The organism is Chryseobacterium sp. SORGH_AS_0447, from assembly GCF_030818695.1.
GTDB lineage: Bacteria > Bacteroidota > Bacteroidia > Flavobacteriales > Weeksellaceae > Chryseobacterium.
On sequence record NZ_JAUTAR010000001.1, the window covers coordinates 691,297 to 860,000 of the forward strand.

A 168,704-nucleotide genomic window follows, 5' to 3' on the forward strand; every position below is an offset into this window, starting at 1 on the left:
TATTTAGAATTTTTAGGTAATTTTCTGCTGCCTTTTGAAAGAAGCTGGGCGGCCGGGATTAAATAGAACCTTAATCATATTGATACAGAAAAGTGGAGCATTTCCACTTTTTTTGGTTTAAGTATATTTGCAGAAATTTCTTTAAAGATTTAAATAAACGATTCCCAATACTGATGTCCAGAATACTTTTTTTAACCACCGCTCACCGACATGATGATGACAGGATCCTTTATCATCAGGCAAAGGCGTTGAAAAGTAAAGGGCATGAGGTTAAAATCTGCAGTCTCTCTTCAGAATTTCAGGGAATGGCTGAGGGAATTGAAATTGAATCCTATGCGGTGCTTGAGAAAAGCACGGAAGAAAAAACAAATGTTTTAGAGAGAGCAATTCAGGATTTCCGACCGGATTGCATCATCTGTTCAGAACCGCTCGCGGTGATCGCAGCAAAGAAGTTTAAGAAACGGAATAAAGTCAGTATTATTTACGATATTACCGAATGGTATCCTTCGATGAGAATGATCGAGCCATATTCTTTTCCGTTAAATATTTTGCATGCATTTAAATTTATTCTGATCCAGCTGTATGCCGGCTTGATCAGTACACATTATATTTTCGGCGAGGATACGAAAAAGTTTCCGCTGGCTTATTTTTTCCCGTTTAAAAATAAGATCGTCCTGCCTTATTACCCGGATGATATTTATATTCACCCAAATATTAAAAAACTTAAGCATAATACGATTACCCTTTGCTACACCGGGCAATTTTCAGAAGAAAAAGGGATCGGTAATTTTTTTGCTGCGGCAGACTGTTTAAGGAAAAAGCAGCCAGGCTTGGAAATTCGTATTTTACTGATCGGAGGGGCAAGAAAAGAAAAAGACGAAAAGTATTTTGCAGGACAGCTGGAAAAATACCGGTTTGAACATTTAACGATAGGAAAATCGGCCTCTTTTGAAACCTTTACGGAAGCTTATGCAGAAGCAGATATTTGTTTTGACCTAAGGGCTATGAATTATGAAAATCATCACTGCTTACCGATTAAATTATTCTATTACGCCGCTTCCGGAAAACCGGTCATTTATACCGATCTTAAAGCCATCAGGCAGCATATAAATGTTTCTGAATTCGGATTTCTTGTGGATCCTGGGGATTCCGAAGTTATTGCAGACCACATTTTAAAATATCTCGGGGATCCTGAATTGTATTCGAAACATGCAGGAAATGCACGGGCTGCCTATGAAAAGAAATACAATTGGTCAGCCATCAGCACTATTTTTACAGACTTCATCGCAAAATCAATAAAGTAAGATGAAGCAAAGCACCGTTCTGAAAACTTTTTTCTCACGATTTTTAATTCTGATATTAAATTTCGGACTGGTTATTTATTCTACGAACATGTGGGGAAGTGCGGGTAAGGGAACGATTTCACTAATGATTGCGGATCTTACCATGATCAGTTTCTTTGCAAATGTTTTCGTGGGAAGCAGTATGAGCTACTTCGCAAAAAGATTCCGGACGGAGGAAATCTTACCGTTTGCCTACTTGTGGTCGGTTATCGTAGGAATTATTATCCCGGTTATCTTCAGTTTTAATCATGCTATCGAATATTCAAACTACCTGATTGCGTTATCGGTACTTTCATCTCTTCTGGCAGCCAATGTGAATCTGTTTGTCGGCCTGCAGAATATCAGGATGTTTAATTTGTACACTGTTTTGCAGCAGGTGCTCCATATTGTTTTCATCGTCATTATTGTCTACGGGATCAGCATTACTTCCGTCACCGCCTATTTTATGGCCCAGATCAGTTGCTTCGGGATTTTATTCCTAGTCAGCACATTTCAGGTTATGAAACAGTGTACTTTTAGAAATATTTCTCTTTCTCGCACAATAGGCTACCGACTTTTTGATTATGGATGGAAAACGCAGATAAGTGCTTTTCTCCAGTTCTTAAGCTACCGTTTATCCTTTTATTTACTGGAATTTTTTAAGGGAATTACCAGCGTCGGTATCTTTTCAGTGGGAATTGCCTTTTCAGAAGCGATCTGGACCGTTAGCCGCAGTCTTTCCGTGGTTCTGTACTCAGATGTAGTTAACAATAAAGATTCTAACGAAGCTATCGAAAAGACCAAAGTAGCCTTAAGGGTAAGTTTTTTAATCACTTTACTATTTATCCTCGGGATGCTCATCATTCCGGCGGCGGTGTATTCATGGATTTTCGGAAAAGATTTCAGCCATACCAAAGAAATCGTGCTCCTTCTGTCTCCGGGTATTCTGGCCATTGCCGTAAGCAATATCATCGGATATTATTTTGCGGGAATTAACAAGCTCAGGATTCTGAATGTGAAATCTTTAGTTGGTCTTGTTTTTACGATTGTTGCTTCATTCTACGTGATTCCGCGATGGGGAATTGCCGGGGCTTGCGTAACGACTTCCATTTCCTATTGCCTTTCATCAGGAATTTTATTCTGGCGGTTTTACCGGATCACAGAGTTTAGGGCGCGGGATTTTATCCTTTCCAAAGCTGAAGTGAATTTACTTTTAAATAAAGCTTTAAAGAAAAAATAAGAGGACGGAATAAAAATAAGTTTTTATCTTTGTTGGAAATGAGGAATATTGTTTTCGGAATTCTGGTGGTATTTTTAGCTGTTCTGAGCTGCAGGACGGGAGATGATGATTTGCAGCAGATTGATCAGATTTTAAATATTTACATGAAAAACGGTGCCGGGCGGGATCTGCTTCATCAGAAAAAAGATCAGAGCTATTTTACCTATTCGATGAATGACGTGAACGGAGTCGCAGATATTGCGCCGGTCAGCAGTTCCTTACGGGCTACTGCAGATTCCACACTTTTTATTGAATACATTGCCGGAGCAAGAAGAATTGGATTAGATACTTTGGATCCTAATAATAAGACCTATCACTCCGTAATTACCGTTTCTTTAATTAAAAGGCTTAATAACACGATCCTTGATACAATTAATGACAAGTTGGAGATACAGTATCGCATGACGCCATCCGTTTTTGAGGTCTCGAAAGTCTATTACAATGATACTCTGAGGTTCACAAAAACACCGGGTTCCTCCAACGTGGTGACCATCGTAAAATAAATTTTATACATTTGCAAAACTGTTGGCATTCCGATGCTCAGCATTCTAATAACTAACATCTAAATAAAATGTTACAAGTCAATTTTTTGCGCGACAACAAAGAGCGCGTTTTAGAAGGTCTTCAAAAAAGACAATTCAAGAATCTTGAGTTGGTAGACGAGGCTATTGCTACTGACGAAGAAAGAAAAAAAATTCAGTTTGAATTGGATTCCCAGCTTTCCGAAATCAATAAAATCTCCAAAGAAATCGGGCTTTTAATGAAAGAAGGAAAGAGAGAGGAAGCGGAATCTGCAAAATCTAAAACCGCACAGTACAAAGAGTCGACCTCAGAATTGAAGTCTCAGTTGGATGTAAAGGAGAAAGAATTAATCAACATTCTATACCAGCTGCCGAATATTCCGAACGAGCAGGTTAAAAGCGGTGCTTCTGCAGATGATAATGAGATTATTTATCAGTCTCATGACGTAGAAGGTCTCGGAGAAGGAGCGATCCCACACTGGGAACTGGCGAAAAAATATAACTTAATCGATTTTGAGCTGGGGGTTAAAATTGCCGGCGCAGGATTCCCTGTTTATCTAGGAAAAGGAGCGAGGTTGCAAAGAGCGCTGGTTCAGTATTTTTTAGATAAGAATGTTGAAAAAGGGTATACCGAAGTCAATCCGCCACACGTAGTGAATGAAGCTTCAGGATACGGAACAGGGCAGCTGCCGGATAAGGAAGGGCAGATGTACTACATCCAGGCAGATGATTTATACCTGATCCCTACGGCGGAAGTTCCGGTAACGAATCTTTACCGTGATGTTTTGCTGGACGAAAAGGATTTACCGATAAAAAATACGGCTTTCTCTCAGTGCTACAGAAGAGAAGCGGGAAGCTACGGAGCTCATGTAAGAGGTCTGAACCGTCTTCACCAGTTTGAAAAAGTAGAAATCGTAAGAATCGAAAAGCCTGAAAATTCTTATGCGGTGCTGGAAGAAATGGTAGAACACATTAAGGAAATCCTAAGCGATCTTGAATTACCATACCGGGTATTAAGGCTTTGCGGCGGCGATACCGGTTTCGCCTCTGCCATGACGTATGATTTCGAAGTATGGAGCGCTGCGCAGGAAAAATGGCTGGAAGTAAGCTCCGTATCCAATTTTGAGACTTTCCAGGCTAACCGATTGAAATGCCGTTATAAAGCAGACGGAAAATCCCAGCTGGTCCACACCCTGAACGGTTCTGCAATGGCCTTACCGAGAATCATGGCCGCCCTTCTGGAGAACAATCAGACGGAGGAAGGTATAAAGCTTCCGAAGAAGATTGCTGAATATGCGAGATTTGATGTGATCAACTAATTATAAAAGTGCCCTTGTTAAGAGGGCATTTTTCATTTCCAAATTATTAACCAATAAAAACATTATGAAGAAAATTTTTAATCTTATTGTATTACTGTGTGTAATTTTCTCTATGTCATTGAATGCTGCCGAAAAAGAAAAACGGATTGAGAAAGCAAAAATTATAGAGATTGCCGGGCTTGTTGTAGATGCCGGAAACTTAGATGCTTTGGAAAACGCAAAACTCTATGATGAAAAAGGATTATTAATTGCGACAACCGATTCCAAAGGATACTTTACCGGTAAAGTAAACTATTCGAGGAACGGAGCCGTCCGTTTTAAAATTAAAGTGGAAAAAGCAGGATACAAATCCTTTATTCAGACAGAGAACTGGGGAGATGTAGGAAATCATTTCCGCAGTACTTATTATTTCGGAATCACACAAAAAAACAGCAGAGCAGCAAATGCTTTTTCTGAGATGACCTCTACTAAAGATGCTTCATTTGATTCGGTATTATCAGGATTCAGTGCAATAAAAGAAAAAGTAGATTTTAAAAATAAGCTCGAAGCAGCAAAAAATAATAATCAAAAAGTATTTTTTGAGATCGGCTCTGAATATTATCTGATCAACAACGGCGGATGGCTGAAAATTTTATCACCGGAAGAGCTTATTTCTATTGATAAAAACCGAATTGTAAAAGCTTCAGAAATAAATTCCCTTATCAAAAGAAAGCAGATTAAGGGGATGAGCCCTTCTGAATCGAAGGAGTATTCTTATGAAATTTATACCAAGTAAGATTTGTAAAATTTGAAAGAATTTTAAGCTGCCTTTTTGACAGAAAGAATTTTTTTTTAAATTAAATATTAATAACTGTTCATCAACAAAACGAACTGTCATCTTGATTTAAATGACAGCGATAATTAATTATACAGTTTGATCTTATACTATGAAAACCCAGATTAATTTTTTATTAATGAAAATAACACTATTAGTTTTAGTATTATTTTCATTAAATTTTCATTCACAAAATTATTATTTTAAATTTCCTGGGAATATAGAGGACCGTTCTTTTGATGATAATATCAAAAGGCTAAATGATGACATCCTAAGAACCTATAAAAACAGTGATAAGATTAAATTTAATGATAATATATTTCGGCTTTATATACTAAGTGGAAATTATAAAAAAGGACTATTTTATCTAAATGAATTAAAAAAATTTCCTAAATACAAAGGTTTAGACTATCGAGAGATCATAGGAATTCAGTTTGAACTATATGCATTATCTAGGTTAAGTTCTGAAAATAAGCCTTATCGAGATAAATTTGAAAATATATTTAATGGAAAAATAGACTCCATATCAGATAAGTCTAAAATTTATTTAGGCGATTTTTTCAGATATACACCAGAAGCATTAAAAAATGACATGCTTAAATTTATAAAGACGGATATTGTAAATGATAGTATTTCAGAGTCCAATGCAATAAAACTATGTCGTTATTATATTTCTTATATTATAGCAAAGGAAACCAATCATATTGCACTTCCTTTAATAAAAAAAGTAGATCGGGAAGAATACGCAATAAATGATAGTGTCATTATAAGAACAAAAAGTGGAAATGAGATATCATTAGGCTTTTTAAAATATAAAAAAGGAGAATATAAAGTTCCGACAGTACTCAACTTTAGTATCTATAATAGAAGAAGGTTGAACAATAATGAAAAGCTCAATTCTTTGAGAGGATATGCAATCGTCAATGCTTATAGCAGGGGAGTTTATTTAAGTCATGATGAAATTACACCATTTGAATTTGAAATAGAAGATGTAAATGATGTAATTGATTGGATTATAAAACAACCCTGGAGCAATGGGAAAGTTGGAATGATTGGAGGAAGCTACGATGGTTTTAGCCAATGGGCTGCTGCAAAAAGTCTTCACCCTGCTTTAAAAACAATAATTCCTTCCGCATCAGTAGGCTTCGGAATAGATTTTCCAATGTACAATAATTGTTTTAGTCCTTATATGTTACGCTGGCTAAGTTATGTCGATAAGAAAACAGATTACGAAATTTTCAATGATGAAAAAAAATGGCTTTCTGTGTACAATTCCTATTATAAAAATGGAACTGCATTTAATAAATTAGATAGTATATACGGAAAAACAAATGTTATTTTCCAGAAATGGTTAAAGCATCCGTCTTTTGATAAATATTGGCGGTCAAAAATGCCCCATAAAAAGGATTTTGCAAAAATTAATATTCCTGTTTTAACGCTTACGGGTTATTATGATGCTGATCAAAGGGGAGCGATGTACTATTATAATGAACATCACAAATACAACAATAATGCAAACCATTATTTAGTAATTGGTCCTTACGGACATAGTGGGGTCATATCAGGAATAAACGAAGAATATAATGGTTATAAAATTGATTCTATTGCGAAAATTAACATAGAAGAAATTTCTTTTCAATGGTTTGATTATATTTTGAAGGGAAAGAAAAAGCCGGAATTTTTAAAGGATAAAGTAAATTATCAGGTTATGGGCTCTAACGAATGGAAAAGTGCTCCGGAAATTAATAAAATAAGTAACAGAAAATTAAAATTGTTTTTAAATAAAGCAAAACTGGAAGAAACAGAACCTAAGCTAGGTTATATTTCTCAAACAGTTAATTTTTTAGAGCGAAAAGATACTTTACAAAGTTTTAATGATGAAAAAATCCTAGATAATAAATTATCTCCGGAATATTTAAAAGACAGACTAATTTTTGAAAGTAATGTTTTTGAAAAATCTTTTGAAATAAACGGCAGTTTTACAGGGAATTTAAAGTTATCGATTAATAAAAAAGATATGGATGTTATTCTAACAGTTTATGAAAAATTATCATCCGGTCAATATCTTAAACTATCACATGAATATTTTGCACGGGCAAGTTATTCAAAAGATAATACTAAAAGAAATTTATTACGGCCTAATGTTGTAGAAAATATTCCAATAAAAAATACTTTTTTCACCAGTAGAAAAGTAGAAAAAGAAAGTAAACTTATTGTGGTTTTAGGCATTAGAAAAAGCGCAGATGTACAAATTAACTACGGTACAGGAAAAGATGTAAGTGAAGAAACTATGGCAGATGCCAAAGAACCTTTGGAAATAAAATGGTATAATGACAGTTACATCGAAATTCCTGTAATGCAAACTGATAGGTCTCATTTTTAGTATTTATTTTTCAAAAAGTTTCCATTTCTCTTTCCTGATGCAAAGATTTTCCGAAGAAAGCAAGAGCAGGAAATCTCGGGGATTGTGCAATACTGAAATTTATAAAACAAAACCGCCGAAAGTTCCGGCGGTTTTATTTATCGTAATTTTGCTAAATTATATTTTCTAATGGCAGTTCACCTTGCTATGCTCATGCGTGCTGTGATCTCCAGGCAGATGGCAGTCTCCTTGATTATCTTTAGAGATCGTCATGGCTTCGGCTCTTGGTGAAATGTATGGAATGCCCAATTCTAAGCCTCGAACAATAAAAAGTCCGCCCAAAATGATCATCACGATCGGAATGACTTTTAACACTTTTATTCTAAAGGTCTGACTCATGAGATTTCCGACCAAAACAACGGTAAACATGAACGGAAGGGTTCCCAATCCAAATAAGGCCATATAAGAAGCGCCCTGCCATATTCCTCCGCTGGCCAGGCTTGCTGTTAAAGCCATATAGACCATTCCGCAAGGTAAAAATCCGTTTAATATACCCGTGGTAAATCTGGAACGGTAATCCGCTTTCTGCAGCAGTCTTCCGAGATTCGATTTTACTTTAAATAAAAATTTAGAGATAAAAGGAATTTTTGAAGCAAAGTCTTTTCCGCCGAAAGAAAAAAGAGCCATCACAATCAAAAGAACACCTACGGCGATAGTTAGATATTTTTGAAAGCCTGCCATTTCAAAACCTTCACCGATAATTCCAAGCAGGGCTCCTAAAAGGGAGTAAGTGAAAATCCTGCCGAACTGATAGGTGAGATTCTGAAGGTAATAATTCGTTGCCTGCTTTTTTGTTAATCCCATCGACAAAGCAATAGGCCCGCACATTCCAATACAGTGGAATCCGGAGGCGAAACCAAGTCCGATGGCCGATACAATAAGTGCTATTTCCATATCACATCATAATCCAGTCGGTAGTCGGTCTTGTCTTTGGTCCAGCTTAAACGTAACGTATAATTTCCCATTTTCAAAACCTGCGCAGGAATGGTAAAAGAATGGTTTTCATCCAGCTGTACTGCTTTATGAACGTCGAGATTCTGGTCGTCGGTTCTGTTCAGCACAAATTTTACGGTTGTATTGGAATTATTGTAATCCTGTGGGAAAGTAATTTTAATACCTGCTTTATCCTGGCTGTATACCGGTTTTTCCTGTAATTCATCGGCTCTTTTCTTCGCATCAATGACGTCCTGGTATTTCAGTTCTTCTTCATAGTAATTGTCCGTTACCATTTCAGAATTTTTCTGTCCGTTCGGGAAAAGAAACAGCATGGATAAAATAAATATAATAAATGCTGCCAATGCGATGAATACGCCATGTCCCCAACTAAAATTTTTCATTGCTCTTTTCTTTATTGCTTATAAAAGCCATCACGATTTATGATTAGATCGTGATGGCTTCTGATGGTTAAAACTGTAATTTAAAAGGACCCTCAAAATAGGTCTGATAAGAATCGATCAGCTTGCCTTTCATATCGTAGACACCGATCGTGATATTCTGCTTGGAAAGGTTCATTTCACTTTCCGGGAAACTGATATTTACTGTTCCTTTCGTGATCTTATCCCTTTCTACAGGAATTTTGCTTGATCCGCTGTAAATGACCTCTCCGTGCTTCGGCTCAATCACCTTAATGGTAACCAGTTTTTTATCATTCGTCTTGTTGAGGAAGGTATAATTGTAGGTATTGGTAATATGTCCGTCCCTTACAAAGAAGGTGCTTCCTGCAGGCTTAATGAACTTGGCTTCCATTTCTCCTCTGTTATACAAGAGATAGCCAAGGAATGCCGTTAAAAATACAAGAATAAAGGCAAATCCTTTCATTCTTCCTGAGAACTTAAACTCGGTCTGCTTTTCAATTTCATTTTCCGTAGCGTATCGGATAAGTCCTTTCGGTAAGCCTACTTTTTCCATCACTTCATCACAGGCATCAATACATGCTGTACAGTTGACACATTCCAGCTGCTGTCCGTCTCTGATGTCGATTCCGGTAGGGCAGACTACTACGCACTGGTGACAGTCGATACAATCGCCTTTTCCAGCAGCTTTCCGGTCTTCTCCTTTTCTCCATTTCGCTCTGTTTTCCCCTCTTTTGAAATCGTAGAAAACATTTACGGTATCTTTATCAATCAATACTCCCTGTAATCTTCCGTAAGGACAAACCAATGTACAAACCTGCTCTCTGAACCAGGCAAATACAAAATAAAAGGCTGCCGTAAGAAGGATCATCACGATGAAATTGGTTGGATGCGCAAAAGGTCCTTCGGAAACTATTTTAATCACTTCTTTATAGCCCACAATATACATGAACATAAAGTGCGTGATGATTAAGGATATAAAAAGGTAAATCGTCCATTTCAGTCCTCGTTTCCAGATCTTTTCGGTATTCCATTCCTGTCGGTCGAGTTTCATCTGCTTGTTACGGTCTCCCTCGATTGCATATTCTATTTTACGGAAAATCATTTCTAGGAAAATTGTCTGAGGGCAGATCCACCCGCAGAAAATTCTACCGAAAGCAATCGTAAATACAATGATGAATATCAGAGAGGCAATAGCCCCCAAAGTAAGGATGAAAAAGTCCTGAGGATAGAAAGGCTGTCCGAAAATAAAGAACTCCCTGTCGATCACGTTAAATAAGATCAGCGGGTTTCCATTAATTGTAATAAATGGTACCGCAAAATAAATCAGTAATAAAATATAGCTTACAAGATATCTGTAGTTGGTATATTTCCCTTTCGGTTTTCTGGGATATACCCATTTCCTTTTCCCGGACTGATCCATGGTGCCTATAGAATCTCTGTAAGTTTCAGGGTCCAGAACCTGGCCCTGTCCGCCGCGTGTTTCTGTTTCTTCTATGTTTGCCATTTGCAATAGTATTTAAAAAAAGAAAAACATAATTCGTTACTATTTTTTATTCTAATAACAAATTATGTTTCTCATATGCTTAATTTTTATTTAAAATTATTCTTTTTCCCAATGCGCTTCAGTTCCCTGAGGAGCTGCACCGCCCTGAGCTTCTGTTACCGGAGGTAATTCCTGGTTGATGTGGTAAACATACGCTGCAATCTTTTCAATTTCAGCTCCGGAAACCTCTCCGTTTTTACCAAAGGCTCTCATCGCAGGATTGTTAGGCGAACCGTTCCAGTCCATATGAAATACGTTTTTAAATAACGTTTTCTCAGGCTGGTTAATCCAGTATTTATCGGTAAGGTTTGGTCCGATACCTCCGCTACCGTCTTCCTTGTGACAAGATGCACAGTTGGTTTTAAACAATTCTTTACCTTCTGCGATATTATCTGCTGAGTATTTAGCAGTTTCAATCGTTACAGGAGGTTGGGTTTTGTTATATAGATCAATCGCTGCAATCTGCTCTTTATATTCCTGCTCATATTCGTTGATCGGGTGAGCAAAATCCGTGAAAGAGTAGGCTGCTACGTACAGAATACAAAAAGCGGTCCCAAAATAGAACAAACCTACCCACCATTTCGGCAATTGGTTATCCAACTCCATGATTCCATCGAAACCATGATCGATAAGGATATCCTTTTCCTCAGCGGCAGACTGCTTCTTGAATGCTGCGTTGTACAATCTCTTAAAATAAGGTACTTTTTTCTCAGCCAAATAAGCTGCTTTTTCTTCAGGAGATAATTTCTTGAACTTGTTGTTCTCAACAAGATCTCCGATCGCTCCGTGAATGTAGGCAAGGATACCTGCAATGATCACGGTTCCCCAGAAGTAAGGAGAGCTTAAGAACTGATAACTTTGTACAAACAGATAGTAAAAAATAACTAAAAGTACTACGATAATGAGTATGTTTATAACAACCGGTGTTCTTTGTTTCATAATAAAATTAATTTTTTAGATTAAAATCGTCATCCTGATCCTGATCATCCTGCAGAGGAGCTTCCTCTTCTTCCTTGTAATATTTCTTAGGCTTGCTAAAAACATAGATTACCAGGCTGATGAAGAACAGCATAAAGAAAATCAGAGCCAAGGTCTGGTAAAAACCAGCATTGTCGGTATTGGATAAGATGTCTTTAAAATTCTGCGGGATCATGATGTGAACCTTTAATATTAGTTATTACTTGCTGTTTTAATTTCAGTTGTCTTAATATCTGTTCCTAATCTCTGAAGATAAGAGATAAGTGCTACCACTTCTTTTTTCTCCAGTTCTCCTTTAGGTCTCTTCGCATATGCCTGCTTCAAATCCGGTGCTTCAGACATAATGTCTCTTACGATTTTTGAAGCCTGGTTGTTTGCCCATGAATTAGCAGAGTCGATTTCAGCTTTTGTATAAGGCACTTCGAATGCGCTCTTCATCAGCTTCATTTTGTCTACCATCTTCGATCTGTCCAGATCGGTAGCGATCAGCCAAGGGTAACGAGGCATGATGGAACCTGCGGAGGTCGATCTTGGGTTGTACATATGCTTATAGTGCCAAGAACTTGGGTTTTTCCCTCCTTCTCTGTGCAAATCCGGTCCGGTTCTTTTCGATCCCCAAAGGAAAGGTCTGTCGTAAACGAATTCCCCTGCTTTGGAATACTGTCCGTTCTTACCGTTGAATCGTACGATCTCATCTCTGAACGGTCTTACCATCTGTGAGTGACAAGCGTTACATCCTTCTCTGATATAAATATCTCTACCTTCAAGCTCAAGAGGAGAATAAGGTTTTACAGCTGAAATTGTCGGTACACTTTTCTTAAGGGAAAGCGTAGGGATAATTTCCACCATACTACCGATTGAGATCGTCAATAAAGACAAAATACCCATCAGTACAGGAGTTCTTTCCAACCAAAGGTGGGTTCCTTCTCCTTCTTTACGTTTTCCGCTGATGTTGGCCAAAGCAGGTGCTTCCGCCGGTACATCTTTCTGGAAAGACCCTTTTCTTACCGTTGCTACAAGGTTTACTACCATTAAGATTGCTCCTGAAAGATAGAATAGCCCTCCAACAAATCTCATTTTAAAGTAAGGGATGATCGCTGTTACAGTATCCAACCAGTTTTTCCAAACCAAAGTTCCGTCCGGGTTGAATTGCTTCCACATTAGTCCTTGCGTGAAACCTGAAATATACATCGGTACCGCATAGAAAATGATACCCAATGTTCCTAACCAGAAATGCCAGTTAGCTAATTTTACGGAATATATTTTTGTTCTCCAAAGAATCGGGATCAGGTAATAGATTACCCCGAATGCCATGAAACCATTCCATCCAAGTGCTCCTAAGTGTACGTGACCAATAACCCAGTCTGTAAAGTGACCGATTTTATTGATGTTTTTTGTTGCCAAAAGCGGACCTTCGAAAGTCGCCATCCCGTAACACGTTACAGCTACGACGAAGAATTTCAGAATAGGATTTTCTCTTACTTTATCCCAGGCACCTCTTAGTGTAAGAAGCCCGTTCAGCATTCCTCCCCATGACGGTGCGATAAGCATGATCGAGAATCCTGTTCCCACAGCCTGAGCCCAAGCCGGTAATGCCGTATACTGAAGGTGGTGAGGACCTGCCCAGATGTATACGAAGATTAATGACCAGAAGTGAATGATTGATAATTTATAAGAGAATACAGGTCTGTCTGCTGCTTTCGGTAAGAAATAATACATCAGACCAAGTACCGGTGTCGTCAATACGAATGCTACGGCATTGTGTCCATACCACCATTGTACGATAGCGTCTTTTACCCCCGCGTAAGCTGAGTAAGACTTCCATCCTGTGAAAGAAAGAGGCACCTCCAGGTTGTTGAAGATGTGTAGCATTGCTACTGCAATCCATGTTCCTACGTAGAACCAGATGGCTACGTAAAGGTGTCTTACCCTTCTTTTGGCAATAGTCAGGAACATATTTGCTCCGAAAATGATCCATGAAAATGCGATCAAAATATCGATTGGCCATTCGTGCTCTGCATATTCTTTGGAAGTGTTAATTCCCATAAAGAACGTAACGTACGTTACAAGGATCATAATCTGCCATGTCCAGAAATGGATCCATGATAAGGTATCGCTGTACATTCTTGTTTTTAATAATCTCTGTAAAGAGTAGTAAACCCCTACATAAACCACATTCATTACGAATGCAAAAATTACAGTGGTTGTGTGCAACATCCTGATCCTTCCGAACCCGAATGCGCCATGCGTTTTTATCAATCCGTCGATACCGCCACCTAAACTCTTAATGGTAGTATCATCGGTTCCGAAAAAGAATTCCGGAAGCTCAGGATAAAAAAGCATTAATGCCGCCGTAAGCCCGAATAAAAACCCTATGATCCCGAAAGCTACGGTCGCATAGAGGAATGCCCGGACAATACTATTGTCATAACTAAACTTTTGTGTTTCCATATCAACTATTCACTTTTATCTTCAATTTTATTATTTTCTCCTTTTTCTTTCGGGTCTTCTTTGTTATCGGATTTGTCCTTTTCCTTGATTTCACCGGAGTCGAACAGAATTCTCACAGCCGGGGATTCATCATCCTCAAACTGCCCTTTTCTTGCGTATATGATGAACACGACTAGGAAAACAGCAGCCAACGAAACGCTGCAAAGGATCATTAAATACAGAATATCCATTAGACAACAAAATTAACCTATTTTCGGGGTTCAAATTTAATGAAAAATAATGACTTTCATCACGAAATACGGCTTTTAGCTAATTTAAAATCAGTCTAAATAAGCCTGTTTACGGCTGTTTTTTAAAATACTTTCTGCCCAGGATCCAGGTCGAAAGTGTGGTGAAAGAAACTACCGTAATGGAGCTCGCCGGCATAATAAGTGCGGCAAAAAGAGGGTGCATGTGTCCTGTAACTGCGTAACTTAAACCGACAATATTGTAAAGAAAACTGATTATAAATGTAATTTTCACAATCGTAATCGAGCCTTTGCATACATTCAGGTAGCGGTCCAGTGCTACGACTTTTTCCCCATTCATAATCACATCCGAAGAAGGCGTAAAGCTATTGGAATCGTCGGCAATTGCGATCCCCACATTGCTCTGTTTTAAAGCACCCGCGTCATTCAGTCCGTCGCCGAGCATCGCCACTTTCATATTCTGGCTCTGAAGGTTTTGGATATAATTCAGCTTGTCTTCAGGGCTCTGGTTAAAAGCCATTGCTTTATAATTCGGGATCAGTTCCTTCAGCTGGTCTTCCTCTGAAGAATTGTCACCGCTCAGAATATAAACTTTATAGCCTGTCAGTTTTTTAAACAGCTCTTTCAGGTTCTCACGGTATTCGTTCTTAAAAATGAATTTCCCTACAAACTGATTATTCCTGCTGATATATACGGCCGTTTCAAGGTTTTTGGATTCATGATTGTTATACTTTGCAGAACCGATTTTATAAACATTTCCCCTTACGCTGGCTTCATAACCTTTTCCGGAAATTTCCCTGAAATGTTCAACCGGGAAATATTCATCTTTCACCTCGATGAATTCATATAAAGATTTGGATAGCGGGTGATTGGAATTTTTTAATAACGTCTTGATATTCAATAAATCAAATTCTTCAATTTCTGCACCTTCAAACTTAATGTTCGATTTTTTCCGGTGGGTGATGGTTCCTGTCTTATCAAAAACAATCGTATCCAGCTTTGCAATTTTCTCGATCGTCAGGGTATCTTTAACGTAAAATTTATTTCTACCCAGAATCCTCATAATATGGCCGAAAGTAAACGGTGCCGATAAAGCCAGGGCACAAGGGCAGGCAATAATCAGGATCGCTGAAATCACCTGAAACATTTTTTCCAGATCCACGGTCGCCCAGTAGATTCCGGCAACAAGTGCAATACCTAAAATAATGAAAGTAAAATATTTACTGATCGTATTTGTCAGCGTATCCAATCCGGTTTCATGCTTTTTAAAAGCTTCTTTGTTCCAGAGCTGGGTCAGGTAACTCTGGTCTACATTCTTGATCACTTCAAGTTCCAGCGAAGAGCCGATCTGCTTTCCACCGGCAAAAATCTTATCTCCCGGCTGCTTGCTGATGCTTTCGCTTTCTCCTGTGATAAAGCTGTTGTCAATATTTCCTTCTCCATTGATCAGAATTGCGTCTACCGGAATAATTTCCTGATTTCTTACTAAAATCCGGTCTCCAACTTTAACATCGGAAAGCAGGATATTTTCCTGTTTTCCTTCAAAATCAACTTTCGTCACGGCAATCGGATAAAACGATTTGTAATCCCGGTCATACGAAAGCGCATTGTAAGTCCGCTTCTGGAAAATTTTACCCAACAGCATGAAAAACAGAAGTCCGCAGAGGGTATCGAAATAGCCCGGGCCGTAATTCGTTGCCACTTCATACAGGCTTCGCCCGAAAAGAACGATAATTCCCAGTACAATCGGGACGTCAATATTTACGATCTTATTTTTAAGACCGTACCAGGCCGATTTATAATAATCCGATGCGGAATAGACCACCACCGGAATCGCCAGTAAACACATCAAAGCTCTGAAAAGCCCTTTGTAATGCTCCATCCAGTAATCTTCGCCGCCAATGTATTCCGGAAATGCCAGGAACATTCCGTTTCCGAAAGCAAAAGCGGCAATGGCAAACTTTACCAACAGCGATTTATCGAGATGTTCGACATTTTTATCTGCTGTCTCAAGGCTGATAACAGGCTTGTATCCTAAATTAGTTAAAAAGTTAGCTAATTCACTTAATTTTAAATCGTTATGGTTAAAAGAAATCTGTAAGGTCTTTCTTGTAAAATTAACCTGGGAATATTTGATGTTTTTGTTTAAGGTATGCAGGCTTTCCAGCAGCCAGATACAGGAAGAACAGTGGATCACGGGGATCTTGAAAGTCACCAGGCTGGTGCCGCCTTCTGAAAAATCCGTTACCTTATCAAAAATTTCCTGGGTATCAAGATATTCAAACTGTGATGAGCTTTCGTCCGGACGGATTCCGGCCCGTTTATTTAATTCGTAAAAATTACTTAAGTTGTTGGTATTCAGAATTTCGTAAACAGACTTACAACCGTTGCAGCAGAAAGTCTTTTCATCAAACAGAATTCTTTCCTTTTCGATTCCTTGCCCACAATGAAAACAGTTCTCGCTCACCTCCATAAATTATTGAACTACAAAATTATAACAAATTTTTTTGTTTATCGAGTGAAAAAGTTCTATTTTTGTGATAAATGTCATATAGAATGTCGCAGGAACAACAGATTGCAATTGAGGAGAGGTTTGCCAGGGTTTTTAGTGATAAATCGTTTAAGGAAAGACTTTCCAGCGCGGATTTTGAAAAATACTTCAATGGTAAAAAGAGACTTACTTTTCAGAAGCATGATACTATTTTCGAAGACGGCGAAACACCGAAAGGCGTTTTTGTGTTAGAAAAAGGGGCTGCTAAGCTATCCAAATCGGGAGCTTTCGGAAAAGACCAGATTTTACGGTTCATCAAAGAGGGCGATATCATCGGTTACCGCTCTTTACTTTGTGGCGAAAATTTCCAGGCAAAAGCAGAAGCCATGACAGATATCGAAGCCACTTTTCTACCGGCAGACATTTTCATGTATCTTCTGGAAGTAGATCCTCAGCTTTCTTTCGTAATGCTTCAGAAAATTGCTTACGAATTGGGAGAATCTTCCAATACGATTACTTTCCTCGCCCAAAAAACCGTTCGTGAAAGACTGGCCGAAATTTTATTGCTTCTGGAGCAGAAATTGGGCGTTGATCCGGAAGGTTTTATCAAAATTTCCTTGACAAGAGAAGAAATTGCCAATATTATCGGCACCGCTACCGAAAGTGCCATCCGTCTGATCTCCGAATTTAAAGGGGACCAGCTCATCGAAGTTGACGGGCGGAACATCAAAATTCTCAACCACGACAAATTAATGAAACTCGGTCACGTAGTTTTATAAATCATACAAACTTTAAGTCGGCTCAGTGCCGACTTTTTTAACTTTTAAAAAATAGATACGTTATGTCTGTTCATTCTGAAATTAAAAAAGTTACCACAGAAACCTTGCGTAAAATGAAATTCGACAAGGAAAAAATAACCATGCTTACGGCATACGATTATACCACCGCAAAAATGGTGGATGCAGGAGGAATTGATGCCGTGTTGATCGGAGATTCTGCAGCCAATGTAATGGCCGGTTTTGAAACCACCTTGCCGATTACGCTGGACCAGATGATTTACCATTCCCAAAGTGTGGTAAGAGGAACCGACAGAGCATTGGTGGTAGCCGATTTGCCTTTCGGAACGTACCAGAGCAATCCTGAAAAAGCCCTGGAATCTGCCGTAAGAATGATGAAGGAAGGTGGTGCCCATGCTGTGAAGATCGAAGGCGGAAAAGAGATTTCTAAATCAATTAAGAAAATTATCAATGCCGGAATTCCGGTGATGGGACATTTGGGATTAACTCCACAGTCGATTTATAAATTCGGAACCTATAAAGTAAGAGCCAAAGAAGAAGCGGAAGCAGAAAAATTGATCGCTGATGCCCAGCTTTTGGAAGAATTGGGCTGTTTCGCTGTAGTCCTGGAAAAAATTCCTGCGGATTTGGCCAAAAAAGTAACGGAAGCCATTTCCATTCCGACCATCGGAATCGGAGCCGGTGCTCACTGCGACGGTCAGGTATTGGTGTATCATGACATGGTGGGCATGAACAAAGGTTTCAGCCCGAAATTTTTAAGAAGGTATCTGGATCTGTATACGGAAATCACCGGTGCGGTAGCGCAGTATGTAAAAGATGTAAAAAGCGAGGATTTCCCTAACGAAAGCGAAAGTTATTAATGAGAAATCAACAGCAAACTCAGGGGATTATATCCATCATTGCATTGTTCTGCCTTGTGGTGGGATGGTTCAATCTTTTTTCTCCGGAAATCAATAATCTTTTATCAAGAAGAGTTTTTTACATTCTTATCGGGATAAGCTTTTTCCTCCAGGCCCCTCTTTTGAAAAACAGGAATTTTGTCTATGGCATGTATGCGGCGGCGGCAGTATGTGTGCTTGGAGGCTTGCTGATTCCGGTAGGCTCAAGAGCGGAATCCCTGAAAACGCTCGGGGTTTTTGTGGGGCTTATTCTTACATTTGCCGGCAGGCCTATTTATCGTTAATAGAGTATGGAGGAGCAGATTGTATATGAAGACAACCACCTTCTGGTAGTTAATAAAAAAGTCGGGCAGCTTGTACAGGGCGACAAGACCGGCGATGAATCCTTACTGGAATCCATCAAGAATTTTATAAAAGCAAGAGATAACAAGCCGGGAAATGTTTTTCTGGGTCTTGTGCACCGGATTGACCGGCCGACTTCAGGGCTGGTGATTTATGCCAAAACATCCAAAGCCTTATCACGCCTTACCCAAATGGTCAAAAACCGGGAAGTAAAAAAAACGTACTGGGCAGTTGTGGCCAAAGAAATGATCCCTAAGACCCAAAGGCTGGTTCATTACTTAAAGAAAAACGAAAAGAATAATAAAGCCATTGTTTTCCCGAAAGCGACGGACGGCGCTAAAGAAGCGATTCTTACCTACAATGTGATCAAAGCCCTGGAGAATTACCTCCTGCTGGAAATTGATCTTGAAACGGGAAGGCATCATCAGATCCGGGCCCAGTTATCCAAAACCGGAGTTCCTATCAAAGGGGATCTGAAATACGGTGCTCCACGTTCAAATCCCGATGGGGGAATCAACCTTCACGCCCGGAAGCTGGAGTTTATCCATCCCGTAACCAAAGAAAACATAGAAATCACCGCGCCGGTTCCGCAAAATGATGCCGTCTGGAGAGCTTGTGAAGATTAATTTAAATTCAATACTACTCAATTTTGACGCTTAGATCCTTGGTAATAGCCTTAACAGGAAAAACTTCCAGCATCCAGCTTCTCTCTTCCAGCCTATAGGTATAAAGTATTGGTTGTAAAACAATTCCGTATAAATACCTACTGAAAAGACGGGATTTTCCGGAGCAGGGCTTTGTTTTTTTTAATAATTTTACATGAGTAATTTTAAAAACAATAACCATGCTTACACTCGGACAATTAAAGGAAGCCACCTGCTATAAATCGGATTACGCTTCCAAGTTTTTACCTTATGTCATCGAAACGTGCAACACATTTTCCATCAACACGCCTTCGAGAATGCTTAATTTCCTGGCGCAGGTCGGACACGAAAGCGGCGGGCTGTTTTATACTGAAGAACTGGCCAGCGGAAGTGCTTATGAAGGCAGAAAGGATCTGGGGAATACCCAAAAAGGCGACGGCGTAAAATTTAAAGGCCGCGGCCTCATCCAGATTACCGGAAGAGCCAATTACCAGGCTGTTTCCAAAGCATTGGGTACGGATTTCATTGCGAACCCAACCCTTTTAGGCGGAAAAAATGTTACCAAATGCAGCAACGCCCAGCTGGAAAACGCTGCAGAAAGTGCCGGATGGTTCTGGAACACCCGAAAGCTGAATGATCTGGCCGATCAGATCGATATTACCAAAAGTATTGATACCGGAAACAATCTTGTCGTTTTCAAGAAAATCACCAAAGCCATCAACGGAGGTTACAACGGATTGCCGGACCGGTTAAATCGGTATAAATCAGGGCTTCCCTATTTTATTAACTTTAAATAAGTGGTTATGAAATACATAATAGTACTGATGGTATTTTTACTGTCAGCAAATGGATTTGCCCAAAAACCCGTTCTTCACGATCTGAAAGATCCCAGGATGCACGCTGGCTGCTATGTCGACGGAAAGAAAAATCCTGTTGCAAATTTGTCGGAAGATGGAGGAGCTCTGTTTAATTTTACCGGAAAAGATGAACTTTTCCCGGTAATTAAGGCGACTAAAGAATACCCAGAAGCCTTTGGGAATAAAACATATAAAATTTACATCAAAGAAACCCGGTCTACGAAAGTTGAAGATTCCTGTATTGAAGAAAAAGGATATTCTATAAAAATCGTGTATAAGAAAAAAGTGTATTTCTACACAAGAAAAGGAATGTGCGGCTGTTAGTCATTAAGCTGGAAGAGGGAAGCCAGAGTCGGAATGTTTTTTCTGTAAAGATTACAACTATTGATCATTAATATCAAATGATACTTCTGCTACTAAGTTGATGGATTCTTTATTTAAGTTTTGATTAACTGATAAATAGGTGAATAAATTTTGCTTTAAATTTAAAAAAAGATTATCTCAACAGAGGTAATCTTTTTATTGGTCTGAATTTTACGGCATCAAAAAACTTCCAGCTCCCATCATCCGGCTTCCCACGTTCTCTCATTCTTAAAAAAAATTTGCCCGTTCAGAAAAAATGTCTACCTTCGTCCCAGACTTTAGGGGTGTCTGTTGAAAAAACAGGCTGAGAATTACCCTTTGAACCTGATCCGGATCATACCGGCGTAGGGAAAAGTGCAATGACTTTGCCGTACATTCTATTGTACCGTCATGGGCATTCCTAAAGCAGATAAAAAATTTAGGAATGGAACTCACAATTAACCACACCCGAAAAACTTTTGATGTACTTCCTGCCACGCTGGAAGCATTACTGGCTATGGAACTTCCCCAAAAGCGGAAAGGCATCGCTGTAGCCCTCAACAACGCGTATTATTCCGCAGCATTCCTGGGCGGAAACATTTCTCAATGATAAAGATTCAGTATTAATCATCACCGCTACTCAGGGCGGTTAATCCTCATAAAAACAAAATTGTATGGCTCATAACATCACCCGTTCGCCGTTTCCGAACTCAAAAAAGATCTATGTGGAAGGGAAAATCCACCCCATCCAGGTAGCGATGCGCGAAATAGAACTCAGTCCGACCAAGCTTTCCAACGGAACGCTGGAACACAACCCGCCGGTTACCGTCTACGATACCTCAGGACCGTATACCGATGAAAATTCTGAAATCAATATTGAAAAAGGGCTTCCGAGAATCCGTGAACAATGGATCCTGGACCGAAATGATGTAGAAATTTTAGATGGCATCACGTCCGAATACGGAAAAGCCAGGTTGGCTGATTCCAAACTGGATGAACTGCGGTTTTCGTATAATCACAAACCGAAAGTGGCGAAAGAAGGAAAAGAAGTTACCCAGCTGTATTACCGCCAAACAGGGGATCATTACCCCCGAAATGGAATACATCGCCATCAGGGAAAACCAAAGAATCGAGCAACTGGAGACCGTTTCCAAAGAAATGGCTTTCCAGCATCAAGGCAACAGCTTCGGGGCGAAGACGCCTAAAAATAAGATCACCCCCGAATTTGTAAGGGATGAAATTGCCGCGGGTCGAGCGATTATTCCCAACAACATTAACCATCCGGAAAGCGAACCCATGATTATCGGACGGAACTTTCTGGTGAAGATCAACGCCAATATCGGAAACAGTGCGGTTTCATCAAGTATTGAAGAAGAAGTGGAAAAAGCAGTCTGGGCCTGCCGTTGGGGAGCTGATACGATCATGGATCTTTCCACAGGAAAAAATATCCATGAAACAAGAGAATGGATCATCCGGAACAGCCCGGTTCCGATTGGTACCGTTCCGATTTACCAGGCACTGGAAAAAGTAAAAGGAGTCGCGGAAGACTTAACCTGGGAGATTTTTAAAGATACATTGATCGAACAGGCGGAGCAGGGTGTTTCCTATTTTACCATTCATGCCGGTGTTTTGCTGCGGTACATTCACCTTACGGCAAAAAGGGTAACGGGAATTGTTTCCAGGGGCGGTTCGATTATGGCAAAATGGTGCCTTTTTCATCACAAAGAAAATTTTCTGTATACCCATTTTGAAGAGATCTGTGAGATCATGAAAAAATATGATGTTGCCTTTTCCCTGGGAGACGGTCTTCGTCCGGGTTCCATTGCCGATGCCAATGATGAAGCCCAGTTTGCCGAGCTGGAGACATTAGGAGAGCTGACAAAAATTGCATGGAAGCACAATGTCCAGGTAATGATCGAAGGTCCGGGCCACGTTCCGATGCACATGATCAAGGAAAATATGGACAAGCAGCTTGAAGAATGCCACGAAGCTCCTTTTTACACGCTTGGTCCGTTGACAACAGATATTGCACCGGGGTATGATCATATCACTTCAGGAATCGGTGCGGCGATGATCGGCTGGTTCGGCTGTGCGATGCTGTGCTACGTAACCCCGAAAGAACATCTCGGGCTTCCAAACAGAGACGATGTAAAAGTAGGGGTAATCACCTACAAGCTTGCGGCCCACGCAGCAGATTTGGCCAAAGGACATCCCGGTGCGCAGTACAGGGACAATGCACTGAGCAAGGCCAGGTTTGAATTCCGTTGGGAAGACCAGTTCAATCTTTCGCTCGATCCCGAAACGGCAAGATCGTATCATGATGAAACCCTTCCGGCAGATGGAGCAAAAGTCGCTCATTTCTGTTCCATGTGCGGGCCGAAATTCTGCTCAATGAAAATCACCCAGGAAATCCGGGAATCTGCTGAAAAAGGCATGCTGGATAAATCCCAGGAATTCATCGAAAAAGGGAAGGAGATTTATATATGATCATCGTCATCACGCCCGAACAATCCGTCCGGAATGAAAACGAAATCATTAATGAACTGTTTAAAGAAGGTCTTGAGCTGCTCCATATCAGGAAACCCGCAATGGAAGTAGAAACCATGAGGAAATATATACACAGCATCCAGTCTGATTACCATGAAAAACTGGTTTTGCATAACCATTATGTACTGGCTGAAGAATTCGGTACTTCCAGGATCCATTGTAAAGAAGCTGAAAGACCGAATATTCCGGATCATTTTCTTGACGAGTATAGGGTATCGACTTCGGTACATGGTATAAATGACTTCAATACGCTGGATTCCCGATGGGAATATGCAATGATAAGCCCGGTGTTTCCAAGTATTTCAAAAGCAGGGTACGGAACAGGCACAAAAATTCTGGAAAGTATCCGGCAGAGAGAGAACGATCATTCAGGACTTATTGCTTTGGGAGGAATAAATCAATATAATATCGAAACAGTTTTTTCAGCAGATGTTGATGGAGCCGCTTTGTTGGGAGCCGTTTGGGAAAGTGAAGAGCCAATAAAAACATATATCCAATGCAGGAAGAACGCCCTTACATTATGACGGTTGCCGGTTTCGACCCAAGTGGCGGAGCCGGAATCCTGGCCGATATCAAAACTTTTGAACAGCTGAAAGTCCAGGGATTGGCGGTGTGTACGGCGATGACGATCCAGACCGGTTCCCAATGCCTGGGCCTGGAATGGCAGCCGTTGGATGAGATTGTATCAACAATGGAAGTGCTGATGAAAAGTTATCCTGTCCAGGCAGTAAAAATTGGGGTGGTAAAAGACGCTGCATTTTTAAATGAGATCTTAAAAGTAACTACGATCAACGCTCCTCAGGCTAAAATAGTCTGGGATCCGGTGTTGAAAAGTACGTCTGAGTTTGCTTTTTTTGATTTGAATACGATTTCAAACGTAAAAAATATGTTAAACAGGTTTGATCTGATGACCCCCAATTATCATGAATATCAGGTTTTGCAAAAGAACGGACTGTTTGAAAACCCAGCGTCTTCATGCGCTGTGCTCATCAAAGGAGGACATCGGGAAGATTTTTTAGGAACAGATATTCTGGTCAATAACGGAGAAGAGATTTCCCTTCGGCCCGGCGATACGTCATCCGTCTATTATCCGAAACATGGTTCAGGCTGCGTGCTGTCATCTGCAGTGGCGGCGCATCTGGCGAAAGGAGAAGACCTTGAAACGGCCTGCCGAAAAGGAAAAGATTACATCGGGAAATTTTTAACGGGCACTCCCGGCTTACTTGGATTTCATTCCTGAAATAAGCGGTTGAGAAATCAGGTGCCTCTTTACAGTAAAAATAAAAAAATGGAAAAATTACAATACATATCCCAGGGCGTTACAAAAGCCGAACAGGAATTAAATATTAAAAAGGCCTTGGACAACGGTGTACAATGGGTACAGGTCCGCTGGAAAAATGCTTCTCAGGAAGAGCTGACAATTCTCTGTGAAAAATCGATGAAACTCTGCTCAGAATACAATGCCTTGTGTATCATCAACGATCATGTTCAAGTAGCAAAGGATATAGATGCGGATGGCGTCCATCTCGGGCTGAAAGACACTGCTGTGGAAAAGGCCAGGCAGATTTTGGGCGAAAATAAAATCATCGGCGGTACGGCTAATACGTTTTCGGATGTACTTCAGAGAATGGCAGAGTCCTGCGATTATATCGGTTTGGGGCCTTTACGTTTTACTTCAACCAAAGAACAGTTGAGCCCGATCCTGGGCTTCGAAGGCTATGAAGAAATTATTCGGGACCTTCGGGAAAAATCCATAGAAATTCCCAAAATATTTGCTATCGGCGGTGTTCTTTTAGAAGATACCGAACGGTTACAGCAGACCGGAATTTACGGAGTAGCGGTTTCGGGACTGATTACTTCCCTGCCATCCCTCGTCAGTGCATTCAGGACTGCACTGTACCAGGATTCCATGACTTTACAAAACAGATAAAATTTACCTATGAATAATCAGAATTTAATAATTGCCGGCCGGACTTTTGAATCGAGACTGTTTCTGGGAACGGGAAAATTCGGAAACCTTTCGGAAATGACGGATTCCATCATTGCTTCAGGGAGTGAAATGGTAACGATGGCTTTAAAAAGGATCGACTCCCAATCTCCGGAAGATGATCTTCTGAATGCCCTGAAACCGGCCGGAACCCATCTTTTACCGAATACGTCAGGCGCAAGAACAGCGAAAGAAGCGGTATTGGCCGCCCAGCTGGCAAGGGAAGCCCTGGAAACCAACTGGGTAAAACTGGAAATCCACCCTGATCCGAAATACCTGCTGCCGGACCCGATTGAGACCTTATATGCAACGGAAGAACTGGCCAAATTAGGATTCATTGTTATGCCTTACATTCATGCCGATCCGGTTTTGTGCAAACGTTTGGAAGATGTAGGTACAGCGGTCGTTATGCCCTTGGGAGCGCCGATCGGAACCAATAAAGGCCTGAAAACCCTGGATTTTTTAGAAATTATCATCAGCCAGAGCAATGTTCCCGTAGTGGTAGATGCCGGAATCGGGGCTCCGTCCGACGCAGCGAAAGCAATGGAAATGGGTGCTGATGCGGTACTGGTAAATACAGCGATTGCCGTGGCCGGAGATCCTGTGCGAATGGCCCTGGCTTTTAAGGAAGGCGTTATTGCCGGCAGAAAAGCCTATGAAGCGGGATTGGGAGCGGTTTCAAAACATGCGGAAGCATCAAGTCCGCTGACTTCTTTTTTGTTTGATTAAATCATGAAGCATGAAAAGTTTTACAACTGTTTTTGAACAGTACCGGTGGGATGAAATCAAATCAAGGCTGGAGAAAGTAACACAGTCTGATGTTGAAAAAAGCCTTCAGAAAAGCAACCGGACCCTTGATGATTTTCTGAACCTTATTTCGCCGGTAGCTGCCGGAAAACTGGAAACTATGGCGCGAATGGCACAGCATCTTACCCGGAAACGTTTCGGGAAAACGATCCAGCTGTATGCGCCGCTGTACCTCAGCAACGAATGCCAGAATATCTGTACTTACTGCGGGTTCAGCCTGGATAATTCCATTAAACGGAAAACCCTGTCAGATACGGAACTGATGATTGAAGCCTCGGTTTTGAAATCGATGGGCGTGAATCATGTACTGCTCGTAAGCGGAGAAGCCAATAGGACGGTTGGAATTAACTATTTTCTGAATGCCATCAAATTATTAAAGCCGCACTTCGCTAATATTTCCATCGAAGTTCAGCCGTTGTCGGAAGGAGAATACAGCCAGCTTCATAACGCGGGAGTGCATGCCGTTCTGGTTTACCAGGAAACGTACCATCAGGAAGTATACAAAGAATACCATCCGAAAGGGAAAAAGTCAAACTTTGGTTTCCGCCTGGAAACCCCTGACCGGATCGGAAAGGCCGGAATCCATAAAATGGGGCTCGGCGTTCTGCTTGGATTGGAGGACTGGAGGGTTGACAGCTTTTTCAACGCGCTTCATATCGATTATCTTCAGAAACAGTACTGGAAATCTAAGTTTTCCGTATCATTTCCAAGGCTGCGGCCTGCGGAAGGAATCATCGAGCCTAATTTTATCATGTCCGACAGAGATCTGCTGCAATTGATCTGTGCCTACCGCATCTGGAATGAAGATCTTGAAATTTCCATTTCTACCAGGGAAAACGAAACCTTTAGAAATCATATTGTTTCATTAGGAGCCACAGCAATGAGTGCTGCTTCAAAAACCAATCCCGGCGGATATGCCGTTGATAAAGAATCGCTGGAACAGTTTGAAACCAGTGATGAAAGAAGTATGGAAGAAATAAAAAACGTGATCAGGAAGGCAGGCTACGATCCTGTCATGAAAGACTGGGATGCTGCTTACAGTGGAATTTAGCTACTCTTTAAAAAAATTATTAGCATTCTTTACGCTTTTACAATAGCTATGACGAAAAAGGGAAATCAATTTGAACGCTACAGCCGTCAGATTTTCATCGAGGAAATCGGGCTGGAAGGCCAGCGGAAAATCATGAATGCTAAAGTCCTGGTTATCGGAGCAGGTGGTTTGGGCAGTCCGGTCATCCAGTATCTGTCGGCGGCAGGTGTCGGTACAATAGGCGTGGTGGATTTTGATGAGGTGGAACTGCATAATTTGAACCGGCAGGTCATCCATAATGAACATTCAGTCGGCATTTCCAAAGTGGAAAGTGCGGGAGAATTCGTTAAAAACCTTAATCATCAGGTCAGTTTTATTAAGCATCATGTAAAAATAGATACTTCAAATGCAGAAGAGCTGATTTCAGACTATGGTATTATGGTTGACGGCTCCGATAATTTTACAACGCGATATCTGGTAAATGACACTTGTGTAAAATTGGAAAAACCTTTGGTCTACGGAAGCATTCTCGGGTTTTCCGGCCAGGTTGCGGTTTTTAATATTCACGGAAGTAAAAACCTCAGGGATATTTTCCCGGAACCGCCTTCAGATGAAAATCTTCCTGACTGTGACAGCCTGGGGGTACTGGGTGCTTTGCCGGGAATCGTGGGAAGCATGATGGCCAATGTAGCATTAAATATCATCACGGATCTGCCTGTGCCTGTAAACAAACTGACTTTGATTGATACATTCAACTGGAATTTTCAGACGATTGATTTTTAGATAGAATATAAGAGGCTGGAAGAGGGAAGCTGGATGCTGGAGGTTCTGTTTATCAGACCAAGGACTCTGGTTCCAGATTTACTTGTAATTCTATTCTTATTCGATTTTTTAACGCAAAGTTTACTTTTCCTAATGCTAAGATGAGAAGGCAAAGAAAGATCAGCGAGCTGATCTGATGAAGCGCGCGCATAATCTATCCGCTTTATCAGCGGCTTTGCCGCTTCGCTTTGCTCACTTTATAAATAATAAGAACAATTATCAGCTTTGCGTCAATTTTATTCGATTAAAATGTTGGAAGGCGGAGACTGGAGCTTTTGCCAGGTAATTACAACTAAACGGCTTAATTAACAAACCTTATTTTTTTGGCTTGCTCCAGAGGAGCAATATCTGTGTAGCAGATTTCCTTATCCGTTAAGGCCGGCAACCAGGTTAATAGTTAGTGCCACAACAAAAGTATTCATGAAAAACGCAAGCAGCCCGTGGAGCATGGTTATTTTTCTTAAATTCCTGGAAGTAATGCTGACGTCGGAAACCTGAAAGGTACAGCCCATGCAGAAAGAATAATATGCAAAATCCATATAATCGGGATGGTAGACTTCGTTTTCGTCTTCGGTCGGAAATTTAAGGCCGCCGATTTCCTCTTTTTTGCCGGAAGTATCTTCATCATAATATTCCCGGGCATAGTGAAAGATATATTGAGTCTGTACCATAATCCAGGAAAGAATCATCGCGCCAAGAACAGCCGGGAGGAAGTAGATTTCTTTCTGCACGCCTTTGTCTTTGGAGGTGACCAGGAAAAATATGGCAAACATACTCGCAAAGCAGGCAACGATAATGGTCGTAAAAACAAAAACGGCATTGCCGTCATCGTCCCTTGCTTTTTTACGGATGTCGTCCACTTTCCGGTGCAGAATCACCTGCCAGTCCAAGAAAAGAAAAACGAGGGAAAAGGCCAGCCAGCAAAAAATAAGAATGATCAACGGTTTCAGATCCAGCCTGAAAATCAAAAAGAAAACCAACGTTGCAGCCAGCAGGCTGATGATGCCCCTCTTCACCGGATTAAGTTTTAAGAAAAAGCTTTCTTGTGTTTTCATTTTTGCCATGCTGAATTTTCTTTAAAAATAGAGAAAAATGTTTTTTCTCAGGTACGCTAAAAGTGAAATTAAGTTTTTTTAATGACGGAAATAGGATGATCCTGAGTGATACAATAAACCCCTTTAATTATATACATTAAAAGGGTTCCATTATTTATCTGTTCAAACCGGATTACTGTCCTTGCGGCACCATTCCGCTGTTGTCATCCTTTTTACTTTCTTTCAGGATGCTCTGGTCTTCCTTTGCCAGCTTGTTTCGGGTCGGGATTTTATAGTTTACCGATAATCCGAAGTTTCGGGTATCGTACTTATTCCTCATGTAAACCGATTGTCCTTGCGGCGGATTGGACCGAACCTGCATCACCTGTCCGTTAAAAATGTCATTCGCAAATACGGAAACGGTTAAGCGGTTATCCATAAATTTCTTCGTCAGCGTCAGATCAAACGAATTGTTGAAGGGCTTTTCTGCCGTAAAGTAGAAATATCCGGCTCTCGGTGTCAGATAACTGTAATTGGCCGTCAGCTTGATTTCCTTCGGTAGAATAATCTGGGTCATGATATTGAAAATCCAGAAGCCTTTATTATCCAGATCAGCGATATCATGTTTCTGATAGCCGGCGTAGATATACATAAAGTTGATCTTGTCCGGGTTGAAATTAAACTTCATAATCTCGCTCAACGGTTTGCTGAAGATCATAAACGGAACCGGAAGCCCGACATTGAAATTATGGATTTTCATTTCCGATATGTTGATCTGCTCGTTAAAAAGGTTTTTCCCTTCCCTACGAATGATCTGGGCCACCTGGTTTTTCGCCGAACTTACACTATATCCAATGAAAGCGTAATCAAAAGCTGAAATTTTCACCTCATAGTTGTTAAAGATCGTCGGCTGAAGATTCGGGTTACCGGTAACCTGGGTATTCGGACCCTGGAAGGTAACGTTATTCGGATTCAGAGCAGAAATACTCGGCAGACTGATCTTTTTGTTGTAATTGGCCGTCACATGTACCTGCTCCATTAAGTTATACTGGACGCTGGCATTCGGGAACAATTTAAATTTATTAAAAGGCCGCAGATCTGCTTCTGTCAGCATATTATTATTGGCCTTGTCATAATATCTGGTAATCCCGGAAATATCATAGTTTTCCGCACGGGTTCCCAGAATGAAATCAAACTTCTTCAGCTTGGCCTGCAATTCCAGGTAGGTGGCTGTGGTTTGTCTCGTGTATTCGAGATTCGTTAATCCTTTGCTTTCCGTGTCAAACTGCTGATGTTCATATAATCCGCCTAAGCTTACTTTACCTCCATCCAAAATCTTGATCGGCTGGGAATAATCTACTTTGAAATTGGCAATCCTCATATCAGATGTATTATTCAGTAAATTTCCCAGAGAAACCCTTGGCTGTTGAGTATTGGTATCTGTAAGATTTACATCTCTAAAGATATTGTTCTGGTCAAATTTGCTATCGGATTTTGTGAATCCGAATTGAAAGTCGAGTTTCTGTGTCTTCTCAGAAAACCGTTTCTGATAAGTTACAACTGCTTCCTGCCTTACATTGTTTGTATTGGCTGCATCATAAGAATCAAATTTTGCTTCTCCGTAAACGTTAGGATTTTCTTGAATCAGGACATCTGCTAAACCATCACTTAAAGTATAATTGTCATTATTGTTATGGTAAATATCATAGTTCAAAAGCAAGCGGTCCGGTCCGAGATCAAAAGTGATTCCAGATTTTGCAAAATACCCCCTGCCATAACGGTCGGTATCACTGTACAATAAACCATCCTGATCGGTATTCAGCATGCTTTCGCGGTAATTCTGGCCGACGTTCAGCTGCCATCCGAAAATTTTGTTTCTGGCATTTAAGTTTAAGGAGTTGCTCGTTCTGCTTCTGAATTTATCATAATTCGTGAACGAATAGTTTCCGGAATAAGTAGCGGTTAAATATTTATTGGCATTCTTATTTGTAATGATGTTCATGATCGCACCGCCGGAAGTTGCCGGAAATTCCGCGCCGGGCTGGGTGATGACTTCAACGCGGTCTACCGAATTGGCAGGCATTCCTTCCAGAAAAGAATTCAGCTCGTTGGAGGTAATATTTAAAGGCCTCCCGTTGAGGTACACATCAAGGACTTTTCCCTGGTACATCATTCCTGCGATATCGGTTGATATAAGCCCCGGAAGCTTCTTGATTCCTTCAAGAACGTTTCCGTTATTCAGTTGGGGCTGTTCCGAAAAATCAAAAATCGTACGATCTGCTTTTTGCTCAACGGCTTTTTTAGTTTTGGTAATTATGACACCTTCAATCTGCTTTTCCTTCGTCGTCTGGTTATTGGTTTTTTCCTGGGCGGAAGCAAAAGCCACACTCAGAAAAGATAAAGTAATAATTGTTTTTTTCATGCTCTTTCTATTCGATTGATTAGACATCTGAAAACAGATTTTGTTACAGGCACAGAGAAAATTTATGGATCATAAAATCAAATAAATAATTATGATATGATTGCTTTAGGCTTAATAATTAAATGATGGATCTTACTATTATTTACATCCTTAATATGATCGTTATTGGTTAAAATCTAGTTTGAATAAAATCTATAATCTTTCCTTTTCCTCAAAGTTAATGGCCTTTTTCTGGATCTTCTTTTTCTTACCTCCGAAAGTATAGCTCACGCTCAGGCGGAAGCTTCTGCCGTCCCAGTAATTGTTCATGTGGTGTACACTGTCGGTGAAATAAATTTCTCCCCGGTACCGCTGGGCAAGGATATTGGTAACGGTTGCATTAATCTGTAGCTGCTGATGCATCAGCGAAATTTTAAATCCTGAAGAAAGATCGGAGAAATTATGAAAATAGTAATTGACGTTTCTGTAAGGGAGGCTTTGTTCGTAATTCAGGAAAAATGCCACTGTTTTATCTTTGTTCAGTGCAACGGTATTATTAATGGAATAGCTGAACGAAGTTCCTTTCTGAGGTTGTGCATCTAACCCGAAAATTTCAGAATTCTGTTTGCTTGCATTTATCGCAATCGCAGATTCCCAGCGTTTGAAAAAAGTATCGGTATAAGAAACATTCAGACCCAGCGAATTGGTGTTGTAATAATTAAGATACGTCGAGATCTGCGAAAGGCCGTCCTGGAAGGAAACCTGCCCGAATGCATTTTTCAGCCTGAGATAATAGAGACTGGCCGTCAGCTTATTGTTGAAGGTATAGCCAAGTTCCAAATTATTGATATAAGACGGCGTAAGCAAAGGATTTCCGGAAGAATAGGAATAAGGATTGGAATACCAGCGGAACGGATTAAGGCTGCTCATTCCCGGACGGTTGATCCTTCTGGAATACGCCAGGCTGAAAATATTTTTATCTTTCTTATACGAGACATAGGCGGACGGAAACCATTGGCCATACCGATACTGATTACCGGAACCTGTGGAAGGGGTGTAGCTTTCTGCCCGGGTATTTTCATAACGGAGCCCGGCTTTGGTTTCCCAGTGTTCGCCGAAATTTTTGGCATAACTGAAATAGGCGGCATAATTTTCCTCTTTATATTCAAAAAGATTGGCTCTGGCTGCATCAGCGATGTATCCGCTATCGGTCAGATTGAAATATTTTAAATCGGAATTGTTTTTAAATTGGTTAAACTTTGCCCCGGTCTCGATGGTCCCGAAGGAAAAAGGAAGCTCCAGGTCTGCCTGTACGGAAAATACCTGAGGCGCTACCAGGGAAAGGGTTTTTACATCCTGAACGGTATTATTAGAGAATTTTTGCGTAGAGAAATTCACTTCCGTATCGGAATTGTTTTTATAGAAATTTCCCATAATACTTAATTTTTTACCTAATGAATCAAGTTTGAGATCATAATAGGCACTTAGCGTGTGAGTGGGTTCCTTCTCGCGGTGGAATGTGTTCGTCAGAAGCATTTCTTCAGTAAGGTCTGGACTGATGTTCCGGGTGGTGTTAACGATGTCCATTCCCGATCTTTGGTGGGCATAAATATACTCAAACCCGGCTTCGGAATTTTTACTGATTTTGTAAGACATATTGATACTGGGAGTCAATTCGTTCCACATATCTTTTCTGATGGAGTTGCTGTAATTCTGTGTAGCTCCGATGATGCTGTAGTTTTCATTTGTACGTTTGGCGGAGTCATAATAGACAAGCTTCAGGCTGGTGCTGAACTTTTCGGTCTGGTAATTCAGCATTCCGGTGTTTCCGAATCCGGAATAGGTTCGCTGGATCAGGTTGGAGGTAAGACTGCCGCTGAATCCCAGGTTTGGATTTTTTTTAAGGATGATATTGATCAGTCCGCTGTTTCCCTGGGCTTCGTATTTTGCCGGAGGTGTGGTAATGACTTCTATTTTGGCGATGTTTTCCGATCGGATCGATTTGAGGTAATTCAGAAGGGCTTGTCCCGAAAGATTCAGCATTCTTCCGTTAATCATTACGCCAACGCTGCTTTTTCCTGTAATCGAAATGGTGCCGAGAGTTTCATCCACCTTGATCATAGGAACATTGGCTAAGGTTTCCGAACCGTCCATCCCCTGAGAAGCAATGGAAGCTTCCACATTAAAGATCATCCGATCTGCTTTCCTTTCCAGCAGCTTTTTCTTAACAAGGATTTCTACCTTTTCAATAGTACGGATGCTGTCTTTCTTTACTTGAGACCAAAATAATGAGGAAACCAGCAGGGCAGCCAAAACGGGAATGTTTTTCATAGTATTCTTTTTTGGCAAATGTATTCTGATGAAAGACAGGATAAAACAGCATTTAGATGTTCAGCGGTTTTCATCCGACAAAAAATGTTTCGTCGATGATTTTAGGGTGTTTGCCGATTTAAATAGGGAAAATGCCGCTGCCATGACTATTTTTGAACTATGAAAAATCTTATTCTTCTTCTAATGGAAAACAGGAATACCGTCGCTGTTTCACTATATTTACATGATACCTCCGTAGAAAGTATTTTTATTAATAACAAAAAACTATGATGAAGACGCATAAGCTTGTTTGGTTTCATATTTTTTTCTGGACGATTTATATTATCGGATCGGTAGTGATTCCTTATTTCGTATTCGATTCTGAAAAATCCCTGACGTTTAAAATCACCTTTTTTCTTACCAGCTTTATATCCTTTTACGTCAACTATTTTTTTATTGTTCCCCGGTTTTATGAGCCGGATAAGATTTACAAGTCTGTTATTGCCTTTTTGCTAAGCGTAACCTGCTTTGTTATCGTTCGCTATTCTATAGAAGAGGTGCTGCTGCCTGCGACATTGGGATTCAGGAATTACGATCCGGATACGGGAATTGCCTATTATTTTTTCGATAACATTTTTTTCAGCAGCACGGCCATTTTCATCAGTACGACATTCTGGTTTCTTCAATACTTTATCCGGGCAGAATCTGAAAAGGCAGAGCTCATCGAAGCCAGAAAAACCGCAGAGCTGCAGGCCTTAAAAACCCAGATTAATCCGCATTTTATTTTTAATTCTCTAAACAATATTTATTCGCTGGTGTATCAGAATTCCGAAAAAGCTTTACCGGCCATTGAAGAATTAAGCAGGCTGCTGAGGTACAGCACAAAAGACCTTACTGAAGATGCCATTACTTTAGATAAAGAAATCGGGTATATCGACAGCTTAACAGCGCTGGAAAAACTGCGGATTAAAAAACCCGAGTTGCTGATTATTGAAAAGCACATCAGCCATCCCGAACTGAAAATTTCCCCGATGATTTTGGTTCCGTTTGTGGAAAATGCTTTCAAACACGGAGATTTCCGGGATAAAGGTTTTGAGATGAAGATTTCCGACCGCCATAAAGTATTGCACTTTTATCTGTTAAATTATAAAAATGAAAGGATGAAAGATGAGGTTTCGGGCATCGGAATTGAAAATGTAAAGAAAAGACTGTCGATTCTTTATCCCGGTAAGCATGAACTGAATATAAAAAATTCCGAAACAGAATTTGCGGTAGACTTAAAAATAGATTTGCGGAATGAATAAAATTAAATGTGTCATTGTCGACGATGAGCCGCTGGCCATTTCGCTGCTGGAAAGCTACGTGAATAAAGTGCCGTTTCTGGAACTTGTTTTCTCCACAGAAAATCCGATTGAGGCAATGGAATATGTCCAGAACAATGCATCCGACCTAATTTTCCTGGATATTCAGATGCCGGAGCTTACGGGAATCAATTTTATGAAAATTCTCGGCGACCGGAAAAAGTATATCTTAACGACGGCTTACTCGGAATATGCTTTGGAAGGATATGATCATCACATTATCGATTATCTGCTGAAGCCTGTCCCGTTTGAAAGGTTTTATAAAAGCGTACTGAAAGCGCAGGAACGTTTTATGCCGGCTGGTTCCGCAGAACCGACTCATTTTTTTGTAAAGTCTTCAGGGCAGCAGCACCGGATTAATTTTAAAGATATCCTGTATGTGGAAAGCATCAGGGACTACGTCAATGTCAAAACCAGGGAGCAGGAATATATCGTATTGGATACCCTGAAGTCGATGGAGCAGCAGCTTCCCGAAACTTCTTTTTTGAGAATACATAAATCCTTCATCGTAAATTTAAATCAGATTAAGAACGTAACCACAAGAAAGATTATGCTGATTACCGAGCAAGAAATTCCGGTAGGAGAGAGCTACCGGATGCATCTTTTAACCAGAATAAAATAAAAAAGCAGTTTCCAACGAAACTGCTTTTTTTATGATTAATTAACTCTAACAATTAATTTTTCTCCTGTTGTTTGATCAGATTCAGGGCAGAACCTGCTTTGAACCATTCGATCTGTTGATCGTTGTAGGTATGGTTGGCCAGAACAATGTCTTTGCTTCCGTCGGTATGAATGAATTCCAATGTCAGCTGTTTTCCCGGAGCAAACTGATCCAGATCCAAGAAGTTAACAACGTCGTCTTCCTGTACTTTATCGTAATCTGCTTCATCGGCAAACGTCAACCCAAGCATTCCCTGCTTTTTAAGGTTGGTTTCATGAATTCTGGCAAATGATTTTACCAATACTGCTTTTACGCCAAGGTGTCTTGGTTCCATCGCCGCATGCTCTCTGGAAGATCCTTCCCCGTAATTCTGGTCTCCGACTACAATAGAAGGGATTCCGGCCGCTTTATAAGCTCTCTGCACCGCAGGAACTTCGCCATATTCGCCGGTCAGCTGGTTTTTTACTTTATTGGTTTCCATGTTATAGGCGTTTACCGCGCCGATCAGCATGTTATTGGAAATATTATCCAGGTGGCCTCTGTATTTCAGCCAAGGTCCCGCCATAGAAATATGGTCAGTTGTACATTTTCCGAAAGCTTTGATTAAAACCCTTGCTCCGGTAATGTTCTGGCCGTCCCATGCAGGGAATTCTTCAAGCAGCTGAAGCCTGTCGGAAGTAGGGCTTACATTCACCACTACGCTTGACCCGTCTTCAGAAGGAGCCTGGTAGCCGTTGTCTTCTACGGCAAAACCTTTTGAAGGAAGCTCAGAGCCTTTAGGCTCATCCAGTTTTACCTGTTCGCCGTTTTCAGCCGTTAAGGTATCGGTAATCGGATTAAAATCCAATCTTCCGGAAATTGCGACTGCAGCTACCAATTCAGGAGAAGCTACAAAAGCATGCGTATTCGGGTTTCCATCCGCTCTTTTTGCAAAGTTTCTGTTGAATGAGTGGATAATGGAGTTTTTCTCCCCTTTTTCAGCACCTTCCCGGTCCCACTGTCCGATACAAGGTCCGCACGCGTTGGTAAAGATTCTTGCATTTTCAAATTTCCTGAAAGAATCCAAGAATCCGTCTCTTTCAGCCGTATATTTTACCTGTTCCGAACCTGGGTTGATTCCTAAAATAGCTTTTGGCTTAACCCCTTTTGCTACAGCATCTTCTACGATAGAAGCGGCTCTCGAAAGGTCTTCGTATGATGAGTTGGTACACGAACCGATCAATGCCCATTCCACTTCCAGCGGCCATCCGTTAGCTTCCGCTTTGGCTCTGAATTCAGAAACCGGAGTCGCTAAATCCGGAGTAAATGGCCCATTTAAATGCGGCGTAAGCTCCGAAAGGTTGATTTCAATTAATTGGTCGAAATATTGTTCAGGATTGGCATATACTTCAGGGTCACCTGTCAAGTGCTCGGCAATCTGATCTGCGGCATCCACCACATCCTGTCTGCCTGTAGCAGCCAGATACCTTCTCATGGAATCGTCGTACCCGAAAGTAGACGTGGTAGCACCTACCTCAGCACCCATGTTACAGATAGTCCCTTTTCCGGTGGCTGAAAGCGATTCCGCTCCTTCACCGAAATATTCTACGATGCAGCCGGTTCCCCCTTTTACAGTAAGGATTCCTGCTACTTTTAAGATCACGTCTTTCGGAGCAGTCCATCCGGACATTTTACCGGTAAGTTTTACCCCGATCAGTTTTGGCATTTTAAGCTCCCAGGCCATTCCGGCCATTACATCTACGGCATCCGCACCACCGACACCGATGGCTACCATTCCTAATCCTCCCGCATTTACCGTATGGGAATCGGTACCGATCATCATTCCGCCCGGAAAGGCATAATTTTCAAGCACGACCTGATGGATAATTCCTGCGCCCGGCTTCCAGAAACCGATTCCGTATTTATCACAAACAGAGCTCAGGAAATTGAAAACTTCTGAGTTTTTATTGATTCCTTCCTGTAAATCAGATTCCGCGCCTACTCTTGCCTGGATCAGGTGGTCAGCATGGGCCGTTGAAGGAACAGCTACTTTTGCTTTTCCGGCCTGCATGAACTGTAGCAGTGCCATCTGTGCCGTAGCATCCTGCATCGCTACCCGGTCCGGAGCAAAATCTACATAAGAATTTCCTCTTTCATATTCCTGGGTTGCATTTCCTTCCCACAAGTGCGTGTAAAGGATTTTCTCTGAAAGTGTCAATGGCTTTCCTGTAATCTGTCTTGCCGCAGCAATTCTTTCAGGATAACGCTCATACACTTTTTTGATCATGTCAATATCAAAAGTCATATCTAATTTATTTTTTCTTTTTTATACTTCCGTGGTTTGCTAAACCATAACGGAAAATGCTAGTCTCTTTTATTCAGCAAAATCTGTTCCTCCGGCCTCTGAAAAGAAATAAATATGCTGATGATCAAGATTATTAATAGGCTTCAATTTAAGAAAAAATAAAATTTTGATGATTGATTTAGGTTAAAATAATTTGGGCCCGGTCTTAAATAGAAATGTTCTAAACAAAAAAGAAAGATTCCGATCCGTACGGATCAGAATCTTTCAGATATTGATGTAAACAGTCCTGCTGTTTAGGATTAAAATAAATTAGTGAGCACTTGTGCTGGTAAGCTCCTTGATGGAAGGTACAAAGGTCGTAAGGTCGATACCTTCTACCGCTGCTTTGTATTCATCGATATTTGGAATACGCCCGATGATCGCGGATAATACCACAACCGGGGTAGAGGCCAATAAAGATTCTCCTTTTTTACGTTCGGAATCTTCCACAACTCTTCCCTGGAACAGACGGGTAGACGTAGCCATTACCGTATCTCCTTTTGCTGCTTTCTCCTGGTTCCCCATACAAAGGTTACATCCCGGACGCTCTAGGTACATCATGTTTTTGTACTCAACACGGGCTTCTCCTTTAGGTGCCTGATCATCAAATTCGAAACCTGAATATTTCTCAAGGAATTCCCAGTCTCCTTCCGCTTTCAGTTCGTCGATGATATTATACGTAGGAGCAGCTACGACAAGCGGTGCTTTAAATTCGATGGTTCCGTTTTTCTTTTCGATGTTTTTAAGCATCTGGGAAACGATCTTAAGGTCACCTTTGTGAACCATACATGATCCTACAAAGCCCAGATCTACTTTTTTCTCCCCTCCGTAGAACGTCAGATCTCTGATGGTATCGTGGGTATATCTTTTGGAAACGTCGTCGTTATTTACATCCGGATCGGCAATCATCGGTTCTACGATTGCGTCAAGGTCTACCACCACTTCAGCATAATACTTTGCATTGGCATCCGGAGTAAGAGCCGGTTTTTCTCCTGATCTGATCTCTGCAATTCTCTTATCTGCTTTGTCGATCAGTCCCTGAAGAACCTGGTTTTTGTTATCCATTCCTTTATTAATCATGATCTGGATTCTGCCTTTTGCAATTTCCAGAGATTCGATTAAGGTATCATCTTCAGAAATACAGATCGAAGCTTTAGCCTTCATTTCTGCAGTCCAGTCGGTAAAAGTAAATGCCTGGTCAGCAGGAAGCGTTCCGATATGAACCTCGATGATTCTTCCCTGGAATACGTTTTCCCCGCCAAACTGCTTCAGCATCTGAGCCTGGGTCGCATGAACCACGTCACGGAAATCCATGTGTTCTTTCATGTTTCCTTTGAAGGTTACTTTTACGGACTCAGGGATCGGCATTGACGCCTCACCGGTTGCCAGTGCAAGAGCTACGGTTCCGGAATCTGCTCCGAAAGCTACCCCTTTGGACATTCTGGTGTGAGAATCCCCTCCGATGATGATCGCCCATTCGTCGATCGTAATATCGTTTAGAACTTTGTGGATTACGTCGGTCATGGAATGGTACTGGCCTTTCGGGTCACGCGCCGTAATCAATCCGAAATCATTCATGAATTTCATCAGCTTAGGAATATTCGCCTGTGCTTTTTTATCCCATACGGAAGCTGTGTGGCATCCTGACTGATAAGCGCCGTCCACTACCGGAGAAATTACGGTAGCCGCCATAGATTCCAGCTCCTGTGCAGTCATCAGACCAGTAGTATCCTGTGAACCTACGATGTTTACCTGTACTCTAACGTCTGAACCTGCGTGAAGCACTTTACCGGGAGTTACCCCTACAGCGTTTCTGTTAAAGATTTTTTCAACAGCCGTTAAGCCCTGTCCGTCGTGAGAGATTTCTTTTGACGGTGCAAAAACCTGAGGCGCTTCAATTCCTAAAACCTGTGCGGCAAAAGTTTGCAGTTTTTTACCGAAAACGATGGCGTAAGATCCTCCGGCTTTGATGAATTCCATCTTTTGCGGAGTAAACGATCTGGAAAGATCGATCAGTTCCTCGTTTCCTTTATAAAGTTTCTTTTCTTTTGTATTGATGGTTAAAACCGTTCCTGTTGCCACTGAATACGCTTCTTCCAGAACGATTTCGCCGTTTTCGTTGCGAATCGGGTTTCCGTTTTCATCTGTCTTCTTCACCCAGTTTTTAAGGTCGATTCCGATACCTCCGGTTACGTCTACAGTTGTCAGGAAGATCGGGGAGATTCCGTTGGTACCTCCTACAATTGGTGCAATGTTTACGAAAGGTACGTAAGGACTTGCCTGCTTACCGGTCCATAATGCGACGTTGTTTACCCCGGACATACGGGACGATCCTACCCCCATAGTTCCTTTTTCTGCAATCAGCATAACGCTGGCATCAGGATACTGTGCCTGTAAAGCTTTAATTTCGTCCTGCGCCTGAGGCGTGATCATGCATTTACCGTGAAGCTCACGGTCTGATCTTGAGTGCGCCTGGTTTCCCGGCGATAAAAGATCTGTCGAAATATCACCTTCCCCAGCAATATAGGTTACGACTTTAATTTCCTCAGCCACTTCCGGAAGTTTGGTGAAAAATTCCGCCTTTGCATAGCTTTCAAGGATTTCTTTTGCGATTTCGTTACCGCTATGGTATGCTTCCTTCAGTCGGTTGGTATCCGCTTCATAAAGGAAAACCTGTGTTTTAAGAACTTCAGCAGCCTGTCGGGCAATCGCTGCATCATGACCAAGAGCAAGATCCAGCAATACTTCGATCGATTTCCCGCCTTTCATGTGGGATAACAGTTCGAAGGCATAAGCCGGAGAGATTTCTTCAACTAAAGACTCACCGAGAATAATTTCTTTTAAAAATTCAGCTTTTACAGCGGCTGCACTGGTGGTCCCAGGCAAAGTGTTGTAAATAAAAAACTTAAGAGAGTCAGCCCTGTATTCGTTGGCTGTATCTTTTATCTGTGCGATGATCTCGCTTAATAATTCGGCACTGTCAATAGGTTTTGGGTGAAGTCCCTGATTTTTTCTTTCTTCAATTTCTTGGATGTAATCCTGATAAATGTTCATAATAATAGAAGTCTTTTCAATCTTTAAGAGAATATACCCGTGGCTTCTTTTGTCCGTAAAAGTCAGGATAAGAATCGGCTATACTCCGTAATTATTTCAGAAGGTACTAAATAACAAGGTGTTTCCGGATCCTGACGTAAGAGAATTTTGCACATGATTATGTCAAAAATCTGTTTCAAAGATGATTTTATTATTTAAACCCCTGAAAATGTTTCCAAATTTACGGAATTTTCGTATTTTCTATAACTTAAATTATTTAGATTCTTTATAAATATGTATTTTATATTTTCTATTTTTGCCTGAATTTTGCAGAACCAGTGATGATTATGAAAAATGTAGCTTCGATTTTATGCCTTTTTATTTCGCTTTCCGTTTTTTCCCAGACTAAAGTCATAAAGAAAATCCCGATAAAAGATGTGGCCAAAACGCCGGTTACAAATCCCGGGCAAAAAACAAAAGGAGCACCGGACCTGCCGGTTCTTTATTCCGAACTCCCGGTGTTGATTCCCAAGAAAAAGAACGGAAACTTCGGATACGTTAATCAGAAAGGGAAATTCATTATTCAGCCTGAGTATCATATTGCCGTATTCTTCTATGAGGACTGCAACCTTTTAAATTCACCCAACGAAAAGTTGAGAAAATTCGGGACCGCCGAATATGCTACCGTCGAGAAAAATGAAATCTCTTACCGGGTCGACCGGAAAGGAAAAAGGGTGTACCAGTACAAACAGGCAGACCTTGGAAAATGTATTCATAAAGATTATATACAGCAGCTTTTTCAGGTGTACACCATGAACGGCTTTTTCGGACTCATTGAAAAATCCACCTTTAAAGATCCGCAGGACTACAAGCAGTTCAAAATTTATCCGCAATACGATTATCTATTCATTCTGGAAGGAGACGACGTGGGCAACCCGATGATTGTTGCCTCTAAAAACAACACGTTCGGAGTTATTGATGTAAACGGAAACGTAATTATCCCGTTTGAATATGCTGATATCAAAAGAAATTTCAGCTGGAAGCTCGGCCGGATGTTTGAGGTTTCCAAAGACGGGAAAAACTATTTCTATGTCGATCAGCGAAACAAAACATACTGATGATGATTTTCATCTGATTTCATTGGATTCCATCGGATTCCATCGGATTACATCGGACTTCATCCGATGCTGTTTTAAGCCGCCCCTTTGGGGCTGGCCGGTTTTTACAAATTTTTTTGTAAAGAAAGATTTCCATTTAATAAAATTTTGTTCGTCATTTATCTGCGTCGTAAATTTAAACCATAAACCATAAACCATAAACCATAAACCATAAACCATAAACCGTAAACCATAAACCATAAATCCCCTCTTCTTTGTTTTCGTAAATTTTTTGTAATTTCGCAGCTGAAATAAAGGGGTGCCGTCAAAAGCTGAGATTATACCCAATGAACCTGGAACGGATAATGCCGTTTAGGGAAACATTTAAATAATTGATAGATGATAATTGATAAATAATTTTATCACATCAATCATCTTTTATCATTCATCATTTATAATAATCTGCCCCTTTTATTCATTAAATGTTAAAATTTATAGAATGAAAGGATTATTTTTTTTAGGGCTTACCGTGGGCACATTTGCCTTCGTTCAGGCGCAGAACACCGATTCCATCAAGATAAAGGAAATTGAAGCCGTTAATTTTACCAAAAGACTTCCCGTTGCCAAAGAAATCATTAATGTTCAGAAAGATCTGGACAGCAGAAACCTGGGACAGGACCTTCCAATCTTACTGAAGAACCAGACTGCCGTAATCGCCACTTCCGATGCCGGAAACGGGGTAGGCTATACCGGGTTCAGGATCCGGGGCGTATCGGGAAGTGCGATCAATGTCATGATGAATGGCGTTCCGTACAACGACTCCGAAAGCCAGGGTACTTTTTTCGTGAATGTGCCGGACCTTACCAGCTCCGCTTCACAAATCCTGATCCAGAGAGGGGTGGGAACCTCCAACAACGGAGCGGCGGCATTCGGGGCCAGCATCAACGTGCTTTCCAGAGATCCGGAAGAAAAATTTTATGTAAAGACCGACGACAGCTACGGTTCGTTCAACACCTATAAATATGCTGCGGAGGTCGGTTCCGGGAAATTCTGGGGCAACCGCCTTTCCGTGATGGGAAGATATACCCATATCAACTCCGATGGGTACATCGACCGGGCTTTTTCAAAATTAAATTCCTACAACTTTACCGCTTTGTTTGAAGAGGGAAAAACGAGAATCCGCCTGATGGCCTTCGGAGGAAAAGAAAAAACCTACCAGGCATGGAATGGGATTGACCGCAAAACCTGGGAGACTGATCCGAAATTCAATTATTCAGGAGCAATCTACGATGCCGACGGCAATATTTCAAGCTTTTACAATAACGAAACGGATAATTACAGGCAGAACCATTACCAGTTGCTTTGGGAACAGAAATTCAACGAAAAATGGAACCTGGAAACCACACTGCATTATACCAAAGGAAAAGGGTACTACGAAAATTACAAACAAGGTGATCCTTTTGCAAGATACAATCTCCCGGATATGAACGGTAATAATTCTTCTGACTTCATCCGGAAAAAATGGCTGAATAATGATTTTTACGGAATCGTTTCAACTTTATACGGAAAATTGGGAATGGTGGATGTCAACTTCGGAGCCGTGGCCAACCAGTATTACGGAAGGCATTTCGGGAACGTAACCGGCGTTTTTCTGTTCCCCAGATCAACGAGTACGAATATTACCGCAACCGATCAGTCAAAAATGAAGTTGCAGGATTTGCAAAGGCCTTGCTAAAGCTCAATGATTTTGAGGTCTTTGGCGATCTTCAGCTCAGAAATGTTGACTACGATACCAAAATTATTACTGCCGGCGATGGCGAAGGAGCCGATCTGAACAAGAACTGGCTGTTTTTCAATCCGAAAGCCGGGATTAATTACCGTATTGGAAACGGAAAGGTATTCCTTTCGTATGCCCACGCCCACCGTGAACCGAACAGGGATGATTTATTGGCCAATAATGAGGTAAAAGCAGAAAAGCTTCACGATTTTGAAGCCGGAATCGAAAAACAAGTAGGTATTGTTTCATTTACTGCGAATTTATATTATATGTACTACGTCAATCAGTTGGTTTTAAATGGCGAACTGAATAATGTGGGTGCCTTCATCAGAACCAATTCTGGGAAAAGCTACCGCAGCGGGATCGAGCTGGGCGCGTTGGCAAAACTTTCAAAACAGTGGGAAGTTAACGGGAATGTAAGTTTCAGCAACAACAGGAACCTGGATTTTAAAGTGGAAAATGTCGACGGGATCCATGATCTTGGAAACACTCAGATTTCTTTCTCTCCGGACATTATTGCGAACCTGGCTCTGAAATTCAATCCTAATAAAAATTTCCAGTTTGCCCTGATGAATCAGTATGTAGGAAAACAATATCTGGATAATACGGAAGATAAGAGTCTTCAGCTGAAGGATTATTTCTTAACCGATTTCAACGCGCAGTACCAGTTTAAAATCAAGAACAACGACATTGCACTAAAGCTTCTGGTAAACAATATTTTCAATAAAAAATACGTCAACAACGGTGCGGTATGGGATGGCGATCCGTATTATTTTTCGCAGGCCGGTGCCAATTTTATGTTCGGGATCAGCTGGAAAATCCAGTAATCAATCAGACTATATGAATTCAATTATAGTACAGTAAAAAGTTAGATTTTTCAAGGCTGCTCCGGCAGTCTTTTTTTATTTTTCAGGAGCTTGATCGCGCTATCCACTGTATCTTTTTTGTTGCCTCTGCTTTTTCCGGCCGCAACAAAAAAGGATGCCGTTCCTATCGCGGCTAGGGCAGTCGTGATCGTTATTGCCGTTTGATATTCAAAACATCGGCCTTATTGTTAACATGAAAACTTCCATCATCCAGCCCATTAATATAGAGTTACTTCAGGTTCCCATTAAACTTGCGATCCTGAACCGCGCTCATGTATCAAAAGTCCCGAAAAAGTCATAAATTTGCTGCCAAATGAATATTTCAGCTTACATTTTAGAATATTTGAAACAATTCGGTACCGTTACGGTGCCTGGTTTCGGCGTTTTTTCCCTGGAAAATTCCAAGGCGATCATCAATTCGGAAAATGGGAGCATTCTACCTCCTGCCAGTACCATTGTCTATACCCCGAATTACGAGGCGCAGTCTGATGACCTGGCTGCTTTTATTGCCGGGCAGAAACAGATGACGCTGGAGGCTTCAAAAACGGACCTCCAGATCCAGACCGATTTCTGGAAAAAGAAACTCCAGGCAGAGCAGACACTGGAAGTTCAGGGTCTTGGCACCATCTATATTGAAGACGGAGTTACCCATTTCAAAGGAAACCGGCTGCAGTCGGACCATCCCGATTTTTACGGGTTGGAGGAAATCCGATTTTCCGATATGCATACCGGCAGTCCGAAATCTGTACCTCCTTCAACTACTGAAAAAGATTATCAGTTCAACAGGTCGATTCTCTGGGCTTTCCTGATTATCATTCCGGTGCTTGGGATTATTTATGTGGCTTATACCCAGCAGGAGCTTCTGTTTGGAAAAAAGTCATTTAATGATACTCCTATTTCCGTTCAGACCAAAACCCATAGGATTCAGAAAGATACGGTTAAAGTGCAGCAGCATGCAGCTCCGGTGGCGGATTCTTTAAAGAAAGATTCTGTCATCCAGAAAACGGTTCAGCCTGTAACCCAGAAAACCGTTCCGGTTCAGCCGGCAGTTAAAAGCGGGGCAAAAAATCAGGCAATTCCAAACAACACTAAGAAATAATGGCAAAAATAAAAAAAGCATCAGATTCCCTGACGGTCATGACGAATATCGTCCTTCCCAACGATACCAACCAGCTGCGAAACCTTTTTGGAGGCGAATTGCTGGCAAGAATGGACCGCTGTGCTTCGATTTCCGCAACCAGACACTGCGAGCGGAGAGTGGTAACGGCATCCGTAAACCATGTATCCTTCGATCATCCGATTCCGGAAGGTGGAATCGTGGTCATGGAATCCAAAGTTTCAAGGGCATTTTCTACGTCCATGGAAATCTATGTGGATGTATGGCTGGATGACCCGATCAACCGTAAGAAAATCCAGACCAACAAAGGGATTTATACTTTCGTCGCCGTAGATGAATTCAACCGTCCGATTCCAATCCCGGATATGGAACCGGAAACCGAGTTGGAAAAAGAAAGATATGCTGCCGCTTTACGGAGAAAAGAACTTTCCCTGATTCTTTCGGGAAGAATGAAGCCGGCAGAATCCATCGAGCTTAAAAAACTTTTCCAGGAACCTACGGAATAATTTCCTTTAAGGATAATCCACAGAAAATTAATGTTACCATTACAGATAAAGCCGACAGAAATATTTGTCGGTTTTTTATTGCCTTTTCCATCGAGGTTTCAAGGTAATTCTCATTTTTACGAAACATTTTCTGAGGAAAGAAGATGATCAGTCCAATAAAAACCAGGATCGCTGCATTAACAGCGACGCTCAGCCATAAATAAATTTTGTTCCCGAATCCATCGGCGCCCTCCGCAGAATAATGGATCGGAATCGTTTCCTGAACAGAAGGATATTTTACAGCTAATAAAATACAGTAGATCAGGAGCAGCAATACGGAGATTCCGAAAATTATTTTGTATGACTTCATAGAATGTAAAATTGGAAAAATTCTATCGCGCAAAATCAGTTTCTATTTCTTTGTAACTTACCTTTGCATTAACAAATATAAAGAATTATGTCTTCTATGAAAATACTGCTTTTAGATAAAAACCATCCTTTGATTACCGAACAGCTTACGGCTAAAAATTTTATTCTGGAAGAAGATTTTACGTCTTCATACGATGAGGTTTGCCAGAAAGTTGGAAGCTACGACGGGATCATTATCAGAAGCAGAATCCCTTTGGATAAAAATTTTCTGGAAAAAGCTAAAAATCTGAAATTTATCGCCAGGGTAGGAGCCGGAATGGAAAATATTGATATTCCCGTCGCTGAAAGACTGGGGATCCGGTTGATCAATTCTCCGGAAGGGAACCGTGACTCTGTGGCCGAACACGTTGTAGGAATGCTGCTGATTTTAATGAACAGGCTGTTTATCGCTTCGCAGGAAGTAAAAAACGGGATCTGGCTGCGTGAAGAAAACCGGGGAGACGAATTGCTGGGGAAAACCGTGGGGCTGATCGGCTACGGAAATATGGGAAAAGCTACGGCAAAAAGGCTTTCGGGTTTTGGCTGTAAAGTTATTTTCTATGATATTCTACCGGATCTTGCCGATGAATTTGCTACACAGGTTTCCCTGGAAGAACTGAAAGAAAGAGCGGAAGTGATCAGTCTGCATATCCCGCTGACGGAGCAGACGTATTATATGATTGATGGACCTTTCATTGCTGATATGAAACATAGTTTTTATTTTGTAAATACGGCACGAGGAAAGAATGTTGAAACGAAGAGTTTAGTTGAAGCATTAAAAGCCGGAAAAGTAAAAGGAGCCTGCCTGGATGTATTGGAATATGAGAAATCGTCCTTTGAAAATCTAGAAACCGAGAATGAAGATTTAAAATACCTCCTGGAATCTGAAAAAGCTATTGTAACACCGCATATTGCAGGATGGACGGTTCAGAGCAAAGAAAAGCTGGCCCAGGTAATCGTAGATAAGATTGTGGCATATTTTGTTTAGCGGATCTTTGACGGGATAAATGTAAAGCGGATAAGAAATATGCTGAACAAAGAATCCGGAATAAAATATTCAGGTAAAATTTTCCGTATCGGTTTTATGTTAAATAATTCATAATATATATCCAAGACTGAATAATTATTTTGAGTTTTACTAAATTGCCGCTCATTTTTGAAATTCCTGAGAATGCGTAATCTTGTACTTATTGTAGCTGTCTTCTTATCTGTTTTTTCCTGTAAAAAAAAATCTGAAAATCAGGATGCTGCCGTCGGCAGTACGACCAATCTTCCGAATTACGGAAATGTGGATTTTAGCAAGGCATTCACGCCGGCGGAAAGCCAGGTTCCGGATAAGGCATCACTCGTACGATACATCGATCAGTATTATAAAAAAGTATGGGAAAGAGGCGATCTCAGCGGAGGAATTTTAGTGGCAAAAGGAGATGACATTTTATATGAAAACTACCGTGGTTTTGCCAGGGAAGGGAATCAGAAGCCGATCGACCGGAATACCCCGCTCCACGTAGCTTCGGTTTCCAAAACATTAACGGCGATGGCCATGATGAAACTTATCGAGGCCGGAAAAATTAATTTATCGGATCCTCTGACGAAGTTTTTCCCGGGATTTCCTTATCCTCAGGTTACCGTTAAAACTTTGCTTGACCAGAGAAGCGGACTTCCGAAATATGAATACTTCATAACCAAGATACAGCCGGCTCCGGCTGAGCTTTCCAAAGCTTTCCTTACCAATGAAGATATTCTTAATATGCTCATTAAATATAAGCCTGCTTTGGCAAGAGATACAGATACGGGTTTTATGTATTGCAATACCAATTTCGCCATGCTGGCCCTGGTAATCGAAAAAGTAACCAAGACACCTTTCCCGCAGGCCATGAAAGAAATGATCTTCGATCCGCTGAAAATGAAGAATACCTACATTTTTCAGGAAAAAGATATTCCGACGGCTTCACAGTCATTTTACTACGGCGGAAGCAAGCTGTATCCTTTAGACAGACTGGATCTTATTTACGGGGATAAAAATGTATATACAACGCCGAGAGATCTGTACAACTTCTCAAAGGCGATGTTTTCAAAAGATTTCTTAAAGCCCGGGCTGATGGAACAGGTTTTTACGCCTTACAGCAATGAGAAATTCGGAATGAATAATTACGGTTTCGGTTTCAGAATGAAAATTTTTGACAACGGAGAAAAGCTGACCTATCACAACGGCTGGTGGCACGGTACAAACTCTGTATTTGCCCATTTGCTGAAATCCAAAGTCACCATTATAGCCATTGGGAATAAGTATTCCGGCAAGGTATATACGGCTCTGGCCTTATCAGGATTGTTTGAAGATTTCCCGCCGCAGAAAGACAAGCTTCACAGCATCATGAGCGATGAAAAAGATACATTAAAAGGACATGGCGAAGTTTATGGAGAATAATGTTTATTTTTGCGTAAACATATTCATGAAAAGATTCCTTTTTTTATTTGTTATCGGTTTTCTGTTGCAGTCTTGTGCAAGAGTGGGTTCGCCTATCGGCGGGACTAAAGATACACTGGCTCCTAAATTTTTAAGTTCCAACATCGATACGACGAGAATAAATGTTCCGAGAGATATCAAGGAGCTTCGTCTCGATTTTGATGAATATGTGACGCTGAAAGATGTAAATAAAAACCTCATCATTTCTCCGCCAATCAAGAATATCACCCGAATTATTCCTTCCAACATTGCCAATAAATTTGTCCTGATCCAGTGGAAAGATACGCTGCAGGCTAATACGACCTACAATTTTAATTTCGGAAATTCCATTGCCGATAACAACGAAGGAAATATTCTCCGGTATTTCAATTTTGCTTTTTCTACAGGAAACAAATTGGATGATCTGTACATCAGCGGTGATATCAAAGATGCTTTATCGACTAAAAAACCGGGCGAAAATAAATATGTTGTAGGACTGTATCAGGTAAAAGATACCATGAACTACAAACAAAAGCCTTACTATATTACGAAGGTAGATGACGATGGCTATTTTGAGCTGAATTACCTGTCGCCGGGAAAATACAGGATTATTGCTTTTGAAGATGAAAACGGAAACTCTATTTACGATCCGGGAAAAGAAAAAGTAGGATTCCAGAAAGATCCGGTAACGGTAGAAAAATCAATTTCCGGATTGAATCTTAAATTGTATCCATCCCGAAAGCCGGTGAAGTATCTTGAAATGAAAGAAAGCCCTGGAGGCGTACTGATGGCATTTGAAGGTAAACCAGAAGAAGTAAGGGTACAGCCACTCAATGAAAAGATCAAAGATTATAAAGTTACCCACGCTCCAAAATCCGATACGGTAAGAATCTGGTTTGACGCCGTAAAAAGTGATGTAGGTCAGACGGCTACGGAAAACCTTAAATTCGGCTATAATGCAGGAGTGGGAAAAAAAGATTCCCTATACAGTGCCTCGCTGTTTTATAAATACAATGCCAAAAATGCAATGGACATCAACAGCGATAATGGCGGAAGCCTGCTTCCTCCGGGAGAAGACTTTAAGATCAGTTCCAATTATTATATCGACAAGATCAGTACCGATAAATGGATTTTCAGAACAGCAGGCGACAGCTTGAATACCATTCCGTTTACAGCTAGAATCTCCGACAAAAATCCTTATCAAATCTTGGTAAAAGCAGACTTCATAGCAGGAAAAAAATACCAGCTTACCGTTCCTAAAGAAACCGTTTCTTCTTTTTATGCTAAAAATTCGCAGTCAAAGCGTTTTGATTTTGAAGCAGATAAAGTTGAAAACTACGGAAGTCTGAAATTTATATTGCAGAATGCACCTGCTTCCAGCTATTGGATTCAGCTGTTGGATACTACGGATAAAGTGCTTTATCAGAAATATGCGAAAGGCAGCGAAGTAAAATTTGATATCCTGAAGCCGGGAGAATATATTGTACGAATTCTTGTAGACAACAACGGAAACAGCTACTGGGATGAAGCGGATTTCCAGAATGATGTTTTTGCCGAAGATTCCTATATTTATTACAAGACAGCCGTGGTAAGGCCGCTTTGGGACAGCAACGAAAACTGGGACCTGAAAGATACCAGAGTACTGGATACTTCGAAATTGAGTTTCCCGAAAACCAATACCACAACACCAAAAGATACAAAGAAACCGGATCTTAAGAGCAATAATACATTGCTTACGCCTAACGGGTCCACGCTTACCAGGTAATAGTATGAAGATGTTTAAGAAAATCCTGTTCTGGAGTCTGATCGGGTTTGCCATGATTCAGTTTATACCTACGGATAAGGTGAATCCTCCGGTGGATCGTAAAGTTAACTTTACCGATGTTCAGAAAACGCCGGAAAAGATTCAGGGATTGCTGAAAGGAGCATGTTACGATTGCCATTCGAATGAAACCGTTTATCCCAAATATGCTTACATTGCGCCTATTTCATGGTCGGTAAAAAGCCATGTGAACGAAGGACGGGAGCATCTTAATTTTTCCATTTGGGGAACGTACAATAGAGATCTGAAAGAAAGCATGCTGAATAAAGCAATCCAGACGGTTCATAATAAAACCATGCCGATGCCGGGATATATTGTTTATCATAAGGAAGCGAATTTATCTGAAGCAGAAAGGGCACTACTTTCAAAGTATTTTGAGGAAATACTCAAATCCAAGACATTCTAAAAAATTCAATCAAATAAAAAATCCCCCGCAGATTTACAGAATAAGAGAAAAATGATCTCTTTGACGTAAATCTGCGGGGAATATATTTTAAAGAATACTTATTTATTTTTTATATATTCTTTGAAAAATTTCTTTTGAGAATCGAAAGCCAGATCTTCGAGGTCGAGTGTTTCCAAAGGAATCCACACGGTTTCCGAGATTTCGGAAAGCTCAAGATCTACTTCGAATTTTTCCGAAACGCTGTATTCATAAAAAAGATCGATCGTATTATAATCAATTTCTTTGTACTGATAGAGGTTCGGAAGGCTCGTCAGGTATTTTAAATTTGAAATATCCACATCAAGCTTCAGTTCTTCGAAAAGCTCTCTTCGGCAGGTCTCTTCCGCACTTTCTTTGGGGTCTACAAAACCTCCGGCGAGGTCCAGCTTTCCTTTTTTAGGATCTCTGTTTCTCCGGGTGAGGTAGATTTCGTCTTCATGCCTGATGACTACCGCCACTGCACCAGCCACATTGTTATACAAAGAGAACTGGCAGTTGGGACAGCTCCATTTTTTCTCACCGTCCCAGTGGAGAGATTCTTTACCGCAGCTTGGGCAGTATTTCAATATTTTCATTGTGCAACTTTAGCATTTCTCGGGTGATATGTGAGAATAACGTCCCGAAGTTCTTCTGTTTTCAGATGGGTATAAACCTGAGTGGTGGTAATGCTGGAATGGCCAAGCATTTCCTGGATAAAACGCAGATCTGCACCGTTCTGAAGCAGGTGGGTAGCAAAAGAATGCCTGAAGGTATGCGGCGAAATCTTTTTGCTTACGCCGGCCTTATCCGTCAGTTCCTTTATAATTAAAAATACGATTACCCTGGACATCGATGTTCCGCGGCTGTTGAGGAATAAGGTATCTTCATGCTTCTTATTGACCTTACCTTTGGAACGGATCTCATTGATGTAGCATTTTACCAGTTCCGCTGTAAAATCAGCCAAAGGGACGAAACGTGTTTTATTTCCTTTCCCGGTTACCTTAATATACTGCTCTTTAAAATTGATGTTGGAAATTTTCAGGTCGATAAGTTCCGAAACCCGGAGCCCGCATCCGTATAATACTTCGATAATGCAGTGGTTTCTCCTTCCGAGATCCGTGTTTACTTCGATGGCGCCGATGATCCGGTTGATATCGCTAAGGCTTAACGTATCCGGCAGGTAAAGACCGAGTTTAGGACCTTCCAGTAGAGAGGCTGGATTATCCTCACGGCATTCGTCCTCCAGTAAAAACTTGAAGAATGCTTTAATGGAAGAGATCCATCTTGCCTGAGATCTTTCGCTGAACTTCTGTTTGGAAAGATTGAAGATGTATTCCTGCAGATTTTCATAGCCTATAGAGTCCGGACCGACATTTTCCAGATCTTCTTCTGCGTATTCTTTTAATTTTCTGATGTCCCGAATATAGGCATCGAGTGTGTTTTCTGAAAAGTTTCTTTCGAAACGAAGGAAGATTTCAAAATCCTTAATTTTTTCATCCCATTTCATTGTTGTTGTTGTGTTATTTTTTTAGTTCATAGTCCGAAATTTGCTCTATTTCAATTTGGTGGTTTCTTAAAAATGATATCCCGTCATCATCCGAATACTCGTTGATGTAGACAAGCCGGGTAATGCCCGCCTGCAGAATCAGCTTGCTGCATTCTTTACAGGGCGAAAGTGTTAAATATAACGTGGCGCCTTTGGCAGACTGTGTGGAAGCCGCTAATTTTAGTATCGCATTGGCTTCTGCATGCAGCACATACCAGTGGGTTCTGCCTTCACTGTCTTCACAGCAGTTTTCAAAACCTGAAGGGGTACCATTGTAACCATCTGAAATAATCATCCTATCTTTTACGATAAGAGCTCCTACCTGCTTTCGTTTACAGTAGGAAAGTTTTGCCCATTCCTGAGCCATTTTTAGATAAGCTTTATCAAACTTATTCATACAGCAGCATTGTTGGTTTTCGAAATAATTTGTATTAAGGGTAAAAGGCTAGAAGCTTGGTTTTCTTTTTTCAAGAAATGCCGAAACTCCCTCTTTTTTATCGTCCATTTCAAAAAGCTCTCCGAAGTATTTAATCTCGGTTTCAAAGCCTTTATCCGTATCCGAAAGGTTGACAGCGTGAATCGCTTTTGAAATTGCCATGGGTGAATTGTTGGCAATCGTCTGGGCTAATTCTCTTGTTTTGTTAAGTAGTTCTTCTATTGGATATACTTCATTTACCAGTCCGATTTCTTTTGCTCTCGCAGCAGGAACCATTTTGGCGGAGAAGATCATTTCGTTGGCAATACCTTTTCCTACAAGCCTCGGCAGTCTCTGCGTTCCTCCGTAACCCGGAATTAATCCTAAGGTTACTTCCGGAAGCCCGAGTCTGGCGTTTTCCGATGCGTATCTGATGTGGCATGCCATGGCAAGCTCGAGACCTCCACCTAAAGCAAAACCGTTTACGGCTGCAATAACGGGCTTGGTCATATTTTCAATCTTATCGAATAAAGAAAGATGTCCGTTTTGGGCAAGTGCTTGCGCCTGTTCCTGTCCGAAATCACTGAATTCTTTTATATCTGCGCCGGCGACAAAAGATTTTTCGCCGCTGCCGGTAAGAATAATTACCCTGCAGGAAGTATCGGAATTCAATTCGTCCAGGGCCGAACTAAGTTCACTGATTGTTTTGGCATTCAGTGCATTTAAGCTTTCAGGTCTGTTAATAGTTATGACAGAAAGTTTCCCTTCTTTTTGTAATAATATATTTTCGTAATTCATTTTCCACTAATAAAATATTATTCAGCGCAAATTATGAAATTTTTTACAAAAAAAAGGAAAAAATACTGATCTTTTTTCCTTTTGATTGAAATTATGTTTTGAAATAATTATTTCGTGTGACTCATCATATTGGCGTCAATAATAACATTGAGCTGAGATGCCACTTTCATGCCAAGCTCAATATTGGCTCTGAAAAAATGGCAAAGCTGCCTGTTGATGATTTCGTCTTTTTTAGGGCCGGTAATTCCCTTCATACTGCCGACGATATTGCTCACCAGGTTATGTCGTTCTTCAGGACTCATGGCTTTGGAATATAATAAGCCGGGCTGCGTATAATGGTCGTCATCGTTTTCATTTCTGCTGTAGTTGGCCACATGAGCGCTGTCCAGTTCATACTCATAGTTTTTATAAGCATAATCCGGTTTAATATCATCAAAACTGTTCGGATGATAATTCGGCTTGTCCTGATATTGGCTTGAATCTGCCATAAAACCGTCTCTCTGGTAATTGTTGACGGCAAAAGGGCAACGGTTCACTTCAAGCTGATGGGCATTTACCCCAACCCTGTACCGATGGGCATCCGGGTAAGAAAACAATCTTCCCTGAAGCATCCTGTCGGGTGAGAAGCTGATTCCGTTGATCAGATGGCTCGGCGAGAAAATAGATTGCTCCACATGAGCAAAATAATTGACAGGCACTTCATTGAGCTCCATTTCTCCCACTTCAATCATCGGAAAATCATCATGGAACCAAACCTTGGTAATATCAAAAGGATTCCATCTGAAATCTCTGGCCTGTTCTTCCGTCATCACCTGGATGTACATGGTCCACTTCGGGAAATTTCCTTCTTCGATGGCATTGCAAAGATCCTCCTGTGCAAAATCCGGATTTTCACCCGCCATTTTTATAGCTTCCTCATTGGTGAAATTTTTGATCCCTTGTTTGGTCACGAAATGAAACTTTACCCAGATTCTTTCATTTTTATCATTGATCATCGAGTAGGTATGCGATCCGAAACCGTGCATATGCCGGTATCCGTAAGGCGTTCCCCGGTCAGACATAAGAATTAATACCTGGTGTAGAGATTCGGGATTCAGGCTCCAGAAATCCCACATCATAGTTGCACTCTTAAGATTCGTTTTTGGGACTCTTTTCTGGGTATGGATAAAATCTGGAAATTTCTTGGCATCTTTAATGAAAAATACCGGTGTATTATTTCCTACCAAGTCCCAGTTTCCGTCTTCGGTATAAAATTTAAGAGCGAAACCTCTCGGGTCCCTTGCGGTATCTGCGCTCCCTTTCTCTCCACCAACGGTAGAAAAGCGGGCAAACATCCTGCATGAATTTCCGACTTTCGAGAATAGTTTTGCTTTGGTATATTGGGTAATGTCGTGGGTAACCGTAAAAGTTCCGTAAGCACCTGTTCCTTTGGCATGAACAATTCTTTCGGGGATTCTTTCCCTTACAAAATGAGCCAGGTTTTCCTGTAAGATAAAATCCTGCATCAATACCGGTCCTCTAGGGCCGACGGTCTGAGAATCCTGGTGTTCATAATAAGGGGCGCCATTGCTTAATGTTAATTTTTTAGAATCCATAATAGTTGCAATTTGTATAAAATATTTTTCGGAGTGGTATTTGATTATGTAAAGGTAGTAATAATCAAAATTACTTGAATTTTTAATTGTCAATAGCAAAAACATTTTATCTTTGTAATAGATAATATTAATCAGATGAACATTCAGCAACTGGAGTATCTTATCGCAGTGGATAAGTACAAGCATTTTGGTAAAGCAGCTCAGGCATGCTTCATTACCCAGCCTACGTTAAGCGCCATGATACAGAAATTCGAGGATGAACTGGATGTAAAGGTTTTCGACCGTACTACACACCCGATCCGGACAACTGATGTAGGGCTTCAGATTATCGATCAGGCCAAGGTGATTATAGAATCTGTCAATGAACTGAAGAATAAAGCCAACCTTCTGAATAACATTCTGGGTGGTACCATCAACATCGGAATTATTCCTACCGTTTCATCTTTTATTCTACCAACTGAAATTTTTAAGTTTCTGAAAGACAATCCGAAAATCCAGATGAATGTGAAGGAGATGACGACCGATAATATTGTCAAATCCCTGAAAGCAGGAGAATTGGATGCCGGAATTATCTCAACACCGTATGATGCTGCCGATGAGTTTTATCAGGATTTCCTGTTCAACGAAGAGCTGATGATTTACAGTTCCGAAACGGAAACCAACAAGAAGAATTCTTATGTAGTTCCTGAAGAGCTGAATGTAGAAAAAGTATGGCTGTTGGAAGAAGGGAACTGTTTGAGAAACCAGTTCGAGAATATCTGCCATCTTAAAGAGAACACATTAAAGCCGAAAAACCTGGATTTCCTGGCGTCCAATATTCAGACATTGGTACACATGGTGGATAAAGTGGGTGGAATCAGCATTTTGCCGGAGCTTGCCCTGAACCAGCTTTCCGAGCAGCAGAAAAAGAATGTATACCGTTTCAAAAAACCTTTTCCATACAGGGAAATCAGCATTATCTACTACAAGCCGACCTTTAAGCAGAAAATTATTGACGAATTATCGCATTCAATCCGGACTTCTTTAGAGAAAAAACTGAATTATAACGAAAGTCCGAAAGAATTCGTAAGCATAAAACCTCAATAGTTTTTTATTGCCAACGGCTGTTAAACCGTTAATTTCAAGAAAATTATAATTAGTAGACAAAAATTTTGAGTATTAAAAAATAGTACTTAAATTTGCCAACGTTTACGGACGAGGAAAAATTTGACCTGATTGCAACCTCTATAAAAAAATGCTAAAACAGTATTCTTTTTTAGGCCTTTAGACAATTATTCTTATTTTTCCTTGTGAATTTTAATCTCAAACAACAGAATAACATGTCTTATTTATTTACATCTGAATCCGTTTCAGAAGGACATCCGGATAAAATCGCCGATCAGATATCCGATGCATTAATCGATCACTTTTTAGCATACGATAAATCTTCAAAGGTAGCTTGTGAAACGCTTGTAACGACAGGACAGGTGGTTTTGGCCGGTGAAGTAAAATCGGATGCTTATCTTGATGTGCAGACCATTGCGAGAGAGGTAATCAACGGAATCGGTTATACAAAAGGAGAATATATGTTCAACGGGGATTCTTGCGGGGTAATTTCTGCGATCCACGAACAGTCTCCGGATATCAACCAGGGTGTGGACAGAGCTGTTTCTGATGAGTCTTTTGAAGCAAAAGCCAACGCTCAGGGAGCGGGTGACCAGGGAATGATGTTCGGGTATGCTACCAATGAAACGGCTAACTATATGCCTTTGGCTCTGGATCTGGCCCACACTATTCTTAAAGAACTTTCTGCGATCCGAAGAGAGAATTCGGAAATCAAATACCTTCGTCCTGATGCAAAAAGCCAGGTAACCATCGAATATTCCGATGATCATAAGCCAATCAGAATCGATTCTATCGTGGTTTCTACGCAACACGATGATTTTGCGGCAGAAGAAGAAATGTTGAACAAAATCAGAGAAGACATTAAAAATATCCTGATTCCAAGGGTAGTGGCTTTACAGTCGGATGAAATCAAAGCGTTATTCAACGATCAGATCAAATATCACATCAATCCTACCGGGAAATTCGTAATCGGAGGTCCTCACGGGGATACCGGCCTTACCGGCAGAAAAATCATCGTGGATACTTACGGTGGAAAAGGAGCTCACGGAGGCGGGGCTTTCTCCGGAAAAGATCCTTCGAAGGTAGACCGTAGTGCTGCATATGCAACAAGGCACATTGCCAAAAACCTGGTAGCGGCCGGCGTTGCCGATGAAGTTCTGGTACAGGTTTCTTATGCTATCGGTGTAGCAGAACCTTGCGGATTGTACATCAATACTTACGGAACGTCAAAAGTAGATCTTAACGACGGGGAAATCGCGAAGAAAGTTTCTACGGTTTTCGATTTGAGACCTTATGCGATCGAACAGAACTTAAAGCTGAGAAACCCTATCTATCAGGATACCGCTTCTTACGGACACATGGGAAGAGAAAGCTATATTGCAAGCAAGACTTTCAACAAAGGGCATAAAAATGAACTTACCCTTGAAAATCTTGAGTTCTTTACATGGGAAAAATTAGACAAAGTAGATGAAATTAAAGCCGCTTTCGGAATTTAATTTTTAAACTTGCTACAATAAATGACTGCTTTATCCTTTTGATAAGGCAGTTTTTTTTATTTTTACATTTAATAATAAATTAAAGATGATGAACGCCAGATCTGCCATCGCGATCCTATCCGTATTTTTCCTGAGTACTTTCGCTAAAGCACAGGTAACCGTGCATAAAATGATCAGTGTAGGGTATACCTATCAGAACCAAAGCTTCGGTGAAGTAGGAGGAAAACTGCTTTTTTTGAAAAATGATGATGTGATTTACCGTTTGGGAGCTTCTGCAATGATGGGGTCTGCAAATTCAAAATTTGCCATTATGCCGAAGGTATCGGCCGACGTATTGCTGAATTTTGAAAAAAATGTGGATTTTTACCATTCCTATTATTTCCTGGTGGGAGCCGAAGGAACGAATAAATATATTGCTCCGAAGGTCGGTGTTACGCTTTTTGGGATCCTGGATCTTTCGGGAGGGTATGCTTTTCCGATAGGAAACAGCGGAATAAACGGTAAAGAATTGAGGGGTGTGAATGTTAATTTAACACTAAATATCCCTACTGTATTCATTCACGACATGTTTAAGTGATTTTTTTTAAATTTTTCTTGTAAAAAGTTAATAAATGGTTAACAGTTATTAAAAATTTATTATATTTACAACATAGAAAAATTGTATCCGCCTATTGATTATACTTTACTCTGAAGAATTGTTTTGTATTTACAGCTGAAGCCAGATGAAATATCTGGAAAAATTATCTTCGGCAAGTATATTTATTGAGAAGAAGTTATGAAATCAAAATCGGATAGTTTACTAATTTCCCTTTACCAGAAAGGAGACGAAACGGCGCTGTCAACCCTTATACACCGCCATCAGAGAGAACTGTTTACATTCATTTTTTACAAAATTAATGATGAAGATTTGGCAAACGATGTATTTCAGGATACATTCATGAAAATTATCGTGATGCTGAAAGAAGGACGCTACAACGAGGAAGGTAAATTCATTCTTTGGGCTAAAAGAATTGCCCACAATCTTATTATCGACCATTTCAGAGCAAAAGCCAAAAATATCAAAGTTTCGGAAACTACTTTTGAAACCGACGAATATTCTATTTTTGATCTGCTGAAAGAGCCTTCCGAAAATATTGAAGACCAGCTGGTAACCAATCAGATCCAGGAAGATCTGTTGAAGATGCTTCAGTTTCTGCCACAGAACCAGCAGGAAGTCATTAAACTGAGATTTTTTGACGGATTGAGTTTTAAAGAAATAGCCGACCATACCGATATGAGTATCAACACCACATTGGGACGGGTACGGTATGCTCTGATCAACCTGAGAAAAATCATGGATGAAAAGAATATTATCTTAACACGATAGATAATAATTTCGGAATATTCTCGTTTTAAGGAAAAACATTTAATCGCCTATGAGAAAAAATGATTCCTTAAAAGTGAAAGCTTTGAAACCTAAGAAACAAACTATTGAGTTTTTGCTCAGCTTTTCAAAGAGTGTCGAGGTCGTAAAGACTCCGGGCAAGAATTATCCGATTTCCAAAAATTAAAATTATTAATTTTGTGCTGTATGAAAATTCAGCACATTTTTTTTGACCTAGACAATACACTGTGGGATCACCGTAAAAACGCATACCTTACCATTAAAGAACTTTTTGAAAAAGAAGAAATCGGTCTGAAATATAATATCGATTTTAATGAATTCCATGCGGTTTATCACGAAATCAATGAGAAGCTTTGGGAAGATATCCGGGACGGCATCATTGATAAAGAATACCTTCGAAAACACCGTTTTTACGATACCTTTAAACGTTTTAATGTAGATGATGAAGCCCTTTCGATATATTTTGAAGAGCATTTTTTAGATAAAATCCTCAATCATAACGAACTGGTGGAAGGTGCGGTGTATATTCTGGAATATCTTAAAGCAAAGAATTATACTTTGCACATCATTTCCAACGGCTTTAAGGAGGTCACCGAACGGAAATGTATTTTATCCGGGATCGACAAATATTTCCAAACCATTACCAGCGCCGATACCGTAGGCGTAAGAAAACCACGTCCGGAAATTTTCGAATATTCCTTAAACCTGGCGGGAGCAGGAAAAGGGAACAGTATCTTAATCGGAGACGATTGGATAGCGGATGTCATCGGAGCCCAACGTTTCGGAATGGACGTTATTTTCTTTGATGTCCTGAATGAAAACAGGGAAGAGGAAGGGTTGAAAGTGATCAAGCACCTTTTGCAGATTAAAGAATATCTATAAAAATTCGGCGGTCCCATTTTAAGAGACCGCCGAAATGATATCATTATTGAAAAGTTATTAAAGCCCTAAGCTTTCTCTTACTCTTTTCATTGTTTCCGTAGCAATCGCTCTCGTTTTTGCCGCTCCTTCCTGAAGCTTGGCTTCCAATTCGTCCAAATTGTTCATGTAATACGAGAAAAGCTCTCTTTCTTTCTCGAATCGTACCAGAATCAGATCCAGCAATTCTTTTTTCGCGTGGCCATACCCGAAATTTCCGGCCAGATATTTCGCTCTTAATGCTTCAGTCTGTTCAGGCGTTGCTACCAGCTGATAGATCGCAAATACTTTGTCGGTTTCAGGATCTTTCGGCTCTTCCAGGGATTTCGAGTCGGTTTCGATGCTCATCACCTGTTTTTTAAGCTCTTTTTCAGGCAGAAAGATGTTGATGATGTTTCCTCTGGATTTGGACATTTTATTGCCGTCTATGCCCGGAACATATTTGGTGTTCTCCTGAAGCTCGGATTGAGGCAATACAAAAACTTCCCCCATCTGGTTGTTGAAACGTGAAGCAACGTCACGTGCAATTTCCAAATGCTGAAGCTGGTCTTTTCCCACAGGAACGATCTCTGCGTCATACAGAAGGATATCGGCAGCCATCAGAATCGGATAAGTAAATAATCCTGCGTTCACATCCTGCAAACGGTCTGCTTTATCTTTGAATGAATGCGCTAACGTTAGTCGCTGATACGGAAAAAAACATGATAAATGCCAAGAAAGTTCACAGGTTTCAGGGATGTCACTCTGTCTGTAAAAATAAGTTTTTTCGGTATCCAGCCCACAAGCAAGCCAAGCCGCAGCAATCTCGTAGGTATTCTGTTTCAGTTCTTTCGCGTCTTTAATCTGGGTAAGCGAGTGAAGATTCGCGATAAATAAAAATGATTCGTTTCCTTCCTGCTTGGATAGCTCAATTGCAGGAATAATAGCACCCAGTAAATTCCCAAGGTGCGGGGTTCCGGTGGCTTGAATGCCGGTAAGAATTCTTGACATTGTTTAAAATTTATATTTAAAATTAATGAATTGCAAATTTAATTAATTCTTTAAGATATGGGGTGGTCTGAATAGAAGTTTAAATCTTATTAAAAGCAGAGTTTAATATGACATTTTAATATCAAAGGGCAGAAGCCACTATATTGCTAATCAAAGCTTACATCATTCAGAATATTATGATGATTATATACTTACAAATAAATCTGCCAATCCGCAAGATTTGGATAAAACTAAAATTCAGACTATTCTAAAATTTAATCTTTAAAAAAAGCCTTAAGGAATCTGAATTTTCTTTCCGCCAAACTTAGGTTCAACGCCTGTCAAAAGATCCAGGTAAGCCTTTGTTTTCGCAAGATATTCTCTCACGTTGGTTTTAAAGCCTGCATATTTATTAACATCCGGCGCATTATAACCGTAGGCTTCGATGCCGTTCTCACGTGCCAGAAATACAGCTCTTTCGTTGTGAAATTTCTGTGAAATAATAATCAGTTTTTTCTGTCCGAAGATTTCCTTTGCCCTCACCACGGAATCCAGGGTCCTGAATCCGGCAAAATCAAGAAATATTCTGTTTTCTGGAACCCCGTATTTTATTAGTGCCTGCTGCATATCCTCCGGCTCGTTATAATCTTTCCGGCTGTTGTCTCCGCTTACGATAAGGTACTGGATTTTTCCGCTTTTAAACAGGTCGGCAGCGGCCCGGATCCTGTGGAGGAAATAAGCATTGGGCAGCCCGTTGTCCAGATTTTTGCTTGTTCCCAGTAAAAGACCTGTTTTTGTATTAGGAAGATCCGCCATTACATACGAAAGATAAGCCTCGGTATTTCTTTTCATGCTATAATTGGCCCAGGCAATAAAAATAATTCCCGCTACAAAAAGAAGCAGGAACATTTTAAATATGTTTTTAATTAATTTTTTCATCGTTTATCAAATGTTTTTAAAATTCCAGTCCGTTCGGAAAGGCTTTTTTTCTGAAGATCAGCAGAAGGGCAGCTCCTACGGTAATTGCAGAATCGGCAACATTAAAAATATATTTGAAAAATTCAATATGTTTTCCGCCGATCAGTGGCCAGCTTTCCGGAACGTTCCAGTCTACGATCGGGAAGTGGAGCATATCCACCACACAGCCTTTCATAAAAGTAGAATAGCCGTGTCCGAAAGGCACAAAGTGCGAAACACCACCATAGCCGATCCACCGGCCTGTACTTTCATCGAAGACCGTTCCGCTGTCAAAGATCATTCCGTAGAACATTCCGTCGATTAAATTTCCGATGGCCCCTGCAAAGATCATGGCCATAGGAATCAGCAGGTAATTCGATTCGCCGCGTTGAAGCCATTTTTTAAAAAGATAAATCATTCCTGCAATCAGGCAGATTCTTACAATTACAAGAAAATATTTACCGATAATTCCTCCGAAATGAAAACCGTAAGCCATGCCGGGGTTTTCCACAAAAGTTTTATTAAAAAATCCCTGAATAACAGGAATGCTTTCATTCAGTTCAAAATGCGTTTTTACATACATTTTGGAAGCCTGGTCGATCAGTAAAATAAGAAAGGTTACAAGTGCGATTTTCTTCATTACAGGCCTTTGGGTTTAGAAGGTTTTCCTATTTTCTCATTTTTCCGGTCAACAATCTTTTTGATCGTCTTCTCATTGTGGTGCGTATTTTTGGTATGGAATTTCTCGAACTTGATGTTCATTTCTTTTAAAACACTTTTCAGTGCGCTCAGCTCCATGGCATTCTTGGTGTGCACAATTATGGATTCCATTGTCTTGATATAAGTTTTCTATTTTCTGGAAAGTTCGTCGAGTCTTTTCCTGTCTTTCGCAGATAGGTCATTGACTCCGTTTTTGCCCATCTTGCTCAGCAGACGGTCGATTTCTTTTTCCCGGTCGCGTTTCTCGGAATTAAACTTGTCATCGATCGTATAATTTCGCTCTTCATCCGTAAAGAATCTGTTTTTGATCCATTCTCTGTTGAAAAACGCCAGTACGGCAACAACAATAATTCCTAAAATCAATACTTCGCTCATGGGCCTATATTAAAAAATCAGGTTTATAAAGTATTCCGTGAAATACGATATAAACCCAATGTATTGTAGATAACCGAACGGTTATTTCTGCATATTTTTCGCTTCGATGCTTAAGGTAGCATGAGGAACAGCCAGCAATCTTTCTTTAGGAATAAGTTTACCGGTCACTCTGCAGATCCCGTAGGTTTTGTTTTCAATTCTTATCAGAGCGTTCTTCAGATCACGTAAGAATTTCTCCTGTCTGCCTGCCAAAATGGAATTTTGTTCTTTACTTAACGTTTCAGCACCTTCTTCAAATGCTTTGAAGGTAGGAGAAGTATCATCCGTACCATTGTTCTGGTCGTTGATAAAACTTTCTCTGATCAGTTGTAAATCCTTTTCAGCTTTCTCTATTTTCTCCCGGATAACTGCTTTAAACTCTTGTAAATCAGCATCACTGTATCTTACTCTTTCGTCTGACATAATCATTTTTCTCTTTTTTAATAAAATTATGAAATGGAATTTGAAAAACAATAACTATATGTTAATTTTTTTCAACATTTATCTTAAAATTAACCTCATCTATTTCGATTTCGTTAAAATTTGAAAGTGAAGATACAATTTCTATTTTATTTGACAAGACTTCAGAAGAAATATATTCCTCATTTTTCTTGATATCTTCAAGCAAAGGCGAGTCTTCTTCCAGGAAGATAACAATCCTGTCGGTTAAATCGAAATCTTTCTCCTTTCGCAGGTTCTGAATTCTGTTGATGAATTCCCTCGCGATCCCTTCAGATTTTAATTCTTCTGTCAACGTCAAATCTAGTGCCACAGTCGTTTTCCCATCGGAAGTTACCGTCCATCCCGGGATATCTTTAGTAGAAATTTCCACATCATCCAATGTGATTTCGTAACCCTGGATATCCAATTTCCCTTCTTTTTCCAACTGAGAAATCTGTTCTGTCTCAAGACCGGCAATCGCTCCTCCTACCGTTTTCATATCTTTACCTAATTTCGGACCCAAGGCCTTAAAATTCGGTTTGATCTGTTTTACAATAAGATGCGAAGCTTCTTCAGCATTAATTAACTGAAGTTCTTTAACGTTCACTTCCTGCTTGATCAGTTCTGCAACTGCAAGGATCTGTTCTTCCGTTTTCTTGTCTAAAACGGGGATCAGTACTTTTTGCAACGGCTGTCGCACTTTTACAGTTTCCTTTTTTCTTAAAGAGAAAACCATACTGGTGATGCTCTGTGCCAGATGCGTTTTTTCCACAAGATCCTGATCGATCAGGCTTTCATCCGCTACCGGGAAGTCCGTCAGGTGGATCGATTCCGCTGCATCTTTTCCGGTTACTTTATTTAAATCCTGGTATAGCTGATCCATAAAGAACGGAGCAATCGGTGCGGATAATTTGGCCACCGTTTCCAGGCAGATATACAAAGTCTGGTAAGCAGAGATTTTATCTTCTGAATAATCGCCTTTCCAGAAACGTCTTCTGCACAGTCTTACGTACCAGTTGCTCAGGTTATCATTCACAAATGTATTGATGGCTCTGGCTACTCTTGTCGGTTCGTAATCTTCGTAGAAGGCTTTAACCTCTTTAATCAATAAATTCAGTTCCGATAAAATCCACCGGTCGATTTCCGGTCGGTTTTCCACTTCTTTTTCGGAATAACTGAATCCGTCTACATTTGCATATAAAGCAAAGAAAGAATAGGTATTGTATAAGGTTCCGAAGAACTTTCTTCGTACTTCGTCAATTCCTTCAATATCAAATTTCAGGTTTTCCCAAGGGTTGGCATTGGAAATCATATACCAACGCGTAGCATCCGGCCCGTAAACCGAAAGGGTTTCAAACGGGTCTACGGCATTTCCTTTGGATTTTGACATTTTAAGTCCGTTTTTATCCAAAACAAGTCCGTTGCTCATTACATTTTTATACGCTACCGAATCGAATACGGCTGTTCCGATGGCGTGAAGCGTATAGAACCAGCCACGGGTCTGATCAACTCCCTCCGCGATAAAATCGGCAGGGAAGGCTTTATTGTTGTCGATTAATTCTTTATTCTCAAAAGGATAGTGCAGCTGCGCATACGGCATCGAACCCGAATCGAACCAAACATCGATCAGATCACTTTCACGTTTCATCGGCAGCCCTGAATCCGAAACCAGAATGATCTTGTCTACGATATTTTTATGAAGATCAACGAGCTCATAGTTGGATTCGGACATATTGCCGATCACGAAACCTTTAAAAGGATTTTCTGTCATCAGTCCTGCCGCAACGGATTTCTCGATTTCATTATACAGCTCTTCTACGGAACCGATAATTTTTTCTTCCTGTGCTGAGCCTGTCGAAGAGTCGGTTCTCCAGATCGGCAACGGAATTCCCCAATATCTTGATCTTGAAAGATTCCAGTCGTTCACGTTTTCCAGCCAGTTCCCAAAACGTCCTTCTCCAGTTGATTTCGGTTTCCAGTTGATTTCTTTGTTTAAATCCACCAGCCTTTCTTTTACGGCCGTCATTTTCACAAACCATGAATCCAGTGGGTAATACAATACCGGCTTGTCTGTTCTCCAGCAGTGTGGATAACTGTGGACATATTTTTCTACTTTGAAGGCTTTGTTTTCCGTTTTCAATAAAATCGCCAGCTCTACATCCCAGGATTTCTCCGGAGCAGTGCCTTCATCGTAATATTCGTTCTTAATGTATTTCCCGGAGAATAATTCCGGAACATTTTCCCCTTTAATAAATCTTCCCTGAAGATCTACCAGTGGAACCAGGTTGTCGTTTTCATCTTTTACCAACATCGGCGGAACTTCAGGTTTGGCCATTTTGGCAACCCGTGCATCATCCGCACCGAAAGTCGGTGCCGTATGAACGATTCCCGTACCGTCTTCCGTTGTTACGAAATCCCCTAAAATTACCCTAAACGCATTTTCAGGATGGTCATTCGGGGTAAACCATGAAACAAGCTGTTCGTATCGTGTTTCCACCAGTTTTTCTCCAGTGAATTCTTTTAGGATTTTAAACGGAATTGTTTTGTTTTCTGCAGAATAATTTGCAAAATCTTCATCCGTTCCTTCAGTATATTTTTTCCCGAAAACTTTAGGTAAAAGCACGCGGGATAAAACAACGTTTACCGGCTCGAAAGTATATTGGTTGAATGTTTTTACCAGGACATATTCAATATCTCTTCCCACGGTAAGAGCCGTGTTGGAAGGAAGCGTCCATGGGGTTGTCGTCCAGGCCAGGATGTGCACGTCCCCATCCACATCGCTGAACAGTTCGGAAGATTCTTTTTTTACCTTGAACTGAGCCACCACCGTCGTATCCGAAACATCATGGTACGTTCCGGGCATATTCAGTTCGGCCGAAGAAAGTCCGGTTCCTGCTTTCGGGGAATAAGGCTGGATGGTGTATCCTTTGTACAATAATTCCTTATCGTAAAGTTGTTTCAACAGCCACCAAACCGTTTCCATATATTTAGATTTATATGTGATGTACGGATCATTAAGATCTACCCAATACCCGATTTTTTCAGTCAGGTTGTTCCATACGTCCGTATAGCGCATTACCGCTTCACGGCAGGCTTTGTTGTAATCTTCAATCGAAATTTTTTTGCCAATATCTTCTTTGGTGATTCCTAATTCCTTTTCCACACCAAGCTCTACCGGAAGTCCGTGGGTATCCCAACCCGCTTTACGGAAAACCTGCTTTCCGTTCTGGGTCTGATAACGACAGAAAATATCCTTTAATGCCCTGGCCATAACGTGGTGAATTCCGGGCATACCGTTTGCCGAAGGCGGACCTTCATAAAAAACAAACTCAGGCTGCCCCTCACGAATCTCAACACTTTTATTGAAGGTTTTATTCTGCTTCCAGAATTCCGAGATGTTCTCGGCTACGTCAATAAGGTTGAGGTTTTTGTATTCTTTAAATTGGCTCATTGTAATATCTCAATATCGATGATTAATTAAGTTGGCAAATTTACTAAAATTTACCGGTTTATAATATATGTTTTATTTTGATATTTCCAATGAAAATGTTCTGTTTCAGAAAAATAAAGTAAAGGGGGATGAGCAATAACGAATAGGTGAATTTTTAGCGGTAATTTATGGGTGAATAATCTATACGATCTGAGGAAAAATTCATCTGCCGGATTTTAATTTTAATTAAATACATTTGTCCTTTAAAAATAAGAACCATTGGAATTCCATCCATCCATCGAAAAAGCAGAAGCTGCGGAAATCAAAAAATTTCAGGAGCAAAAACTTCAGGAACTGTTGGTGTATCTTGAAATGCATTCCCCTTTTTACCAAAGGATATTTAAAGAAAACGGGATCCGTATTGCTGACATTCAGACTTTGGAAGATCTGCAGAAGATCCCTACCACGACAAAGAACGATATTCAGCAGAACAATGATGATTTCTTCTGCATTACGCCGGATAAAATCGTGGATTACAGCACGACTTCAGGAACCCTGGGTGATCCTGTCACATTCGGATTGTCGGATAGCGACTTGGAACGCCTGTCGTACAACGAGGCGATTTCCTTCGCCTGTGCTGGAATTCAAAAAGGAGATGTGGTACAGATGATCACTACTATCGACAAAAGGTTCATGGCCGGGCTGGCTTATTTTTTAGGCTTACGGAAAATGGGAGCCAGCGTTGTGAGAATGGGGCCGGGAATTCCCGAACTGCAGTGGGATTCCATCTTTCGGTACAAACCGAAATACCTGATTACCGTTCCTTCTTTTCTGTTGAAAATGATTGATTATGCTGAAAAGCATGGAATCGATTATCAGAATTCCAGTGTTTATGGAGCCGTCTGTATCGGGGAGAGCATCAAAAACCAGGATTTTACGGATAATATTTTATCAAAAAAGATCAAAGAGAAGTGGAACATCAAGCTTTTCTCAACCTATGCTTCTACGGAAATGAGTACGGCCTTTACGGAATGCGAACAGCAGATCGGCGGTCACCACCACCCGGAACTGATCATTACCGAAATCCTGGATGATGACGGAAAACCCGTAAAAGAAGGAGAAAGCGGCGAACTGACCATCACAACGTTGGGTGTCGAAGCTTTACCTTTACTAAGATTTAAAACCGGGGATATTGTAAAAGCTCATTACGAGCCCTGCCCATGTGGAAGAAACACCATGCGGCTGGGACCTGTGGTCGGAAGAAAACAGCAGATGATCAAATACAAAGGAACAACATTGTATCCGCCGGCAATGAATGACATCCTGAATGATTTCAACAATATTCTGTGCTACCAGATCGTGATTCAGTCGAATGAGATAGGGCTGGACGAAATCATCATTAAAATCAGTACCGATAGTGATTCTGAGACGTTCGTAAATGAAGTGAGAGATCATTTCCGGGCCAAATTACGGGTAAGTCCGAAAATAGAAATTATAGATTTCGAGGTATTGTCTAAAACGGTATTTCATCCGAACAGCAGGAAACCAATTGCCTTCATCGACTTACGGAACTAAAATTAATAAAACATACATTAATAACTTATGAAAAAATTAGTATTCGCCTTTTTTGTTTTCTTAACAGGGATGATCTTCGGGCAGAAAATGAAAGTAACTTCCGGCAATTTCGATTTCTTAAAAGGACAGACCGAGCTGAATCTGCAGATGGATTACAGCCATGTTGAATTTTACAAAGAGAACATGAATGAAGTTGAATATATTGCCAAGCAGCAAAAAGATATCCAGAAAGCCGGTAAAAGCCCTGACGAATTTGAAAAATGGAAAAAAGACTGGGAATATTCCAAGAATACCCAATTCGTAGATAAATTTCTGGCTTCAATGAATAAAAATACGGATATTAAAACCTCCGTTAATAACCCAGCTGCAAAATATACGCTGATTGTAGAAACCGTATGGATTTATCCGGGATGGTTCGGAGGAATTATGAACCAGCCGTCCAAGCTGAGCACCCTTTTAAAATTTGTGGAGACTTCAGATCCTTCTCACGTTTTACTGGAAATTGACAGCAAAAATGCGCCCGGCGATAATTTCGTAGGATTGCCGAATAACAACGACCGGATTTCGGAAGGATATGTCAAAACAGCAAAGACATTGGCCCATATGATTGAAAAGAAGATCAAATAACTAAGTCAGATAAAATAAATACGCTTCCGGTTAGGGAAGCGTATTTTTTATGCCTGTTGCTTTTCTGTTTTTATAAATTCGGCTAAGTTTTTAATCGCCGTATCGTGTATTCTTACGAACGTATTTTTCTTGTTCCAGACATAGCCGGCCAGCACGGCGCAGATCTTTCTTTTGACATCCGGATTTTCCGGCTGGTGGAAAAAAAGCTCCTGAAGATTTCCGGTATACCATTCTTTTACATACGTCGTGAAAACATCCACCCCATAAAGAATGTAATCTGCGTATTCTTTTTGCCAGTCGATTTTTTCACTGTTCAGCTGTCTCAAGGCTAATTTTGCCGCCAGCATTCCGGATTCCGTGGCAAAAGCCATCCCCGAAGAGAAAACAGGATCCAGGAATTCCGAAGCATTCCCCGTGAGTGCAAAACCGTCCCCGAAAAGGCTTTTTACCGAACATGAATAATCTTTAAGATGTCTCGGCTCAAACAGGAAATCCACATCTCCGAAACGTTTTACATAATAATCCGATAAGGAAATGGCTTTCCGCAACGCTTCGGCTGCATCGCCGTTTTCAGATAATTGGTCGATATATTCCGTAGGTCCTACGATACCTACACTTGTATTTCCATTGGAGAAAGGGATTACCCAAAGCCAGACTTCCGTTTCAATGATATCGAAAGAAATCAGCGTTCCTTCGGTTCCCTCTTCACGGTTGATGTCTTTTACATGGGAAAAAATAGCGGAGTGGGGCGATAGTTTCGATGGCTTTTCAAGATCCAGAAGTCTTGGTAGTACCCTTCCGTAACCACTGGAATCAATTACGAATTTGGCATGGATTTCTTTTGTTTCGCCGTCTTTCGTTTTTACAGTCGTTACAGAATCCGTTCCGTTGAATTCAATACCGGTAACTTCGGTTTCAAATTCCAGGTCAATGCCCTTGTTGATTACTTCCTGTGCTAAAGCATTATCAAAATCCGCTCTCGGAACCTGCCAGGTCCAGTCCCAGCCTTCCCCGAATTTATTGCTGAAATCAAAAATACAAACTTCGTTGCCTCTTAAAAAACGTGCGCCCAATTTCTTTTCAAATCCCATTTTATCCAGTGCCGGAAAAAGGCCGGCCTCGTCAAAATGATCCATCACCCGTGGAATCAGGCTTTCCCCAACCACCAATCTGGGAAACTTCGTTTTTTCAACAACTTTTACGCTGACGTTGTTCTTCTTTAAGTATGAAGAAGATACGCATCCGGATGGCCCGGCTCCGATTACAAGAACGTCAACAAATTCTTTGCTCATCTTTGATTTTTTATTTTAATAATAACTTCTATCTTTGCCGCAAAATTAATGACAATTAATTAATAATTACAAAATTATCTTATTATTACTTTTTAATTAATGAAAATAAACAACTTTTTAGAACTGAGCGACTTTAAAAAAGTCATCATTGAGAATGAGAAAATAGAACTGGATGAAACGCTTCTTGCCAGAGTGGATGAAAGTTTTCGGTTTTTAAAAGAATTTTCAAAGAATAAAGTAATATATGGAGTGAATACGGGCTTCGGTCCGATGGCGCAGTTCAAGATCAGTGATGAAGATACGCATCAGCTTCAGTACAACCTGATCAGGAGCCATTCTTCCGGGATGGGCAACCCGCTTCCTGCCGATGAAGCGAAGGCATGTATGCTGGCAAGGCTGAATACATTGTCGCTTGGGAAATCAGGAGTTCATCACTCGGTTGTATATTTACTTAAAGAATTAATCAACAGGGATATTACACCGCTGATTTTTGAGCACGGAGGAGTAGGGGCAAGCGGTGATTTGGTACAGCTGGCTCACTTGGCTTTGGTGCTGATCGGAGAAGGCGAAGTTTTTTACCAGGGGGAAAGAAGACCGACGAAAGAAGTATTTGAAGCGGAAAGTCTTGAACCGATTCAGGTTGAAATCCGGGAAGGGCTTGCGCTGATGAACGGAACTTCCGTGATGTCGGGAATTGGGGTGGTTAACGCACATAAAGCAAACCAGTTAACTGATATTTCCCTTAAATTATCCTGTGCTATTAATGAAATTGTTCAGGCTTATGACGACCACTTGTCAGAAGTGCTGAACGGGACCAAGCTGCATGCCGGTCAACAGAAGATCGCATCAAAAATGCGTGCCCATTTATCCGACAGCAAGCTGATCCGGAAAAGAGCCGACCATTTATATACCCATTTTGAAGAGCAGGAGAAAGTATTCAAGGAAAAAGTTCAGGAATATTACTCTTTACGTTGTGTTCCGCAGATTTTGGGACCTGTCCTGGATACATTGGAATACACGGAAAAAGTATTGGAAAACGAGATCAATTCAGCAAACGATAACCCGATCATTAATGTGGAAGATCAGCATGTGTACCACGGCGGAAATTTCCATGGCGATTATATTTCGCTGGAAATGGACAAGCTGAAGATCGTGGTTACCAAACTGACGATGCTGGCAGAACGGCAGCTGAATTATCTTTTGAATGCAAAAATCAACGAAATCCTGCCTCCGTTTGTTAATTTGGGCAAGCTGGGCTTCAATTTCGGAATGCAGGGGGTTCAGTTTACGGCGACTTCCACAACTGCAGAAAGTCAGATGCTCTCCAACCCGATGTATGTTCACAGTATTCCTAATAATAATGACAATCAGGATATTGTAAGTATGGGGACAAATGCAGCGGTGATTTGCAGAAAGGTTATTGAAAATGCGTTTGAAGTGCTTACCATTGAAGCCATCACCATTGTTCAGGCTATCGAATATCTTGGGTTTCAGGATAAAATTTCATCGGCAACAAAAGAACTGTATGATGAAATAAGAAAGATTATTCCAGCATTTTCCAATGATATGGTGATGTATCCGTATCTGCAGGAAGTGAAAAATTATCTGAAAAATTTGTAACCTCTCGGGAATACAGGTTGTCATAAAAGAATATACCAAAAACTAAAACTAACATACGCTACACATGAAATGTGCAATCATCACAGGCGGCTCCAGGGGAATTGGAAGAGCTATCTGTATTAAACTGGCAGAAGAAAAGAATTATCATCTGCTGATTAACTACACTTCAAATGAGGCGGCGGCAAGAGAAACGCTGGCCAAAGTTGAAGAACTGGGGGCTACGGGAGAGATCCTGAAATTCGACGTTGGTAATGCCGAAGAAACACAGGCTGTTTTAACCCAATGGCAGGAAAACAATCCGAATGCAATCGTTGAGGTGATTGTAAACAATGCCGGGATCACGAGGGACGGATTGTTTATGTGGATGCCGAGCGAAGACTGGAATGCGGTGATCAACACAAGTCTGAACGGCTTTTTTAATGTAACGAACTTTTTCATTCAGAAGCTTTTGCGCAACAAATACGGACGGATCATCAATATGGTTTCCGTTTCCGGAGTAAAAGGGACCGCAGGACAAACCAATTATTCTGCCGCAAAAGGAGCTTTGGTAGGCGCTACAAAAGCGCTGGCACAGGAAGTAGCGAAAAGAAATATCACCGTGAATGCGGTGGCACCGGGATTCATCAAGACCGATATGACGCAGGAATTCAATGAAGATGAATTAAAAGCAATGATTCCTGCCAACCGTTTCGGTGAAGCAGAAGAGGTGGCTGATCTCGTAGCATTTTTAGCTTCGAAAAAATCATCGTACATTACAGGCGAAGTCATTAATATTAACGGCGGAATCTACTCATAAATTAATGTAACAAGATACCAGTGTATCAATATACCAATGAATACGGATTGATAAGAATTGTTACATTGCCAGATTGATACATTGTTAAATTTAACAACATGGAAAATAGGGTTGTCATTACCGGAATGGGAATTTATTCCTGCATCGGAACTTCTTTGGAAGAGGTGAAGGAATCTTTATTTCACGGGAAATCCGGTATTTTTTTAGTAGACGAAAGAAAAGAATTCGGGTTCAGATCCGGATTAGCGGGTGTTGTTCCGAAGCCGGACCTGAAAAATCTTCTCAACCGCAGGCAACGTGTGAGCATGGGGGAAGAAAGCGAATATGCGTATATCGCTACTTTAGATGCTTTAAAGCAGGCAGGTATAGACCAGGATTTTTTAGACCACCATGAGGTTGGAATTTTATACGGAAACGACAGTGTTTCCCAAGCTGTGGTGGAATCTATTGATATTGCCAGGGAGAAAAAAGATACGACCTTAATGGGTTCAGGAGCCATCTTCAAGTCGATGAACTCTACGGTAACGATGAATCTTTCCACAATTTTTAAATTGAGAGGGATTAATCTTACAATCAGTGCGGCTTGCGCAAGCGGTTCCCATTCTCTGGGATTGGCTTTTATGATGATTAAAAACGGGTTTCAGGATATGATCGTCTGCGGAGGAGCCCAGGAAACCAATAAATATTCAATGGCGAGCTTTGACGGGCTGGGGGTTTTCTCCGTACGTGAAGATGAACCGACTAAAGCTTCAAGGCCTTTTGATTCCGGCAGGGACGGGCTGATCCCGAGCGGCGGCGGCGCAACGCTTATCGTCGAAAGTCTCGAATCGGCACAGAAAAGAGGAGCCAACATCATCGCAGAAATCGTAGGTTACGGATTCTCATCAAACGGTGGACATATTTCCACTCCAAATGTGGATGGACCGGCACTGGCGATGGGAAGAGCATTAAAACAATCGGGCTTAACTGCACAAGAAATCGATTATATAAATGCTCATGCTACGTCAACCCCGATCGGCGATGCCAACGAGGCAAAAGCGATTTATGAAATCTTCGGTGGAGAAGTTCCCGTAAGCTCTACCAAATCCATGACCGGGCACGAATGCTGGATGGCCGGAGCGAGTGAAGTGATCTACTCAATCCTGATGATGCAGAACGGCTTTATTGCCCCGAATATTAATCTGGAACATCCTGATGATGAGGCAAAAAAGATAAATCTGATCGCCGAAACAAAAAGTCAAAAAATTGACGTATTTTTGTCGAATTCTTTCGGATTTGGGGGAACCAACTCCGCATTAATTGTTAAAAAATTTAATTAAAAACATGGAAAGGGAAAAAATTATTGCGATCGTTAATGATTTTTTGGTGAATGAATTTGAGGTGGACGGTGATGAAATCAGCAACGGGGCAAACTTAAAAACGACGCTTGGGCTCGACAGCCTGGATTATATTGACATGGTGGTGGTGATCGAATCTAATTTCGGGGTGAAACTGGGGGAAGCAGACTTCAAGAAAATGGTGACGTTCGACGATTTCTACACCACGATTGAAAACAAAATCACAGAAAAGAATAAATAATCTAATGATGTATCGATGTAACAATCTGCCAATGAAATAATTGCTACACTGTTACATCGATATATTGTTACATTATCAAACTAATGCTATGAACAAGTGGAAAGGTAAATCCAAAGGAACCATCCTGGGCTACCGGATTTTTGTCTGGTGCATTAAAAATATCGGGATCCGAAGTTCCTATTTTGTGCTTTATTTTGTCGCTTTCTACTATTTCCTATTCGAGAAAAAAAGCAATACCTACTACCGGTACTATTTTCGGGAAAGACTGAAATACAGCTACTGGAAAACTAAAATCTCTTTATTTAAAAATTATTTCACTTTCGGAACCGTTCTCATTGATAAAACGGCCATTTCCGCAGGACTAAGGAATAAATATACCTACGAATTCGACGGAATTGAAAATCTGAGGAACCTGTTGGCAGAAAAAAAAGGCGGGGTGCTCATCAGCGCGCACATCGGAAACTTTGAAATTGCAGAACATTTTTTTGCCGATATCGATTTCGACTGCCAGATCAATTTAGTGACTACCGATCAGGAAGTTACCGTGATTAAGGAATACCTGGAAAGTGTTTCCGTAAAACAGAGCAGCATTAGATTTATTTATGTAAAAGAAGATATGTCCCATATTTTCGAGATCAATGAAGCATTGTCTAACAACGAGCTCATCTGCTTTACCGGCGACCGTTATTTCGAAGGCTCCAAGTTTCTGGAAAGTGAATTACTCGGTAAAACTGCCAAATTTCCGGCCGGGCCTTTTCTTATTGCCTCCAGATTGGGTGTTCCGGTAGTGTATGTCTATGTCATGAAAGAAAATAATCTTCATTACCATCTGTACGCGCGGGTCGCTCAAAATGTTAAAAAACGGGATGCCCAGGGCCTTCTCAACTCCTATACCCAAAATCTGGAATCCATGATCAGGAAATATCCCCTTCAGTGGTTCAATTATTTTGATTTTTGGGATAATATTGATTAATTTTCCTACTTTTACCTAAAATAAAACTAATATTTAACTCAAACATTAAGTGATTGGGATATTTAAAATCTAAGTCGTAAGTTGCTTTTTATCTTTGCTGATTGTTAATGCGTTTGCAAATCTGAAACATCCGGCAGTTAAGAAAAAATCTTGTGAACTTTGCATTTTAAAATTCAGCATCACTAAACACAGCTTTTCTCCTTGAAAAAAGAATTTGATATACTGGTAATCGGCAGCGGATTGGGCGGTCTTGTTTCAGCGCTTGTTTTAGCGAAAGAAGGCCTGAAGGTGTGCGTGCTGGAGAAAAATAACCAGTATGGCGGAAATCTGCAGACTTTTTCCCGGGACAAGCTTATTTTCGATACCGGCGTTCATTATCTGGGCGGGCTTTCCGAAGGCCAGAACCTTCATCAGTATTTTTCCTATCTCGGGATCATGGATGAGCTTCAGCTTCAGCAGATGGATGGGAACGGATACGATAAAATTACTTTCGGAGACGACAAAACCGAATATCCTCATGCACAGGGCTACAGCAATTTTGTAGAACAGCTGGCCTGGCATTTTCCTGAAGAACGGGAGAATCTGGAAAATTATTGTGAAGAAATCCAGCGGGTTTGCAGTCAGTTTCCGAGATATAACCTGGTAGGGAAAGACAATTATAACGAAGAGATCCTGCATCTTAATACCAAACGGTTTATCGAATCCATTACACAAAACACGACACTGCAGTCGGTTTTGTTGGGATCGAATTTTTTATACGCCGGAGATTCAGAAAATGTACCGTTTTATGTTCATGCGCTAACGGTAAACTCTTATATTCAAAGTGCTTACAAGTGTATAAAGGGCGGAAGCCAGATATCCAAGCTGCTCATCCGCAGATTAAGGGAACACGGCGCGGAAGTTCATAAGCATTCGGAAGTTTCGGAATTTATATTTGGGGACGATCAGGCTTTAACCGGTGTAAGAATTTCGACCGGAAAAGAATATTATGCAAAGACATTTATTTCCAATATCGAAATCCGTTCTGCAATTCGGCTGATCGGTGAGCACCGTTTAAAAAAATCTTTTCTGAACAGGATTAAAAGCTGGGAACCGGTATCTTCCTGTTTCAGTGTATACCTGGTGCTGAAACCGCATTCGGTTCCGGATTTTAATTATAACATATACCATTATTCAAATGAAGGAATGGTATGGAATGCCCATCGTTATGAAAAAGATTCCTGGCCGGAAACGTATATGCTTTCTTCAACAGAATCAAAGCATTATCCCGGATTTGCCGAAAGCCTTACGGCAATTTCCTACATGGATTTTGCGGAGGTAGAAGAGTGGAAAAACACCTTTAATACCGTAGCAGAAGAGCAGAATCGGGGAGAGCGGTATGAAAAATTTAAGCTTGCGAAAGCTGAAAAGATGATTGATGAGCTGGAGAAGAAAATTCCCGGTTTGCGGAAGTCGGTTAAGAGAATCTATACTTCTTCGCCGCTGTCTTACCGCGATTATATCGGCAGCTGTAACGGAAATATGTACGGTTACATGAAAAGTTCTGAAAACCCTCTGAAAACAATGGTTTCTCCGAGAACAAAGATTGATAATCTTTTTCTTACCGGACAGTCTGTAAATATGCACGGAATCTTAGGCTGTACCATCGGCGCTTTCAATACCTGCGCGGAAATCCTTGGAAAGGAAGTGATTGATGAAAGATTAATACAACTGATTAATAAAAATAAAGGTGAAGAATAGGATCGTTACAATTCCCTGCTCATATCCTCAAAAGTATAAGCTGAATATAATATTTTTTAGCCTCAGCCTTATCCTGAACCTTACTTCCTGCGGCATCCGGAAATCCGTCCATCATATTCCGGACATCAAACAATATTCGGTTGAAATACCCGAGGTAAAGAAGATCAACGATTCGGTCTTCAGCTTTCACGAAAATTATTTAACCAAAAACAGGCAGCAGCTTTGGGAACTGTACATCACAGGAAACCCTTTGCAGCTGGGATACAACAATGGCGCGCTGACGCAAGGACTTATGCAGAAGCAGGAAGACGTTTTCTTTTCCAAAGTGGAAGGATTTGTTCCGTCAAAGTTCAAGCAGGACCTGTTGAGAGGCTTTTTAAAGTGGTACAACCGGAAAATGTACCTAAATATCCGGGAAGATTACCAGGCAGAATTGTACGGACTGTCCCGGTATTCTTCGGACAAATATAATTTTATTACCCCAAAATTTCTGAGAAGCATGTACCTGCACGGTGCCCACGACATCGGCCATGCTATGCAGGATCTGATGATGGTCGGCTGTACATCGCTTGCCGTCTGGAATGAAAATACGGAAGACGGTGACCTGCTGATCGGGCGGAATTTCGATTTTTATGTGGGTGATGATTTTGCTAAAAACAAGCTGATCGAATTTGTAGAGCCTGAAGGCGGGATCCCTTATCTTTCTGTAAGCTGGCCCGGAATGATCGGAGTAGTGTCCGGAATGAACAGGGAAGGGCTTACCGTAACCATCAACGCGGGAAAGTCTAAGATTCCCTTAACGGCAAAAACACCGATTTCTCTGGTGACAAGGGAAATTTTACAGTACGCCAAGAATATTGATGAAGCCATTGCCATTGCCAAAAAAAGAAAAGTTTTTGTATCGGAATCCATTCTGGTAGGAAGTGCCAACGATAAAAATGCCGTAATTATTGAGGTTTCTCCGGATAATTTCGGAGTATATAGAGTAGAGAATACCAGTAAGGTGTTTTGTACCAATCACTTCCAGTCGGAGGCTTACAAAAACGATAAAAGAAATCAGAAGCATATTCTCGAAAGCCATTCCGAATACCGTTATGAAAAGCTGCAGGAACTTTTGCAGGAAAATAAAAAGCTGAACCCCGAAAAGATGGCGGCCATTTTAAGGGATAAATCCGGGCTGAAAGGTGCAAGCATCGGTTATGGCAATGAAAAGGCGATCAATCAGCTGCTGGCCCATCATGCGGTGATCTTTTCGTCTCAGAAAAGGCTGGCCTGGGTTTCCGCCAATCCATACCAGCTGGGAGAATTTGTCTGCTATGATCTGAATGAAATTTTTTCCGGTAAAAAACCTATCAACGGAACGCTGGCAAGGTCTGAACTTAATATTCCCAAAGACCCTTTCTTAGATTCCCAGGCGTTTAAGAATTATGAGGAATACAAATTTGCCAATGGTGAAATCAGTGATGCAGTAAATGATAAAACGATAGAACTTACCGACGGATTTATCCCGCACTATCAATCGCTGAATCCGGACTTCTGGCTTGTTTACTATCAGGCCGGAAGGTATTATTTCAACAGAAAAGAATATTCCAGGGCGAAAACCGAATTCAAAAAAGCCTTGTCAAAGGAAATAACGACCGTTCCGGATCGCGAAAATGTTGAAAAATATCTGAAAAAGACGGAGAAGAAGCTGAAGGGTGAATAGTTAATGATGAATAGTGAATAGTGAATAGTGAATAGTGAATGGTGAATTTTACGATGCAATTAAGAGTTAATGGTCAATATTGGATTCACATCTCACCACTAAGTTTCAAAATTCACCATTCACCGGCGAAGCCGAATTCACCATTGACTTAAATTTTCGATGATCCGACTAAAGAAGAAATAAGAGACTGCCGCCCTAGCCTCGATAGGAACGGTTACCCCGCAGCAAGCGCAGGGAATGGTGTTGGCGTGAGGAGTAGAAGTGGATAGCGAGAATAAGCTCCTAAAAATCGGTCTTGTCCGGGCTCACTTTTTTCAGAAGAAGAAAGGTGATGATCCATGCCAGTGCAGACATTGAAACAGCCAGAATCATACTTCCGATCAAGTATTGCAGCAGATTGTTTTTTACCAGGTCAAAATTCAGTTCCTGGCTCAGGATATTGCTGTTGCCGTCTACAAAAGGAGCGCCGAGAAAGAGAGAAGCCGCAATAATAAACGGAATGAACGGCGGCAAGCTGACGTTGGAGGCAAAGAAAGCCAATACTTTGTTGAGCTTAAAAAGCACCGCCAGCGAAATAACAATCAGGGTATGGAACCCCCAAAAAGGAGAGAATCCCACAAATACGCCGAGCGCGATGGAAAAGGCTTTGGTCCGGTTGGTTCCGTCACTTTCCAGCACATCTTCCTTAATGAATCTGCGGATGCTTTTTTTTCGGAAATTATTGATAAAGTTCCGCGGAATGATGTACAGCAGGGTGATGGTTACCAAGATGGTGTTAAGGATGCTGATCCTTGTAAAATCTTTGAACGGCCTGAAATGCGATACCCTTTCTGCGGGATCATAGAGCACTTTTACCGGAACGTTTTTTACCGGAACATGCCTCCACGCAGTTCGTACGATGATTTCGATCTCGAATTCAAATTTCGGGGTAAAATATTTTTTCGGAATTTTATGCAAAGGGTAAAGGCGGTAACCGGATTGGGTATCTTCCAGCTTAATTCCCGTCTCAAACCAAAACCAAAAGTTGGAAAAGCGGTTTCCGAAACTGCTTTTCTTTGGAATTCCGTCCTGGGCCATATTGCGGTTACCGATCAACAGCACATCTTCCTTTTCGTAAAGCAGTGCTTCTACAAAAACAGGGATGTCGTCGGGATAATGCTGGCCGTCGGAATCAATGGTGATGGCATAATGATAACCCAGTTTTTTTGCTTTCCTGAAGCCGGTTTTAAGGCCGTTGCCTTTTCCTTTGTTTTCCGGTAAATGGATAACCTGAAGCTGAGGATAAAAGGCTAAAATTTCCGCGGTGGAATCGGTAGAACCATCGTTTACAACAATAACTTCCTGGGTATATTCGAGAACACCGTCAATGACTCTTTTCAGGGTTTTCTCGTTGTTGTAGGTCGGTATTAAAACACAGATTTTCTTTTCGGAAATTGCATTTTGTACTTCAGGAAGGGTCATTGTTTTATTTTAGGGTTGCTTTTTCAGCCGGGGTCATGGTTTTGGATTGTGCGGCAAACCGTTTGATGTAATTTTTCAGGGAAGCGCTTTGTTTGCTGTAATTATTTAATAAAAAAGCTTTATCATCTTTAAGGCTTCCTCTGTATCCTACGATTTTCGGAATATTTTCCTGAACGCTCATTCGGATTACCCTCAGTTCCGCATTGTTGGGATTATTTTTGATCACCCCTTCCAGACTGGTGGCTCCGGACTTTACCAGAGCTTTCCGGTTCGATTTGGCAATTTTGGCTTCCATAATTTTAGCTGCAGCTTTGTAACCCTGGATCACGGCATCCGAGCCCGAAGTTTTTTCAGCCATTGTGATGAAGGCTTCGGTGCCTGCATTGGAAGAATTGGCTTTTGAGTAACTTTCTCTCAGCGATTCAATGCCTGACTGGAAGAAAAGGGTAAAAGCCGTTATGAAGGTGAAAATGAATTTCATGAGGTCAATTTTTGGTAGTTAACTGACATTTTTAATGCAATAGTCTCGCCAAAGGAAGTGGTATTTTTTACTTTCACTTCTCCGTCGGTCTGCGTAATATCCAGCTGCAGTTTCAGGTCCGGTGTTTCAAACGGGTTGATGATGGCCATGAATTTTATATTGGAAGCGGTTTTTAAAAATAGAGGCAGACCTGTAAATTCTTCAGCAAGTTCCTTCACAATCTGCATCATGCATACGCCCGGCGTTACCGGATTTCCCGGGAAATGGCCTTTGAAAATCTCATGGTCTTTGTTCAGGGAAATGTAAGCCGTAAAGCTTCCGTTTTCAGCCTGTTCGTGCGATTGTAACGTATAAAAATCGGTAAGAATGGTCTGCATAAAATTATTTTTTCAAGTTAAAGGTATAGTAAACCCCGGTCTGGAAGGTGATGTTTGAATGGTCGTTGTAGAAAGAATACACCGGGACAAAACCTTTTTTTACCCGTGCTTCAATCCCGAAATTATTGGTGATATCAAATCCTAAACCTGCTGTAATCCCTAAATCGATCTCATTTGCGGCATCAAAGTTTTTCTGTTCTACCAAAAATTCAAGCGTCGGTCCGAAATGAACATTGAACTTGTTGAAATAGAATTTGTTAACCAGTTGAAGGCTTACATAAGAAGCGGTGAGCGTCTGCCCGTTCCAGTTGTTGATATTGGTATCCAGTTTTGCGCCCTGTCTGGAATAATTGATCTCTGGTTGCAGAGCGTAAAATTTAGCAAAGCGGATGTTTCCGAACAGTCCTAGATAAAAATCGGTTTTAGTCTTAAATTCCATATTTGGATCAGCATTGTTGTAGTAATCGTAATCCATGTAAGAATACCACTGGGCTTTATTGGTAAAGTGCGAAAAATTGGCACCTGCCCGGATCCCCGGATTAAAGGTAACCTGAGCCAGGGACATTCCTGAAATTATTAAGATGAGTAAGGAAATGATTTTTTTCATGTGAATTATTCGTTTTCGGTTATTTGAAATAGTTTTATGTTTATTTTAAAGTCTTTGTGCCGAAGTTCCAAACTGTCCGCGAAGATATGTTTTTTTGCCTCAAAAGTAAAATCGATTTTTTCTTTCCTGTTTTGTGTGTAAATGATCTGTTTCAGCAAACCATTGCTTTTATTGTAAAACAGGTAATAGGCTTTTTTATCGATTTTTGAGAGGTAAATTTTGGCATTTTCATTTTCAAAACTTTCACTTACAGGGTATTGTTGCCGTAAAAGTTCGCGGAAATCGTTCTTCAGGAAATTGATAACAATTTTTTTATCCAGATCCGGAAGTACATAATTGAGTTTAAAATCGTGTTCTGAAATCTCGAAATCGATCAGCTTATTCCCGAAATCTGATGTCAGCACCACACGGTGGGCCGAATCATTCATTTTCTTTACGATCAGGATTCCGCTGACGTGATTTTTATAAATGTCCATCTGGCATTTATATACATAATCTTCTTTGGAAGAAAAGTATAGGTTTTCGACCGTCTTTTCGGTGCCTGGGATAGGCTTTGCATCAGTACGCTTATACGTTCTGCATGAAAACAAAACAATGAAAACCAGGCTATAAGCTAAATTCCGAAGCAGCAACCGGCGCATTGATTCTTGTATTTTTGAAAACGATATTGGTTGTATCCCCCGAAGCTTCGGTCATGTTCACCTGTGAGACCGTCGACTGGTTTTTAGGAAAGTACAGTTCAATCTGTTTGATGTATTTCAGCAGCTGGGCAGATTTGGGCGTAAATTTCGCAATATTGAAACTGCCGTTTTTCAGGTAAGCCACAGAAAATTCGGGATCGCTGAACATCTGTCCGTTGGAACTTCCGACAATCAGTTTATTGATCTTCTCGAAGGTTTTGCTTTTCGCATCAACGGCAGACTTTTTTCCCTGATCGTTAATGAAAATTTTATTATCCTTAAAAACAATGCTATACTGGTAAGGCTTGGTGTATTTCCAGCTCAGCATATTCGGTGTCTTTAAAGACATTTTTCCGTACGTAACGATGTTTTTATCCAGGAAATCCATTTTTTTGGTTTGGGTAAAATCGCTCTGCAGGGTTTTGATCTCTCTGGTTTCGGAGGAAACTTTTGCTACGAACGCTTTGGCTTCCGTGCCGGACATGGCGGTGTTTTGCGCCAAAAATAAACCCGAAACAGACAGCAAGGTGATGATGAAAATATTTTTAATCATTTTTTTATTTAAATTTTAAAAGAAAAGTCTCTGATCTTTCAGATGTTTTTATTAAACTTTATGTAATTGAATATCAATAATTTTATCCAAATATTTTGTAACCTTGTGTTTTTAAAACAAGCCCGGCATTAAAATCATTCAATTGTAAAAGTCGAATACTTTTCACGCTCCAAAAATACTAATAAATTTACCAAAACGTTGTACGTTTTCTCCGAAGTGTCGTGAAGAAGAATGATGCTTCCTTTCTGTAATCCCTTTGCTACTTTCCGATAAATCTTGTTTTCGTCTTCGGTGATGGTGTCCAGTGAACGGACATTCCAGCCGACACTTTTCTTCCCGGTTTTGTTTATCGCTTTGGCAATATTCGGATTGGTAACTCCGAAAGGCGGCCGGTAAAGATCGGTTTTAAAATTCCCGGTTTTCAGCATTACCCCATCACATTTTTCAATTTCTTCGATCATTTTTGAAGTGGATAAGAACCCGGTTTGGTTGGAATGGGAGTAGGTATGATTGCCGATGGTATGGCCTTCCGAAATAATCCGTTGAAAAGTTTCGGGGTATTTTTCAATCTGTTTCCCGATGCAGAAAAAAGTAGCTTTTATATTATTTTCCTGTAAAAGATCTAAAAATTTCGGAGTAAATTCAGTCGGGCCGTCATCGAAAGTCAGTGCAACCTCTTTTATTTTAGTCTTTTTGTGGGTAATGCTATTAACAAAATATCCCAGGCCGATGTCAAAAGAACCCCAGACAACTATTGCGGAAAACATCAGAAAACAAAACAGATATACCCAGAACGTACCCTGAAACGCGTAGATAAAAGCGTTGCAGAAGAGGTAAAAAAGAATAAATAAATAGTGTTTCATTATATTTCTTCGTTATCAATATTTAGTTTATCAATATTTTCTTTAACCAGTTGCTCTAATTGATATGTTGCAACACCTAGTGGTTTTTCTAAGCCACGCATTGCATATTCTACTTTTACATTGCTTTTTGAGGCACAGAGCAACAAACCGATAGTAGGTTCATCAGTCTGTGTTTTCAGCTTATCATCAACAGCACTGATGTAAAAATTAAGCTTAGAAATATACTCCGGTAGAAACTCTCCAGCTTTAAGCTCAATGACAACATAAGCATGAAGTACCGTATGATAAAAAAGTAAATCTATTTTGTAATCTGTATGATCTACTTCAATTGAGTATTGCCGTCCAATAAAGGCGAATCCTTTACCGAGTTCAAGAAGGAAATCAGTGATTTTCTTGGTCAGCAGTTTTTCTATTTCTATCTCTTTTACCTTTGCAGAAAGCATTAAAAAGTCAAAGTGATAGGGATCTTTGAAAATGCTTTTAGCAAGATCAGACTGATATTCGGGTAATGTCTGCTCAAAATTATTTAGTGCTTTTCCGCTTCTTGAATAAAGATCAGATTGTATCTGCAAGAGCATTATGTTTCTACTCCATTCGTTTTTAGCGGTTTCAGAAATGTAAAAGGCTCTTTCCGCAATATCTTTTACTTTGGTTAGCAGGCTGATATGATGATACCATGTAATTTGTGCAAGTGGCACTTGCATAAAATGATTTTCTTTTTGTGCAAGCGGCACCTGCACAATTGGAAAATGTGGGTAGGCTTCTGCAAAAGACCGCATATATTTTAAATTACGTACAGAAAAACCTTTATTGCCGGGAAAGTTTTCAGCGAGATTATCGGCTAAGAGATCAATAATTTTGCTTCCCCATTTTTTTTGTTTTTGCTGTTTAATAATCGAATTCCCTATCTCCCAGTATAAGGTTAGCAGTTCTGCATTGATTTTGAATGCTGTTTTTGTTTGGGCTGCTTTTATTTTATTTGAAATGAATTCAGACCAATTTTTAAAATCGTTGTTATGGATCACTTTGTCTTTCATAAATTTCAATGATAAAAGTTAAGCCTTTTCCAGCAAAACCAGGCTATGGTCATTCCCGAGAAGATGATTGTACAGCAAAATATTTTTAATGCGCTCTTTCTTGACTTGATTAATTAACATCACTTCCGGAATTTCCTGATTTTTCAGGGTGTGGCACGCAATAAACGTTGAAAAGCCGCTTGCCGTATTGAATTCACCGCTCAGGTGTTTGTAGTAAAGCAAAGATGAATCCGTAAACAGGTCCATTGCTTTTGTATAATAAGCATCGGATTTTGCATCACCGCTGAAGCCCAAGATCACCGCATCAATATCATTAAAAGCCAAATTATTTTTGGCTAAAAACTTTTCAATAAACTGTTTTATTTCATCAGGATTTACTGTGTTGCTGATCTGTATGTCTTTTAGTTGAGCGTAGGTACTGTCTTTTTTATCTTTACCCAATACAAAAAAACTGGCACCTTCTCCCCAGGCTACTCCTTCTGTAGTGGAATGCAGGTAATCTACAGGAAAATGCTCATTCTTTTTGATGGTTTTGTTCAGCTCATACAGGTTCATGGTTCTTTCGGTCTGCTCATCAGTAGAACCTACCAACACATGTTCCGCCTCATCATCGATGATCTGAAGTTTTGCATCCAGCATTGAAAATTCCAAAGAGGAAGACGTATTTACGTAGGTGAAATTATAAGCGTGGCACTGCAGGCCTAAGGCAATCTGTCCGGCAACCGTATTGTGGGTGGACTGGATAAAATAAGTGGGGGTAAGAAATTCTTCGTTATTATCCAGGACATTCTTTAGAAACTTTTCAGAATCCTGGGAACAGCCCATTCCGGTCCCTACGATAATAGCATCCGGATTTTCGATTCCAGCTTCTTTTAATGCATAATGGGAAGCGACGGAGCTCATTTTTACCGTTTTAGACATTCTGCGGATCATTGCCGGTGGGATAAATTCTTTGTAAACCGGTTCAATGGCTTTCAGAACCTGGCCTGAGTTTACTGCCTGAAGATTTTGGAAGAAATCTTCATTTAGGGTATCCTGTGCTGAAATACAGGCTGCACTGTTGATGTAGACGGCACTCATGATTTTGAGAAAATTAAAGTTGAACAATTTCCTCCGAATCCGAATGAATTGGAAAGGACGTGATCTATATTTTTTTCCTTGAGTTCCGTAACAGGAATAAGGTCAAACTCTTCCATTTTGGTTTTGAAATTCAGGTTGGGAAAAATCAGGTTGTTTTGAATGGCCAGTAATGAGTAAACAGCTTCAATACCTGCCGCCGCCGCCAAGGTATGTCCTGTGAATGCTTTGGTAGAACTGAATTCCGGGACTTTTCCTTCTCCGAAAATACGGATCATCGCAATTCCTTCCGATAAATCGTTATTCGGCGTTGCAGTTCCGTGTACGTTGATGTAGTCGATATTTTCTTTATCCAAACCGGAAACTTTCAAGGCTTTTTCCATTGCTAAATAAGCGCCCTGTCCGTTTTCCGAGGAAGCCGTCTGGTGGTGCGCATCGTTGGCGTTTCCGTATCCTGAAAGATAACCCAGCACTTTTTTGTTTTCTTTTTTTACGATTTCATCAGATTCAAGAACGATGAAAGCTGCGGCTTCTCCAAGGTTCAACCCCTTCCGGTTGTTATCGAAAGGTGTATTGTAAGAATCCGTAAGAATCATCAGCGTGTTGAATCCGTTCAGGGTAAACTTGGAAAGGGCGTCGGTTCCACCGACAATCACACGGTCAAGAACACCGTTTTTAATAAGCTTTGCTCCCATCATGATCGCGTTGGCAGCTGAAGAACAGGCCGTGCTGATGGTGGAAACCATTCCTTTTAACCCTAAATAATCGGCAATGAGCAATGATGAGTTGCCCGCATCATGAGAGTCTATATATTTTTGCTTTTCAGGAAATTCTTCGTACGTATAGAAATAGTTTTCGGTAACATCCATCCCGCCGACACTGGTCGAGGAGATCAATCCTGTTTTATATTCATTAATATCCGAAATTCCCGCACTTTCGATGGCTTCTTTTGCCGCAATCATCCCTAGCAAAGCTGTTCTGGTAGCATTTTTCGCATCCTTTAGCTGAAGTTTCTCCGTCAGTTCCGCATTGGAAAGTTTAATTTCACCGGTCTTGATATGTCCGGCATGACGCGTTTCAAACAGCTGGATATCGGAGATCCCGTGCTTTCCGGATTGTAATGAACTCAGGTTTTCTTCCACATTGTTCCCAATGGAAGATATGATGCCCATTCCTGTAATGGCAATTTTTTGACCCATTTTATAAAATGTAACAATGGATCAATATACCAGTCTAACACTTATTGGTAAACTGTTACATTGATCCATTGGTATATTGATTTATTTTGTTCTGTTTTCTTCGATAAATTTCGCCATGGTATCGATGGAGGAGAAAATTTCCTTTCCTTTTTTAGGATCGGATAATTTGATACCGTATTCTTTATCCAAAAGAACAATCAGCTCAAGGGCGTCGATAGAATCCAATCCAAGACCTCCCCCGAACAACGGATCCGTATCTTTGATTTCTTCTACTGCAACGTCTTCTAAATTAAGAACTTCGATAATTTTGTGTTTTAATTCTTCTCTTAAGTTTTCCATATTTTTTAAAATTTACGAATGTATCAATCTGCCAGTTTACCAATGGGTTACTACTGAATATGATTATTACATTCTTATACTGTTATATTGTTAAATTACGCAGTCAGCAAATATACAAAAGCTTTATAACTTTCCTGATATAGTTCTACCCAGCCGCACAATACTTTATCGGCTTTTCCCGACTGCAATATCTGTTGGGCGTAGCTGTTCAGGAATTCTTCGTCGAATTCATCCAGTACAAAAAAAGCATTCTCGGTCTGCATTTTGTGCCGGATGCTGATCTCACCTACACAGATATTGGGCAGCGTATATACAAAAACCGCCGGGCTCGGAAAGTAACTGTCCTGGGAATTGATGCTTTCCTGATATTTGAAATCGGTGTCTAAACTCGATGACCTGTTGGAAAATACCAAAGCGGTACGGCTGTGATCTTCATTTTTTAAGATTATTTCAGAGGCCAGGAAAGCCAGCTTGCTCAGGCTATCCATTTTATGAAATTTAGGATAGTTCAGTTCCAGGCTTTTATAGGCTTCTTTCGCAAAATCTGAAAAGTTTTCAGCAGGCGATTCAAAAATGATTTTATTATTGAGAACAATTGTTGAATTTTCTATAGTGCAGGTATCTGTTTTCTTCATGAATAAAGTTAAAAAGGATTAAGGCTTTCGTTCCGGGTTTTGATGGGTGTTGAAAACAGAGAAAACTACAATATCATTATCTATAACTTCATAAATAATGACGTAAGGGAATTGTTGGATATAAACTTCACGAAAATTATTGCTTTTTACAGAATAGTGCAACGGATTTTTAGTAATTCTATCAAAAAACTTTTGAACACATTTCAGAAATTTATTACCTAAACCTTTTCTTTTACTTTGATAATATTCAATTGCTTCAGCTAAATCGATATGAGCTCTTGACTTTAAAATTAATTTATAAGTCATAATCCCTCATCAACCTTTGCTTCACTTCTTCCCAAGTATATGAGGGAGTTTCACCTTTTATGTGCTTCTCTCTTTCAAGTTCAAGCTTTTCGTAGTACCAATCGGGAACAGCAGAATAATTGTCTTCTTCTTTTTCAGTATCATCAATGATTCTTTTGAAAATACGCAAAATTCTTTCATCAGCGGTATCGATGAATTCGTGAATTCTTTTTCTTATATCTACACTGGATTCCATTTTTCTCAAACTTATGTCTATCAAAAATACAAAATTATTTTTTACATTTTCTCCAAAACAAGAGCTGAATTACAGCCTCCAAATCCGGAAGCGGTTTTTAAAATATACTGGATGTCCGCAGACTGGTTTTCTCTGATGATATTCAGTGGTTGAGAAGTTCCCGGCTCTTCAAAGTTTTTGGAGGGAATCAGCGTATTATTCAAGGCACTTTCCATAGAGATAATACTCTCCAGTAATCCGGATGCTCCCAGGCAATGGCCGTAGTATGCTTTCAAACTGTTTAAGGGAACCTGCTCCAATTCCATCCTATTGAAAGCGATGGCTTCCATTTCATCATTGTAAAGGGTAGCGGTTCCGTGGGCGGAAATAAAATCGATCTGTGAAGTGGAAATTTGAGCTTCTGCCATTGCATTTTTGATGCTGGCAAATAAACCGTCACCTGTTCTCGATGGTCCGGAAATATGGTTCGCGTCATTCACTGCCGAGTCTCCTGAGATTTTAAAACAAAAGGTTTCGTTATTCTTTGGTTCAGAAGTTATATAAACCGCTGCGGCAGCTTCACCGATGTTGATGCCATCCCGGCTTTTATCGTAAGGTTTGCAGATCTCCGTACCGATGGCCTGAAAAGAATTAAAACCTGAAATCACAAACTCTGAAATTTCATCTCCGGCAATGACGAAGGCATTCTTATATTTTCCTGTCCGGATCATGCTCTTCGCAACAGCGATTGCCATAACCCCTGAAACACAGGCATTCGAAACAATGATCGGTTTCGATTTAAATCCGAAAAAATCAGCAATTTTCCGGGCTAAATTTGGGAGAAATACACCTTCCGGCAAAGCGGACTCATTTTTTAATAAGCTGATATTTCCTTTGGTTGTTGATAAGATAAAAGCCGTATGTTCTGAAACCGGATGTCTTTCCACCAAAGGTTTTAAGCTTAGCATAAGCATCTTTTCCAGTTTCGTAAAACTTTGATTGTCTAGCTGATCTCTGTTAAAATTCTCATTGAATTCTTTATTCACTTTTTCAGCATCGATCATGGAAGCATAGAAATGGGGCTGGTTTTGTATGATCTGATGTAAACCCACACCGGATTTCCCTTCCAGAAGGGCTGTCCAGTTGGATGAAACATCAAAGCCTAAAGGAGTGACGCAGTTATAATCCGTGATATATACTTCCTGATTCATCATAATCCCACTTTGTCTTTCCAGGCCTGAAAAAATTCCGGATTGTACAGGCATAAATTGTTATCGGAATCTAAAAAAACCTGGATGGTTTCTCCGGAACACACCAGCTTGCCTTCCTGGTTAAAAAGTTCGTACCGGTAAATTAACTTGGCAGAAACCGAATTCACGAATGTCGTAACAATCCTGAATGTTTCCCCGTATTTCAAAGGAAGAAAATGTTCGCAGGTACTTTTAACGATCGGGGTTACAAAACCTGCTTTTTGAATATCAAGGTACGTTAAGCCGTGCTGTCTTCCGAAGGCTTCTCTTCCGTCTTCGAAATAGACAATGTAATGGCCGTGCCAGACAATTCCCAACGGATCGGTTTCATTAAATCTTACCCGTACCTCTTCGGTACACGTCAATATATTTTCTTTAGACTGCATTTTGTTTTCTTTCGTAAAATAATGAAATACCCACCATGGCGATATAGAATAAAAATAAAAACGTAATTTCTTTGGCAATGCCTCCGATTCCGCTGTTTCTCAGGATGATATCGTAATAAGCATTCAGCCCCCAGTTCATCGGAGAGAATTTGGCGATGGTCTGCATAAATTCAGGCATTAAAAATACCGGAACCCAGATCCCGCCGATTGCTGCCAGAACCACTACGGAAGTGGCACCAAAAGGAGCAGACTGTTCCTGCGTATCCGCAACAGTTCCCAGCAAGACGCCAAACCCGATGGCTGCAAGACCTGCAAAGATCGTTACAATGATCATGGGAAGCATTTTTCCGGTAACATCAAACTGCGGCAAATCCATGTACGGGAATAGGTAGATCCCAACAGCAACCATCAGTAGAAACTGGATCACACAGATGATAAGGTAAGTAAATGTTTTTCCTAAGATATGTACAAAGTAGGGGGTTGGGCTTATTCGTGCCCTTACACTGGTCCCCTGACTTTTTTCTTTAACTAAATTAATCGATAACGGTACAACAATGAAGAAGATGGCAAACAGGGCCCATGCCGGAACATTATGCTGAACGGAGTTCGGCAGAGCTTCCATTTCTCCTCTTTTAGGCGTAATTTCTTTAAAGCCGATCAGGCTTTTGTTTTTTGAAAGGTCTTCCGTTGTCCCCAGCTGATCCTGGAAAGCTTTGTAAATCTTTTTATTTTCGATCTCGAAAACCATTTTATTAATGGCGTTCATCACGCTGTTTTTAAATCCGATATTCGTCGCCGGATCAAAATAAAGGTGAATGTCTTTTGCTTTCAAAGCCGTTTTTTTCACGGCTGACGAATCCGTTTCCAGCCCAAATGAGCTTACAATCGCCTGGACTTTAGAATCGATATTGGAATTGATGTCTTTCGTTAAATGCTCAGGAATGACGATGGCCATCTGGTAATCACCGGAGAATACGGCATTCTGCGCGGATTTTTCAGTAAAATCGGTCATCAGCTCAAAACTTTTGCTGCGTTCCAGTTCCTGTTTTATATTTTTTGAGACTTCAGATTGATCGTTATCTACAAAAATAACCGGGATTTTCGAGCCCTCCAGGTTTTTAAAGGTAGAATCCTGGATCAGGGTTATGGTAATGATCAGCAGCAGCGGCATCACGAAAATAATGACGATTCCCCCAATGTCTCTTTTCAGCAGAAGGATTTCCTTTAAAAAGCTTCTCCACAGTTTATACAACAACATCGCGTAATTCTTTTCCGGTTAATGAAATGAAAACATCCTCTAAATTTTCCGCATGGGAAACTTTACCGATTAATTCCTCAGGGGTTCCTACAGCGTGGATCTTTCCGTGATCGATAATTGCGATTTTGGTACAGAATTCTTCAGCTTCGGAAAGGTGATGGGAAGTGTAGATGATACAGGTCCCTTTTTTATTTAAATCCAGCAGGTAATCGATGATCGCTTTTTTGGACTGAACATCAACACCCACGGTCGGTTCATCAAGAAAGAGAACTTTTGGGTTGTGAAGCGTACCGGCAATCAGGTTGCATCTCCGCTTCATTCCTCCGGAGAACTGCTCTACTTTTTTATCGGCAAATTTAGAAAGGCCCATGATTTCCAGAGATTCTTCAATGGCAGCCTTTAATTTTTTATGGCTTAAACCGTACAGGCTCCCGAAGAACATCAGATTTTCCCTTGCCGTTAAAGTAGGGTATAAAGCATATTCCTGCGGAACGATTCCCATGATCTGTCTCAATTTGAAACCATTCTTCTGATGAGAAAGTCCGTCGATTGTAAACTGCCCCGAAGTGGGTTTGATCAATCCCGAAAGCATGGAAATCAATGTCGTTTTCCCGGCTCCGTTGGGTCCCAGGATTCCGTAGATTTCGTTCTTATCGATCACCAGAGAAATATCGTTTACAGAAAAGTCTTCTGCATTCTTGTATTTCTTGTACAGGTTTTTTATGGCTATGAAATGCTCCACCTTATATTGCTTTTTTCAGTTTTTTGTAAAAAGCTTCTTCCAGGTCGGCAATATGAAGCATCGTTTTTGAAAGTTGGTTGTAGATATCGCTTTTGGAATTCCTGTTTTTGTACACTCTTGCAATATCTACGGCAAAATCTCTCCAAAGGTCACCAATTGTAGTAATTTCTTTGGATAATTCGTTTAATTTTTCATTTTTGAGGATGACGGCTGCTTCCTGCAGGAATGCCCCGTAAATAAAACGGAATCCGCCGCCGCCGGTACCGATTTCTTCCTGCATCCGGATCAATTGCCCCAAGTAATGATTGGTGGTTTTCGTTCCTTTTTTTGCCGCCCATTTCGGGATGTTTTTAGCAACCCATCTCATGGCTTTTACTCCGATGATCGGAACAGGAGCCAGCATATTTTTGCAGGTATCGTTAATGCCTTTCTTAATAGCTTCTTCCAGGTTGACGTGTTCAGGAATATAAGTAGGGTAGTACATATGGCCTTTCGGAGGAAGTGCGCCTTTGGCATATCTTACTTTCTCCAGCTCGGCTTCGGTGAGGGTTGTTGTATAATCCATTACCGGATCGCTGATCAGGAATTTCCCATCCTCTTTACCGTATACTACCAGGTTGTGGGCATTGAAATGGAATTTATATTCTTCAGGAAAATACGTCAGGTTGAAAACACCTACCTGAAGTCCTGTCGGGATATTGTTTTCCAGATTTTTTTCCAGAGCTTTTTGGGCTTCCTCCGGATTGGAAAATTTCAGCCTTTTAATTTTAATTCCCAGTCTTTTTGCGGCTTTGCTGAAAATAGCGCCGGGCATTGGGCGATAGCTGAACCCGGGTGCAAAATTTACTTTTAAAAAAGGGAGGTATACAAAGAATAATCCGGATCCGATTCCGAAGATCATCGGTTCGCTGAGTTTCAACCCTTTGTTTAATAATAAATTGGAGGCAACACCGTTCTCGCAATGCGCAGTCTGATGGTGTTCAAAATTAAGTTTCATTCTTAGCTTGGTTTTACAGAACCTGCAAGGTTCTTTTTATTTTCCGTTGAAATTTTTCAGTTCATCCACTGAGATCCCGAAAGCATCGGCATATTTTTTCAGTACGGAATGATTTAGTGTTTTAAATATTTTGGGTTTGCCATGTCTCTTCACACGCCACTGCCACATACCGACATAGGCTGCCAGTACCTGCAGATCCATTTTATTCAGTTCCATGAAATAGACGATTGGGCTTACCGTATTATTTGCTACATTCTGCCTGGCTTCTTCTATTCTCTCATTAATTAAAGCTAACGATTCATCCAGAGCGGCTTTTTTGGCATCCCAGCCGATGCTGTTCGCCGTTGTATAATTGTTGTTCTCATCAGTCACATACAAAACTTCCGTCATGTTTGCTGATTGTAAGTTGCTTTCGTCCTGTGGAAGATCCTGCTTTTTCACTTAAAAAATTGTGTTAGATTATGGTTTAAATGAGTTCGCTAAGATAATAAAAATGCAGAACATAGTACGACCATGATTTGATGATGTACGGATGAAGATGCATAAAAAAAGTGAGACCTAAAAGCCTCACTTGTAATTTATCGCTGTACGGTCTTTACAGGCCTGCCGGTGCAGGCACAATATGCGGAATACATAACGACTGCAAAAAACGGTGCCGTTGCAACAATTCCGATTCCGCAGAGGATGATTCCGATCCACGAAAGGAGCATTCCTACAAATCCTGTGGCCAGCAATGTTCCGTAATTTTCCTTTGCCAGGTTTACGGATTTTTGAAGGGCTTCTCCGGCCGATGCATTTTCGAAAAGGAGCACCGGATAACCGAGCATCAGAAAAGGATAGACAAAGAAGAACGGGACAATGCAGAAAAACATAGCCAGCCCGGAGATGATCCCGGAAATCAGGGTGAAGATCACAATATTGATGAAATTTTGCCGGTACCCGATAAAGAGATCGGAAAACTGAGCCTGCTCTCTTCTCCGGTATTTGTCAACGATATAAAGTAGGCCTACGTATAAAGGAGAGGCCAGCAATCCAAACAGTCCGGATAAAGACAGATACAGGGAAAAACCCGGAATTGCAAAATAATTGAAGCTGTAATAATCAGTACCGTTATTTTTCATTTCGTCCACCATCTCTACGGAATCAAAACCGATCAGTCGCTGAATGATGTAGGAGCCTGTAATATAAATTAGCATGGCAATAATGCCGTATAAAGCAACTCCCTTATACATCGCAAGAGAATGATTGATAATAGAAGAGGTTTTCTTTTCGGGAACAAAGTCCGGTTTGTCGAAATCTGTAATCTGAGCCATATATTTTATTTTTGTGGTTGTGTTCCCATGATACATCAAATAAGGTGCTGATCTTATGCAGTGTGGTACGTGTAAGGTAACAAAAGCGCATGAAAAAAGCCGCTTCGTGAAAAGCGGCTTTCTGTATTTACTTATCTTATGGTTTTACTTCCTGAATAAAGAGGTTGATTTCCGAACGGATCAGCAGTTCATCCTCCAGAAAGGTTTCGCAGAAAATATGGCAGATGTTCTCAAACTGCGAAATCAGCGAAGCCTTGGAAATAATGGTATTTCCCACTTTCGGCAGGGAAAAGATTTCTATCTTTTTGATGTTGGTGATAAAGCCAATTACGTTGGTATCGGTTTCAGGATTCTCGAAGAAGCTTTGCCCTAAAATAGAGGAGCAGGTCTGCGCTGAGTTTTCAATCAGTCCGGCTTCTACAAACACCCCTTTATCGACAAAGATGTTGCCTTCTTTTATTTCAAAGGAAGTGATCACTTTTTCTTTGGTAAGTTCCAGGATATAATCCGTCATCAGCATAGGTTCGCGATGAGGCAGAAAATTGTGGATGTTGATGATGTTTTCTTCCTTGATTTCCATGTTGTTACATTATGACGGTTTTCATTTGGGACCTGGCAATTACCTCGTCGTTCAGCATTGTTACCACATCTACCAGTGTAACACCCATCATTTCGTTGATGATGGAAATTTCCGATTTCAGTTGGTCGCCTGCTTTTGGCAATGCCATGGCTTCAAATGTTTTGATAGCCCCGATATATCCTGTAGGTGCTTCTTTTCCCAGCAGGTAAAATTTATATCCCGTATGCAGGGCAACGCTTTGTGCCTGATGTTCTACCAATCCCGAAGCCTGAAAGATCCCGTTCTGGACGAACATATTTTCTTCTTTAATTTCAAAGCCTGAAACCAGATGGGAATCGGAATATTCTGCGATGCTGCTTACCATGACGAAAGGAAACCTTTGCGGGATCAGGCTTTCGACAAATTGCGGATCGGAGGTGGGCAGTCTGTTTTCCATTAGCAAACCGTTAATAAAGCACAAGAATAAGAGAACCTTCCGCTTTCAGGTACACAAAGCAATACTTTTTCGCCTTTTTTCAGTCTTCCGGAGTTCATGAGCTGTTCCAGAGCGATGAAGATCGATCCGGCGCCAATGTTACCGACTTCGGAAAGATTGTAAAACCATTTTTCCCAAGGGAAATCCAATCCTACTTTCGCAAATTCTTCTTTTAAGCCTTCTTTGAAGTAGCCTGAAGATACGTGGGCCAATACGTGGTCAACAGTATCCGGGTCCAAGTTGTGCTTATCGAAAGAAGTTCTTAAACTTTCCGCTCCTTTTACCAGAATATATTTATCTAAAATTTTGGTATCCTGCTTTAATGCGAATATAGACTGCTTCAGCCATTCATCAGACGGATAATCGGCCCATGATTTCAGGCTTCCGTCTTCCTGCTTTTCGGTCCCGGCATACATACAGGCTTCAATTTGGTGGGCATACGAATAGAAATCAATAAATTCTATTTTCAACGAAACCTCATCCTCTCTCGGTTGTCCTTCCAGAAGGAAAGCTCCGGCACCGTCGGAAAGCATCCATCTCAAAAATTCTCTTTTGAAGGCGATGATCGGCCTTTCTTCCAACAAGATCAGATTTTCCGCTTCGTGATTGAATTTATCCGCAGTCATCCATGCAGACATTCTCTCAGAACCTACACATACCGCATTTTTATGAACACCTGCTTTTACGGAAAGAAAACCGTAATTCAGGGCATTCATCCCGGAGTTGCAAAGTCCTGAAGCCGTGTTGATGGCTAAAGATTTATTAACGTCAAGCTCCCCGTGAACCATAGAGGCGTGGGAAGGCTGGATCTGGTCCGGAGAAGAAGTTCCTGCAGAAAGAAGCTCAATGTCATCCTTCGTGAATTTGTCATCAAAAAGACCTTTTACCGCATTCGCAGCAATCTGGGCATTGGTGTGGGTAGGATTTCCTTCTTTGTCCAGTGCGTAATATCTTGTCTTGATTTTGTTATTTCTCAGAATAAGAGATTTGGCTTTGGACGGAGCGTCGTTTATATAACCGAGATACGTTTCCATTTCATCATTAGAAACCGGTTCATTGGGTAGGTATGTAAATGCTTTTGTTATAAATACGTCGTTCATTCTATTTTATATTAATTCCTTGTAAATATTCTCTTTGTTTTTTTCTTTTAAACCAGAAGATTGGTGTAGTCAGTAAGTGTAAAACCAATACGATAGGCGAAATAATCCATATGGCGGCCATCAAATATACCTTAAAGAATTTAATGAGCAATGGTCGTTTCTCTTTTTTCTTTATGATAAGGTTCGACCATACGGTGAAAATTTTGTTTCCTACTTTTTCCACCCTCACCAGAAATGCACGGATTTCTACAGCGCCGTTTTTTACCAGATCGGGCTGTAAAGTATCAATGGTATTTTCAGAAAAATGCTTTTCGATGATTTTCCCGTATTTCCCCGCACCGGCGATTTCCTGGTCTGAAACTCCAGCTGCGGGCAGCATGCCAGATTTTTCTTTTTTCCCGGTGGTCATCCATCGGAGAATAGTGAGCACACTGGTGTAATTGTCGTGACGGTCTACCAGTGCGATGTTTCCTACCAGTTTTGCATTCAGATTCTTTAAATAAACTTTCAGTTTTTCCTGGGAGTACATCCACATATTTCTTGTTCCTGAAATTGTAACGACAGGCGTATCTTTCAGAATATTCTCTGCGTAACCGCTTTTCAGAAAAGAAATAATCGGAATGGAAGGGGTAAGGTACCATACCTGATAGCCGAAAAGAACCAGATCGAATTTCTTGGTCAGTACTTCTTCCGGCGGTGGAAGGATTTCACTCGGGATCTGAAGATAAGATTCCGGAAACGTGTTGAAAAATACGTCTCCACTCCACGGGAACGGGAAATCCTTTTTCAGTTGTATATTATAATACGTTACTTCATATTCTTCGCCTTTATCCTCAAACGGGCGGGCGATGTTCTTTACGATATCTTCCAGCTGTCCCGACTGAGTATAATAAATAACGAGTATATTTTTCTTCATAGTTCCTATTTATCAGGTTACAAAAATATGATTTTCATATGTATTATTTATGACTAAATACCTTTAATGTCTCAGAACCGAACTTTACGGTGTAATCTGAATTGCTGAAGTCATTATTTTGTACATTAAGAAAAATGATTTTTTCAGGAAGCTCCGGCAGCCTGTGGATGTCGAAACTTTCATCGGAAATCAGAAGAACGTCAATTTTTTTATTGATTTCTTCCAGGTCTTTTATGTAACTTATTTTTCTTCTTTTTACCAGATAGGTCTGCTCTGCTACCCTTCTTTTTTCTTCATCTTTAATCAGACTGAAAATTCTCCGGCCTGCCTGCTGAAGCGTCAGCAATATATCTTTCTGCCCGAAATCATCTGCCACATGTAAAACGTTGGCATCCTTCGGGATGTGTTTATTCAGCTCAAAATAAACGGATTTATTCCGGTTAAAATCTTCTTTTACGGACTGCGTAACTTCATTGTCTTTGTACAGATAGCTTAAGAATAATTTTTTCTTAAAATAATCTTCATCCTCCAGTTCGTTTCTGAATGCAGCAAACTGTTCCCTGAAAAATGCATTGATCTTCTTCGTCCTTTCGGAATAATTTTTTCCGAAACTTTCATCTTCTTTGTGGATCCGGTCCCCCACTTTTACGGTAATGGCTCCGTCGTAAATAATGAAATCCCCTTTCGGCTGCACTTCGGAATTTCCGTGAATATAGACCGGAACGATATCCAGCCCAAATTCTTCCGCAATATAGAAAGCTCCTTTGTGAAATCTTTTGATATCATTGGTATACGAACGTTCCGCTTCGGGAAATACGATCAGTGAATAGCCCTGATCCACTTTTTCTTTCAGCTGCTTCATTCCGTTTTCGATACCCTGGGAAACCGGATAGAAACCCAGTGCCCGCACGATTTTTCCGAAAACCGGCGAATTGTAGACCCAGTCGTTTACCAGAAAAATAATTTTATGGGTAGTCATCGCCATCGTCAGGGTATCCAGGAATGAAGTATGGTTTGCAATGATAACAGCTGGTCTGCTGAAATCCTCATTCGGGTTTTTAATGAACTTCTTCTTTACAAATGGATTCGTATAAAGGACAGAAGTTAAAAACCGGGCGATAATTAATTTAATAAAGTTTAAAGTTCTGCCTTTCGATCTTCTTACAAAAATACTTCCGATCACCGAAAAAAACAGTCCACCTAACCCATAATAAATAAATGACAATACGGAATTCAGGAACAATCTGAAGGTAATCGGCGAAAGTCCTTTTTTAGCCCGGTTTGTAATAAGCAACCGAAACCAGAACGGGTATAATGTTGAGGTAATGATGATCACGGAAAACATCCCGATCAATGCCACTAGTGCCAGCGAATGAAGGGCAGGGTGTTTTGCGAAAATCAGCGAGCCGATGGAAAGAATGGTGGTAAATACGGCCAGGATAATGGAAGTCCGGTACGTGGGAAGCTCATTTTTTCCTGTTGTATGTTCTTTCTGCATCGCCTGGGTAAGAAAAATACTGAAATCATCTCCCACTCCGAAAACGAGTGTGCAGACAACGGTGCTGAAAATATTAAGTTCCAGTCCCAGGAAATAGAGGATGCCGGCAGTAACCACTCCCGTTAAAACAATCGGGAACATGGTAAGAACAGTCAGCTCAAAATTCCTGAAGAACACGATGATGGTTAAAATAATCGCTAAAAGGGAATAGTTGATTAATGTATTGAAGTCTCTTTTCAGCAGGCCCAGGAAATTTTCATTCATCTGCTGCCGGTCGATGGCCAGCGCATCATGATTTTTTTCAACATCTTTAATAAAAGCATCTCTTTTTTTTTCGTCCACTTTTACCACATTTGAAACCGTATAAAAGCCGTTTTCCTGGCTGAGGAATTCTGAAATCTGTAAGGCCTTTATCTTTTCGTAATCTTTTAAAGTGAGGGTGGAATAATCCTTATTTAAATTTTCGGTAAACTGATCAAAGGCTGAGCTGTTGAAACCGAACTGGTTTCCGTTCTTAACCAATTCGGAAACCGTCTGGCTTTTCTTATCCGGAGTCCAGAACTTTTTCCAGGCTTCGATTTTCTTCTGCTGGTCTTTTTCAGACAGGACTACGTTTCCGATGGAGTTGTAGCTTAAAATTTTTCTTTCCTTTTTCTCTTTTTCCAAAAAACGGCTTAGCTCGGAGTTCCTGGTCAGGGCTTCGTTTTCAGAATCTCCGTAGGAAATCGTGTAGATGGATTTTGAAGTGATGTCCGACAGCTTCTGAAGTTTGGCTTCGGTGATCTTTAAGTCTTTCGGAATATAATTTAAGTCGCCGATGTCTTCATTAAAGCCCACTTTCCTGAAACCGAAAAGGCAGGCAATAATAATTACGGAACAGATGATGATTAAAGGTTTGTTTTTCTCATACGGATAAGAACCTATTTTGTCGATAAAATTGGTGTTGAGATGCTCTCCCTTTTCTTTGGGCTTATAAAGCTGGGGAACAATAATCAAAGCCGTAACCGAGGATAAAATTACGGTAATCGCTGCAAAAAGGCCGAGGTCCTTCAGGGCTTCGGAACGTACAAAAACAAGGCAGAGGAATGAAACGGCTGTGGTGGCGCTGCTCAAAATAATAGGCTGTGTGATTTCCTTGTAAAGCTCCTCGATATTGTTGTTGTGTTTGTAATGCGTGAGAATGTGCAGTGCGTAATCAATAGTGATCCCAATCAGTATGGCGCCGACACTTAACGAAATCGCGGAAATTTTATCTTTGATGAAATATAAGATCAATAATGCCAGTAACACCGAAAAAACCGTGGGAAGAAATACGATAATCGGCGTAAAGAAATTCCTGAAATAATAAATGAGAAGGATCAGAAGCACTGTCATGGAAATCATCACCGTGTTCTGGATATCTTTTTTGATCTGCTGTGCGTTGGCCACTGCAATGACGGGCGAGCCGAAATAGCTGATCTCCGTTTTTCCTTTAAACTCCTTATTCAGTCCGTCTTTTATTTCATTAAGCTGGTTGATAAAGGTTTCGTTGTTTTTGGTGTCGTTGCTTTTGTTTCTGGGATCGATAAACAGCAGCAGATTCTTTCCGTCTTTGGTAACGATATAGCTGTCTTCCAGTTTGAAGTCTTTACTAATGTTCAGCGCGTTCAGCTTTTTAATGCCTAAAAAAGTAATCCCGAGCGGATCTTTTTTAATGAATTCCTTCGTTACAAGGCTGGTAGGTGAGACTAAAGAAACGTAATTGCTTTCCACCTGTTTCGCAATGCTGTCTTTCTGGAGCTTCCTTTCAATTTCACGATAATCGTTTTCATTTAAAAACAAAGGTAAATTCCGGTTAACAAAATCAAAGGTTTCCGAAATTTCACTTTCATTGACCTTCCCCTGGACGGAACCGATGTATTTCTGAAGAGGGCCGATCTTTTTCAGAAAAGAATCCGCCGTTTCGGAAAGCTGGAAATTTTCTTCTTTCGATTTGTTTTCGATGATGACGATGATCTTGTCTGAAAAATTAAGTTGTTTAAGCACTTTGGCGGTAAGATCCGACTTTTCACTTTTTGGAATAATCTGGTTGATGTCTTCTTCAAAATTAATTTTTGAAGCGAAAAATCCGCATACAGCGGCAAGTCCTACAGCAAAAAGTATGGACAAAAGCCTGTTTTTGGAGATCAGATGATATAAAAAGATAAAAAACCGGTGCATGGGAGTGTAAAATCAAGTTTGCAAATTTAAATTTTTCGTGATTAGATCAAAGTGTTTTAGCAATAAGTTTTATTTGAAAATCAATAAAATATTTAGGCGAAATGAAAAAAAAATCTACTTTTGCAAAAGTTCCCGACTGATAAATACATTTTAAGACAAAATAGCTAAGTCATAAAACTTAGATTTGATATGTTTAAAATATTTGATGAAAAAATAAACGGGTTTTTATTTACCATCGTTTTTCCTTTCCTGTTGTTCTTCATATCCTACTACGGATTTGAGACTTCTTATGTGGTGGGCATCAAATCATGGGAAAAAGTACCGGCTTTTATGTTTTCGTCAGTTTATGCTTACCGTGTTATCCCGAATTACCTGAGTGTACATGTGACGGATGCCGTAACGTATATCGTCAATCATCATCTTTATTTTGCGAAAAATTTTATTCTTAAACAGGGATCGTTTTTCTATCATAGCACTTTTCTGATCAATGTTTTCTTTTTTCTGCTGACGTCTATTGTAATGTACAAAATTTTACAGCTAAAACCTGTAGAACTTCTTGTGAATGAAAAGATCAGGAGGATGATGCATCTTATCGCGGTATTTTTTATTGTGATCATGCAGTATGTACCGACCAACTGCGACTGTATAGCACTGTTTTTTTATATCTTGGGAATTTTTTTTACGCTGAAGTATCTGGAAAACAGGAAATATAAAGACCTTGTGGCTTTAGGGGCCTTTATTTTTATTTCTACGTTTATCAGAGAAACCGCCTGTCTTAATATTGCATTTTTTGCAGCTGTCTTTATCAATCCGGAAAATTTGAAGAATGGGAATTTTGCTTTTGTTAAAGAATGCCTGTTTCTGGCAGCGGCCTTTGTCCTGCCTTACATCGGGTTGAGGCTGCTTGTCCCGCAGCAGGCTTCATTCGTGGAAGGGGTGTACCTAGCCAAAAATTTTACAAGCCCTTACAATATGATGGGTCTTCTGTTCGGAATTTTAAGCATCTTTTTCGCTTACGGGTTCGCTGAAGATTCGGGAAAGAAAATGATCAGGAAGTATCTTTTCTTTTCTTCGCCTTATCTTATTATGATTACTTTAGTAGGGCTGTTCTGGGAAACCAGGTTATTCATGCCGCTGATTCTTACGGGATTTGTATTGGCATCTTACCAGTTTTAAAAAACTTTATATCTAAGGAATGCATTTACTACATCCATATTACATTATTGCCCTTATCATTATGCTGATCTTCAGTTATCAGGAAGTTTTCCATGGTAAGGTCGATAAAAAAATGCTTTGGTTTCTGGGGGTATATCTGATTATCATTGCCGGGCTGCGTGATAGTGTAGGACCGGATTACGGAAGTTACCGCGGGATATACATTTACTCAGATACAAAAGAATATATCACTTTTATTTTTACGGCACTTCATCTGGAACCCCCGCAGCCCATGGAGGTCGAATGGCTGTTTGTCCTCATCAATAAGATTCTGCTTAACGTATTCGATGCGCCATTTTATATGCTCACGCTCGTGGTGGCGGCCATTGCCATTTTCTTCAAAATAAGATACATAGAGGATAATTCGTTTTATCCTTTTACCGTAATGGCAATGCTTTTCATTCCGGGGTTCTTTATCGGGGAAAGCGGGCAGATCAGGCAGAATTTAGGCTCTTTTATTGTCTATTTTGCGATACGGTATATTAAAGAAAGGAAATTATGGGCTTATCTGCTGTGCATCTATCTGGCCGGAGGTATCCATACGGTATGCTATCTTTTTTTACCCATGTACTGGCTGGTGCGTTTCCCGATGAATAAAACACTTATGCTAATTCTGATTATCACCTCAATATTTTTATCACCTTTTGAAGTCTACCGTGCATTCGGAGGTTTCCTAAATAATATATCGGCTGATAATGCGATATCCATAGGCTTTAACGGATATGTGGATGAAAGTGCAGAAAGACTTAACGGAGGGTTTGGGATCCCGGAAGCGCTAATGGCGATTCTTACCTTCTTCCTGTTTGCCTTTGATACGAAAATGGTTGAAAAATATCCCTACTACGAATATCACAGGATGTATGCTGTTATCGGAATATGCTTTTTCTTTATTTTCAGGAATAACCCTATTTTCGCTTCCAGGCTTGCCGGAACTTTTGTAGGGTTTGGTTATATCATTATACCGAATACCATGTATGTGGTCTCCAGTAATACAAGGAAGATGATCTATCTTTTCATCTTTTCTTTTGTAATATTCAATTTTGTTGTCTTTTCGAGCTTTAAGAATATTACGTCCGGAAGATTTACGGCTGAACAATATAAAAATCACCTTCTGCCATAACGCTTGAGAATATGAGTGTACCTAAGAAAGAAAGAATTTTAGTACTTGACGGTTTAAGAGGGCTGGCAATTCTACTGGTGCTTCTTTTTCATGGGTATTATATCTGGTTCGATTATTATCCTTATAAAAAGCTTTATGGTGAAAATATCCTGTTTAAATATGGCAGTCTTGGTGTCCAGCTGTTTTTTCTGATTTCGGGTTTTGTCATCCTGATGTCGGTGGAACGAACAGACCGGTTCTGGAAATTTCTTAAAAACAGATGGATCAGGCTTTTTCCAAGTATGTTGATCTGTAGCCTGATTATCTATGCTACCGCTCATTTCTTTCATGAAAGGCCATTTGGAATTCCTCCGCTGAAATCTATTCTGCCGGGCATTACCTTTATCAACAACAGCATCCTGGAAAAGGTTTTCCAAACTGATTTTCCGGTGCTGGAACTGTCTTTCTGGTCCCTGTTTGTGGAGGTGAAATTTTATATTATTTTCGGTGCACTTTACTTTTCATTCAATAGAAATGTGGCTTTGGGAGGGATTTTTTTAATCTATCTTTCGGCGCTTGGCTTACAGCTTTTGTGTTTAGGGAATGTTTTGCATGAAACATCCTGGATGAAAATCTACATCGGCTCCTTTATTCATTTCGGGTGGTTTGCTGCCGGTGCGCTTGCTTATATCTATTTTTACAACAGGGAAAAGAAATACCTATGGATGATTGTAGTTACAATGGCCTGTTCGCTTCTTTATGTTATTAAGTTCCAGGATCCGATCATGCTGGTGTATCTGGTCGTGCTTTCCCTTATCTTTTACTTTGCACTTTTCCATAAAAGCTTTGGGGCTATTTTCTCAACCCGGTTTTTTAAATTTGTCGGTTTTATAAGTTATCCATTGTATTTGCTTCATGAGAATATGCTGGTCGCACTGATTATCAAGTTGAACCATCACTTTTCCCAGATTCCTTATTTTTTGCTTCCTGTTATTTCGTGCATCTTCATTGGAGGTCTGGCCAGCATTGTGGCTTATATCCTGGAGCCGGCTTTTCAAAAAGGGTTAAAAAAAATCATATAACATCTTATCACCTACCTTTTAATCCTGACGGCTTTTGGTTGAGATATACCATACATAAACAAATTAAATTACAGAAATTCTCAAAACTTTATTCAACATCAAGTGATATCAGGCAGTAGTATTTAGCATTGCCTTCATAGTATTATTTATACTATCTATGAATTTTTACTATTAATATTTAGTAAAATCGTTTAAACACATGATCAATGTATTAAAAAATAATGTATTTTCGTATCGCTTTAGTTTAAAAAAATAATTTTTCATTGATAATTGAATACTTTTAATGCGCCTTACGTTCTAAATGCAATATGTATTAATTATTTATAAAATAAATTGATTTTTTTTGACAAGGGTTTAAATGTTGTATAAGTATACACAAAGTTTAAAGAAATGGAAAAGTCAATTAAAAATGTGGCGGCAATTTTATGCTGCCTGGTTACGCATGGTATCTACGCCAAGGAGAGCGTAGGAGAGAAGAAGTCCGGCTATTTTGAGATGTCACGGAGAATATATTTCAAAACATCGGATTCATTACTTAAACCTTTAATTACAGACAAAAAACAAATCAGTGTTGAAAAAAAATCTACTATTTCGAATGAAAATAACCTTATTAATTCAACCGGGAAGGCTGCAGTAGACTGGACCAAGGCACCGAACAGCTATATTTTTGTTCCTACGGAAGAAAACGACGGACTTTATATTCCGGTAAGAAAGGCATATGCGATGTGGGAACAGGACAAGTTGATGGGCGGATCAGCAATTCCAAGCGGAAAGATTACTGCTGATGTTTTATGGGAAGATGTTCATGGCTTAATAAAATCCGGATCCGGATACAATTTAGAAGTCGTAGATGCCGGGCAAAATGCTAAAATTAAAATTCCTATAAACAAAGCCAAAAAAGGAAATGCCGTGGTTGCTTTCCGGGTAAATGGCCAAATCTACTGGTCATGGCATATCTGGGTAACCGATGATCCTTCCAACGGATCTAAATATAAAAGCTATTCCGAGATAAAAAGACAAAGAGCTGATGGAGTTATTGAGGCGATTCCGGATTCCGACTGGGGCTGGATGGACCGTAACCTTGGTGCCGTAAGCGCTTCCATCACAGCAAACGACTGGAACAGGAACGGAGGACTGCTATACCAATGGGGAAGAAAAGATCCTCTGCCGCCGTTGGTATACCGTGGAAATGATTTCTATGAGGTTTCCGGAACGGCGGGAAGAGTAAGACACCGCGGTGCCAAAAATTTTACCGGTGCTACAAATTTTGATAATCTTAGAAAATTCGTGTTGCTTTCTAATGCAACGATTGCAAACAACCTTCAACTTGCCGTAAGAAATCCGCTAAGCCTCATCTATGTAAATAAAGATGATAATTCCGGACCTGCGTATTACAACAATAATACAAACCTTATGGTGAACTGGTTTGGGAGAATGCCGGGGCTTAACGATAGCAAATTACCTGAACTTAATTTATGGTCGGATAATGCACAGGGAAGGGTAAATACAAATTATAATGCTGACGATGCCGGTGCACCGTACAGAAATAAATCTTCTTACGATCCGTGTCCGAACGGATGGAGGGTTCCTTCCGTACTGGTGGCTAACCTGGCTTCCGGAAGTTATGTAGATGATATCCGGGTAGATTATTCGCCATTTGGAGTACGTACGAATACCCCTAAAAATGTTTTTGAATCCAATAATTATCATATTATAAAGCCTACGGATTCCGGTGTGCCGAGTTTCATGATGAATTTTAAACTGTACCCTAATTTTGGCTTTGACCTTTCCAATGCAGGAGGATTTAATATGGGAATATTCCCTGGAACAGGAGGAATCTCGATTCTGGCACATCAGGGGCAGTATACAGATCAGCACCAGGTGGCGTTATGGACTGCTACAATGCCCAAGTTCTTTGATACGACTCCGGCCGTAAGCGCAAGGGCTCTTTTCATGATTCCGGACAAGCAACAGACAGATGTGCCTGATCCGAACCAGCCGAATGTAAAAGGAAGATACTGGTACTTCCCGTTAGCTTCTGCCAATACATCGGATGCCAATGCCTGCCGTTGTATCAAAGATCCGCTTTATATTGTTAATGATTACGATTTCCCAACCGAATATATTGTTGCTGAAACCAATTATACGGAGGGTCTAAATAATCCAAATACGTATCAGGTAGTAAAAAACACCTCTGCTTTTACGGTTGAAATTCCGGTAAGCAAAGCGTTCTCCGTGCAAAGCGAGCTATTGAATAATAGAGATATCCTTAATGCGCCCAATTTTAACGATCTTAAAGCCAATGTGCTTTGGACAACCAATACAAGTTTGGTTAATACGGTAACAGTTGTAAATCCTTCCCCAGGATCATTGGATGCCATTTCGACATCAAAAATATCGGTTGCCATCAATCCGAATCAGAGTGGAAATGCAGTGGTAACCCTGCATAACGGAAGTATTTCAAATCCGGTATACTGGTCTTGGCATATCTGGGTAACGGATACGGCTGTCGGTTCTTATAATTATACTACCGAACTTCCGGTATCTTCCGTTACGAATTATGTAAATTACATTCCGAAAGGCGATAATATTTTTGAAACGGAATTTATGGACCGTAATTTAGGAGCGACCGATGCATTCCCTGTTGTTGCAAATCCATTGACGCCAACTACGGCAGAACTGGCGAAGATCAAGGCTTCTACAGGTCTTCATTACCAATGGGGAAGAAAAGATCCGCTTCCGGTATTCCAGTACGCGGATGACCGTGCCTCTTTTTCCGTGTTTTTAGGTGCAGCTACAGCAACCGGAACCTTAAATTATACGACGCTGACCAACGCAGCTTATAACAATATGTCTGGAAGTTATATCGTGCCTTACAACACCTACACAAATTCTGCAAACGCCAATGTATCATCAACGGATAAAGTTTCAGATAAGGTGGCGAAAGTATTATCATATTCTGTAAGAAATCCTTTAGTGTATATGATCCCGAGTACTTTTGCACCATATAACAGTACAACACCGGTATATACGAATGGAACCGACTGGTTGGCAAATGAGCCTAATCTGGCACCTGACCGTTGGGGAAGAGGCGGTAAAAAATCACCTTTTGATCCGTGTCCGGCGGGCTGGAGGATTCCTGACCTTACCGGAGTTGCACCGGGGGGACAGGATTTCGGATTTACCCCGTATTATAAAAAAGATAAGATCGTAACCACGGCCTACAGCGTGATCAACGATTATCTGGGCGTAAGGGTTAGAAGAAGTTCTTCTGCGAGTTATACAATCGGCTATACTTTCAATGATTCATCTTACAGAATAGGTAATTATCCGAATTCAGGATCGCGTGGCTCAAGAAGTGTAACAACCAATCAGTCTGCTTCGGGAACTTATAACTTTATCAATTATCAGTATCCGGGAATATGGACGGCTGCTCTTAATTCAAACTATATCGGAAGACCGATCAATGTTTTGTTTGACGCTGCTGCTTCAGCCAACCGTATGATTGCTTTCCACGATAACAATGATCCGTACTTCGGAATGAACTGCCGTTGCGTAAAGATTAAATACGATGTTAATGGAAATGAAGAAGGAGTAATTCCAAAACTTCAGATCACAGCTTTACCAGCTACGGCACCTGCTGCACGTTTAAGTTCGGATGAGGTTCAGGCGGTTAAGAAAGAGAAAGTGTCCTTTTTCCCAAATCCGGTGAAAAATGATTTGTATATTAAGACCAATGATAATAGAGAAGGATATTATTATCAGGTTTACAACATGTCCGGACAGCTTGTAAAATCAGGAAAGTTTGAAAACAATAAAACGGATCTTTCTACCCTAACTTCCGGTGCTTATCTTTTAAGAATTAATGATTCTAAAGAAATTGTAAAGATTATCAAGGAATAGAATAAGAATTAATAATTCTCTAAGGAGAAATAAAACAGCAATTAAGTTAAATTCATTATTTTTGAATATTAAAATGATGAAACAACCCAAAGCTGTTTTGTTTCTCTTTTTTTTGTTCCAATTTCAAAACACATTATGAGGCTAGACAAAGTCGTACCGTATTTTAACATTAAAATTTTTATTTACTTTTTAATTGCAGTAACGGCTGTCTACACACTTGCTTTTACCTATTATTACAATTTTAAAGATGACGGGTATATTCTTGCCGACTGGCTTATCAATTACCAGGATGGCGGATTCAAACGGAGAGGATTGTCCGGAAGCTTCTTTTTTTTACTACAGGATCTTACAGGCTTAAGTCTGAATTACCTGGTATATGCTGTCCAATTTCTTATTATTTCAGGGTTTTTCTGGCTGTATACAAAGCTGATCCGTTATAAGATAACCGATCTTCTATATCTGTCGCTTCTCTTATCGGCCCTTGGTTTTGTAGGATTACTCAATACTGTAACCTATGTGGGAAAAAAAGAATTTATCGTTTTCCTGCTTTTTACATGGTTTGTATATCTTCTGGATCGGAATAAGCTTACGAAAAATAGAGAATATGTTTTCTGCATAGCGCTTTTTATAACTACTTTTCTCCATGAAGTCGTTTTATTTTATGTGCCTTATTTTGCCATCGCATTATATCTGAAAACAGGAAGATTTAAATTTAAAAGATATATTAAATATTTTGTGGCGGTTGGTATTCCTACGGTGTTCATCCTGCTGCTTGGAAAAAATGTTAATGAAGGAATGTCGCTGCAGATTCTGGCAGAAAGAGGTGTGCATCCGACGTACGGAATTTTTTACTGGAATATTAACGAAAGAGAATATATAAGACAGCACAGCAGCGAATATGTTTTGTATCTGCTCAGTTTGGCAATTAGTATTTTTCATATTGGATATTATTTAAAATTTCTAAAAGACCGAAAGATTTTATCTATACTTCTGATTGGTACATTTTTATTTTCTCTTCCATTATTTTATTTAGCCATCGACTGGGGAAGATGGATGTATATCCACATGATGCTGATGATCATACTTTTTGCCCTGCTGCTAAGGAACGGACAGTCTGTATGCGCATTTGAAAAAATTAGAGTAAATACAAAATTCTACATTACACTGTTCATCATTATTTTCTCTTTGCTTTACAGGGTGGAGATGTCCGGAAAGGGCTTCACGTTCGAAGGGATTCTATACAGGATCTTCATTGCACCCGTAGAATTGCTAAATAAAATGTGATTCGAAAAAGCTATCTGATAAAAAAACTTTACTTTTGCAAAAATTTTTAGAATGTCGAAAAATTTAGTAATCGTCGAATCACCGGCAAAAGCAAAAACTATTCAGAAGTATTTAGGCAAGGATTTCGATGTGAAATCCAGCTTCGGTCATATCCGGGATCTGCCTAAAAAAGGAATGGGAATTGACCTGTCGACCTTTAATCCGGATTACGAAGTTTCTGCCGACAAAAAGAAATTGGTAACCGAGCTGAAGGCTGCTGTGAAGAAAGCCGACATGGTATGGCTGGCTTCCGATGAGGACCGCGAAGGAGAAGCGATTGCCTGGCACTTGGCAGAAGAATTGAAATTAAAGCCTGAAAACAGGAAAAGAATTGTTTTTCACGAAATTACAAAAAATGCCATTCTAAAATCAATTGAAAACCCGAGAGATATTGATCAGAACTTAGTGAATGCCCAACAGGCCAGAAGAGTACTGGACAGGATTGTAGGTTTTGAAATGTCTCCGGTTCTCTGGAAAAAAGTAAAGCCGGGATTATCTGCCGGTAGAGTACAGTCGGTAGCTGTACGGCTAATTGTGGAAAGAGAAAAGGAAATCCGCGAGTTTGTACCGAAAGCCAGTTTCAAACTGGATGGGATTTTCCTGAATAAGGCCGGACAGGAAATTTCAGCAAAACTTAAAAAAGATTTCGACAAGGAACAGGACGCTGAAAAATTTCTGGAACAGTCGAAAACTGCCGAATTCAAAGTTTTAAATGTTGAAACCAGGCCGGGAACCCGTTCTGCATCCGCTCCTTTTACCACTTCCACTTTACAGCAGGAAGCTTCTTCAAGATTAGGATATAACGTAACCAATACCATGCGTCTTGCTCAAAGGCTGTATGAAGAAGGGTATATTACGTATATGAGAACAGACTCGGTAAACCTTTCCCAGGAAGCTATTGAAGGAGCAAAAAAACAAATTGTCTCAGAATACGGTGCAGAATATTCCGCACCGAGAAACTATACCACCAAGTCCGCTTCTGCACAGGAAGCCCACGAAGCCATCCGTCCGACGGATTTTGCCGTAAAAAGTATTGGTGATGCTCAGCTTAACAGGCTGTATCAGTTAATTTACAGAAGAACACTGGCCTCCCAGATGGCCAATGCCAAAATTGAAAAAACCGTTATCGAAATCGGCAATGCAAAGCTTCCCCAGCATTTTGAAGCGCAGGGAGAGGTTATTATCTTCGACGGTTTCCTGAAAGCTTACGGGATTGTAAAAACTGAAGATGAAGATGAGGAAAACAATGAAAAATTACTTCCGAAAGTAAAAGTCGGAGAAATTTTAGAGTATAAAAAAATCACAGCAACTGAAAAATTCACAAGGCCAAGTGCAAGATATACGGAAGCCGGACTGGTAAAGAAGTTGGAAGAACTGGGAATCGGGCGTCCTTCAACATATGCACCGACCATCCAGACCATCCAGAACCGTGAGTACGTAGATAAAAGAGAAATTGAACCACAAACAAGAGAGGTGGTGAAAATTTCTCTGGCAAAAGACACCATTAAAAAAGAAGTCCTTGAAGAGAAATTTGGAGGGGATAAAAATAAATTCGTCCCTACGGATACCGGGGAAGTCGTGAGTGATTTCCTTACCGATAATTTCAAAGAAATCCTGGATTACGGTTTTACGGCAAGAGTAGAGGAAAGCTTCGACGAAATTGCAAACGGCGACCAGAAATGGAAGCAGATGATGACGGATTTCTACTCCAAATTCCACCCAAGAATTGAAGATGTGGAAGAAAATGCAGACCGTGCCACAGGAGACCGATTGTTAGGGGTTGATCCGAAAACCGGAAAAAACGTTCACGCCAGAATCGGAAGGTTCGGAGCTATGATCCAGATCGGAGAAACGGATGATGAAGAAAAGCCGATTTTTGCTTCTCTGATGACGGGACAGAATATTGCTACCATCACTTTTGAAGAAGCATTGGAGCTGTTTAGGCTTCCGTTTGACCTGAAAGAAGTAGACGGGCAACCTGTTTCTGTAGGTGTCGGAAGATTCGGGCCTTATGTGAAGTGGGGGGAAACTTTCATCAGTATTCCCAAAGGGGAAGATCCGCTTTCGGTAGACCAGAAGCGTGCGGAAGAGATCATCAACGAGAAGAAAATTGCCGATGCACCGATTGCTACTTACAAAGGTGAACCTGTAACCAAAGGAAGCGGCAGATTTGGACCATTTATCAAATACAAGGATATTTTCGTCAATGTTCCTAAACGGTACGATTTTGAGAACCTTTCCCAAAGCGATATCAATGAACTGATCGATGCCAAGCTTGAAAAAGAAGCCAACCGCTACATCCAGCAGTGGGAAAAAGAAAAAATTTCCATCGAAAACGGAAGATGGGGACCCTTCGTAAAATTCGGAAAAGCGATGTTTAAAATTCCAAAAAAAGCGGATGAGACCAAATACGAAGCCGACGAGCTAAAAGAGGTTTCCCTGGATGAGGTGAAAAAATGGATTACCGATCAGGACCCTAAAGCGTTTGCCGAAAAGAAAAAACCTGCAGCAAAGAAAGCAACTGCAGCTAAAAAAACAACAGCAGCAAAGAAGCCGGCGGCGAAAAAACCGTCAGCAAAAAAATAAATTAATTATTTTAAATATAAAAGCACAGATTCGGTCTGTGCTTTTACTTTTTACCATTGGTTGAAGGTTATCTGCAAAACTTTGTCAAAGTTTCAAACTTTGACAAAGTTATTAAGCCGCCAACTTTTTGTATGTTTGCGGAAATAATGCGGAGTAAATATGGATTTCGAAGATTTTATCATTTCACCCAGAAATTTCAGAACGGAAAGTTGGCAGATCGGTGCCCGGATTACAAAAGAGATCAAGGAAGACAGCATCGTCCTTCTCTTTGTTTCGGATTATAGAGGAGCGGATGGTGATGCGGAAGTTCAGGATTTTACTGGGATAAGAAATGAATTTTATAGATTGTCGCAGCTGGATTTTGAAATTCCTATTGTTGATCTTGGCGACCTGGTTTCAGGGAAATCGGTCCAGGACTCCCATTACATTCTACAGGAAGTTTTATCAGCCTGTCATCACAAAAGAGCGATTCCCGTTATTGTAGGCGGTTCCAATGATTTTTCATTTTCGCTTTTTTCAGCATTAAATTTATTTACGAAAAGCATCAATTATACCCAGATCAGCAATATTATTTCTCTGAAGCAGGGGGAAACCATTAATGAACATACTTTTTTAAGCAAAATCTTCGGAGCGAAGGATTTTTCCATCAAGAATTATCATCATTTAGGTTATCAGAAACACCTGAATGAAGCGGATTCCGTAAGGCTGATTAAAGAAGTGGAGTTTGATATCATCCGCCTGGCAGAAATGATGAATTCTACGGAGAAAACAGAACCTTTTTTCCGGAAAGCAGATTTGGTAACAGTGAACTGTGATGCTATTGAAAGCTTCGGCGAACCGTTTTCGATGAATCCGCAGGTAAACGGCCTGAACAGAAGAGAAGTCTGTGCCTACATGAAAGAGATCGGATTAAGCGAAAATCTTAAGTCTGTGGGCATATTTAATTATAATATTTATTCCGAAAATCAACTGAATCATCAGCTGCTTGCCCAGATGATCTGGTACCTCATCGAGGGAATCAACATTCAGCGGTCTCATCCCAAAGAAAGACATTATGAAGTATTCTATGTATTGGTTGATGAAAGGCAGTATGCTTTTAAACGCGATACCTTCAGCAACCTTTGGTATTTCGGGGATGATGAGAATATAGAAAACTGCATTCCGTGCTCAAGAAAAGACTTCGATGAAGCTAAAAAAGGCTGGCTGAACGCACGGCTGACGAAAAATTAATGTATGACAAGCACCCTGCCAAAAGTTTCCGTTATCGTTCCGGTTTATAATGTCGAGAAATACCTTGCCAAATGCCTTGATTCGCTGGTAAGCCAAACCTGTCAGAGCATCGAAATCCTGGTTGTGAATGATGGGAGTACGGACGGTTCGGAACAGGTTATTCAGGAATATGCACAAAGATACCCGGAGAAAATAAAGCCTTTTACGAAAAAAAACGGGGGGTTGAGCGATGCCCGTAATTTTGGAATCGATAGGGCGACCGGTAATTATATAGGCTTTGTAGACAGTGATGATTATGTAAATCCGTCTATGTTTGAAGAAATGCTGAGCCTTGCTGAAAAACATCATGCGAAAATAGTGGTCTGCAATATCCAAAAGGTAGATCAGCAGGGTAAAATTGTTCAAAAACTGACTCAGATGCCCAATATGCCGGAAAGAATCGACCTTGAAAAAAACTTTTCTGTCTTTTCGGATCTGAGCTATTTTGCCTGTAATAAATTATTTAATAAAGAACTCTTTACAGAAAAACGGTTTAAACGAGGAGTACATTTCGAAGATATCCAACTGATTCCTCAGCTTTTACTGGATTGTGAAACGATTGCCCAAACCCAGAATTTTCATTACCAATACCTGGAGCGAACCGATTCGATAACAAAAACCCATACGGAAAAAGGGCTTGATATTTTAAAAGCCGTAGAGGATATAGAGATCTTTTTTGAAAAATCCCAATATGCCAATAAGCAGGAAGGGCTAAAAAACTTTCAAATTTTTGAAGGGGTTTATTCCTACCTGGCGTATCTGGCTTTCGTAAAAAATAAGGAAATCTTTATCTTAATGTCTCAGCAGCTTGAGAAGTTCATGAAGAAAAGGGGAATAAAATTAAAAGATATATTGGGGTATAGTCGTTTTGGTAAAAATTATCTGTTATCTTTGCCCCTGAAAAAAAAGATATTTTATCTGTTGTTTTTTGCAGGTCAAAAAAGATTGATAAGAAAATTAATTTAACACAAATGTAAGCACTTCAGTTTCTGTGAAAATCTGATAACGATTTTTCAGCGTCGGTGAAACTTTTCTTTTTGACATAAGAAGATGTAAAGTGCTTAGTCTGAAAAAATGGAAAATTTTGAATTGTTCTTAGCTCAGTCCGGTGTTCCTATTTTCTATATAAAAATAGGGCTGGGTTTCTTGTTCTCATTCCTGATTACTTATTATTCCGTTCCTACCATTAATAAAATCTCCAGAAGAAAAAACCTGATGGATGAACCTGGAGTAAGAAGTTCCCATCTTAGGAAAATTCCGAATCTCGGGGGTATTGCTATTTTTTATTCTATAGGGGTCTGCACTTCTATTTTTGCATATGAACTTTTCGATCTGTACAAGTTTCTTTTTGCATCACTTATTATCCTTCTCTATGTTGGAGTCATGGATGATATTGTGGTAATGAGGGCTTATAAAAAACTGGTGGCTCAGATTGTTGTATCTTCATTAATTGTTATCGGATCAGATATCCGTATCAGAAGCCTTTTCGGGATTTGCGGAATTTATGAACTGGGTTATTTTATAAGTGTCATCTTCAGTATTATTACTTTTATTGTTCTTATCAATGCTTTTAATCTAATTGATGGGATCGACGGCCTTGCCGGAGGATATTCTGTGATTTGCAGTGCGCTTTTTGGGATAAGCTATTACCGGTTAGGAGAATACAATTATCCATTGGTGGTTCTTTCGGTAATTATTATCGGAGCGGTTTTGGCCTTTTTATATTACAATTTATCCAACTACAGAACAAATAAAATTTTTATGGGGGATACCGGCTCAATGCTATTGGGATTTCTGCTTGCTTTCACCTCAATCTGTTTTATTGATATTTTTATTGATAGAGATATCGCAGGTGTTCCAAGATATCACCTGCAGTCTGCGCCTGTAGTGGCTGTTGCGATTCTTATTCTTCCTATTGTTGATACGTTAAACGTGATTATTATAAGACTTCTAAACAATAAATCGCCTTTTGATGCTGATAAAAACCACATCCATCACAAATTATTAAAGCTGAATCTCACGCACAGAAGATCCAGTTTTTATATTATCGTATATTATCTTCTTATCGTTGCAGTAGCTTATTATTTAAGGCATATCAATATTAATCTTTTACTGATAATTATTGTTTTAATGGGCTTTTTAGGAGCTTACCTGCCGGATTTTGTTTATCTTTTAAAGAATAATAAGAAGACTATCAATTAAATCTTTACTTTTGCAAACAATTGAAAATATGATGAAGAACTGTAAATATATATTACTTTTTACCTTACCCTTCTTGATAATGACCTCTTGCATTACGACAAAAGACGTAAAGTATATGCAACCGAGTGAAAGCCTTGTGATTAATGAAGAAGGCCTTATTCCCTACAATATTCCGGTCTATAGAATTACAAAGAATGATATTTTAACGCTTAATATTGTTACGACACCGAAAGGAGATGCAGCACAGTTTTACTCTGCACTCAATACTTCAGGCGGATCCGGCGGGGGTGGCGGTATATCAAATATGGGTATTGGCGGTATGGGTTCTGCAGCATCTTCAGTAGGAGGAAATGCCAATTTTTATTTCAATGGATTGAAAGTAGATGCCAATGGAGATATCAATGTTTTTGGTATCGGATTCATAAAGGTTGAAGGACGGACTATCGACGAAGTAAGCAAAGAAATTCAGGATAAAGTAAATGAAAATTTCCAGGAAGGTAAATCAGAAGTTCGATTAAATACCAACGGAATCACATTCTATGTTTTAGGAGATATAGAAACAACGGGCGTTACGGGTGAAAAGGTAGTCCATAAAAACACTTTGACAATCACAGAGGCTCTGGCCATGAGCGGCGGTTTGAACAGGACGGTTGACCGTAAAAACGTTATGATCCATAGAAAACTGCCTGAAGGAATCAAAATTGCCAGAATTGATCTTACGCGGGAAGATGTGATGAATTCTCCTTACTACTACGTACAGAACGGCGACGAAATTTATTTAAACACAAGAGCAAAAAGCTTGAACGGTCTCGGAAAAGATCCTATTCAGACTTTAACAACAGGAGTATCGGTAATTACTACCGCATTATCCATCTATCTGCTTCTTAAAAATCTTTAATATCATGATTCCAGGAAAAGACGCCACGGTAGAGAAGGTTGATTCTCAGAAGGAAAAATATGGTTCCTTTGCATTGTTTGATATCGAACATTTTTTAAGAAGAGTACTAAAGAGCTGGTACTGGTTTGTTTTAATGCTGCTTCTCGGATATAGCATCGCATGGGTTTACAGCAAATATTACGCACAGAATATTTATGCTTCCAACTTATCTTTAAGTGTTTCAAACAATACATCAAGTTACTTTACTCCGAACCAGTCCATCAATTTCATCTGGGGCCAGGGAGGAAATCAGGACGGGGTGTATCTTAAAAAAATGCTTTTATCAAGAACGCATAACGAGTTTCTCGTAAAGGAACTAGATCTTTTTGTAAGCTATTCTACAAAAGGAGCAATAAAGTCAACCTATTTGGATAAAGACGATTGTCCGGTGATATTTCAGGTGGACAAGAAACATCTGCAGCAGATGAATTATCCGGTTACATTGGTTCCTAAAGGAGCTAATGCTTTTGAAGTTATCTTACCTGATGAAGGACAGTCAACAAATTTGTACAGTTATGAATCAGAGGGCTTTTCAGCTATCAATTCCTACGAAAGACCGGCAAATAAAATCATAAGAATTGGGGAATGGTATACTTCTCCGAATCTTAGGTTCAGATTGATCCGTAATCCTATCGTTCCGAAAATAAAACTGGAAAATATTATCGTTAATCTGAATACGGTAAACCAGTCGGTAAATGATATTGTTTCCACCATCGGGATTGAATTCGACAAAGAAATCAACAGTATTATGATTATTACCAAAAAAGGGTATAATCTCAACAGTACCGTTAATTTCCTTAATATGTCGGTAAGCCAGCTGCAAAAGAAAAGACTGGCCGATAAAATCACAGTGGATAAAAATACCGACATTTATCTGCAGGAAAACCTTGATAACATCAGAAAAAAATTAGACTCAAGTGCTAATGTCCTGAATTACATGAAGACCACTGAGAAGCTTTATGACATAAAGGACAGGGATGAGAAATCATTAGGTGAGATTAAGGATCTGGAAGCGAAAAAAGCGGATATAGACAGTAAAATTGCCTCGCTGAATGAGATCAGAAGAAGCCTAGAAGCCCAGAACTTCGAAAAAATGATTAGTACTACGGCGGCAGGCTTTCAGGATGGACTTTTCAGTGCTTCTGTAGCCGAGCTGAAAGCATTGTATATGAAAAGACGTGAATTGGCACTTATTTATAAGCCGACTTCTGAACCTATGAAGGAGATCAACAGGCTTATTGATGATGCTAAAATGACTTCCAATACAGCATTGAGAAATTACTATTCCGGCTATTACAATGAAATAAATAAAATTAATCAAAAAGTAGCCCAGGCTAATTCAGATTTAGCTACCTATCCTGAAAAGCAGAGAAGATATCTGGATGCAGAGAGAGGATATAATATGATCGAAGCAACCTATAACAGCTTACTGGGGAGACAGAATGAAACCCAGATGAGAATGGCTGCAAATCAGTCTGACATCACAGTTATTGACCCTGCTAAAAATGTAGGCCAACCACCGATCGGCCCGAATGTAAAAGCAACGAAAGCTGCTATCATCGGAGGATTCCTTGTATTGCCGCTGCTGTTTATTCTTATCGGAGAATTGCTCGATAATAAGATCAGAAATATTAAAGAATTACTTAGTGCTACTAAAATTCCTTTGTTGGGAGTAATTGGCAATAATGGTAATGATAATATGCTTACTGTTCTTGATCAGCCTAAATCGTCGGTGTCCGAAGCCTTCCGGGGAATTAGAGCAAATATGAGGTTTCTGGCAGGCGAAAACGGAGGCAGCAAAGTGATCCTGATTACTTCTTCCATTGGTGGAGAAGGAAAAACATATGTTTCCATCAACCTGGCATCGGTTCTTGGTTTAAGTGACAAAAAGACCATCTTACTGGGAATGGATTTAAGAAAGCCGAAGATTTTCGGAGATTTCGAGATCGATAATAAATACGGTATCTCCAATTACCTTACCGGTGAAGTGAATATCAGCCAGATCATCAATAAAACAAGGATCCCGAACCTTGATGTGGCGACTTCAGGGCCTATTCCGCCGAATCCTTCAGAGTTATTGATGAGCGAAAAAAATATTCAGTTCATCGAAGACCTTAAAAGTCTATATGATTTTATTATCATCGACTCTCCGCCGGTTGGTCTTGTTGCAGATTCCTATGAACTTATGAAACATTCTGATGCAAATATCTATGTGGTTCGTCATGAATATACCGAAAAGTATATGCTGAAGATGATCACGGAGAGATATCACAATGGCGAAATCGATCATCTGGGACTTGTTTATAACGATTACAATACCAAACAGGGTTACGGCTATGGTTACGGTTATGGCTACGGTTACGGTTACGGCTATGGTTATTTCGATGAAGATAAAAATTATAAAGAACCATTGCTGATAAGAATTAGGAATAAAGTACAGTCAATATTCAATAAAAAATAATACATTTAAGCCCTCATTTAATGGGGGTTTATTATATGCTGATAATTTTGATTCTATTAAAAAAAGAATAATTTAGCGAGTTTGTCGTTTACTTTATAACAAATTATGTTTTTTTGTTTATTTTTAACTAAACATTAAGATTATCATTAATATAAAAATGTTTTATATTTGCAAAAATTAAATTTTAAAATAACCATAAATCCATATTCTTTTATGAATAGAAAATTATTGTTTAGCTTCCTTGCCGCTCTAGGAACTGTGGTAAGTGTTAAAGCACAAAGAAACGAACTGGGGGTTCGTCTAGGTATGAGTAACCTAGTTGGGGATATAGGGAGATCGAATTATCTTTTACAAAAGCCATTGGATTTAAGCAGAGCATCGGATTGGGGAGTTCCGTTTTATGGTGGGATTTTATATAGATTTAATTTTAACCCTTATCAGACCGTAAGATTGGATCTTGGATACAACCAGATCCAGTTTAATGATAAGGTTGCTAAAGAAGATTACAGAAGAAATAGAAATTCATTCGGTAAAAATGATGTATATGAAGCAAGTTTGGTATTCGAATACAACTTTTTCCCGGTGAACAACGAGCAGAAAGGAATGGTGAGTCCATACATTTTCGGGGGGGTAGGTGCTTTAATGTTTGATGCTCCGAAAGCTACCATTATTAACGACTTCAGAAGAGATTCTGATGGCGTTGCACAGGCTCCGATTAATGAGCTTGATTTCACCACGACTGCTACATACTCTACAGGTAAGAAGACAACAGCGCATCTTCCTTTTGGAGTAGGTTTAAAATATAAATTTAATTATAACTGGGCCATTTTTGCAGAAGCTACATTCAGATATACGCTTACAGATCAGTTGGATTACAACAAAGTCCTGAGCAAAGATGTAGTGGCTACATACAATGGAGATATCCTAAGCCCGGTTACCAACGGCTCTCTTTTACAAACTGGTGCATACTATGTAGTATCCAAAGAAAGAGAAGCTGCCCTTCTGGGACAAAGAACTTTTGGGGATACCCGATCTAAAGATTGGATGAATACCGTAAGTTTAGGGCTTACCTACTCATTCGGGAGACCTCCGTGTTATTGTGATTAATATGTCGTTGATAAAAGATAAAATAGATCCTGAGAATTTGCCGCAACACGTGGCTATCATCATGGATGGTAATGGAAGGTGGGCAAAATCCCGTGGCGAAGAAAGAACTTTCGGTCACAGAAATGCCATTGATGCAGTAAGGAATGCCATTAATGCATGTAATGAAATACACATTCCGTACCTAACCCTTTACACCTTTTCTTCGGAAAACTGGAACCGGCCTGCTGAGGAAGTAAATACTTTAATGAATTTACTTGTCGAAACGCTGTTGCTGGAAGCGGAGGAAATTTTCAGTAAAGGATTAAAAATGCATGTGATCGGGAATCTTGAAAAACTTCCGCCGCTTGTAAAAGATCAGCTTTTGCGTGTGGTGGAACTTACAAAAGAAAACACAAAAGGCAATTTGGTATTGGCGATCAGCTATGGTTCGCAGAATGAAATACTCAATGCCGTAAAAAGCATCAGCGAAGATGTAAAAGAAGGAAAAATCGGTACCGAAAATATCGACGAAAAGCTTTTCGAAAGCTATCTTTATACAAAAGATCTTCCGCCAGTGGATCTCCTGATCCGGACGAGCGGCGAAATCAGAATCAGCAATTTCCTCCTTTGGCAGATCGCTTATGCGGAGCTGCAGTTTTTAGATGTTCTGTGGCCGGACTTTACAAAAGACATTTTCTTTCAGTGTATTGTAAATTATCAAAACAAAGAAAGAAGATTCGGGATGACCGGCGAGCAAATAAAAATTCAGTAAAAATTAAGAAAAGAAAGACTACGATAAAATGAAGTTTAGACTATTACCCATCATCATGTTTGTTGCTTCTGCACATTTTTATGGACAGGTAACTCCACAGGACAGCACAAAAGTAAATAATGCTGTACATGCAGAAAACCAGGCAGGAACATACACATTGAAAGACATTGTCGTAGATGGGGTTAAAAAATACACGCCGGCTCAGATCCTGAGATTTACAGGTTTGTCAAAAGGGGAAACCGTAGACATTCCGGGGCAGAAAATCAGTAACGCTGTAAAAAAACTTTGGGATACCCAGTCTTTTTCTGAGGTTGAAGTATATGTTCAGAGTATTGAAGGCGAAACCATCATTCTTAGATTTTACCTTCAGGACCTTAAAGACCTTGGAGAAGTAAAATTCACAGGAAAAGGGATTGGAAAATCTAAAAACGAAAAAATGGCTAAAGACAACAATCTGAAGCCGGGAACTAAAATTACACAAAACTTAATCTCAAGCCTTAAAACGAATGTCCCTAAAGACTTCGTAAAAAAAGGGTATGCCGATGCGAAGATCACTATTCAGGAGAAAGTGAATGCCGGAGATCCTAATCTGGTTGACTGGACGATTGAAGTAGACAAAGGCAAAAGGATTAAGATCGATCATATCGAATTTGAAGGAAACAAAATGGTTACCGACAGAAAGCTAAGAAAGAAAGCTTTCAAGGAAACAAAACAGAAAAGATTCGGGATCGGCGGTATTTTGAAATCTTCTAAATTTATTGAAGACAAATACCAGGAAGACAAGCAAAACCTTATCAATTACTATAACTCCTTAGGATACAGGGATGCGACAATTGTTTCAGATTCGGTTTGGAGAAACAAAAGAAACAATTACGAAATCAATGTAAAACTAAACGAAGGAAAGCAGTATTATATTGGTGATATTACTTTCACCGGAAATACCGTTTATTCAACCGACTATTTACAGAGACTTTTAGGATATAAAAAAGGAGATATCTACGATGCTGTAGGTTTCAATAAAAAAGTAGGAGAAGACGGAGGTAAGGAAGATGATTCCGATATCAAGTCCATCTACATGAATAATGGTTATCTGTTCTCCAATGTAACTCCTGTCGAAAAATCAGTAGACGGAGATAGGGTGAATCTTGAAATCAGGATTAACGAAGGAGAAAAAGCAACTTGGAATAAAGTAACTTGGCAGGGGAACACAACAACTCATGACCACGTTATTCTGAGAGCTTTGAGAACAAAGCCGGGGAATCTTTTCGCTAAGAGCGATATCAAAAGAACCTATTTCGATCTTGCGGGAATGCAGTTTTTTGATCCACAGCAGGTGGGGCAGGACATTCAGCCAAACCAGCAGGATAACACGGTAGATATCAACTGGAAACTTGTAGAAAAAGGATCTTCACAGGTTCAGTTACAGGCCGGTTACGGAGGTAACAGCTTCATCGGAACATTGGGACTTACTTTCAATAACTTCTCGTTAAGAAACTTCCTGAAATTCAAAGACTTTAAGCCGGTTCCTCAGGGAGATGGGCAAACCTTATCGCTTCAGGCACAGGCCGGACAATATTTCCAGAACTATGGCGTTTCATTTACGGAGCCGTGGTTATTCGGAACAAGACCAACTGCGCTTTCGGTAAGTTTGAACAATTCAAGAGTTAAATATTCCGATATTTCCGGGAATTCTCAGAAGTTGAATATTTTCTCCGCTTCAGTAGGTTTAAACAGGCTATTGAAATGGCCGGATGATTATTTCTCGTTATATACAGGTCTTCAGTACCAGAAGTATGACTTCCAGAATTATCCGTTCCAGTTTGGAAATACTACGGAATATTATGGTTCCGCAAACAACTTAAGCATCAACTTAGGACTGAGCAGAAACTCGGCAGGGATCGACCCCATCTTCCCGACAACAGGTTCCAACCTGGATTTATCGGTGAAGTTCACGCTGCCTTACTCTGCATTCAACAACAAAGATTATTCCACGTTGAGTCCTACGGAGAAATATAAATGGATGGAATTCTACAAGGTGAAGTTCAAGGCTGATGTTTACAATGAGATCATTGGTAAATTGGTATTAAGATCTTCTGCTGAAATGGGATTCATGGACGGATACAACTCCAAACTTGGAGCTCCGCCGTTTGAAAGATTCTATGTCGGAGGTACCGGTCTTTTCGGAGGCCGATACGACGGTAGAGAATTGATTCCGTTGAGAGGTTACGAAAACGCTTCTACTTACGGAGGAACTTCTGAAGATATTACACCTGCAGGGGGAGGTACTATTTATAACAGATTTACGTTAGAATTAAGATACCCGATTTCACTGAACCAGACGGCAAAGATTTATGCCTTGACGTTTGCTGAAGGAGGGAACGTTTGGAATTCATGGGGCAATTACAACCCATTCCAGTTAAAAAGATCAGTGGGTGTCGGAGTAAGAGTTTATATGGGAGCTTTCGGTTTAATTGGGTTTGATTTCGCTTATGGATTCGACAAAACAATTACAGGAACAGAGCCTTCCGGATGGAAGACCCACTTCTTGATGAACCAGTCATTATAATCAAAACATGAAAAATTTTAAAATTGTTTTTTCATTCGTATTATTCTTGCTTTTCGGACTAAGCAATGCACAGAAAGTGGGCGTTGTGGATACCGAATACATATTAAGCAAAATGCCTCAGTACAAAGAGGCGGAAGCAAGACTTAATGCACAGATCGATACCTGGCAGACCGAACTTCAGAATCTGCAGGCCGAATATGAGCGTAAGCGATCTGCTTTTGAAAGTGAAAAAGTACTTTTAATAGGCGATCAGCTGAAACTGAGAGAAAAGGAAGTGATGGATTTGGATAAAAACATCAAGACCACAACCAGCTTACGTTTCGGAGCTACCGGAGAGATCAAAAAACTGAGGGCAAATCTTGTACAGCCGTTTCAGGATCAGATCTGGGAAGCCATTAAAACCATGTCCGAAAAGAACGGCCTCGCGATCGTACTGGATAAAACAAGCAACAATGTAATTTTCCTTCAGAAAAGATCGGATTACTCAGATAAAGTACTGGCCATCCTGGTAAAGGACAGTGAGCCAAAAGAAAAAACCAAAACAAGAAAATAAAAGTTTAACTTTTATTAAATTTACAGATCTAAAAAACAAATTAAATTATTTATTTACCAATTATGAAAAAATTAAGTGTATTATTTGCAGCGGTAATGATGGTTGTATCGGTAGGTATGGCAAAAGCTCAAAAAATTGCTACTTTAGACGTTATAGGTGTTCTTAACGCAATGCCTGAAAAGAAAAAGGCTGATACTGATCTTAAAGCTTTCTTAGATACTAAACAAGCGGAAATCAAGAAAAAAGCAGATGCAGGACAGGCAAAAGTAAAGCAGTATACGGAGGAAGCACCAAAGAAAACTGCTGACGAAAACAAAGCAAGAGAAGCGGAATTGGCAAAAATGCAGGAAGAAATTCAGCAAATGAACGACAAAGCTCAGAAAGATTTCGTAGCAAAGCAGGATGCAGCTTACGAGCCAATCGAGAAAAAGCTTAACGATGCTGTTTCTAAAGTGGCTAAAGCAAACGGATATGACTATATCATGGATGCAAACTCTGCCGCATTTGTTTTCAAAGGAGGACCTGATGCTACAGCAGCTGTGAAGAAAGAACTGGGTGTTCAGTAATTTTCAGAAATTAACAAACATTTATAAAATAACCATCTCTCATCGGGGTGGTTTTTTTATTTTTGCAGAATGGAAAAAGAAGTATCAACTAAGGTAAAGGTCAGATTCAGCGACTGTGATCCGATCGGGCACTTGAATAATGTGAAATATCTGGACTATATGTTCAATGCCAGAGAAGATCATGTTGAAACGTTTTATGGTTTTACCTATGAAGAATACACAAAGCTTACCGGCTGTACCTGGATTGCCATTCAGAACGAAATCGCCTACCTGAAGGAAGTAAGATACAATACATCGGTGGTGATCAGCAGCAAGACCATTGAAGTAGGAGACCGGACGGCAAAAGTGGAAATCCTGATGAAAGATCTGGATGAAAAAACCATTCATGCCGTATTATGGGTGACTGTAATTTATTTCAATGTTAAAACAAGAAAGTCGGAAGTTCATCCTGAAGATATTAAAGGAACATTCAACAAATTTTATGTAGAGCTGGAGCAGAAAGACTTCCAGTCCAGAGTTAAATTCTTAAGATCACAAAACGCAAAAAATTCATAATGAAGAAAATATTAGTTATTGGAGGGAACGGACAATTAGGAAACTGCATCAGAAAAATCGCTCCTGATTTTGAGCTGGACTACGAATTTATCTTTACCGATTCCCATACACTGGATATTACGAACGAAGATCAGATTAATACGTTTTTTGCAGAGCATAAACCGGATTATTGCATCAATGCCTCTGCCTACACCGCGGTAGACCTTGCCGAAAAAGAAAAAGAAAAGGCATTTGCCGTAAATGCAGATGGGGTAGGATATCTGGCACAGGCCTGTAAAGATAGCAACACAATATTCATTCATGTTTCTACAGATTATGTTTTCGACGGAGAAACCAATTTAGACTACTCCGAAGATGATTTTACAAACCCGATCGGCGTTTACGGTGAATCCAAATTAAAAGGGGAAGAGCTTGCGTTGGAAATTAATCCGAAAACAATTATTTTACGAACATCATGGTTGTATTCCGAATTCAACAAGAATTTCGTAAAAACAATGCTGAACCTTTTCTCCCAGAAAGATGAGCTGGGAATTGTCGGCGACCAGTTCGGCCAGCCGACCAATGCCAACGATCTTGCAGAGACCATCATGATGATTATCGAAACCAAGGAAAAAAAATACGGGATTTTCCACTTTTCCAATTATCCTGAAATCACATGGTTTGAATTTGCAAAAAAAATTGCAGATTTCTCCGGATCAGAAATAAAATTGAATCAATTGACGACAGAGCAGTATCCGACACCGGCAAAAAGGCCGAAAAGAAGTACGATGTGCCTCGATAAAATTGAAAAAATTTATAAAATAGAGCCCAAGCATTGGGAAAACAGCCTCGAAGAATGTGTGGAAATTCTTCAATCTAACATATAAAAATGAAAAAAATACTTATCGCGGCCTTAGCTTTTTTGATACAGCTTTTCAGTGCTCAAAACGTATACCTTACAAAAGTTGAAAAGACCCATGAAAATACAGATAAATTCCTGTATAAAATTGACGAAGTGAAGGAGGCAGAATACCTGGGCGAAATTGAAGTCCAGGGTTTCTCCAGATATGATGATGAAGTTTTTGCATTAGTCTATAAAAAAGCGAAAGAGATCGGGGCCAATGCTTATACCCTGAAGCCTTTTGAAAATATTGACGGAACAAAACAAAATTTTAATCCTTCAAATTACAGACTAAGCCTATATTATTTGCCGAAAAATAAATCGACGGAGCAAATGGGATATATGTATATTTTTGCCTCTTCGGATAAAGACCAGAAAATTGCAGTCAATAAAAAAGATTACCTTATTTCCCCAAGATCATATCTGATGCTGAAAACGGTTCCGGGCGAAGTGTATACGATTTCCACAAAGAAACTTTTGGGATCTACCATTAAAATACAGCCTAAAGATAACAGCTCCAATCAATATTTCCAGATTTCCGCTACTAAAATTAAATCCGATAACACTGGAGTAGGAGGCCTGAACTTAAAGAGCGGCGACATCATTGGCCTTGAAGCTTCTTACGGTGATTTTCTGAGGACCATTTACAGCAAACAATAAAGAAAAGGTTGTAGAATCTTTTACAACAATGGCTTCAGTACGAAATACGCTTTGCTTCAAAAAAATTCTACTGATAGCTGATGTAAACAATATTTTCTGTTGCAAATTTTACATTCAAATTGTAAATTTTACGCATAATTCAACTTAATACAATGCATGCAAAAAAAATAAACTCATCATATCTTAAACAATATGGTGCAGTTGTTCTGATCTACCTCTTGATCCTCTCGGTATTTTTATTTAAAACAAGATTCGTACTCTTGGATCCCAGGTTATGGTATGAAGAAGGTATTGTTTATTTGCATGATTCAATTTTAAACGGATTTCCATCCGTTTTTTCCAACCATCAGGGATATTACAGCATAATTCCAAGTGTGACTATTTATCTCAGTTCTCTTTTTCCAACAAAATATATCCCGTATTTCACGGTTTATGTTTCGTTATTATTCTGGGGCTATTTTTTTTATGAGATCTTTTTATATGTTACTCATAGATATCCTAAGAATTCTATCGGGAAAATATTCTTCGTGCTCACAATATTCCTGATTACGGCAAGCGGGCAGGAAATTCTGTTAAATACGATAACCTTGCAGTTTATAACCCCCTTCATTATCTATTTTATCATTAAGAATCATCACGAGCTTTCTGTATCAAGACAGATATTGATATGGGTGTGCCTTCTTAGTGGCGTAATGGGGCTACTGTTTATCCCGCTACTTTATTTGAAGTATTTTAAAAAATATAAAGTTCTGTTTCTTTTTATAGCAGTCGGAGTTCTGTTTCATATATACTCAGTAATATTTTATACATCTGATAACAGAACCACAATTACGGAAAGGCTGATGTGGAATGTTTCATACAAATTACAGCTTTTAAAAGACAAAGACTATTTAAAGTTTCTCTATAAAAACTATTATTTGATTTTTTTTACGGCATTCTTCTACTACCGGAGAATGAATAGGGAGAAATTAATTACCATAATAACATTATTAGGATTGGCCGTATTTGTAGATTTTACACGGGTGTTGCCTAATTTGGATGCAGAAAGATACAATTGCATAATGACAGCGTCTGTATTTTTGGTATTATGTGAATTGATGAATGGGATCATCTCACCAAAGCTTCATCTGCCATTGCTGATAGTCTCTTTCGGATTAATGTCTTTTAAAATTCCCAGACTGTTATATTCCGACTTTATTTATTGTAAAGGAGCAAGCTGGAAAAATGAATACAAGAAATATGATTCTTATCTACCGGCTAAAATACATCCATGCGGATTGAATATTGAAAAACCTACAAAATAAAATTTCTATAAATTAAATAGTTTTTTGATACAACTGTAAACAAGCTGAATCGGTAAAAACTCATTACTCTTTAAAATTTTAAACTTTTGTTTAAAAATATTCTTTCTGAAGATCAGCTCTTTAGCTTTAAATATTACATAAATATGAAATTTAAGTTAAATAAACTTGCTTTGTGTAGGTCAGAGTTTCTATCTTTGCCCCACTGAAAACGAGAGTAGTTCAGTAAGCGCAGAAGAGCTTTTAGATAAGCGGACATTATTTTAAACAAAACTACTTTATATAAAGATAGAGGGTTTGTTTTTTATTTCTTTTGGAATACAGAATAAATACTTTTCTATCGTTATGGAAGATGCAGTTTAATCGGTTTTAGGATCAAAAACTTTTTTTTAAAAAGAGTTGCGGGAATAAAAAAGATTTGTATCTTTGCAGTCCCGATTAAGGGGAGCGCAGGAGTAGAGGGATTGAATGTTAGAGAGGGTTAAGGTTAAGAAAAAAACTTTAAAATTTCTTTTCAAAACATTTGGTCATTTAAAAATAAGTTATTACTTTTGCACTCGCAAATACGGAGCAACACTGACAGAAACGATTGCTTCGTTACAAAGCGAGAGATAAAGAAGATCATTGACATACAATATAACAACCAAGTAAGGAAAAACTAAAGCGTAAAAGAAACTTTGAGTGAGCCTGGAACAAACATACAATGGAGAGTTTGATCCTGGCTCAGGATGAACGCTAGCGGGAGGCCTAACACATGCAAGCCGAGCGGTATTTGTCTTTCGGGACAGAGAGAGCGGCGTACGGGTGCGGAACACGTGTGCAACCTGCCTTTATCTGGGGGATAGCCTTTCGAAAGGAAGATTAATACCCCATAATATAATGAATGGCATCATTTATTATTGAAAACTCCGGTGGATAGAGATGGGCACGCGCAAGATTAGATAGTTGGTGAGGTAACGGCTCACCAAGTCGATGATCTTTAGGGGGCCTGAGAGGGTGATCCCCCACACTGGTACTGAGACACGGACCAGACTCCTACGGGAGGCAGCAGTGAGGAATATTGGACAATGGGTTAGCGCCTGATCCAGCCATCCCGCGTGAAGGACGACGGCCCTATGGGTTGTAAACTTCTTTTGTACAGGGATAAACCTACTCTCGTGAGAGTAGCTGAAGGTACTGTACGAATAAGCACCGGCTAACTCCGTGCCAGCAGCCGCGGTAATACGGAGGGTGCAAGCGTTATCCGGATTTATTGGGTTTAAAGGGTCCGTAGGCGGATCTGTAAGTCAGTGGTGAAATCTCACAGCTTAACTGTGAAACTGCCATTGATACTGCAGGTCTTGAGTAAGGTAGAAGTGGCTGGAATAAGTAGTGTAGCGGTGAAATGCATAGATATTACTTAGAACACCAATTGCGAAGGCAGGTCACTATGTCTTAACTGACGCTGATGGACGAAAGCGTGGGGAGCGAACAGGATTAGATACCCTGGTAGTCCACGCCGTAAACGATGCTAACTCGTTTTTGGGCTTTCGGGTTCAGAGACTAAGCGAAAGTGATAAGTTAGCCACCTGGGGAGTACGTTCGCAAGAATGAAACTCAAAGGAATTGACGGGGGCCCGCACAAGCGGTGGATTATGTGGTTTAATTCGATGATACGCGAGGAACCTTACCAAGGCTTAAATGGGAATTGATCGGTTTAGAAATAGACCTTCCTTCGGGCAATTTTCAAGGTGCTGCATGGTTGTCGTCAGCTCGTGCCGTGAGGTGTTAGGTTAAGTCCTGCAACGAGCGCAACCCCTGTTACTAGTTGCTACCATTAAGTTGAGGACTCTAGTAAGACTGCCTACGCAAGTAGAGAGGAAGGTGGGGATGACGTCAAATCATCACGGCCCTTACGCCTTGGGCCACACACGTAATACAATGGCCGGTACAGAGGGCAGCTACACAGCGATGTGATGCGAATCTCGAAAGCCGGTCTCAGTTCGGATTGGAGTCTGCAACTCGACTCTATGAAGCTGGAATCGCTAGTAATCGCGCATCAGCCATGGCGCGGTGAATACGTTCCCGGGCCTTGTACACACCGCCCGTCAAGCCATGGAAGTCTGGGGTACCTGAAGTCGGTGACCGTAAAAGGAGCTGCCTAGGGTAAAACAGGTAACTAGGGCTAAGTCGTAACAAGGTAGCCGTACCGGAAGGTGCGGCTGGAACATCTCATTTTAGAGTCTCGTTAATACGAGAATAAACAAAATTACGGACATGCAAATGTCCACAGGACTTACTTAAAGTTCAAGCTTTAGTTTTTTATTGGTTGCTTATATTAAAAATACAAAACCCACTAGAAATTAGTATAAGGGATAAGAGATTGAGAATGATAATGAAGAAAAGTATGCGGTATGCAAATATCAATTATAACTCATCAATCATCACTCATAACAGAGTCTCGTAGCTCAGCTGGTTAGAGCGCTACACTGATAATGTAGAGGTCGGCAGTTCGAGCCTGCCCGAGACTACTAATTAAGTTGAAGGTTTAAAGTTTATGGTTCAAGGTTAAGGCATTGAACATGAAACCTTAAACATTAAACTACTAGAGGGGGAATTAGCTCAGCTGGCTAGAGCGCCTGCCTTGCACGCAGGAGGTCAAGGGTTCGACTCCCTTGATTCTCCACAGTTTTGGAAGTTTGATTTAAAAGTTACGGATGGAGCCAAAAACAACATCTGTTCATCAGACGGAAGAGAAGAAATTAAGATCATTGACATTAACGGTAAAGACATCACAAAGAGAAAACCGAGCACTTATAAGTGCTTGAGTAACCTAAAAATAGGAAAGAAATCGTTAAGGGCGTATGGCGGATGCCTAGGCTTTCAGAGGCGAAGAAGGACGTGGTAAGCTGCGAAAAGCTCGGGGGATTGGCACACACGAATTGATCCCGAGATGTCCGAATGGGGCAACCCAATACATTGAAGATGTATTACTCTAATTTATTAGAGAGCAAACCCGGAGAACTGAAACATCTAAGTACCCGGAGGAAAAGAAATCGAAGAGATTCCGTAAGTAGTGGCGAGCGAAAGCGGATTAGCCCAAAAGCTTTTATATGTTTAATAGAATGTTCTGGAAAGAACGGCCATAGAGGGTGATAGCCCCGTATATGAAAGGCATATTTAAGTGATAAATGAGTAGGGCGGGACACGTGAAATCCTGTCTGAATATGGGGGGACCATCCTCCAAGGCTAAATACTCCTGAAAGACCGATAGTGAACAAGTACTGTGAAGGAAAGGTGAAAAGCACTTCGAATAGAAGGGTGAAATAGAACCTGAAACCGTACGCCTACAAGCGGTCGGAGCAGATTAATTCTGTGACGGCGTGCCTTTTGCATAATGAGCCTACGAGTTAATTTTACTAGCGAGGTTAAGGACTTCAGGTCCGGAGCCGGAGCGAAAGCGAGTCTGAATAGGGCGCATAGTTAGTAGGATTAGACGCGAAACCTTGTGATCTACCCATGGGCAGGTTGAAGCTTTGGTAACACAAAGTGGAGGACCGAACCGGTTGACGTTGAAAAGTCTTCGGATGACCTGTGGGTAGGGGTGAAAGGCCAATCAAACTGGGAGATAGCTCGTACTCTCCGAAATGCATTTAGGTGCAGCGTCGTATATAAGTTTATTAGAGGTAGAGCTACTGATTGGATGCGGGGGTTTCACCACCTACCAATTCCTGACAAACTCCGAATGCTAATAAATGTTCTACGGCAGTGAGGGCATGGGTGCTAAGGTCCATGTCCGAGAGGGAAAGAACCCAGACCAACAGCTAAGGTCCCCAAATTTCTGTTAAGTTGAAGCAACGCGGTTGGACTGCATTGACAGCTAGGATGTTGGCTTGGAAGCAGCCATTCATTTAAAGAGTGCGTAACAGCTCACTAGTCGAGCGGTCCGGCATGGATAATAATCGGGCATAAACAGAATACCGAAGCTATGGATTTGTAATTATATTACATCTGGTAGGAGAGCATTCTATCGGCGTAGAAGCTGAGTCGTGAGGCTTGGTGGAGCTTATAGAAAAGAAAATGTAGGCATAAGTAACGATAAAGGGGGCGAGAAACCCCCTCACCGAAAGACTAAGGTTTCCTCAGCCATGCTAATCAGCTGAGGGTTAGTCGGGACCTAACGCGAACCCGAAAGGGGTAGTGGATGGACAATGGGTTAATATTCCCATACTTGCTCACACTAAAAAGGGGACGGTTCGATGTAGCTACTAAAGACGGACGGAAGTGTCAAGGCCTAGCCTTCGGGCGAAGCTGCTGTAGTGTAATCGGATCCAAGAAAAGCCGAAGTGAAGCAACCCGTACCAAAACCGACACAGGTGGTCGAGGAGAGAATCCTAAGGTGCTCGAGTGAGTCGTGGCTAAGGAACTAGGCAAAATAGTCTCGTAACTTCGGAAGAAGAGACGCCAGCAGCAATGCTGGCCGCAGTGAAGAGGCCCAGGCGACTGTTTATCAAAAACACAGGACTCTGCTAAATCGAAAGATGCTGTATAGGGTCTGACACCTGCCCGGTGCTGGAAGGTTAAGGAAGGGCGTTAGCGTAAGCGAAGCGTTTGACTGAAGCCCCAGTAAACGGCGGCCGTAACTATAACGGTCCTAAGGTAGCGAAATTCCTTGTCGGGTAAGTTCCGACCTGCACGAATGGTGTAACGATCTGGGCACTGTCTCAGCCACGAGCTCGGTGAAATTGTAGTATCGGTGAAGATGCCGATTACCCGCAATGGGACGAAAAGACCCTGTGAACCTTTACTATAACTTCGTATTGACTTTGAGTAAGTAATGTGTAGGATAGGTGGGAGGCTTTGAAGCAGGCACGCTAGTGTTTGTGGAGCCGACGTTGAAATACCACCCTTTACTTACTTGGAGCCTAACTTCTTTTAGAAGGACATTGCGTGGTGGGTAGTTTGACTGGGGTGGTCGCCTCCAAAAGAGTAACGGAGGCTTTCAAAGGTACCCTCAGCACGCTTGGTAACCGTGCGTAGAGTGTAATGGCATAAGGGTGCTTGACTGTGAGACCTACAAGTCGATCAGGTGCGAAAGCAGGACATAGTGATCCGGTGGTTCCGTATGGAAGGGCCATCGCTCATAGGATAAAAGGTACTCCGGGGATAACAGGCTAGTCTCCCCCAAGAGCTCACATCGACGGGGAGGTTCGGCACCTCGATGTCGGCTCGTCACATCCTGGGGCTGGAGAAGGTCCCAAGGGTTGGGCTGTTCGCCCATTAAAGTGGCACGCGAGCTGGGTTCAGAACGTCGTGAGACAGTTCGGTCTCTATCTATTGCGGGCGTTAGATGTTTGAGAGGGCTTGATTCTAGTACGAGAGGACCGAATTGAACAAACCTCTGGTGTATCAGTTGTACCGCCAGGTGCACCGCTGAGTAGCTATGTTTGGAAGAGATAAACACTGAAAGCATATAAGTGTGAAACTCGCCTCAAGATGAGACATCTTTTAAGGGTCGTGGGAGATGACCACGTTGATAGGCTACAGGTGTAAAGTTGGTAACAGCATAGCCGAGTAGTACTAATTACCCGTAGATTTATTGCCTATTGGTTCTCAATAAAGCCTTATAAGTGCAACCAAGGTTTTGCCTTTGTGATGAAATTTACCGATAAATTGATTTAAGGTTCAATGTTTAAAATTCAAAGTGACAAACTTTGAACATAGAACTAAAAACCTTAAACCTATATACAACCTTTAGGGTGGTTTTAGCGGTGGGGCTCACCTGTTCCCATTCCGAACACAGAAGTTAAGCCCACCAGCGCCGATGGTACTGCGAATAGCGGGAGAGTAGGTCGCCGCCAGTTTTTATTAAAAGTCTCATGCATTCATTTGTATGAGACTTTTTTTTTAGCCAAGATTCAAGATTCAAGATTCAAAGTTCAAAGTTCAAAATTCAAGGTTCAAAGTGGAGACTACATAAACACAAAAGGTAAAGATGCAATCATAACACCACAACCTATACAAAATCTTACCTCATCATTTATTGCCCGAACTTTCTTTACAACAGACCATTGTTCAACTACTGCCAACCGCCCTAGCCCCGATAGCAGCAAATACCCCACAGCAAGTGGTGGAAAGCCAGGCATCAGCAAAGGAAAAGCCAAGCCGTGAGGAGTAGAAACGGATAGCGGGAAATAGCTCCTGAAATTATCCCTTAAATTAAATACCGTAGTGGAAAATTGGAATTGTTCTTTGATTCTAAAAACTAAAAAATAAACCCGAAACAGCATGTTTCGGGTTACTATATAAATCAGATTTTAACTTTGATATCCTAATAATTTTCTCATCTGGTAGAAGAATCTTTCAATCAGCCGTAAATCTTCCGTTACAATTTCAGCACTTCCTTTAAGTTCTTTGTCGAAAGGAAGGGTTTTGTTATAGCTTGTTTTCAATCCTTTCGGGAGAAGTACATCGACATAATAGTTTCCGTCTTTATCAGGAGAAAGAGAGATGTTCTGAACTTTCCCTTCTACAATTCCATATTCCTGATAACGGTAATTATCCAGTTTGATCAGAACTTTTTCACCTGAAATAATTTTTCCTGAATTGGCTGCCGGTACAGACATTCGGCCAACCAACTTTTCCTTATTTTCGGGAAGAATCGATAAAATAACGTCACCTGCTTTTATAAACTGGTTTTCCCCGAAGAATTGTTGGAAACTGGCGATTCCGTTTGTATTTGAAATGATCAAGTAATTCTGTTCCCATTGTTTCAGAGACTTTCTCAACTGCTCGAACAATTGCAGGGTCTGCGAAGAATAAGTAATTTTATCTTTTTCGGTATTAATGGCAGTACCACTTTTGGTCTTATTAAGATTAGATATCGCTTCTTCCATCTGCGAAAGAGAAATATTAATGTTTTCCAGATTTTGTTGTGCCTGCAGAAATTTTATCTTTTCATTTTCAAGTTCCATGGAAGCAATTACTCCCTGATTATATAGATCCTGAGAACGTTGATAGTTTTTCTTCGTAATTTCATATTTTGCCTGTTCAAGTTTCTTTTGCTGCTTTGTTGTTGCAATTCTTAATCTGTACTCGGAAAGGCTCTGATTGGCCGCCAAATTTTCCGGAGCGTAAGGCTGAAGTCTTGTAAATAGGGTTTCGTCCTGAAATGCTTTTGCAAAGCCATTATAGTCACTTTGAAGTTCGCCGAGTTTAAAATGAGAGACTTCATTTAGAGGAAACGACAATAACTGATCAGGAGCCATTGAATCTATAATTTTTTTAAGCTTTAAAACGTCTTCGTAATTCGCCGTTGACTGCATCACCATCAACACCTGATCCTTTTTGACCTGCTGGTGTTCTTTAATAAATATTTTTTCAATTTTCGCATTGGTTCTTGCTTCCAATTTCTCAGGAGGATTCTGCGAAGTAACAACAATTGGAGCAGGAATAAATTCCGGATACCGGATGACATAGCTCATCATTAAAATTAGCACCAGAATTAAAAATATAATGGTATTTCCCCAACGGATCATCCAATGAGGTGGTTGGGTAAGAATATCCTGAACGCTTTCTGAGCGTAGTTCAATATTGTCTAAGACGTCTTTTTCCATATTTTAAATATAAGCAATCTTCAAAAAATTGAAGATTGCTGTTTCATGCATTAGATCGAATCAAAATCTATCTCATTAAAAGCCATCATTACAGACTTGCGACGAATACATATTCTTATGAACACATGAACCTCTTTTCTCGCACCATAGGAGGTTGCTGCAGCCGCAATCAAAAGGCTCTCCTGGAAGTGGCGGTTCTGTAGGAAAGTAAGCTCCACAAGTACCGATGCCTCCTCCGTTTACTGATTTTAGATTCTCTCTCGTTAATTTTTTTAAATTTTTCATAGTATAATTGTTTAAATGGTTTAAAGTCGACAGTTTTCAGGGCTGTAAAAGTTTATATGGACACAGGCTCCCATTTTTTCGCACCATGCCAGAGAACTGCAAGAACAATTGTATGGTTGTCCAGGCATTGGCGGATCTACAGGAAATTGATCGCCGTCGCAGCCTCCTCCTAAGCCTTCTCCATCACTTCCTTTTACAGATTTCAGGTCTTTTCTGGTTAGTTTTTTAAAATTTTTCATAGTAATTGATTTGTTGATTGACTCCTACTCTTTTAAAGCTTTTCGGTTCCGCTTTTTATTTATGAAATAAACTTAATTTCCAAGTTCAAGCTGATTTTTCACCAACCTATAATATTCGCCTCTTAAATCAACCAATTCGGCATGGCTCCCTTCTTCTACCAATTTTCCTTTGTCTAAAACAATAATCTTATCGGCATGTTTTACGGTTGAAAGGCGGTGGGCAATTACGATTGCTGTCTTTCCTTTGAAGAATTGCTCAAGATTTTCCATAATGACTTTTTCATTATTGGCATCCAATGCCGATGTGGCTTCGTCAAATAAAATATACTCGGGAGATTTGTAAACTGCTCTTGCAATAAAGAGCCTTTGTTTTTGTCCACCACTTACTCCAAGGCCTTCATTTCCGATTTTTGTATTGTAGCTTAGGGGCAGTTCTTCTATAAAATCTTTAATATTCGCAATTTCTACAGCTCTTCTCAGTTTATTTTTATCGACATAATCTTCACCGACAGCAACATTATTCGCTATGGTATCGTTAAAAACATAACCTTCCTGCATGACCACACCACAGTGATCTCTCCAGAAGCGGGCAGAAATATTTTTAAGCTTTGTATTTCCTAGCCGTATTTCTCCTTCGGAAGGTTCGTAAAACTTCATGAGCAATTTCAGCAAAGTCGTTTTACCACTTCCACTGGCTCCTACAATAGCCGTGGTTTTCTGATAAGGAATGGTTAAACTTAAATTTTCAAAAACAGGAACATCCGAGCCGGTATATCTGAAAGACAGATTTTCAATTTCAATATCTTTTCCTGGTAGCTCATGGCTATACTGCTCGTCTTTATTTTCTTCATCCTCTTTATCATGAATTTCACCCAGTCTTTCCAAAGAAATTTTGGCATCCTGTGTCTGTTTAATAAAATCAATCAATTGCAATAAAGGACTGTTCAACTGTCCGATGATATATTGCACGGAAAGCATCATCCCCAGTGTAAGATTCCCTTCGAGAACCAATTTTGCGGAGAGAAAACTCACCAAGATATCTTTCATTTGATTAATGAAATTCCCGCCGACTGATTGCCACTGCTCTAGAGAAAGGGACTTTATTCTTATTTTAAAAAGTTTTACCTGTAAAAATTCCCAATCCCAGCGCTTTTGCTTTTCAGCATTGTGCATTTTGATTTCTTGCATCCCGTTGATAAGCTCGATGACTTTGCTCTGCTCCTGAGAAATCTGGGAAAACCTTTTATAGTCCAGTTCTTTTCTTCTGCCCAGAAAGAAGCTGATCCATCCGATATAAGCTGCTGCTCCGATGATATAAACAATAAACAGCCTGTAGTCATAGAATAAAAGGACAATGCTGAATATAATAAGATTGACTAATGAAAACAGAGTGTTCAGTGAAGAACTCGTTAAAAGCTGCTCGATTCGGTGATGATCATTGATCCGCTGCATGATATCTCCTGTCATTCTTGTATCAAAGAAACTGATCGGGAGTTTCATCAGTTTGATGAAGAAATCTGAAATGATGGAAATATTGATCCTTGCCGAAAGGTGTAGTAAAATCCAGCTTCGGATAATTTCAATACCCATTCTTCCCATAAACAACATGATCTGGGCTAAGAGGACCAGATAGATGAAGTTAAGATCCTGATTCTGAATCCCAACGTCCACAATACTTTGGGTAAGAAAAGGAAAGATTAAAGAAAGTAAACTTCCTGCCAAAAGGCCTACGGCCAGTTGTATGACAAGCGACTTGTATTTCAATAAATATTTGGAAAGAAATGAAAAACTGGCTTTACTTTCTTGGTCATCAAATTCCGTCTGGAAAAATGCCGGAGTGGTTTCTAAAATCAATACAATACCTTCTTCCGTTTTTTCATTTGCATTTTCGCCGATCCACAATTTAATGAATTCCTCTCTGGTGTAAGTTATTAAGCCATAGCCTGGATCAGAAACATAGACTTTGTTATTTTTATCAATTTTATAAACTACAACAAAGTGATTTTTGTTCCAGTGTACAATACAGGGAAGCGGTACTTCTTCAGCGAGAGATTCAAAATTAATCTGAACTCCTAAAGAACGGAAGCCCAGGTCTTCAGCTGCATCGCTTAAACCTAGTAAGCTGCTGCCCTCACGGGTCGTTTCTGAGAGATTACGAATTTGTTGTAGAGAAATGCTTTTTCCGTAATGTTTACTTACGATACGAAGGCATGTAGGACCACAGTCTTTAGAATCCGGTTGGCGATAGAAAGGAAAGGATTTCAATGATTATTTTTTTATTTATAAATAAGTTGCCGCCGGTCTGACGGCAACTATTTTATTCAAATCTTGTGGCTTAGAAATAGCAATATTTATTGCAAACTCTTTCACAGCCGGATAAGGTAACATCAGGATTGGATGAATTTGGATCAGCCTGACATGCTGCAAGTGTAGTGTAACATGCAGTTGCAGACTCCTGTCTCTGTACACATTCAACTGAAATTCCTCCCTTAATAGATTTCAAGTTTCCTCTTGATAACTTTTTTAGATTTTTCATTGTCAGGTTTGTTTTGTGCTTTTTAATTAAAATCCATATGCGGATACACATTCTCCTCCAACTCTGCAGCCCAATCTGTTTCCATTCTGATCCGGTGCAGACATTAAGCATGGAGCCGCATCAAAATTATTATGGCATAGTTGTGTATGTTCTTGGGTAAAACCACCTTTAACATTTCGAAGAGCTTCTCTTGAGATTTTTTTGAGATTTTTCATAATAAGATTTAGGATTAATTAACGACAATATTTGTTACATACTTGTATGCAGAGTTCATCAAGATTAGGATCAATATTAGCTTGACATGCACTTAGGCTTGAAAAACAAGTCATTGTTGCTTGGGCTCTTGCACATTCTTCAGTAATTCCCCCTTTTACGTTTTTCAAATTCTCTCTTGAGATTTTTTTTAAATTTTTCATAGTACTAATTTGTTTTAATTTGTTTTTATATTAAAAAGGACATTGATCGGCACTTCTGCACAGTCCATCAAATCTTCCTCCGTTTCTACAGCAGATGGATGTTCCGGGACAATAATCATCACCGGTCCTGCAAGCAATTCCGCCAATAACTGTTTTTAGCTGGCTTCTTTCAAGTTTCTTTAGATTTTTCATATCAATAAGTTTTTAGTTATCCGTAAATAGGATCCCAACAGTCTGATGGCTTGCACTGCGTTCCACTCATACATAAGACATTACAGCCTGACAGGCACATTACTTCGTTACGATTTGGGCAATACCATCCGCCCATACCGTCACTTACCGGCGGACCATAGCCACCCTGAATCATTCTCAGATCCTCTCTGGGGATTTTCTTTAGATTTTTCATTGTAATTAATTTTTAGATTTCCTACTCTTTTCAAGCTTTTCGGATTCCGCTTTAAATTTGTCCTAATATAGTGAATATTATATATCAAAAACTATTTGAGAATTAATTTCTTCATCCTCCGTTAATTCGTCGATGAAGTAATAGATATCTTCGCGGTCATATTTGTCAGGAAACTGGTAACCGTTGATTAAAATGATGGGTGTAAAATTAAGGCCTGCATTTCTGTTCTCTGTCGACATTTCAATAAGGGGTGTCAGATCTTCATTGTTTGAAGCGGCTCCAGCTTTTTGTCTTATTTTATTTTCGTTTTTGTTTTCAAACCAGTATTCAACCAGATGTAAAAATTCCTGCGTCGACTTGTTTTTATAAGTATACATGAAATCTGACATAAGATGGGTGAACTTTTCATTCTGCTTGTCAGGGGTATAATTAAACCTCATCTGTACGGAAATCTCATTCGGATATTTACTCAGTAAATTTTCCATGATTTTGTGTGCATCTTTACAGAATCCGCAATAGGGATTGGAAACAATCGAAAGGTGAAGCTTGGCGTCTCTGTTTCCTACAAAGAACGTTTCATTATCACTGAAACTTATTTTTTCATTTTCCACAAGTTCTCTCTTGAACAGCTCGTAGTTTCTTTTAAACCTTAAGTTTTTGGCATTAGATTTTTGCAGGGTCTCTTTATCTTGAAGGGTATTATTTAAATATAAGACTACCGAAAATACAGCAATCCATAAAATAAGGCTTAGTAAAGCAGTCCGTATATCAAATACAGCATTTTCAAACAATAGAAGTCCTACAAACAATTGGACAATTAATACAGAGATAATCAGCAGGCAGACGCGGCAAAATGTTTTTTCTATGAATCCCTGAATATATAGCGAATAGCCAATTGCAATAAGAGAAGCGAAGGTGAATCCTTTGATGATAAATGACGTAGCAGGTAAAAATAATCCCAGAACGGTTATTCCAATAAAATAGATTAATGAAAAATCAGAGAATTTCAAACCTAGAATTCTGGTTTTATCCTGATTGATAATTTTATTACAGGAATTTACATTTTGATTTCCGGCGGCATCCCCGCAGATACTCCCGATAACGTTAGAAGTATTTCCAAATTTCTGATTGAAAATTTCCAGGGAAATATAGACTCCTGCCAGAGAAAGAATGGTAAAGATAGCTTCGTACCATGCCTGGCTTGTAATAGAATAAAGTAAAATTACTGCAAAAACAGCATAGATAAAAGGTTTGTAACTCGTAACAGATTTACTTTCCACTTTATCTTTTTCAAAAAGCAAAACAAAATCTGTGGATTTTTTGTAAAGCTCATCTTTATTTAATGTTTTTGCTTTGTCGGAATATATTGAATATTGGCTGCCATTTTTCTTTACTAATGAAAACGAGTTGTCAACAATGGCAATAAATTCTTCCGGCAGCTCGTCCCAATATTCTTTATCCAATTCATAGGCATCGTTTCTTACGCCCATGAAATTAAGAGTATCACTGAAGGCTAATGCTGAAGGGTAGTTGGGATGTGAGTTGAACTGAAAAAGAAACTCTTGTTTGTCGAGTTTTAAATGGTTAATAAGTTTGTCCAATAGCATATTAATATTTTTCATCTAAAATAAGCAGATGTTTGAAAAAAACAAATACTTTTTTCAAATTAACGTGATTTATAATTGTTTTATTGTTTACAGGTATGCTATATGCGACTAGCGAGTAATAGATTACATTTTATTATTTTATAAAATTCTGTAAGTCTTTAGCTGTAGATAAGCCGACTGTTGCCTTTATGATCTTAAAATCATTATCAACAAGAACCGTATAAGGAATCGCCCCGTTCAGCCTGAAACGCATCTGGACTTTTTCGTAATCCGGATCTTTTTCATTGATAACGAATTGCTTCCAGTTCATCTGCTCTTCTTTTAAAGCTTTTTTCCATGCATTTTTATCTGTATCGATGGAAATTGAGATAAATTCTAAATCTGAATCCTTACTGTTGTAAATTGTCTTTAAAAAAGGAATCTCCTGTCGACAAGGTCCGCACCAGCTTGCCCAGAATATAACCAGATGTTTTTTATATCTGAAATCGAGAACCGCAGATTTTTTGCCGGTAGTGTCTTCAAGCAAAGGCATCGCCGAATTCTTTTCATTAGATCTTTTCTTATTATAGGCAGATAGTTTTTTAAAAGATTCACTTTCCGTAATATCCCCTTTGAATAGCTTTAAAAATTCATCGACCTGTTGCGGTGAAAAGCTGTTTTTGTTGTCCTCAATATTATATAATAGATGATAAGAAAAGGGATATTGTTTAATTTTATTTTCTATTAATATGATATTTTTTGAATTAGTATCATCAAATAAATCACAATCGATATTATACAAAGCATTCGTCTGCATTCCGGCAGAAATTTTTGGGCTTGTCACAATTTTGTATTTAGGATCTAGAGTCAAATCCTTTGGATTAAATTCCTTTAACTGACCATTAATTGAAATAATAGAATCAGAAAAGAAATATTGAGACTGACAACCCGATCCTTTGTAGTTAGCATTAGTGGGAAAGGAAAAGGATCTTTTTATCCCATTATGATCTATATGTTCTATTCCTAAATATTGTGGCTCAGCAGTTTTCCGGATGTATATTATTTTAAATTTTCCTTTTTTCGTTTCTACACTATCTATACGGTTATTATATTTGTCTTTGTACAAATATAGTGTACCATCCTGTAGATTAGGAATATTGCCTTGGATTACAGTTTTATATTTATTATTACTACAAGATAGAGTAAAGAAAGCAATAATTAGTGATAATAGTAATTTATAATTCATAACTCATAATATTTAATTATAATGAAGTTTGCCACAACTTGGCAAACTTCATATATTTAATTATAAAGGTGAAAATTTAAGTTAGCATCTTGATTGACCACCATTAGACGTGACATTAGTGTGCCCTAAACCTGTATCACAATAACTGCTTTTAACTGGTACGGAAACATCACCAACCTGTTGCCATTCTACCGTAGTAACACATTCTCCGTCTCTTCTAATCCACTGTCCATCAGTTGATTGTATAAAGTGAGAACATGCCCGTCTTCCACCAAATACATCTTTCAAATCTTGTCTTGAAAGTTTCTTTAAATTTTTCATTTGCTTTATTTTTTGAATTAATAATTTGCTTTCGCCATACAATCCCTGGCATGGGTTTCACTGATCAGTAGTTCAAAATATATCTGTACATATATACTTTGAGTTTTTAAAAGCGCTTTATCAATATTGAATTTTCAAATCTATAAAATTTTTTTTCACTTTGTATGGATAAAATTTGCGATTTTTTTGCGATTCTTAAACATTTCGCTTGCAAAATTTGCATTCAGTTTTATACATTTGCTGAAAACCACAAAAAATGATACAAGGAAGATTAAGAAATCTCCGAAAGAAAAAAGGGATAAGCCAGAAAGAAATAGCAAGAATATTATCTATAGACATTTCTAGCTATTGCCGTAAAGAAAACGGGAAATCGAAAATTCATGATGATGAGTGGGAGAAACTGGCCACCATCTTAAATGTTTCTGCTGATGAGATTAAGGAAAAAGAGAATAGTGGAATGGTGTATGATGACAATCCAACATCTAGTACAAATTCTGGAAATTATAATCAATATTTTAATCTTCCCAATTCAATACTTGAAAATTTGCATGATTACATAAGCATTCTGAAACATGAAAATGAATCTTTAAAAGCAGAATTAGAAAAATTGAAATATAAATAATAAGCATCAGCCAGGATGCTTTTACTTTTTGTAGGAATGCAACATTATGATTATGATATTTCACTTTAAGAGGATTTTTTTTGACTTGCCGTCTAATCATATTCTGAAAATAACTAAAAAATTCATTTATGCTAAACGGCGTTTGATCTTATACTGTATTTTTCAATTGCTGTAAATCCCAATGATCGTCTGATCAAGTATTTATGTCTATCAATAATGAGTGAGTAGTTCTATTAACTTAATGAAAAGTTTGAAAATTCTTAAAGTTTTCATAAAGTTTTAAAAAACAGTTTAATTTTTTTTTTTATTCTGAAATATATTGTACTTTTACAAAGCCTTGAATGAGGGAACAAGTCAAGGTAATAAATTTTTTTTCATCATTTGTGTTTTTAGAATCGTATCGCCTGATACGATTCTTTTATTTTATACCCTTTCGTAATTTAATAAAAGATCAATGAAATAGGAATAGGTAACGGATCCTTCCTGTTGATTACTCTTTAAAAAAAGGTTATTGGTAAATCCGAAAAAATCATCGAGCCAACCCTGATGTTGTAATACAAATGCTTTTTCATAAGCTCTGTCTCTCTTCATCTGAGGGGAATAATTTTCCAGCATTGTTTTTACAAATTCCGGATCTTTTTCTACAATAAAATTCAGCAGGCTTTTTAAAGTAAAATATTCTGTGCTGTAACGCAGTTCCGAGTTTTTAGAATTGATGCCGATCAGATAACCTACAAAATTGGCTTCCTGTTCCCGGGCAAAACCGAGCTGATGAGAACTCTCGTGAGCCGATGTAAAAGGAATATAAGTATTGGGCAACTGCGAATTGTACTGCGCTTCTGCGGTAAACGGATTATAATATCCCAGAATACCTGTAAAGCTCATTACGTTTCTGAAAAGACTGGGTTTAAATGAATTGACTTCAGGAGCTTTTTTACCGGAAATGGATTTTGGAAGACTGGCCTGCCCGGCAAGAATTTCTTTTTGTATGGATCTTAGATCTGTGATAATAAAAATTCCGTTTCGGTCTTCCTTCACCAGACTTCTGGTTTTTTTACACTTTTCCAGGTATTTTAGAGCCAGAACTTTTGCTTTTTCAGTAGTTGGTTCTTCCTGAGTAGAAAGTTTTTTGATGATTGGCGTCTGGAAATACAGCATTCCCCAGAATATCTGATATAGAAAATAGAAAATATTAACCCCAATTAAAAGGGTAAGGAGAGAAAAATGCCTGCGTTTCTTTTTAAATGAAATAACAATATAATAAAGGAGAAAAACTCCTATCAGGATATAAAAAACATCTCCGAAGGAAAACGGGATCCACGCAAAAACTGCCTGATGGACTTCCTTCTGAATTTCAAAAAAGCTTTCAAAAAAAGAAACTACCATTGCTGATTTTGAAAACAGGTAGAACAAAAGAAATTGGGCAAGTAATATACCTGCCCAACATCTTTTCTTATGTATTATTTTTGTTTTATTAGTGACCACTGCCTTTTGTGATTTTGTCAAGATCAATTCCCTGGGATTTCAGGATTCCGCTTACTCTTATGGCGTAGAAAGCAAGATAAGCAAAACAAATTACTCCTACAATATAGCTGAAGTGAATATTGGTAAGATCGGCAACATATCCCTGGATCAGACTGACGATACCGCCTCCCATAATCATCATGATTAATAAACCGGAGCCTTGGTTGGTGTGTTTCCCAAGACCATTGATCGCGAGGGCGAAAATACACGGCCAAAGGGTAGAGCAGAATAAACCGACACTTGTGAATGCATATACGGAAACCATGCCGTCGGTAAACATACCTATTAATAAAGAAGCGATACCTGCTACCGAGAAAATCAGAAGCATTCTCGCTGGATTTCCTTTGCTTAAAATATCACAGATGATCATTGCAATAATAATCAGTCCATAAATGTAGAAGTGGGAAAGATCGTGCTTGGCAATGGCATTTACCAGTAAAAAAACACCGAAAGCCAGGTAAGGCGCCAGGAATCTTAATACTTTTTTGAATCCTGCACTGATGTCAAAAGCTTCAACGGCACCGGTCCATCGGCCGATCATCAGAGAAGCCCAGTATAAAGAAATGTAAGGCGCTACGTCTTTGGTTTCGAAATTCAGGTTTTTTTCCATGTAAGCAGGAAGATTACTTGCCGTAGAAACTTCTACTCCTACATAAACGAAAATAGCAATCATTCCCATCACAAGCTGCGGATAGGCCAAAGCCGATTTGCGGTGTTCTCCTTTTACAACATCATCCGTATTTTCCGTGTTTGTCGGGGTTACAGCTGGAAGCGAAGAAAATTTCAGCATAATAGCTACCAAAACAAATGCTACTCCTAAAATTAAATAAGGAACTTTCACACTTTCAACACTTACATCATTCGTAGCTGCCGCTGCCGATCCGAAGATGGCAAAAGAGACGATAAGTGGACCGATGGTTGTTCCCAGGTTGTTGATTCCTCCCGCCATGGTCAATCGCTGAGATCCTGTTTCGGAAGGTCCTACCTCAATAGCTAAAGGGTTGGCCACGATCTGCTGGAGCGAAAATCCAAGCCCCACAATGAACAGTCCTGAAATCATCAACAGGAAAGAGTGCAGGTTGGCGGCCGGATAGAACAGCAAAGTTCCTGCGGCAGAAATCAGAAGCCCTACGATAAGCCCGTTTTTGTATCCGATTTTATTAACGAGATCCTGCTTTAATCCTGCAGAAATAAGCATATAAATTAAAGAACCCACCGTATACGCTACATAGAAGCAGATCTGCACAAGCATACTTTCGGTTTGGGATAAATTAAAGGCTTTTTGGAAAACAGGGATCAGGATGTCGTTACTTGCAGCGATGAATCCCCAGAAGAAAAATACAGTCACCAGCGGAACGAATTGTCCCCAATTAGTTTGTTTAGAATAATTTGACATATTTGTTGAAAATTTCTGAAAACAAATATATATTATTTCTACTAATTATGGTGTTGAAGCAATGTTTTTTTTATTGTCTCAAATGAAGACAATTTAAGCTCTTTCGGCGATGCGGAAGGGGGAAGAATCCCATTGAAATAGACCTTGGCTTTTCCTGGATATCCTTTGGCTTTATCAAACGGGAACATTTCCTTTAATCCGATAAACGTAAAGATAACGATCGGTGAATTGTGCTTCGAAGAAAGGGTGAATGCGCCATCCTTAAATTCATCCAGAATAATAGAAGTATCGTCCGGAACGCCTCCTTCCGGAAAAATAACGATGCTGTTGCCTTCTTCCATTTTTTCGGCACACCTTCTGTAAACATCTGCACGGCTTCTGGCACTTTTCCGGTCTACCATGACACATATCCTTTTATAGATGGTCCCGAAAATCGGTATTTTTACCAGCTCTTTCTTACCTACAAAACAGATCGGGTGCTCACAGAGAATGCACATCAGCATAATATCCATGATCGACGTATGGTTTGAAATAAAAACATACTGCTGGTTCTTATCAAGTTTCTGCTGGGAAAGTTTCGTTAGTTCATACCGTAAACCCATTCCGTAAAACATGCAGTAGCTCCAGCAGCGTATAAATACATAGGCGTATTTATAATGTTTTTTACTGAATGATAAAAGATAAACCGGGATCCCGAACAGAATCGTAAAGACAAAGGCGAGGATCATCATCCATACTCTCCAGAGGTAATTTAAAATCTTTGTCACTGCTTATCCGTTAAAAATTACTTTTTTCTTTACTGAATAATTCAGGATCGATACCAGCAGGATGGCGGCGATCTTACTGATCATTTCCGGACTCAGCGTGTAAATCATCAGATCGATATTATCCTTAAATATATAACTGTAAAAAATCTGGAAAAAGGCGAGGCTTAACAGGGTGGAAATAAAAGATACCAGCATAAAATAAGCAAACTCCTTTTTCTTTGAGTGCTTTCCCCGCTCAAATACAAACCAGATGCTCAGGAAATAATTGCTGATGATCCCGCAGCTGGTTGAGAAAATATTGCTCAGCGGATAATGGATCCCGTGAAAATTGGTTTCCCGCGTAAAAAATTGGGGCAGAGAGGTACTGAAGAATTTGAAGCTCCCGATTTCTACAATGGCGCTCAGCCCTCCGGCAATGATGAAGAACAGCACCTGTTTCTGACGTAGTATTAAATCTCTCATCCGATTTTTATGATATGCAAATTTATAACTATATGTTAAACACTTAAAAAAAGATGTTAAATATTTTTTTTGATTCGAAATTATTTCTAAATTTAGTTTTCGGAAAGATGCAAGCGCAACCTGATAATAAATTAATTTTCAACTGTTTATGTTGACGGTTTTTTCCTATCTTGTCATATGACCCCAGTCATATCATCAAAAATTTTTAACGGTCCCATTTAATAATATTTGTATGAAACGTCAAAACAAATACAGAAAATTCCAGCTTCAGCAGCAGAATATTGAAGCTTTAGAAAGAGAAAATACCCGCTTCAAACGGGTTTACTCCGAATATGAAAATATGTCCAACGAACTCTGGAACCTCGAAAACTCCAGCGGCGAACCGGTACCCGATGATTTTATCAATGCCATGATCCTTCAGACCTCCTACCTTGAAGAAGAGATCGAAGACTGGCTGATTCAGTTTAACGATAACAAAGCAGAGCTAAAACAATGAGGATGAATTTTGTACTGGATTACTAAAAAGAGAACTTACTGAAATGTTGGTTCTCTTTTTTTATTTTATAGTAGTATCAGTAATGTCCTGCTAATAAAAAACATTTGGTATTCGCAATGTCATGCTGAGCCTGTCGAAGCATCCGCAAACTTACTTACTTTTTAACGCTTCAATCTCCGCTTTGAGATCTTTAATCTGCTGCTCGTAAACCTCAATCAGCTTTTTTGAAACCTCAGAGTATTCGTAGTAAATATTTTCATTGTCGACTGCCTGGTAGCCTGTTGCATTTTCACGGATCTCTTGGTTAAAATTTTTTTGAGAATCGGTTTCTAATAATTCATTCAGCGGGGTTTCCAGGATTTTGGAAATATCCACCAGCCTTTCTACCGTCAGTTTTGTTTCACCCGTTTCTATTTTGCGGTAAGCGGAAGTGCTGAGATCCAGATCATGCGCCATGTTCTCGTAAGAAAAGCCTTTCTTGCTTCTGATCTCTGCGATCTTCTTAATAATCTTTTCCATAATAGTAAAAATATTTTTCGTAAAAGTAATAATTTTTCCGGAAAAGTGTGTTGTACATCAAGGAATTTACTTTAGTATTGCAGAAAATTAATAATCAAAAAACATGATGAAAAAAATCAATTTTCTGTTTTCGTTTCTGCTGATACTGTTTCTTTCTAATTGTAGATCGGAGGATCTTTCCGAAAAAGACAACCTACCGGGATTACTTGGAAAATTTACTTCGAGAAAAATATTGCCATCAGAATTTCAAAAAATTGACGGATTAAATGAAAAGTTTGGTAAAAGTGAAAAATTTCTAGCTCAAAAGCTTTCTACTGGAAAAAATATAATGGATGGAGCTGTAATAGACTCTGCTTATGCTTTAGAAGCAACAGATGGTAATATCGTTTCATATACTTTTCCTGTCTACAGAAGTAATCAAAAAGGGTATTTTGAGAATTTGGTTCTTCAGAAAAAAGTAGGTGAGCATAACTTCAAATCTCTTTTATACAGATATCAACGTATCGGAGCAAGTAAATATAATACGCAAAATATTGAAGTTTATAATCTGGATACTATTACTTCAAGCGTAGTCGGCAAAATAAAGTATACCACCGTATCTTCTGCAACCGGTTGTTTTGAATTCCAGACTACAAGTGCTGACTGTGGTTTTAAAGGTCATCATACCAATGGACAATATTGCCCTCAATCCGGCAGCTATATGCCGTATGATTATGTAACTGTTTTCGACAATTGCCCACAGAGTGGAGGTGGTGGAAGCGGAGGAGATGGTACTCCTGGCAATAATAATCCATCTCCGGGTGGAGGGGGTGGAAATTATGGTGCAACAATTCCCATTCCCAATTATCCTAGATGGGGGATATGCAGTGAGAGAACCGGTGCCCACTGGGATGCATTTGGCCTGAATTCAGATCAGTTAGCCTTTATTAATGGCTATGCCCAAAATGCACTCCGTGGTGAGATGGTGTCATTTTTGGGAAATAATGAAGTTTTTACCTTCGATTGTGACGCTCCCAGAACCATCTCACCTGAAGTAAAATCTGTAGGGCTATGGATTATTAATTCGGCTATGACAAATCCGGACTTTCTGAATTCAGAATTCTGGGCAGATTTTGTGAATGGCAATTTGCAGGTACAATTAGCTGCCATTAGCTATTTATCTCAAAATAATTTAAGCTGGTCACAAGCAGAACAAACAATTAGTTCTATAATAACATTCGTAAATGAAAACCCTGACACTGATGACATACCGAATATTTTCAATCGTGTACAAGCTTTAGACAATGCCTTAACTCAAAATCCTAATTTATTGTTGGACATTCCTTGTGGGGAATTATCTAAATGGCAAGAATTGGCAACACATCCTGTTCCTGTATCTATTAAAAATCGACTTTTCCAAATCAATGGGCTTACGCATTGGTATCAAGACGATTTCGCAATACAAAATTTAGATTTCGCATCTGGGCCAGGAGTAAACATGGACTTATTTCCAATCAGAATTACGAGTATGCCATTTAAACCTGGAACAAATCAAAAATATACACATGCTGAGTTTTTTGATTTTTTCCGAAGGAATATTAATCAATTCGCTGAGAGTTTTACTCCAATTGTTGATAGTTCTTATGGTATTGATGATACAGCTTTATGGTTTTCAAATAATCCATTAGGTGCATTAATCCATATAGAAATACCTGGCGATAATGGAACTGTTGTTTGTTCTGGATACAATACACAAGCATGGATATTTACCACAATCAAAGCTCCAATTACTTTGGATGGTCTACATCCTGTTAGCGGAAATAGACTTTTTGGATATTATGAAGACTCTAATGGTTTTATGTATATTTACACAAGAGGAGTTGATAGATTTACAAAACCATTAGGAAGCGTAGCAATTAACTATTTAGCTGAAAACTATGCATTTTCAAAGGCTGATGAATTATGGAAGGGTATGCAATCTAAATTAGAGAATTATATTAATTCTATTCAAAATGGAGGTTTAGCAAATAAACTAGAGCCTAAAACTTACAGACCTGCATATGCAAAAGTCAAAGAGTACTTAAAAGGTCAGACCCCATTATCAAGTCTGGGATGTCACTAAAATTTTTATTATGAAATTTGTAGAAAATTTACACAAATTAATATTAGTAACACTTAGCTTTATTTTTGCAAAAAATATTCTGCAGATATTTTTTGGAATAGTTAGTAATTCTCCTAATAAACAATATGATAGTCTAATTCTAATTAATCCTTCAAACTTTACTGGATCAACCTTAGAGTTTTATTTTTTTTATTTTTTTCTTTATGAGATTTTGATTATCGGATCAACTGCCTATTTATTATTATACATCGCTTTATTTTTCATAACTAAAAAATTAGGAAATAGTCTTTGGTTACAAATATTATATTTATTATTCACCTATTTTATTGCAACAATATTCTATAATACATCAGTAAACTTCTTCTGTATATTAATAAGTATAATATTAGGTGTTTTAAATTGGAATATTTTTAAAAGATATATTAAATAAATATGAAAGAAAAAATTTTGTTTATACTACTATTAGTAATCAACATCAACATAGATTCACAGATATTCAAAGAACCTTATTATTTTGTTGGCCCCGACGAAATGCACGTCTATAAAAAATCGAATGATACCTTATATACATCAACAGCATTTTCTGTAAAGTTGCCGGAAACCACAAAATATAGAGAGCATTATAAAATTTGGAGTGTAAAAGAAAATCCATCTGATATTACTATAATGAAGCTGGAAAATCTTGACAGTATTCCATTAACAACGGACCCATATCCTGAAGACAGATTCAGAATTTTTGTATTTAAGAAAAATAGTGAGAAGGAGGCGGTGTTAATTAATGACATCGGCCATTTAACAAAACAAGAACTGGCGAATTATAATACAGATACAATTCAGTCAAAAAAGAGTATAGGTATGAAATTATATAGCTTGTCTTATATGAAGGAATTAATGAAACTGAAAAAAGTTGTTAGTAAAAGTGATGTTGATAAAATTAATAATGAGCTCAATAATCCCAAGTATTTAAATCTTATAGAAGACTACAAGAAGGAAAATAAATTGTTTGATCCATACGCTTCGATTCTAGCTGCGGATTTAATAAATACTGCTTGCTTGAATCTTGGATATAGTCCGATCGGAGCGAGTTTTTCTATGAATATTATTAATTCTGATAAAAAAGAGAAAGAAAAAATAATTAAAGAATTTTATAAACGATTAAGTCAATAAAAAAAGAAAGATTCCAGGAATTCCTGGAATCTTTCTTTTTATGGATTATTATGATCTTTTTGATGATACTTTAAAAATTGTCTGTTTAATTTAAATAAGAAGTGTAATAATCAAAACCACAAATACTTATCCCTGAAACGCCTCATGAATAAATAACTGAATAAACCCAGAATTCCATCGGTTCAAGACAGGCAACAGACTTGATAAATAACACATATGTCATGTTCATAATCCGTCATCTTACAAGATAAATTCATAATTTAGCATCCTTAAACTAAAATGGAAATTATGGTTGCTATTGTTGATAGTGGTTCTACGAAATCGGATTGGGTGATTCTGGATGATTTTAAAAAAGTCTTCCTCAAGACGGAGACCATTGGTTTCAATCCGAATTTTATCAGCAAAGAACTTATTGTTCCGGAAATCGAAAGCAATACCAGCCTTACAACGGTTAAAAATTCCATCAAGAAAATCTATTTCTACGGTTCCGGATGTGGAGTACAGCAGAACTGCGATACCATTATCGAGGAACTGGGCCGGGTATTTACCCATGCGGAAGTTATTGTAAAAGAAGATCTTACGGCAGCTGCGTATGCTGCTTATCGCGGAAAGCCTGCTATTGTATGTATTTTAGGGACAGGTTCCAATTCATGTTATTTCGACGGTGAAAACATCAAAATTCAGTTACCATCATTAGGTTTCCTGGTAGGAGACGAAGGAAGCGGAAGTGCTATCGGGAAACAGTTGGTACGCAGATTCTTTATGCAGAAGCTTCCCGAAGACCTTTCCGTAGAATTTGAAAAAACGTATAAGCTGACGGTAGATGAGGCATTGAAAAACATGTATCATACAACACGGCCGAATGCGTATCTTGCCGATTTCAACAAGTTTGTAGTAGAAAGGAAAGATCATCCGTACTTTCAGAAAATGGTTTTTGAGGAAATGCTCAACTTCTTCGATTATCAGGTGCTTCCTTATCGGGAATCAAAAGATGCTGAGGTTAATTTCATTGGTTCCATTGCTTATTATTACGAAGATATTTTACGTTCTGCTGCGTCAGAGCTTCATCTGGAAGTAGGACAGATCGTCCAGAAGCCCATCGAGAGCCTGGTCGATTACCATATCCGGTATATTCTATAATTTAAATAACAAAATTCATTATATGTCAAACAAAACCCACCGCGACGAAAAAAACTTTAATCAGGCCGCGCTAGATTATCATAAAGCCGAGCCTAAAGGTAAGATCGAAGTGATCCCTTCAAAACCGCACTCATCTCAGAGAGATTTGTCATTGGCTTATTCTCCGGGGGTTGCAGTTCCTTGTATGGAAATTCACGAGAAGCCTGAAACCGTGTACGATTACACCGGGAAAGGCAATCTGGTAGCTGTTATTTCCAACGGGACGGCAGTTCTTGGATTGGGAGATATCGGGGCAGAAGCTTCGAAGCCTGTGATGGAAGGGAAAGGTCTTTTGTTCAAAATTTTTGCCGATATCAACGTGTTTGATATTGAAATCAATGAAAAAGATCCTGATAAATTTATCGATATTGTAAAAGGAATTGCCCCGACATTCGGAGGAATCAATCTGGAAGACATTAAAGCACCAGAAGCATTTTATATCGAACAGCGATTAAAGGAAGAGCTGGATATTCCGCTGATGCACGACGACCAGCACGGAACGGCGATTATCTCTGCGGCAGCCCTTATCAATTCCCTTAAAATTGCCAATAAAAAAATCGAAGAGGTAAGGATGGTAGTCAACGGAGCGGGAGCTGCGGCCATTGCCTGTACCAACCTTTATATTTCTTTGGGATTAAAAAGAGAAAACGTTTTGATGTGCGACAGCAAAGGTGTGATCAATCATAAAAGAGAAAACCTTACCCCGGAAAAACTTGATTTCATCGTTGAAACGGATATCGATACCCTTGAAGATGCTGTAAAAGGCTCGGATGTCTTTGTAGGACTATCCAAAGGAAACGTAATGACGTCTGAAATGCTGCTCGGGATGAATGAAAACCCTATCGTTTTTGCTTTGGCCAACCCGGATCCGGAAATTGCCTATGATGTTGCGCTGGAAACCCGTAAAGATGTTATCATGGCAACCGGAAGAAGTGATTATCCGAACCAGGTGAACAACGTTCTCGGATTCCCTTACATTTTCCGTGGAGCACTGGATGTCCAGGCAAGAGGAATTAACGAAGCCATGAAGCTGGCTGCCGTTCATGCAATTGCAGATCTGGCGAAAGAACCTGTTCCTGAAGCGGTCATTTTAGCATATAACGTTCAGAACTTACAGTTTGGAAGAGAATATTTTATTCCGAAGCCATTTGATAACCGATTAATTACCAAAGTTTCAAGTGCTGTAGCCAAAGCAGCCATCGAAAGCGGAATTGCCAGAAAAACCATTACTGATTTCGAAGAGTATGAAAACAGTCTTCTTGACAGAATGGGAAGAGACGAAAAGCTCGTGAGAATGATGCAGAACCGGGCTAAGGCAAACCCGAAAAGAATTACCTTGGGAAATGCTGAAGAATACAACGTTCTGAAAGCAGCCCAGATTCTGTATGAAGAAGGAATCGCTTATCCGATCCTTTTGGGAAATAAAAAATATGTCACAGAGCAGATGGAGCGTTTCGGAATCAACATCGATGTTCCGATTATCGATCCGAGTGATGACGATCAGAAAGCCAACAGAAAAAAATACAGGGAAACCCTTTGGAAGCTTCGTCAGAGAAAAGGGATGAACGAATATAAGGCTAAAAGATTCGTGCGCCAGAGAGATTATTTTGGCCCGTTGATGCTAAAGCATGGAGATACGGACGGTTTGATCGTCGGATTCTCAAAAAATTATGTTTCTACATTAAGACCGGTGCTGGAAGTTATTGAAAAAGATAAAGGCGTAGATAAAGTAGCTGCCATGATGATGATCTTATCTGAGAAGAAACCGATCTTCTTTGCCGATACCTCCATCAATCAGAATCCTACTGCTGAAGATCTGGTGAACATTGCTAAAATGGCGGAATTTACCGTAAAATCTTTTGCCATCGAACCGAGAATCGCGATGCTTGGATTCGAAAACTTTGCAGCTATTTCCGAAACATCGAAAAAAGTAGCGAAAGCCGTAAGCATTCTTCATGAAAAATATCCGAAGATGATCGTGGATGGAGAAATTCAGCCGGATTTTGCTATGAATGCAGACCATTTAAGCGATTATCCTTTCTCAAAACTGGGAACAATACCTGCCAACACCTTTATTTTCCCGAATCTTGAAAGTGCCAACCTCTCTTACAAAATCATTAGGGGAATGAAAACCGCCCAGGTTATCGGACCGATCCTGATGGGATTAAAGCAGCCGGTACACGTGCTTCAGATGCGTTCCAGCGTGGATGAAATTGTAAACCTGGCTACTATTGCAGTGCTGGATGCACAGCGCAGAGAAAAGAAAGACAAGAAATAATTTATTTTAATTATATAACATTAAAGACTCCTGCCCAGGAGTCTTTTTTTTGAATAACCTCTAAAATCCCTTCGGAACTTGCTTGATGTGTTTAATAACTCTTCGAAATGAATGTAGCAACCTTGATAATTATTTCATTCATATTTCCAGGTCAATTCCGAAGTTTCCTGTATTTATGCCTCATCATTAAAATTTTAAATAAAAATTAAGTTAAAAATCATTCACCCATGAAATGAAAACATTAGTTAGTTTAATTTGCTATATTTGGGTGCATAAAAATTAATAATGATATTTTCACTACAAGGCATTGTTCAGGAACTTACGCCTACTTACGCAGTGATCAATGTGCAAGGCGTTGGTTACTATGTAGGTATCAGCCTAATGACCTCACAAACACTTACTGTAAACAAAGAAACCGTACTTTTTATTCAGCAGATCATCAGGGAAGATGCGCATTTACTGTTCGGATTTAAGACCCGTTCGGAAAAAGAAATGTTTAATCTGTTGATAAGCGTTAATGGAGTAGGTGCCGTATCAGCCCTTATTTTACTTTCCACGCTAAGCCTCGATGAGATCGCTTCGGCCATCCTTTCAAAAAACAGTGCGCTGATTCAGAAAGCCAAAGGAATCGGGGCAAAAACCGCTGAAAGGATCATTGTAGATCTTAAAGATAAAGTGCAGAAATTCAGCAATCCGGAAGAAAACATTTCTACCATTGCGAATAATAAAGTGAAGGAAGAATCGTTATCTGCATTAGAAGTTTTGGGCATTCCGAAACGGATGAGTGAGAAGCTTGCAGATAGAATCATAAAACAAGATCCTGACATTTCGGTCGAAGCGTTGGTAAAACAAATCTTAAAAAACATTTAAACATTTGGTGGCAAATTATAAATACCTCAACTTATTTCTTTTCCTGTCGTTTTTGCTGGTCTCGGTAAGTACCTTTGCTCAAAGGCGTCCTGCTGCACAGGCACAAGATACTGCAATCATCAAAAAAGATTATGAACTAGCCGATCCTACACAGTATGAGGCCTATTATGATATAAAGAGCGGGATGTATTTTGTATATCCCAAGATAGGAAATACAATAACCGGACCACCGACAGCCATGTCTCCCGAAGACTATAAGGAATTCATGATGGCGGCCCAGACAAAGGAATATTACAAAGAAAAATCCGACCGTTACAGCCTCATGTTCCGGAAAGACAAAAGTGATGCGGCTAGAAAAGGTTTAATACCTTCCTTACGGATCAACAACAGGCTTTTTGAGACCATTTTCGGAAGCAATAAAATTGAAATCATTCCATCCGGATATGCATCTTTCGATTTTGCAGGACTGTACCAGAAGATCGACAACCCGCTGATCCTGCCTCAGAACAGGACCAGTTTTACTTTTGATATCGACCAGAGAATTCAGCTTGGTCTCTTGGGAAAGGTAGGAGAAAATCTTCAGCTGAAAGCCAATTACGATACCCAGAGCGGTTTCGCATTTGAAAACAGGATGAATCTCGTCTGGCAGGCCAAAGGAAGTTGGAAAGACCTTCAACAGAAAGGCCTGAACGATGTCGACAAGCCAAGTGCCGGAGGAGAAGATAAAATTATCAAAAGAGTAGAATTCGGTAACGTCAATATGCCATTGTCAACCAGTTTGATACGGGGCTCGCAGTCATTATTCGGGGTAAAGACCGAATTCCAGTTAGGAAAAACTTACGGAACCGTTGTGCTTTCCCAGCAGCAGGGAGAAGCCAGAAATATTACCGTTCAGGGTGGTGGGGTAATGAATACCTTTAAATTGAATGCGATTGATTATGAAGATAACCAGCACTACTTTTTAGGACAATATTTCCTGAACAGCTATGACAATGCTTTATTAAACTACCCGCAGATCAACTCCAAGATCAGCATTACCAGAATGGAAGTATGGGTGCTGGACCAGGGGAACAGCAATTTGCAGTACCAGAAAAGTATCGTCGGAGTAAGGGATTTAGGGGATGCTCCAGGCGTTTTGCCTAACAACGACCAGCCCGGCTTCGGACTCTATTCTGCCGTAAATGCCCTTCCGGGATTAAGGGATGCCAGTACCGCGTACAATGCTATCAAAGGGGCGACTCTTCCGGTAGCTTCCGGAGGAACAACCACCTATCAGGATGGAGAACATTTTATCTTTAATAAAAAGGCAAGAAGATTAAACACCAACGAATATATCCTGCAGCCGCAGCTGGGGTATATTTCATTAAATCAGAAATTAAATGACAACCAGCTCTTGGCGGTGTCATTCTCCTATACCGTAAACGGAAGCAATCAGGTGTATAAAGTAGGGGAGTTCTCCGAAGAAAGTACCGTACTGATGGCCAAATTGCTGAAACCGAATACAACAGTAAAGACTTCTTCCCCGATGTGGAACCTGATGATGAAAAACATCTATTCGCTGGATGCGGGACAGGTAACCCAGGATGGATTTATCCTGAATGTTTTATACCGCGATCCTCAGTCCGGAGGTAAAGTCAATTATCTTCCGGTAGCCAATAACCCGCAGGTAAACAATGTTCCTTTGATCAAATTACTCAACTGGGACAGGCTGAATGCCAACGGCGATTTACAGAGTAACGGAACCACAACCGGAGACGGAATTTTCGATTTCGTGAACGGAATTACGATCCGTCCGGAAACCGGTAGGGTAATCTTTACAAAAGTGCAGCCTTTCGGAAGTTATATCCAGAATGTCTTGGGAACCAATGATCCACAGTATGTATTCTCGGATCTTTACAGCCAGCAGAAGCAGGTGGCCACTTCAAGCAACCTGGCACAGCGTTATACCATCGAAGGCCGTTATAAAGGAACGCAGGGACAGGGGATCTCTTTAGGTGCCGTAAACGTTCCGCAGGGATCCGTAAAAGTTTCTGCAAACGGGGTTCAACTGACAGAAGGAATTGACTATACCGTAGACTACATGCTCGGAACCGTGACGATCATCAACGAGCAGGTAAAACAGTCTGGCCAGGCAATTAATATTTCTTTGGAAAACCAGCTTACGTTTAATACTCAGCGTAAGAGATTCCTCGGATTGAATTTAGAAAGAAGATTCAACGAAAACTTTATTTTAGGTGGAACGGTAGTCAACTATTCCGAGTCTCCGCTTACCCAAAAGGTAAACTACGGGCAGGAAGCCGTGAATAACACCATGGCCGGAATCAACCTGATGTATAATAATCAGCTGCCATTCCTAACCCGATTAACCGATAAAATTCCATTGGTAAATACTGAAGCGCCCTCCAACCTTAACTTCAAAATGGAGACGGCCTATTTGCTTCCGGGATTAAACAAAGGAATTAACGATCAGTCGTATATCGACGATTTTGAACAGACCACTTCAAAAATCACTTTGAAAGAGCCGACAGCATGGAGCTTAGCTTCAAAACCGGAAAAGAACCAAGCTGATCCTCTATTTACGGGAGCCGGTAAAAACAACGACCGCTCAGAAGGCTACGGAAGGGGTTTGTTATCATGGTATAATATCGATCCAAGATTCTGGGGCGTAGGTGGAAAAGCACCGAACGGCATCACGCCGCAGTCGGTTTCCAACCATGCATCAAGAAGGGTTCAGTTCTCCGAGATTTTCAACAATAGGGATTTCGTAGCAGGTGAGCAGACGTTTACCAATACCTTCGATATTTCATACTATCCGACAGAAAAAGGACCTTACAACTCAAATCCTGCAGCAGAAACTACAGCAGAGCGATGGGCAGGGATTATGAGACCGATTTCAGTATCTAACTTCGTCAATTCCAATATCGAATATGTGGAATTTTGGATGATGGATCCGTATGCTGATGGAAATACCCTGGGAACCGCACCAAAAATGTTGTTGCAGTTGGGTAACGTTTCGGAAGATGTTTTGAAGGATGGACAGATGCAGTATGAGAACGGATTGCCGACTCCTTCCGCACCTTCTGTAACCACAACTTCCAATTGGGGAACACAGCCTAAACAGCCGCCGATTTTGTATGCTTTTTCAAGTGAAGGAGCTGACAGGACTGCCCAGGATTTAGGATACGACGGATTAAGCTCAGATCAGGAATCTGCTTTATTCGGAAATACATTCGTTAATCCGGTAACCAATGTGAATGACCCTGCAGTGGATGATTTCGTATTCTATATGTCCGATAAATTTACCGGAAACCAGGCTTCATCCCTTATTCAGCGGTACAAATATTTCAGAGGACCAGAAGGAAATTCCCAGAGCAACTCATTGGAAGTAGCTTCTCAGACTCCGGATGCAGAAGATATCAATAAAGATTACAATCTGGATCAGACCGAAAGCTATAACCAGTACGAAGTGAATTTAGATCAGGGAAGCCTTGCTTTAGGACAAAATAACATTGTTGACGTAAAAACCGTTCAGGCAACTTTCCAAAACGGGCAGACTTCGCAGGTAAAATGGTATTTATTCAGAATTCCGGTTTCGCAATATGTAAACACGGCAGGAGATCATGATGCTTCCATCCTGAATAATGTACGATTCGCCAGATTATTATTAAAAGGTTTCGACCAGACTTCCACCTTAAGATTCGGAACGATGGACCTTGTACGTTCGGACTGGAGAAAATATCCAAAAAATATTGCGGCTACAGGAAACACAGGTGCCACTGATGAAGGTACGCTAACTACGAATAACGATAATTTTGAAGTAGGTAGTGTAAATATCGAAGAAAATGCATTGAACAAGCCGCCTTATGTTTTGCCTCCGGGAATCGACAGGCAGGTATTAAGCGGAAATGCAGGTGCCCAAAGACAGAACGAAGCTTCTCTCTACTTGAAAGCTACGTCACTTGTCGCTTCCGAAGCGAGAGGAGTATTTAAAAATACATCCCTGGACATGAGAAGATATAAAAAACTAAAACTTTTTGTACATGCTCAGGATCCTACAAACAGATCGTTCGGTTTTAATAAGGAGACCAAGTTCTTTATCCGTTTCGGTAGTGATGCGACAGACAACTATTACGAATATGAATCTTCATTGGTGATTACGCCATCTACCGCTACGACTCCAATGGAAATCTGGCCGATGGAAAATGACGTGGATTTAAATATCCAGGATTTTGTAGATGCTAAAATCAGAAGAGATAAAAATCATCCGACACAAATTGTACAACGATTAAAAGATGAGGTTTTTGATCCAGGAAATACCTTTAAAAGTCTTTATATCAAAGGCCGTCCGAGTTTAGGAAATATTACCACGATTATGATTGGGGTGAGAAATGGAAACGTCAGTGGAACAGGTCTCTCAATGGACCGGATTCTTTGGGTAAACGAAATCCGCCTCTCTGAAATTGAAAACGACGGGGGATATGCCGGAAATGCAAGTTTGAACTTTAACCTGGGAGATTTTGCTACGGTAAATACCAGTGCATCTTATACCTCGGTAGGTTTCGGAAATATCGATTCAAAGCCGGCGGAAAGGACCCAGTCGACCCAGTCGGCTTTCAGCATCAATACAGCTGTAAATGTGGATAAATTCCTTCCGGCGAAAAGCGGGGTGAAGATTCCGGTAAACTACTCTTATTCCCAGACCATCGAAGATCCGAAGTATAATCCGTTGGATACCGATGTCGAGTTTAACAAAGCCGCTAATAAGGAGCAGCTTAAGAAAGTTGCCAGAACTTATACCCAGCAGAGAAGTCTTGGAGTTGTGAATATGCACAAAGAAAGAATGAATCCGAACAGGAAGCCGAAGTTCTACGATATCGAAAACGTATCGGTAACTGCGGTTTACAATGACGATTATTTCAGGGATATTTATACCAAGAAAAATTACAGACAGTATCTGAGAGGGTATATCGATTACAACTATACCTTTAAACCTTGGGTAATTCGTCCGTTCAATAAAATGATCAGTGATACGGCGAAATCTACAAAGTATTTAAGATGGGTGAAGGAATTCAATTTGAATCCGATTCCAACGAGATTCTCTTTCAGAACTGAAGTAGACCGGAATTACAATGAGCTTGAATTCAGAAATATTGATGCGATCCTAAACGGGAATTACGGAGACGATTTCGGTGCGATCCGCAATAGGAACTTCTATTTCGGATGGCAGTATGGATTAGGGTTTAATTTTACCAAATCTTTAAAATTAGAAATCAATTCGGCAACCCGGACACTGAATGACAATGTTGATGTTAATACCATGGATAACACGGCCATTTTTGGAAATGTATTCAGAGCGGGAAGACCGGTGTTGTATAACCACAGGGTTCAGCTGAATTACAAGCTGCCGTTCCAGTATCTTCCGTATCTGGATTTTATCGATGCGGAATTAGGCTATGGCTTTACCTACAACTGGAATTCAAGATCTACAGTGCTTCTGGCTAGTCCGGATGGAAGCTTAGGATCGATCGGTCAGAATACCAACGTTATTCAGGCAACGGCAACGGCAGACTTCACGAAGTTCTTCGGTCAGTTTAAATATTTTAAAAACATTTCTGCGAAACTTCAGAAACGTAAGCAGGAAATAGATTCGTTAAACAATGTCTATACGCAGCAATGGGAGAAAAACCGGTATGCATACAAAAAGTATAAGTTCAGAAACCGATTGACTCCGCTTCAGAGCTTAGCTTATCTATTGACTTCCATGAAGCAGCTGGATATCAATTATTCTGAAAATAACGGAACTGTACTTCCTGGATTACTATCCGCTCCGAACTGGTACGGGTATGGACAAACCTTAGGTGGTCCTACCATTGGATTCCTTTTAGGTTCACAGGCTGATATCAGAAGAACCGTAATGGAGAATGGTTGGGTAAGTGATTCCGACTTTATGACGGATCCTTATATCCGGATGTCGACAAGAGAATTGCGAGCAAATCTTCAGATCATGCCGATGAATGACCTTCGGATCGATGTAAGTGCGCTGCATAATTACAACAGGAACTTTACCCACACCGGATTTAATTACAGGGATCCTGTGACAGGAGTCGCGAACCCGAATTATACATTTGCCAATGATTTTGTAACCTATTCCAATTCCGTAGTTTTATTAAAAACGGCATTTAAAGATGGCGCGGCCATTTATCAGGCGATCAGGCAGAATGCGCGGATACTTTCCCAGCAGATGCCGGGCGCATTGGAACCAAACGGATTTAAAGATGGATATGGAATTTCAAATGCGTATATTTTAATTCCGGCATTCAGAGCCGCGGTAGAAGGAAAGGCTCCTAAAGAGATGAGCAATCCTAGAAAAGCAGGACTTCCGATTCCGAACTGGAAGATTACCTATTCAGGATTGAAGAATATCCCGATCATCAACGGGCAGTTTTCGAAGTTCGACCTTTTGCATTCCTATCAGGCTACATATACCGCAACGGGAATCCAGTCGAGCATCGATTATTTCAACAGTCTGAATGCCTATGATGCTACCAGGAGGGATATTAATGATGATTACATCAATCCGTTTACTTTCGCTCAGGTGGGATATGTAGAAAACTTCTCACCGCTGATCGGAGTGGACATGACGATGAGGAACAATATCCAGTTCGGACTTCAGTACAACAGGCTGCGTACTTTATTGTTGGGATTGGTCAACCATACTTTAACGGAAGATTCCAATAGTGAATATGTAGTAAGAGTAGGGTATATCATCAGAAACTTCAGACTGGGAATGACGAACGTAGGAGGAAGAGGAAAGGCTAAAGGAAGTGATCTGAACATCAGGGGAGATTTCTCTTTGAGAGACAGCAAGACCAGTATTACCAACATTCTGCTGGACGATTCGCAGGTAACAGGAGGACAGCGATTACTGAACATTAAAGTTTCCGCAGACTACAATGTCTCTGAAAACCTTAACCTAAGAGTATTTTACGAGCAGATGACTTCCAAATACAAGATCTCGACGGCATTCCCGCTGTCAACGATCAGAGCGGGGATTTCCGCAACCTTTACCTTCGGGAATTCGGGAGCTTTCTAATTAGAACGAAAATAAATTTAATGGTCCTTCAAATTTTGAAGGACTTTTTTTTTGCCCGATATTTGAAGCTTCTGGAATTTTGAATACATTTGTACAAATAAAAAATTAAAAATGAACACACCATCAGAATTAAAGTACACCAAAGATCACGAATGGATCAGAATCAAAGGTAATGTTGCTACAATCGGTATTACAGACTTTGCTCAGGGAGAGCTTGGCGATATCGTTTACGTAGATGTAGATACTGTAGATGATGAGTTGGAAGGCGGTGCCGTTTTCGGAAGTGTAGAAGCTGTAAAAACAGTTTCGGATTTATTCTTGCCAATTTCAGGAAAAGTAATCGAGTTCAACACCGAGCTTGAAGATCAGCCTGAGTTATTGAACACGGATCCTTATGGAAACGGATGGATCATCAAATTGGAAGTTGCTGAAGGTGCAGATCATGCAGAATTGCTTTCTGCCGAAGAATACCAGGAGATCATTGGATAACCTTTCAAAAATATTCAGTAAGATTTTGCCCATTTATTGGGCATTTCTTACTTATATGCTCCTCCGACCGGGAGAAGAAAACCATGAATACTGGTTTATGTTCAACGGCATCGACAAGGTGTTGCACCTGAGCATATTCGCCGCATTAGGTTTTTGTTTGATAGCATCATTTCCCAAAATCAAATTTTCATATTATATTCAGATCATCCTGATCTATGCTTTTCTTACAGAGATTCTGCAGGAAGAAATGGGCCTCGGCCGATCCATGGAAACATTAGACGTGGTTGCAGATACCATCGGTTGTCTTATCGGATATTATACGTATAAACTTTCTATCAAAAGGTTTTTCTAATCATTCACTATTGATTCTTTACCAAGATCCTGACTTATCTATATTATCTTCATTAATCATTTGGTCCTTCTTAATAAATTTCAGCCAATCTAAGTGTTAAATAGAAAGTCTTATTCTTTCAGTATCCCAAAGCTCTATTACTAGAAAACTATTCAATTCCAATACTTTCATCCATACTTTACAAACTCTTTCAACTCTGCAACTCTACAACTTCTAATTTTTGTTTAGGAGCTATCTCCGGCTCTATGCTTATACTCCTCGCGCCTGGCTTTCCAGCGGCTGATCCTCCAGCTTTGCCTTTGCGTACTGTGGGGTAGCCGCTACGATCCGGGCTATGGTGGTCGTCTTTTATGACAGGCAGTCTATAACAATCTGTCTTTTCCCTTTTTCTTTAATATGAATGCATCTATCTTTTATACTAATTATGAACACCTATAATAAACACCAACCTCAAATAGCCTTAAGTCCTGCAGGGGCGGTTTACATCAGCCCCGGGCGCAGCCTGGGGTAAGAACAGTTATTTAATAAGTCGAGCCCTGCAAGGGCTTTATCAATAGCCCCGGGTTGATCTCGGGGTTAAAACCGCGGTATTAATCCAGCCCTGTAGGGGCGTGATCCTGTATACAGTTATTATGGATCTGCGGTTATCTATTCCATTTATCTATTTACTTCATTCCTCCATACTTCATTCCATGCTTATTTTTCCTTCTCACTTTACAGTCTTTCCTTTTTTTTCCATTCTCATAATTACTCTCTTCCTTTCCCGAATCTCCATTCTCTCTTGCTCTTCCTCTCTCTTCCTCTCTTCACTTCCTTTTATCACCCTCACTTTCCCTCTTTCCTTCCCGCCACCCCTTCCGCATCGTTCCGCGATACCGTTTCACCCTCCAACGCTCCAACGCTCACTTCCCCTTTTTCCTTCCCGCCACCCTTCGCATCGTTCCGCGATACCCTCTCACCCTCCAACGCTCCAACTCCACACCCCTCTCACCCTCCTTTCCCCTCAATGTGGATAACTACCGCCTTCCCCTTAACCGCCGTTCCGTTAGTGTTTTACTGTCCATAGTTTCCCAAAAAGAGTAATTAATATGAATATTATGTTAACAATATTTGGAGGATTGGGTAATAAGTTTCTATCTTTGCCCCACTGAAAAACGAAAGGGATTCAGTAGCGCAGAAGAGCTTTTAGATAAGCGGACATTATTTTAAAGAAAACTACTTATGTAAAGATAGAAGGTTTGTTTTTTATTTCTTTTGGAATAAAAAATAAATACTTTTCTATGGTTATGGAAGATACGGTTTAATCGGTTTTAGGATCAAAAACTTTTTTTTAAAAAGAGTTGCGGGAATAAAAAAGATTTGTATCTTTGCAGTCCCGATTACGGGGAGCGCAGGAGTGGAGGGATTGAATGTTTAGAGAGGGTTAAGGTTAAGAAAAAAACTTTAAAATTTCTTTTCAAAACATTTGGTCATTTAAAAATAAGTTATTACTTTTGCACTCGCAAATACGAAACGAAACTGACAGAGAAATTAGTTTTGTAGGAAGCGAAAGAATTAAGAAGATCATTGACATACAATATAACAACCAAGTAAGGAAAAACTAAAGCGTAAAAAAACTTTGAGTGAGCCTGGAACAAACATACAATGGAGAGTTTGATCCTGGCTCAGGATGAACGCTAGCGGGAGGCCTAACACATGCAAGCCGAGCGGTATTTGTCTTTCGGGACAGAGAGAGCGGCGTACGGGTGCGGAACACGTGTGCAACCTGCCTTTATCTGGGGGATAGCCTTTCGAAAGGAAGATTAATACCCCATAATATAATGAATGGCATCATTTATTATTGAAAACTCCGGTGGATAGAGATGGGCACGCGCAAGATTAGATAGTTGGTGAGGTAACGGCTCACCAAGTCGATGATCTTTAGGGGGCCTGAGAGGGTGATCCCCCACACTGGTACTGAGACACGGACCAGACTCCTACGGGAGGCAGCAGTGAGGAATATTGGACAATGGGTTAGCGCCTGATCCAGCCATCCCGCGTGAAGGACGACGGCCCTATGGGTTGTAAACTTCTTTTGTACAGGGATAAACCTACTCTCGTGAGAGTAGCTGAAGGTACTGTACGAATAAGCACCGGCTAACTCCGTGCCAGCAGCCGCGGTAATACGGAGGGTGCAAGCGTTATCCGGATTTATTGGGTTTAAAGGGTCCGTAGGCGGATCTGTAAGTCAGTGGTGAAATCTCACAGCTTAACTGTGAAACTGCCATTGATACTGCAGGTCTTGAGTAAGGTAGAAGTGGCTGGAATAAGTAGTGTAGCGGTGAAATGCATAGATATTACTTAGAACACCAATTGCGAAGGCAGGTCACTATGTCTTAACTGACGCTGATGGACGAAAGCGTGGGGAGCGAACAGGATTAGATACCCTGGTAGTCCACGCCGTAAACGATGCTAACTCGTTTTTGGGCTTTCGGGTTCAGAGACTAAGCGAAAGTGATAAGTTAGCCACCTGGGGAGTACGTTCGCAAGAATGAAACTCAAAGGAATTGACGGGGGCCCGCACAAGCGGTGGATTATGTGGTTTAATTCGATGATACGCGAGGAACCTTACCAAGGCTTAAATGGGAATTGATCGGTTTAGAAATAGACCTTCCTTCGGGCAATTTTCAAGGTGCTGCATGGTTGTCGTCAGCTCGTGCCGTGAGGTGTTAGGTTAAGTCCTGCAACGAGCGCAACCCCTGTTACTAGTTGCTACCATTAAGTTGAGGACTCTAGTAAGACTGCCTACGCAAGTAGAGAGGAAGGTGGGGATGACGTCAAATCATCACGGCCCTTACGCCTTGGGCCACACACGTAATACAATGGCCGGTACAGAGGGCAGCTACACAGCGATGTGATGCGAATCTCGAAAGCCGGTCTCAGTTCGGATTGGAGTCTGCAACTCGACTCTATGAAGCTGGAATCGCTAGTAATCGCGCATCAGCCATGGCGCGGTGAATACGTTCCCGGGCCTTGTACACACCGCCCGTCAAGCCATGGAAGTCTGGGGTACCTGAAGTCGGTGACCGTAAAAGGAGCTGCCTAGGGTAAAACAGGTAACTAGGGCTAAGTCGTAACAAGGTAGCCGTACCGGAAGGTGCGGCTGGAACATCTCATTTTAGAGTCTCGTTAATACGAGAATAAACAAAATTACGGACATGCAAATGTCCACAGGACTTACTTAAAGTTCAAGCTTTAGTTTTTTATTGGTTGCTTATATTAAAAATACAAAACCCACTAGAAATTAGTATAAGGGATAAGAGATTGAGAATGATAATGAAGAAAAGTATGCGGTATGCAAATATTAATTATAACTCATCAATCATCACTCATAACAGAGTCTCGTAGCTCAGCTGGTTAGAGCGCTACACTGATAATGTAGAGGTCGGCAGTTCGAGCCTGCCCGAGACTACTAATTAAGTTGAAGGTTTAAAGTTTATGGTTCAAGGTTAAGGCATTGAACATGAAACCTTAAACATTAAACTACTAGAGGGGGAATTAGCTCAGCTGGCTAGAGCGCCTGCCTTGCACGCAGGAGGTCAAGGGTTCGACTCCCTTATTCTCCACAGTTTTGGAAGTTTGATTTAAAAGTTACGGATGGAGCCAAAAACAACATCTGTTCATCAGACGGAAGAGAAGAAATTAAGATCATTGACATTAACGGTAAAGACATCACAAAGAGAAAA

The 168,704-nt window shown here is 40.0% G+C and carries 141 protein-coding genes, 4 tRNA genes, 4 rRNA genes, 2 pseudogenes and 2 riboswitches (1 of these 153 running past the window's edge); of the genes and pseudogenes, 84 read left to right on the top strand and 67 right to left on the bottom strand.

Translation table 11 applies throughout. From position 1 onward, the window contains the following. The 7 genes from QE422_RS03340 to QE422_RS03370 all read left to right on the top strand — a co-directional run. Positions 1–66 carry the 3' end of a hypothetical protein gene (locus QE422_RS03340; protein WP_307455028.1) on the top strand. The gene continues 423 nt to the left of window position 1, outside the view, so 66 of the gene's 489 nt are visible here — the last part of the coding sequence; the start codon falls outside the window, past its left edge; its stop codon occupies positions 64–66. Between the two features lie 107 nt (positions 67–173). Beyond that, a complete protein-coding gene (locus QE422_RS03345; protein WP_307455029.1) occupies positions 174–1,304 on the top strand; it encodes a glycosyltransferase in 1,131 nt (376 codons plus the stop codon). Position 1,305: 1 nt separating this feature from the next. After that, positions 1,306–2,562 (top strand): lipopolysaccharide biosynthesis protein, encoded by a 1,257-nt coding sequence (locus tag QE422_RS03350; RefSeq protein ID WP_307455030.1) that lies wholly within the window; start codon positions 1,306–1,308, stop codon positions 2,560–2,562. 38 nt (positions 2,563–2,600) lie between these two features. Beyond that, positions 2,601–3,104: a hypothetical protein gene (locus QE422_RS03355; protein ID WP_307455031.1), complete on the top strand. Its 504-nt coding sequence runs from the start codon at positions 2,601–2,603 to the stop codon at positions 3,102–3,104. Between the two features lie 68 nt (positions 3,105–3,172). Further along, positions 3,173–4,441, top strand: coding sequence for a serine--tRNA ligase (gene serS, locus QE422_RS03360; RefSeq protein ID WP_307455032.1), 1,269 nt, complete (start codon positions 3,173–3,175; stop codon positions 4,439–4,441). 64 nt (positions 4,442–4,505) lie between these two features. Continuing rightward, the gene (locus QE422_RS03365; protein ID WP_307455033.1) at positions 4,506–5,216 is read left to right on the top strand and encodes a hypothetical protein; all 711 of its coding nucleotides are present in this window, start codon (positions 4,506–4,508) and stop codon (positions 5,214–5,216) included. A 178-nt stretch (positions 5,217–5,394) separates the two neighbouring features. After that, complete coding sequence (locus QE422_RS03370; protein WP_307455034.1) at positions 5,395–7,638, top strand: CocE/NonD family hydrolase; 2,244 nt, start codon at positions 5,395–5,397, stop codon at positions 7,636–7,638. A 165-nt stretch (positions 7,639–7,803) separates the two neighbouring features. Here the strand turns inward: QE422_RS03370 and QE422_RS03375 are convergent, their stop codons facing one another. The 8 genes from QE422_RS03375 to QE422_RS03410 form a co-directional block, all read right to left on the bottom strand. Next, positions 7,804–8,571, bottom strand: a complete 768-nt coding sequence (locus QE422_RS03375) for a sulfite exporter TauE/SafE family protein (protein WP_307455035.1) — start codon at positions 8,569–8,571, stop codon at positions 7,804–7,806. Further along, a complete protein-coding gene (locus tag QE422_RS03380; RefSeq protein WP_307455036.1) occupies positions 8,562–9,014 on the bottom strand; it encodes a FixH family protein in 453 nt (150 codons plus the stop codon). Before QE422_RS03380 ends, QE422_RS03375 begins: the two co-directional genes overlap by 10 nt. Before the next feature lie 67 nt (positions 9,015–9,081). Next, positions 9,082–10,536 carry a cytochrome c oxidase accessory protein CcoG gene (gene ccoG / locus QE422_RS03385; RefSeq protein WP_307455037.1) on the bottom strand — a complete coding sequence of 485 codons (1,455 nt, stop codon included), beginning with the start codon at positions 10,534–10,536 and terminating at the stop codon, positions 9,082–9,084. Between the two features lie 96 nt (positions 10,537–10,632). Continuing rightward, on the bottom strand, positions 10,633–11,514 hold the full coding sequence (locus QE422_RS03390; protein WP_294285817.1) for a cbb3-type cytochrome c oxidase N-terminal domain-containing protein: 882 nt from the start codon (positions 11,512–11,514) through the stop codon (positions 10,633–10,635). 7 nt (positions 11,515–11,521) lie between these two features. Next, positions 11,522–11,728 carry a CcoQ/FixQ family Cbb3-type cytochrome c oxidase assembly chaperone gene (locus QE422_RS03395; RefSeq protein ID WP_307455040.1) on the bottom strand — a complete coding sequence of 69 codons (207 nt, stop codon included), beginning with the start codon at positions 11,726–11,728 and terminating at the stop codon, positions 11,522–11,524. A 17-nt stretch (positions 11,729–11,745) separates the two neighbouring features. Continuing rightward, positions 11,746–14,004, bottom strand: a complete 2,259-nt coding sequence (ccoN, locus tag QE422_RS03400; RefSeq protein ID WP_307455043.1) for a cytochrome-c oxidase, cbb3-type subunit I — start codon at positions 14,002–14,004, stop codon at positions 11,746–11,748. Positions 14,005–14,009: 5 nt separating this feature from the next. Then, the gene (gene ccoS, locus QE422_RS03405) at positions 14,010–14,234 is read right to left on the bottom strand and encodes a cbb3-type cytochrome oxidase assembly protein CcoS (protein WP_307455045.1); all 225 of its coding nucleotides are present in this window, start codon (positions 14,232–14,234) and stop codon (positions 14,010–14,012) included. 109 nt (positions 14,235–14,343) lie between these two features. Beyond that, positions 14,344–16,719 (bottom strand): heavy metal translocating P-type ATPase metal-binding domain-containing protein, encoded by a 2,376-nt coding sequence (locus QE422_RS03410; RefSeq protein ID WP_307455047.1) that lies wholly within the window; start codon positions 16,717–16,719, stop codon positions 14,344–14,346. 89 nt (positions 16,720–16,808) lie between these two features. Here QE422_RS03410 and QE422_RS03415 point away from each other — a divergent pair, with 89 nt between their 5' ends. From QE422_RS03415 to QE422_RS03480, 14 genes and pseudogenes are all read left to right on the top strand, one after another. Continuing rightward, positions 16,809–17,522, top strand: coding sequence for a Crp/Fnr family transcriptional regulator (locus QE422_RS03415; RefSeq protein WP_307455048.1), 714 nt, complete (start codon positions 16,809–16,811; stop codon positions 17,520–17,522). Positions 17,523–17,584: 62 nt separating this feature from the next. Next, the gene (panB, locus tag QE422_RS03420; protein ID WP_307455050.1) at positions 17,585–18,400 is read left to right on the top strand and encodes a 3-methyl-2-oxobutanoate hydroxymethyltransferase; all 816 of its coding nucleotides are present in this window, start codon (positions 17,585–17,587) and stop codon (positions 18,398–18,400) included. Next, a complete protein-coding gene (locus tag QE422_RS03425) occupies positions 18,400–18,723 on the top strand; it encodes a hypothetical protein (protein WP_307455052.1) in 324 nt (107 codons plus the stop codon). Before panB ends, QE422_RS03425 begins: the two co-directional genes overlap by 1 nt. A 6-nt stretch (positions 18,724–18,729) precedes the next feature. Continuing rightward, positions 18,730–19,407 (top strand): RluA family pseudouridine synthase, encoded by a 678-nt coding sequence (locus QE422_RS03430; RefSeq protein ID WP_307455053.1) that lies wholly within the window; start codon positions 18,730–18,732, stop codon positions 19,405–19,407. 218 nt (positions 19,408–19,625) lie between these two features. Further along, positions 19,626–20,222 carry a glycoside hydrolase family 19 protein gene (locus QE422_RS03435; RefSeq protein ID WP_307455055.1) on the top strand — a complete coding sequence of 199 codons (597 nt, stop codon included), beginning with the start codon at positions 19,626–19,628 and terminating at the stop codon, positions 20,220–20,222. A gap of 6 nt (positions 20,223–20,228) precedes the next feature. Continuing rightward, positions 20,229–20,606, top strand: coding sequence for a hypothetical protein (locus QE422_RS03440; protein WP_307455058.1), 378 nt, complete (start codon positions 20,229–20,231; stop codon positions 20,604–20,606). A 309-nt stretch (positions 20,607–20,915) separates the two neighbouring features. Beyond that, positions 20,916–21,013: riboswitch (TPP riboswitch) on the top strand. A 56-nt stretch (positions 21,014–21,069) separates the two neighbouring features. Continuing rightward, a complete protein-coding gene (locus QE422_RS03445; protein WP_307455060.1) occupies positions 21,070–21,234 on the top strand; it encodes a thiamine biosynthesis protein ThiS in 165 nt (54 codons plus the stop codon). Positions 21,235–21,298: 64 nt separating this feature from the next. Beyond that, positions 21,299–23,111: pseudogene (thiC, locus tag QE422_RS03450) on the top strand (phosphomethylpyrimidine synthase ThiC). Continuing rightward, a complete protein-coding gene (locus QE422_RS03455) occupies positions 23,108–23,695 on the top strand; it encodes a thiamine phosphate synthase (RefSeq protein ID WP_307455062.1) in 588 nt (195 codons plus the stop codon). The pseudogene thiC and the gene QE422_RS03455 overlap by 4 nt, the downstream one beginning before the upstream one ends. Continuing rightward, positions 23,668–24,411 (top strand): hydroxymethylpyrimidine/phosphomethylpyrimidine kinase, encoded by a 744-nt coding sequence (locus QE422_RS03460; protein WP_307455064.1) that lies wholly within the window; start codon positions 23,668–23,670, stop codon positions 24,409–24,411. The genes QE422_RS03455 and QE422_RS03460 overlap by 28 nt, the downstream gene beginning before the upstream one ends. A gap of 48 nt (positions 24,412–24,459) precedes the next feature. Continuing rightward, positions 24,460–25,101 carry a thiamine phosphate synthase gene (locus QE422_RS03465; RefSeq protein WP_307455065.1) on the top strand — a complete coding sequence of 214 codons (642 nt, stop codon included), beginning with the start codon at positions 24,460–24,462 and terminating at the stop codon, positions 25,099–25,101. A gap of 9 nt (positions 25,102–25,110) precedes the next feature. Then, positions 25,111–25,887 carry a thiazole synthase gene (locus tag QE422_RS03470; protein WP_307455067.1) on the top strand — a complete coding sequence of 259 codons (777 nt, stop codon included), beginning with the start codon at positions 25,111–25,113 and terminating at the stop codon, positions 25,885–25,887. A 10-nt stretch (positions 25,888–25,897) separates the two neighbouring features. Next, positions 25,898–27,016, top strand: a complete 1,119-nt coding sequence (gene thiH, locus QE422_RS03475) for a 2-iminoacetate synthase ThiH (protein WP_307455069.1) — start codon at positions 25,898–25,900, stop codon at positions 27,014–27,016. 48 nt (positions 27,017–27,064) lie between these two features. Continuing rightward, positions 27,065–27,778 (top strand): HesA/MoeB/ThiF family protein, encoded by a 714-nt coding sequence (locus QE422_RS03480; protein WP_307455070.1) that lies wholly within the window; start codon positions 27,065–27,067, stop codon positions 27,776–27,778. Positions 27,779–28,182: 404 nt separating this feature from the next. Here the strand turns inward: QE422_RS03480 and QE422_RS03485 are convergent, their stop codons facing one another. The 3 genes from QE422_RS03485 to QE422_RS03495 form a co-directional block, all read right to left on the bottom strand. Beyond that, positions 28,183–28,872, bottom strand: a complete 690-nt coding sequence (locus tag QE422_RS03485; protein WP_307455072.1) for a DUF1345 domain-containing protein — start codon at positions 28,870–28,872, stop codon at positions 28,183–28,185. A gap of 172 nt (positions 28,873–29,044) precedes the next feature. Further along, on the bottom strand, positions 29,045–31,273 hold the full coding sequence (locus QE422_RS03490) for a TonB-dependent receptor domain-containing protein (RefSeq protein WP_307455073.1): 2,229 nt from the start codon (positions 31,271–31,273) through the stop codon (positions 29,045–29,047). 192 nt (positions 31,274–31,465) lie between these two features. After that, positions 31,466–33,583, bottom strand: coding sequence for an outer membrane beta-barrel family protein (locus tag QE422_RS03495; protein ID WP_307455075.1), 2,118 nt, complete (start codon positions 33,581–33,583; stop codon positions 31,466–31,468). A gap of 266 nt (positions 33,584–33,849) precedes the next feature. Between QE422_RS03495 and QE422_RS03500 the strand changes: the two genes are divergently transcribed. Both QE422_RS03500 and QE422_RS03505 read left to right on the top strand, forming a co-directional pair. Continuing rightward, complete coding sequence (locus QE422_RS03500) at positions 33,850–34,866, top strand: sensor histidine kinase (RefSeq protein ID WP_307455076.1); 1,017 nt, start codon at positions 33,850–33,852, stop codon at positions 34,864–34,866. After that, the gene (locus QE422_RS03505) at positions 34,859–35,545 is read left to right on the top strand and encodes a LytTR family DNA-binding domain-containing protein (protein WP_307455078.1); all 687 of its coding nucleotides are present in this window, start codon (positions 34,859–34,861) and stop codon (positions 35,543–35,545) included. The genes QE422_RS03500 and QE422_RS03505 overlap by 8 nt, the downstream gene beginning before the upstream one ends. A gap of 52 nt (positions 35,546–35,597) precedes the next feature. Here QE422_RS03505 and QE422_RS03510 read toward each other — a convergent pair whose 3' ends face one another. Next, complete coding sequence (locus QE422_RS03510) at positions 35,598–37,868, bottom strand: aconitate hydratase (protein WP_307455079.1); 2,271 nt, start codon at positions 37,866–37,868, stop codon at positions 35,598–35,600. Between the two features lie 309 nt (positions 37,869–38,177). Next, positions 38,178–40,961 carry a bifunctional aconitate hydratase 2/2-methylisocitrate dehydratase gene (locus QE422_RS03515; protein ID WP_307455081.1) on the bottom strand — a complete coding sequence of 928 codons (2,784 nt, stop codon included), beginning with the start codon at positions 40,959–40,961 and terminating at the stop codon, positions 38,178–38,180. A gap of 326 nt (positions 40,962–41,287) precedes the next feature. On the opposite strand from QE422_RS03515, the gene QE422_RS03520 reads away from it, so the two are divergent. The 4 genes and pseudogenes from QE422_RS03520 (at position 41,288) to QE422_RS03535 (ending at position 46,303) form a co-directional block, all read left to right on the top strand. Next, positions 41,288–42,058, top strand: a complete 771-nt coding sequence (locus QE422_RS03520; RefSeq protein WP_307455084.1) for a WG repeat-containing protein — start codon at positions 41,288–41,290, stop codon at positions 42,056–42,058. Positions 42,059–42,342: 284 nt separating this feature from the next. After that, positions 42,343–42,434: riboswitch (TPP riboswitch) on the top strand. 102 nt (positions 42,435–42,536) lie between these two features. Then, positions 42,537–44,641 (top strand): annotated as a pseudogene (locus QE422_RS03525) (TonB-dependent receptor). Between the two features lie 352 nt (positions 44,642–44,993). Beyond that, positions 44,994–45,779, top strand: a complete 786-nt coding sequence (locus QE422_RS03530; protein WP_307455085.1) for a hypothetical protein — start codon at positions 44,994–44,996, stop codon at positions 45,777–45,779. Next, the gene (locus tag QE422_RS03535) at positions 45,779–46,303 is read left to right on the top strand and encodes an acyl-CoA thioesterase (protein WP_307455087.1); all 525 of its coding nucleotides are present in this window, start codon (positions 45,779–45,781) and stop codon (positions 46,301–46,303) included. The genes QE422_RS03530 and QE422_RS03535 overlap by 1 nt, the downstream gene beginning before the upstream one ends. On the opposite strand, the gene QE422_RS03540 is transcribed toward QE422_RS03535, so the two are convergent. Then, positions 46,293–46,652, bottom strand: coding sequence for a DUF1648 domain-containing protein (locus tag QE422_RS03540; protein WP_307455089.1), 360 nt, complete (start codon positions 46,650–46,652; stop codon positions 46,293–46,295). The genes QE422_RS03535 and QE422_RS03540 overlap by 11 nt on opposite strands. 96 nt (positions 46,653–46,748) lie before the next feature. Here QE422_RS03540 and QE422_RS03545 point away from each other — a divergent pair, with 96 nt between their 5' ends. The 4 genes from QE422_RS03545 (at position 46,749) to QE422_RS03560 (ending at position 51,364) form a co-directional block, all read left to right on the top strand. Continuing rightward, the gene (locus QE422_RS03545; RefSeq protein WP_307455091.1) at positions 46,749–47,678 is read left to right on the top strand and encodes a 2-hydroxyacid dehydrogenase; all 930 of its coding nucleotides are present in this window, start codon (positions 46,749–46,751) and stop codon (positions 47,676–47,678) included. Positions 47,679–47,861: 183 nt separating this feature from the next. Next, complete coding sequence (locus QE422_RS03550; RefSeq protein ID WP_307455092.1) at positions 47,862–49,118, top strand: serine hydrolase; 1,257 nt, start codon at positions 47,862–47,864, stop codon at positions 49,116–49,118. Positions 49,119–49,143: 25 nt separating this feature from the next. After that, entirely contained in the window at positions 49,144–50,901 is a 1,758-nt protein-coding gene (locus tag QE422_RS03555) for an Ig-like domain-containing protein (protein ID WP_307455094.1), read from the top strand. Positions 50,902–50,905: 4 nt separating this feature from the next. Further along, a complete protein-coding gene (locus QE422_RS03560) occupies positions 50,906–51,364 on the top strand; it encodes a heme-binding domain-containing protein (RefSeq protein WP_307455096.1) in 459 nt (152 codons plus the stop codon). Positions 51,365–51,462: 98 nt separating this feature from the next. Here the strand turns inward: QE422_RS03560 and QE422_RS03565 are convergent, their stop codons facing one another. The 5 genes from QE422_RS03565 to QE422_RS03585 all read right to left on the bottom strand — a co-directional run bounded on the left by QE422_RS03565 (position 51,463) and on the right by QE422_RS03585 (position 55,736). Next, complete coding sequence (locus QE422_RS03565) at positions 51,463–51,978, bottom strand: NUDIX domain-containing protein (protein WP_307455097.1); 516 nt, start codon at positions 51,976–51,978, stop codon at positions 51,463–51,465. After that, complete coding sequence (gene xerD, locus QE422_RS03570) at positions 51,975–52,889, bottom strand: site-specific tyrosine recombinase XerD (RefSeq protein WP_307455099.1); 915 nt, start codon at positions 52,887–52,889, stop codon at positions 51,975–51,977. The genes QE422_RS03565 and xerD overlap by 4 nt, the downstream gene beginning before the upstream one ends. 13 nt (positions 52,890–52,902) lie before the next feature. Further along, complete coding sequence (locus QE422_RS03575; protein ID WP_307455101.1) at positions 52,903–53,325, bottom strand: dCMP deaminase family protein; 423 nt, start codon at positions 53,323–53,325, stop codon at positions 52,903–52,905. 48 nt (positions 53,326–53,373) lie between these two features. After that, positions 53,374–54,141, bottom strand: coding sequence for an enoyl-CoA hydratase/isomerase family protein (locus QE422_RS03580; protein ID WP_307455103.1), 768 nt, complete (start codon positions 54,139–54,141; stop codon positions 53,374–53,376). Positions 54,142–54,248: 107 nt separating this feature from the next. Beyond that, positions 54,249–55,736: a catalase gene (locus tag QE422_RS03585; protein ID WP_307455105.1), complete on the bottom strand. Its 1,488-nt coding sequence runs from the start codon at positions 55,734–55,736 to the stop codon at positions 54,249–54,251. Between the two features lie 135 nt (positions 55,737–55,871). On the opposite strand from QE422_RS03585, the gene QE422_RS03590 reads away from it, so the two are divergent. From QE422_RS03590 to QE422_RS03610, 5 genes are all read left to right on the top strand, one after another. Beyond that, positions 55,872–56,822 (top strand): LysR substrate-binding domain-containing protein, encoded by a 951-nt coding sequence (locus QE422_RS03590; protein ID WP_307455106.1) that lies wholly within the window; start codon positions 55,872–55,874, stop codon positions 56,820–56,822. 233 nt (positions 56,823–57,055) lie between these two features. After that, positions 57,056–58,336: a methionine adenosyltransferase gene (gene metK, locus QE422_RS03595; RefSeq protein WP_307455107.1), complete on the top strand. Its 1,281-nt coding sequence runs from the start codon at positions 57,056–57,058 to the stop codon at positions 58,334–58,336. Positions 58,337–58,421: 85 nt separating this feature from the next. Next, the gene (locus tag QE422_RS03600; RefSeq protein WP_307455109.1) at positions 58,422–58,913 is read left to right on the top strand and encodes a hypothetical protein; all 492 of its coding nucleotides are present in this window, start codon (positions 58,422–58,424) and stop codon (positions 58,911–58,913) included. 198 nt (positions 58,914–59,111) lie between these two features. Further along, a complete protein-coding gene (locus tag QE422_RS03605; protein WP_307455111.1) occupies positions 59,112–59,702 on the top strand; it encodes an RNA polymerase sigma factor in 591 nt (196 codons plus the stop codon). 204 nt (positions 59,703–59,906) lie between these two features. After that, positions 59,907–60,602 carry a YjjG family noncanonical pyrimidine nucleotidase gene (locus tag QE422_RS03610; protein ID WP_307455113.1) on the top strand — a complete coding sequence of 232 codons (696 nt, stop codon included), beginning with the start codon at positions 59,907–59,909 and terminating at the stop codon, positions 60,600–60,602. Between the two features lie 57 nt (positions 60,603–60,659). Here the strand turns inward: QE422_RS03610 and trpS are convergent, their stop codons facing one another. The 7 genes from trpS to ileS all read right to left on the bottom strand — a co-directional run bounded on the left by trpS (position 60,660) and on the right by ileS (position 67,590). After that, a complete protein-coding gene (trpS, locus tag QE422_RS03615) occupies positions 60,660–61,628 on the bottom strand; it encodes a tryptophan--tRNA ligase (RefSeq protein ID WP_307455115.1) in 969 nt (322 codons plus the stop codon). A gap of 273 nt (positions 61,629–61,901) precedes the next feature. Next, the gene (locus QE422_RS03620) at positions 61,902–62,546 is read right to left on the bottom strand and encodes a vancomycin high temperature exclusion protein (protein ID WP_307455116.1); all 645 of its coding nucleotides are present in this window, start codon (positions 62,544–62,546) and stop codon (positions 61,902–61,904) included. Between the two features lie 16 nt (positions 62,547–62,562). Next, complete coding sequence (locus QE422_RS03625) at positions 62,563–63,204, bottom strand: lipoprotein signal peptidase (RefSeq protein WP_307455117.1); 642 nt, start codon at positions 63,202–63,204, stop codon at positions 62,563–62,565. Then, complete coding sequence (locus QE422_RS03630; protein WP_307455119.1) at positions 63,204–63,395, bottom strand: DUF2683 family protein; 192 nt, start codon at positions 63,393–63,395, stop codon at positions 63,204–63,206. The genes QE422_RS03625 and QE422_RS03630 overlap by 1 nt, the downstream gene beginning before the upstream one ends. An 18-nt stretch (positions 63,396–63,413) precedes the next feature. After that, the gene (locus QE422_RS03635; protein ID WP_307455120.1) at positions 63,414–63,659 is read right to left on the bottom strand and encodes a DUF6576 domain-containing protein; all 246 of its coding nucleotides are present in this window, start codon (positions 63,657–63,659) and stop codon (positions 63,414–63,416) included. Between the two features lie 81 nt (positions 63,660–63,740). Then, positions 63,741–64,121, bottom strand: a complete 381-nt coding sequence (locus tag QE422_RS03640) for a TraR/DksA C4-type zinc finger protein (protein WP_307455121.1) — start codon at positions 64,119–64,121, stop codon at positions 63,741–63,743. 61 nt (positions 64,122–64,182) lie between these two features. After that, entirely contained in the window at positions 64,183–67,590 is a 3,408-nt protein-coding gene (ileS, locus tag QE422_RS03645) for an isoleucine--tRNA ligase (protein WP_307455122.1), read from the bottom strand. 258 nt (positions 67,591–67,848) lie between these two features. On the opposite strand from ileS, the gene QE422_RS03650 reads away from it, so the two are divergent. Both QE422_RS03650 and QE422_RS03655 read left to right on the top strand, forming a co-directional pair. After that, positions 67,849–69,144, top strand: a complete 1,296-nt coding sequence (locus QE422_RS03650) for a phenylacetate--CoA ligase family protein (RefSeq protein ID WP_307455124.1) — start codon at positions 67,849–67,851, stop codon at positions 69,142–69,144. Between the two features lie 27 nt (positions 69,145–69,171). Further along, on the top strand, positions 69,172–69,771 hold the full coding sequence (locus tag QE422_RS03655) for a hypothetical protein (RefSeq protein ID WP_307455125.1): 600 nt from the start codon (positions 69,172–69,174) through the stop codon (positions 69,769–69,771). Between the two features lie 47 nt (positions 69,772–69,818). On the opposite strand, the gene QE422_RS03660 is transcribed toward QE422_RS03655, so the two are convergent. Further along, positions 69,819–71,063, bottom strand: a complete 1,245-nt coding sequence (locus QE422_RS03660) for an NAD(P)/FAD-dependent oxidoreductase (RefSeq protein ID WP_307455127.1) — start codon at positions 71,061–71,063, stop codon at positions 69,819–69,821. 99 nt (positions 71,064–71,162) lie between these two features. Here QE422_RS03660 and hutH point away from each other — a divergent pair, with 99 nt between their 5' ends. The 7 genes from hutH to QE422_RS03695 all read left to right on the top strand — a co-directional run bounded on the left by hutH (position 71,163) and on the right by QE422_RS03695 (position 79,475). Next, positions 71,163–72,683, top strand: coding sequence for a histidine ammonia-lyase (gene hutH / locus QE422_RS03665; protein WP_307455128.1), 1,521 nt, complete (start codon positions 71,163–71,165; stop codon positions 72,681–72,683). Between the two features lie 64 nt (positions 72,684–72,747). Next, entirely contained in the window at positions 72,748–73,479 is a 732-nt protein-coding gene (fabG, locus tag QE422_RS03670; protein ID WP_307455130.1) for a 3-oxoacyl-ACP reductase FabG, read from the top strand. Positions 73,480–73,577: 98 nt separating this feature from the next. After that, entirely contained in the window at positions 73,578–74,798 is a 1,221-nt protein-coding gene (locus QE422_RS03675) for a beta-ketoacyl synthase (RefSeq protein ID WP_307455131.1), read from the top strand. A gap of 4 nt (positions 74,799–74,802) precedes the next feature. Continuing rightward, the gene (locus tag QE422_RS03680; protein ID WP_307455133.1) at positions 74,803–75,057 is read left to right on the top strand and encodes an acyl carrier protein; all 255 of its coding nucleotides are present in this window, start codon (positions 74,803–74,805) and stop codon (positions 75,055–75,057) included. Between the two features lie 88 nt (positions 75,058–75,145). Beyond that, a complete protein-coding gene (locus tag QE422_RS03685; protein WP_307455135.1) occupies positions 75,146–76,030 on the top strand; it encodes a lipid A biosynthesis acyltransferase in 885 nt (294 codons plus the stop codon). Between the two features lie 201 nt (positions 76,031–76,231). Next, on the top strand, positions 76,232–77,770 hold the full coding sequence (locus tag QE422_RS03690; protein ID WP_307455136.1) for an NAD(P)/FAD-dependent oxidoreductase: 1,539 nt from the start codon (positions 76,232–76,234) through the stop codon (positions 77,768–77,770). A gap of 40 nt (positions 77,771–77,810) precedes the next feature. After that, positions 77,811–79,475 carry a C45 family peptidase gene (locus QE422_RS03695; RefSeq protein ID WP_307462277.1) on the top strand — a complete coding sequence of 555 codons (1,665 nt, stop codon included), beginning with the start codon at positions 77,811–77,813 and terminating at the stop codon, positions 79,473–79,475. A 282-nt stretch (positions 79,476–79,757) separates the two neighbouring features. Here QE422_RS03695 and QE422_RS03700 read toward each other — a convergent pair whose 3' ends face one another. From QE422_RS03700 to QE422_RS03825, 26 genes are all read right to left on the bottom strand, one after another. After that, positions 79,758–80,936: a DUF2062 domain-containing protein gene (locus QE422_RS03700; RefSeq protein ID WP_307455137.1), complete on the bottom strand. Its 1,179-nt coding sequence runs from the start codon at positions 80,934–80,936 to the stop codon at positions 79,758–79,760. A 4-nt stretch (positions 80,937–80,940) separates the two neighbouring features. Next, positions 80,941–81,417 carry a hypothetical protein gene (locus QE422_RS03705; RefSeq protein ID WP_307455138.1) on the bottom strand — a complete coding sequence of 159 codons (477 nt, stop codon included), beginning with the start codon at positions 81,415–81,417 and terminating at the stop codon, positions 80,941–80,943. Continuing rightward, positions 81,414–81,794 carry a 3-hydroxyacyl-ACP dehydratase gene (locus tag QE422_RS03710; RefSeq protein WP_307455140.1) on the bottom strand — a complete coding sequence of 127 codons (381 nt, stop codon included), beginning with the start codon at positions 81,792–81,794 and terminating at the stop codon, positions 81,414–81,416. The genes QE422_RS03705 and QE422_RS03710 overlap by 4 nt, the downstream gene beginning before the upstream one ends. A gap of 4 nt (positions 81,795–81,798) precedes the next feature. Then, the gene (locus QE422_RS03715; protein WP_307455142.1) at positions 81,799–82,401 is read right to left on the bottom strand and encodes an outer membrane beta-barrel protein; all 603 of its coding nucleotides are present in this window, start codon (positions 82,399–82,401) and stop codon (positions 81,799–81,801) included. Positions 82,402–82,406: 5 nt separating this feature from the next. Then, positions 82,407–82,877: a hypothetical protein gene (locus tag QE422_RS03720; RefSeq protein ID WP_307455144.1), complete on the bottom strand. Its 471-nt coding sequence runs from the start codon at positions 82,875–82,877 to the stop codon at positions 82,407–82,409. Between the two features lie 130 nt (positions 82,878–83,007). After that, positions 83,008–83,634: an outer membrane lipoprotein carrier protein LolA gene (locus QE422_RS03725; RefSeq protein WP_307455145.1), complete on the bottom strand. Its 627-nt coding sequence runs from the start codon at positions 83,632–83,634 to the stop codon at positions 83,008–83,010. A gap of 134 nt (positions 83,635–83,768) precedes the next feature. Beyond that, the gene (locus QE422_RS03730) at positions 83,769–84,497 is read right to left on the bottom strand and encodes a polysaccharide deacetylase family protein (protein WP_307455147.1); all 729 of its coding nucleotides are present in this window, start codon (positions 84,495–84,497) and stop codon (positions 83,769–83,771) included. Next, positions 84,497–85,534, bottom strand: a complete 1,038-nt coding sequence (locus QE422_RS03735) for a YhcG family protein (protein WP_307455148.1) — start codon at positions 85,532–85,534, stop codon at positions 84,497–84,499. The genes QE422_RS03730 and QE422_RS03735 overlap by 1 nt, the downstream gene beginning before the upstream one ends. Before the next feature lie 18 nt (positions 85,535–85,552). After that, positions 85,553–86,614, bottom strand: a complete 1,062-nt coding sequence (locus QE422_RS03740; RefSeq protein ID WP_307455149.1) for a beta-ketoacyl synthase N-terminal-like domain-containing protein — start codon at positions 86,612–86,614, stop codon at positions 85,553–85,555. Continuing rightward, positions 86,611–87,810 (bottom strand): beta-ketoacyl synthase, encoded by a 1,200-nt coding sequence (locus tag QE422_RS03745; RefSeq protein WP_307455150.1) that lies wholly within the window; start codon positions 87,808–87,810, stop codon positions 86,611–86,613. The genes QE422_RS03740 and QE422_RS03745 overlap by 4 nt, the downstream gene beginning before the upstream one ends. 81 nt (positions 87,811–87,891) lie before the next feature. Beyond that, positions 87,892–88,149 (bottom strand): phosphopantetheine-binding protein, encoded by a 258-nt coding sequence (locus tag QE422_RS03750; protein WP_307455152.1) that lies wholly within the window; start codon positions 88,147–88,149, stop codon positions 87,892–87,894. A 95-nt stretch (positions 88,150–88,244) separates the two neighbouring features. After that, positions 88,245–88,784 carry a 3-oxoacyl-ACP synthase gene (locus QE422_RS03755; protein ID WP_307455154.1) on the bottom strand — a complete coding sequence of 180 codons (540 nt, stop codon included), beginning with the start codon at positions 88,782–88,784 and terminating at the stop codon, positions 88,245–88,247. A gap of 18 nt (positions 88,785–88,802) precedes the next feature. After that, positions 88,803–89,090 carry a type II toxin-antitoxin system RelE/ParE family toxin gene (locus tag QE422_RS03760; protein ID WP_307455156.1) on the bottom strand — a complete coding sequence of 96 codons (288 nt, stop codon included), beginning with the start codon at positions 89,088–89,090 and terminating at the stop codon, positions 88,803–88,805. After that, positions 89,080–89,325: an addiction module family protein gene (locus QE422_RS03765; protein WP_307455158.1), complete on the bottom strand. Its 246-nt coding sequence runs from the start codon at positions 89,323–89,325 to the stop codon at positions 89,080–89,082. Before QE422_RS03765 ends, QE422_RS03760 begins: the two co-directional genes overlap by 11 nt. Positions 89,326–89,366: 41 nt before the next feature. Beyond that, positions 89,367–90,515: a beta-ketoacyl synthase N-terminal-like domain-containing protein gene (locus QE422_RS03770; RefSeq protein WP_307462278.1), complete on the bottom strand. Its 1,149-nt coding sequence runs from the start codon at positions 90,513–90,515 to the stop codon at positions 89,367–89,369. After that, positions 90,515–90,940 carry a thioesterase family protein gene (locus QE422_RS03775; protein ID WP_307455160.1) on the bottom strand — a complete coding sequence of 142 codons (426 nt, stop codon included), beginning with the start codon at positions 90,938–90,940 and terminating at the stop codon, positions 90,515–90,517. The genes QE422_RS03770 and QE422_RS03775 overlap by 1 nt, the downstream gene beginning before the upstream one ends. Beyond that, entirely contained in the window at positions 90,930–92,198 is a 1,269-nt protein-coding gene (locus QE422_RS03780) for an ABC transporter permease (protein WP_307455161.1), read from the bottom strand. The genes QE422_RS03775 and QE422_RS03780 overlap by 11 nt, the downstream gene beginning before the upstream one ends. Beyond that, positions 92,185–92,940, bottom strand: a complete 756-nt coding sequence (locus tag QE422_RS03785; protein WP_307455163.1) for an ABC transporter ATP-binding protein — start codon at positions 92,938–92,940, stop codon at positions 92,185–92,187. Before QE422_RS03785 ends, QE422_RS03780 begins: the two co-directional genes overlap by 14 nt. A 1-nt stretch (position 92,941) precedes the next feature. Beyond that, positions 92,942–93,937 (bottom strand): BtrH N-terminal domain-containing protein, encoded by a 996-nt coding sequence (locus QE422_RS03790; protein WP_307455165.1) that lies wholly within the window; start codon positions 93,935–93,937, stop codon positions 92,942–92,944. Positions 93,938–93,973: 36 nt separating this feature from the next. Then, on the bottom strand, positions 93,974–94,378 hold the full coding sequence (locus QE422_RS03795; protein WP_307455167.1) for a hypothetical protein: 405 nt from the start codon (positions 94,376–94,378) through the stop codon (positions 93,974–93,976). Positions 94,379–94,515: 137 nt separating this feature from the next. Beyond that, positions 94,516–95,250: a beta-carotene 15,15'-monooxygenase gene (locus tag QE422_RS03800; RefSeq protein ID WP_307455169.1), complete on the bottom strand. Its 735-nt coding sequence runs from the start codon at positions 95,248–95,250 to the stop codon at positions 94,516–94,518. A 136-nt stretch (positions 95,251–95,386) separates the two neighbouring features. Further along, positions 95,387–95,830, bottom strand: coding sequence for an ABC transporter permease (locus tag QE422_RS03805; protein WP_307455170.1), 444 nt, complete (start codon positions 95,828–95,830; stop codon positions 95,387–95,389). Between the two features lie 4 nt (positions 95,831–95,834). After that, positions 95,835–96,266 (bottom strand): hypothetical protein, encoded by a 432-nt coding sequence (locus QE422_RS03810; protein WP_307455172.1) that lies wholly within the window; start codon positions 96,264–96,266, stop codon positions 95,835–95,837. Further along, positions 96,266–97,405 carry a beta-ketoacyl-ACP synthase III gene (locus QE422_RS03815; RefSeq protein ID WP_307455174.1) on the bottom strand — a complete coding sequence of 380 codons (1,140 nt, stop codon included), beginning with the start codon at positions 97,403–97,405 and terminating at the stop codon, positions 96,266–96,268. The genes QE422_RS03810 and QE422_RS03815 overlap by 1 nt, the downstream gene beginning before the upstream one ends. A gap of 1 nt (position 97,406) precedes the next feature. Next, positions 97,407–98,321, bottom strand: a complete 915-nt coding sequence (locus tag QE422_RS03820) for a dialkylrecorsinol condensing enzyme DarA (RefSeq protein WP_307455176.1) — start codon at positions 98,319–98,321, stop codon at positions 97,407–97,409. A 43-nt stretch (positions 98,322–98,364) separates the two neighbouring features. After that, the gene (locus QE422_RS03825) at positions 98,365–101,967 is read right to left on the bottom strand and encodes an MMPL family transporter (protein ID WP_307455177.1); all 3,603 of its coding nucleotides are present in this window, start codon (positions 101,965–101,967) and stop codon (positions 98,365–98,367) included. Positions 101,968–102,207: 240 nt separating this feature from the next. On the opposite strand from QE422_RS03825, the gene QE422_RS03830 reads away from it, so the two are divergent. The 25 genes from QE422_RS03830 to rrf all read left to right on the top strand — a co-directional run bounded on the left by QE422_RS03830 (position 102,208) and on the right by rrf (position 134,877). Further along, entirely contained in the window at positions 102,208–103,194 is a 987-nt protein-coding gene (locus QE422_RS03830) for a hypothetical protein (RefSeq protein WP_307455178.1), read from the top strand. Between the two features lie 19 nt (positions 103,195–103,213). Further along, positions 103,214–104,353 (top strand): EpsG family protein, encoded by a 1,140-nt coding sequence (locus QE422_RS03835; RefSeq protein ID WP_307455180.1) that lies wholly within the window; start codon positions 103,214–103,216, stop codon positions 104,351–104,353. 11 nt (positions 104,354–104,364) lie between these two features. Continuing rightward, positions 104,365–105,414, top strand: a complete 1,050-nt coding sequence (locus QE422_RS03840) for an acyltransferase (RefSeq protein WP_307455183.1) — start codon at positions 104,365–104,367, stop codon at positions 105,412–105,414. A gap of 390 nt (positions 105,415–105,804) precedes the next feature. Continuing rightward, the gene (locus tag QE422_RS03845; protein WP_307455185.1) at positions 105,805–109,317 is read left to right on the top strand and encodes a T9SS type A sorting domain-containing protein; all 3,513 of its coding nucleotides are present in this window, start codon (positions 105,805–105,807) and stop codon (positions 109,315–109,317) included. Between the two features lie 135 nt (positions 109,318–109,452). Beyond that, positions 109,453–110,601 carry a hypothetical protein gene (locus tag QE422_RS03850; RefSeq protein WP_307455186.1) on the top strand — a complete coding sequence of 383 codons (1,149 nt, stop codon included), beginning with the start codon at positions 109,453–109,455 and terminating at the stop codon, positions 110,599–110,601. A gap of 51 nt (positions 110,602–110,652) precedes the next feature. After that, the gene (gene topA, locus QE422_RS03855) at positions 110,653–113,226 is read left to right on the top strand and encodes a type I DNA topoisomerase (protein WP_307455188.1); all 2,574 of its coding nucleotides are present in this window, start codon (positions 110,653–110,655) and stop codon (positions 113,224–113,226) included. A 159-nt stretch (positions 113,227–113,385) separates the two neighbouring features. Beyond that, positions 113,386–114,456, top strand: a complete 1,071-nt coding sequence (locus QE422_RS03860) for a formimidoylglutamase (protein WP_307455190.1) — start codon at positions 113,386–113,388, stop codon at positions 114,454–114,456. 3 nt (positions 114,457–114,459) lie between these two features. Next, positions 114,460–115,461, top strand: coding sequence for a glycosyltransferase (locus QE422_RS03865; RefSeq protein ID WP_307455192.1), 1,002 nt, complete (start codon positions 114,460–114,462; stop codon positions 115,459–115,461). 108 nt (positions 115,462–115,569) lie between these two features. Beyond that, positions 115,570–116,697: a glycosyltransferase family 4 protein gene (locus tag QE422_RS03870; RefSeq protein WP_307455193.1), complete on the top strand. Its 1,128-nt coding sequence runs from the start codon at positions 115,570–115,572 to the stop codon at positions 116,695–116,697. Positions 116,698–116,728: 31 nt separating this feature from the next. Further along, a complete protein-coding gene (locus tag QE422_RS03875; protein ID WP_373463433.1) occupies positions 116,729–117,595 on the top strand; it encodes a polysaccharide biosynthesis/export family protein in 867 nt (288 codons plus the stop codon). Positions 117,596–117,599: 4 nt separating this feature from the next. Continuing rightward, positions 117,600–120,095, top strand: coding sequence for an exopolysaccharide transport family protein (locus tag QE422_RS03880; RefSeq protein WP_307455197.1), 2,496 nt, complete (start codon positions 117,600–117,602; stop codon positions 120,093–120,095). A gap of 213 nt (positions 120,096–120,308) precedes the next feature. Further along, positions 120,309–121,202: a DUF6089 family protein gene (locus QE422_RS03885; RefSeq protein ID WP_307455199.1), complete on the top strand. Its 894-nt coding sequence runs from the start codon at positions 120,309–120,311 to the stop codon at positions 121,200–121,202. 1 nt (position 121,203) lies between these two features. Further along, positions 121,204–121,953 (top strand): isoprenyl transferase, encoded by a 750-nt coding sequence (locus tag QE422_RS03890; RefSeq protein WP_307455200.1) that lies wholly within the window; start codon positions 121,204–121,206, stop codon positions 121,951–121,953. Positions 121,954–121,981: 28 nt separating this feature from the next. Further along, positions 121,982–124,519 (top strand): outer membrane protein assembly factor BamA, encoded by a 2,538-nt coding sequence (gene bamA, locus QE422_RS03895; protein ID WP_307455201.1) that lies wholly within the window; start codon positions 121,982–121,984, stop codon positions 124,517–124,519. A gap of 7 nt (positions 124,520–124,526) precedes the next feature. Further along, positions 124,527–125,072, top strand: coding sequence for an OmpH family outer membrane protein (locus tag QE422_RS03900; protein ID WP_307455203.1), 546 nt, complete (start codon positions 124,527–124,529; stop codon positions 125,070–125,072). A 62-nt stretch (positions 125,073–125,134) separates the two neighbouring features. Next, a complete protein-coding gene (locus QE422_RS03905) occupies positions 125,135–125,638 on the top strand; it encodes an OmpH family outer membrane protein (RefSeq protein WP_149247356.1) in 504 nt (167 codons plus the stop codon). A gap of 69 nt (positions 125,639–125,707) precedes the next feature. Then, positions 125,708–126,193: a thioesterase family protein gene (locus QE422_RS03910; protein ID WP_307455207.1), complete on the top strand. Its 486-nt coding sequence runs from the start codon at positions 125,708–125,710 to the stop codon at positions 126,191–126,193. Beyond that, positions 126,193–127,059 (top strand): dTDP-4-dehydrorhamnose reductase, encoded by an 867-nt coding sequence (rfbD, locus tag QE422_RS03915; RefSeq protein ID WP_307455210.1) that lies wholly within the window; start codon positions 126,193–126,195, stop codon positions 127,057–127,059. Before QE422_RS03910 ends, rfbD begins: the two co-directional genes overlap by 1 nt. A 2-nt stretch (positions 127,060–127,061) precedes the next feature. Continuing rightward, entirely contained in the window at positions 127,062–127,733 is a 672-nt protein-coding gene (locus QE422_RS03920) for a hypothetical protein (RefSeq protein WP_307455212.1), read from the top strand. A gap of 152 nt (positions 127,734–127,885) precedes the next feature. After that, positions 127,886–129,037 carry a hypothetical protein gene (locus QE422_RS03925; RefSeq protein WP_307455213.1) on the top strand — a complete coding sequence of 384 codons (1,152 nt, stop codon included), beginning with the start codon at positions 127,886–127,888 and terminating at the stop codon, positions 129,035–129,037. 697 nt (positions 129,038–129,734) lie between these two features. Beyond that, positions 129,735–131,251 (top strand): 16S ribosomal RNA (locus QE422_RS03930). 219 nt (positions 131,252–131,470) lie between these two features. After that, a tRNA-Ile gene (locus tag QE422_RS03935) sits at positions 131,471–131,544 on the top strand. Positions 131,545–131,624: 80 nt separating this feature from the next. Further along, positions 131,625–131,699, top strand: a tRNA-Ala gene (locus QE422_RS03940). A 158-nt stretch (positions 131,700–131,857) separates the two neighbouring features. Beyond that, positions 131,858–134,617 (top strand): 23S ribosomal RNA (locus tag QE422_RS03945). A 151-nt stretch (positions 134,618–134,768) separates the two neighbouring features. Further along, a 5S ribosomal RNA gene (gene rrf, locus QE422_RS03950) occupies positions 134,769–134,877 on the top strand. The 16S, 23S and 5S rRNA genes sit together here with 2 tRNA genes alongside, the layout of an rRNA operon. A 453-nt stretch (positions 134,878–135,330) precedes the next feature. On the opposite strand, the gene QE422_RS03955 is transcribed toward rrf, so the two are convergent. The 9 genes from QE422_RS03955 to QE422_RS03995 form a co-directional block, all read right to left on the bottom strand. Next, the gene (locus tag QE422_RS03955; RefSeq protein ID WP_307455215.1) at positions 135,331–136,629 is read right to left on the bottom strand and encodes an HlyD family secretion protein; all 1,299 of its coding nucleotides are present in this window, start codon (positions 136,627–136,629) and stop codon (positions 135,331–135,333) included. 305 nt (positions 136,630–136,934) lie between these two features. Continuing rightward, positions 136,935–137,153, bottom strand: coding sequence for a hypothetical protein (locus tag QE422_RS03960; RefSeq protein WP_307455217.1), 219 nt, complete (start codon positions 137,151–137,153; stop codon positions 136,935–136,937). 72 nt (positions 137,154–137,225) lie between these two features. Continuing rightward, a complete protein-coding gene (locus QE422_RS03965; RefSeq protein WP_307455218.1) occupies positions 137,226–139,418 on the bottom strand; it encodes a peptidase domain-containing ABC transporter in 2,193 nt (730 codons plus the stop codon). A 504-nt stretch (positions 139,419–139,922) separates the two neighbouring features. Then, positions 139,923–140,105: a hypothetical protein gene (locus tag QE422_RS03970; RefSeq protein WP_307455220.1), complete on the bottom strand. Its 183-nt coding sequence runs from the start codon at positions 140,103–140,105 to the stop codon at positions 139,923–139,925. 30 nt (positions 140,106–140,135) lie between these two features. Continuing rightward, complete coding sequence (locus QE422_RS03975) at positions 140,136–140,297, bottom strand: hypothetical protein (RefSeq protein WP_307455222.1); 162 nt, start codon at positions 140,295–140,297, stop codon at positions 140,136–140,138. A 16-nt stretch (positions 140,298–140,313) separates the two neighbouring features. After that, entirely contained in the window at positions 140,314–140,511 is a 198-nt protein-coding gene (locus QE422_RS03980; protein WP_307455225.1) for a hypothetical protein, read from the bottom strand. 77 nt (positions 140,512–140,588) lie between these two features. After that, entirely contained in the window at positions 140,589–142,118 is a 1,530-nt protein-coding gene (locus QE422_RS03985; protein WP_307455227.1) for a thioredoxin domain-containing protein, read from the bottom strand. 133 nt (positions 142,119–142,251) lie between these two features. Then, the gene (locus QE422_RS03990; RefSeq protein WP_307455229.1) at positions 142,252–143,343 is read right to left on the bottom strand and encodes a TlpA disulfide reductase family protein; all 1,092 of its coding nucleotides are present in this window, start codon (positions 143,341–143,343) and stop codon (positions 142,252–142,254) included. Positions 143,344–143,424: 81 nt separating this feature from the next. Further along, positions 143,425–143,664: a hypothetical protein gene (locus QE422_RS03995; RefSeq protein ID WP_294199191.1), complete on the bottom strand. Its 240-nt coding sequence runs from the start codon at positions 143,662–143,664 to the stop codon at positions 143,425–143,427. Positions 143,665–143,920: 256 nt separating this feature from the next. Here QE422_RS03995 and QE422_RS04000 point away from each other — a divergent pair, with 256 nt between their 5' ends. Next, entirely contained in the window at positions 143,921–144,286 is a 366-nt protein-coding gene (locus QE422_RS04000) for a helix-turn-helix domain-containing protein (protein ID WP_307455230.1), read from the top strand. 423 nt (positions 144,287–144,709) lie between these two features. Here QE422_RS04000 and QE422_RS04005 read toward each other — a convergent pair whose 3' ends face one another. From QE422_RS04005 to QE422_RS04020, 4 genes are all read right to left on the bottom strand, one after another. Then, positions 144,710–145,672, bottom strand: a complete 963-nt coding sequence (locus tag QE422_RS04005; protein ID WP_307455231.1) for a DUF3810 domain-containing protein — start codon at positions 145,670–145,672, stop codon at positions 144,710–144,712. Between the two features lie 88 nt (positions 145,673–145,760). Then, entirely contained in the window at positions 145,761–147,206 is a 1,446-nt protein-coding gene (locus QE422_RS04010; RefSeq protein ID WP_307455233.1) for a sugar MFS transporter, read from the bottom strand. Between the two features lie 41 nt (positions 147,207–147,247). After that, positions 147,248–147,973 carry a 1-acyl-sn-glycerol-3-phosphate acyltransferase gene (locus QE422_RS04015; RefSeq protein ID WP_307455235.1) on the bottom strand — a complete coding sequence of 242 codons (726 nt, stop codon included), beginning with the start codon at positions 147,971–147,973 and terminating at the stop codon, positions 147,248–147,250. A gap of 3 nt (positions 147,974–147,976) precedes the next feature. After that, positions 147,977–148,435, bottom strand: coding sequence for a GtrA family protein (locus QE422_RS04020; RefSeq protein WP_307455237.1), 459 nt, complete (start codon positions 148,433–148,435; stop codon positions 147,977–147,979). Positions 148,436–148,667: 232 nt separating this feature from the next. Between QE422_RS04020 and QE422_RS04025 the strand changes: the two genes are divergently transcribed. Next, on the top strand, positions 148,668–148,931 hold the full coding sequence (locus QE422_RS04025; RefSeq protein ID WP_307455239.1) for a hypothetical protein: 264 nt from the start codon (positions 148,668–148,670) through the stop codon (positions 148,929–148,931). Positions 148,932–149,081: 150 nt separating this feature from the next. Here QE422_RS04025 and QE422_RS04030 read toward each other — a convergent pair whose 3' ends face one another. Further along, positions 149,082–149,450, bottom strand: coding sequence for a helix-turn-helix domain-containing protein (locus QE422_RS04030; RefSeq protein WP_307455241.1), 369 nt, complete (start codon positions 149,448–149,450; stop codon positions 149,082–149,084). A gap of 103 nt (positions 149,451–149,553) precedes the next feature. Between QE422_RS04030 and QE422_RS04035 the strand changes: the two genes are divergently transcribed. The 12 genes from QE422_RS04035 (at position 149,554) to QE422_RS04090 (ending at position 168,584) form a co-directional block, all read left to right on the top strand. Beyond that, complete coding sequence (locus QE422_RS04035; protein WP_307455242.1) at positions 149,554–151,551, top strand: hypothetical protein; 1,998 nt, start codon at positions 149,554–149,556, stop codon at positions 151,549–151,551. 10 nt (positions 151,552–151,561) lie between these two features. Further along, positions 151,562–151,981 carry a hypothetical protein gene (locus tag QE422_RS04040; protein ID WP_307455243.1) on the top strand — a complete coding sequence of 140 codons (420 nt, stop codon included), beginning with the start codon at positions 151,562–151,564 and terminating at the stop codon, positions 151,979–151,981. Positions 151,982–151,983: 2 nt separating this feature from the next. Further along, entirely contained in the window at positions 151,984–152,718 is a 735-nt protein-coding gene (locus tag QE422_RS04045) for a hypothetical protein (RefSeq protein WP_307455245.1), read from the top strand. A gap of 288 nt (positions 152,719–153,006) precedes the next feature. Beyond that, the gene (locus tag QE422_RS04050; RefSeq protein WP_307455247.1) at positions 153,007–153,858 is read left to right on the top strand and encodes an ATPase; all 852 of its coding nucleotides are present in this window, start codon (positions 153,007–153,009) and stop codon (positions 153,856–153,858) included. A 22-nt stretch (positions 153,859–153,880) separates the two neighbouring features. Continuing rightward, the gene (locus tag QE422_RS04055) at positions 153,881–156,175 is read left to right on the top strand and encodes an NADP-dependent malic enzyme (RefSeq protein ID WP_307455249.1); all 2,295 of its coding nucleotides are present in this window, start codon (positions 153,881–153,883) and stop codon (positions 156,173–156,175) included. 285 nt (positions 156,176–156,460) lie between these two features. Then, positions 156,461–157,045 (top strand): Holliday junction branch migration protein RuvA, encoded by a 585-nt coding sequence (ruvA, locus tag QE422_RS04060; RefSeq protein ID WP_307455251.1) that lies wholly within the window; start codon positions 156,461–156,463, stop codon positions 157,043–157,045. Positions 157,046–157,052: 7 nt separating this feature from the next. Then, positions 157,053–164,138 carry a cell surface protein SprA gene (sprA, locus tag QE422_RS04065; protein WP_373463332.1) on the top strand — a complete coding sequence of 2,362 codons (7,086 nt, stop codon included), beginning with the start codon at positions 157,053–157,055 and terminating at the stop codon, positions 164,136–164,138. Positions 164,139–164,249: 111 nt separating this feature from the next. Next, a complete protein-coding gene (gene gcvH, locus QE422_RS04070) occupies positions 164,250–164,627 on the top strand; it encodes a glycine cleavage system protein GcvH (protein WP_307455253.1) in 378 nt (125 codons plus the stop codon). Next, positions 164,581–164,979 carry a VanZ family protein gene (locus QE422_RS04075; protein ID WP_373463333.1) on the top strand — a complete coding sequence of 133 codons (399 nt, stop codon included), beginning with the start codon at positions 164,581–164,583 and terminating at the stop codon, positions 164,977–164,979. The genes gcvH and QE422_RS04075 overlap by 47 nt, the downstream gene beginning before the upstream one ends. 1,641 nt (positions 164,980–166,620) lie before the next feature. Continuing rightward, a 16S ribosomal RNA gene (locus tag QE422_RS04080) occupies positions 166,621–168,137 on the top strand. 219 nt (positions 168,138–168,356) lie between these two features. Then, positions 168,357–168,430: transfer RNA gene (locus QE422_RS04085), tRNA-Ile, on the top strand. A gap of 80 nt (positions 168,431–168,510) precedes the next feature. After that, a tRNA-Ala gene (locus QE422_RS04090) sits at positions 168,511–168,584 on the top strand. The last annotated feature ends 120 nt before the right edge of the window (positions 168,585–168,704 follow it).

Coding starts and splice junctions, on each gene's coding strand:
- QE422_RS03345 (WP_307455029.1), top strand. CDS start 174: ATGTCCAGAATACTTTTTTTAACCACCGCTCACCGACATGATGATGAC.
- QE422_RS03350 (WP_307455030.1), top strand. CDS start 1,306: ATGAAGCAAAGCACCGTTCTGAAAACTTTTTTCTCACGATTTTTAATT.
- QE422_RS03355 (WP_307455031.1), top strand. CDS start 2,601: ATGAGGAATATTGTTTTCGGAATTCTGGTGGTATTTTTAGCTGTTCTG.
- serS (WP_307455032.1), top strand. CDS start 3,173: ATGTTACAAGTCAATTTTTTGCGCGACAACAAAGAGCGCGTTTTAGAA.
- QE422_RS03365 (WP_307455033.1), top strand. CDS start 4,506: ATGAAGAAAATTTTTAATCTTATTGTATTACTGTGTGTAATTTTCTCT.
- QE422_RS03370 (WP_307455034.1), top strand. CDS start 5,395: ATGAAAATAACACTATTAGTTTTAGTATTATTTTCATTAAATTTTCAT.
- QE422_RS03375 (WP_307455035.1), bottom strand. CDS start 8,571: ATGGAAATAGCACTTATTGTATCGGCCATCGGACTTGGTTTCGCCTCC.
- QE422_RS03380 (WP_307455036.1), bottom strand. CDS start 9,014: ATGAAAAATTTTAGTTGGGGACATGGCGTATTCATCGCATTGGCAGCA.
- ccoG (WP_307455037.1), bottom strand. CDS start 10,536: ATGGCAAACATAGAAGAAACAGAAACACGCGGCGGACAGGGCCAGGTT.
- QE422_RS03390 (WP_294285817.1), bottom strand. CDS start 11,514: ATGAAACAAAGAACACCGGTTGTTATAAACATACTCATTATCGTAGTA.
- QE422_RS03395 (WP_307455040.1), bottom strand. CDS start 11,728: ATGATCCCGCAGAATTTTAAAGACATCTTATCCAATACCGACAATGCT.
- ccoN (WP_307455043.1), bottom strand. CDS start 14,004: ATGGAAACACAAAAGTTTAGTTATGACAATAGTATTGTCCGGGCATTC.
- ccoS (WP_307455045.1), bottom strand. CDS start 14,234: ATGGATATTCTGTATTTAATGATCCTTTGCAGCGTTTCGTTGGCTGCT.
- QE422_RS03415 (WP_307455048.1), top strand. CDS start 16,809: ATGTCGCAGGAACAACAGATTGCAATTGAGGAGAGGTTTGCCAGGGTT.
- panB (WP_307455050.1), top strand. CDS start 17,585: ATGTCTGTTCATTCTGAAATTAAAAAAGTTACCACAGAAACCTTGCGT.
- QE422_RS03425 (WP_307455052.1), top strand. CDS start 18,400: ATGAGAAATCAACAGCAAACTCAGGGGATTATATCCATCATTGCATTG.
- QE422_RS03430 (WP_307455053.1), top strand. CDS start 18,730: ATGGAGGAGCAGATTGTATATGAAGACAACCACCTTCTGGTAGTTAAT.
- QE422_RS03435 (WP_307455055.1), top strand. CDS start 19,626: ATGCTTACACTCGGACAATTAAAGGAAGCCACCTGCTATAAATCGGAT.
- QE422_RS03440 (WP_307455058.1), top strand. CDS start 20,229: ATGAAATACATAATAGTACTGATGGTATTTTTACTGTCAGCAAATGGA.
- QE422_RS03445 (WP_307455060.1), top strand. CDS start 21,070: ATGGAACTCACAATTAACCACACCCGAAAAACTTTTGATGTACTTCCT.
- QE422_RS03455 (WP_307455062.1), top strand. CDS start 23,108: ATGATCATCGTCATCACGCCCGAACAATCCGTCCGGAATGAAAACGAA.
- QE422_RS03460 (WP_307455064.1), top strand. CDS start 23,668: ATGCAGGAAGAACGCCCTTACATTATGACGGTTGCCGGTTTCGACCCA.
- QE422_RS03465 (WP_307455065.1), top strand. CDS start 24,460: ATGGAAAAATTACAATACATATCCCAGGGCGTTACAAAAGCCGAACAG.
- QE422_RS03470 (WP_307455067.1), top strand. CDS start 25,111: ATGAATAATCAGAATTTAATAATTGCCGGCCGGACTTTTGAATCGAGA.
- thiH (WP_307455069.1), top strand. CDS start 25,898: ATGAAAAGTTTTACAACTGTTTTTGAACAGTACCGGTGGGATGAAATC.
- QE422_RS03480 (WP_307455070.1), top strand. CDS start 27,065: ATGACGAAAAAGGGAAATCAATTTGAACGCTACAGCCGTCAGATTTTC.
- QE422_RS03485 (WP_307455072.1), bottom strand. CDS start 28,872: ATGAAAACACAAGAAAGCTTTTTCTTAAAACTTAATCCGGTGAAGAGG.
- QE422_RS03490 (WP_307455073.1), bottom strand. CDS start 31,273: ATGAAAAAAACAATTATTACTTTATCTTTTCTGAGTGTGGCTTTTGCT.
- QE422_RS03495 (WP_307455075.1), bottom strand. CDS start 33,583: ATGAAAAACATTCCCGTTTTGGCTGCCCTGCTGGTTTCCTCATTATTT.
- QE422_RS03500 (WP_307455076.1), top strand. CDS start 33,850: ATGATGAAGACGCATAAGCTTGTTTGGTTTCATATTTTTTTCTGGACG.
- QE422_RS03505 (WP_307455078.1), top strand. CDS start 34,859: ATGAATAAAATTAAATGTGTCATTGTCGACGATGAGCCGCTGGCCATT.
- QE422_RS03510 (WP_307455079.1), bottom strand. CDS start 37,868: ATGACTTTTGATATTGACATGATCAAAAAAGTGTATGAGCGTTATCCT.
- QE422_RS03515 (WP_307455081.1), bottom strand. CDS start 40,961: ATGAACATTTATCAGGATTACATCCAAGAAATTGAAGAAAGAAAAAAT.
- QE422_RS03520 (WP_307455084.1), top strand. CDS start 41,288: ATGAAAAATGTAGCTTCGATTTTATGCCTTTTTATTTCGCTTTCCGTT.
- QE422_RS03530 (WP_307455085.1), top strand. CDS start 44,994: ATGAATATTTCAGCTTACATTTTAGAATATTTGAAACAATTCGGTACC.
- QE422_RS03535 (WP_307455087.1), top strand. CDS start 45,779: ATGGCAAAAATAAAAAAAGCATCAGATTCCCTGACGGTCATGACGAAT.
- QE422_RS03540 (WP_307455089.1), bottom strand. CDS start 46,652: ATGAAGTCATACAAAATAATTTTCGGAATCTCCGTATTGCTGCTCCTG.
- QE422_RS03545 (WP_307455091.1), top strand. CDS start 46,749: ATGAAAATACTGCTTTTAGATAAAAACCATCCTTTGATTACCGAACAG.
- QE422_RS03550 (WP_307455092.1), top strand. CDS start 47,862: ATGCGTAATCTTGTACTTATTGTAGCTGTCTTCTTATCTGTTTTTTCC.
- QE422_RS03555 (WP_307455094.1), top strand. CDS start 49,144: ATGAAAAGATTCCTTTTTTTATTTGTTATCGGTTTTCTGTTGCAGTCT.
- QE422_RS03560 (WP_307455096.1), top strand. CDS start 50,906: ATGAAGATGTTTAAGAAAATCCTGTTCTGGAGTCTGATCGGGTTTGCC.
- QE422_RS03565 (WP_307455097.1), bottom strand. CDS start 51,978: ATGAAAATATTGAAATACTGCCCAAGCTGCGGTAAAGAATCTCTCCAC.
- xerD (WP_307455099.1), bottom strand. CDS start 52,889: ATGAAATGGGATGAAAAAATTAAGGATTTTGAAATCTTCCTTCGTTTC.
- QE422_RS03575 (WP_307455101.1), bottom strand. CDS start 53,325: ATGAATAAGTTTGATAAAGCTTATCTAAAAATGGCTCAGGAATGGGCA.
- QE422_RS03580 (WP_307455103.1), bottom strand. CDS start 54,141: ATGAATTACGAAAATATATTATTACAAAAAGAAGGGAAACTTTCTGTC.
- QE422_RS03585 (WP_307455105.1), bottom strand. CDS start 55,736: ATGGATTCTAAAAAATTAACATTAAGCAATGGCGCCCCTTATTATGAA.
- QE422_RS03590 (WP_307455106.1), top strand. CDS start 55,872: ATGAACATTCAGCAACTGGAGTATCTTATCGCAGTGGATAAGTACAAG.
- metK (WP_307455107.1), top strand. CDS start 57,056: ATGTCTTATTTATTTACATCTGAATCCGTTTCAGAAGGACATCCGGAT.
- QE422_RS03600 (WP_307455109.1), top strand. CDS start 58,422: ATGATGAACGCCAGATCTGCCATCGCGATCCTATCCGTATTTTTCCTG.
- QE422_RS03605 (WP_307455111.1), top strand. CDS start 59,112: ATGAAATCAAAATCGGATAGTTTACTAATTTCCCTTTACCAGAAAGGA.
- QE422_RS03610 (WP_307455113.1), top strand. CDS start 59,907: ATGAAAATTCAGCACATTTTTTTTGACCTAGACAATACACTGTGGGAT.
- trpS (WP_307455115.1), bottom strand. CDS start 61,628: ATGTCAAGAATTCTTACCGGCATTCAAGCCACCGGAACCCCGCACCTT.
- QE422_RS03620 (WP_307455116.1), bottom strand. CDS start 62,546: ATGAAAAAATTAATTAAAAACATATTTAAAATGTTCCTGCTTCTTTTT.
- QE422_RS03625 (WP_307455117.1), bottom strand. CDS start 63,204: ATGAAGAAAATCGCACTTGTAACCTTTCTTATTTTACTGATCGACCAG.
- QE422_RS03630 (WP_307455119.1), bottom strand. CDS start 63,395: ATGGAATCCATAATTGTGCACACCAAGAATGCCATGGAGCTGAGCGCA.
- QE422_RS03635 (WP_307455120.1), bottom strand. CDS start 63,659: ATGAGCGAAGTATTGATTTTAGGAATTATTGTTGTTGCCGTACTGGCG.
- QE422_RS03640 (WP_307455121.1), bottom strand. CDS start 64,121: ATGTCAGACGAAAGAGTAAGATACAGTGATGCTGATTTACAAGAGTTT.
- ileS (WP_307455122.1), bottom strand. CDS start 67,590: ATGAGCCAATTTAAAGAATACAAAAACCTCAACCTTATTGACGTAGCC.
- QE422_RS03655 (WP_307455125.1), top strand. CDS start 69,172: ATGAAAAAATTAGTATTCGCCTTTTTTGTTTTCTTAACAGGGATGATC.
- QE422_RS03660 (WP_307455127.1), bottom strand. CDS start 71,063: ATGAGCAAAGAATTTGTTGACGTTCTTGTAATCGGAGCCGGGCCATCC.
- hutH (WP_307455128.1), top strand. CDS start 71,163: ATGAAAATAAACAACTTTTTAGAACTGAGCGACTTTAAAAAAGTCATC.
- fabG (WP_307455130.1), top strand. CDS start 72,748: ATGAAATGTGCAATCATCACAGGCGGCTCCAGGGGAATTGGAAGAGCT.
- QE422_RS03675 (WP_307455131.1), top strand. CDS start 73,578: ATGGAAAATAGGGTTGTCATTACCGGAATGGGAATTTATTCCTGCATC.
- QE422_RS03680 (WP_307455133.1), top strand. CDS start 74,803: ATGGAAAGGGAAAAAATTATTGCGATCGTTAATGATTTTTTGGTGAAT.
- QE422_RS03685 (WP_307455135.1), top strand. CDS start 75,146: ATGAACAAGTGGAAAGGTAAATCCAAAGGAACCATCCTGGGCTACCGG.
- QE422_RS03700 (WP_307455137.1), bottom strand. CDS start 80,936: ATGACCCTTCCTGAAGTACAAAATGCAATTTCCGAAAAGAAAATCTGT.
- QE422_RS03705 (WP_307455138.1), bottom strand. CDS start 81,417: ATGAAATTCATTTTCACCTTCATAACGGCTTTTACCCTTTTCTTCCAG.
- QE422_RS03710 (WP_307455140.1), bottom strand. CDS start 81,794: ATGCAGACCATTCTTACCGATTTTTATACGTTACAATCGCACGAACAG.
- QE422_RS03715 (WP_307455142.1), bottom strand. CDS start 82,401: ATGAAAAAAATCATTTCCTTACTCATCTTAATAATTTCAGGAATGTCC.
- QE422_RS03720 (WP_307455144.1), bottom strand. CDS start 82,877: ATGGACATTTATAAAAATCACGTCAGCGGAATCCTGATCGTAAAGAAA.
- QE422_RS03725 (WP_307455145.1), bottom strand. CDS start 83,634: ATGATTAAAAATATTTTCATCATCACCTTGCTGTCTGTTTCGGGTTTA.
- QE422_RS03730 (WP_307455147.1), bottom strand. CDS start 84,497: ATGAAACACTATTTATTTATTCTTTTTTACCTCTTCTGCAACGCTTTT.
- QE422_RS03735 (WP_307455148.1), bottom strand. CDS start 85,534: ATGAAAGACAAAGTGATCCATAACAACGATTTTAAAAATTGGTCTGAA.
- QE422_RS03740 (WP_307455149.1), bottom strand. CDS start 86,614: ATGAGTGCCGTCTACATCAACAGTGCAGCCTGTATTTCAGCACAGGAT.
- QE422_RS03745 (WP_307455150.1), bottom strand. CDS start 87,810: ATGGGTCAAAAAATTGCCATTACAGGAATGGGCATCATATCTTCCATT.
- QE422_RS03750 (WP_307455152.1), bottom strand. CDS start 88,149: ATGGAAAACTTAAGAGAAGAATTAAAACACAAAATTATCGAAGTTCTT.
- QE422_RS03755 (WP_307455154.1), bottom strand. CDS start 88,784: ATGAAGAAAACAGATACCTGCACTATAGAAAATTCAACAATTGTTCTC.
- QE422_RS03760 (WP_307455156.1), bottom strand. CDS start 89,090: ATGACTTATAAATTAATTTTAAAGTCAAGAGCTCATATCGATTTAGCT.
- QE422_RS03765 (WP_307455158.1), bottom strand. CDS start 89,325: ATGGAATCCAGTGTAGATATAAGAAAAAGAATTCACGAATTCATCGAT.
- QE422_RS03770 (WP_307462278.1), bottom strand. CDS start 90,515: ATGAATCAGGAAGTATATATCACGGATTATAACTGCGTCACTCCTTTA.
- QE422_RS03775 (WP_307455160.1), bottom strand. CDS start 90,940: ATGCAGTCTAAAGAAAATATATTGACGTGTACCGAAGAGGTACGGGTA.
- QE422_RS03780 (WP_307455161.1), bottom strand. CDS start 92,198: ATGTTGTTGTATAAACTGTGGAGAAGCTTTTTAAAGGAAATCCTTCTG.
- QE422_RS03790 (WP_307455165.1), bottom strand. CDS start 93,937: ATGAAACTTAATTTTGAACACCATCAGACTGCGCATTGCGAGAACGGT.
- QE422_RS03800 (WP_307455169.1), bottom strand. CDS start 95,250: ATGGCTCAGATTACAGATTTCGACAAACCGGACTTTGTTCCCGAAAAG.
- QE422_RS03805 (WP_307455170.1), bottom strand. CDS start 95,830: ATGGAAATCAAGGAAGAAAACATCATCAACATCCACAATTTTCTGCCT.
- QE422_RS03810 (WP_307455172.1), bottom strand. CDS start 96,266: ATGGAAAACAGACTGCCCACCTCCGATCCGCAATTTGTCGAAAGCCTG.
- QE422_RS03815 (WP_307455174.1), bottom strand. CDS start 97,405: ATGAACGACGTATTTATAACAAAAGCATTTACATACCTACCCAATGAA.
- QE422_RS03820 (WP_307455176.1), bottom strand. CDS start 98,321: ATGAAGAAAAATATACTCGTTATTTATTATACTCAGTCGGGACAGCTG.
- QE422_RS03830 (WP_307455178.1), top strand. CDS start 102,208: ATGTTTAAAATATTTGATGAAAAAATAAACGGGTTTTTATTTACCATC.
- QE422_RS03835 (WP_307455180.1), top strand. CDS start 103,214: ATGCATTTACTACATCCATATTACATTATTGCCCTTATCATTATGCTG.
- QE422_RS03840 (WP_307455183.1), top strand. CDS start 104,365: ATGAGTGTACCTAAGAAAGAAAGAATTTTAGTACTTGACGGTTTAAGA.
- QE422_RS03845 (WP_307455185.1), top strand. CDS start 105,805: ATGGAAAAGTCAATTAAAAATGTGGCGGCAATTTTATGCTGCCTGGTT.
- QE422_RS03850 (WP_307455186.1), top strand. CDS start 109,453: ATGAGGCTAGACAAAGTCGTACCGTATTTTAACATTAAAATTTTTATT.
- topA (WP_307455188.1), top strand. CDS start 110,653: ATGTCGAAAAATTTAGTAATCGTCGAATCACCGGCAAAAGCAAAAACT.
- QE422_RS03860 (WP_307455190.1), top strand. CDS start 113,386: ATGGATTTCGAAGATTTTATCATTTCACCCAGAAATTTCAGAACGGAA.
- QE422_RS03865 (WP_307455192.1), top strand. CDS start 114,460: ATGACAAGCACCCTGCCAAAAGTTTCCGTTATCGTTCCGGTTTATAAT.
- QE422_RS03870 (WP_307455193.1), top strand. CDS start 115,570: ATGGAAAATTTTGAATTGTTCTTAGCTCAGTCCGGTGTTCCTATTTTC.
- QE422_RS03875 (WP_373463433.1), top strand. CDS start 116,729: ATGAAGAACTGTAAATATATATTACTTTTTACCTTACCCTTCTTGATA.
- QE422_RS03880 (WP_307455197.1), top strand. CDS start 117,600: ATGATTCCAGGAAAAGACGCCACGGTAGAGAAGGTTGATTCTCAGAAG.
- QE422_RS03885 (WP_307455199.1), top strand. CDS start 120,309: ATGAATAGAAAATTATTGTTTAGCTTCCTTGCCGCTCTAGGAACTGTG.
- QE422_RS03890 (WP_307455200.1), top strand. CDS start 121,204: ATGTCGTTGATAAAAGATAAAATAGATCCTGAGAATTTGCCGCAACAC.
- bamA (WP_307455201.1), top strand. CDS start 121,982: ATGAAGTTTAGACTATTACCCATCATCATGTTTGTTGCTTCTGCACAT.
- QE422_RS03900 (WP_307455203.1), top strand. CDS start 124,527: ATGAAAAATTTTAAAATTGTTTTTTCATTCGTATTATTCTTGCTTTTC.
- QE422_RS03905 (WP_149247356.1), top strand. CDS start 125,135: ATGAAAAAATTAAGTGTATTATTTGCAGCGGTAATGATGGTTGTATCG.
- QE422_RS03910 (WP_307455207.1), top strand. CDS start 125,708: ATGGAAAAAGAAGTATCAACTAAGGTAAAGGTCAGATTCAGCGACTGT.
- rfbD (WP_307455210.1), top strand. CDS start 126,193: ATGAAGAAAATATTAGTTATTGGAGGGAACGGACAATTAGGAAACTGC.
- QE422_RS03920 (WP_307455212.1), top strand. CDS start 127,062: ATGAAAAAAATACTTATCGCGGCCTTAGCTTTTTTGATACAGCTTTTC.
- QE422_RS03925 (WP_307455213.1), top strand. CDS start 127,886: ATGCATGCAAAAAAAATAAACTCATCATATCTTAAACAATATGGTGCA.
- QE422_RS03955 (WP_307455215.1), bottom strand. CDS start 136,629: ATGGAAAAAGACGTCTTAGACAATATTGAACTACGCTCAGAAAGCGTT.
- QE422_RS03960 (WP_307455217.1), bottom strand. CDS start 137,153: ATGAAAAATTTTAAAAAACTAACCAGAAAAGACCTGAAATCTGTAAAA.
- QE422_RS03970 (WP_307455220.1), bottom strand. CDS start 140,105: ATGAAAAATTTAAAAAAAATCTCAAGAGAGAATTTGAAAAACGTAAAA.
- QE422_RS03975 (WP_307455222.1), bottom strand. CDS start 140,297: ATGAAAAATCTAAAGAAACTTGAAAGAAGCCAGCTAAAAACAGTTATT.
- QE422_RS03980 (WP_307455225.1), bottom strand. CDS start 140,511: ATGAAAAATCTAAAGAAAATCCCCAGAGAGGATCTGAGAATGATTCAG.
- QE422_RS03985 (WP_307455227.1), bottom strand. CDS start 142,118: ATGCTATTGGACAAACTTATTAACCATTTAAAACTCGACAAACAAGAG.
- QE422_RS03990 (WP_307455229.1), bottom strand. CDS start 143,343: ATGAATTATAAATTACTATTATCACTAATTATTGCTTTCTTTACTCTA.
- QE422_RS03995 (WP_294199191.1), bottom strand. CDS start 143,664: ATGAAAAATTTAAAGAAACTTTCAAGACAAGATTTGAAAGATGTATTT.
- QE422_RS04000 (WP_307455230.1), top strand. CDS start 143,921: ATGATACAAGGAAGATTAAGAAATCTCCGAAAGAAAAAAGGGATAAGC.
- QE422_RS04005 (WP_307455231.1), bottom strand. CDS start 145,672: ATGGTAGTTTCTTTTTTTGAAAGCTTTTTTGAAATTCAGAAGGAAGTC.
- QE422_RS04010 (WP_307455233.1), bottom strand. CDS start 147,206: ATGTCAAATTATTCTAAACAAACTAATTGGGGACAATTCGTTCCGCTG.
- QE422_RS04020 (WP_307455237.1), bottom strand. CDS start 148,435: ATGAGAGATTTAATACTACGTCAGAAACAGGTGCTGTTCTTCATCATT.
- QE422_RS04025 (WP_307455239.1), top strand. CDS start 148,668: ATGAAACGTCAAAACAAATACAGAAAATTCCAGCTTCAGCAGCAGAAT.
- QE422_RS04030 (WP_307455241.1), bottom strand. CDS start 149,450: ATGGAAAAGATTATTAAGAAGATCGCAGAGATCAGAAGCAAGAAAGGC.
- QE422_RS04035 (WP_307455242.1), top strand. CDS start 149,554: ATGATGAAAAAAATCAATTTTCTGTTTTCGTTTCTGCTGATACTGTTT.
- QE422_RS04040 (WP_307455243.1), top strand. CDS start 151,562: ATGAAATTTGTAGAAAATTTACACAAATTAATATTAGTAACACTTAGC.
- QE422_RS04045 (WP_307455245.1), top strand. CDS start 151,984: ATGAAAGAAAAAATTTTGTTTATACTACTATTAGTAATCAACATCAAC.
- QE422_RS04050 (WP_307455247.1), top strand. CDS start 153,007: ATGGTTGCTATTGTTGATAGTGGTTCTACGAAATCGGATTGGGTGATT.
- QE422_RS04055 (WP_307455249.1), top strand. CDS start 153,881: ATGTCAAACAAAACCCACCGCGACGAAAAAAACTTTAATCAGGCCGCG.
- ruvA (WP_307455251.1), top strand. CDS start 156,461: ATGATATTTTCACTACAAGGCATTGTTCAGGAACTTACGCCTACTTAC.
- gcvH (WP_307455253.1), top strand. CDS start 164,250: ATGAACACACCATCAGAATTAAAGTACACCAAAGATCACGAATGGATC.
- QE422_RS04075 (WP_373463333.1), top strand. CDS start 164,581: ATGCAGAATTGCTTTCTGCCGAAGAATACCAGGAGATCATTGGATAAC.